The sequence below is a fragment of the Chelativorans composti genome, from assembly GCF_039541695.1.
GTDB classification, from domain to species: Bacteria; Pseudomonadota; Alphaproteobacteria; order Rhizobiales; family Rhizobiaceae; genus Chelativorans; species Chelativorans composti.
This window is the reverse complement of sequence record NZ_BAABGS010000020.1, coordinates 1-221,153: the sequence shown is the minus strand read 5'-3', so window position 1 is coordinate 221,153 and position 221,153 is coordinate 1. Positions and strand designations below refer to the sequence as shown.

209 protein-coding genes, 2 tRNA genes, 1 other RNA gene, 2 pseudogenes and 1 riboswitch are annotated in these 221,153 nt (G+C 63.5%); of the genes and pseudogenes, 121 read left to right on the top strand and 93 right to left on the bottom strand.

The features are described from left to right. Positions 1-185 precede the first annotated feature (185 nt). The 4 genes from pncA to leuB all read right to left on the bottom strand — a co-directional run bounded on the left by pncA (position 186) and on the right by leuB (position 4,841). Positions 186-785 (bottom strand): bifunctional nicotinamidase/pyrazinamidase, encoded by a 600-nt coding sequence (pncA, locus tag ABD906_RS08470; RefSeq protein ID WP_345099065.1) that lies wholly within the window; start codon positions 783-785, stop codon positions 186-188. 72 nt (positions 786-857) lie between these two features. Then, entirely contained in the window at positions 858-1,892 is a 1,035-nt protein-coding gene (locus ABD906_RS08465) for an aspartate-semialdehyde dehydrogenase (RefSeq protein WP_345099064.1), read from the bottom strand. Positions 1,893-2,470: 578 nt separating this feature from the next. Further along, positions 2,471-3,508, bottom strand: coding sequence for an OmpA family protein (locus ABD906_RS08460; RefSeq protein ID WP_345099063.1), 1,038 nt, complete (start codon positions 3,506-3,508; stop codon positions 2,471-2,473). A gap of 217 nt (positions 3,509-3,725) precedes the next feature. Then, positions 3,726-4,841 carry a 3-isopropylmalate dehydrogenase gene (gene leuB, locus ABD906_RS08455; protein WP_345099062.1) on the bottom strand — a complete coding sequence of 372 codons (1,116 nt, stop codon included), beginning with the start codon at positions 4,839-4,841 and terminating at the stop codon, positions 3,726-3,728. 230 nt (positions 4,842-5,071) lie between these two features. On the opposite strand from leuB, the gene ABD906_RS08450 reads away from it, so the two are divergent. Continuing rightward, positions 5,072-6,277 (top strand): SH3 domain-containing protein, encoded by a 1,206-nt coding sequence (locus ABD906_RS08450; protein ID WP_345099061.1) that lies wholly within the window; start codon positions 5,072-5,074, stop codon positions 6,275-6,277. Positions 6,278-6,321: 44 nt separating this feature from the next. Here the strand turns inward: ABD906_RS08450 and ABD906_RS08445 are convergent, their stop codons facing one another. Further along, on the bottom strand, positions 6,322-7,050 hold the full coding sequence (locus tag ABD906_RS08445) for a transporter substrate-binding domain-containing protein (RefSeq protein ID WP_345099060.1): 729 nt from the start codon (positions 7,048-7,050) through the stop codon (positions 6,322-6,324). A gap of 192 nt (positions 7,051-7,242) precedes the next feature. On the opposite strand from ABD906_RS08445, the gene ABD906_RS08440 reads away from it, so the two are divergent. Beyond that, complete coding sequence (locus ABD906_RS08440; protein ID WP_345099059.1) at positions 7,243-8,076, top strand: ChaN family lipoprotein; 834 nt, start codon at positions 7,243-7,245, stop codon at positions 8,074-8,076. Positions 8,077-8,144: 68 nt separating this feature from the next. Here ABD906_RS08440 and ABD906_RS08435 read toward each other — a convergent pair whose 3' ends face one another. After that, the gene (locus ABD906_RS08435; protein WP_345099058.1) at positions 8,145-9,218 is read right to left on the bottom strand and encodes an ornithine cyclodeaminase; all 1,074 of its coding nucleotides are present in this window, start codon (positions 9,216-9,218) and stop codon (positions 8,145-8,147) included. Continuing rightward, positions 9,215-10,150, bottom strand: a complete 936-nt coding sequence (gene rocF / locus ABD906_RS08430; RefSeq protein WP_345099057.1) for an arginase — start codon at positions 10,148-10,150, stop codon at positions 9,215-9,217. The genes ABD906_RS08435 and rocF overlap by 4 nt, the downstream gene beginning before the upstream one ends. 131 nt (positions 10,151-10,281) lie before the next feature. On the opposite strand from rocF, the gene ABD906_RS08425 reads away from it, so the two are divergent. Beyond that, entirely contained in the window at positions 10,282-10,719 is a 438-nt protein-coding gene (locus tag ABD906_RS08425; RefSeq protein WP_345099056.1) for an Lrp/AsnC family transcriptional regulator, read from the top strand. 161 nt (positions 10,720-10,880) lie between these two features. Here ABD906_RS08425 and ABD906_RS08420 read toward each other — a convergent pair whose 3' ends face one another. The 4 genes from ABD906_RS08420 to ABD906_RS08405 form a co-directional block, all read right to left on the bottom strand. Beyond that, the gene (locus tag ABD906_RS08420; protein ID WP_345099055.1) at positions 10,881-12,203 is read right to left on the bottom strand and encodes an acetamidase/formamidase family protein; all 1,323 of its coding nucleotides are present in this window, start codon (positions 12,201-12,203) and stop codon (positions 10,881-10,883) included. Between the two features lie 226 nt (positions 12,204-12,429). Beyond that, a complete protein-coding gene (locus ABD906_RS08415; protein ID WP_345099054.1) occupies positions 12,430-12,690 on the bottom strand; it encodes a DUF2312 domain-containing protein in 261 nt (86 codons plus the stop codon). A 188-nt stretch (positions 12,691-12,878) separates the two neighbouring features. Then, positions 12,879-13,187 (bottom strand): DUF1244 domain-containing protein, encoded by a 309-nt coding sequence (locus ABD906_RS08410; protein WP_345099053.1) that lies wholly within the window; start codon positions 13,185-13,187, stop codon positions 12,879-12,881. Next, positions 13,180-13,998, bottom strand: coding sequence for an N-formylglutamate amidohydrolase (locus ABD906_RS08405; protein ID WP_345099076.1), 819 nt, complete (start codon positions 13,996-13,998; stop codon positions 13,180-13,182). The genes ABD906_RS08410 and ABD906_RS08405 overlap by 8 nt, the downstream gene beginning before the upstream one ends. A 144-nt stretch (positions 13,999-14,142) precedes the next feature. On the opposite strand from ABD906_RS08405, the gene ABD906_RS08400 reads away from it, so the two are divergent. Continuing rightward, complete coding sequence (locus tag ABD906_RS08400) at positions 14,143-14,616, top strand: DUF1036 domain-containing protein (RefSeq protein WP_378188360.1); 474 nt, start codon at positions 14,143-14,145, stop codon at positions 14,614-14,616. After that, the gene (gene pyk, locus ABD906_RS08395; RefSeq protein ID WP_345099051.1) at positions 14,613-16,049 is read left to right on the top strand and encodes a pyruvate kinase; all 1,437 of its coding nucleotides are present in this window, start codon (positions 14,613-14,615) and stop codon (positions 16,047-16,049) included. The genes ABD906_RS08400 and pyk overlap by 4 nt, the downstream gene beginning before the upstream one ends. Positions 16,050-16,211: 162 nt before the next feature. On the opposite strand, the gene ABD906_RS08390 is transcribed toward pyk, so the two are convergent. The 5 genes from ABD906_RS08390 to ABD906_RS08370 all read right to left on the bottom strand — a co-directional run bounded on the left by ABD906_RS08390 (position 16,212) and on the right by ABD906_RS08370 (position 19,059). Beyond that, positions 16,212-16,760, bottom strand: a complete 549-nt coding sequence (locus tag ABD906_RS08390) for a tetratricopeptide repeat protein (RefSeq protein ID WP_345099050.1) — start codon at positions 16,758-16,760, stop codon at positions 16,212-16,214. 173 nt (positions 16,761-16,933) lie between these two features. Then, positions 16,934-17,059, bottom strand: a complete 126-nt coding sequence (gene ykgO, locus ABD906_RS08385; RefSeq protein ID WP_345099049.1) for a type B 50S ribosomal protein L36 — start codon at positions 17,057-17,059, stop codon at positions 16,934-16,936. 173 nt (positions 17,060-17,232) lie between these two features. Continuing rightward, entirely contained in the window at positions 17,233-18,315 is a 1,083-nt protein-coding gene (locus tag ABD906_RS08380) for a 5-(carboxyamino)imidazole ribonucleotide synthase (RefSeq protein WP_345099048.1), read from the bottom strand. Further along, positions 18,312-18,812, bottom strand: coding sequence for a 5-(carboxyamino)imidazole ribonucleotide mutase (gene purE / locus ABD906_RS08375; protein ID WP_345099047.1), 501 nt, complete (start codon positions 18,810-18,812; stop codon positions 18,312-18,314). Before purE ends, ABD906_RS08380 begins: the two co-directional genes overlap by 4 nt. A 43-nt stretch (positions 18,813-18,855) precedes the next feature. After that, a complete protein-coding gene (locus ABD906_RS08370; protein ID WP_345099046.1) occupies positions 18,856-19,059 on the bottom strand; it encodes a YdcH family protein in 204 nt (67 codons plus the stop codon). Between the two features lie 222 nt (positions 19,060-19,281). Here ABD906_RS08370 and ABD906_RS08365 point away from each other — a divergent pair, with 222 nt between their 5' ends. Next, positions 19,282-19,464, top strand: a complete 183-nt coding sequence (locus tag ABD906_RS08365; protein ID WP_345099045.1) for a YdcH family protein — start codon at positions 19,282-19,284, stop codon at positions 19,462-19,464. 164 nt (positions 19,465-19,628) lie between these two features. On the opposite strand, the gene ABD906_RS08360 is transcribed toward ABD906_RS08365, so the two are convergent. Continuing rightward, positions 19,629-20,870 (bottom strand): MFS transporter, encoded by a 1,242-nt coding sequence (locus ABD906_RS08360; protein WP_345099044.1) that lies wholly within the window; start codon positions 20,868-20,870, stop codon positions 19,629-19,631. A gap of 111 nt (positions 20,871-20,981) precedes the next feature. Continuing rightward, positions 20,982-21,167: a DUF1192 domain-containing protein gene (locus tag ABD906_RS08355; RefSeq protein ID WP_345099043.1), complete on the bottom strand. Its 186-nt coding sequence runs from the start codon at positions 21,165-21,167 to the stop codon at positions 20,982-20,984. 202 nt (positions 21,168-21,369) lie between these two features. Here ABD906_RS08355 and ABD906_RS08350 point away from each other — a divergent pair, with 202 nt between their 5' ends. Both ABD906_RS08350 and ABD906_RS08345 read left to right on the top strand, forming a co-directional pair. Next, positions 21,370-22,350 (top strand): NAD(P)H-quinone oxidoreductase, encoded by a 981-nt coding sequence (locus ABD906_RS08350; protein WP_345099075.1) that lies wholly within the window; start codon positions 21,370-21,372, stop codon positions 22,348-22,350. Positions 22,351-22,487: 137 nt separating this feature from the next. Next, on the top strand, positions 22,488-23,180 hold the full coding sequence (locus ABD906_RS08345; protein ID WP_345099042.1) for a DUF1013 domain-containing protein: 693 nt from the start codon (positions 22,488-22,490) through the stop codon (positions 23,178-23,180). A 128-nt stretch (positions 23,181-23,308) separates the two neighbouring features. Here the strand turns inward: ABD906_RS08345 and ABD906_RS08340 are convergent, their stop codons facing one another. After that, on the bottom strand, positions 23,309-23,509 hold the full coding sequence (locus ABD906_RS08340) for a DUF1674 domain-containing protein (protein ID WP_345099041.1): 201 nt from the start codon (positions 23,507-23,509) through the stop codon (positions 23,309-23,311). Between the two features lie 245 nt (positions 23,510-23,754). On the opposite strand from ABD906_RS08340, the gene htpX reads away from it, so the two are divergent. The 4 genes from htpX (at position 23,755) to purH (ending at position 29,663) form a co-directional block, all read left to right on the top strand. After that, positions 23,755-24,708: a zinc metalloprotease HtpX gene (htpX, locus tag ABD906_RS08335; protein WP_345099040.1), complete on the top strand. Its 954-nt coding sequence runs from the start codon at positions 23,755-23,757 to the stop codon at positions 24,706-24,708. Next, positions 24,699-26,105, top strand: coding sequence for an RsmB/NOP family class I SAM-dependent RNA methyltransferase (locus ABD906_RS08330; RefSeq protein ID WP_425549983.1), 1,407 nt, complete (start codon positions 24,699-24,701; stop codon positions 26,103-26,105). The genes htpX and ABD906_RS08330 overlap by 10 nt, the downstream gene beginning before the upstream one ends. Before the next feature lie 131 nt (positions 26,106-26,236). After that, complete coding sequence (locus tag ABD906_RS08325; protein WP_345099038.1) at positions 26,237-27,976, top strand: heparinase II/III family protein; 1,740 nt, start codon at positions 26,237-26,239, stop codon at positions 27,974-27,976. A 70-nt stretch (positions 27,977-28,046) separates the two neighbouring features. Beyond that, entirely contained in the window at positions 28,047-29,663 is a 1,617-nt protein-coding gene (purH, locus tag ABD906_RS08320; protein WP_345099037.1) for a bifunctional phosphoribosylaminoimidazolecarboxamide formyltransferase/IMP cyclohydrolase, read from the top strand. Between the two features lie 242 nt (positions 29,664-29,905). Here purH and ABD906_RS08315 read toward each other — a convergent pair whose 3' ends face one another. From ABD906_RS08315 to ABD906_RS08305, 3 genes are all read right to left on the bottom strand, one after another. Continuing rightward, positions 29,906-31,291, bottom strand: a complete 1,386-nt coding sequence (locus ABD906_RS08315; RefSeq protein WP_345099036.1) for an MFS transporter — start codon at positions 31,289-31,291, stop codon at positions 29,906-29,908. Continuing rightward, positions 31,288-36,060, bottom strand: a complete 4,773-nt coding sequence (locus ABD906_RS08310; protein ID WP_345099035.1) for an NAD-glutamate dehydrogenase — start codon at positions 36,058-36,060, stop codon at positions 31,288-31,290. Before ABD906_RS08310 ends, ABD906_RS08315 begins: the two co-directional genes overlap by 4 nt. 296 nt (positions 36,061-36,356) lie before the next feature. After that, complete coding sequence (locus tag ABD906_RS08305) at positions 36,357-36,890, bottom strand: L,D-transpeptidase family protein (RefSeq protein ID WP_345099074.1); 534 nt, start codon at positions 36,888-36,890, stop codon at positions 36,357-36,359. A 159-nt stretch (positions 36,891-37,049) separates the two neighbouring features. Between ABD906_RS08305 and ABD906_RS08300 the strand changes: the two genes are divergently transcribed. After that, a complete protein-coding gene (locus tag ABD906_RS08300) occupies positions 37,050-37,733 on the top strand; it encodes a response regulator transcription factor (protein WP_345099034.1) in 684 nt (227 codons plus the stop codon). Positions 37,734-37,773: 40 nt separating this feature from the next. Then, entirely contained in the window at positions 37,774-38,229 is a 456-nt protein-coding gene (locus ABD906_RS08295) for a Crp/Fnr family transcriptional regulator (RefSeq protein ID WP_345099033.1), read from the top strand. Between the two features lie 91 nt (positions 38,230-38,320). On the opposite strand, the gene ABD906_RS08290 is transcribed toward ABD906_RS08295, so the two are convergent. Next, positions 38,321-38,626 (bottom strand): hypothetical protein, encoded by a 306-nt coding sequence (locus tag ABD906_RS08290; protein WP_345099032.1) that lies wholly within the window; start codon positions 38,624-38,626, stop codon positions 38,321-38,323. Positions 38,627-38,875: 249 nt separating this feature from the next. Between ABD906_RS08290 and ABD906_RS08285 the strand changes: the two genes are divergently transcribed. From ABD906_RS08285 to ABD906_RS08265, 5 genes are all read left to right on the top strand, one after another. Then, complete coding sequence (locus ABD906_RS08285; protein WP_345099031.1) at positions 38,876-39,334, top strand: GNAT family N-acetyltransferase; 459 nt, start codon at positions 38,876-38,878, stop codon at positions 39,332-39,334. 159 nt (positions 39,335-39,493) lie between these two features. After that, positions 39,494-39,901: a succinate dehydrogenase, cytochrome b556 subunit gene (sdhC, locus tag ABD906_RS08280; protein ID WP_345099030.1), complete on the top strand. Its 408-nt coding sequence runs from the start codon at positions 39,494-39,496 to the stop codon at positions 39,899-39,901. Beyond that, a complete protein-coding gene (sdhD, locus tag ABD906_RS08275) occupies positions 39,901-40,281 on the top strand; it encodes a succinate dehydrogenase, hydrophobic membrane anchor protein (RefSeq protein ID WP_345099029.1) in 381 nt (126 codons plus the stop codon). The genes sdhC and sdhD overlap by 1 nt, the downstream gene beginning before the upstream one ends. Before the next feature lie 7 nt (positions 40,282-40,288). After that, positions 40,289-42,121: a succinate dehydrogenase flavoprotein subunit gene (gene sdhA, locus ABD906_RS08270; RefSeq protein WP_345099028.1), complete on the top strand. Its 1,833-nt coding sequence runs from the start codon at positions 40,289-40,291 to the stop codon at positions 42,119-42,121. An 11-nt stretch (positions 42,122-42,132) separates the two neighbouring features. Further along, positions 42,133-42,912: a succinate dehydrogenase iron-sulfur subunit gene (locus tag ABD906_RS08265; RefSeq protein ID WP_345099027.1), complete on the top strand. Its 780-nt coding sequence runs from the start codon at positions 42,133-42,135 to the stop codon at positions 42,910-42,912. 163 nt (positions 42,913-43,075) lie between these two features. Here ABD906_RS08265 and ABD906_RS08260 read toward each other — a convergent pair whose 3' ends face one another. Together ABD906_RS08260 and ABD906_RS08255 are read right to left on the bottom strand one after the other, a co-directional pair. Further along, positions 43,076-43,519 (bottom strand): OsmC family protein, encoded by a 444-nt coding sequence (locus tag ABD906_RS08260; RefSeq protein WP_345099026.1) that lies wholly within the window; start codon positions 43,517-43,519, stop codon positions 43,076-43,078. Positions 43,520-43,701: 182 nt separating this feature from the next. Further along, positions 43,702-44,949, bottom strand: coding sequence for a ubiquinone biosynthesis hydroxylase (locus ABD906_RS08255; protein WP_345099025.1), 1,248 nt, complete (start codon positions 44,947-44,949; stop codon positions 43,702-43,704). A gap of 93 nt (positions 44,950-45,042) precedes the next feature. On the opposite strand from ABD906_RS08255, the gene tesB reads away from it, so the two are divergent. The 3 genes from tesB (at position 45,043) to ABD906_RS08240 (ending at position 47,694) form a co-directional block, all read left to right on the top strand. Next, positions 45,043-45,909 (top strand): acyl-CoA thioesterase II, encoded by an 867-nt coding sequence (tesB, locus tag ABD906_RS08250; RefSeq protein ID WP_345099024.1) that lies wholly within the window; start codon positions 45,043-45,045, stop codon positions 45,907-45,909. 215 nt (positions 45,910-46,124) lie between these two features. Continuing rightward, on the top strand, positions 46,125-46,295 hold the full coding sequence (locus ABD906_RS08245; RefSeq protein WP_345099023.1) for a hypothetical protein: 171 nt from the start codon (positions 46,125-46,127) through the stop codon (positions 46,293-46,295). 28 nt (positions 46,296-46,323) lie between these two features. Next, entirely contained in the window at positions 46,324-47,694 is a 1,371-nt protein-coding gene (locus tag ABD906_RS08240; RefSeq protein WP_345099022.1) for an ammonium transporter, read from the top strand. Between the two features lie 165 nt (positions 47,695-47,859). On the opposite strand, the gene ABD906_RS08235 is transcribed toward ABD906_RS08240, so the two are convergent. From ABD906_RS08235 to ABD906_RS08215, 5 genes are all read right to left on the bottom strand, one after another. Further along, positions 47,860-49,155 (bottom strand): TRAP transporter large permease, encoded by a 1,296-nt coding sequence (locus ABD906_RS08235; RefSeq protein ID WP_345099021.1) that lies wholly within the window; start codon positions 49,153-49,155, stop codon positions 47,860-47,862. Between the two features lie 15 nt (positions 49,156-49,170). Beyond that, positions 49,171-49,674 (bottom strand): TRAP transporter small permease, encoded by a 504-nt coding sequence (locus tag ABD906_RS08230; protein WP_345099020.1) that lies wholly within the window; start codon positions 49,672-49,674, stop codon positions 49,171-49,173. 59 nt (positions 49,675-49,733) lie between these two features. Then, positions 49,734-50,732 (bottom strand): TRAP transporter substrate-binding protein DctP, encoded by a 999-nt coding sequence (gene dctP, locus ABD906_RS08225; protein ID WP_345099019.1) that lies wholly within the window; start codon positions 50,730-50,732, stop codon positions 49,734-49,736. A 63-nt stretch (positions 50,733-50,795) separates the two neighbouring features. Then, entirely contained in the window at positions 50,796-52,115 is a 1,320-nt protein-coding gene (locus ABD906_RS08220; RefSeq protein WP_345099018.1) for an NAD(P)/FAD-dependent oxidoreductase, read from the bottom strand. 8 nt (positions 52,116-52,123) lie between these two features. Continuing rightward, complete coding sequence (locus tag ABD906_RS08215; protein WP_345099017.1) at positions 52,124-52,480, bottom strand: hypothetical protein; 357 nt, start codon at positions 52,478-52,480, stop codon at positions 52,124-52,126. A gap of 134 nt (positions 52,481-52,614) precedes the next feature. Here ABD906_RS08215 and ABD906_RS08210 point away from each other — a divergent pair, with 134 nt between their 5' ends. The 6 genes from ABD906_RS08210 (at position 52,615) to ABD906_RS08185 (ending at position 59,708) form a co-directional block, all read left to right on the top strand. Beyond that, positions 52,615-53,265, top strand: coding sequence for a TetR/AcrR family transcriptional regulator (locus ABD906_RS08210; RefSeq protein WP_345099016.1), 651 nt, complete (start codon positions 52,615-52,617; stop codon positions 53,263-53,265). 185 nt (positions 53,266-53,450) lie between these two features. Then, entirely contained in the window at positions 53,451-56,039 is a 2,589-nt protein-coding gene (locus ABD906_RS08205; RefSeq protein WP_345099015.1) for an FtsK/SpoIIIE family DNA translocase, read from the top strand. A 154-nt stretch (positions 56,040-56,193) separates the two neighbouring features. After that, entirely contained in the window at positions 56,194-56,859 is a 666-nt protein-coding gene (locus tag ABD906_RS08200) for an outer-membrane lipoprotein carrier protein LolA (protein ID WP_378188379.1), read from the top strand. Positions 56,860-57,226: 367 nt separating this feature from the next. Next, on the top strand, positions 57,227-58,027 hold the full coding sequence (gene xth, locus ABD906_RS08195; protein WP_345099014.1) for an exodeoxyribonuclease III: 801 nt from the start codon (positions 57,227-57,229) through the stop codon (positions 58,025-58,027). Positions 58,028-58,240: 213 nt separating this feature from the next. After that, the gene (locus ABD906_RS08190) at positions 58,241-58,891 is read left to right on the top strand and encodes a DUF1223 domain-containing protein (RefSeq protein WP_345099013.1); all 651 of its coding nucleotides are present in this window, start codon (positions 58,241-58,243) and stop codon (positions 58,889-58,891) included. 427 nt (positions 58,892-59,318) lie between these two features. Next, entirely contained in the window at positions 59,319-59,708 is a 390-nt protein-coding gene (locus ABD906_RS08185) for a DUF2794 domain-containing protein (RefSeq protein WP_345099012.1), read from the top strand. Between the two features lie 33 nt (positions 59,709-59,741). Here the strand turns inward: ABD906_RS08185 and ABD906_RS08180 are convergent, their stop codons facing one another. Then, positions 59,742-60,317 carry a GNAT family N-acetyltransferase gene (locus ABD906_RS08180; protein ID WP_345099072.1) on the bottom strand — a complete coding sequence of 192 codons (576 nt, stop codon included), beginning with the start codon at positions 60,315-60,317 and terminating at the stop codon, positions 59,742-59,744. 320 nt (positions 60,318-60,637) lie between these two features. After that, positions 60,638-62,593, bottom strand: a complete 1,956-nt coding sequence (gene acs / locus ABD906_RS08175) for an acetate--CoA ligase (RefSeq protein ID WP_345099011.1) — start codon at positions 62,591-62,593, stop codon at positions 60,638-60,640. Between the two features lie 248 nt (positions 62,594-62,841). On the opposite strand from acs, the gene ABD906_RS08170 reads away from it, so the two are divergent. Continuing rightward, positions 62,842-63,114, top strand: a complete 273-nt coding sequence (locus tag ABD906_RS08170) for an usg protein (RefSeq protein WP_345099010.1) — start codon at positions 62,842-62,844, stop codon at positions 63,112-63,114. Positions 63,115-63,272: 158 nt separating this feature from the next. Here the strand turns inward: ABD906_RS08170 and ABD906_RS08165 are convergent, their stop codons facing one another. Next, the gene (locus ABD906_RS08165) at positions 63,273-63,950 is read right to left on the bottom strand and encodes a YggS family pyridoxal phosphate-dependent enzyme (RefSeq protein WP_345099009.1); all 678 of its coding nucleotides are present in this window, start codon (positions 63,948-63,950) and stop codon (positions 63,273-63,275) included. Positions 63,951-64,061: 111 nt separating this feature from the next. Between ABD906_RS08165 and leuS the strand changes: the two genes are divergently transcribed. The 3 genes from leuS to ABD906_RS08150 all read left to right on the top strand — a co-directional run bounded on the left by leuS (position 64,062) and on the right by ABD906_RS08150 (position 68,331). Next, positions 64,062-66,680 (top strand): leucine--tRNA ligase, encoded by a 2,619-nt coding sequence (gene leuS / locus ABD906_RS08160; RefSeq protein WP_345099008.1) that lies wholly within the window; start codon positions 64,062-64,064, stop codon positions 66,678-66,680. An 8-nt stretch (positions 66,681-66,688) separates the two neighbouring features. After that, positions 66,689-67,228 (top strand): LPS assembly lipoprotein LptE, encoded by a 540-nt coding sequence (gene lptE, locus ABD906_RS08155; protein ID WP_345099007.1) that lies wholly within the window; start codon positions 66,689-66,691, stop codon positions 67,226-67,228. A gap of 191 nt (positions 67,229-67,419) precedes the next feature. Continuing rightward, positions 67,420-68,331 carry a 1-acyl-sn-glycerol-3-phosphate acyltransferase gene (locus tag ABD906_RS08150; RefSeq protein WP_345099006.1) on the top strand — a complete coding sequence of 304 codons (912 nt, stop codon included), beginning with the start codon at positions 67,420-67,422 and terminating at the stop codon, positions 68,329-68,331. Between the two features lie 159 nt (positions 68,332-68,490). Here ABD906_RS08150 and fsa read toward each other — a convergent pair whose 3' ends face one another. After that, complete coding sequence (fsa, locus tag ABD906_RS08145; RefSeq protein ID WP_345099005.1) at positions 68,491-69,144, bottom strand: fructose-6-phosphate aldolase; 654 nt, start codon at positions 69,142-69,144, stop codon at positions 68,491-68,493. Between the two features lie 108 nt (positions 69,145-69,252). On the opposite strand from fsa, the gene ABD906_RS08140 reads away from it, so the two are divergent. The 7 genes from ABD906_RS08140 to ABD906_RS08110 all read left to right on the top strand — a co-directional run bounded on the left by ABD906_RS08140 (position 69,253) and on the right by ABD906_RS08110 (position 77,113). Continuing rightward, positions 69,253-71,436, top strand: coding sequence for a primosomal protein N' (locus ABD906_RS08140; RefSeq protein WP_345099004.1), 2,184 nt, complete (start codon positions 69,253-69,255; stop codon positions 71,434-71,436). Between the two features lie 105 nt (positions 71,437-71,541). Continuing rightward, on the top strand, positions 71,542-71,937 hold the full coding sequence (locus ABD906_RS08135) for an AGROH133_08824 family phage infection protein (protein WP_345099003.1): 396 nt from the start codon (positions 71,542-71,544) through the stop codon (positions 71,935-71,937). A gap of 215 nt (positions 71,938-72,152) precedes the next feature. Next, positions 72,153-72,713 carry a F0F1 ATP synthase subunit delta gene (locus tag ABD906_RS08130; RefSeq protein ID WP_345099002.1) on the top strand — a complete coding sequence of 187 codons (561 nt, stop codon included), beginning with the start codon at positions 72,153-72,155 and terminating at the stop codon, positions 72,711-72,713. Continuing rightward, positions 72,713-74,239 (top strand): F0F1 ATP synthase subunit alpha, encoded by a 1,527-nt coding sequence (gene atpA, locus ABD906_RS08125; RefSeq protein WP_345099001.1) that lies wholly within the window; start codon positions 72,713-72,715, stop codon positions 74,237-74,239. The genes ABD906_RS08130 and atpA overlap by 1 nt, the downstream gene beginning before the upstream one ends. Positions 74,240-74,252: 13 nt before the next feature. Beyond that, positions 74,253-75,131 (top strand): F0F1 ATP synthase subunit gamma, encoded by an 879-nt coding sequence (locus ABD906_RS08120; protein ID WP_345099000.1) that lies wholly within the window; start codon positions 74,253-74,255, stop codon positions 75,129-75,131. 21 nt (positions 75,132-75,152) lie between these two features. Continuing rightward, positions 75,153-76,610 carry a F0F1 ATP synthase subunit beta gene (atpD, locus tag ABD906_RS08115; protein ID WP_345098999.1) on the top strand — a complete coding sequence of 486 codons (1,458 nt, stop codon included), beginning with the start codon at positions 75,153-75,155 and terminating at the stop codon, positions 76,608-76,610. Positions 76,611-76,705: 95 nt separating this feature from the next. Continuing rightward, on the top strand, positions 76,706-77,113 hold the full coding sequence (locus tag ABD906_RS08110; protein ID WP_345098998.1) for a F0F1 ATP synthase subunit epsilon: 408 nt from the start codon (positions 76,706-76,708) through the stop codon (positions 77,111-77,113). Positions 77,114-77,725: 612 nt separating this feature from the next. On the opposite strand, the gene ABD906_RS08105 is transcribed toward ABD906_RS08110, so the two are convergent. The 3 genes from ABD906_RS08105 to ABD906_RS08095 all read right to left on the bottom strand — a co-directional run bounded on the left by ABD906_RS08105 (position 77,726) and on the right by ABD906_RS08095 (position 81,986). Beyond that, on the bottom strand, positions 77,726-78,469 hold the full coding sequence (locus ABD906_RS08105) for a Bax inhibitor-1/YccA family protein (protein WP_345098997.1): 744 nt from the start codon (positions 78,467-78,469) through the stop codon (positions 77,726-77,728). A gap of 218 nt (positions 78,470-78,687) precedes the next feature. Further along, complete coding sequence (locus tag ABD906_RS08100; RefSeq protein WP_345099071.1) at positions 78,688-81,186, bottom strand: ABC transporter permease; 2,499 nt, start codon at positions 81,184-81,186, stop codon at positions 78,688-78,690. Positions 81,187-81,284: 98 nt separating this feature from the next. After that, the gene (locus ABD906_RS08095; protein ID WP_345098996.1) at positions 81,285-81,986 is read right to left on the bottom strand and encodes an ABC transporter ATP-binding protein; all 702 of its coding nucleotides are present in this window, start codon (positions 81,984-81,986) and stop codon (positions 81,285-81,287) included. A gap of 118 nt (positions 81,987-82,104) precedes the next feature. Between ABD906_RS08095 and ABD906_RS08090 the strand changes: the two genes are divergently transcribed. The 9 genes from ABD906_RS08090 to ABD906_RS08050 all read left to right on the top strand — a co-directional run bounded on the left by ABD906_RS08090 (position 82,105) and on the right by ABD906_RS08050 (position 91,017). Beyond that, positions 82,105-82,719 (top strand): arylesterase, encoded by a 615-nt coding sequence (locus ABD906_RS08090; protein ID WP_345098995.1) that lies wholly within the window; start codon positions 82,105-82,107, stop codon positions 82,717-82,719. Positions 82,720-82,894: 175 nt separating this feature from the next. Next, the gene (gene thpR / locus ABD906_RS08085) at positions 82,895-83,497 is read left to right on the top strand and encodes an RNA 2',3'-cyclic phosphodiesterase (protein WP_345098994.1); all 603 of its coding nucleotides are present in this window, start codon (positions 82,895-82,897) and stop codon (positions 83,495-83,497) included. A gap of 110 nt (positions 83,498-83,607) precedes the next feature. Then, complete coding sequence (locus ABD906_RS08080; RefSeq protein WP_345098993.1) at positions 83,608-83,991, top strand: YkvA family protein; 384 nt, start codon at positions 83,608-83,610, stop codon at positions 83,989-83,991. Between the two features lie 386 nt (positions 83,992-84,377). After that, entirely contained in the window at positions 84,378-84,881 is a 504-nt protein-coding gene (locus ABD906_RS08075; protein WP_345098992.1) for an invasion associated locus B family protein, read from the top strand. 164 nt (positions 84,882-85,045) lie between these two features. Further along, positions 85,046-86,272, top strand: coding sequence for an argininosuccinate synthase (locus tag ABD906_RS08070; RefSeq protein WP_345098991.1), 1,227 nt, complete (start codon positions 85,046-85,048; stop codon positions 86,270-86,272). 58 nt (positions 86,273-86,330) lie between these two features. After that, a complete protein-coding gene (locus tag ABD906_RS08065; RefSeq protein WP_345098990.1) occupies positions 86,331-86,981 on the top strand; it encodes a thiamine diphosphokinase in 651 nt (216 codons plus the stop codon). Position 86,982: 1 nt separating this feature from the next. Beyond that, positions 86,983-88,791 carry an ABC-F family ATP-binding cassette domain-containing protein gene (locus ABD906_RS08060; RefSeq protein WP_345098989.1) on the top strand — a complete coding sequence of 603 codons (1,809 nt, stop codon included), beginning with the start codon at positions 86,983-86,985 and terminating at the stop codon, positions 88,789-88,791. Positions 88,792-89,054: 263 nt separating this feature from the next. Continuing rightward, positions 89,055-89,996, top strand: a complete 942-nt coding sequence (locus tag ABD906_RS08055) for a tyrosine recombinase XerC (RefSeq protein WP_345098988.1) — start codon at positions 89,055-89,057, stop codon at positions 89,994-89,996. A gap of 79 nt (positions 89,997-90,075) precedes the next feature. Continuing rightward, positions 90,076-91,017 (top strand): TraB/GumN family protein, encoded by a 942-nt coding sequence (locus ABD906_RS08050; RefSeq protein WP_345098987.1) that lies wholly within the window; start codon positions 90,076-90,078, stop codon positions 91,015-91,017. Positions 91,018-91,826: 809 nt separating this feature from the next. On the opposite strand, the gene lpdA is transcribed toward ABD906_RS08050, so the two are convergent. The 8 genes from lpdA to ABD906_RS08010 form a co-directional block, all read right to left on the bottom strand. Then, complete coding sequence (lpdA, locus tag ABD906_RS08045) at positions 91,827-93,239, bottom strand: dihydrolipoyl dehydrogenase (RefSeq protein ID WP_345098986.1); 1,413 nt, start codon at positions 93,237-93,239, stop codon at positions 91,827-91,829. A gap of 224 nt (positions 93,240-93,463) precedes the next feature. Next, positions 93,464-94,726, bottom strand: coding sequence for a 2-oxoglutarate dehydrogenase complex dihydrolipoyllysine-residue succinyltransferase (gene odhB / locus ABD906_RS08040; protein WP_345098985.1), 1,263 nt, complete (start codon positions 94,724-94,726; stop codon positions 93,464-93,466). 30 nt (positions 94,727-94,756) lie between these two features. Continuing rightward, positions 94,757-97,735 (bottom strand): 2-oxoglutarate dehydrogenase E1 component, encoded by a 2,979-nt coding sequence (locus ABD906_RS08035; protein ID WP_345098984.1) that lies wholly within the window; start codon positions 97,733-97,735, stop codon positions 94,757-94,759. Positions 97,736-97,886: 151 nt separating this feature from the next. Continuing rightward, positions 97,887-98,789, bottom strand: coding sequence for a succinate--CoA ligase subunit alpha (gene sucD, locus ABD906_RS08030; RefSeq protein WP_345098983.1), 903 nt, complete (start codon positions 98,787-98,789; stop codon positions 97,887-97,889). Positions 98,790-98,884: 95 nt separating this feature from the next. Beyond that, on the bottom strand, positions 98,885-100,081 hold the full coding sequence (gene sucC / locus ABD906_RS08025) for an ADP-forming succinate--CoA ligase subunit beta (RefSeq protein ID WP_345098982.1): 1,197 nt from the start codon (positions 100,079-100,081) through the stop codon (positions 98,885-98,887). A gap of 12 nt (positions 100,082-100,093) precedes the next feature. Continuing rightward, complete coding sequence (gene mdh, locus ABD906_RS08020) at positions 100,094-101,059, bottom strand: malate dehydrogenase (RefSeq protein ID WP_345098981.1); 966 nt, start codon at positions 101,057-101,059, stop codon at positions 100,094-100,096. A gap of 240 nt (positions 101,060-101,299) precedes the next feature. Continuing rightward, entirely contained in the window at positions 101,300-102,469 is a 1,170-nt protein-coding gene (gene zapE, locus ABD906_RS08015; protein ID WP_345098980.1) for a cell division protein ZapE, read from the bottom strand. A gap of 104 nt (positions 102,470-102,573) precedes the next feature. Then, positions 102,574-103,101, bottom strand: a complete 528-nt coding sequence (locus ABD906_RS08010; protein WP_345098979.1) for an AprI/Inh family metalloprotease inhibitor — start codon at positions 103,099-103,101, stop codon at positions 102,574-102,576. 372 nt (positions 103,102-103,473) lie between these two features. Between ABD906_RS08010 and dapF the strand changes: the two genes are divergently transcribed. Genes dapF through ABD906_RS07990 form a run of 4 tightly spaced genes read left to right on the top strand, consistent with a single transcriptional unit; the run spans position 103,474 to position 107,633 of the window. After that, entirely contained in the window at positions 103,474-104,355 is an 882-nt protein-coding gene (gene dapF, locus ABD906_RS08005) for a diaminopimelate epimerase (protein ID WP_345098978.1), read from the top strand. Then, positions 104,355-105,632 (top strand): tRNA (N(6)-L-threonylcarbamoyladenosine(37)-C(2))-methylthiotransferase MtaB, encoded by a 1,278-nt coding sequence (gene mtaB / locus ABD906_RS08000; protein ID WP_345098977.1) that lies wholly within the window; start codon positions 104,355-104,357, stop codon positions 105,630-105,632. The genes dapF and mtaB overlap by 1 nt, the downstream gene beginning before the upstream one ends. A 12-nt stretch (positions 105,633-105,644) precedes the next feature. Next, complete coding sequence (ftsY, locus tag ABD906_RS07995) at positions 105,645-106,976, top strand: signal recognition particle-docking protein FtsY (protein WP_345098976.1); 1,332 nt, start codon at positions 105,645-105,647, stop codon at positions 106,974-106,976. After that, positions 106,977-107,633 carry a septation protein A gene (locus tag ABD906_RS07990; RefSeq protein WP_345098975.1) on the top strand — a complete coding sequence of 219 codons (657 nt, stop codon included), beginning with the start codon at positions 106,977-106,979 and terminating at the stop codon, positions 107,631-107,633. On the opposite strand, the gene ABD906_RS07985 is transcribed toward ABD906_RS07990, so the two are convergent. The 7 genes from ABD906_RS07985 to tsaD all read right to left on the bottom strand — a co-directional run bounded on the left by ABD906_RS07985 (position 107,600) and on the right by tsaD (position 113,308). Beyond that, entirely contained in the window at positions 107,600-109,342 is a 1,743-nt protein-coding gene (locus tag ABD906_RS07985; protein WP_345098974.1) for a SulP family inorganic anion transporter, read from the bottom strand. The genes ABD906_RS07990 and ABD906_RS07985 overlap by 34 nt on opposite strands. Positions 109,343-109,393: 51 nt before the next feature. After that, entirely contained in the window at positions 109,394-109,666 is a 273-nt protein-coding gene (locus ABD906_RS07980; RefSeq protein WP_345098973.1) for a helix-turn-helix domain-containing protein, read from the bottom strand. Between the two features lie 169 nt (positions 109,667-109,835). Beyond that, positions 109,836-110,486 (bottom strand): class I SAM-dependent methyltransferase, encoded by a 651-nt coding sequence (locus ABD906_RS07975; RefSeq protein ID WP_345098972.1) that lies wholly within the window; start codon positions 110,484-110,486, stop codon positions 109,836-109,838. Positions 110,487-110,493: 7 nt separating this feature from the next. Then, positions 110,494-110,922 (bottom strand): EVE domain-containing protein, encoded by a 429-nt coding sequence (locus ABD906_RS07970; RefSeq protein WP_345098971.1) that lies wholly within the window; start codon positions 110,920-110,922, stop codon positions 110,494-110,496. Between the two features lie 11 nt (positions 110,923-110,933). Beyond that, on the bottom strand, positions 110,934-111,224 hold the full coding sequence (locus tag ABD906_RS07965; protein ID WP_345098970.1) for a YciI family protein: 291 nt from the start codon (positions 111,222-111,224) through the stop codon (positions 110,934-110,936). A 12-nt stretch (positions 111,225-111,236) separates the two neighbouring features. Next, positions 111,237-112,223, bottom strand: coding sequence for an NAD(P)H-dependent glycerol-3-phosphate dehydrogenase (locus tag ABD906_RS07960; RefSeq protein WP_345098969.1), 987 nt, complete (start codon positions 112,221-112,223; stop codon positions 111,237-111,239). Next, positions 112,220-113,308: a tRNA (adenosine(37)-N6)-threonylcarbamoyltransferase complex transferase subunit TsaD gene (gene tsaD, locus ABD906_RS07955; RefSeq protein WP_345098968.1), complete on the bottom strand. Its 1,089-nt coding sequence runs from the start codon at positions 113,306-113,308 to the stop codon at positions 112,220-112,222. Before tsaD ends, ABD906_RS07960 begins: the two co-directional genes overlap by 4 nt. A 93-nt stretch (positions 113,309-113,401) precedes the next feature. Between tsaD and hemC the strand changes: the two genes are divergently transcribed. The 10 genes from hemC (at position 113,402) to ABD906_RS07905 (ending at position 122,619) form a co-directional block, all read left to right on the top strand. Next, complete coding sequence (hemC, locus tag ABD906_RS07950) at positions 113,402-114,331, top strand: hydroxymethylbilane synthase (protein ID WP_345098967.1); 930 nt, start codon at positions 113,402-113,404, stop codon at positions 114,329-114,331. Positions 114,332-114,345: 14 nt separating this feature from the next. Further along, positions 114,346-115,077, top strand: coding sequence for a uroporphyrinogen-III synthase (locus ABD906_RS07945; RefSeq protein ID WP_345098966.1), 732 nt, complete (start codon positions 114,346-114,348; stop codon positions 115,075-115,077). 76 nt (positions 115,078-115,153) lie between these two features. Continuing rightward, complete coding sequence (locus ABD906_RS07940) at positions 115,154-116,668, top strand: hypothetical protein (protein ID WP_345098965.1); 1,515 nt, start codon at positions 115,154-115,156, stop codon at positions 116,666-116,668. Positions 116,669-116,679: 11 nt separating this feature from the next. Further along, a complete protein-coding gene (locus tag ABD906_RS07935) occupies positions 116,680-118,269 on the top strand; it encodes a heme biosynthesis protein HemY (RefSeq protein ID WP_345098964.1) in 1,590 nt (529 codons plus the stop codon). Between the two features lie 271 nt (positions 118,270-118,540). After that, positions 118,541-119,020 (top strand): tellurite resistance TerB family protein, encoded by a 480-nt coding sequence (locus tag ABD906_RS07930; RefSeq protein WP_345099070.1) that lies wholly within the window; start codon positions 118,541-118,543, stop codon positions 119,018-119,020. Next, positions 119,017-119,808: a glutamine amidotransferase gene (locus ABD906_RS07925; RefSeq protein WP_345098963.1), complete on the top strand. Its 792-nt coding sequence runs from the start codon at positions 119,017-119,019 to the stop codon at positions 119,806-119,808. Before ABD906_RS07930 ends, ABD906_RS07925 begins: the two co-directional genes overlap by 4 nt. 64 nt (positions 119,809-119,872) lie before the next feature. Continuing rightward, a non-coding RNA gene (ssrS, locus tag ABD906_RS07920) (6S RNA) lies at positions 119,873-120,029 on the top strand. 286 nt (positions 120,030-120,315) lie between these two features. Then, positions 120,316-120,903, top strand: a complete 588-nt coding sequence (locus ABD906_RS07915) for a 5-formyltetrahydrofolate cyclo-ligase (RefSeq protein ID WP_345098962.1) — start codon at positions 120,316-120,318, stop codon at positions 120,901-120,903. 9 nt (positions 120,904-120,912) lie between these two features. Further along, positions 120,913-121,737 (top strand): TIGR00282 family metallophosphoesterase, encoded by an 825-nt coding sequence (locus ABD906_RS07910; protein ID WP_345098961.1) that lies wholly within the window; start codon positions 120,913-120,915, stop codon positions 121,735-121,737. Positions 121,738-121,851: 114 nt separating this feature from the next. Continuing rightward, entirely contained in the window at positions 121,852-122,619 is a 768-nt protein-coding gene (locus ABD906_RS07905) for a TerC family protein (RefSeq protein ID WP_345098960.1), read from the top strand. A gap of 26 nt (positions 122,620-122,645) precedes the next feature. Here ABD906_RS07905 and ABD906_RS07900 read toward each other — a convergent pair whose 3' ends face one another. Further along, positions 122,646-123,443: an MBL fold metallo-hydrolase gene (locus ABD906_RS07900; protein ID WP_345098959.1), complete on the bottom strand. Its 798-nt coding sequence runs from the start codon at positions 123,441-123,443 to the stop codon at positions 122,646-122,648. Between the two features lie 194 nt (positions 123,444-123,637). On the opposite strand from ABD906_RS07900, the gene ABD906_RS07895 reads away from it, so the two are divergent. Then, a complete protein-coding gene (locus tag ABD906_RS07895) occupies positions 123,638-124,384 on the top strand; it encodes a YebC/PmpR family DNA-binding transcriptional regulator (RefSeq protein ID WP_345098958.1) in 747 nt (248 codons plus the stop codon). Between the two features lie 134 nt (positions 124,385-124,518). On the opposite strand, the gene rpmE is transcribed toward ABD906_RS07895, so the two are convergent. Next, entirely contained in the window at positions 124,519-124,740 is a 222-nt protein-coding gene (rpmE, locus tag ABD906_RS07890) for a 50S ribosomal protein L31 (protein ID WP_345098957.1), read from the bottom strand. A gap of 190 nt (positions 124,741-124,930) precedes the next feature. On the opposite strand from rpmE, the gene ABD906_RS07885 reads away from it, so the two are divergent. Continuing rightward, positions 124,931-126,736: an ABC transporter transmembrane domain-containing protein gene (locus ABD906_RS07885; RefSeq protein ID WP_345098956.1), complete on the top strand. Its 1,806-nt coding sequence runs from the start codon at positions 124,931-124,933 to the stop codon at positions 126,734-126,736. A 194-nt stretch (positions 126,737-126,930) separates the two neighbouring features. On the opposite strand, the gene ABD906_RS07880 is transcribed toward ABD906_RS07885, so the two are convergent. Further along, positions 126,931-127,956: a peptidoglycan -binding protein gene (locus ABD906_RS07880; RefSeq protein ID WP_345098955.1), complete on the bottom strand. Its 1,026-nt coding sequence runs from the start codon at positions 127,954-127,956 to the stop codon at positions 126,931-126,933. Next, on the bottom strand, positions 127,956-128,933 hold the full coding sequence (locus tag ABD906_RS07875; protein WP_345098954.1) for a MotA/TolQ/ExbB proton channel family protein: 978 nt from the start codon (positions 128,931-128,933) through the stop codon (positions 127,956-127,958). Before ABD906_RS07875 ends, ABD906_RS07880 begins: the two co-directional genes overlap by 1 nt. A 215-nt stretch (positions 128,934-129,148) precedes the next feature. On the opposite strand from ABD906_RS07875, the gene ABD906_RS07870 reads away from it, so the two are divergent. Next, positions 129,149-130,066: an NAD-dependent epimerase/dehydratase family protein gene (locus ABD906_RS07870; protein WP_345098953.1), complete on the top strand. Its 918-nt coding sequence runs from the start codon at positions 129,149-129,151 to the stop codon at positions 130,064-130,066. Between the two features lie 9 nt (positions 130,067-130,075). On the opposite strand, the gene ABD906_RS07865 is transcribed toward ABD906_RS07870, so the two are convergent. From ABD906_RS07865 to ABD906_RS07850, 4 genes are all read right to left on the bottom strand, one after another. Beyond that, the gene (locus tag ABD906_RS07865) at positions 130,076-130,867 is read right to left on the bottom strand and encodes an inositol monophosphatase family protein (RefSeq protein ID WP_345098952.1); all 792 of its coding nucleotides are present in this window, start codon (positions 130,865-130,867) and stop codon (positions 130,076-130,078) included. 139 nt (positions 130,868-131,006) lie between these two features. Then, positions 131,007-131,570, bottom strand: coding sequence for an elongation factor P (gene efp, locus ABD906_RS07860; protein ID WP_345098951.1), 564 nt, complete (start codon positions 131,568-131,570; stop codon positions 131,007-131,009). Between the two features lie 105 nt (positions 131,571-131,675). Beyond that, on the bottom strand, positions 131,676-132,659 hold the full coding sequence (locus ABD906_RS07855) for a tetratricopeptide repeat protein (protein ID WP_345098950.1): 984 nt from the start codon (positions 132,657-132,659) through the stop codon (positions 131,676-131,678). 1 nt (position 132,660) lies between these two features. Continuing rightward, entirely contained in the window at positions 132,661-133,314 is a 654-nt protein-coding gene (locus tag ABD906_RS07850; protein WP_345098949.1) for a thiamine phosphate synthase, read from the bottom strand. A 544-nt stretch (positions 133,315-133,858) separates the two neighbouring features. Between ABD906_RS07850 and rcdA the strand changes: the two genes are divergently transcribed. The 18 genes from rcdA (at position 133,859) to serA (ending at position 152,995) form a co-directional block, all read left to right on the top strand. Beyond that, a complete protein-coding gene (rcdA, locus tag ABD906_RS07845) occupies positions 133,859-134,353 on the top strand; it encodes a protease adaptor protein RcdA (RefSeq protein ID WP_378188408.1) in 495 nt (164 codons plus the stop codon). 68 nt (positions 134,354-134,421) lie between these two features. Further along, positions 134,422-134,937, top strand: coding sequence for a crossover junction endodeoxyribonuclease RuvC (gene ruvC, locus ABD906_RS07840; protein WP_345098947.1), 516 nt, complete (start codon positions 134,422-134,424; stop codon positions 134,935-134,937). Continuing rightward, on the top strand, positions 134,934-135,551 hold the full coding sequence (gene ruvA, locus ABD906_RS07835; RefSeq protein WP_345098946.1) for a Holliday junction branch migration protein RuvA: 618 nt from the start codon (positions 134,934-134,936) through the stop codon (positions 135,549-135,551). Before ruvC ends, ruvA begins: the two co-directional genes overlap by 4 nt. Positions 135,552-135,623: 72 nt before the next feature. Further along, positions 135,624-136,667: a Holliday junction branch migration DNA helicase RuvB gene (ruvB, locus tag ABD906_RS07830; RefSeq protein WP_345098945.1), complete on the top strand. Its 1,044-nt coding sequence runs from the start codon at positions 135,624-135,626 to the stop codon at positions 136,665-136,667. Between the two features lie 17 nt (positions 136,668-136,684). Further along, positions 136,685-137,191 carry a tol-pal system-associated acyl-CoA thioesterase gene (ybgC, locus tag ABD906_RS07825; protein WP_345098944.1) on the top strand — a complete coding sequence of 169 codons (507 nt, stop codon included), beginning with the start codon at positions 136,685-136,687 and terminating at the stop codon, positions 137,189-137,191. Positions 137,192-137,481: 290 nt separating this feature from the next. Beyond that, positions 137,482-138,219, top strand: coding sequence for a protein TolQ (gene tolQ, locus ABD906_RS07820; protein WP_345098943.1), 738 nt, complete (start codon positions 137,482-137,484; stop codon positions 138,217-138,219). Then, on the top strand, positions 138,219-138,674 hold the full coding sequence (tolR, locus tag ABD906_RS07815) for a protein TolR (RefSeq protein WP_345098942.1): 456 nt from the start codon (positions 138,219-138,221) through the stop codon (positions 138,672-138,674). The genes tolQ and tolR overlap by 1 nt, the downstream gene beginning before the upstream one ends. A gap of 5 nt (positions 138,675-138,679) precedes the next feature. Next, a complete protein-coding gene (locus ABD906_RS07810) occupies positions 138,680-139,744 on the top strand; it encodes a hypothetical protein (RefSeq protein ID WP_345098941.1) in 1,065 nt (354 codons plus the stop codon). A gap of 60 nt (positions 139,745-139,804) precedes the next feature. Beyond that, entirely contained in the window at positions 139,805-141,082 is a 1,278-nt protein-coding gene (gene tolB / locus ABD906_RS07805; protein WP_345099069.1) for a Tol-Pal system beta propeller repeat protein TolB, read from the top strand. 189 nt (positions 141,083-141,271) lie between these two features. Beyond that, complete coding sequence (gene pal, locus ABD906_RS07800) at positions 141,272-141,805, top strand: peptidoglycan-associated lipoprotein Pal (protein ID WP_345098940.1); 534 nt, start codon at positions 141,272-141,274, stop codon at positions 141,803-141,805. 144 nt (positions 141,806-141,949) lie between these two features. Beyond that, positions 141,950-142,870, top strand: a complete 921-nt coding sequence (gene ybgF, locus ABD906_RS07795; RefSeq protein ID WP_345098939.1) for a tol-pal system protein YbgF — start codon at positions 141,950-141,952, stop codon at positions 142,868-142,870. Beyond that, positions 142,864-144,192: a tRNA lysidine(34) synthetase TilS gene (gene tilS / locus ABD906_RS07790; protein ID WP_345098938.1), complete on the top strand. Its 1,329-nt coding sequence runs from the start codon at positions 142,864-142,866 to the stop codon at positions 144,190-144,192. Before ybgF ends, tilS begins: the two co-directional genes overlap by 7 nt. A 118-nt stretch (positions 144,193-144,310) precedes the next feature. Then, positions 144,311-146,248 carry an ATP-dependent zinc metalloprotease FtsH gene (gene ftsH / locus ABD906_RS07785; RefSeq protein ID WP_345098937.1) on the top strand — a complete coding sequence of 646 codons (1,938 nt, stop codon included), beginning with the start codon at positions 144,311-144,313 and terminating at the stop codon, positions 146,246-146,248. Between the two features lie 172 nt (positions 146,249-146,420). Then, a complete protein-coding gene (gene glmM / locus ABD906_RS07780; protein WP_345098936.1) occupies positions 146,421-147,773 on the top strand; it encodes a phosphoglucosamine mutase in 1,353 nt (450 codons plus the stop codon). A gap of 316 nt (positions 147,774-148,089) precedes the next feature. After that, positions 148,090-148,938: an outer membrane protein gene (locus ABD906_RS07775; protein WP_378188416.1), complete on the top strand. Its 849-nt coding sequence runs from the start codon at positions 148,090-148,092 to the stop codon at positions 148,936-148,938. 223 nt (positions 148,939-149,161) lie between these two features. Continuing rightward, positions 149,162-149,953: an outer membrane protein gene (locus tag ABD906_RS07770; RefSeq protein ID WP_345098934.1), complete on the top strand. Its 792-nt coding sequence runs from the start codon at positions 149,162-149,164 to the stop codon at positions 149,951-149,953. A gap of 160 nt (positions 149,954-150,113) precedes the next feature. Then, on the top strand, positions 150,114-151,286 hold the full coding sequence (locus ABD906_RS07765; RefSeq protein WP_345098933.1) for a phosphoserine transaminase: 1,173 nt from the start codon (positions 150,114-150,116) through the stop codon (positions 151,284-151,286). 110 nt (positions 151,287-151,396) lie between these two features. After that, complete coding sequence (gene serA / locus ABD906_RS07760) at positions 151,397-152,995, top strand: phosphoglycerate dehydrogenase (protein ID WP_345098932.1); 1,599 nt, start codon at positions 151,397-151,399, stop codon at positions 152,993-152,995. 125 nt (positions 152,996-153,120) lie between these two features. Here serA and ABD906_RS07755 read toward each other — a convergent pair whose 3' ends face one another. Further along, entirely contained in the window at positions 153,121-154,020 is a 900-nt protein-coding gene (locus ABD906_RS07755) for a DMT family transporter (RefSeq protein ID WP_345098931.1), read from the bottom strand. Between the two features lie 268 nt (positions 154,021-154,288). On the opposite strand from ABD906_RS07755, the gene ABD906_RS07750 reads away from it, so the two are divergent. Continuing rightward, entirely contained in the window at positions 154,289-155,587 is a 1,299-nt protein-coding gene (locus ABD906_RS07750) for an adenylosuccinate synthase (protein WP_345098930.1), read from the top strand. 119 nt (positions 155,588-155,706) lie between these two features. Continuing rightward, complete coding sequence (locus tag ABD906_RS07745; protein ID WP_345098929.1) at positions 155,707-157,503, top strand: hypothetical protein; 1,797 nt, start codon at positions 155,707-155,709, stop codon at positions 157,501-157,503. Positions 157,504-157,705: 202 nt separating this feature from the next. Here the strand turns inward: ABD906_RS07745 and rpoH are convergent, their stop codons facing one another. Both rpoH and ABD906_RS07735 read right to left on the bottom strand, forming a co-directional pair. Further along, positions 157,706-158,620, bottom strand: coding sequence for an RNA polymerase sigma factor RpoH (gene rpoH / locus ABD906_RS07740; protein WP_345098928.1), 915 nt, complete (start codon positions 158,618-158,620; stop codon positions 157,706-157,708). Positions 158,621-158,792: 172 nt separating this feature from the next. Then, the gene (locus ABD906_RS07735) at positions 158,793-159,818 is read right to left on the bottom strand and encodes an RluA family pseudouridine synthase (RefSeq protein ID WP_345098927.1); all 1,026 of its coding nucleotides are present in this window, start codon (positions 159,816-159,818) and stop codon (positions 158,793-158,795) included. A gap of 27 nt (positions 159,819-159,845) precedes the next feature. Here ABD906_RS07735 and ABD906_RS07730 point away from each other — a divergent pair, with 27 nt between their 5' ends. The 3 genes from ABD906_RS07730 (at position 159,846) to ABD906_RS07720 (ending at position 161,431) form a co-directional block, all read left to right on the top strand. Next, positions 159,846-160,232, top strand: a complete 387-nt coding sequence (locus tag ABD906_RS07730; RefSeq protein ID WP_345098926.1) for a fimbrial protein — start codon at positions 159,846-159,848, stop codon at positions 160,230-160,232. Between the two features lie 172 nt (positions 160,233-160,404). Beyond that, positions 160,405-160,480: transfer RNA gene (locus ABD906_RS07725), tRNA-Glu, on the top strand. 432 nt (positions 160,481-160,912) lie between these two features. After that, on the top strand, positions 160,913-161,431 hold the full coding sequence (locus ABD906_RS07720) for a superoxide dismutase family protein (RefSeq protein WP_378188447.1): 519 nt from the start codon (positions 160,913-160,915) through the stop codon (positions 161,429-161,431). A gap of 187 nt (positions 161,432-161,618) precedes the next feature. On the opposite strand, the gene ABD906_RS07715 is transcribed toward ABD906_RS07720, so the two are convergent. Beyond that, positions 161,619-162,854 (bottom strand): ROK family protein, encoded by a 1,236-nt coding sequence (locus ABD906_RS07715; protein ID WP_345098924.1) that lies wholly within the window; start codon positions 162,852-162,854, stop codon positions 161,619-161,621. A 217-nt stretch (positions 162,855-163,071) separates the two neighbouring features. On the opposite strand from ABD906_RS07715, the gene xylF reads away from it, so the two are divergent. The 3 genes from xylF (at position 163,072) to ABD906_RS07700 (ending at position 166,310) form a co-directional block, all read left to right on the top strand. Next, entirely contained in the window at positions 163,072-164,064 is a 993-nt protein-coding gene (gene xylF, locus ABD906_RS07710; protein WP_378188449.1) for a D-xylose ABC transporter substrate-binding protein, read from the top strand. Positions 164,065-164,166: 102 nt separating this feature from the next. After that, positions 164,167-165,477, top strand: coding sequence for a sugar ABC transporter permease (locus ABD906_RS07705; protein WP_345098922.1), 1,311 nt, complete (start codon positions 164,167-164,169; stop codon positions 165,475-165,477). 5 nt (positions 165,478-165,482) lie between these two features. Next, entirely contained in the window at positions 165,483-166,310 is an 828-nt protein-coding gene (locus tag ABD906_RS07700; protein WP_345098921.1) for an ATP-binding cassette domain-containing protein, read from the top strand. Between the two features lie 173 nt (positions 166,311-166,483). Here the strand turns inward: ABD906_RS07700 and ABD906_RS07695 are convergent, their stop codons facing one another. Both ABD906_RS07695 and ABD906_RS07690 read right to left on the bottom strand, forming a co-directional pair. Then, positions 166,484-166,651 carry a DUF1328 family protein gene (locus tag ABD906_RS07695; protein ID WP_345098920.1) on the bottom strand — a complete coding sequence of 56 codons (168 nt, stop codon included), beginning with the start codon at positions 166,649-166,651 and terminating at the stop codon, positions 166,484-166,486. A 202-nt stretch (positions 166,652-166,853) separates the two neighbouring features. Beyond that, positions 166,854-167,651: a response regulator gene (locus ABD906_RS07690; protein ID WP_345098919.1), complete on the bottom strand. Its 798-nt coding sequence runs from the start codon at positions 167,649-167,651 to the stop codon at positions 166,854-166,856. Positions 167,652-167,837: 186 nt separating this feature from the next. On the opposite strand from ABD906_RS07690, the gene ABD906_RS07685 reads away from it, so the two are divergent. The 9 genes from ABD906_RS07685 to ABD906_RS07645 all read left to right on the top strand — a co-directional run bounded on the left by ABD906_RS07685 (position 167,838) and on the right by ABD906_RS07645 (position 175,092). Beyond that, positions 167,838-168,041, top strand: coding sequence for a NepR family anti-sigma factor (locus ABD906_RS07685; RefSeq protein WP_345098918.1), 204 nt, complete (start codon positions 167,838-167,840; stop codon positions 168,039-168,041). Between the two features lie 4 nt (positions 168,042-168,045). Then, a complete protein-coding gene (locus ABD906_RS07680; protein ID WP_345098917.1) occupies positions 168,046-168,594 on the top strand; it encodes a sigma-70 family RNA polymerase sigma factor in 549 nt (182 codons plus the stop codon). Between the two features lie 120 nt (positions 168,595-168,714). After that, the gene (locus ABD906_RS07675) at positions 168,715-169,029 is read left to right on the top strand and encodes a hypothetical protein (RefSeq protein WP_345098916.1); all 315 of its coding nucleotides are present in this window, start codon (positions 168,715-168,717) and stop codon (positions 169,027-169,029) included. A 75-nt stretch (positions 169,030-169,104) separates the two neighbouring features. Beyond that, the gene (locus ABD906_RS07670; protein WP_345098915.1) at positions 169,105-169,494 is read left to right on the top strand and encodes a hypothetical protein; all 390 of its coding nucleotides are present in this window, start codon (positions 169,105-169,107) and stop codon (positions 169,492-169,494) included. Beyond that, positions 169,487-169,762 (top strand): hypothetical protein, encoded by a 276-nt coding sequence (locus ABD906_RS07665; protein ID WP_345098914.1) that lies wholly within the window; start codon positions 169,487-169,489, stop codon positions 169,760-169,762. Before ABD906_RS07670 ends, ABD906_RS07665 begins: the two co-directional genes overlap by 8 nt. A 256-nt stretch (positions 169,763-170,018) precedes the next feature. Next, positions 170,019-171,038, top strand: coding sequence for a PRC-barrel domain-containing protein (locus tag ABD906_RS07660; RefSeq protein WP_345098913.1), 1,020 nt, complete (start codon positions 170,019-170,021; stop codon positions 171,036-171,038). 265 nt (positions 171,039-171,303) lie between these two features. After that, on the top strand, positions 171,304-171,924 hold the full coding sequence (locus ABD906_RS07655) for an alpha/beta hydrolase (RefSeq protein WP_345098912.1): 621 nt from the start codon (positions 171,304-171,306) through the stop codon (positions 171,922-171,924). Beyond that, positions 171,917-172,216: a GNAT family N-acetyltransferase gene (locus ABD906_RS07650; RefSeq protein WP_345098911.1), complete on the top strand. Its 300-nt coding sequence runs from the start codon at positions 171,917-171,919 to the stop codon at positions 172,214-172,216. Before ABD906_RS07655 ends, ABD906_RS07650 begins: the two co-directional genes overlap by 8 nt. 287 nt (positions 172,217-172,503) lie before the next feature. Beyond that, complete coding sequence (locus ABD906_RS07645) at positions 172,504-175,092, top strand: TIGR02302 family protein (RefSeq protein WP_345098910.1); 2,589 nt, start codon at positions 172,504-172,506, stop codon at positions 175,090-175,092. A 100-nt stretch (positions 175,093-175,192) separates the two neighbouring features. Here the strand turns inward: ABD906_RS07645 and ABD906_RS07640 are convergent, their stop codons facing one another. Next, on the bottom strand, positions 175,193-176,116 hold the full coding sequence (locus ABD906_RS07640; RefSeq protein ID WP_345098909.1) for a DUF2125 domain-containing protein: 924 nt from the start codon (positions 176,114-176,116) through the stop codon (positions 175,193-175,195). Between the two features lie 117 nt (positions 176,117-176,233). On the opposite strand from ABD906_RS07640, the gene ABD906_RS07635 reads away from it, so the two are divergent. Next, the gene (locus ABD906_RS07635) at positions 176,234-176,785 is read left to right on the top strand and encodes a gamma-glutamylcyclotransferase (protein WP_345098908.1); all 552 of its coding nucleotides are present in this window, start codon (positions 176,234-176,236) and stop codon (positions 176,783-176,785) included. 38 nt (positions 176,786-176,823) lie between these two features. Here the strand turns inward: ABD906_RS07635 and ABD906_RS07630 are convergent, their stop codons facing one another. The 7 genes and pseudogenes from ABD906_RS07630 to ftsE all read right to left on the bottom strand — a co-directional run bounded on the left by ABD906_RS07630 (position 176,824) and on the right by ftsE (position 181,432). Beyond that, the gene (locus ABD906_RS07630) at positions 176,824-177,621 is read right to left on the bottom strand and encodes a lysophospholipid acyltransferase family protein (protein WP_345098907.1); all 798 of its coding nucleotides are present in this window, start codon (positions 177,619-177,621) and stop codon (positions 176,824-176,826) included. Between the two features lie 233 nt (positions 177,622-177,854). After that, complete coding sequence (locus ABD906_RS07625; RefSeq protein WP_345098906.1) at positions 177,855-178,292, bottom strand: DUF2141 domain-containing protein; 438 nt, start codon at positions 178,290-178,292, stop codon at positions 177,855-177,857. A gap of 8 nt (positions 178,293-178,300) precedes the next feature. After that, positions 178,301-178,537: a hypothetical protein gene (locus ABD906_RS07620; protein WP_345099077.1), complete on the bottom strand. Its 237-nt coding sequence runs from the start codon at positions 178,535-178,537 to the stop codon at positions 178,301-178,303. 29 nt (positions 178,538-178,566) lie between these two features. Then, positions 178,567-178,743: pseudogene (locus tag ABD906_RS07615) on the bottom strand (DUF4188 domain-containing protein); the annotation flags it as partial. Positions 178,744-178,995: 252 nt separating this feature from the next. Continuing rightward, the gene (locus tag ABD906_RS07610) at positions 178,996-179,688 is read right to left on the bottom strand and encodes a YdcF family protein (RefSeq protein WP_345098905.1); all 693 of its coding nucleotides are present in this window, start codon (positions 179,686-179,688) and stop codon (positions 178,996-178,998) included. Positions 179,689-179,790: 102 nt separating this feature from the next. After that, the gene (locus ABD906_RS07605; RefSeq protein WP_345098904.1) at positions 179,791-180,780 is read right to left on the bottom strand and encodes a cell division protein FtsX; all 990 of its coding nucleotides are present in this window, start codon (positions 180,778-180,780) and stop codon (positions 179,791-179,793) included. Then, positions 180,773-181,432 (bottom strand): cell division ATP-binding protein FtsE, encoded by a 660-nt coding sequence (gene ftsE / locus ABD906_RS07600; protein WP_345098903.1) that lies wholly within the window; start codon positions 181,430-181,432, stop codon positions 180,773-180,775. Before ftsE ends, ABD906_RS07605 begins: the two co-directional genes overlap by 8 nt. A gap of 271 nt (positions 181,433-181,703) precedes the next feature. Here ftsE and hpt point away from each other — a divergent pair, with 271 nt between their 5' ends. Together hpt and ABD906_RS07590 are read left to right on the top strand one after the other, a co-directional pair. Then, positions 181,704-182,246, top strand: a complete 543-nt coding sequence (hpt, locus tag ABD906_RS07595) for a hypoxanthine phosphoribosyltransferase (RefSeq protein WP_345098902.1) — start codon at positions 181,704-181,706, stop codon at positions 182,244-182,246. A gap of 176 nt (positions 182,247-182,422) precedes the next feature. Beyond that, the gene (locus ABD906_RS07590) at positions 182,423-182,788 is read left to right on the top strand and encodes a response regulator (protein WP_345098901.1); all 366 of its coding nucleotides are present in this window, start codon (positions 182,423-182,425) and stop codon (positions 182,786-182,788) included. 109 nt (positions 182,789-182,897) lie between these two features. Here the strand turns inward: ABD906_RS07590 and ABD906_RS07585 are convergent, their stop codons facing one another. After that, positions 182,898-183,851: a prephenate/arogenate dehydrogenase family protein gene (locus ABD906_RS07585; protein WP_345098900.1), complete on the bottom strand. Its 954-nt coding sequence runs from the start codon at positions 183,849-183,851 to the stop codon at positions 182,898-182,900. Between the two features lie 3 nt (positions 183,852-183,854). After that, on the bottom strand, positions 183,855-184,955 hold the full coding sequence (hisC, locus tag ABD906_RS07580; RefSeq protein WP_345099068.1) for a histidinol-phosphate transaminase: 1,101 nt from the start codon (positions 184,953-184,955) through the stop codon (positions 183,855-183,857). A gap of 77 nt (positions 184,956-185,032) precedes the next feature. Further along, positions 185,033-185,110, top strand: a riboswitch (SAM riboswitch). Between the two features lie 57 nt (positions 185,111-185,167). On the opposite strand from hisC, the gene metX reads away from it, so the two are divergent. Together metX and metW are read left to right on the top strand one after the other, a co-directional pair. Further along, positions 185,168-186,337 (top strand): homoserine O-acetyltransferase MetX, encoded by a 1,170-nt coding sequence (gene metX / locus ABD906_RS07575; RefSeq protein ID WP_345098899.1) that lies wholly within the window; start codon positions 185,168-185,170, stop codon positions 186,335-186,337. Next, on the top strand, positions 186,334-186,948 hold the full coding sequence (metW, locus tag ABD906_RS07570; protein WP_345098898.1) for a methionine biosynthesis protein MetW: 615 nt from the start codon (positions 186,334-186,336) through the stop codon (positions 186,946-186,948). Before metX ends, metW begins: the two co-directional genes overlap by 4 nt. 1 nt (position 186,949) lies before the next feature. Here the strand turns inward: metW and ABD906_RS07565 are convergent, their stop codons facing one another. Then, positions 186,950-187,711: a class I SAM-dependent methyltransferase gene (locus ABD906_RS07565; protein ID WP_345098897.1), complete on the bottom strand. Its 762-nt coding sequence runs from the start codon at positions 187,709-187,711 to the stop codon at positions 186,950-186,952. A gap of 164 nt (positions 187,712-187,875) precedes the next feature. Between ABD906_RS07565 and gloB the strand changes: the two genes are divergently transcribed. Beyond that, positions 187,876-188,643 (top strand): hydroxyacylglutathione hydrolase, encoded by a 768-nt coding sequence (gene gloB, locus ABD906_RS07560; protein ID WP_345098896.1) that lies wholly within the window; start codon positions 187,876-187,878, stop codon positions 188,641-188,643. Between the two features lie 115 nt (positions 188,644-188,758). On the opposite strand, the gene yddG is transcribed toward gloB, so the two are convergent. Together yddG and ABD906_RS07550 are read right to left on the bottom strand one after the other, a co-directional pair. Further along, the gene (yddG, locus tag ABD906_RS07555) at positions 188,759-189,649 is read right to left on the bottom strand and encodes an aromatic amino acid exporter YddG (RefSeq protein ID WP_345098895.1); all 891 of its coding nucleotides are present in this window, start codon (positions 189,647-189,649) and stop codon (positions 188,759-188,761) included. 30 nt (positions 189,650-189,679) lie between these two features. Continuing rightward, the gene (locus tag ABD906_RS07550; protein ID WP_345098894.1) at positions 189,680-190,435 is read right to left on the bottom strand and encodes a DUF3108 domain-containing protein; all 756 of its coding nucleotides are present in this window, start codon (positions 190,433-190,435) and stop codon (positions 189,680-189,682) included. Positions 190,436-190,639: 204 nt separating this feature from the next. Here ABD906_RS07550 and rpmB point away from each other — a divergent pair, with 204 nt between their 5' ends. Together rpmB and ABD906_RS07540 are read left to right on the top strand one after the other, a co-directional pair. Further along, positions 190,640-190,942, top strand: coding sequence for a 50S ribosomal protein L28 (gene rpmB, locus ABD906_RS07545; protein ID WP_345098893.1), 303 nt, complete (start codon positions 190,640-190,642; stop codon positions 190,940-190,942). A 21-nt stretch (positions 190,943-190,963) separates the two neighbouring features. Next, the gene (locus ABD906_RS07540) at positions 190,964-191,638 is read left to right on the top strand and encodes a VUT family protein (RefSeq protein ID WP_378188435.1); all 675 of its coding nucleotides are present in this window, start codon (positions 190,964-190,966) and stop codon (positions 191,636-191,638) included. Positions 191,639-191,714: 76 nt separating this feature from the next. Here ABD906_RS07540 and ABD906_RS07535 read toward each other — a convergent pair whose 3' ends face one another. The 5 genes from ABD906_RS07535 to ABD906_RS07515 all read right to left on the bottom strand — a co-directional run bounded on the left by ABD906_RS07535 (position 191,715) and on the right by ABD906_RS07515 (position 196,758). Then, positions 191,715-192,722: an esterase-like activity of phytase family protein gene (locus ABD906_RS07535; protein ID WP_345098891.1), complete on the bottom strand. Its 1,008-nt coding sequence runs from the start codon at positions 192,720-192,722 to the stop codon at positions 191,715-191,717. A 5-nt stretch (positions 192,723-192,727) separates the two neighbouring features. After that, the gene (cobT, locus tag ABD906_RS07530; RefSeq protein WP_345099067.1) at positions 192,728-194,566 is read right to left on the bottom strand and encodes a cobaltochelatase subunit CobT; all 1,839 of its coding nucleotides are present in this window, start codon (positions 194,564-194,566) and stop codon (positions 192,728-192,730) included. 146 nt (positions 194,567-194,712) lie between these two features. Further along, the gene (locus tag ABD906_RS07525) at positions 194,713-195,060 is read right to left on the bottom strand and encodes a GFA family protein (protein ID WP_345098890.1); all 348 of its coding nucleotides are present in this window, start codon (positions 195,058-195,060) and stop codon (positions 194,713-194,715) included. Between the two features lie 19 nt (positions 195,061-195,079). Then, entirely contained in the window at positions 195,080-196,066 is a 987-nt protein-coding gene (gene cobS / locus ABD906_RS07520; protein ID WP_345098889.1) for a cobaltochelatase subunit CobS, read from the bottom strand. A 77-nt stretch (positions 196,067-196,143) separates the two neighbouring features. After that, on the bottom strand, positions 196,144-196,758 hold the full coding sequence (locus tag ABD906_RS07515) for a J domain-containing protein (RefSeq protein WP_345099066.1): 615 nt from the start codon (positions 196,756-196,758) through the stop codon (positions 196,144-196,146). A 285-nt stretch (positions 196,759-197,043) separates the two neighbouring features. Between ABD906_RS07515 and ABD906_RS07510 the strand changes: the two genes are divergently transcribed. Then, positions 197,044-197,340: a BolA family protein gene (locus ABD906_RS07510; protein WP_345098888.1), complete on the top strand. Its 297-nt coding sequence runs from the start codon at positions 197,044-197,046 to the stop codon at positions 197,338-197,340. A 12-nt stretch (positions 197,341-197,352) separates the two neighbouring features. Here the strand turns inward: ABD906_RS07510 and ABD906_RS07505 are convergent, their stop codons facing one another. The 3 genes from ABD906_RS07505 to ABD906_RS07495 are packed head-to-tail and all read right to left on the bottom strand — an operon-like array spanning position 197,353 to position 200,386. Beyond that, positions 197,353-198,639 carry an HlyC/CorC family transporter gene (locus ABD906_RS07505; RefSeq protein WP_345098887.1) on the bottom strand — a complete coding sequence of 429 codons (1,287 nt, stop codon included), beginning with the start codon at positions 198,637-198,639 and terminating at the stop codon, positions 197,353-197,355. Then, positions 198,636-199,751: a 3-dehydroquinate synthase gene (gene aroB, locus ABD906_RS07500; RefSeq protein WP_345098886.1), complete on the bottom strand. Its 1,116-nt coding sequence runs from the start codon at positions 199,749-199,751 to the stop codon at positions 198,636-198,638. Before aroB ends, ABD906_RS07505 begins: the two co-directional genes overlap by 4 nt. Beyond that, positions 199,748-200,386: a shikimate kinase gene (locus ABD906_RS07495; protein ID WP_345098885.1), complete on the bottom strand. Its 639-nt coding sequence runs from the start codon at positions 200,384-200,386 to the stop codon at positions 199,748-199,750. The genes aroB and ABD906_RS07495 overlap by 4 nt, the downstream gene beginning before the upstream one ends. A 235-nt stretch (positions 200,387-200,621) precedes the next feature. Here ABD906_RS07495 and ABD906_RS07490 point away from each other — a divergent pair, with 235 nt between their 5' ends. The 4 genes from ABD906_RS07490 (at position 200,622) to ABD906_RS07475 (ending at position 204,571) form a co-directional block, all read left to right on the top strand. Next, positions 200,622-201,551 carry a site-specific tyrosine recombinase XerD gene (locus tag ABD906_RS07490; RefSeq protein ID WP_345098884.1) on the top strand — a complete coding sequence of 310 codons (930 nt, stop codon included), beginning with the start codon at positions 200,622-200,624 and terminating at the stop codon, positions 201,549-201,551. Positions 201,552-201,635: 84 nt separating this feature from the next. After that, on the top strand, positions 201,636-202,586 hold the full coding sequence (locus tag ABD906_RS07485) for an acetyl-CoA carboxylase carboxyltransferase subunit alpha (protein ID WP_345098883.1): 951 nt from the start codon (positions 201,636-201,638) through the stop codon (positions 202,584-202,586). A 404-nt stretch (positions 202,587-202,990) separates the two neighbouring features. After that, on the top strand, positions 202,991-204,322 hold the full coding sequence (locus tag ABD906_RS07480; protein WP_345098882.1) for a L,D-transpeptidase family protein: 1,332 nt from the start codon (positions 202,991-202,993) through the stop codon (positions 204,320-204,322). A 6-nt stretch (positions 204,323-204,328) separates the two neighbouring features. Beyond that, positions 204,329-204,571: a sulfurtransferase TusA family protein gene (locus ABD906_RS07475; RefSeq protein WP_345098881.1), complete on the top strand. Its 243-nt coding sequence runs from the start codon at positions 204,329-204,331 to the stop codon at positions 204,569-204,571. 217 nt (positions 204,572-204,788) lie between these two features. On the opposite strand, the gene ABD906_RS07470 is transcribed toward ABD906_RS07475, so the two are convergent. Next, positions 204,789-205,928, bottom strand: coding sequence for a D-alanyl-D-alanine carboxypeptidase family protein (locus tag ABD906_RS07470; RefSeq protein WP_345098880.1), 1,140 nt, complete (start codon positions 205,926-205,928; stop codon positions 204,789-204,791). Between the two features lie 150 nt (positions 205,929-206,078). On the opposite strand from ABD906_RS07470, the gene ABD906_RS07465 reads away from it, so the two are divergent. From ABD906_RS07465 to ABD906_RS07445, 5 genes are all read left to right on the top strand, one after another. Continuing rightward, entirely contained in the window at positions 206,079-207,245 is a 1,167-nt protein-coding gene (locus ABD906_RS07465; protein ID WP_345098879.1) for a M20 aminoacylase family protein, read from the top strand. Between the two features lie 104 nt (positions 207,246-207,349). Continuing rightward, positions 207,350-207,426: transfer RNA gene (locus tag ABD906_RS07460), tRNA-Arg, on the top strand. 1,001 nt (positions 207,427-208,427) lie between these two features. Next, on the top strand, positions 208,428-210,014 hold the full coding sequence (locus tag ABD906_RS07455; RefSeq protein WP_345098878.1) for an OpgD/OpgG family glucan biosynthesis protein: 1,587 nt from the start codon (positions 208,428-208,430) through the stop codon (positions 210,012-210,014). A 172-nt stretch (positions 210,015-210,186) separates the two neighbouring features. Beyond that, the gene (gene mdoH / locus ABD906_RS07450) at positions 210,187-211,968 is read left to right on the top strand and encodes a glucans biosynthesis glucosyltransferase MdoH (RefSeq protein ID WP_345098877.1); all 1,782 of its coding nucleotides are present in this window, start codon (positions 210,187-210,189) and stop codon (positions 211,966-211,968) included. A 16-nt stretch (positions 211,969-211,984) separates the two neighbouring features. After that, entirely contained in the window at positions 211,985-213,154 is a 1,170-nt protein-coding gene (locus ABD906_RS07445; RefSeq protein ID WP_345098876.1) for an OpgC family protein, read from the top strand. A 162-nt stretch (positions 213,155-213,316) separates the two neighbouring features. Here ABD906_RS07445 and lysA read toward each other — a convergent pair whose 3' ends face one another. The 3 genes from lysA to argH form a co-directional block, all read right to left on the bottom strand. Next, entirely contained in the window at positions 213,317-214,582 is a 1,266-nt protein-coding gene (gene lysA, locus ABD906_RS07440) for a diaminopimelate decarboxylase (RefSeq protein ID WP_345098875.1), read from the bottom strand. Between the two features lie 98 nt (positions 214,583-214,680). Further along, positions 214,681-214,884 carry a lipoprotein gene (locus tag ABD906_RS07435; protein ID WP_345098874.1) on the bottom strand — a complete coding sequence of 68 codons (204 nt, stop codon included), beginning with the start codon at positions 214,882-214,884 and terminating at the stop codon, positions 214,681-214,683. Positions 214,885-215,007: 123 nt separating this feature from the next. Then, the gene (gene argH / locus ABD906_RS07430) at positions 215,008-216,432 is read right to left on the bottom strand and encodes an argininosuccinate lyase (protein ID WP_345098873.1); all 1,425 of its coding nucleotides are present in this window, start codon (positions 216,430-216,432) and stop codon (positions 215,008-215,010) included. Positions 216,433-216,464: 32 nt separating this feature from the next. Here argH and tlpA point away from each other — a divergent pair, with 32 nt between their 5' ends. The 3 genes from tlpA (at position 216,465) to ABD906_RS07415 (ending at position 220,033) form a co-directional block, all read left to right on the top strand. Continuing rightward, positions 216,465-217,145 (top strand): thiol:disulfide interchange protein TlpA, encoded by a 681-nt coding sequence (gene tlpA / locus ABD906_RS07425; RefSeq protein WP_345098872.1) that lies wholly within the window; start codon positions 216,465-216,467, stop codon positions 217,143-217,145. Positions 217,146-217,233: 88 nt separating this feature from the next. Beyond that, the gene (locus tag ABD906_RS07420; protein WP_345098871.1) at positions 217,234-217,599 is read left to right on the top strand and encodes an MliC family protein; all 366 of its coding nucleotides are present in this window, start codon (positions 217,234-217,236) and stop codon (positions 217,597-217,599) included. A 124-nt stretch (positions 217,600-217,723) separates the two neighbouring features. Next, on the top strand, positions 217,724-220,033 hold the full coding sequence (locus ABD906_RS07415; protein ID WP_345098870.1) for an acyl-CoA dehydrogenase: 2,310 nt from the start codon (positions 217,724-217,726) through the stop codon (positions 220,031-220,033). 32 nt (positions 220,034-220,065) lie between these two features. Here ABD906_RS07415 and ABD906_RS07410 read toward each other — a convergent pair whose 3' ends face one another. Next, positions 220,066-220,947 carry a 3-hydroxybutyryl-CoA dehydrogenase gene (locus ABD906_RS07410; protein ID WP_345098869.1) on the bottom strand — a complete coding sequence of 294 codons (882 nt, stop codon included), beginning with the start codon at positions 220,945-220,947 and terminating at the stop codon, positions 220,066-220,068. Between the two features lie 102 nt (positions 220,948-221,049). Continuing rightward, positions 221,050-221,153 (bottom strand): annotated as a pseudogene (locus tag ABD906_RS07405) (electron transfer flavoprotein subunit alpha/FixB family protein); the annotation flags it as partial.

Sequence of the window (221,153 nt, the reverse complement as noted above, 5' to 3'; positions counted from 1 at the left end):
TGAATTACCAAACCCCACACGAGTTTGTGGGAAACCTGACCAACGAATTAACATCCGAGGCCAGAATCTCTAGTCCTTACTGGTAGGAAATTCCCGGACAGGTCAGGACCGAAACGCGTACCCCATCGCGGTGCCGCCCCTGGCGGAGCGGCACATGTAAAACGTGTCAAAACAATGGGTTATGTTCAGCGAATCGTCGTGCCGGCATCCCGCATCTGCCGGATCATGGCGTCAAGCGACCCGTTGAGGTCGATGCCGCGGCAGGCTTCCAGCAGCACGGTGACATTGAAGCCGTGGCTGCGCGCGTCAAGCGCCGAATAGGCCACGCAAAAATCCGTCGCGATGCCGGCGAGCGTGATGCGGGAAATCCCGCGCTCGCGGAGATACCCGGCAAGTCCGGTGGGCGTGGTGCGGTCGTTCTCGAAGAACGCGGAGTAGCTGTCGATCTCGCGGTGATAGCCCTTGCGGATGATGAGCTCGGCCCTGGTCGTCACCAGGTCCGGGTGGAACTCGGCGCCGTGCGTGCCCTGCACGCAGTGGTCGGGCCACAGCTTCTGCTCGCCATAGGGCATCTGCACCGTCTCGAACGGTGCCTTGCCGGGATGTTGCGAGGCGAAGCTCGAGTGGTCAGCCGGATGCCAGTCCTGTGTCAGGATGACGTGCTCGAACTCGCCCATGAGTTGGTTGATGATGGGAACGATGTCATGTCCGCCCTCGACGCCAAGCGCGCCGCCGGGACAGAAATCGTTCTGCACGTCGACAACGACCAGAGCTTCCTCGGCCATGGTAACACCCCCTTGGATCAATGAAGGAAGGGCGCTCTGGCTTGCGGAGCGCCCTTCCGGAAATCGTCAGGCTCAGGCGGCCTTCTTCTTGGGCGTGATCAGGTTGCGCTCGAGCAGCAGCTCGGCGATCTGCACGGCGTTGAGGGCCGCACCCTTGCGCAGGTTGTCGGCCACCACCCACAGGCTGAGGCCGTTCTCGACGGTCGGATCCTCGCGGATGCGGCTGATGTAGGTGGCGTCCTCGCCCGCGGACTCGTAGGGCGTGACATAGCCGCCGTCCTCATGCTTGTCGACGACCAGGCAGCCCGGCGCCTCGCGCAGGATCTCGCGGGCCTCCTCCGCCGTGATCGGGTTCTCGAACTCGATGTTGACGGCTTCCGAGTGGCCGATGAACACCGGCACGCGCACGGCGGTGCAGGTGAGCTTGATCTTCGGGTCGAGCATCTTCTTGGTCTCGACCATCACCTTCCACTCTTCCTTCGTGTAGCCGTCTTCCATGAACACGTCGATGTGCGGGATGACGTTGAAGGCGATGCGCTTGGTGAACTTCTTCTTCGTGATCGGGTCAGCCACGAACACGGCGCGGGTCTGCTCGAACAGCTCGTCCATGCCTTCCTTGCCGGCGCCGGACACCGACTGATAGGTGGCCACGACGACGCGCTTGATGGTGGCGCGGTCATGCAGGGGCTTCAGCGCCACGACCAGCTGCGCGGTGGAGCAGTTCGGGTTGGCGATGATGTTGCGGTTACGGAAGCCCTCGATCGCGTCGGGGTTCACTTCCGGCACGATCAGCGGAACGTCAGCGTCGTAGCGCCAGGCCGAGGAGTTGTCGATGACAACGCAGCCCTGCTTGCCGATGCGCGGCGCCCATTCCTTGGACACGGAGCCGCCCGCGGACATCAGGGCGATGTCGGTGTCGGAGAAATCGTAGTTGTCGAGCGCCTGGACCTTCAGAGTCCGGTCGCCATAAGAGACTTCGGTGCCGAGCGAGCGGCGGGAAGCCAGAGCGACGACGTCGTCAGCCGGAAAACCGCGCTCCTCCAGGATATTGAGCATTTCCCGGCCGACATTGCCGGTTGCTCCCACGACAGCGACTTTAAAACCCATGAGACATCACTCCTGTTCTCTCCGCTAGCTTCGGATCAAAACCCGCCGGCCCTGCGGGCTCTTTTCCTCCCCGGCTTGCATCGGGGAGAGAACGAGCGAGCCAGGAAAGATTAGACCGTTTTGAGGGTCGTTTTGGCCGTCGTTTTTATGGTAAAGCGGAGACACGCGCTGCCGCCGTCGGCCGCGTCTCTTTGGCTGGCAATGACAAGCGCATGATAGGCGCACATGACCAAGCGATCTCCGTTCGCGCAGCTTTTTACGCAGAATTGCCCCGAAGTCAATTGTTATACGCGAAGCCGCGGCTCCGTACATGGTGTGCCATTCGCTCCATGCCAAGGGTGGCGTTTCGCGATGTTTTCTGAACCCCTTTGCCTTGGAACGGTCTCACCCTTTGGCAGGCAGTACGACTTTACCCGTCTACGCTCAATGGCTCGGCCGTATGACGGTCGCGGAGACTTTCATCCTGAGCCCGCCGAAGGGCGACGGCTCCAGAAGGCACCTGCAGTCTTTGCCTCATCCCTCGACGGGCTTGGGATGAGGCGAAGAACAATTCGCATCCGGATCCAGAGCCAGCCGCCCTACCGCGCGACCAGCACCACGCGGCGGTTCTTGGCGCGGCCCTCGTCATCCTCATTGGGTGCGGCCGGGGCGAGGGGGCCGACGCCGCGCGCCTCGAGCCGGTCTCCGGCGATACCGCGCGCCACCAGCGCATCCCTCACGGCCTTGGCGCGGCGGTTGGAGAGGTCGAGGTTGTAGTCGAGGCTGCCCTGACTGTCCGTATGGCCGACCACGTAGAACTTGAGATCGTTGCCCTGGAGATAGGTCACCATCTCGTTGAGCTGCGGCTCGGACTCCGCCTTGAGCTCTGCCTTGTCGGTGTCGAAGTAGAGCCCGTAGAGCGCCACGCTGCCGGTGCTGGCGATCTTGGTCGCCATTTCGTTGCTGTCCACCGTGCGCATCAGGTTTTCCATCGCGCGAGGCTCGGCGATCTCCACCAGCGCCGTCACGCGCTCGTTGAGCGCGGTGGACATGTCGCCGAAGCTGCCGCCGCGGTTGAGCGCCACAAACAGCGCGGCCAGCGTGTTGTCGTCCTTCTTCATCAGTGCGTAGCGGATGTCGTGCGCGCCGTCGAACACGGCCTGTACCAGGCGTGCACGGTCACCCGTCACTTCCGGGCTGCTGACGTGCGTGGACTTATTGTTCCAGTGGTATCTCAGTTCCTTGAACGGCTGGCCGCATTCCTCCTTGGCGCACTCGAACACGATCTGGAAGCCTGCGTTTGCAAGCTGATCGTAGAAGTTCCGGAACACCTCCAGCGATGACCGGTCCCGCGGCGTGATGTAGACCGTGCGGGTGATCTTGCCTTCGGCCCGCAGCGTCTCCGTGAAATGCTTGCCCCCCTCGTTGGAAGCCTTTCCGGAGGGCAGCACGATTTCGTCATAGGCGGTGACGCTTTGCAGCAGGATCTTGGAGTCGCCGTAGCGTCCCGTGAAAGGATGGTCCTTCGCACCGGGCTGGTCTTCTTCAAAGACCTTCAGATAGTCGGCGGCATGCGCAGTCATCGTCGCGGCTGCGCCGGCCAGCAGGGCGACGGACAAGAGAACGGATCTGATCAAGGTGCATCTCCCCCCTGAGAGTGGCGAACGGGAACATGTATATTCGCAAGGCAGACACCGAGTTGCGCTCGATGAACACGTTAGTATCGCCACCGAAGTGAGGTCGTTGTCAAATTAGTAATACTACGAGAGGTCCGTGCTCGGTGGCGCGGCGGCCAAACGAAAACGGCCCCTCGCGGAGCGAAGGGCCGTCGGGTTGCGCAGTGTTGCCGGTCTGTCAGGCCGCCGCGAGCGCCAGATACTTGGCGATGATGGCGTCGCCCATGGCCTCGGTGCCCACCTCGGTCTTGCCCTCGGACATGATGTCTTTCGTGCGCAGGCCGTCGTTAAGCACTTCAGCGATTGCCTTCTCGAGGCGGTCGGCTTCCTCGATCATGTTGAACGAGTAGCGCAGGCACATGGCGAAGGAAGCGATCATGGCGATCGGGTTGGCGATGCCTTTGCCGGCGATGTCCGGTGCAGAGCCGTGCACCGGCTCATAGAGAGCCTTGCGCTTGCCGGTTGCCGGGTCCGGCGCGCCGAGCGAGGCGGACGGCAGCATGCCGAGCGAGCCGGTGAGCATCGCGGCCACGTCGGACAGCAGGTCGCCGAACAGGTTGTCGGTGACGATCACGTCGAACTGCTTGGGCCAGCGGACGAGCTGCATGCCGCCCGCGTCGGCCAGCATGTGGGTCAGCTCCACGTCGGAGTACTTGGCCTTGTGGGTGGCCGTCACGACCTCTTTCCAGAGGACGCCCGACTTCATCACGTTATGCTTCTCCATCGAGCAGACCTTGTTGCGGCGGGTGCGCGCCAGCTCGAAGGCGACGGAAGCGATGCGCTCGATCTCGAACGTATCATAGACCTGTGTGTCGATACCGCGCTTCTGGCCGTTGCCCAGCTCGATGATCTCCTTCGGCTCGCCGAAGTAGACGCCGCCGGTGAGCTCGCGCACGATGAGGATATCGAGGCCCTCGACCACCTCCGGCTTGAGCGAGGAGGAAGCGGCCAGCGCCGGATAGCAGATCGCCGGACGCAGGTTGGCGAACAGCTCCATGTCCTTGCGCAGGCGCAGGAGGCCCGCTTCGGGGCGCACCTCGTAGGGAACGCCGTCCCACTTGGGTCCGCCGACTGCGCCGAACAGCACGGCATCCGCGGCAAGCGCGCGCTGCATGTCCTCTTCGGAGATGGCCTTTCCGTGGGCGTCGTAGGCGGCGCCGCCGACCAGGCCGGTTTCGGTCTCGAACCCGGCGTTGAATTCGCGGTTCATCACGTCGATGAGGCGGGAGACCTGGGCCATGGCCTCAGGGCCGATACCGTCACCAGGAAGGAGAAAAAGCTTGCGCGTTGCCATGGATGATCCTGCCTTTTGATCAGATAACCGGGCCTCTTGCTAATCGCCTGTCAGGCGATCTGCAAGATCAGTATGAGGTCAAACGGTACTCTTTGGAAAACGTGCGACGAATGGCTGGTCTATTGAACGGGCGTCGTGCCCAACTCCTGAACGTACCTTGGACCCTTATTTGGAAGTCATTGACGGCCCGCTCCTCACCGGACAATTCTAGAATGGTGAAGGGGCGGGTCATGCGTACAATTCTGCGTATTCTGGTACTGTGTCTGGGAATGGGGACGTTGGGAGTGGGGCAGGCTCATGCGGACCTGACTTATGCTCCGGACACTACACCTGATGGGGTGAGTTTCATTCTGGTGAAAGGCTCATTCTCCTATAATGACGAACTTGGTGAATTCTCTCGGCTGGTTCGCACCCACAATGCCTCAATAGTTACTTTCGATTCTGTTGGCGGTAACGTGGCCAAGGCCATGGAACTTGGACGCCTGATACGCTCGCTTGGTCTCGCCACATTCCAGTTCAGAACGCAGGAATGCGCTTCAGCCTGCTCGCTGGCTTTCATGGGAGGTGTCTTTCGCTATGCTGAAGCGGGCTCGATCGGCGTTCACAAGTCTTCGTTCCGAAACAGCAATCTGCTGTCTGCTGAAGAGGCCGTTTCCCAAGTCCAGGAATTGACGGCGGAAGTAATGATCTACATGAGCGAGATGGGCGTTGATCCCTCGCTCCTGAAACTTTCGCTGAAGTACGACAGTGACGACATCCGTTATCTCTCCCGGAGCGAGATGGAGCAATACCGTGTTGTCACGACGGACATGACGGAAGTCGCACATGCTCCCGCCGAACCCGCGCCGGCAGGAACGGCGCCGCAAGCTGTTCCGGAGCCGCCGTCGCGGTTACAAGCTTTTCCTCCGGCCCCGCCGCCTCCCTCAAGCCAGATCGCACGCGGTGCACGAGAGGGTCAGCCGACGACTCCGGTCGCGCGGACAGGTCGGGTTCGTCATCCCAAGGGGCGGGCTCCAATGAAGGTTGCTGCAGATGGCAAGGCGGCTGATGTCGGCATCCTTCGAAACGGAACACCGCTCACCATTCTGGGCGATCGAGACAGGTGGTATCGTGTTCGGGTCGGAAACATCACCGGCTATATGCATCACACGTGGGTTTATGTTGATCAATTCGAAAGCGGTCCGTTCGACCACCGTCACGTCCAGATCAAAAGCTTCGACAACCTGTACGACGCCCTGACGTTCGCGGAAACCTCGTCTCTCCAGGTCGATGTGTATCTTGCTACCAATGCCTGGTACGCGGTAACCCTCCGCGGCACTTTTGAGGAAAGTCGAGCCAAGGAACTGCTCCGGATTCTGAAGGGTAACAAGGCAATTCCGAGCGACTCGTTCGTAACTTACTCAAACACGTACGTTAGGAAGGTCTGTTGCAATTAGATCAATAGCAGAACCGTGGGTGCAAACTCTCCGGTGTTTGTCCTTCAGCCAACCCTCGGCGCGCAGTCGGCGGAGATGCCGTGGCGCTCCAGGATCTCGCCAACTCGTCGGCTCTTCAGCATTTCAAGAACGAAGCGGGCGAGATACTCCTCCGCCAGCGGACGGCCGCGCGGCATGCCCATCGCCTGGCGAATGGTCATGAACGGCGGTTTGAGCACGCGGGAGCCGGGCCGCGAGGCGGCTTCCTTCTCCATCACCGCGCCAATGCCGGCGATCGCCGGCACCTTGCCGGTGTCGAAGGCTTCGATGGCGCTGGCGAAATCGGGGAACAGCACGAGGTTCTGCGCACCTGGTTTGCGCGAAAGCTCCAGGGTATAGGCGCTGCCCTGCACGGCGGCCACCTTCAGGCCTTCGGCCACGAGGCTTTCCGCGTCTTGGGTATCGCAGGAGGCGGAGGCCAGATAGCGCCCTTCGATCTGCACATAGGGCGTAGTGAAGAAGATCGTCTCGGCGCGCGCCGGGTCCACCGCGAGGAAGCAGACGTCATAGACGCCCTGCGTGGCGGCCGCGGTCACGTCTCCCGCCTTCTCGAAATGGATGAACTCGAGCGGCAGCCCCAGTTCTTCCGCGAGCGCATGGGCGAGGTCGACCGTGATGCCCTGGGCGTTGCCTTTCTCGTCCCGCGAAACCAGCACGCGGTTGCCGTGGTTGAGCGCCGCCCGCAGAACGCCCGTGGGCGCAAACGCCTGCCGCAGTTCGTCCGTCACCGTCATGCCCCCCTCCTGTCCTTGGCGGGAGGGCACTCCTCCGGCCCACCCGCGCATCGGCCTCTTGAGCCGCTGAATAGCCGTCTGTTTCCCTCTGTTCAACGTGACAAAAGATGAGCCTGGCGGATCCGCTACCGGAGCCGGTCTTCCGCGATGCCCCCATTTGCAAATCCCGGCGGATTTGCCGAAACTGGTCGCATGACGGAGACCATTGTCCACTCCGCCGGAACCTGGCTTGATCCCAGGAGCGGATCGCTGATCAGCCATGCCGAGGTGATCGCCCGCGCAGCAAGGCAGCAGGCGGTGCTGCTGGGCGAAACCCACGATCGCTATGACATTCATCGCTGGCAGCTGCATGTGGCTGCCGGCCTTCTAGCCACCGGCCGCAGGCTCGTTATGGGTTTCGAGATGTTTCCTCGGCGGGTGCAGCCCGCGCTCGATGCCTTCGTGGCGGGAGAGCTCGACGCGAGGGCCTTTCTTGAAAGGGCCGAGTGGCAGAGTGTCTGGGGCTTCGATCCCGAGCTTTATCTGCCGCTGTTCCATTTCTGCCGCCAGTTCCGGGTGCCCATGCTGGCGCTCAACTGCTACCGTGCGCTGGTGACGCGCGTCGGCAAGGAGGGCTGGGACGCCATTCCGGAACCTGAGCGCGACGGACTGACGCCCGCCAAGCCTGCCACCATGGCCTACCGCCAGTATCTCTTCGACATCACGGGCGGGCCGCGTCCTGACCGCGCGGCGAAGTCGGCGGAGGATCCGGCCTTCGACCGTTTCGTCCGCGCCCAGCAGACCTGGGACCGCGCTTTCGCCTGCAACATCGTCCGCGCGCTCGAGGCCGATCCGGAAGCGCTTGTCGTCGGCATCATCGGCCGCGGTCATCTGGAATATGGCTACGGCACGCCGTATCAGCTTGCTGACCTGGGCGTATCGCGCGTGTCCGTCCTGCTGCCTTCCGACGAAGACTTCACGCCGGAGGAAATTCCGATCGCTGACGCCATCTTCCGCCTGGACACGACGAACAGGGCCGGGGGGTAGGGCGGTTCCAGAAAAAGAGAACCGCTTCTCCGGCCGGAGAGCGCAAGAGAGGCAGCGGTGCTGACTTCTCAGCTGGCTTTGGCCCTGGGCAACATCGCCTGTTCGCAGCGCACCAGCATGCCGTAAAGGTCTTTCGGATCGTCCGGGTCCACCAGTAGGTCCAGCTCCTCAAACAGCGCCGGCCCGCTGATCTTGTCGTGCACGTAGCGCAGGGCCGAGAAATCCTCGATGGCGAAGCCGACGCTGTCGAACAGCGTGATCTGGTGCTCACTGGCGCGGCCTGCTGCAGCGCCGGTGATGACCTGCCAGAGCTCCGTCACCGGATGGTCCGGCGCGAGCTGCTGGATCTCGCCCTCGATACGCGTCTGGGGCGGAAATTCCACGAAGATGGCCGACTTCAGCACCACCTCCCGGCTGAGTTCGGTCTTGCCCGGGCTGTCGCCGCCCACGGCATTGATGTGGACGCCGGGGCCGACATGGTTGTCGGTCAGGATGGTGGCGTTGCGCTTGTCGGCCGTGATGGTCGTGATGATGTCCGCGCCTTCCACCGCCTCGTCGACCGTTGAGCACGGAACGATGTCGAAGCCGAGCCCTTCGAGGTTTCGCGCGCACTTGCGGGTCGCGGCGGGATCGAGGTCATAGAGCCGGAGCTTCCGGATGCCGAGCAGCGCCTGGAACGCGCGCGCCTGAAACTCGCTCTGCGCGCCATTGCCGATGATCGCCATGGTCTGGGCGGTGGGCCGCGCCAGGTACTTGGCGGCGAGCGCCGACGTGGCGGCGGTGCGCAGCGCGGTAAGGATGGTCATCTCGCTGAGCAGCACCGGATAGCCATTGTGCAGGTCCGACAGCACCCCGAAGGCAGTGACCGTCTGCCGTCCCTCGCGCGGGTTCTGGGGATGGCCGTTCACGTACTTGAAGCTGTAGAGCGTGCCGTCGCTGGTGGGCATCAGTTCGATCACCCCTTCGGGCGAATGCGCGGGCACTCGCGGCGTCTTGTCGAACACCGGCCACCGCCGGAAATCTTCCTCGATGTAGGCGGCCAGCTCCTTCAGAAAGGTGTCGATGCCGGTCTTCAGGACCAGCTTCAACATATGGTCGACACTGACGAAGGGGACCACGTTCAGCTTGGGATGGATCGTCATTGCAGGAAGCTCCGGGTCTGTCTGTCGAAAATGCGCCGGCCCATGAGGCTTGCGGCGAGGTCTACCAAGAGGTGCGCGGTGCGGCCGCGCTCATCGAGGAAGGGGTTGAGTTCCACGAGGTCGAGCGACCGCACCAGGCCCGAATCGTGGAGGATTTCCATGGCGAGGTGCGCCTCGCGCAGCGTTGCTCCGCCCGGCACGGTCGTGCCCACGCCGGGCGCGATGTCCGGGTCGAGGAAATCGACGTCGAGGCTGACGTGCAGGACGCCGTCTGCCGCGGCCACACGCTTGAGAAAGGCGCGCAGCAGTGGCGCCAGCCCTTCCTCGTCCACGGCGCGCATGTCGCAGACGGTCACGCCGGCCTCATTGAGCGCAATGCGCTCGGCCGGGTCGACGCTGCGCAGGCCGAGCATGCAGACGTTTTCCGGCCGCACGCGGGCCGCAAGCTCCGGCATGAACGGGGTGAAGCCCGGCTGGCCGGTAAGACAGGCGAGCGGCGTGCCGTGCAGGTTGCCGCTGGTGGTCGTCTCCAGCGTGTGAAAATCGGCATGCGCGTCCAGCCAGAGCACGAACAGCCCGCGCCCTTCCTGGGCCATGTGGCGCGCGACGCCTGCAACGGTTCCGGCCGACAGGCTGTGGTCTCCGCCGAGAAAGATGGGAAATCCCGCGCCCGAGGCCTCGAAGGCCGCCTCAGCGAGCGCGCGCGTCCAGGCGGCCACCTCCGGCAGCTGCTTCACTGCCGGGTTCGGATGGGTGATTGGCGGCGGCGGGGGCGGCGTGACATTGCCCCGATCCTCGACCTCAAAGCCGAGTTCGCGCAACGCCTCGCGCAGCCCGGCCGCCCGCAGGGCGCTTGGCCCCATGTCGCAGCCGGGACGCCCCGCACCTTCCTGAACTGGCGCCCCGATCAGGATGCACCGCCTGGCCTCCATGCGTCCTCCTCCAAAGGAACTTGCGGGAATCGTATCAATCTTTCGAGGCGGTCTGAACAGGCCAGCTTGACAATTTGCTATGCAATATTTCGCAATATAGAATGCATTACTAACCAAAATGGTAAGTCGATATGGATGAACTGGACCAGCGTCTGATCACGATTCTTCGCCACAATGCCCGGCGGAGCATTTCGGAGATCGCCGACGAGCTGAAGGTTTCGCGCGCCACTGTCCGCAGCCGCATGGAGAAGCTCGAGCAGCGTGGCGACATTGTGGGTTATACGGTTGTCTTACGGTCCGACGTGGTCTCCATGCCGGTCCGGGGCATCACTCTGATCGAGGTCGAGGGCCGGATGTCGGATCAGGTCGTGGAGGCGCTCTCCGGCTTTACCGAAGTCGGCGCCATCCATTCGACCAACGGCAAGTGGGATCTCATCATCGAGATTGCGGTGGAGAGCTTGACGGAGCTGGATTCCGTTCTGCGCGAGATCCGCATGATCCCCGGCATCATCTCGTCGGAGACCAATCTTCTTCTCGCCACCCCGAGGTCTACCGGGGCGCGGCTTTGAACTGGTGCTGCTTTGCCGGGCTCGGCACCGTTTCGGAAAAAGAAAAGGCCCGTACGGATGCACGGACCTGATCACTGTCCTGTCATTCACTGCCGGTTAGGCCGGTCAGCCGGCTTTCTCGTCCTGCGGGCTGGGCCGGAACTGCATGTTGGCGGCGGGACCTAGAGCCCGTACTGTTCGCGGGCATAATTACCGAGGCCGACCGCATCAAGCTTGCTGAGCGGCGCGAGGAACGTAACCTGGATCACGCCCGGCGCCCGGCCAATTTCGATTGCGCCGTTGATCGTGGCCCGATTGCGGATTTCGGCGACGGTCACGTCGAGCAGCTTCGCCGCGCGCGCCAGTCCGTTTTCGATGGCTGCGTTGAGATTGGCTCCTGTCCCGATGACGGAAATCGGCGCCAGAGGTTCGATTTCCGCGACACCCCATTGCGCCGCCAGACGCTGCGCATTGGCCTTTTCGGCCTCGGTGAAGGGCCGCGCCAACGGTGGCAGATCTTCCTCCTGCGGGAAGAGGACGGGGCCGTCCAGCGGATAATTCTTGACCACCTCGACCTGCAGGGTCACGCTGCCGGCCACGTCCATGGTGTGCCCGGCGATTTCTCCATCCCCCTGACCCGCGTGCATGTCGCCAATGTAGATGCCGGCGCCCTTTACCTTGACCGGGCATACAAGGATCGCGCCGGCGCGCACCGCGTCGATATCCATATGGCCGTCGGTCTTGTGTTGGGCGAGCTGTTCCTCCGTGATGCCGTAGGCGTGCGGGGCGCCAACGAGGAACACGCCGAAATCTCCGGCATTGTGACTGTCGGGCATGGCGATGGACGGGCAAGTGCCGAGCTGCCCCAGGAAGGGCCGCATCCGCACTATCGTGCCGGGCATGTCGGAAGGTGCGAAGTTCAGGATCGAGTGCTGGCGGCTCGCATCCGGCAGCGCCGAGAAGTGGGCAGCCTGCTTCGCCATGGTTTCTGCGGCCTGCTTCGGCACGGTCAGGCCAACGGTACGCGTTTCATCGAAAGTCACGGTGTAGCCGTGGACGATCTCGAAAGGCTTTACCGGATTGCCGCAGACATTGCACCGCACGGAATCCTGTCCGACGCCTTCGATATGGGTTTCGGGCCATACCGTGTCACAGGTCGGACAGCGTGCGGCGACATAGGGATCGCCGAGGCAATATCCCGAAGGCGAACTGTCGTGACCGGAGGCAGTTGCGATCGAGGTCACCGTGATGTCGCGAATGCGGATGGCCACGCCATCTCCGACTTCCGCGCCTTCCACCAGGACGGGTTGCGTCACCTCATGACCGCCGCGCAGGCTTGGCGTGATCATCGGCCCCCAGCATCCGGGCGCCGTATTCGCGATGATCGTCCCGCCATTTTCGACGGGGCCGAGCATCGGTCCGTCCGGATCGAGCACACCGTTCGTGAAGCTGTTGACGACAACGCTCCGTTTGGCCGAACCGTTCGCTTTGCTTCCGTCAGTCATGACAGGCTCCCCCGGCTCTGAACGTTTGAAAGTTCAGTTTATATCCAGAAGATCAAAGCACAAGCAGAACTGGCCGAAAGCCGTATGGCGGCATCCTCGACCGCCGCCAGCATTGCCGGTGCAAGCCTGGGGAGTGCGGGCTCACGCAATGATGAGCCCGGACACCAATGGTCTCCCCTGGTCGCAAAAACTTGGGTGCTCCGCGAAATATTGTGGAGCGGAGTCGTCAGACCATGCCGAGGGCGGCCTTGTAGAGGTCGAGGATTGCCTCTTCCTCCTGCCGTTCCGCCTGATCTTTCTTGCGCAGGCGCACGATGGTCCGCACGGCCTTCGTGTCGAAGCCCTGCGCCTTCATCTCGGCGTAGACGTCCTTGATGTCTTCCGAGATGCTCTTCTTTTCCTCTTCCAGCCGCTCGATGCGCTCGACGAATGCGCGCAGCTGGCCAGCCGCCACGGTCTGGGAAGTCTCGTTAACAACGTCGTTCATGCTCTGCTCCGGCTGAGATTCTTTCGCGCAATTTGGCGGGAAATGGTTAACGGATGGATGCCGAAGCTTCTGGGCAAAATCAAGCCGAAGACGCTCGCCGGTCGATTGGCCGCGCCGGCCCGCACAAGCCCTACCGCGACCGCAACCGCGGGCGGCCGGTTACTCGGCGGGCAGGTTTGCGCATCGCATTAGTGATCGCGCGGGCGGTTTTGCTCGAAGGCGGCGAGCTGTTCCGGCGTGGCCTCTCGCTGGTATTTCGCCTGCCACTCGGCATAGGGCATGCCGTAGATGATCTCGCGCGATTCGTCCTTCGACAGTGGCACGCCCTGCGCCTCCGCCGCCTCCCTGTACCAGTTCGACAGGCAGTTGCGGCAAAAGCCGGCGAGGTTCATGAGGTCTATGTTCTGCACGTCGGTGCGCTGGCGTAGGTGTTCCACGAGCCGGCGGAAAGCCGCGGCCTCGAAGTCCCTGCGCTGCTCGTCGGTGAGTTCAGTCATTCTGATCTCCGTTGCTGATGGGCCCGGTTCGCGAACCGTGCATCTCGACTCTATGGATATCAGGCAGGCGGTTGATGTCTTCAAGGATGGGCGTCAGCCGTTCGGCCCATTCGATGGCCCCGGCTTCGGCGACGATCAGGTCCTGCCGGATCTCGATCAGCGCGTGCGCATAACCCTTGAGCGTGCAGTGCTGGTACATGGTATCGCCGCGCAGCGCCCCGTCATAGGGTTCGTTGTCGCCGACGACGAGCCAGGAGATCTTCTCCAGCGACGCCATCAGCGGCTTCGCCGCGCGCGGATCCCTGTCCCACAGGATACCGACGTGCCAGGGCCGTTCGCGCCCCTGCATGAACGGGGTGAACGAGTGGACGGAGATCACCAGCGGTGCCGCGCCCGTGGCCTCTGCCACCGACGCGATGGTCTCGGCGACGGCCCCGTGATACGGCCGGTAGAAGCGCTCGATGCGCCTCTGCCGTTCCTCTTCCGCCAGCGGGTAATTTGCCCGGATGACCGTTCCGTCGTACAGCTGGCGGATGAGCGTGGGATCGTCCTCACCCCGGTTTGGGTCGATCAGCAGGCGGGAGAAGCGTGCCATCACCGCGGGCGCGCCGGTGAGTGCCGCCAGTTTCCGCGTGACGGCCTCGACACCGATATCATACGCGATGTGTCGCTGGAATTCGTGCGCCGGCAGCCCGAGATTGCCATATTCCTCGGGAACAAGATTGAACGCGTGATCCGAGACGAGGACGAGGCCCTTGCTTCGATCGCCGTCTATGATTTCAAAGGGAGAGAATGGTGAAGGAGGCATCATCGGGAATTGGTTCGCCAGCGGGTCGTGCGGGGACAGGATCGACAATTGGTTCCAACGTCCGATGTATCATAAGCTTCGCGCGTTGACATGTGCGCAGACTTTACACACAAAACCCAGATTGTCGCTCACGTGCTGAGTCGAAAGATGCTTCAGAAAGGGTTGTCCATGGTATGGCGGATATGCCTTCCAGTGCTGCTAGCGGCTGCGGGCATCGCCGTTTCATCGCCTGCACGTGCTGATCTTCGGGTGTGCAACTCCACCCAGAGCCTTGTCGGGGTCTCGATCGGCTATCGGACCGCCGCTGGCTGGGTCAGTGAGGGGTGGTGGCATATACAACCCTCGAACTGCAAGACGATCATCCAGGGGCCGCTGCAGTCGCGCTACTATTATCTCTATGCCGAAGATGCGACGCGGGGAGGGCGCTGGTCCGGTCCGGTGCAGATGTGCGTCTCCGACAAGGAGTTCAAGATTTCCGGCGTGAACGACTGTTTCGCGCGCGGTTTCCAGCGGGCCGGCTTCCAGGAATACGATACCGGAGAACAGGAGAACTGGATGGTTCAGCTTACGGATGGGCAGTCGCCTGCCGACACATCGGTCACTGGAGCATCCAGTCAATGAAGCGTCGCAGAAAGGTCAAGATCGTCGCCACGCTTGGGCCTGCCTCGTCCGATGAGGCGATGATCGAGAAGCTGTATCAGGCCGGCGCGGATGTCTTCCGCGTCAACATGAGTCACACCAACCACGACTTGATGCGCACTCTGGTGGAGCGCATCCGCAACGTCGAGCGCCGCGTTGAGCGTCCCATCGGCATCCTGGCCGACCTTCAGGGACCCAAACTGCGCGTGGGCACCTTCGCAGACAGGAAGGTTGCGCTGGAAGTCGGCCAGGAATTCGTCCTGGACGACAATCCGGAGCCCGGCGACTCGACGCGGGTCTATCTTCCGCACCCGGAGATTCTCGCCTCCGTTCAGCCCGGCCACCGTCTTTTGATCGATGACGGCCGCCTGCAGCTCAAGACCATCGAGACCGGGAAGGGCTTCATCCGCTGCCGCGTGGTCGCCGGCACCCAGATTTCCGACCGTAAGGGCGTCAGCCTGCCGGACACGGAACTTCCGGTTGGCGCGCTGACGGAGAAGGACCGCAGCGACCTTGATGCCGTTCTGGCGACCGGCGTGGACTGGATCGCTCTCTCCTTCATCCAGCGGCCGGAGGATCTGGCGGAAGTTCGCAAGATCGCCCGCGGCCGCGCCGCCCTGATGGCGAAGATCGAGAAGCCTCAGGCCGTCAAGCGCCTACCCGAGATCATCGAACTGGCGGACGCCATCATGGTCGCCCGCGGCGATCTGGGCGTGGAGATGCCGCTCGAGGCCGTGCCCGGCATTCAGAAGCAGATCACCCGCGCATGCCGTGTCGCCGGCAAGCCGGTGGTCGTTGCGACCCAGATGCTGGAATCCATGATTTCTGCGCCTGTCCCGACCCGCGCCGAGGTTTCGGACGTCGCCACGGCGGTGTTCGAGGGTGCGGACGCGGTGATGCTATCGGCCGAATCGGCGGCGGGCGCCTATCCGGTCGAGGCCGTCGCCATGATGGACTCCATCGCCCATCAGGTCGAGCGCGACCCGACCTACGAGACGATCATCAGCGCCCAGCGCACCCAGCCGCAGGCGACCGGTGCGGACGCCATATCGCTGGCCGCCCGCCAGATCGCCGAGACGCTGAAGCTGTCAGCCATCATTACCTACACGTCCTCGGGCACGACCGGCCTTCGCGCCGCTCGCGAGCGGCCCCATGTGCCGATCATCGCTCTCTCGCCGGTGGTGGAGACCGCCCGTCGTCTGAGCCTCGTCTGGGGCACGCATTGCGTCGTGTCGGAGGATGCCAGCGACCTCGACGACATGGTCGATCGCGCCTGCCGCATCGCCTATGAGGAAGAGTTCGTCCAGCCTGGAGACCGCGTGATCATCACCGCGGGCGTTCCGCTTGGCACACCCGGCGCCACCAACATGCTTCGCATTGCGTACGTGGGGGCGGACGGCTTCGGCGCGCTGTAAGCCGGATCCCCTTTACCCTGAGTTTGTCGAAGGGCAAGCGGTTGAAGGGTAAGCTTGTCGAGGTGCGCGGCCGTTTACCGCGCTTCGACAATCTCGGCACGAGAGTGGAAGTGCTTCGGCGGGGCGCTCCATGTGAATCTTCGAGCCGGCGGCCCCTGCGCCCTACATCGCCTCGTCGGTCAGTCCTTCGGTAATCTGCATGACGGCGCGTTGCGCCGCCCGGTGCTGCGGATAGATCTCGAGCAGGCGGCGGTAGACGTCCAGCGCCACCTCTTCCTTGCCGGTCATCCGCAGGATTCCGGCCAGCCCGCTCAGCGCACCGAAATGGCGCGGCTCGATCGTAAGCGCCTGGGAAAGGTCGGAAATCGCCATGGCGTAGTTGCCCGCCGCCAGATGCATGAGTGCACGGTTGTTCCAGCCTTCCGCGTAGTCGGGATAGAGTACGATGACCTGATCCAGCAGATCGTTGGCCACCGTGTAGTTCTTCTCCTTGATAGCCTTCGTGGCCCATTCGATCAGGAGATCGGCCGTGGCGCCGCCCTTCTTCGCCAGCTCCTTGTTGATGCGGCTGGCGATCCGACGGGCCGCCGGTTCAGATCGTTCCGCCTTCAGCGCCAGATAGAGCTCGTCGAGCGGGTGAGCCGCCTGCGGCGCGATGGGAGCGGAATCGCCGGGTTCGGTCGCCGCAACATCGCCCGTTTCCGCTCTCACGGGGAGAAGCGAAAGGCAAAGGCTCAGCAGTAGCGCTGGAAACAGAAAAAACCGCATGAGGCGATGATAGTCGCCTCTGCGGTGATAGGGAAGAAAATTCAGCCTGACCTGCAATGCAGCCAGTATGTATCGTTGTCGGTCCGGGGAATCGATGGATTTCCGGACGGAGAACCTTAGCCCTGGCGAGCCTTGTAGCGCGGGTTGCTCTTGTTGATGATGTAAACGCGACCCTTGCGGCGAACCAGACGGTTCTCACGGTGACGTGTCTTCAGCGCCTTCAGCGAGTTTCTGATCTTCATGGTCTTGCTCGTCTGCCCCGGACCCAAACGGCCCGATTGTGGGACCCTTTCGGGCCGGAAAGAAAAGCGCGCTGGTCAGCGCGCTGGTTCGCAGGGGACATAGCCAGAAGCGACATGCCTGTCAACACCCCGGAGCGCAACTCATTGAAATGAATCGCACTCCGGCCTGAAGGTCACAGCGCCCGCCGGATGAGCCGGGTGAAGTGCCCCATCTTGCGGCCCGGTCGCGGCTCCGCCTTGCCATAGAGATGCAGCACCAGATTGGGCTCCTGGAGAAGCTCCGGCGCGCGATTCTGGTCTTCGCCCAGCAGGTTCTCCATCACGCAGTCGGAATGCCGGCGCGTGTCGCCGAGCGGCAGGCCCGCAATGGCGCGGATGTGCAGCTCGAACTGCGAGAGCGCGCAGGCCGCTTCCGTCCAGTGGCCGGAGTTGTGCACGCGTGGCGCGATCTCGTTCACGAGCAGGCTGCCGTCCTGCAGAACGAAGAACTCGACGCCGATGACGCCCACATAGTTGAGACCGTGGAGAATACGTCCGGCGATCGCCTTGGCCTCTTCCTGCGTTTCCGCCGTGATGGCGGCCGGAACGGTGGAGCTGAACAGGATGCCGTTGCGGTGGACATTCTCCGCCGGATCGTAGGAGACCACCGCGCCGTCCTGGCTGCGCGCCGCGATCACCGAAATCTCGCGCACGAATGGCACGAAGCCTTCGAGAATCAGCGGATGCCCCGACAGCTCCGCATAGGCCTTTTCGGCCTCCTCCGGCGAGGCGTCGCGCAACACCCGCTGGCCCTTGCCGTCATAGCCCAGCCGACGGGTCTTCAGCACGCCCTGGTTCCGGAACGTGCTGAGGCCGAGCCTCAGGTCGTTCATGCTGTTGACGGGGACGAATGGCGCCGTGGCGATACCTTCGCCGTTGAGGAAGGTCTTCTCGGTGAGCCTGTCCTGCGAGACTTCGAGCGCAAGCGGCGGGGGAAACAGCGGCCTGCCTTCGCTCAGCGTCCGGGCCGCTTCCACCGGTACGTTCTCGAATTCGTAGGTAATGACGTCACACATCCGGGCAAGTTCCGCCAGCCCGTCCGCGTCGTCATAGGCCGTGCGGATGTGGTGGTTTGCCACCTGCGCCGCCGGGCAGTTGGGATCGGGTTCGAGAACGGCGGTCCTGTAGCCAAGCCGCGCGGCGGCCATGGCCAGCATGCGGCCCAGCTGCCCGCCGCCCAGGATGCCGATGACGGAACCGGGTTTCAGCGCGCTCATTGGGCGTCCACCACGGGTCGTTCGGAAACGCTGGCGGTTTGCGCGGCCCGATAGGCGTCAAGTCGGGCCGCGAGTTCTGGATCGTTGAGGGCGAGCACCGCCGCGGCGAGCAGCGCGGCATTGGTCGCACCCGCCCGCCCGATGGCGAGCGTGCCCACGGGGATTCCCGCCGGCATCTGGACGATCGAAAGCAGCGAATCCTGGCCCTTGAGCGTGCGCGATTCGACCGGCACGCCGAACACGGGCAGGGGCGTGAGCGCCGCCGTCATGCCCGGCAGGTGTGCCGCCCCGCCGGCGCCCGCGATGATGACCTTGAAGCCCTGCTCCTTGGCGGTCCTGGCAAACTCATAGAGACGCTCGGGCGTCCGGTGTGCGGAAACGATGCGGGCGTCGTAGGAAATCTTCAGCGCCTCGAGGGTCTCGGCGGCGTGCCGCATGGTCTCCCAGTCGGACTGGCTGCCCATGATGACGGCAACATCAGCAGTGCTTTTTTCCATTACGAATAGGCTTTCTTTGCCGGCTCTCGCCGGCCCATAAGATTCAGGCAATGATGTCTGGAATGAGACGATCTTCTATTTGCTGCAAACGGTCCTTGAGCGCGAGCTTTTTCTTCTTCATGCGCTGGATTTGCAGGGGATCGCACCCGACCGCGATCATCGCGTTGATCGCGGCGTCGAAATCCGCGTGTTCCTGCTTGAGGCGTGCCAATTCGAGGCGAATTGCAGCCTGATCTTGTTCGGACATGTCTGAATCCGTGCATTCTGCCTCGCGGCACAGGCTTCAGCCCCCACTGAAGAGGCCGCGGTTACGTTCGATGACCGTGTCTTATTCCCTACCACATTTCACCGCGTCAATGAAAGCTGCCGTTATGTATTCGACATCGTCGTCAGAAGGTGGCAGACTGATATTGCGCCGTCGGAACGGCGATTGCGGAACGGCGGCGCGGGAAACAAATGGAGTTCCATCATGTCGCTTGAAGCCCATCTCGCAGAACTGCAACGCAAGCATGGAGAGCTGGAGCGCCAGCTCGACGCAGCCATGCGGCATCCCTCTGTGGATCCTCTGGAGATTGCGGATCTCAAGAGACGCAAACTGGCTCTCAAGGACCAGATCGAGAAGCTTCGGCTTTCCCAGGAGACCAGGCACTGACGGTCTTCTGACCCCCTGCCAATTTCAACGACTTGCCAGTGAGACTGGCGATCGGTGGCCGGCCTGTCCGGCCACTGTTCGTTTCGGGAGGGCGGTGCCCGCTTCAGGCATCTGCAAGGCGCCGGCCCCACCTTGCGGTGACACCGCTGCACCAGCGCGGCGGTTTACTCGGGCGCGTCGGTCTTCGGGTTGAGCAGAATCGCTTGCGGCGTGGCGACCCGGTCGACAGGCTGCGTCGTGAAGCTCTCCTTCTCTTCGGTGGGTACCGGCGGACGGCGCGTGATGCGCAGCACCGCATATCCGGCAACGCCGAGATGCGCGGCCGCGGTTGCCAGGAACAGGCTCTCCGGCCGCATGATCTGCATGAAATAACCCGCAACCACCGGGCCGATCATGGTGCCGATACCGTAAAGCATCAGCAGGCCGCTCGATACCTGCACGAAGGATCCCGCCGGTGCATGGTCGTTGGCATGGGCCACCGCGACCGAATAGAGCGTGTAGGCCAGCAGTCCGTAAAGGCTGACCATCACCAGGATCACTTCCGGCGTTCTCGGCGAGGTGACAAAGATGATGCAGCCGATCAGCGCCGTCGTCACCGATGCTGCCACCAGGACATAGCGGCGGTCCGTATAGTCGGAGATTTTGCCGATGGGAAACTGGCCTACGGCGCCGGCCAGCATGACCGCGCTCATCATGAGGGCGATGTAGAAGGTCGGGATTCCGATCTGGGCGCCATAGACCGCGCCGAGCGTGCCCCACGCGCCGTTCGCCACGCCGATCAGCATGCAGGCGACCACGGAGATCGGCGAGTTGATGTACAGGCTCTTGAGGTCGAGCGACACGCTGGCCAGCGGGGCGGGGGACTGCGCCTTCGACACGGCGGTCGGCAGCAGCGACAGGCAGAACAGGATGCCCGTCACCATGAACAGTACGGGCGTCGACACGTCGCCGAAGGCCACCCCCATCTGCCCCAGCATGAGCGACGCGTTTGTCACCATCATGTAGAGGCCGAAGATTGTGCCGCGCGATTCGTTGGTCGACCGTTCGTTGAGCCAGCTCTCGATCACCATGTAGGCGCCTGCCATGACGAAGCCGGTGAAGGCACGCAGCACGATCCAGGTGTTGATCTCCACGAATATGCCGGTGAGCAGCGCGATGGTGGCGGCCGAGGCGGCGAGCGCGCCAAAGGAACGGACATGGCCCACGCGCTGGATCAGGCGCGGCGCGAGGTAGCATCCCGCAATGAAGCCTCCGGCCCAGGTCGTTCCGAGAATGCCGAGCGAGGTCGTGCTGAAGCCTTCGAGCTGGCCGCGCAGCGGCAGCAGCAGGCCGTGCAGGCCGGAAGCCGACAGCAGGAACGCTGTTCCAAGCAGCAGCGCAATGATTGAACCGAGAGATGTACGCATGGAAAATCCGCCTGATGCTCGCTGACAACGCGTGAATCGGAACAGCACGCTGCCTGAATGGACAACGTGTCCATTTAACGTCGAACCGCTAAGAAAAGATTCACGCTGTAATCAGTTTCTTCGGAACAGCGCCTCCGCCGCATTGCGAGTGGTAAGCTTGGCATCGCGCGCCCGCTCCAGCCGCGCGATTTCATGTTTCAGAAGGGAAATGGATTCGGCCAGCTCCTCCACCGAGAATGCCGAAATGTCCTGGCCCACCATGTAGGTTGGCTTTAGCGGCGGGACGTCCTCGTCCATCAGTTCCTCCTCCGTCCGTCCTTTGAATGGAGGATACATACGGATAGGCTTTGGAGGCAAATTCTCTCATAGTGGTTCGCCGGAAAAGAATCGGCGGGCGCGCCCGATGCCTTCGGTTTCCGGCTGGCGGCATCGGACGGCGCGAAGAGGCAGAGTTTCAGGAGTGGATGAGATGTCTGAAGGACCTTCAATTCCGAACACCATGACGGCGATCGCCATTACCGAACACGGCGGCCCGATGGTCCTGAAACCGGAGGAGCGGCCGGTTCCGCGTCCGAGACCGGGCGAGATCCTTGTCAAGGTCAGGGCAGCGGGCGTCAATCGCCCGGACGTGGCGCAGCGCCAGGGCACCTATCCACCGCCGCCCGGGGCCTCCGACCTGCCCGGTCTGGAGGCGGCCGGCGAGGTGGTCGCCGTGGGAGCCGATGTGACGCGCTGGCGGGTCGGCGACACCGTCACGGCGCTGACGCCCGGCGGCGCTTACGCCGAATATTGTGTCGTGCACGAGTCGAACGCTCTGCCGATCCCGCACGGCTACACCTTCACCGAAGCTGCGGCGATTCCCGAGACCTATTTCACAGTGTGGCATAACGTGTTCGAGCGCGGCGGCCTGCAGGCGGGCGAGACCCTCCTGGTCCACGGCGGCACGTCGGGAATTGGCACCACCGCCATCCAGCTCGCCAAGGCGTTCGGCGCGCGGGTCTTCGCCACGGCGGGCAGCGCCGCGAAATGCGAAGCCTGCCGCAACCTGGGTGCCGAGGTGGCGATCAATTACAAGGAAGAGGACTTTGTCGAGGTTGTGAAGGCGGCGACCGATGGCAAGGGCGTGGATGTCATTCTGGACATCGTCGGCGGCAGCTATGTGGACCGCAACTATTCCGCAGCCGCCATGGACGGCCGCATCCTCCAGGTCTCGACCCTGTCCGGCGGGCGTGCCGAAGTGGACGTTCGCAGGCTCATGGTGAAGCGCTTGACCCACACCGGCTCGACGATGCGTCCGCGTTCGGTCGAGTTCAAGGGCAGGATCGCGGCGGCGCTGGAAAGCAAGGTCTGGCCGCTGCTCGCTTCCCGCCAGATCTCTCCCGTCATGGATATGATCTTTCCGCTGCGCGAGGCATGGCGTGCCCACGAGCGCATGGAGGCGGGCGAGCACATCGGCAAGATCGTGCTGGATGTGGCGTAACGGGAGTGGCTCCGGGTCCCGCTCAAGCTTTTCTTGCTTAGCGGGGTGAAAATCCGTATATAGAGCCAATTCCCAAAATATCGGTGGCATTGCCCACCGCCCGCGACGGGACGCGGGCGAACAGAGGAACTTTGCTTATGGCTCATACGCTACTTATGCCGAAGGCAACCGCAGTCTGGCTGGTTGACAACACGGCTCTTACCTTTGACCAGATCGCCGAGTTCTGCTCGCTCCACCCGTTGGAAGTCAAAGCCATCGCCGATGGTGACGCCGCTCACGGCATCCGTGGGCTGGATCCGGTCGCCTCGGGCCAGCTGACGCGCGAGGAGATTGCGCGCGGTGAGGCCGATCCCAATTACCGGCTGAAGCTCCAGGAGCCGAAGGTTCGCGTTCCGGAGGTCAAGCGCAAGGGCCCGCGCTACACGCCGCTGTCCAAGCGTCAGGACCGTCCGAATGCGATTCTGTGGCTGGTGCGTTATCATCCGGAGCTGAAGGACGCTCAGATTGCCCGTCTGGTCGGCACCACGAAGACGACCATTGAGCAGGTCCGCAATCGCACCCACTGGAACTCGGCGAATCTGACGCCGATGGACCCGGTGACGCTCGGTCTCTGCTCGCAGCTCGACCTCGACATGGAGGTCCAGCGCGCCGCCCGCAACGCGCCGCCGCCCCCGCCGGCTGGCGACACGCTGCTTCCGGCCATGGAGACGGAGAACCTGGAGGTTCGCGAGCCCGCCCTGGAAGAGGAAAAGGAGCTCGACGCCGAGGCCGTGTTTGCCAAGCTGTCTTCCCTCAAGTCGCGCCGCAGCGACGACGAGGACGAGGAATAAGCCGGACTGGTCTATCCGGAACTCGCAAAGGGCCGTTCAGGCCCTTTGTTCGTTTGGAGGTTCTGCTGTTTCGTACTGGCCGGACAGGGGCCGGTCCGGCAGTGAAACGGCTTCCTGATTGGTGCGTATCAGAAATCGATCGCCAGGCCGTTCACTTCCCAATCGCCGTAGCGCGCGGGATCAGGGCCGTCGCGCCCGCCGATTTCCTTGGGGGCCTGTGTCTGGTTTTCCTGCATCTTCCGGCGCCGCTCTTCCGCTTCCTGGAGAGCGCGCTGAGCCGCCGGCGAAAGGACCTTCCTGGGAGCCTGGGTTTGCTCTGGATTGTTCATCCTGCTCATCCTTTCCTGCTGCTGCGGCAGATCGGGTGCGCCGCTTCGCTTCTGGCCGTGCTTCTTCTAGTCCTATTGCCGGCAGTTGAAAACCGGCATGATGTCGGGCCAACCGGTTCTTAATTTGAGCAGCCGCTCGTTGAATCTGATGCGCATCATCCCCATCATTATGGGCGCGTACGGCTGTTCACACACATGTGAAATTGTACCGTTTACAGTGACTTGGGCGTAGAGGAGCCTTCTGGATGAATCTGGTTCGCACGGCAATGCTTCTGGCATTCATGACTGCCCTCTTCATGGGCGTCGGTTATCTGATCGGCGGCTCCGGGGGCATGATGATTGCCTTGCTGATCGCTGCAGCGACCAACCTGTTCAGCTACTGGAATTCCGACAAGATGGTGCTGCGCATGTACAACGCCGTCGAGGTCGACGAGCGTTCGGCGCCCGAATACTACCGGATTGTCCAGGGGCTGGCTGCGCGCGCTGGTCTGCCCATGCCGCGCGTTTACCTGATCGACAACCCGCAGCCGAATGCTTTCGCCACCGGTCGCAATCCGCAGAACGCGGCCGTTGCGGCCACCACCGGCCTTCTCCAGCGCCTGACGCCGGAAGAGGTGGCTGGCGTGATGGCGCACGAGCTGGCGCATGTCCAGAACCGTGACACGCTCACCATGACGATTACGGCCACGCTCGCGGGCGCCATTTCCATGCTCGCCAACTTTGCCTTCTTCCTGGGCGGCGGCAACAGCCGCGACAACAACAATCCGCTCGGCTTCATCGGCGTGCTGATCGCGATGATCGTGGCGCCTTTCGCGGCCATGCTGGTGCAGATGGCCATCAGCCGCACGCGCGAGTATTCCGCCGACCGCCGCGGTGCTGAGATCTGCGGAAATCCGCTGTGGCTTGCATCCGCGCTTGCAAAGATCGCCCGCGCCGCGCATGTGGTGCCCAACATGGATGCGGAGCGGAACCCCGCGACCGCGCACATGTTCATCATCAATCCGCTGAGCGGGGAAAGAATGGACAGCCTTTTCTCCACACATCCCAATACGGAGAACCGTATCGCGGCGCTGCAGGCCATGGCCGCCGAAATGGGTGTTCGCGGCGCGCCCGCCGCTGCCGATGACTTCGCCGGCCCGTGGGGCGGCGGCCGCTCGAGCGGCCCATGGGACAACGCCCGCAGGGGCCCGTGGTCGTGAGTGCGCAGAAGCCTGGCCGCAGGCCGAATCACCAGGCACGCCGTCGCACCGGCAAGCCTGCTGTTCCGGAAGGTGAAACCGTTCCCGGCCTGGCGCCGCGCCAGGCCGCCGCGCGTCTTCTGTCCGCCGTTCTTGACGCGCACACCCCCCTCGATGCGCTGACCGATGGCGAACACGGCCATCCGCAGTACCTGGCGCTCGATGGACGCGACCGCGCGCTGGTCCGCGCCATCCTCATCAGCGCCCTGCGCTTCCACAGGACGATCGAAACGATCATTGCCGCACAGCTCGACCGGCCGCTGCCCGCCAACGCCCGCTCGCTCGCCGCGCTTTTGCATGTGGCGGCGGCGCAGATCCTGTTCCTTGACGTTCCCGACAGCGCTGCGGTGAACATCGCCGTGGCCCAGGCCAAGGCTGATCCGCGCTCGGTCCGCTTTGCCGCGCTGGTGAACGCCGTGCTACGCAACGTGAGCCGCAGCAAGGAAACGCTTCTTCCGAAGGTGCTCGAAGAGATCCGCGATGCCCCGGACTGGATGATTCGGCGTCTTGAGGCCGCTTACGGTCGCGAGACGGCCCGGCGCATTCTGGACGTGCACCGCAGCGAACCGCCGGTCGATTTCTCCGTCAAGTCGCGTGCTGAGTACTGGGCGGAGCGGCTGGGCGGCCGCGTCCTGCCCAATGGTTCCGTACGGGTGGAGAATCTTTCTGCGCCGATCCCCGAGCTTCCCGGCTTTGCGGAAGGCGAGTGGTGGGTTCAGGACGCGGCTGCCAGCCTTCCGCCGCGACTGCTGGGCGACGTTTCGGGACTCGATGTGGCCGACCTCTGTGCAGCCCCCGGCGGCAAGACTGCCGCGCTGGCACTGGCGGGGGCGCGCGTGACCGCCGTCGACCAGTCTGGAAGCCGCCTCAAGCGGCTGAAGGAAAACCTTGCCCGTCTGGGCCTCGCCGCCGAGGTGGTTGAGGCCGACATCCTCAAGTGGTTGCCTGGCCGGCGGTTCGACGCGATCCTGCTCGACGCGCCCTGTTCCTCGACTGGCACCGCCCGCCGCCATCCAGACGTGTTGTGGGCCAAGACGCCGGAGGACATCGCGAAGCTTGCAAACCTTCAGCGCCGCCTGCTTGAGCGCAGCCTGGAGCTGGTGAAGCCCGGCGGCACCGTGGTTTTCGCCAACTGCTCGCTGGACCGGGAAGAGGGGGAGGATCTGATCCTCGGACTGCTGAAGGACAGGCCGGACGTCCTTCTGGACCCCATCCGGCCCGGGGAACTGCCGGGTGCGACACATTTCATCACGTCGGAGGGCTGGCTGCGGACCACGCCCGAGGTCCGCGAGGATCCGGCAGCCCTGTCTGGCGTGGACGGCTTTTTCGCCGCCCGTCTGCGGGTCGCGGGTCGCTGATCCCGCGCATGCACCCATCCGGTGGGGCCTCTTCCGTTGAGAGATGATGCAAGAGAATATAGCTTCGCATAAATGCTTGAATCACTTAGTCTCTTGCGAATCTCTGTTTGGGGTTTCACAACAAAGGTGTAATGGCGACGATGGCGCGCGGATTTAGTCCGCTTTTGTGGAGCATGGCGGCACGGCAGGGCTGGCGGCGCCTGCGCCGCCGCCTGCGCGCGGGCCCGGCCTACCGCTGGCGCTATTACGGCCGCACGCCGGAGCGCCTGCTTCTTGCGCCGCCTGACCTGCGCCTCGCCGATCCCCAGATCGCTCGCGAGATCTACCACGGACGCTTCCTGCTGGCCGGTCACCTGGTTGAGGCCGGTGGTGAATCGCCCTTCATGATGGATGTGGAGCACCGTGGCTGGCTGGAGGCTCTCCACAGCTTCCGCTGGCTCCGGCACCTGCACGTCGCCGAATCCGATCTGGCCGCCGCCAACGCGCGTGCTCTGGTGCTGGACTGGATCACGCTGCATGGACGCCGCATCAGCGGCATCGCATGGAACCCCGGCACCACCGCCAAGCGCATCATCGCCTGGTTGCAGCACTCGGCCATCGTCCTGCAGGGGGCGGATCTGCCGTTTTACCGGCTGTTCCTGAAAACGCTGGCCGTCCAGATCCGCTACCTGCGATCGGTCGTCCGCGAGATGCCCGACGGCGAGGACCGTCTGCGCGCCCGCATCGCGCTGGCGTTCTCGGCCATGTCGCTGCCAACGCCGCCATCGGCCATGCGCGCCGCCACACGTCATCTTTCGGCGGAGATCGAGCGTCAGATCCTGCCGGATGGCGGTCACATCTCCCGCAATCCGAATGCGATCATCGAGCTCCTGGCCGATCTGCTGCCGCTACGCCAGACTTATGCCAACCAGGCGGAACCGATTCCGGAGGCCGTGGTGAGCGCCGTCGACCGGATGCTGCCGGCGCTTCGCTTCTTCCGGCATCAGGACGGCACCATCGCCCGTTTCAACGGCATGGGCATCACCCTGCACGACCGGATTGCCGTGCTCCTTCGGCACGACGATACCGGCGGGCAACCGCTCTTCCACGCGCCCTATTCAGGCTACGAGCGGCTCGCGATGGGCGGCACGACCGTGATCGCCGACACCGGCGCTCCGCCCGCCGCGGAGCTGTCGGACATGGCGAACGCCGGTTGTCTTTCCTTCGAGATGTCGTCCGGCCGCCACCAGTTCATCGTCAACAGCGGCATCGACTCGCTGGGCGACGAGGCCTTCCGGCCTCTCGCCCGCGCCACGGCGGCCCATTCGACGGCCACCATCAACGACACGTCGCAGGCGCGTTTTGCCCTGCCAAAGGGCTGGGACGAGTGGATCGGCACGCCGCTGCTCGGAGGCCCGCAGAACGTCACCAGCCAGCGCATCGAGGAGCCGGGCCTGCAGGGTTTCACCGCAAGCCACGATGGCTATGCCGCCCGCTTCTCGCTGATCCACGAGCGCAGCCTGCGTCTGGAGAACGAGGGCAACCTGCTGCGCGGCCGCGATGTGTTCCGTCCGGTGGACAACACGCAGCCCGCCAACGCCTCGGTCGCCATCCGCTTCCACCTGCACCCCGACATCGGCCTTTACCAGAGCGACGACGGGCTGCTCATCCTCGCGGGCGAGCGCACCGACACCTGGGTATTCGCTGCCGAGGGCGTCGAGCCCGTGGTAGAGGAATCCATCTTCTTCGCCTCGCTCGCCGGACCGGCCCGCACCCGCCAGATCGTCCTCTATTTCAACACGGACGAACGCACGGAGGTGAGCTGGCAGTTCGTGCGCACCAACGCGATCCTGACACGCAGCGGTGGATCATCGACGCAAGGTTTGATTTAGCCGCGTTTGATTTCGGCTCAGTGTGTGATAGGCCAGCGCCATCTCCCAAGCTGGCAAAGAGAGAGTAGCCATGGCCGTCTCCGCCAAGAATATCCCAGCGCCGGACCTTGTGCCGGTGCGCCGAGCCCTCATTTCCGTTTCCGACAAGACCGGCATCGTCGATTTTGCTTGCGCCCTTGCTTCGAAAGGCGTGGAACTGGTCTCGACCGGTGGCACGTCGGCCGCCCTGCAGCGCGAGGGGCTGACGGTCCGCGACGTGTCCGAACTCACCGGCTTCCCAGAGATCATGGATGGCCGCGTCAAGACCCTGCATCCGCTGGTGCACGGCGGTCTGCTCGGCATCCGCGACGACGCCGAGCACCAGGAGGCGATGAAGCAGCACAACATCCAGCCCATCGACCTGGTGGTCATCAACCTCTATCCGTTCGAGGAAGTGCGCTTCGGCGGTGGCGACTACGCCAGCGTCGTCGAGAACATCGACATCGGTGGTCCGGCCATGGTTCGCGCCTCGGCCAAGAACCACGCCTATGTCGCCATCGTCACCGATCCGGCTGACTACGCCCGCATCCTTGAGGCGCTCGAACAGAACAATGGCGCGCTGCCCTACCGCCTGCGCCAGGAGTTGGCGGCCAAGGCCTTCGCCCGCACGGCGGCCTATGACGCGGCCATTTCCCAGTGGTTCGCCGAGACGCTCAACATCGAGGCACCCGAATGGCGCGCCTTCGGCGGTCGCCTGGCGCAAGTCATGCGCTACGGCGAGAACCCGCACCAGCAGGCTGGCTTCTACCTGACCGGCGAGAGGCGTCCGGGTGTCGCCACAGCCCGCCAGCTGCAGGGCAAGCAGCTCTCCTACAACAACATCAACGACACGGATGCGGCCTTCGAACTCGTCTCCGAGTTCGATCCGTCCCGCACCGCCGCCGTCGCCATCATCAAGCACGCCAACCCCTGCGGCGTGGCTGAGGGCGCTTCCATTGCCGAGGCATACCGCCGCGCGCTGGCCTGCGATCCCGTCTCGGCCTTCGGCGGAATCGTCGCCCTGAACCGCATTCTGGACGCTGAAGCCGCCGAGGAGATCGCCAAGATCTTCACCGAGGTGATCATTGCGCCGGACGCCACCGAGGAGGCCCAGGCCATCATCGCCCAGAAGAAGAACCTTCGCCTGCTGCTCACCGGTGGCGTCGCCGATCCGCGCCAGCCCGGCCTGTCGGCCAAGACCGTTGCCGGCGGCCTGCTCGTCCAGACCCGCGACAATGGTGTGGTCGACGACCTTGAGCTGAAGGTGGTGACGAAGCGCGCGCCGACCGAGAAGGAGCTGGCCGATCTCAAGTTCGCCTTCCGCGTCGCCAAGCATGTGAAGTCCAACGCCATCGTCTACGCGAAGGATCTAGCCACCGTCGGTATAGGTGCCGGCCAGATGAGCCGCGTCGACTCCGCCCGCATTGCCGCCCGCAAGGCCATCGACGCAGCGGAGGCCGCCGGCCTCGCCGAGCCGCTGACCAAGGGCTGCGTGGTTGCGTCCGACGCCTTCTTCCCCTTCGCGGACGGACTGCTGTCCGCCGTCGAGGCGGGCGCCACGGCGGTGATCCAGCCGGGCGGCTCGATGCGCGACGATGAGGTGATCAAGGCCGCTGACGAGCATGGCATCGCCATGGTCTTCACTGGCATGCGCCACTTCCGGCACTAGGGCAATTCAGATTTCACGAACTCTGAATTGCTCTAAGAAGTTGTTTTGTCGCAGTTCCGGACGGAAAACCGGTTTCCACGTTCCTGAACTGCTCCAGGCAAAGCCACCCTCATGCCGAGTCTTTCGAGGCATGAGGGATACCATTCCCGGAGCTTTTCGCCGCCCGTGGTTCGATGGGCTCGCCAGGAGGCGGCGAGAGGCTGCGGTACTTCCGCGACGGCCGTGAACGTCCGGGACTCTCCTCAGATCCCTTTTCTGCTCTGCACGAATGGCAGAAGCAGAAGGGAGATGGCGAACAAAATCAGGATGGGCGTGACGCCGAACCGCTGGGCGGCCTCCGCTGAAAAGGACATGGCCGATCCCCATGCCGTCATGGCGGCGATGGCCAGCGGTCCGATGAATGTTGTCGCCTTTCCCGAGAGGGCGAACAGACCGAAGGCCTCCGCCACCCGTTCGCGCGGCACCTGGTCGACCAGCAACGTGCGGGAAGAGGCCTGTATGGACCCGCCCGCCGCGCCGATCAGGGCTCCGGCGACGTAGAAGATGATGTTCGGCAGGAGCGAGTCCGGGCTCACCGGCAGGAACAGCACCTCATCGTCCGTCGTGGAAATGATCAGCAAGCAGCTCACGATAAGGATCAGGGCGCAGCCGGTCACCACGGCCTTCGGCCCGTAGGCCCGGTCCGCCCTTCCGCCGAGCCACGCTCCCACCGCGCCGGCGAGGGCGGCGACGATGCCGAAGATGCCGATCTGCACGATGCTCCAGTGCAGTACACCGGCCGCATAGATGCCCCCAAAGGCATAGAGCGCGTTGAGCGCGTCCCGGTAGAACATCGAGGACAGCAGGAAGCAGAAGTAGCTTTTCTGTCGGGGTAGGGTCCGCAGTGTCTCTCCCAGCTGGCGGAGGGCTTTGTGGACGGCGCCCTTCACCTGCCGGTAGGGCTGGTCCGGCGTGAAAAGAAACATGGGCAGGGAGAACACGATGTACCAGATGGCCGTCAGCGGCCCGGATGCACGGTCCCCCTCGAACCTTGCAGGATCGAGGCCCAGGATGGGTTCAAGTCCGAACAGTGTGTGCGTCGAGCCGGGCGGCACCGACATGAAGCCCAGCACGATCACCAGTGATACCAGCCCGCCGACATAGCCGAAGCCCCAGGCGGAGCCGGACAGCCGCCCGAGCTCCGACCGCGGCACCAGATAGGGCATCATGGCGTTGTTGAAGACCGCGGCATATTCCATGCCGAAAACGGCCAGCATGACCGCGATCATCACCGGCCAGAGATTTTCCATGCCCGGCGTTGCGAACCAGAGCGCTGCGCAGGCCGCGGCGCCGATCATCGAAAAGACGAAGATGAACGGTTTGCGTGAACCGACCGCGTCCGCGTAGGCGCCGAGCATCGGCGCCGTGAGTGCGATCAGGATGCCGCCGATGCCCGTGGCCCACCCCCAGAGTTCCTGTCCGATCGCCGGGTCAGGGGCCACGTGGGCGGCAAAGTACGGGGCGAAGACGAACGTGAAGATCAGCGTGTGAAAGGGCTGGGTCGCCCAGTCGAAGAAGATCCAGCCCCAGATCCCCGGTCTCGGGACCGGGGCTTCGTGATCGTATGACTTCGCCCCGATTGCGCTCATCCCGCCATATCCGCCATCAGTCCTGCTGCCACGCTGAGGCGGGACACGGTGATATCGCCGCTGGTCGTCAGCGATGCCAGTGCGTCGATGACCCGGGATATCCGCTGCCCCCCATCCGCAAGCCATGCCGCGACAGGGTCGCTGCTGTCGCGGTTCGCCTTCAAGGCCGCGACAGTAATGTTGCAGCGCGCGGTGTCAATCGTGTCGAGAGCCCTGAGCAGCGCCAACTCGTCATAATAGTCCGAGGTGGAGATGCCCGCAGCGGCGCTCTCGATGCGTCCGATCTGGAAGACATCGCTGACGGCGAAATAGGCATCCGCCGTCTGCGGCAGATCGCTGGCGGCCATCCTGGCGGCGCGGCTGATGTCTGGCACGAGGGCCATCGAATCGAGCAGCGCCAGCTTCCGGGCGAGGTCGACGGGCACACCCGCTTCCGCCATTTCGGCGGAGGCGGTTTCCATGCGCTCGCGCAGGAAGTCCGACTGCTTCTCCTTCAGCGCCGGCGTGAGTTGCACAACAGCCTCGCGCAGCTCGCGGACACGTTCTTCCAACGGCGCGTTGGCGTCGCCATGCTTGAGCTGCCAGGCAGTGGCGCTCACGGTGAGCTTGCGCACGCGCTCGTAGAGCGAGAGCTGGAACTGGCCGTCGATGCGGTTGTCCAGCTCGTCGATCCGCCTGTACAGCTCGGGCAGGTCGAACCCGTCGCGCACGACCGCATAGGCTTCCACGATCTCGCCCGTGGTTCGGCCCGTGATGTCCTGGAGTTGCGAGATGAACGTGGCGCCGCCGCGGTTGATGATGTCGTTGATCAGCACCGTGCCGATAATCTCCCGCCGCAGCCGGTGGCTCCGGATTTCGTCCGCATACGCCTCGCGCATCTGGCTCGGGAAGTAGTGCAGGAGCTCGGTCTCGAAGTAGCGGTTGTCCGGCACCTGGCTTGTCATCAGCTCGTTGAAGTGCACGAGCTTCGCATAGGCGAGCAGCACGCCAAGTTCGGCCCGCGTCAGGCCTTCACCGCGCGACTGCCGCTCGGCGATCGCATCCGGCCCCGGCAGGAACTCGACCGCCCGGTCGAGCAGCCCGCGGCTCTCGAACAGTGACATCATCCGCGCCTGGTAGGGCAGGTCGGCCACGCCGCGCCGCTCCATCAGCGAGATGGCCAGCGTCTGGTGGTAGTTGTTGGCGAGCACCAGATGCGCCACTTCGTCGGTCATGTCGGCGAGCAGCTTGTTGCGGCTCTCCAGCGTAAGCTTGCCGGTCCGCACGGCGCTGGCCAGCGCGATCTTGATGTTCACCTCGACGTCGGAGGAGTTCACGCCCGCCGAGTTGTCGATTGCGTCCGAATTGCAGCGGCCGCCGTGGCGGTTGAATTCGACGCGGGCGAGCTGGGTCATGCCGAGGTTCGCCCCCTCGCCGATAACCTTCGCCCGAACCTCGTTCGCCGCCACGCGGATGGCGTCGTTGCCGCGGTCACCCACGCTCTGGTTGGATTCGGTGGAGGCCCGCACATAAGTGCCGATGCCGCCGAACCAGAGGAGGTCGACCGGCGCGCGCAGGATGGCGCTCATCAGCTCGTTCGGCGTGACCTCCGTCTTCTCGATGCCGATCGCGGCGGCCGCCTCGGGCGACAGCGTCACATGCTTTTCCGAACGCGAGACGATCATGCCGCCGCGTGACAACTGCGACCGGTCATAGTCCTGCCAGCTGGAACGCGGCGTCCTGAACAGCCGCTCGCGTTCCTTGAACGAAACCGCCGGGTCCGGATCCGGGTCGATGAAGATGTCGCGGTGGTCGAATGCGGCTACCAGCCTGATCTGCGGCGACAGCAGCATGCCGTTGCCAAACACGTCGCCCGACATGTCGCCCACGCCCACGACCGTGAACGGTTCCGTCTGGATGTCGCGGTTCATCTCGCGGAAGTGCCGCTTGACCGCTTCCCAGGCGCCGCGCGCGGTGATGCCCATGGCCTTGTGGTCATAACCTGCCGAGCCGCCCGACGCGAAGGCGTCGTCCAGCCAGAAGCCATGCTCGCGGCTGATGGAGTTGGCCGTGTCGGAGAAGGTAGCCGTACCCTTGTCGGCCGCCACCACGAAATAGGGATCGTCCCCGTCCCGGCGCACCACACCTTCGGGCGCGCGCACATGCTCGCCGTCCAGGTTGTCGGTGATGGAGAGCATGGTCGAGACGAAGTTGATGTAGGCAGCGCGCCCTGCCTCGAACACCTCCTGACGGTTGCCGGTGCTGGGCAGTCGGCGCGGATAGAATCCGCCCTTGGCGCCCACCGGCACGATCACCGCATTCTTGACCTGCTGTGCCTTCACCAGGCTCAGCACCTCGGTCCGGTAATCCTGGGCGCGGTCCGACCAGCGCAGGCCGCCGCGCGCGACCGGTCCGAAACGCAGATGCACGCCCTCCACCTCCGGACCGTAGACGAAGATTTCCCGCCACGGCCGCGGATCCGGCAGCCATTCGATCGCCTGCGCATCGAACTTGAGCGCAATCGAGGAGCCGAGGTCTTTCCGGCTCGGTGCGTAGAAGTTTGTACGCATCGTCGCGCGGATCAGCGTCAGGAACCGGCGGATGATCGTGTCGTCGTCGAGGCTCGGTACCTTGGCCGTTTCGGCCTCGATTTCGGCCACCAGCTTCTCTTCTTGCGCCTGGCGCGTCTCGTCGGCCACGGCCGGGTTGAAGCGCACGTCGAACAGACGGAACAGGGCGGAGGTGATGGCCGGATACCGGTTGAGCGTATCGGCGATGTAGCCCTGGCTGTAGGCGACGCCCGCCTGCTGCAGATAGCGGCTGTACGCCCGCAGCACCGCGATCTGGTGCGAATCGAGCCGGGCGTTTTGCGCCAGTGCGTTCAGCTTGTCGCTGTCCTGCTGGCCGTGCCAGGCGGAGGCGAACACCTGGTCGAACAGGGCGCCGCCGTCATCGAGGTCGATCGGCGCTCCGGAGGCGCTTTCGAGTTCCATTGCATGCAGGAACACCCCCGCCTCGTCGAACCGGCCCAGCTCGAAGGTCTGTTCGCTGATGACGCGGAAGCCCATGTTCTCGAGCACCGGAACGCGCCGGCTGAGCGCGACGGGGGCGCCCCGGTGGAAGATCTTCAACGCGGCCTGGTTGGCGGCGTGTTCATCCCGCCGGTGGAAGTCGATGAGGATCGGCGATTGGGCAGAGAGCGCGCCGACGCTTCGTGCATCGTGCAGCGCGGCCATGGCATCGAAGCTCGACCGGTACCCCTCGGGGAAGGCGCGGGCAGTGTTCGCGATGTGCGCTGGTGTGTCGGTCGCCTCGATCGCTTCGTTGAGAGAATCCTCCCACGTCCGCACTAGGGACCGCACCGCGGCCTCCAGCTCGGGCACCGGAACGCGTGGGGTCCTGGCGCCCGGCTTGCGCCCGATGATGAAGTGGACGCGTGTCAGCGGGCCCGTCAGGAACGACGGATAGAAGGCCGAGACATGGCCGTCGAAGGCCGCGCTGAGGTAGGTACCGATCCGTTCGCGGACTTCCGAATCGTAGCGGTCGCGCGGCACGAAGACGAGCACGGACACGAACCGGTCGAACTGGTCGATCCGGTACAGCACGCGCACGCGCGGGCGCTCGCTGAGGGAAAGGATCGTTGCGGTATATTCCTTGAGCAGGGGCAGGCTGATCTGGAACAGCTCGTCCCGGGGGAAGAATTCAAGGATATTGATGAGCTCCTTGCCCGAGTGGTCGGTGCGCGAGAAGCCCGACGATTCGATGATCGCCCTTGCCTTTGACCGCAGATACGGGATCTGCAGCACCGACTGGTTGTATGCGCTGGACGTGAACAGTCCCACGACGCGCAGCTCGCCGCTGAGCTTGCCGCTGTCGTCGAACATCTTCACGCCGATGTAGTCGAGATAGGCGCGGCGGTGGACGACCGATTTCGTATTCGCCTTGGTCACGATGAGCGGATCGGGCCCGTGCAGGAAGGCGCGGATCTCCGGCGTCGTGTTGACGGTCTGGTCTCCGCGCCGCAACACCTTCACGTTCGCGTTGGACAGGATGCCGAGACCGGGCGCGTCGGTCCGCTCAAGGGAGCCGTCCTCCTCGCTGCCGGTGTAGGTGAACTCGCGCATGCCGAGGAAGACGAAGTTCTCGTCCCGCAGCCACTCGAGGAAAGCGACGGTCTCCTGGACCTCCTCCGGATCGAGCGCAGGGGGACGGGTGCGAAGCCGCTCGATCTCCTGGCCGAGCCGCTCGATCATCGGTTTCCAGTCCTGCACGGCCACATGTACCTGGCCCAGGATCTCGACGAGCCGGTCCTTCAGGCGCTGCGCTTCGTCTGCGGCGAGCTTCTTCAGATGGATCTGGATGAGACTGATCTTTCCCTCGCTGCTGTCCGGTTGCGCGTCGGCGCGGTCGATGCTGATGAGGCCGCCACTCGGGTCGCGGGTGACGCGCAGCACCGGATGAGTGACGAAGAGCGGTTCGCCGATCGTTTCGGTGATCTCGCCGATCACCGAGTCGAAGAGGAAGGGCATGTTGTCGTTGACGACCGTGACGGCCGTTACGGTCCGGCCTTCCACTGAAATGCCCGGCTCGATCTCGACGTCCACCGAATGCTGGCCGGCCCGGTGGGCGAGTACCATCCTGAGGGCGATGGTCGCCGCCGCGTGCAGCGACTCGTCAGAGTAGGCGGCGAGGTCTTCGGCCGAAATTCCGGACACCAGGAGCCGCTTCAGCCTTTCGGCGTGCGACTGTTCGATGGAGGGGGAGAGTTTGGCGTCTGCTGGCTTGGTCATGAAATACAACGCATCCTTGTGGCAAGGCGTATTATTATAGTATCCGACTAACTCGTGTTTGTGGCCATATCAAAACGGCCAGATCAAAACGCCGAACGAATTCCCGTGTTTGGCGTTGCGCGCTCTTAGGTGGCTGCATTTGTTCAGTAAAGGTCGCTTGGTCGGATCGTGAGGCCGACCCCATCCGTTGTCTGCCGTGACCCGCCCCCTGGCGAACACGCAGTGCAGGAGCGACCGGGATGGCGTCTGGCAGTCTTGCGGGAGGGAAGCGCGTATCCGCCGTGCTTTGAATCGCCTCAGCGCAGGATTCTGATACGTGTGCGGCAGTTGAGGAATGGCAACAGCCGGCGCATGTCCCTCGGCTCCAGCGCGATGCATCCTTCCGTGGGTTTGAGGCCCGGCCGGGCGATGTGCATGAAGATGGCGCTGCCTCTGCTCCACAATCTGGGATACATGTTCCAGTCCAGAACGATGCACACGTTATAGAGGCGGTCGTCCCGCATCATTTTCTCGTGACTGGCATGGTAGGGCAGCTTCACGGGACGGTTATACCGGGGGTCACCGGGCGCATCGCACCACCCCTCGTCAGCCCGGATGGGGATCTTTGGCAGCGTCGATTGCCACACGCCGGAAACCTTGCAATTCCGACGGAAATAGAGTGCGAGCGGCTTCACGACGGCCAGCGGCGTGGCTCCGTCTCCCTCTCGCTTTCTGGCTGAAACTCCGCCCTTGCCGAGAGCGCAGCGAAGCGTCATCCCGCCTGCCTTCAGGATACCCTTCCGGCGGTCGAGAGGCGTTGCCCGGACGTCGATCGCCAGGCTCCGGCGCATCTTCGGCGTTGAGGCGCTGGCGTTGCGGGATTTCCTGAGTATGATGGCTTCGGAATGCACGTGGCAGACAACCTCGCGGCGCAGTAAACGATGCGTGACTGGAAAGTGGCGCGAGAATGAGGTTTGGGTCAACTATTCGGTTCAGTCAACGGTAAGGCAATGACTCCTCGCACTATTCTGATAGTTGATGACGACGAAGACCTCCGCACCGTTCTCGTGGATCAACTGTCCCTCTATCAGGAATTTGAATTGCTCCAGGAAGGGACGGCGACGAGCGGCATTCAGACGGCCACAAGTTCCAAGGTCGACGTGGTGATCATGGACGTGGGCCTGCCGGACATGGATGGGCGGGAGGCGGTGAAGCTCATGCGCCGCAATGGCTTCCGCGCCCCGATCATCATGTTGACGGCGCAGGACACCGATTCCGACACGATCCTTGGCCTGGAAGCCGGGGCCAATGACTACGTGACCAAGCCGTTCAGCTTTGCCGTCCTTCTGGCCCGCGTCCGCAACCAGATCCGCCATCACGAGATGACGGAGGATGCGAAGTTCTCGGTCGGTCCCTATACGTTCAAGCCGAGCCAGAAGCTGCTGGTGGATGAACGTGGCAACAAGATCCGGCTGACCGAAAAGGAATCGGCGATCATCAAGTACCTGTACCGCGCGGAGCAGAAGGTGGTGACGCGCGACGTCCTTCTGGAGGAGGTCTGGGGCTACAATACCGCCGTGACCACCCATACGCTCGAGACGCACGTGTACAGGTTACGGCAGAAGATCGAGAAAGACCCTTCCAAAGCCGAGATACTTGTGACAGAGAGCGGAGGCTATAAACTCGTCCCCTGAGAGAGGATGAGGATGTATTGGGGTCGCAACAGGGTAGCCTATGACGCTGGACGAAGACATGCGCATTCTGTCCGGCGTGGAGCTCTTTCGGGGGTTCTCCCGCGAACAATTGCGGCTGATGGCGTTCGGCGCGGAGACGATCACGCTGGCGGCGGGACGGAAGCTCTATGCCGAGGGAGCTCCCGCCGATTGCGCATTTGTGGTTGTGCAGGGAGAAATCGCGCTCTACCGCGAGGTGGGCGGCACCCAGCACATCATTTCGGTCGAGCGTCGCGGCGCGATTCTCGGCCAGTTCGCGCTCATTGCTGACGGAGAGCGCCTGACCGGCGCCGTCGCCCGCACCGATGCCCAGGTGATCCGGTTGGGTCGCACCATGTTCCTGAAAATTCTCGAGGAGTACCCCGAGCTGGCGGAGCTTCTGCACCGCCGTATTGCTGCCGATCTCGAAGCCATGCTCGATCGTATGAGCCGCGTCATGGCTCGGCTGATCGAGTGATCATCCGCATCTTCTTTTCTGGACGTGCCGCCGTCCTGTCGCGGATTCTGGATCGTCGTGAGGAGATCCCTGGCCACTCCCTGGCCGTGAGTCATCCGCGCCGCACGAGTTCGTGCCACTCGCTCCGGCTGCCGGGAGGTTCATCCGCGACCACCAGTGCCAGCCCGCGCTCGTCGAAGATCCGGAACCAGTCGTCCCATTCGATGATCGTTACACCGTCCGGCCGGTCGGGTCCCGTGTCCGTGTCCTGATAGGCGTGCTGTCCGAACACGATGCGCAGTACCGTCTGTGCATCCTGGAGCGCGGGCGCGGCGTCGCTCATGGCCGGCTGGCCAGCGCGCGCCGCCGCCCAGTCGCGAATGGCGTCATGATCGGTAAGTGTGAGCGTGTCAGTCATGTTGGCTCGCATCGCCGGCGAATGCCGGGCAGTCGGGTTGTGTCCCCGGCGAAATCCCGCCGGGTCCGGTGTCAACGCTGACCGATTTCCTCCGGTTCCCTGGCAGTTTGCGGCGAAGAAATAGAATTCTTCTCTTGCGCTATAGGCTTTCTCTCTTGTCTTGATTAACGTGATCTTCAACATTCTGGCTGACGGACAGCTGCCATTGACAGCAGCCGTTCTATCCGGAGGAGAGGGCTCGGAGGCACCATGACCGAGAACCACCTGACAGACATCTCCCTGTTGCGCCTGAAGGATGCGCCGGCGCTTGCTCCCCTGCTCGCCGCCTATATCCAGTCGCTGAAACGAGGCGCGCCGCGAAGGCCCGATCTCTATTACGCCGAGGCCCTGCTGCAGGACCGCGTCGTCGAGGTGATGGGTGCCTGGGTCGACAATGAGCTTGTCGGCTTCGCGATCTATTTCGATCTGCCGGATCCGGTGTCCGGCCTGCGCTATGCGCTGCTGGAGCACCTCTACGTCCATCACGATCATCGCGGGAAGGGCATCGCCAAGGCGATTATCGATGTCGTGGCCGATCAGGCGGAGGAGCGCGGCTGGGAGCGGCTGGTCCTGACCGCGCCAAGGCCGCCCGAAAGCCGTAAGCTTTACGAGCGGATTGCCGCCCCGGCGGACTGGAACAGCTACGCGATCCGCTTCGGTTCAGCTTGAGTCGGGAGGCCGAAAAACTTCAATCGATTCAATCTGGCGCGTTTGTGACTGCGCCCTTTGACGCAACGCACAAACAGCATTAGAAGACGGCCAGCCAGCGCATGTGGGGACCTTGCCTCCCCTTTGCAAGCGTCTTGGCGGCCACGAAATGGGGAAGCCATGAGCAAATCCACAGCCACTCGAGCGAGGCCGCTCTCGCCACATCTGCAGATTTATCGTTTTACCCCGGCCATGGCGATGTCGATCCTGCATCGCATCACTGGCGGTGCTCTTTATTTCGGCATCCTGCTCTTCGCGATCTGGATTGCGGCCGCTGCATCGTCCCGGGAGACGTTCGACTTCGTCAACGGCATGTTCGGTTCCTGGCTTGGCCGGCTGGTGCTGTTCGGTCTGACCTGGACGCTGATCAACCACATGCTTGGCGGCATCCGCCATCTGGTGTGGGACACCGCGCGCGGTCTTGAGAAGCATCAGGCCAGCAAGATGGCGGTGTGGTCCGCTGTTGCGTCGATCGTGCTGACCCTGCTGGTTTGGGTTATGGGCTACGCTGTGCGGGGGGCGCTCTGATGACGAGACTTCTTACTCCTTTGAAGCGTGCGCGCGGGCTTGGATCCGCGAAGATGGGAACGGAGCACTTCTGGCAGCAGCGCCTCACGGCCATTGCCAACATTCCGCTTGTTCTGTTCTTCCTGGTCTTCGTCATCTGCCACGCCGGTGCGCCTTACGAGGTCGTCCGGGCATCGCTGGCCCATCCAGTCGTCCTGGTCCTGCTGGTCTTTGCGCTGCTGTCCGTGCTGAAGCACATGCGCCTCGGCATGCAGGTCATCATCGAGGACTACGTTCACGGACCGTCGAAGTACGTCCTTGTCGTTCTGAACACCTTCTATCCTCTGGTCGTGGGTGCGATCTCGCTCTACGGCCTGGTCAAGATCGCCTTCGGAGGCTGAACCCCAAATGGCGCAAGTACAAAAGAAGGCCACGTCGGCCTATGAATATGTGGACCACGAGTACGATGTCGTGGTGGTTGGTGCCGGTGGCGCAGGTCTGCGCGCCACGCTCGGCATGGCGGAGCAGGGTCTGAAGACTGCCTGCATCACCAAGGTCTTCCCGACCCGTTCGCACACCGTTGCGGCCCAGGGCGGCATCGCCGCTTCGCTCCAGAACATGGGCCCCGACCACTGGCACTGGCATCTGTATGACACGGTGAAGGGCTCGGACTGGCTCGGCGACGTCGATGCCATGGAATACCTGGCGCGCGAGGCTCCGGCCGCCGTCTATGAGCTGGAGCACTACGGCGTTCCCTTCTCCCGTACCGAGGATGGGCGCATCTACCAGCGTCCGTTCGGCGGCCACATGCAGAACTTCGGCGACGGCCCGCCCGTGCAGCGCACCTGCGCCGCGGCCGACCGTACCGGCCACGCCATCCTGCACACGCTTTACGGCCAGTCCGTCCGCAACCAGGCGCAGTTCTTCATCGAGTACTTCGCCATCGACCTGATCATGTCCGACGACGGTCAGTGCACCGGCGTCGTGGCCTGGAACCTGGATGACGGCACCATCCATCGCTTTGCCGCGAAGATGGTCGTTCTCGCCACCGGCGGCTATGGCCGCGCCTACTTCTCCTGCACCTCCGCCCACACCTGCACCGGTGACGGCGGCGGCATGGTGGCCCGCGCTGGCCTGCCCCTGCAGGACATGGAGTTCGTGCAGTTCCACCCGACCGGCATCTATGGCGCGGGCTGTCTCATCACCGAGGGCGTGCGCGGCGAGGGCGGCTACCTCGTCAACTCGGAAGGCGAGCGCTTCATGGAGCGTTATGCGCCGAGCGCGAAGGACCTTGCCTCGCGTGACGTGGTCTCCCGCTGCATGACGCTGGAGATCCGCGAGGGCCGCGGCTGCGGCAAGAAGAAGGACCACATCTACCTGCACCTGGATCACCTAGATCCGGCCGTGATCCACGAGCGCCTTCCCGGCATCGCCGAGTCGGCCAAGATCTTCGCCGGCGTCGACGTGACCCGCGAGCCGATCCCGGTTCTGCCGACCGTCCACTACAACATGGGCGGCATTCCGACCAACTACTGGGGTGAGGTGCTGAATCCGACCCCGGACAATCCGGACGCCGTTCTGCCGGGCCTGATGGCAGTGGGCGAGGCCGGCTGCGCCTCGGTGCATGGTGCCAACCGTCTCGGCTCGAACTCTCTGATCGACCTCGTGGTCTTTGGTCGCGCCGCCGCAATCCGCGCCGGCCAGGTGGTGGACAAGGACTCCAAGGTTCCGCCGCTCAACCGTGCAGCCTGCGACAAGATCATGGATCGCTTCGACCGCATCCGCCACGCCAACGGCGGCACGCCGACGGCGGTGCTGCGCGAGAAGATGCAGCGCGCGATGCAGGAAGATGCTGCCGTGTTCCGCACGCAGGAGTCGCTCGAGCAGGGCTGCCAGCGCATCTCCGCCATCTGGCAGGAGCTGCCGGACATCAAGGTCCACGACCGCTCGATGATCTGGAACTCCGACCTCATGGAGACGCTCGAGCTGCACAACCTCATGGCCAACGCTTTCGCCACCGTCTACTCGGCGGAAGCCCGCAAGGAGAGCCGTGGCGCCCATGCCCGCGAGGACTTCACGGAGCGCGACGACGTCAACTGGCGCAAGCACACGCTGGCGTGGGTCGACGACAATGGCACCGTCAGCCTCGACTACCGTCCGGTTCACACGGAGCCTCTGCTTCCGGTGGAGGAAGGTGGCATTGACCCGGCAAAGATCGCGCCCAAGAAGCGCGTATACTGATCGAGGTTACCATGGTCGAAATCACCCTACCGAAGAATTCCCAGGTCAAGGAAGGCAAGGTCTGGCCGAAGCCGGAGGGCGCGACGAACGTGCGCGCCTTCAGGGTCTACCGCTGGTCGCCGGATGACGACGAGAATCCGCGTGTCGATACCTACTACGTCGACATGGACGACTGCGGTCCGATGGTCCTCGACGCGCTCATCTACATCAAGAACAAGATCGACCCGACGCTGACCTTCCGCCGCTCCTGCCGCGAAGGCGTGTGCGGATCGTGCGCGATGAACATCGATGGCGCCAACACGCTGGCCTGCACCAAGGCCTGCGACGAGATCGAGGGCGACGTCCGGATCTACCCGCTGCCGCACATGCCGGTGGTGAAGGATCTGGTACCGGACCTCTCCATCCCGTATGCGCAGCTCTCCTCCATTCAGCCCTGGCTGCAGACGGTCACCCCGACGCCGGCCAAGGAATGGCGCCAGAGCCGCGAGGATCGCGCCAAGCTGGACGGCCTCTACGAGTGTATCCTCTGCTTCTGCTGCCAGACCTCGTGCCCGAGCTACTGGTGGAACGGCGAGCGTTACCTCGGCCCGGCCATCCTGCTGCAGGCTTACCGCTGGATCGCGGACTCCCGCGATGAGATGACGGGCGAGCGCCTCGACAACCTCGAGGATCCGTTCCGCCTCTATCGCTGCCACACCATCATGAACTGTACGCAGACCTGCCCGAAGGGGCTCAACCCCGCCAAGGCAATCGCGGAGATCAAGAAGCTCATGGTGGAACGCCAGGTCTAAGCCTGGTGCGAACATACCGAATCGAAAGGCCCGCGGGATGCTCCCGCGGGCCTTTCTGTTTTCCGTGTGCCCCCTCATGGCGAGCCTGCCAAACCGCATGTTGAGTCCTATTAAATCACGGGCGGCAAGGTTCCAGCGGCGCGGTTCCGGATCTGCGACCCGTCTACCCTTGCGAGAAGGAGATATCGAGCGTGATGTCGATGGCGCGCAGCGCCTTCGACACGGGACAGTTTGCCTTGGCGCTTTCCGCGATCTCGCGGAACCTTGCCTCATCCAGCCCCGGAACCCTCGCATTGAGCTTGAGGGCGCTGCCGGAAATTTCGAACCCGCCGCCCGCAGCGGGGCGAACCTCCACTTCGGCAGTCGTGTTGAGGAATTCGGCCGGAGTGCCGTTTTCCGCTAGCATGTGCGCGAGCTGCATGGAGAAGCATCCGGCATGCGCCGCGGCGATCAGCTCTTCCGGATTGGTGCCGGCACGCCCCGATTCGTCCTCGAAGCGGGCCTTGAAGGTGAGCGGCATTTCCTTGAGGGCGGAGCTCTGACTGTTTAGCGTGCCCGTTCCCTGTGTGAGCGAGCCCTTCCAGACGACGTTGGCGTGGCGTTTCATCGCGGTCTCCTGTTGCACGGTCGCCAGCCGTTCAGGCTTCCGTGGGAAGCCTGAAAAGGCCGGGTCTGTCATTCCGCCGTATCAACGGAAAACTGACGCCCCCAGTTCCGGGAAAATGCTCCATCGACCTGCTTTTTCGTGGGTCCGGAAAACCCGGAGTCCAGATGTGCGGGACGGCTTGCTCAGATCGCCTCGCCCCGCAGCAGGCGGGGGCTGTTGGGCACCAGGCCGGAGGCCTGCCGGATGAAGAAGCTCTTGAGTCCCGGCAGCCGGTCCACCAGCCCGAGGCCGAAGTCGCGCACAGCCCGCACCGGGCGCCAGTCGTTCGAGAACAGACGGTTGAGCACGTCCGTGGTCACGCCCATCTGCACCGTGTCGAACCGGCGCCAGCGCTCGTAGCGCTGCAACACGTTGAGCGCACCAATGTCTTCGCCGAGGCGCTCGGCCTCCACGATCACTTCCGCGAGCGCGGCAACGTCCTTGAAGCCGAGATTGAGGCCCTGTCCGGCGATCGGATGCACGCCATGGGCGGCATCGCCGGCAAGCGCGAAGCGCGGCTTCACGAAGTCCCGCGCCAGCAGCAAGGTCAGTGGAAACGCCCGCCGCGGGCCCTCGACGTGGATCTCGCCAAGCTTCAGCCCGAAGCGCTGTTCGAGCTCGTACTCGAACACGACGTCATCCTCATTGATCAGGCGTTCGGCGTCCTCGGTCCGTTCGGTCCACACGATGGACGAGCGGTTGCCGGTGAGCGGAAGGATGGCGAACGGACCGGCAGGCAGGAAATGCTCCTCGGCCCGGCCGTGGTGGGGTCGCTCATGCGCGACGGTGCAGACGATGCCGGACTGGCCATATTCCCACTCGACGGTCCTGATGCCGGCCAGCGTGCGCAGCTTCGAGCGTTTCCCGTCGGCGGCGATCAGCAGCCGCGCCCTGAGTTCCGTTCCATCGGCGAGATGGATGCGGGCCGCTGCCGGGTCGATGTCGAAACGTTCCACCGCCACGCCCTCGCGGATTTCCAGGCCCAGCTCGTCAGCCCGCTTGCGCAGCACCGCGCCGAGGTCGCGCGTCTCGACCATGTGGGCGAACGGTTCCCCGGGTGTCACGTCGCCGGCAAAGGTCAGGAAAACCGGGCGTACCGGGTCGGACACCCGCGAATCGGTGATCACCATTTCATTGATCGGCTGGACCTTGCCGATGAGGCCGTCCCAGCAGCCGAGCTGCCTCAGCATGCGGCATGCGTCAGCCGCGACGGCAATGGCCCGGACGTCCTTCTTCCAGACGCCCTCGGGCGCTGCGTCCACGACCAGCAGCTTCATGTCCGGCCGCGCGCTCTTGATGGCGACCGCCGCGGTCAGCCCGACATATCCCGCCCCTGCGATGACGACATCGTAATTATTAATCTTCTGTTCTGTCTCGGTCTTCAAGGGCATGTCGTTTCCCGTCTTTCATCTTGTGGCCGACTTCTCTAAGACGTATGCGAAAGCGTCGGGCTGATCATCATTTGCGTTGCGGAGCAAGCTTATATGCCATCCACCATCAGGGATCTCCTTGACATATTTAATCTGGAAGAGCTCGAACACAACCTGTTTCGGGGAAAGAGCCCGCGAACGGGACTGCAGAGGGTTTTCGGCGGCCAGGTCATCGGACAGGCGCTCACCGCCGCGCAGCGCACGGTCGATCCGTCCAGGCCCGTGCACTCGCTGCACTGCTATTTCCTGCTCGGCGGTGACCCGAAGATACCGATCATCTACCAGGTGGAACGCATTCGGGATGGCGGCAGCTTCACCACGCGCCGCGTAACGGCCATCCAGCATGGCCAGCCGATCTTCTCGATGATGGCCTCCTTCCAGAAGGAGGAGGAGGGCCTGTTTCACCAGATTGGGATGCCGGAGGGCGTGCCCGCGCCGGAGTCCCTCCCGAGCCGCAGTGAGCTTGTGGAATCGGCCGCTCTTGTCATCCCGGAGTCGTTGCGCGCGTTCTGGCGCAAGCAGACGCTGATAGACGTCCGGCCAACCGGGCTTGAACACTACACGACCCGCGACAAGCTGCCGCCCTCGCAGAACATATGGATGCGCATCACGGAACCGGTTCCAGCCGAGCCTGCGTTGAACGCCGCCCTGTTGGCCTATCTGTCCGACATGACACTGCTCGACGTGACGACCTACGCGCACGGTAGAACTTTGTTCGATCCCGAGATTCAGGCCGCGAGCCTCGATCACGCCATGTGGTTCCATCGCCCGTTCAACCTGAACGAATGGCTTCTCTACTGCCAGGACAGCCCATCCTCGCAGGGCAGCCGGGGCCTGGCCCGTGGAAGCATTTTCAGCAGGGATGGCGTGCTTGTGGCCTCGGTCGCACAAGAAGGCCTCATGCGTCTGCGCACAAAATAGGCAAATTTCAAAAATTGCACAATTCTTGATCAAAGGCGCAGCCCACCAGCTGCGCCTTTAATCATTCTGGCACTAAATTTTTCAAGAAATAACAGACGTTTAGATAGTGCTGATCGCAGTTGGCACGCTCCTTGTTCTCTAACTCAGCAGCTGTTGCTCTTTCAGGGTGCAGCGGTGGAGCGGCTGAGGCCGCACAGCGAAGGGTTGGGACACTGATGAGACCGATTGGAACCAAACTGAATGTGTTCGTGAGTGCCGGTCACGGGAGCTATCCGGCGGTGGATCTCCAGGGGGCCTTCTCCACGACGGCCGGGCGCACCTTCAAGCTCGCTATCCGGAAAGCTGTTCACGTTCGCTCCGGCGAACTGACCGCCGCCACCCTGTGACCTCCAGCGCTACGTCAAGGAGAATAAGATGAGTGTTCCGCGTTCTTTATCGGCGGCGCTTGGCTCGGGCCTTGCCGCGCTTGCCGGAAGTCTGATTGCAGCCGGTTCTGCCTTTGCGCAGGAAGCTGCGGTTGAGGTGACCGAGACCGTCACCGAAGTTGCGCCTGTCATTGATAAGGGCGATGTGGCGTGGATGATGACGGCCACGGCTCTCGTCCTGTTCATGACGCTTCCTGGCCTGGCTCTGTTCTATGGCGGCCTGGTACGCGCCAAGAACATGTTGTCCGTGCTGATGCAGTGTACCACGATCGCCGCGCTCGCGATGGTGATCTGGGTCGTCTACGGCTACTCGTTTGCCTTCGGCGGCAGCGACAGCGCCTTCTTTGGCGGTTTCGCCAAGGTTTTCCTCTCGGGCGTCACTCTGGACACGACCGCCTCCACCTTCACGGATGGCGTGGTCCTGCCTGAGTATGTGTTCATCTGCTTCCAGATGACCTTCGCCGTCATCACGCCGGCGCTGATCGTCGGCGGTTTCGCAGAGCGCATCAAGTTTTCCGCGGTCATGCTCTTCGTCGCGCTCTGGCTGACGGTCGTCTATTTCCCGGTCGCCCACATGGTCTGGGACGGCGCTGGCTACCTTTTCAACCTCGGCGCTATTGACTTCGCTGGCGGCACGGTCGTCCACATCAATGCCGGCATCGCTGCTCTGGTCGGTGCCATCATGGTCGGCAAGCGCATCGGCTACGGCAAGGAAGTGCTCGCGCCGCACTCCATGACGCTGACGATGGTCGGCGCCTCGATCCTCTGGATCGGCTGGTTCGGCTTCAACGGCGGCTCCAACCTCGAAGCGACCGCCGGCGCTGCCCTCGCCATCATCAACACCTTCACCGCCACGGCCGGCGCGGTTCTCGCCTGGGTTATCATCGAAGTCATCCACCGCGGCAAGGCCTCCATGCTGGGCGCTGTCTCCGGTGTGGTTGCCGGTCTCGTGGCTGTCACCCCGGCCTGCGGCACGGTTGGCCCGATCGGCGCCATCGTCCTCGGCGCGATTGCAAGCCTTGGCTGCTACTACTTCGTTGCCGTGGTGAAGATTAAGGCCGGTTACGACGACTCGCTTGACGTGTTCGGCATCCATGGCATCGGCGGCATCATCGGCGCGATCGGCACCGGTATCTTCACCGCTCCGTGGCTCGGCGGCACGGGTGGCGAGGACTTCTCCATCGCTTCACAGGTTTGGATCCAGATTGTTGCCGTGGTCATCACGATCATCTGGTGCGGTATCATCTCGGCGATCCTCTACAAGGTGGTCGACCTGATCGTCGGTCTGCGTCCGACCCCCGAGGACGAGCGCCAGGGCCTCGACCTCAGCGAGCACGGCGAAGCCGCCTACCACTACTGATACCCCTGCTGACGAAGCAGAAAGGGCCGGCGTGCAGCCGGCCCTTTTGGTTTTGAAAGACTTGTTCCCGCATCCGCGCAACGCTTTTCCTGGTCGTGCCCTTCCGCCTGTTCAACCGGCGGGAAGCCGAAGGACGGTGCCGGTCTCCGCGAACTCCGCTGCCCGTTACAGAAGTCCCAGCGTCCGCGGCAGCCAGAGCGAGACTTCCGGTACGAAGGCCGTTACGAGCATGACCGGCAGGGCGACGAGACTCATCATCAGGAGCGCCGGACCCACCGCCTTATGCACCGAGACTTTGCCGATGCGGCAGGCCATGTAGAGCACCGGCGCCATCGGCGGGCTGTTCGCCCCGATCACCACGGAAGCCGCGACGATCGCGCCGAAATGGACGGGATGAACGTCTATGGAGGTCATCAGCGGCAGGAACAGTGGCGCGATCACCACCGTCACCGATACGTCGTCGATCAACGCGCCGGCGATGATCAGGAACAGGTTTACCGCCAGCAGAATCAGAATTGGGTTGCTGACCGCGGCGGCGACGAGTTCCGTCAGCTCCTGCGGAACGCGCTCGGCCACCAGGATACGCCCGATCATGAAGGAGAACAGCAGGATCAGGACGATGGATCCTGTAGTCTCGGCGGCAGCGATCACGCTGGTGCGCAGGCGGCTCCAGGTCAGGTCGCGATAGATGAAAAAGCCGATCAGAAGCGCGACGACCACTGCCACGGCTGCCGCCTCGGTCGGCGTGAAGACGCCACCGTAGATGCCGCCTAGAATTATGAGCGGAATGGACAGCGCCGGCAGTGCCGCGATCACGGCGCGGGTCGGAGAGCGGTGTTCGGACTGGTCAGCCTTACCGATGGCCTTCTCCTGGTAGTAGCGTCCGGCGACGAAGCGGTTGAACAGGATCAGTCCCGCGATCAGCAGGATGGCCGGTCCCATCGTTGCCGCAAAGCAGGCCGCGACCGACTGCTGCGTCGCCACCGCAAACAGGATCATGGTGATCGACGGCGGGATAAGGATTCCGAGCAGCGACGAGATGCCGAGCAGCGCCGAGGAATAGCCGCGGGGGTAGCCGCGCTCATCCATGGGGTCGATCATGATTGTGCCGATCGCGGCCACGGCCGCCGTGGCCGTTCCGGCGATCGCCCCGAAGATGCCGGAGCTCAGCACGATCGAGGCGCCGAGGCCGCCACGGCGGCCCCTGACGAGCAGCTCGATGAACTCGACAAGGCGCCGCGCGATGCCGCCCGACTGCATCAGGTATCCGGCGAGGATGAATAGCGGCAGCGACAGCAGGACCACCGAGTTCAGTGACCGGAAGCCCTGCAGCATCAGGGTGTTCAGGTTCACGTCGTAGACGAACGTGAGATAGGCGACCAGTCCGGCGAACGACCATGCGACCGGGACGCCAAGTCCCAGCAGCACCACGAGAAGAAGGATTCCGAAAAGACCTTCCATTGTCCGGCTTGCTCCCTAGTGCTTGCTGGCGGCGGCCAGCGACTTGAAACCGGCGATGACATCGCGGCTGGCATATGCGACGCAGCCGATGACGGCGAAGGCGAGCGATGCCTGCGGAACCCAGAGCGGCAGGCTGAGGCCCGGCACCGTCTGCGGCCGCTTCATGCCCCAGGCCAGCATTTGATAGGTCCAGGCGGCGAAAAAGCAGGCGATGACAAGCGTGATCACCGCGACCAGAATCTGATGCCGTGCCCTGGAGCGGGCCGAGGTCAGTTGTTGCGGCAGAAGGTCGACGACCAGGTGCTCGCGCCTGCGGCTGGCAATCAGCGCCCCGGCCATGTAGAGCCACATGGCCGCCACGAGGCTGATCTCGTGCACGCCGACGATGGACCAGTTGAGGATGTAACGGCCCACGACGAGGAACACGAGCAATCCGGTGACGAGTGCGCTGGTAATGAGCGCGACCCATTCGAGCAGCTTCGCGAATGCCTGACCGAGCGGCGCAAGTCTGGACAGCATGTCGACCTCCCATGGGGAAGGCCCCGCGGGGCCTTCCGGATGTCGGGTTGGGTGAGTGATTAGAACTTGGCGGAGTTATCGCGGATCGGCTGCATCAGGTCCGCGCCGACCTCGTTCTCCATCTGCGGCCAAACGGCCTCGCGCACGGTTTTCGCCAGCGCGCCGAGCTCTTCGTCGGTCGGCTCGACATAGGTGTTGCCCTTGGCCTTCCACTGCTCGGCGTAGCCTTCGTCCTGCGCGCGGGCTTCGTTGAACTGCTTCTCCATGACGGCCGTGGCGGCGTCCTGCACCACCTTCTGCTGTTCCGGCGTCAGCTGTTCCCACTCCTCGAGGTTCATCGTCAGCATGCCGGTGATGAACTGCTGCTTGGAGCGGACGTAGTAGTCGAGGATATCGCCGAAGTATTCCAGCTCGTAGAAGATCACGTTCGCCGCGTCGCCATCGACCACGCCGGTCTGGATTGCGCTGTAGAGCTCACCCCAGTCGACCGCGGCGGTCTGGTAGCCCATTGCCTGGATCGTCTCATGGAACGGGAACACCGGGGGCACGCGCACCTTGATGCTCTTGGCGGCATCGACGTTGGTCGCATAGCTGCCCTTGGTGCCGACGCCGTTGAAGCCCTCCGGCCATGCGCCGAAGAACTTGAGGCCCATGTCGGCGTAGATGCCGTCGAGCATGCTGTTGAGCCAGCCGCCAGGCTTGTAGGCTTCCAGCGCCTCTTCCCAGGTGGTGAACATGTAGGGCGTGTAGATGACCGCGATGCGCTTGTCATACGAGGTCATCGGCCAGTTCAGCATCAGGTCGACGTCACCGGCCACGTGGAGGTCGAACACCTCCTGCTGGCCGCCGAGCTCGTTCTGGTAGTAGATGGCGAGGTCGATCTCGCCGTTGGTGCCTTCCGTGATGGCCTTCGCCCACTCTTCGATGGCATTGCCGGCCGGCGAGCCCTTGGCGCCGGAATCGGTCGCGATCTTGAGCGTCTTGGCCTCGGCGAACCCGGTGGCGATGGACGCCGCCGTCAGCGCGGCCAGCGCAAGAATTCTGCTCTTGGTGATCAAGGTGTCCTCCTTCGTAAAAATGATGCGCCGGTCCCTTCGGAAGGGACCGGCGCGTGGTGGTGATCAGACCTCGTGTCTGGCTCTCCAGAGCTCCCAGCCGAGACGGGCCCAGACGCCGACGTCCAGGAACGGACGCGGCGGCAGCTTGTTCGGCGTGCCGAGGCTCTTCATGTCGTCGATGAGCGAGTTGCTGATGCCGCAGGCGAGATCCGCGGCCAGCACGCCGCTGATCGTTCCCTTGGCCACGCCCACGGCGTTCTGGCATACGGCCGTATAGATGTTCGGCGCAACCTGGCCGAATCCTGGCGTCCCGTTCTGCGACAGGCAGACATAGCCCGTCCAGGTGTACTCCATGTTGACCTTCGGCAGCATGGGGAAGCGCTCGTCGAACAGGCGCTTGTGGTCCTGTTGCAGCTTGCGCCGTCGCTCGTCGGACTGCCGGAAGCTCGGGCAGTAATGGATGTTCTGCCGGATCAGGATGCGGCGGTCGTTGGTGAAGCGCATCGTGATGCTGGCGAACGCGTTGGCCGGGGTCAGACCCCACGACTCGATCTTGCCGAACGCCTCGTATTCCTCGTCCGTCAGGCGGCGGGTCAGGCTCGCGTGCGCGGCGAAGGGCAACAGCCGGCCCTTGAAGAAGCCGAACTTCTCGGCCCAGCCGTTCACGGCCAGGATCAGCTTCGGAGCCTCGACCTCGCCCTCCGGTGTCACCAGCCGGATGGTGTTGCCGAATTCGTATTCGACGACTGGCGAATGCTCGTAGAGAACGACGTTGTCCGGCAGGTTGTCGGCCAGCCCGCGCGTCAGCGCCGCCGGATTCACCAGCACCGTGCCGGGCGTGTAGATGCCGGCGGTGAAGTGCGCCGTGCCCAGCCTTTCACGCAGCTTGTCGCGGTCGTACCAGACATAGGGCTCGCCAAGCCGCTCGAGTTCCCGCGCCGTGGGCTCCAGGATCTCCTTCACGCCGCGTTCCGAAACGGCCGTGTGGAACTTGCCGATGGGACTCCAGTCGCAGTCGATGCCATAGCGCTCGACCTGCTGGCGAAGATAGTCGATGCCCGCGCGGGCCAGCCGCAGATAGGCGTGCGACTTCTCAAGCTCCTCCATCGAGCTGCCGGTGTTGTGCGGCACGTCGATGGCAAAGCCGGAATTGCGGCCGGAAGCGCCTTCGCCCGCCTCGTTGGCTTCGATCACGACGATCTTGTCGCCCGGGCGGTTCTCGGCGAGACGCCGGGCGGCGCCCAGACCGGCAAAGCCGGCGCCGAGCACGATCCAGTCTGCCTTGATCTTGCCCTGCAGTGCCGGTTTTGCGGTTCGGGGCGGAAGAATCCGGCTCCAGCCGTTGGTCTTGTCGTCTGCTGGGAGAACGCTGACCTTACGCATGTTCCCGCCTATGCCCTTTCGGCCCAGTCCGCAGGATGGATCGCCCAGACGATGAGGGCATTCTCGGCTTCGTAGGTGAGCTCCGTGCCCTCCGGCAGCCAGACGGTGTCGCGCGGCCCGGCCTCCAGCACGCCGTGCTTGGTATGGACGCGCACCTTGCCTTCCACCACGACCAGAACCTCGTCATACTTGACGGTCCAGTTGATGCGGGCGTTGGTCAGGCGGGCGTAGCCGGCGCCGAGCTCGGTGCCATCGCGGGTTCCGCAAATCTCCGCAAGCTGGGCCATATCGCCGTCCTGGGCGCGTGGTACGAAGTGTGCATCTTCAGGGCGGATAACTCGTGGCGGCGTCTTGGTATGGGTCATGATATCCTCACCTTGGCTGGGAGGCCTCTCGGTCGCCCAGTTGGAAATTTTCAACAACGATCAGCTTGCATCTGCGCAATACAAGCGTCCATACAGCTGTGTTTGCGCAATACAATTGTGTTTGGAGATGGTCAATGATTGACCGGGACCTGCTTCGAAAAGCAGCAGCTGCTGGCCCCGACAAGGTTGTTCGCCACCTGAGCAGGGCAGACTGGCTGGGTGCGGCGGTTGAAATTTTCGTGCAGGAAGGCGTTGAATCCGTCCGCATTACCCGGCTGGCGGACGCCCTGTCGGTCACGCGGGGCAGCTTCTATTGGCACTTCAGGGACCGGGACGACCTGCTCGACGGTCTGATCAATTTTTGGGCAGAGAAGAACACCGCGGCCATGCTCGCGGCGATCGAGAACAAGCCCTCGCTGTTGGAAGGCATTCTGGGCATCTTCGATGCCTGGCTTGACCCCGAACGGTTCGACCCGCGCCTGGATGAGGCGATGCGCGACTGGGCCCGGCGATCGGAGCGCGTGCGCAAGGTCGTGGCCGAGGCCGATGAAACGCGGGTCAAGGCGATAGAGAGTCTGTTCCTGCGTTTCGGCTACAAGTCACCAGACGCGTTCATTCGTGCGCGCAGCCTGTATTTCACGCAGCTGGGCTACTATGCGGTACGGCTGGATGAGCCGCTGGCGAGCCGCCTTCAGTATCTCGAAGCCTATTACGAGACCTTCACCGGCGTTCCCCTCGATCCGGAGGTCGCGGCCGCCTACCGCCGAAAGCACGGGGTGGCCTAGGGCGGCTGCTCCCCGCGCGAGCTGTCGGCGCACGCCGGTTTTCCAGTCCCCACACGCCGCGGCGTGCGGGCGCAGTCGCCGCTCATCCATGGTTAATGCCGTCTTAACCATCCGTCGCTAGGGTCGATTCTCGACTGTCTGACGGGCGCAACCGCGCAGGAATGATGTTTGAACGGGGAAAAAGAATGAGTTCCGGGTCTTCCGCGGCATTTGCAATGCACGGCAACAACTTCGGAGTGCAGAGTTTTCTGCGGCGGCAGACCGCGCGGACGCTTGGCGTGGCCCTGCTGGGTCTGGTGGCCTTCTGCGTCCTGAGCCTTGCGACCTGGAACGTCATGGATCCGAGTTTCAGCTATGCGACCGACAATCCCGTCACCAACATGATGGGCTTCCCGGGCGCGGCCTATGCCGATCTCGCCATGCAGTTCTTCGGGCTGGCGTCGGTTGCGAGCCTGTTTCCCGCGGTTGTCTGGGCTATCCTCCTGGTTGCCGGCTGGGGTGTTGACCGCATTCCCCTTCGCCTGCTCGCCTGGCTGGCCGGTTCGGTCCTGGCGGCCGGAATCGTCGGCTGCGTCACGCCACCCTCTACCTGGCCGCTTCCGACCGGCCTCGGTGGCGTTTTCGGCGATTTCGTGCTCAACGTTCCGGCCTATTTCACGGGCGGTTACCCCAACGGCCTTCTGGGCTTCGTCGTGGCCGCGCTGCTGTTCATACCGTGCCTCTGGCTGATGTTCTTCAGCGCCGGTCTGATTGGCCGCCGCGCTGCGGCTGCTGCGACGGCAGACGAGCTTGATGCGCCCTTCGAGGTGCTCGAGGACGACGACGAGGAAGCCGGAGAAGGCCGCATGGCCGTTCTGCTGGGCATTCTGACCCATTGGTGGCTGATGGCCCGCTCCCTGGTCCGCCGCAAGATGCCGCACCGTGCGCATTCCGTTTCGGATGATGACGACGACGAGGAGTTCGAGGACGAGTTCCCGGTCGTGGAGCGGCGCGCGGAACCCCGTCTGCAGGCGTCGCGCGAGCTCGACGGACGGCGTGTCGAACCCGGCTTCGATGATTTCGACGCCGACGATTTCAGCGACGATCTGGACGACATCATGATGCACCCCGTGGAGCGCAGCGCGCCCGCCACGCGTCCGGCTGCGCCCGCCCGTGAGGCTCAGGCTGTGGCCCCTGGCGAGGCCCCGGCGCGGCGCCAGCCCGCGTCGGCTCCCGCCCCGGCGCGCGTGCAGCGGGAGCCGCACCGCCCCACGATTGCTGGCCAGTTCAACCTGCCCGCATTGAACCTGCTGGCCGAGCCCAAGGCTGCCGGCAAGGATCCGTCGCTGACGCGCGAGGCCCTGGAGCAGAATGCTCGCCGCCTCGAGGGTGTGCTGGAAGACTTCGGAGTCCGTGGTGAAATCGTCCATGTCCGTCCGGGTCCGGTTGTCACCCTTTACGAGCTGGAGCCCGCGCCGGGCATCAAGTCGTCCCGCGTGATCGGACTGGCAGACGATATTGCCCGTTCCATGAGCGCGATTTCGGCCCGTGTCGCCGTCGTTCCCGGCCGCAACGCCATCGGTATCGAGCTGCCGAACGCGCGCCGCGAAACCGTCTACCTGCGCGAGCTTCTCGCGAGCCGCGACTTCCAGACCACGAAGCATCGCCTGGCGCTGGCCCTCGGCAAGACCATCGGCGGCGAGCCCGTCGTCGCCGACCTCGCCAAGATGCCCCACCTTCTGGTGGCCGGAACCACCGGTTCCGGCAAGTCGGTGGCGATCAACACCATGATCCTCTCGCTGCTCTATCGGCTGCGTCCGGAGGATTGCCGCCTGATCATGATCGACCCGAAGATGCTCGAGCTGTCGATCTATGACGGCATCCCGCACCTGCTGACGCCGGTGGTGACCGATCCGAAGAAGGCGGTCGTGGCGCTCAAGTGGACCGTCCGCGAGATGGAGGAACGCTACCGCAAGATGTCCAAGGTGGGCGTCCGCAACATCGAGGGCTTCAATCAGCGTGTGCTTGCGGCAAGGCAGAAAGGAGAGGTCATCTCGCGCACCGTCCAGACCGGCTTCGACCGCGAGACGGGAGAGGCCATCTACGAGACGGAGGAGCTGGATCTCGAACCGATGCCCTTCATCGTGGTCATCATCGACGAGATGGCCGACCTGATGATGGTGGCCGGCAAGGATATCGAGGGCGCCGTCCAGCGCCTTGCCCAGATGGCCCGCGCCGCCGGCATCCACGTGATCATGGCGACCCAGCGCCCGTCGGTGGACGTCATCACCGGTACCATCAAGGCCAACTTCCCGACCCGTATCTCCTTCCAAGTGACGTCGAAGATCGACAGCCGCACCATCCTTGGCGAGCAGGGCGCGGAGCAGCTGCTCGGCATGGGCGACATGCTCTACATGGCTGGCGGCGGCCGCATCCAGCGCGTCCATGGCGCCTTCGTTTCCGACCAGGAAGTCGAGGGCATCGTCCGCCATCTCAAGTCGCAGGGTGTGCCTGACTACCTCGACGCCGTTCTCGCTGACGACGATGAGGACGAGCCGTCCGGCGGTTCTGGGGTGGGCAACATGGCCGACTCCGACGATCCGTACGATCAGGCGGTCGCCATCGTCCTGCGCGACGGCAAGGCCTCGACCAGCTACATCCAGCGCCGCCTTGGGATCGGCTACAACCGCGCCGCCTCGATCATCGAGCGCATGGAGCAGGAGGGCATCATCGGGCCCGCGAACCACGCAGGCAAGCGCGAGATCCTTGTGCCCACCGAGAAGGATCAGATGTAATCCGGCATGACGGCCCCGGCCGCCTGCCGGCAGGACAAAATTCGGCCCTGTTAGACGCCTATATGTTCTGGAGTTCCCCCGCGCCGACATGGTCCTGCGTGCTGGCAATGGGAAAATGCTTCAATCAACCACGGACGTGGTCCAAGTTGGAAAGATGATCGAGTTGGCAAAGAACCTCTTGAGCCGTACCAGCCGCCGCGCCTTCATCGGGCTTGCCGTCGGCGCCATGGGAATGCTTGCCGCTGGAAGCTCGGGCGCGCAGGCGCAGAGCGGGGCGGCGGTCGCCACCGCGCAGCGCATCGCCCAGCACTTCTCGAACGTCAAGACTATGATGGGCAGCTTTGCCCAGTTCGGGCCTCGCGGCGAGCAGTCGGAAGGCAAGTTCTACATCGAGCGTCCGGGCAAGCTGCGCTTCGACTATGAGGGCAATGCGCGTTTCCGCGTGATTTCGGATGGCACGACCGTCGTGCTCGAAAACCGCAAGCTGAACACGGCGGACATCTATTCCCTCAACCAGACCCCGCTGAAGTTGCTTCTTGCCGACAGGATCGATCTTTCCGGCGGCCGGCTGCAGGGCGTCCAGCAGGACGATGATGCTGTAACCATCCGTCTGGTGGACAAGCAGATCTTTGGCAACTCGACGATCACCATGACCTTCGATGCCAAGACATACGATCTGCGCCAGTGGACCGTGACGGACGCCCAGGGCAAGGACACAACGGTCGTCATCTATGACGTTCAGCAGGGCGTGACCTTCGACAAGAGCGTCTTTTACATCGATTACCGCCGCGTCAACGCGATGAGCCAGAACCAGCGCTAGGGATCCGGGGTGTCCGTGGAAGCATGAACCGCTCGGGATTTCCTCCCGCCGGCTTCCGAGTCTTGGGGCGGGCTCAGGCGCGGGTGGTTCTTCTTCCCGACAACTGGAAGAGGCGGATTGTGTTGATGCTTTTGGCAAGTCGGGGATGCCGGCGATTGGCGGCGACCCGCGACGTGAATTGCCCCAAATGCGCCGAATCGCAGCCCTGATGGTTCAGGGCTGGTGTGACGGGCCAGAACCATATCGGCAGTAGGCGCCGCCGTTTTCACCGAATTGTGGTTTTGGTGGGGCCTGCCGGCGCTTGTCAGGCGGCTTCTGATGCTGTCTATTGCTCGCGCTCCCGCCAAGGACATCCGGAATTCCCAGCATGCCGCTCAAGATTGCTACGTGGAACATCAACTCCGTTCGCCTGCGCATGCCGCTTGTTCAGCGGTTCCTTGAAGAGCATCAGCCGGACGTACTGTGCCTTCAGGAGACGAAATGCCCGGACGACCAGTTTCCGTCCGCCGCCTTCCGCAAGCTCGGTTACAGGCACATCCAGCTCAATGGGCAGAAGGGCTACCATGGGGTAGCCACAGTCTCCCGCCTTCCGCTCGAGCTGGTCGAGAAGCGATCGTTCTGCAACATGGAAGATTGCCGGCACATCTCGACCTCCGTGAACGTCGCGGGCCGCAATGTCGTCATTCACAATTTCTACGTTCCGGCCGGAGGTGACGAACCCGATCCGGAAATCAACCCGAAGTTCCGGCATAAGCTCGATTTCCTGCGGGAGATGCACCTGGTCGTGCCGTCCCAGGCGGCGGACAGCTCCACCATCCTCGTCGGCGATCTCAACATCGCGCCGCTGGAAACCGACGTATGGTCGCACAAGGCGTTGCTCAACATCGTCAGCCACACGCCGGTCGAGATCGAAGGCTTGAAGAGCGTGCAGGCGAGGGGAGGCTGGGTCGACCTCATGCGCCAGCATATTCCGCCGTCCGAAAAACTGTTTACCTGGTGGAGTTACCGGGCGCGCGACTGGGATGCGTCCGACAAGGGCCGCCGCCTCGACCATATCTGGTCCTCGCCGGATCTGGCGCCGGCGCTGGAAAGGGTCGAGGTGCTGAGGGACGCGCGTGGGTGGGATCGTCCGTCAGATCACGTACCGGTGATTGCACAGTTTGGATAAGGTCTGGCAAAATCCTCACCGGAACGTGACTTTTCTCTTCGGCAGGTCTGACGCTAGAACAATTGGATCATAGGCATAATTATTCACACTTATAACAGGAACGGGATTGGGATGAACGAAGGTCGACCTGGGAGAACAGCAGCATATCTTCTGGCTCCTTTCGTTCTTCTTGGCCTTGCAACTGCTGTTCATGCCGAGGACAGGCCGCGAGCCGTGGTCGAGCTGTTCACCAGTCAGGGGTGCAATTCCTGTCCGCCCGCCGATGAGCTGTTCGGGGAGCTTGCGGGCCGCGATGACCTCGTCGCTTTGGCCTATCACGTGGATTACTGGGACTACCTGGGCTGGAAGGACGCCTTTGCCTCTCCCGAGAACACCCACCGCCAGCAGGCTTATGCTGAGGTCTTCGGCGGTTCGGTGTACACGCCGCAGATCGTGATCGATGGGTCCCAGCATGTCGTGGGGTCTGAGCGGGCCAACGTTGAGACTGCCGTCGCCGCGATGCTGCAGCAGGAAGCGCTGCCTGTCGGCGTCAGCATCTCCTCAACGTCGACCAGCCTTCTGATCCGGATCGACGAGAGCAACCCGGTGCCGGAGGGCGCCCACGTGGTGCTGGTCTATTTCCAGCCGGAGCAGCAGGTGAAGATCGAGCGCGGCCAGAACGCTGGGCGCGTCATGGATTACCGCAACATCGTCACGTCTTATCAGACGGTGGGCATGTGGCATGGCGAAGCCATGACCATCGAAATTCCCAAGAACGAGATGAAGAAGAAGGGCGGCCGCTGCGCCGTTCTCCTGCAGCAGGTGGATGACCAGGGTCGTCCGGGGGACATTCTCGGCGCTGCGCAGTTGCGGGGCGATTTGTAAGCCCGTCGGGCATTAGGTAGCCGAGACATTCAAACGCTGTCGCCTCATTTCGAGACTGCTGGCAGGATGGCGGGATGATTTCAAGATTGGTCGGCAATCGGCGCGCGGCCGGTTTCCGGACGGTGGGGTCGAACTGTCTGCTCTTTGCGGGAAAACAAGGAAACAGGTTCGATCCGGGTCAGCCTCGTGGGCGGGGGGGCTTGGGGTACGGGGCCGCTTCCGGATCGAACCGTCTCAGGCAACGATCGGAATGTGGCTTTGAATTCGGGCGCTAGCTTGAGCACAATGTGGCAATATTGTGGCGAACGATCACCAAATCTGTAGATTATTACTGCGTTGTGATGGGAAAATAGTTACGCTTGTAATTTGTATCCCGCTGGGCCACCCTTTCGGAGAGCAACGACCTCCAGAATGAGGACAGCGGATCATGACGGAATATTCAGGCGGTGGAGATGAAGAGCCACACCATTCCGGCAAGCTGGTCCGGCTCGCCGATTACCGCAAGGACCGGCTTGACCTGCCTGTGACATTCAACCGGCGCGAGCTCGACCGTATCCTGTACCTCTACGGTTTCATGGTGGCGGCCGGGGAGTGGCGGGATTATGCGATCGACCATCTGCCCGACCGGGCGGTGTTCTCCGTATACCGCCGTACCAGCGAAGTGCCCCTTTACCAGATCGTCAAATGCCCCAAGCTCGCCCGCAAGCAGGGCGAGTACAGCGTCGTCAATGCCGGGGGCATGATCCTCAAGCGCGGACAGGATCTGGACCGCGTGCTGCGCGTCTTCGACAAGAAGCTCGGCATCATCCGCGCATAGGGATCGCTTCGCAGCGAGGGCCAGCCGCCGCCGTCAGATGCGCTTTTCCCGATAGAGGCGTTCCGGCAGGCTTTCCGGATCAGGCGCGGTGCTGTTGCCGCCGTTCATGTCGAGCTGCATGAACACGGTATCGAGCCATCGGCCGAACTTGAAGCCGCTGCCGGTGAGCGTGCCGGCATGCTTGAAGCCCAGGGCCGAGTGCAGCTTCACCGAGGCGCTCTGCGGCGACCCGTCGCCGATGACGGCGGTGAACTGGCGGAAGCCGAGCCGGGTGCACTCGTCGATCAGCGCCCTGAGCAGCAGCTTGCCGATACCGTGGCCCTGCATTTCCGGTGCGATGTAGATCGAATCTTCCACCATGAAGCGGTAAGCCGGGCGGGTGCGGAATGGTCCCGCATAGGCATAGCCCGCCACCGCGCCGCCTTCCATCTCGGCGACCAGGTATGGATAGCCAAGCGAGACGAGACTGTTCCGGCGCGAAGCCATTTCAGTCTCATCTGGCGCTTCGAGTTCGTAGGTGGCCGTGCCGTGGTTCACGGCATGGGCATAGATGGCGGTGATCGCGGGAATGTCGCGAGGTTCGGACGGGCGGATGATGACGGTCTGCATGGGAGGCTGTTCCGGGAAAGGAGTCGCCGTTTTCATGGCACTTTCCGTCGTGCATGAAAAGTGGCCAATGCATCCGGCGGTAGAGGCGCGACAATAGCGCCTGGCATTCCGCCCGCGTTTCTCTCCGCTTGCTCCATGAAAATGCGGGGACTTGGGATCGGCCTTGCTCTGATCCTCGGACTGGTCTGCTCCGCGGCTTTTCCCGCGCGCGCCAGCGAGGGGGAAAACGGCTGGGCCTTTCGGCTCGTCGCTCAGCGGCAGGGTCTGATAAACGAAGGGCCGGGTTTCCCCGACCCTTGCTGGATTGATAGCGATGTCGCTTAGTCGTGGCGGTTCTGCCGGTTCTCCACCAGATCGTTGACGACCGATGGATCCGCGAGCGTCGAGGTGTCGCCCAGTGACGTGTAGTCGTCCTCGGCGATCTTGCGCAGGATGCGGCGCATGATCTTGCCCGAGCGGGTCTTCGGCAGACCCGGCGCGAACTGGATCTTGTCGGGTGCCGCGATCGGGCCGATCTCCTTGCGGACGTGAGCGACGAGCTCCTTCTTGAGCTCTTCCGACGGCGTCACGCCGGCCATCAGCGTCACGTAGCAATAGATGCCCTGGCCCTTGATCTCGTGCGGGTAGCCCACCACGGCCGCCTCGGACACCTTCGGGTGCGAGACCAGTGCAGACTCGATCTCCGCCGTGCCCATGCGATGGCCGGAGACGTTCAGCACGTCGTCCACGCGGCCGGTGATCCAGTAGTACCCGTCCTCGTCGCGGCGGCAGCCGTCGCCGGTGAAGTACTTGCCCTTGTAGGTCGAGAAATAGGTCTGCACGAACCGCTCGTGGTCGCCGTAGACGGTGCGCATCTGGCCCGGCCAGGAGTCGATGATGCAGAGGTTGCCGGAGCAGGGGCCTTCGAGCGGGTTGCCGTCATTGTCCACGATCTCCGGCTTGACGCCGAAGAACGGTTTGGTGGCCGATCCGGCCTTGAGCGGGATCGCGCCCGGCAGTGGCGTGATCAGGATGCCGCCCGTCTCCGTCTGCCACCAGGTGTCCACGATCGGGCAGCGTTCCTCGCCGACCACGCGGTAGTACCACTCCCATGCCTCGGGGTTAATCGGCTCGCCGACCGAACCCAGGAGCCGCAGCGACTTGCGCGAGGTCTTCGTCACGAACTCGTCGCCCGCGCCCATCAGCGCGCGGATCGCGGTTGGCGCGGTGTAGAAGATGTTGACCTGGTGCTTGTCAACCACCTGCCAGAAGCGCGAGGAGTCGGGATAGTTCGGCACGCCCTCGAACATTAGCGTGATTGCGCCGTTGGCCAGCGGACCGTAGACGATGTAGCTGTGACCCGTGACCCAGCCCACGTCGGCGGTGCACCAGTAAATGTCGCCGTCATGGTAGTCGAATACGTACTGGTGGGTCATCGACGCGTACACCAGGTAACCGCCCGTGGTGTGCAGCACGCCCTTGGGCTTGCCCGTCGAACCGGAGGTGTAGAGGATGAACAGCGGATCCTCGGCGTTCATGTGCTCGGGCTCGCACTCGGCCGAAGCCTTTTCCATCTCCTCATGGTACCAGAGGTCACGGCCGTCCTGCCAGCCAACCTGGCCGCCGGTGCGGCGAACCACCAGCACATGGCGGACCTTGGCGCCGGACTGCTCGGCGATTTCGATAGCCTTGTCCGTGTTCTCCTTGAGCGGAATGGTGCGGCCGCCGCGCAGGCCCTGATCGGCCGTGATGACGAAGTCGGACTGGCAGTCGATGATGCGTCCGGCCAGCGAGTCGGGGGAGAAACCGCCAAAGACAACCGAATGGATGGCGCCGATGCGGGTGCAGGCCAGCATGGCCGCGGCCGCTTCGGGGATCATGGGCATGTAGATGGTGACGCGATCGCCCTTCTTGACGCCACGGCTCTTCAGCACGTTGGCCAGCTTGCAAACTTCCGCGTGGAGCTCCCGATAGGTGATCTTGCGGTCTTCGTTGGGGTCGTCGCCTTCCCAGATGATGGCGACCTGGTCGCCGCGCTTTTCGAGGTGGCGGTCAAGGCAGTTGTAGGAAACGTTCAGCTCGCCATCCTCGAACCACTTGATCGAAACGTTGCCCTCAAAAGAGGTGTTCTTTACTTTTGTGTATGGTTTGAACCAGTCGATCCGCTTGCCGTGTTTCCCCCAAAAGCCATCCGGATCTTCTACGCTTTCCCGATACCAAGCTTCGTAAGTCTGTGCGTCGATCCACGCACGTTCCTTCCATTCAGGCTTGGTTTCATGGACTTGCGTTTCGGACATGGTTTCTCCTCCGAGTTTGCTGGCCTGGCGCGGCCCCTTTTTTGAGCTTATTGGGCTTTCACGAATACTATCATTTTCCGTTTGGTCAAAGGGAAGCGATCAATACAGTTTGCGGCGTGTTGGCAGCCCACCCGGTCGAGTGCTGATAAGTTACTGAAATAAAACGTATTTCCCTCATTTTTGTCTGGCCGTGTTGCGCGATCTGAGCGATACTTGGTCGCGCTGGAGACTAGACGAGGGTGAGACCAATGAAGGACCTGGGCGACCTCGAACTGATGCTGCAGGGTTATGGCCTGACCACGGCGAAATTCATCTACAGGATGCCCGATCCGCCGCATCTTCTGCAGACCTTCATCTGGCAGCACTACGACCTGTCGCCGCAATTTCCGGAACTGCACCGGTTCATCGACTTCTGGAGACGGGAGATCGAGGGGCCTCTGCACTCCGTGACCTACACGCACAAGCGGCTGATCTCGCCGGGCGAGTGGCGGAATGTGACGGGCGAACTGATCCTGCACTGAAAGCGCAACGGCGCGCCGCGCCGTTCCACCCGCTGGCGGCCGGCTTTCTCGGTGCGGCCCGCCGCCCTCATGGCTCGACGGGCTCACCATGAGGCGATGGGCTTGCCGTTGCGTGCACAGCCGTTGTCTCGGGCAAGGCCGCCATGCAGCCGATATCCTCAGGCCTGCTGGTAGGCCCGGTTGCCGAAGATGGCGGAGCCGACGCGCACGCTGGTGGCGCCAAAGGCGATGGCCGTCTCGAAGTCGCCGGACATGCCCATCGAGAGCTTCTCGACGCCGGCTTCCTTCGCCAGCTTCTGCAGTAGTGCGAAATGCGGGCCGGGGTTTTCGTCGACCGGCGGAATGCACATCAGGCCCTCGATCTCGAGCCCGTGCACCTCGCGGCAGCGCTTCACGAAGGCCACCGCCTCGCGCGGGTCGATACCGGCCTTCTGCGGCTCCAGCCCCGTGTTGACCTGCACGTAGAGCCGGGGCCGCTTGCCCTGCTTCTGCATTTCGGCGGCGAGCGCCGCGGCGATCTTCTCCCTGTCCACGGTCTGGATCACATCGAACAGCGCCACCGCTTCCTTTGCCTTGTTCGACTGCAGCGGGCCGATCAGGTGCAGCTCGATGTCCGGGAACTCCTCGCGCAGCTGCGGCCATTTGGCCTGCGCCTCCTGCACGCGATTCTCCCCGAACACCCGCTGCCCCGCGATGAGGGCAGGCCGGATTTCGTCGCCGCCGAAGGTTTTCGACACCGCGACCAGCGTCACGTCTTCCGCGCTGCGCCCCGCTTCCGCCGCGGCTTTCGCGATCTGATGTTTCACTTTTTGAAGGTTTTCGGTGACATTGGTCATGGATCTGGCTCGGGCTAGCGGCTCTTTCTTGAGTGCTGGTGTTGACGAGTTGAGCAAACCGTGGTGAAGGTCCGCCAAAACAAATAGTCCCTTTTATGGGAAATTCGCGGCATGGCAACTGAACGTTACAATCCACGTACTTCCGAACCCCGCTGGCAGAAGGCCTGGGAAGAGGCCCGTCTGTTCGAGGCGAAGAACGACGATCCCCGCCCGACCTATTATGTCCTTGAGATGTTCCCGTACCCGTCGGGACGCATTCACATCGGTCATACGCGCAACTACACGATGGGTGATGTCGTGGCCCGCTACAAGCGCGCCAAGGGCTTCAACGTTCTGCACCCGATGGGCTGGGATGCGTTCGGCATGCCGGCAGAAAACGCGGCGATGCAGAACAAGGTCCATCCCAAGGAGTGGACTTACCAGAACATCGCCGTGATGCGCGACCAGCTCAAGATGATGGGCCTGTCGCTCGACTGGAGCCGCGAGTTCGCGACCTGCGACGTTGATTATTATCACCGTCAGCAGATGCTGTTCCTCGACCTGTACGAAAAGGGTCTGGTCACGCGCAAGACCTCGAAGGTCAACTGGGATCCGGTCGACAACACCGTGCTTGCCAACGAGCAGGTGATTGATGGCCGCGGCTGGCGTTCGGGCGCGCTCGTAGAGCAGCGCGAGCTGGCCCAGTGGTTCTTCCGCATCACCGAGTTTGCCGACGATCTGCTGGAGGCGATTGACACCCTTGACCAGTGGCCGGAGAAGGTGCGCCTCATGCAGCGCAACTGGATCGGCCGTTCCGAGGGCCTGCTGGTGCGCTGGGAGCTGGTGCCGGAGACGGCCCCACAGGGTGAGTCCGAGCTGAAAATCTATACCACCCGTCCGGACACCATCTTCGGCGCCTCCTTCATGGCGATCGCGGCTGACCATCCTCTGGCCAGGAAAGCCGCCGAGAACAACCCGGAGCTTGCCGCCTTCATCGAGGAATGCCGTCGCACCGGCACCTCCGCGGCCGTGCTGGAGACCCAGGAGAAGAAGGGCTTCGATACGGGCATCCGCGTCCGCCATCCGTTCGATCCGAACTGGACGCTGCCGGTCTATGTCGCCAATTTCGTGCTGATGGACTACGGCACGGGCGCCATCTTCGGCTGCCCGTCGGGCGACCAGCGCGATCTCGACTTCGCCCGCAAGTACGGCCTGCCGGTCATCCCGGTCGTCATGCCCGAGGGTGCCGACGCCGCCACCTTCGAGATCGGCGACGAGGCCTACACGGACGAAGGCATGATGATCAACTCGCGCTTCCTGGATGGCATGTCCAACAAGCAGGCCTTCGAGGAAGTGGCCTCCCGCCTCGAGAAGCAGATGCTGAACGGAGCGCCTGTCGCCGAGCGCAAGGTCAACTTCCGCCTGCGCGACTGGGGCATTTCCCGCCAGCGCTACTGGGGCTGCCCGATCCCGATGATCCACTGCGAGGCTTGCGGCATCGTTCCGGTCCCGAAGCAGGATCTGCCGGTGAAGCTGCCGGATGATGTCGACTTCGACAAGCCGGGCAACCCGCTCGACCGCCATCCAACCTGGAAGCATGTGAAGTGCCCGAAGTGTGGCGGCGCGGCCACCCGCGAGACCGACACGATGGACACGTTTGTCGACTCGTCCTGGTACTTCGCCCGCTTTACCGCGCCGCACGCGGACACGCCCATCATTCCGGAGGTGGCGAACCGCTGGCTGCCGGTCGACCAGTACATCGGCGGCATCGAGCACGCGATCCTGCACCTGCTCTACTCGCGCTTCTTCACCCGCGCGATGCGCCGGGCCGGCCATCTGAATCTGGATGAGCCGTTCAAGGGCCTGTTCACCCAGGGCATGGTGGTCCATGAGACCTACAAGTCCGAGGACGGCCGCTGGCTCGCCCCGAACGAGGTGCGTATCGAGAACACCGAGACGGGCCGCCGCGCCATCGAGATCGCGACCGGCAAGCCGGCCACCATCGGCTCGCTGGAAAAGATGTCGAAGTCGAAGAAGAACACGGTGAGCCCGGAGGACATCATCGACTCCTTCGGCGCCGATACGGCTCGCTGGTACATGCTCTCCGACTCGCCGCCCGAGCGCGATGTGGAGTGGACAGACGACGGCGCCGCCGGTGCCCACCGCTTCATCCAGCGCGTTTGGCGCCTGGTGAACGAGGCCGTTCCGGCGATCACCGGCGTTGCGGCTAAGCCGGCCTACGAGGGCGATGCGGCTGCAATCTCCAAGGCCGCCCACAAGGCCCTGAAGGTCGTGAGCGAAGCCATCGAGAGCCTCGCCTTCAACCGCGCCATCGCGCACGTCCACGCCTTCGTGAACGTCTTGCAGGGCCAGCTTTCGGGCGTTTCCGCCGGTTCGCCGGAAGAGGTCCGCGCCGCCGCCCGCGAGGCGGTCCAGATCCTCATCCAGATCATCGCGCCGTTCATGCCGCACCTTGCCGAGGAGTGCTGGTTCCAGATCGGCGGCGAGGGATTGGTCGCTGCCGCCGCCTGGCCGGAGTTCGATCCGCGTCTGGTTGTGGATGACCAGATCATCCTGCCGGTTCAGATCAACGGCAAGAAGCGGGGCGATTTGACAATTGCCCGCGATGCGGACCAAGCTGCGGTCGAGCAGGCTGTGCTGGGCCTCGATTTCGTGAAGAGCGCGCTCAACGGCGCGGCTCCGCGCAAGATCATCGTGGTGCCCCAGCGCATCGTCAACGTGGTTGTCTAGGAGGCCCCGTGCAGTCCATCGTCCGCGCCTCGGCTATGGCCGCTTTGTTTGTCGCTGCAGCCCTCGCCGGGGGCTGCACGGTGAGGCCCATGCTTGCGACCGCCCCGGATGACGCGGGGGCGAGCTACACCAGCCAGCTCTCGTCGATCAGCATCGCCGAGGTCAACGAGCGCTTTGCGCAGGAGGTGCGTAACCATCTCATCTTCCTGCTGAACGGCGGGGCCGGTCAGCCGGCCAACCCCGCCTATCGCCTGAACCTGTCGGTCACCCGTTCCGTCGTGGCCGCGGTTCGGGTGCAGTCAGGCGGCATCCATGAGCCGACGGCCGGTAACGTTCAGCTTACCGGCCGGTATACCCTCGTCGATGCGGCGACGGGCGCGACCGTGGCGCAGGGCACGCAGCAGGCCACCGCCTCCTTCGACCGTCCCCGTCAGGAGTTCGCGGTCGTCCGGGCGATTGAGGATGCGGAAAACCGCGCCGCGCGCGAGCTGGCCGAGTTCATCCGCCTTTCGCTGGCTCAGGATCTGATCCGGCTCTCCGGGGAGTAGTTCTCCGGAGACCTGTCGGGCGTTGAACACCTGGACCGGCCTTCGGCGGGGCTTGACGTTCGCGTTTGCCCGTGGAGAGTTTTCCAGGGGAGAGCCAGACTGATGGCAACATCTGGGGGCGTAAGGGTCGGTCGTGCAGGTTCATGACCTGCGTCGGGAATGGTCGGACAGGCTGAAGCGGAGAGCCCTCTATGGATTTGCAAACGGCGGTGTTGTCGGTCGTAGGCATTCTTGGAGGGCGTATCCTGAAACGTGAGGCTCAGGCAGATCCCACGCCCCACATCGTCGATCAGCTCATCGCCGAACGCACGCTCCACCTGTCGAAGCATCCGCTCTGGCCGGTCGTGCGGCCCGTTCTCTATCGCTTCCTCCACTACCGCGATGCGGTCGCCATGGCCGACGAGATCGCCGATCTCTCCGGCTGGGATGCGATGGTGTATCTGAGCCGTCTGCTGTCGCTCGATCTGACGGTAAGGGGGGCGGAGAACATCCCCGGGACAGGATGCTTCATCCTCGCGCCAACCCATCCCACGGGCATTGCGGACGGTATTGCCATTTTCGACCTGATGAAGCCCGTGCGCTCCGACATGGCTATTTTCGCCAATCGCGACGCCTTGCGCGTCAACCCGCTTTTCCGGGACCTCATCATCCCGGTCGAGTGGCGCGCCTCGGAAAAGTCCCACGCCAAGAGCCGCGATACCCTGACCATGACGGCCAGGGCCTTCACCGAGCAGCGGGCGATCATCCTTTTTCCGTCCGGCCGCATTGCCTACTGGAACGAGGATCGTCTCACCGAGCGGCCGTGGCAGCCCTCCGTCGTGGCGCTCGCCCGACGCTATGAGGTCCCGGTCATTCCGGTCAAGTTGACGGCCAGGAATTCCGGGCTTTTCTACCTGCTGTCGAAATACTCGACGGAACTTCGCGACATGACGCTGTTCCACGAGCTTCTGAACAAGAAGGGCCGTCGTTTCGACATCGTCGTCGGCAAGCCCATCCCGCCGTCCGCCCTGCGCGACGGCGAGCCCGCCGAGCTGGCTGCCCGCCTGCAGCATCATGCCGTGGAGGTTCTGGCCAGGGATCCGGACGCCGAGTTTTCGGGCTGAGAATCCTTCCTTTCACCTTGAGCCCGTCGAACGGGGGAACTTCCCGAAGGGGGAGTCTGTCACGAAGTGCGAAAGCGGGCCAGGGGGGCTCGAATGCCGGTATTCTCCTCCCCGCGCTTTGACAGGCCAAGCATGCGGGGAGGAGAAAAAGCAATTGGGCTAGCCGATCTTCTGGCCGGTCTTCGCCCAGTCGGCGAGGAAGGCGGCAAGCCCCTTTTCGGTCAGCGGATGCTTGACCAGCTCCTTGAGCACCGACGGCGGAACGGTCGCGATGTCGGCGCCGATGAGCGCGGCCTGCTTCACGTGATTGGCCGAGCGGATCGAGGCCGCGAGCACCTCGGTGCGGAAACCGTAGTTGTCGTAGATCTGCCGGATGTCGGCGATGAGCTGCATGCCGTCGAGGTTGATGTCGTCGAGGCGGCCGATGAAGGGCGAGATGAAGGTCGCGCCCGCCTTGGCGGCCAGCAGCGCCTGGTTCGCCGAGAAGCAGAGCGTGACATTGACCATCCGGCCATCGGAGGTCAGCGCCTTGCAGGCCTTCAGCCCGTCGAGCGTCAGCGGCACCTTGATGGCGATGTTGTCGCCGAGTTTGGAGAGGATGTCGGCTTCCCGCATCATTTCCTTGTACTCCGTGGCGGTCACTTCCGCGGAGACCGGACCGTCCACCAGGTCGGCGATTTCCTTGATCACTTCCAGCATGGGGCGGCCCGCCTTCATGATGAGCGACGGGTTGGTCGTTACGCCATCAAGGAAGCCATACTCGTACAGCTCGCGAATTTCGTTCACGTCTGCCGTATCGACAAAGAACTTCATCGGTATTCTCCTGATACTGACCAGCCAATGCGTGCCGGCCCGGGTGATTTTCCCGGGAATGGAAACTTGGCCTTGCTCTAATCCAAGAATCCGGCAAGGTCACCCCCAATGAGTCCAGAATCGAATATAGAACGTGTTGTTCCTGTGATGGTCCCCATGCCAGCGGAGCGTCCCTATTCCTATGGGGTGCCCGTGGGCATGCACATCGAGCCTGGTTCCATAGTCCGTGTGCCCCTCGGCCCCCGCGAGGTGGCTGGGGTTGTCTGGGACGGCGAAGGCGAGCTTGTTCCGGCCTCGAAACTGCGCAGGATCAGCCATGTCTTCGACTGTCCGCCGCTTCCGGCGGAAATGCGCAAGTTCATCGACTGGGTCGCCAACTACACCGTCTCCCCTCCCGGGATGGTCGCGCGCATGGCTCTACGGGCCCCGGCTGCCTTCGACCCTGAGCCGCCCGTCGAGGGCATCCGCCTGACCGGCCTTCAGCCGGACCGGCTCACGCCAGCGCGCAGGCGCGTGCTCGAACTGGCAGAGAACGGCCAGGCCTGGACCCGATCCGGCCTCGCCCATGCCGCCGGCGTCTCCTCCTCGGTAATAGACGGCCTCATCGAGCAGGGCGTATTCGAGCACATCGACCTGCCCGCCCAGCCTGTCGTGGCGCAACCCGACCCGGGTTTCGGCCGCGCGCAGCTTACGCCGGAACAGGAGGCAGTGGCAGCGAGGCTCCGCGAAAAGGTGGGACAGGGCGGCTATAGCGCCACTTTGCTCGATGGTGTGACCGGTTCCGGCAAGACGGAGGTCTATTTCGAGGCGGTCGCCGCCGCCCTGGAGCAGGGCAGGCAGGTTCTGATCCTGCTGCCGGAAATCGCGCTTACCCAGGCCTTTCTCGACCGGTTCCACGATCGTTTCGGGGCGCGCCCAGCGGAGTGGCACTCGGATCTTGCCCCGCGCAAGCGCGAGAAGGTCTGGCGCCAGGTGGCCGAAGGCCAGGTGCGCGTGGTGGCGGGCGCACGCTCGGCCCTTTTCCTGCCCTTCAGCGAGCTTGGCCTCATCGTCGTCGACGAGGAGCACGACCCTGCCTACAAGCAGGAGGACCGGGTCTTCTACAACGCCCGCGACATGAGCGTGGTGCGCGCCCGGATCGGCAACTTCCCGGTCATCCTCGCATCCGCCACGCCTTCGCTCGAAAGCCGCGTGAACGCCGAACAGGGGCGCTACGAACGCCTCGTCCTGCCGGTCCGTTTTGCCCAGGTGGCGATGCCCGACATCAGGGCCATCGACATGCGCCGTTCGCCGCCTCAGCCGGGCGGCTTCATCTCCCCGGCGCTGCTGGAGGCGATCTCCCAGACGCTCGCCCGCAAGGAACAGACGCTGCTGTTTCTCAACCGCCGCGGCTATGCCCCGCTCACCCTCTGCCGCGTCTGCGGCCATCGTTTTCAGTGCGAGAACTGCTCAAGCTGGCTGGTCGAGCACCGTTTCCGCAAGCAGCTCGTCTGCCACCACTGCGGCCACCATGAGCCGCGGCCGGAAGCCTGCCCGGAATGCGGCACGCTAGATCATCTCGTCCCCTGTGGCCCCGGCGTCGAGCGCATCGCCGAAGAGATTGACCATCATTTCCCCGATGCGCGCACCATCATCCTGTCGTCCGACCTGATTGGCGGCGTGAAGCGTCTGCGCCTCGAGCTCGAAGCCATCGCCAACGGCGAAGCCGACATTGTGGTGGGCACGCAGCTCGTCGCCAAGGGCCACAACTTCCCCGGCATGACGCTGGTGGGAATCATCGACGCCGATCTCGGCCTGTCGAACGGCGACCCGCGCGCGGCGGAGCGCACCTTCCAGCTGCTCCATCAGGTGACCGGCCGCGCCGGCCGCACCGGCCTGAAGAGTACCGGCCTGATCCAGACATACCAGCCGGAACATCCCGTCATGAAAGCGCTGGTCTCTGGCGATGCGGAAGCCTTCTATGCCCGGGAGGTTGAAGAACGCCGCCGGGCCGGACTGCCGCCCTTCGGCCGCCTTGCTTCCATCATCGTCAGCGCCGGCACGAAACCGGAAGCCGAGGGCTATGCCCGCGAGCTGCGGCGGGCGGCGGCCCATGCCCCGGAAATCGACGTCCTCGGCCCCGCCGAAGCGCCGATGGCCATGGTGGCAGGACGCCACCGTTTCCGGCTGCTCCTGCATGCCTCACGCCGTGCGGACATCCAGTCCTACATTCGAGCCTGGACGGCGCGGGCACCGAAGCCACGCGGCAGCGTCCGCGTCCAGATCGACATCGACCCGCAGAGTTTTCTCTGAAGCATATGCGCCACACCCTGCGGCTCGGCTCCGGCGTCGGCGACAACCTTGTGGAGTTGGCCGCCGAAAGCCTTTATATCGCTCGGGTTCATTGGAGAGGGTAAGATGGAGCTTGCGTTTCCGTGGCCATACAGCGAGGGCGAGTGGCTGGCCTGGGTCTCGGCCTGCGCGACGATCGTGCTCGGCCTGGTCGCCATGTTCGCGCCGCGCCTGCGATTCCGTGCGCTTCGCCTGCGCGATATAGAGGAGCATCCCGAGGCTCTGGCAGAATCACGCGCGCAGCTCGGCGGCTTCTACATTGGCATCGGGCTTGCCGCGGTGCTGTTCGCGCAGCCGTTGATCTACATGGCGCTCGGATTTGGCTGGGGCATGGCGTTTTTCGGCCGCGCGATCTCAGTATTGTCGGACAAGGCCCTGACGCTGCGCAATGCAGCGCATATGCTGATTTCGCTGGCTCTTGCGGTACTTCCGCTTGGTTATGCTTTCGGCATCATCCCTTAATCATACTGTGATTATTCTGGGGGATGCGACAAACCTGCTGCAACACGACAATTTCCACATGTTGCGAGTCGCTAAAGCCTGTGCTAGACGGCCTACGGCTTAAGCTTCGGGCAATGCTGGCCCGAGCGCCAACTGAATTTCAACAAGGTCTGGGATTAGCCCGAGTTTCAAGACTCTAGCGTCCGATCTCGCGACCTCAATCTGTGAGTAGGACCGTGGCACAAACTGGCTCAATGGTCTCCGGGGTGGCGGCGCGTTACGCTCGCTCGCTCTTCGAACTGGCCGAAGAAGCAGGCGCTACCACCGCGATCGAGAAGGATCTGGAGCGCTTTGAGGCGTTGCTGGAAGAAAGTGACGACCTCAAGCGTTTGATTTCTAGCCCTGTGTTCTCTGCCGAAGAGCAGCAGAGGGCGCTCGGCGCCGTGCTCGACAAGGCGAAGATTGGCGGCCTCGCAGGAAATTTCCTCCGCGTTGTAGCGCAGAACCGGCGACTCTTTGCGGTGCCGCAGATGATCCGCGCCTTCCGTGAAATTGCTGCGGAAGCTCGTGGCGAGGTGTCGGCGGAAGTGATGTCCGCCCATGCCTTGACGGCCGATCAGGAGAGTGCCCTTAAGGCTGCTCTCAAGGAAGTGGTTGGTAAGGAGGTTGTCGTGAAGGTGACGGTTGATCCGTCGCTGTTGGGCGGCCTCGTTGTCCGGGTTGGTTCCCGCCAGATCGATACGTCGCTTAGGACAAAACTCAATTCTCTCAAGGTTGCACTGAAAGAGGTCGGCTGATGGATATCCGCGCTGCGGAAATTTCCGCAATCCTCAAGGATCAGATAAAGAATTTCGGGGCGGAGGCCGAGGTCTCTGAGGTAGGCCAGGTGCTTTCCGTCGGTGACGGTATCGCCCGCGTCTACGGTCTGGACAACGTCCAGGCCGGTGAAATGGTCGAGTTCCCCGGCGGCATCCGCGGCATGGCGCTGAACCTCGAAGTCGACAACGTCGGCGTCGTGATCTTCGGTAACGACCGCGACATCAAGGAAGGCGACATCGTCAAGCGTACGGGCGCCATCGTTGACGTTCCGGTCGGTCCGGAGCTGCTGGGCCGCGTTGTGGACGCCCTCGGCAACCCGATCGACGGCAAGGGCCCGATCAATGCCAAGGAGCGCCGCCGCGTTGACGTGAAGGCCCCTGGCATCATTCCCCGCAAGTCGGTTCATGAGCCGATGTCCACCGGCCTCAAGGCGATCGACGCCCTCATCCCGATCGGCCGCGGCCAGCGCGAGCTCATCATCGGTGACCGCCAGACCGGCAAGACCGCCATCATTCTCGACACCTTCCTCAACCAGAAGCCGCTGAACCAGGGCGACGACGAGAGCCAGAAGCTCTACTGCGTCTACGTCGCTGTCGGTCAGAAGCGCTCCACGGTTGCCCAGTTCGTGAAGGTTCTGGAGGAGCGCGGCGCTCTCGAGTACTCGATCGTTATCGCCGCCACCGCCTCCGATCCGGCCCCGATGCAGTTCCTGGCTCCGTTCGCCGGCTGCGCCATGGGCGAGTACTTCCGCGACAACGGCAAGCATGCCCTGATCGCCTATGACGACCTGTCCAAGCAGGCCGTGGCCTACCGCCAGATGTCCCTGCTGCTCCGCCGTCCTCCGGGGCGTGAGGCTTACCCGGGCGACGTCTTCTACCTGCACTCCCGTCTGCTGGAGCGCGCAGCGAAGATGAACGACGAGATGGGCGCTGGCTCGCTGACGGCTCTGCCGGTCATCGAGACGCAGGCAAACGACGTGTCGGCCTACATCCCAACGAACGTGATCTCGATCACCGACGGCCAGATCTTCCTGGAGACGAACCTGTTCTTCCAGGGTATCCGTCCGGCCGTGAACGTCGGTCTGTCGGTGTCCCGCGTGGGTTCGGCCGCTCAGATCAAGGCCATGAAGCAGGTTGCTGGCTCCATCAAGGGTGAGCTCGCGCAGTACCGCGAAATGGCGGCCTTCGCCCAGTTCGGTTCGGACCTCGACGCCGCTACGCAGCGCCTGTTGAACCGCGGTGCGCGCCTGACCGAGCTGCTGAAGCAGCCGCAGTTCTCGCCGCTCAAGACCGAGGAGCAGGTTGCCGTCATTTTCGCTGGCGTGCAGGGCTTCCTCGACAAGCTGGCGCTGAAGGATGTGGGCCGCTTCGAGCAGGGGCTCCTGGCTCACCTGCGTAACGAGGGCACCATCCTTGAGACCATCCGCAAGGAAAAGGCTCTCTCCGACGAGCTTCGCGATCGCTTGAAGAAAGAGATCGAGAACTTCGCGAAGAACTTCTCCTAAGGGCTGAGCGGGCATGGCTTCACTCAAGGACCTACGCAACCGGATCGCTTCCGTTAAGGCGACGCAGAAAATCACCAAGGCGATGCAGATGGTCGCCGCGGCGAAGCTGCGTCGCGCCCAGGAGGCGGCCGAGGCTGCTCGTCCCTACGCTGAGCGCATGGGTGCGGTGCTAGCCAACGTGTCCGCATCCGTGTCCGGTGACGATGCTCCAGCCCTGATGCGGGGTACGGGCAAGGACGACGTGCATCTGCTCGTCGTCTGCACCGCTGAACGCGGTCTCTGCGGCAGCTTCAACAGCCAGATCGCGCGTCTTGCGCGCGATCACGCCCGGGCACTTCTCGCACAGGGCAAGCAGGTCAAGATCTTCTGCGTCGGTCGCAAGGGTTATGACCTTCTTCGGCGCGACTTCCCGAATCTGATTGCGGATCGGGTCGAGCTTCGCGAAGTCAAGCAGATCGGTTTCGCGAACGCGCACGATATCGCCACCAGGGTGATCAGCTCCTTCGAGCGCGGCGAGTTCGACGTCTGCACGCTGTTCTACTCGCAGTTCAAGTCCGTCATCAGCCAGGTCCCGACCGCCCAGCAGATCATTCCTGCCGCGGTTCCTGCGGTTGATGCCAACACTGCGGGCAACGGCGCGGTATACGATTATGAGCCGAACGCCGCGGCGATCCTGGAAGACCTGATCCCGCGCAACATTGCGGTGCAGATCTTCCGTGCTCTGCTCGAGAATGCCGCTGGTGAGATGGGCGCCAAGATGACGGCGATGGACAACGCGACCCGCAACGCGGGCGAGATGATCAACAAGCTGACCATCACCTACAACCGCCAGCGTCAGGCTCAGATCACCAAGGAACTGATCGAAATCATTTCGGGCGCGGAAGCGCTCTAACGGATCGAAGAGGTACAACGAATGGCTAAAGCAGCGGCAAAGACTGCGGAAGTCGCGGCCGGTGGAGCGGTAGGAACCATCAGGCAGGTTATCGGCGCGGTGGTGGACGTCCAGTTCAAGGACCATCTGCCCCCGATCCTGAACGCGCTTGAAACCGAAAACCAGGGCTCGCGTCTGGTTCTTGAGGTTGCCCAGCATCTTGGCGAGCACACCGTGCGCTGCATCGCCATGGACTCGACCGACGGTCTGGTCCGTGGTCAGGAAGTGCGCGACACGGGCGGCCCGATCAGCGTGCCGGTCGGCGAGCAGATGCTCGGCCGCATCGTCAACGTGATCGGCGAACCGGTGGATGAGGCTGGCCCCGTCACCGCCACCGAGGTTCGCAGCATCCATCAGCCTGCTCCGGCTTATGTCGAGCAGTCCACGGAGGCTCAGATCCTGGTCACGGGCATCAAGGTTCTTGACCTTCTGGCCCCCTACGCCAAGGGCGGCAAGATCGGCCTGTTCGGCGGCGCTGGTGTGGGCAAGACCGTGCTCATCCAGGAGCTCATCAACAACATCGCAAAGGCGCACGGCGGTTACTCCGTGTTCGCCGGCGTGGGCGAGCGTACCCGCGAGGGTAACGACCTGTACCACGAGTTCATCGAGTCCGGCGTGAACAAGCCGGGCGGTGGCGAGGGCTCGAAGGCCGCTCTCGTTTACGGCCAGATGAACGAGCCGCCCGGGGCCCGTGCCCGCGTCGCTCTGACCGGTCTGACCATCGCTGAGTACTTCCGCGACCAGGGTCAGGACGTGCTGTTCTTCGTGGACAACATCTTCCGCTTCACGCAGGCAGGTTCCGAGGTGTCCGCTCTGCTCGGCCGTATCCCGTCGGCCGTGGGTTATCAGCCGACGCTGGCCACCGACATGGGTGCCCTGCAGGAGCGCATCACCACGACCACCAAGGGCTCGATCACCTCGGTGCAGGCCATCTACGTTCCGGCTGACGACCTGACCGACCCGGCTCCGGCGACTTCGTTTGCCCACCTGGACGCGACGACGACGCTGAACCGTGCGATCGCCGAGAAGGGTATCTACCCGGCGGTGGACCCGCTGGACTCCACCTCGCGTATGCTTGACCCGATGATCGTCGGCGAGGAGCACTACAACGTTGCCCGTGCCGTTCAGGCCACGCTGCAGCGTTACAAGGCTCTGCAGGACATCATCGCCATTCTCGGCATGGACGAGCTGTCCGAAGAGGACAAGCTCACGGTTGCCCGCGCCCGCAAGATCGAGCGCTTCCTGTCGCAGCCGTTCCACGTCGCTGAGGTGTTCACCGGCCAGCCGGGCAAGCTCGTTGCCCTCGAGGACACGATCAAGGGCTTCAAGGGCCTGGTGAACGGCGAGTACGATCACCTGCCGGAAGCTGCCTTCTACATGGTCGGCACCATCGAGGATGCGATCGAGAAGGCCGAGCGTCTGGCACGTGAAGCTGCCTGATCCGATAGCGACTAGCGTTAGGGAGTAGCGGGTAGGAGGAACGGCGGAAGGATCTGAACTTCAGAGCGCTGCCGTTCCCCGCCTGCTAGCGATACATGGCCCAAAACTTCATCTTTGAACTGGTCTCCCCTGAGCGTCTCCTCATTTCCGAGGAGGTCCAGCACGTTGTTATCTCGGCGACTGAGGGTGAGATGACGGTCATGGCGGGCCACGCTCCAACCATGACGACCATCAAGCCGGGCCTGGTAACGGTCAAGCGCGCCAGCGGCGAGACTGCCCGGTTTGTGGTGATCGGCGGTTTTGCCGACATTACGCCGGATGGCTGCCGTCTCCTGGCGGAATCGGCCAGCACGGTTGAGGACTTCGACAAGGCTGCCCTGCAGCGCCGGATCGAGGAGCTGAAGGCCGAGATCGAGAGCAACCTCGAGAGCGAGGCGCGGACGAAGGCCGAGGAGTTCCTCGGTCATCTGACGACCCTCAATCACACACTGATGCCGCTCTGATCCGGTCACCGGCAAGACGGATTTCGACAAGACCCCGCCCTCGTGGCGGGGTTTTCTTTTCGGGACATAGGTCGACCGCCTGAACAAGGGCGTAGGTCATAACCGGCGATCGGACGAAGCGTGGGAGAGCCAATCCAGTGGGCCGGTGGTGTCGGGGGCGGCCCGTCGAAATGGCGATGGATCCCCCTGTCAGTGGGAAGGTGGAACCACCCAGCACGGGGCCCGCTACTGTCACTTGAGAATTCAGTCACCTGAGCATGACCAGGTGTCGGAGTGTCACCTCCTCCACATAGCGGGGATGGGCCGTGCATCGTGTCCTATGCAACTCAGCAAGGTTTGCGACTTGCGGAAGCATGCACACCGCCCCCTTTCTCTATACCGGGAAGAGTGCCTTTTGGCATTTCGGCCGCAGCGGGGCGGAGGCCTGGCACCTGACAGGGTGAGAGGTGGATCGCCCCCCTCCCGCTCCACAATGCGTGGAAAATTGAGCAACGGGCCGGAAGGTCATGATGCGGCTGTCTTGTGCCGCGCAGCCTCCGCGGCCGGAGCCCGAAAACAAAGCGGCCCCGCAGAGGGGGCCGCCGACAACTGTTAGAATACCTGACGCTGCCGTTACTCGCGGTTGTTGCCGAAGAACTGCAGCAGGAACATGAACAGGTTGATGAAGTCGAGGTACAGCGTCAGGGCGCCCATGATGGCCTTGCGGCCGGCGACGAGCGTGCTGTCACCCTCATAGTACATCTCCTTGATCCGCTGCGTGTCATAGGCGGTCAGACCGGCGAAGATCAGCACGCCGATCACCGAGACGGCGAACTGCAGCGCGCTCGAGGCCAGAAAGATGTTGACCAGCGAGGCGATGATGATGCCGAACAGGCCCATGATCAGGAACGAGCCCATACCCGACAGGTCACGCTGCGTCGTGTAGCCGTAGAGCGACAGGGCGCCGAACGAGGCCGCCGTGATGAAGAACACGCGGGTGATGCTCTCGCCGGTGTACACGAGGAAAATCGTGGACAGCGACAGGCCCATAAGCGCCGCATAGATCCAGAAGGTGGTCTGCGCCGCCGGCACGCTCAGGCTGCCTATGCGGAAGCTCATGAAGAACACGAGCGCCAGCGGGGCGAAGATGATGACCCACCGCAGCGGGCTGAGGTAGATCGCCTGGCCGAATGCGGTCAGCTGGCCGTCGGCAAAGGCGAAGTTATAAGCAACCAGCGCAGCCAGGCCGGTGATGGCCAGGCCGATGGCCATGAGGTTGTAGACGCGGATCATGTAGGCGCGCAGGCCCTCATCGATGACCGCGCCGGCCCGGGCGCCCGACGCCATACGAGCCTGATAATTGCGAAGGTCTGCCATAATTCCTCTTCCTTGCTATATCTTCCGTCCGGTGACGGCCCGTGGGCCGAACGCCGCTGGCGGAAGCCCAGCTTTGCGTAGCTGAAATATGATGTTACTTCAGGGCGAGAACAAGACCTTATTGCCCTCTAACTCCATTTTGTTGCCTGAGAGTTAGCAGCTCTTAACCTTTCGATTAGTTCCGTCCGTCACAGGACGCGCGTACTGGCGCGCCCTGCTCACAGATTCCGCAGGACCGGCGCGGCCTTGTGGCCGAGCACGCGCCAGGTTCCGATTAGCCCGAAGACGACCGTCAGCACGAGCGCGAGCGCCACGGTTCCGACGGCGACTTCCGGCAGCATGGTCCAGCTGAGTTTCATGATCCGCGCGACCACGTACCAGGACGCCACCGCCCCGGCCAGCAGGCCGAAAATTGCCGTCGCCAGCCCGATAAGCAGGTATTCATAGGCAAACGCCCGCACTAGCATCCGCCGTGTGGCGCCAAGCGTCTTCAGAACAACGGCGTCATGCACGCGCGCCTTGCTGCCCGCCGCGAGTGCTCCGGACAACACCAGCACCGAGGCTATCAGCGCCACGGATGCGGCCGCCCGGATGGCGGTCGAGAGCTGGCTCACTAGCTCGTTCACCACGTCCAGCGCGTCCTTCACGCGGATCGAGGTCACGGTAGGGAAAGCGCGGGTGATGGCGTTGAGCAGCCGCGATTCTTCCTCCGGCGTTGCATTCTCGGCCGTGAGTGTCGACAGCCACGCGTGCGGTGCGCCGGCGAACGTGTTGGGCGAGAACACCATTACGAAATTCATCGCCAGCGTTTCCCACTCGACGCGCCTGAAATTGGCGATGCGGGCCGTGATGTTGCGCCCGAGCACATTGACGGTGATCGTGTCGCCGAGCTTGAGCCCGAGTTCCTTCCCCTCCTGTGCCGAGAAGGAGACGAGCGGCTCGCCGTCATAGTTCTCCGGCCACCATTCGCCCTCCACTAGTGTGGAGTTCTCCGGAACGGTCGCGGAGTAGGTGATGCCCCGGTCGCCGCGCAGCACCCATTCCCCTTCCGGCGCGACCTTGAGGTTCCGCGTATCCTTGCCGTTAAGTTCGACAACGCGGCCCCGCAGCATCGGCACTCGGATCAGCTTGCCCGGCAGTTCCCGCTCGACCAGCATGCTGAAATCCTCGATCTCGTGCGGCTGGATGTCGACAAAGAAAAAGTTGGGCGCCACGTCCGGCAGCCGGTCTCCGATTTGCCGCCTGAGATTACCGTCGATGAGCGCGAGCGTGGCGAGCAGCGTGAGCCCTAGCCCGAGTGACACCACGACGGAAGGCGTCAGCGCCCCCGGCCGGTGGATGTTGCCGATCGCCAGCCGGAGCGCTGTCGAGCGCACCCGCGGCGCATGGCGGGCGATTGTCTGCACGAGGTCGCCCACCAGCCGCAGGACCAGGAAGGCGCAGACGGCGGAAACGACGAAGATCGTCGCGATCCGGCGCTCCTGCGCGTGGAAGATGGCGAGCAGCGCAAGCGCCACCGCGATCGCGAGCGCGGCGACGACATATGTCTTGCGCGGCCAGCCTCTCGCCTCGAAGCCCATTTCGCGGAACAGGGCCGTTGCCGGCACGTCGCGGGCGCGGCCAAGCGGCAGCAGCGCGAAGGCGAGCGTGGTCAGGATGCCGAACACCGCCGCCAGCGCGAGCGCGCGCGGGTAGAACCCCACTTCGCTCGGGATCGGCAGCAGCTGCTGGAGCGCCGCCTGCGCGCCGAAAGGCATCATCGCCCCTAGTGCGAGCCCCGCCGCGATGCCGACAAGGGCAATCAGCATGATCTGCAGGAGATAGACCAGCACCACGAAATTGCCGGACGCGCCGAGGCTCTTGAAGGTTGCGATCACTGACCGCTTGGAATCGAGATAGGCACGCACCGCATTGGCCACGCCCACGCCGCCGACCACCAGCGCGGTGAGCCCCACCAGCGTCAGGAACTGGGAGAATCGCTCCACATTGGACGAAAGCGACGGCGCGGCATTCTCGAACGTGCGGACGTTCCATCCCGCCTGCGGGAACAGCTTGCTGGCCTGGTTCCGAAGCGATTTCAGCGCATTGCTTCCCGATGGCGGCTCGGCCAGCTTCACCCGGTAGGCATACTGGAACAGGCTGCCCGGCTGGATGAGGCCCGCGGCCTTGAGCCCGTCGAGCGACACCATCAACCGCGGTGCGAAGCCGAAGCTTTCCGATACCGCGTCCGGTTCCGTCACCAGTACGGCGCGGATCTCGAACAGACCCCGTCCAAGCTTGACGCGTTCTCCCACCCTGATGCCCAGGCGGTCGAGCAGCAGGGAAGGCGCCACGGCGCCGAACGCGCCGTCCCTCTCGCCGAACAGTGTCTCGTGATCGAGCGGGGGGTCGGTGACGAGTGAGCCGTAGAGTGGGTAGGCTCCATCAACCGCCTTCACCTCGACGAGCGCCTGGTTGCTGCCGTCCTCCCGCTGCGCCATGGACCGCATGGACGCGCTTTCGGAGACCGTGCCGAGCGACGCGATCCACGCCTTTTCAGCGTCGTTCGCTTCGCGCTGGGTCAGGCGGAAGCGGATTTCGCCGCCGAGGATTTCCTGTCCCTGGCTGTCGACCGCGGCCGAAATGGACCGCGCCACGGAATTTACCCCGCCGATGGCAGCCACGCCGAGCGCGATGCAGGCAAGGAACACGAAGAAGCCGCGCAAGCCGCCCCGCATCTCGCGCAGCGCAAAGCGCAGGGCGAGTAGGGGCCGCAGCCCGCCCCTGGTGGGCTCGGTGGCGGATGGGAATATGGGGGTCTTCTGCAGCATGCCCGTCACTCACCGTTGGCCGTTGCCGGGGAGGGGGCATCGATGATTTGTCCGGAGCGCATCGTCACCTGCCGGTCGCAGCGTGCGGCAAGCGCCGGGTCGTGCGTCACCAGCACCAGCGTCGTCCCCCGCTCGGCTGCGGTTGAGAACAGCAGATCGGCAATCTGCCGCCCGGTCGTTTGGTCCAGATTGCCGGTGGGCTCGTCGGCAATGATGATCGCCGGCTGCGGCGCCAGCGCCCGCGCGATCGCCACGCGCTGCTGCTCGCCGCCGGAAAGTTCCCCGGGATAGTGTGTCACGCGGTCCTTGAGCCCGACGGCCGCGAGTTCCTGTTCGGCGACGGAGAACGGATCCGGATGGCCGGCCAGCTCCAGCGGCACGGCCACATTTTCCAGCGCCGTCATGTTGGGGATGAGGTGGAACGACTGGAACACGATGCCGATCGTCCTGCCGCGAAAGGAGGCCATGGCGTCCTCCGACAGCTGGTCGGTCCGCTGTCCTGCGATCCACACCTCGCCGGAATCGATCCGTTCCAGGCCCGCCATCACCATCAGCAGTGTGGACTTGCCCGACCCGGATGGCCCCACGATCGCCGTCGAATGGCCACGTTCCACCTGCAGGGTTACACCTCTCAGGACTTGAACGGAGGACGCGCCCTCGCCAAGCCGCAGGGACACGTTTTTCAGTTCAATGACGTGTGTTTTCATCGGGTCGGATTCCTGTATGGAGAGAGGTGTGCGGTTTCCAGCATATGGTGCAGGTTGCATGGCCAGTAAAGTTTTGCGCATTTTTGACGGGAAAGTCTCCTGGTTCACGAAGATTTTGATGTTTGCCGCCCTTGCGCTCTGGGCCGCGACTCCTTTCGCGCGCGCTGAAGCCTTCCAGATCGTCGGTTTTGGTGACAGCTTGATGGCCGGCTATCAGCTGGAGACCGGCGCCGGCTTCCCCGAACAGCTGGAACGGGCGCTGCGCGAACGTGGCTACGAGGTGGCAGTGACCAACGCCGGCGTCTCGGGTGACACCACCAGCGGCGGCCTCTCGCGCCTCGACTGGTCCGTGCCGGATGGCACCGACCTCGTGATCCTGGAGCTGGGCGCAAATGACATGCTGCGCGGCATAATGCCGGAGGCCACGGAGCAGAACCTCGAGAAGATGATCCAGCGCCTGAAGGAGCGGAACATCGGCATTCTGCTCGTGGGCATGTATGCCGCTCCCAACCTGGGCGAGGACTACGCTGCCCGCTTCAACGCCATCTATCCGCGTCTGGCCGAGAAACATGGCCTGCCATTCGTTCCGTTCTTTCTGGAAGGCGTGGCCGCCGAGCCGGAACTTCAGCTGGCTGACGGCATGCACCCGAACGCGAAGGGCGTGGAGCGGATGGTGGAAACCGTGCTGCCCGTCATCGAGCCCCTTGTCGCCAGGGGCGGAAAGACCATGTGATGGGACAACGTAACAAACCGCTTGCCCCGCAGCCGGTTCGGTGATTCGCTTATTGCCAGGCAGGTGTCACAATCTGGCGTTACCGCTAAAGGGGCCATGGCCCTGCAGGAACATGAAAAAAAACCTGACGCGGACACCGAGGCGGGCCTGATATTTCCGATTCGAGGAGGTTGCCATGCCGCGACTTTTCACAGCCCTCGAGATCCCCCGAGAGGCGACCTTGTCGCTTTCCCTGCTGAGGGGAGGTCTGCCCGGGGCGACGTGGATCGACGTCGAGAACTATCATCTGACGCTCCGCTTCATCGGTGACGTGGAAGGCCATGTCGCCGACGAGATCGCCAGCGCCCTCGACCGAGTCCGCCGTCCGGCCTTCTCTCTCACCCTGTCGGGCGTGGGCGCTTTTGGCGGCAAGAAACCTCACTCGCTCTGGGCCGGGGTCGCGCCATGCCCGGATCTGTTCGCCCTGCAGGCCGAGATCGAGCGGATCTGCCAGCGCCTTGGCCTGCCGGCCGATCCGCGCAAATTCACGCCACACGTGACCATTGCCCGCCTCAAGAACGTGAGCCCGGACCAGGTCGCGCATTACCTCTCCACGCGCGGCAACTTCTCCGCGCTGCCCTTCCAGGTACCGCGCTTCGTCCTGATGTCGTCGCGCGAATCGGTGGGAGGCGGTCCCTACATCGTCGAAGAGGCGTGGCCGTTGCTGCGCGGCGGCGAGGTCGGGACGGAGGACGAGGATTTGCCGGAGGTGGGCCGCGTCTTCCAGGCTGGCCGTTGAAATCCCGGGGCGGGCCGCCTTGCGGTCCCGCCACATCTGGCAAAGTCTTGAATCGCTTCCCGCCGGTCCCCACATGCAATGGACCCGTTGGGCCCGGGAGATGATCAATTATGGACGAAGTGAAAATCGGTGAAATCCTCCAGCCGGTCGGTGGCAGTGAAGGCCGACGCCGCGAGGAGACCGTCCGGCGCAAGTTCTGGCGCACCCTGCGGCGTGCCGCCGGGCAGATCCCTTTTGCCGAGGATCTGGTCGCCGGCTTCTACTGCGCCATTGATCCGGACACGCCGCCCAGGGTTCGTGGTATTCTGTTCGCCGCGCTTGCCTATTTTGTCATGCCCGTGGATATCGTGCCCGACTTCCTGGCGGGCTTCGGCTTCACCGACGACGTGACAGTCCTGCTCACCGCCCTGACGGCGGTGAAGGCCCATATCCGCCCTGCCCATCGCCTTGCCGCTCGCAATGCCCTCATGACCAACGAAAAGCAGAGAGCATAAGCGCGAGCTTCTCCGCCCGCGGCGTCTTCCGGGCAGGCGCGGCGCTGGCCCGTCGTGCGCCAACCCCCGGCCTTGCCGGCTGGCTCTTTCAGCTTGTGGTGTCTTCCATCGCAGCGGACATTCGGATTGGTTCGGCCGTGACGGCCATGCCGGATCCCGCGAGCTGATTTCTATTGGACGGAGGTCAAACTCTTGCCTTTTTCCTTCGTTCAAGCTCGTTATGGGCGTGTGCTCGTGCGCTGAATGGGGTGCGGCATCCTATCCCGTCCGCAGAAAAATCAACGCTTAAGCGATTTGGTAACCCAAAATAAATACAGTTGAAGCAAATCAGACACACTCGCTGGCATGCTTCAATGCGTATGGCAGACAGGATACAGGTCAGGTCGATGCGTGGAATTCTTTCGTCTTTGGTAGTCCTTTCCGTGGTTGCAACGGCAGCTCCCGCTTTTGCGCAGGCAACCGCGATGGGGAAGAACGGCGCGTGGGGCATCTACAGCTACAACTCGAGCTCTGGCAAAGTCTGCTATGCGATGAGCATGCCGACGCAGAAGCTGCCTGAAACGCTCGATCACGGTGACATCTTCTTCTTCATCAGCCCGAAGGCTGGCCGGCCCAACACCTTCGAGATCCAGTTCCAGACCGCCTACAACATGCAGCAGGGCTCCAAGGTGAACCTCACTGTCGATGGCGACAAGAAGTTCGTGCTGTTTACGGAAGGCAAGTCGGCCTGGCTGGAGAATGTCAACGACGAGCCGGCCGTCATCGACGCCATGCGCAGGGGCTCCGAAATGAAGGTCTCCGCGGTGTCCGGCCGTGGCAATCCGACGAACTACACCTTCTCTCTGAGCGGTGTGACCGCGTCCCTGAACGCCATTCAGAACTGCCGCTGATCGCATCCGTCGCGACGCCGGAGCTTCCTGCGCGTCCGCGACGGTCGTTGGGCATATTTTCATTGCCGGGGGCGGCGCGCGGCGCTTGCCCCTTTGTCTATTCCTGCTAAAAGTTCCCACGCAGCAGCGCCGGCCATTTCCGGCCATCGACACTGGAAAAGACTATGTCCAAGCACAAAGACGTAAAGAAGGTCGTTCTGGCCTATTCCGGCGGCCTCGACACCTCCATCATTCTGAAGTGGCTCCAGACCGAACTCGGCGCGGAGGTCGTGACCTTCACCGCCGATCTCGGCCAGGGAGAAGAGCTTGAGCCGGCCCGCAAGAAGGCGGAGATGCTCGGCATCAAGGAAATCTACATCGACGACCTGCGCGAGGAGTTCGTCCGCGACTTCGTCTTCCCGATGTTCCGCGCCAATGCGCTGTACGAGGGCGTCTATCTGCTCGGCACCTCGATCGCGCGTCCGCTGATCGCCAAGCGCCTGATCGAGATCGCCGAGGAAACCGGCGCTGACGCCATCGCCCACGGCGCCACCGGCAAGGGTAACGACCAGGTCCGCTTCGAGCTCTCCGCTTACGCGCTGAACCCCGACATCAAGGTCATCGCCCCCTGGCGCGAGTGGTCCTTCAAGTCCCGCACGGACCTGCTGAACTTCGCCCGCGAGCACCAGATCCCTGTTCCGAAGGATAAGCAGGGCGAGGCTCCGTTCTCCGTTGACGCGAACCTCCTGCACTCCTCCTCCGAGGGCAAGGTTCTTGAGGATCCGTGGATCCAGCCGCCGGAGTACGTCCATCAGCGTACCGTTTCTCCGATGGCCGCGCCTGATGAGCCGACTGAGATCACCATTGGCTTCCGCCGTGGCGATGCCGTGTCCCTGAACGGCGAGGAACTGTCGCCGGCCACGCTTCTCGCACGCCTCAACGACCTTGGCCGCGACAATGGCATCGGCCGCGTCGATCTCGTCGAGAACCGCTTCGTGGGCATGAAGTCCCGCGGCGTCTACGAGACCCCGGGCGGCACGATCCTGCTGCAGGCCCATCGCGCGATCGAGTCGATCACGCTCGACCGTGGCGCCGCTCACCTCAAGGACGAGCTGATGCCGCGTTATGCCGAGCTGATCTATAACGGCTTCTGGTTCTCGCCGGAGCGCGAGATGCTCCAGGCCCTGATCGACAAGAGCCAGGAGGACGTGGAGGGCGAGGTTCGCCTGCTCCTCTACAAGGGCAACGTCATTGTCACCGGCCGCCGCTCCGACAAGTCGCTCTACTCGGATGCGCTGGTGACCTTCGAGGATGACCGCGGCGCCTATGACCAGAAGGATGCGGAAGGCTTCATCCGCCTGAACGCCCTGCGTCTGCGCACGCTTGCTGCACGCCGCCGTCGCTTCGGTTGAGCATTGAACATTCGGGAGCCGGTCTGTCCGGCTCCCCGTTAAGCTTGGGGCTGCCTGAATGAGCCGTTTCGCCATTCTGCTTGGCGGCGCGGTTACGCGCACGCCCGAACTGGAAGCGGAAATCGCCGGAGCGCGGGTGATTGCCGCCGACTCCGGCATGCGCCATGCGGCTGCCCTTGGTGTCACGCCCGAACTCTGGCTGGGCGACTTCGACTCCGTCACCGAGGACCTTTTGGAAACCTATCGGGACATTCCGCGCCAGGTCTTCCCGCGCGAGAAGGACAAGACCGACGGTGAGATCGCGATCCATGCCGCGATTGAACGCGGCGCCACCTCGCTTGTTCTCGTCGGCGCTTTCGGCGGACCGCGGCACGATCAGGTCATGCTCCATTTCTCGCAGGCGATCCGCTACGCCGAGCAGGGTCTGGGCGTGGTGCTGACGAGCGGTCGCGAGGTCGGCCGGCCCTTACGCTGCGGCGAAGTGCATTCCTTCGATTATCCCGATGGCACGCTCTTTTCCGTTCTGCCCTTTTCGGGCTTGTCGGGCCTCACCATCGAGGGCGCGCGCTGGCCGCTCAGATCGGTCGAGGTGCCGTTCGGGTCGTCCCTCACGATCTCCAACGAGGTGCAGGGCGAGTTGAAAATTTCGGTGAAGCAGGGCAGGGCACTGCTTCTCGTCACTCTGGATCCGGCAAATCACGAGGTTTGATGTGGCTCCGCCCATTCTCAACCTGGACAACATCCATCTGACCTTCGGCGGTACGCCGCTGCTCTCCGGCGCTTCCCTGACCGTGAGCCTCGGCGACCGCATCGCACTGGTGGGCCGCAACGGCTCCGGCAAGTCGACGCTGCTCAAGATCGCCGCCGGTCTGGTCGAGCCGCAGGAGGGCGAGATCTTCCGCCAGCCGACAGCAACTGTCCGCTATCTGCCGCAGGCGCCGGACTGGCAGGGCCACCGGACCGTCCGCGCCTATGTCGAGGCGGGTCTCGGGCCCGCCGATGACATCAATCGCGTCGCGATGGTGCTCGACCATCTGGGCCTGACCGGCGACGAAACCCCGGAGTCGCTGTCTGGCGGCGAGGCCCGCCGCGCCGCGCTCGCCAGAGTGCTGGCCCCGCAGCCGGACCTGCTGCTGCTCGACGAGCCGACCAACCACCTGGACATCGCCGCCATCGAATGGCTGGAAGACGAGCTGCAGCGCTCGTCCTCCGCGTTGGTGATGATTTCCCACGACCGCCGTTTCCTCGAGCGCATCAGCCGCACCACCGTCTGGCTTGACCGTGGCATCACCCGGCGGCTCGACAAGGGCTTTGCCCATTTCGAGGACTGGCGCGACAAGGTGCTTGAGGAAGAGGAGCGCGAGCAGGAGAAACTCGCCCGCCAGATCGCCCGCGAGGAGCACTGGCTGCGCTACGGCGTGACGGCCCGACGCAAGCGCAACGTCCGCCGCCTTGCGCAGCTTCATGAGCTGCGCGCGAAGCAGCGCAGCTATCGCGGCGCCGAGGGCGTGGCCACCATGGCGGCGAGCGATTCCGCCGTCTCCGGCAAGCTGGTTTTGGAGGCGAAGAACATCTCCAAGTCCTTCGGCGACCGCGTGGTGGTCAAGGACTTCTCGATCCGCGTCCAGCGCGGCGACCGCATCGGCCTTGTCGGCCCCAACGGCGCAGGCAAGACGACGCTGCTGAAGATGCTGACCGGTGTGCTCGAGCCCGACAGTGGCACGGTCCGCCTTGGCACGAATCTTCAGATCGCCACGCTGGACCAGAACCGCGCCGCGCTTGATCCGAATGAGACGCTGGCCCACTTCCTCACCGACGGCCGCGGCGAAACTGTCGTCGTCAACGGCGAGGAGCGTCACGTCGTCTCCTACATGAAGGACTTCCTTTTCAAACCCGAGCAGGCCCGCACTCCGGTGCGCGAGCTTTCGGGTGGTGAGAAGGCGCGCCTGGTCCTTGCCCGCCTGCTGTCGCGTCCGGCCAACTTCCTCGTCCTGGACGAGCCGACGAACGACCTCGATATGGAAACGCTGGACCTGTTGCAGGAGCTGATCCAGGATTTCCCTGGCACCGTGCTGCTGGTGAGCCACGACCGCGACTTTCTCGACCGCACGGTGACGAGCACCATCGCGCCGGAAGGCAATGGCGTCTGGCTGGAATATGTCGGTGGCTATTCCGACATGCTGGCCCAGCGCAAGGGCAGGGAGCTGGAGCGCCGCAAGGCGAGGCCCCAGGAGGAAAAGTCGGCCAGGCCCGCGCAGGAAGCCCCGCGCCAGTCCTCCCGCAAGCTTTCCTACAAGCAGAAGTTCGCGCTCGAGACGCTGCCCGGCAAGATCGAGGAAGCCACGAAGAAGATTGCGGAGCTGGAGCAGAAGCTCTCTGATCCCTCGCTTTACTCGCGCGATTTCCAGGCGTTCCAGCGCATGACTGCCGAGCTCGAGGAGCTTCGCGCCTCCCTGTCGAAGATGGAGGAGGAGTGGCTGGAGCTCGAAATGCTGCGTGAGGAAATCGAGGGCGCGTGACCGGCCCTTCCGCTTCCTTCCCCTCATGGTGAACCCGTCGAGCCATGAGGGGAGAAACTCAACGCCGAGCCAGGCTGCTTGCGGGGCGGCCGGGAGGAACGGAACCAGCATCGTCTTGCGACAGGCTCCCCGATGAGGCCGTGTCCTTGTTGCGTCTCGCCCTTTACTTTTTCGGCGTCCCGCAGGGGGTTCGTGTCCGCCACATTCACGGCTTTCTAACTTGCTTCAATCACAGTGACCCGATCATTGAAAGGTCACTGTGAATGGCGGAAGAATTTCTGGTTTCGGCACGGCCTGATCTCCAGAAGGCGCGGGCGGAGTGGCTCTCGGCGCTGCGGAATGAGCGGCGACTGGCGAAGAACACGCTCGAAGCCTACGAGCGCGATACCCGCCAGTTCTTCCAGTTCCTGACCGGACACTGCGGCGGTGCGCCCGGTCTTGTCGACGTCGCGGAACTGCGTCCCGCTGATCTCCGCAGCTTTCTCGCCTGGCGCAGGAACGCGGGCGCCGGCGCGCGCTCCCTTGGCCGTTCACTGGCCGGCATCCGCTCTTTTCTGAAGTTTCTCGAACGCCGCGGGCTCGCCAACGCCGCGGGCGCCGGCGCCATGCGCGCGCCCAAGGCGCCGCGCGGCCTTCCCAAGCCTTTGACCGCCGAGGATGCCAGGCGCGTCACCTCCGGCGACGGCCAACTTGCCGAGGAGCCGTGGATTGCCGCGCGCAATGCCGCGGTGCTCGTGCTGCTCTATGGCTGCGGCCTGCGCATCGGCGAGGCGCTGGGCCTGAAGGGAGAGGACGTCGCCGCCATTCGCGAGGGCGCGCTGCGCGTCACCGGCAAGGGTGGCAAGACCCGTGTCGTGCCGGTGCTTCCGGTGGTGGCTGAAGCTGTCGATGAATATCTGCGGCTTTGCCCCTGGCATATCTCGCCCGAGGCGCCGCTCTTCCGCGGTGCCCGTGGCGGCCCGCTGCAGTCAGCCATCATCCAGCGTGAAATGAAGAAGATGCGCTCGGCTCTTAATCTGCCGGATACGGCGACGCCGCATGCGCTGCGCCATTCCTTCGCCACGCATCTGCTGGCGCGCGGCGGCGACCTGCGCGCCATCCAGAAACTGCTCGGCCATTCGAGCCTTTCCACCACACAGGTCTATACGGCCGTCGACATGTCCCGCTTGCTGGAGATCTATGAGCGTGCGCATCCGCGGATCTGATATATCAGTCATATATCTCCTGGGCTTGCTGTTCCTTGGCCTGGCCGGACTTCAGGCAGTCCAGCCCGCATGGGCTGAGATGTCAGAGCAGTCCTGCGGTACCGATCTGATGGCGGGACTCGAGCAAAGGGATCCGGAGAAATACGCGCGCATTCGCGCGGCTGCGGACGCTGTTCCCAACGGGCGGGGGCTGCTCTGGAGGATCGAGCGTGAGGGGGTGAAGGTCTCCTGGCTGTTCGGCACGATGCACCTGAGCGACGGCCGGATCCTCGACATTCCGAGGCCAGTGGCGGATGCCTTCGAGACGGCGGAGACGCTTGCCATAGAAACCACGGGCATTCTGGAACCGGCGGAGGTGATGAAGGCCGTTGCAGGCAATCCCGACCTGACAATGCTTCCTCCCGGCAAGACGCTTGACGACTATCTGAGCGAGGGCGAGCGGGCGGAACTCCGCGACTGGCTCAAGGAAAAGGGGGTGCCCTATCAGACCGTCATCCGCATGCGGCCCTGGCTGATCCTGTCCATGGCAGGGGAAGCCTCATGCGAAACGGGCCGTCGCATCCGCGGCGAAAAGGTTCTGGACGTGGTGCTTGCCGAAAGGGCGAGGGAGTCGGGCAAGCGCGTCGTCGGTCTGGAGACCATTTCAGAGCAGTTCGAGGCGCTGAATTCCTTTCCGCTCGAGACGCAGGTCCGTGTGCTGCTGAGTACGGCCGCGCTCGACGAAAGCACCGACGACATGATGGAAACGCTGGTCGGCCTTTATCTCCGGGGCGAGACGGGCATGTTCACTGAGGCGCTGCTGCAACTCGTGCCGCATGACCCCCAGGATCTGGAGGATTTCACGCGCTTCGAGAACCGCATCGTGCGTATGCGCAACCATGTCATGGCCGAGCGGGCGCAGGAACATCTGGAGCGCGGCGGAGCCTTCATTGCAGTGGGCGCTTTGCACCTTCCGGGCGAGGAGGGCGTGGTGGAATTGCTGCGCCAGGCAGGCTGGCGGGTGAAACCGGCGTCTGAATAACGTTGTTGGCCTATAACGGAACTCTCTGCATCAGTGCCGCGTTAAGCGCCATGATGAATGGAGACCCGGCCGATGACGAATCTAGATCCCACACGCGAGCCACCGCGCGATCCCCGTGATCCGCCAGGCGTCCAACCGCGGCCAGTGAACAACCAGACCGTGCGCTCCGGCGGAAGCGGATCCCTGGTCATTGCTGCAGTCGTAGCAGCCATTCTGGTGATACTGTTCCTGGTGTTCGGCGGCACCGCGATGTTCTCAGACCGCGATACACCCCCGGCGCAGTCAACCGTATCGCCCGAGACCACGGCACCTGAGCCTCCGGCCACCGACACCGCTCCGACAGACACTGCGCCTGCCGCTCCGGCCCCCGATACCACTCCGGCAACACCGGCACCGGCAGCGCCTGACGCCACACCCGCGCCGTCACCGACGGTTCCGGATACGAATGTTCCGTCTGAGCCGGATATCGACTCACCGACGATACCAGATACCGACACGGCGCCCGATGCTCCGGCGGATGGCAGCCCGGCAGCGCCTGCACAGTAGCGCAAGCGTGTAAGCTTCAAGACGCCCAGTCGCGGCTCCCGTCACCTCATCCTGAACTTCCCGAAGGACGAGGTGACGGGCATGTTGCCTTCTGGTTCTCCACCCCTCAAGAAGCGCAGGGCAGGGGCCAGGGACTCGGAGATAGCGCGAGCACGAATGAAAATGGCCGCAATTTCGCGGCCATTTTCGTCTGGAATGCCCGTGCCGGAAGAAGAAGCGTCCTGCTCGAACCCGCCTGGCGCCAATAGCCCCGCGAAGTGCGATCAGCTGTGAATCGGCTTGAAGAAGGTGGCGAGCGCGGCTTCCTTCACCGCCTCCGACATGGTCGGATGCGCGTGGCAGGTGCGCGCCAGGTCCTCCGATGAGCCGCCGAACTCCATCAGCACGGCCGCCTCGTGGATCATTTCGCCCGCGCCGAAGCCGAGGATGTGGACGCCCAGCACCCGGTCGGTCTTCTTGTCCGCAAGAACCTTCACCAGCCCCTCGGTCTGCAGCATGGAGCGGGCGCGGCCGTTGGCGCTGAACGGGAACTTGCCGACGTTGTACTCGATGCCGGCCTTCTTGAGTTCCTCTTCGGTCTTGCCGACGGCAGCGACCTCCGGGCTCGTGTAGACGACGCCGGGAATGACATCGTAGTTCACGTGACCTGCCTGGCCGGCAATGATCTCCGCAACAGCTACGCCTTCCTCTTCGGCCTTGTGCGCCAGCATCGGGCCGGCGACCACATCGCCGATTGCGTAGACGCCCGGAACGTTGGTGCGCAGATGCCTGTCAACCTTCACACGGCCGCGCTCGTCCACCTCGATGCCCGCCTCTTCGAGGCCGAGGCCCTTGGTATAGGGCTTGCGGCCGGTTGCGACCAGCACGACATCAGCCTCGATCGTCTCGGCCTTGCCGCCCTTGACCGGCTCGAACGTCACTGACGCGCCGTTCCCGGTACGCTGCACGGCCGTTACCTTCGCTCCAAGCTTGAAGGTGAAGCCCTGCTTGGTGAGCAGTCGCTGGAACTGCTTGGCGATCTCGCCGTCCATGCCGCCGAGGATCGTGTCGAGGTACTCGACAACGGTCACCTCGGCGCCGAGCCGCGCCCAGACCGAGCCAAGCTCCAGGCCGATCACGCCGCCGCCGACCACGACCAGCTTGCCGGGAACCTTCTCAAGCGACAGCGCGCCGGTGGAAGTGACGATGGCTTTTTCGTCGAACTCGACGTTGACGCCCGGAATACCCGCCACTTCCGAGCCGGTGGCGATGACGATGTTCTTCGTCTCGACCGTCTGTTCGGAGCCGTCCGCCGCCGTCACGACGACCTTTCCTGCGCCGGCAATCCGGCCCGTGCCGCGGAACACCTCGATCTTGTTCTTCTTCATCAGGAAGTCGAGGCCCTTGACGTTCTGCTCGACCGTCTGGGCCTTGTGCGCCATCAGCTTCTCGAGGCTGACGGAGACGCCGCTCACCTCGATGCCGAGCTTGGCGAAGTTGTGCTGCGCCTCTGCGTACATTTCCGTAGCGTGGAGAAGCGCCTTGGAGGGGATGCAGCCGACATTGACGCAGGTGCCGCCATGATTGGGCAGCTTCTCCACGACCGCCGTCTTCAGGCCGAGTTGTGCGGCCTTGATGGCGCAAACGTAGCCGCCAGGGCCGGTTCCAATTACAACAACGTCGAATTGCGCTGGCATGTCTATCCTGCCTGTTCAGATGCAGCACGCAGGCTGCCGTTCAATCTGGGCGGTTCAGGTCCATAGGGACACCAGACTGCCCTGCTTCATTGGATCGCGGTTCCGGACGGAGAACCGGTTTCCTCGCTTTTCCCGGAACCGCTCCGGTTCGGCCCGCAGGGCCCGTTCCAAAAATCCCCGCCGCGGGTCCGCGCCGGGGATTTCCAGTGTAACCGTATTGCGGGTTAGAGGTCGAGGACCAGGCGCTCCGGATCCTCGAGCACTTCCTTGATGCGCACGAGGAAGGTCACGGCTTCCTTGCCGTCGACGATGCGGTGGTCGTAGCTCAGCGCCAGGTACATCATCGGACGGATGACGATCTGGCCGCCCACCACCACCGGGCGCTCCTGGATCTTGTGCATGCCGAGGATGCCCGACTGCGGCGCATTCAGGATCGGCGTAGACATCAGCGAGCCGTAGACACCGCCGTTGGAGATGGTGAAGGTGCCGCCCTGCATGTCAGCCATGGAGAGCTTGCCGTCGCGGGCAGCCTGGCCGAGACGGGCGATTTCCTTCTCGATCTCGGCGATGGACATCTGGTCGGCATCGCGCACCACCGGCACCACCAGGCCCCTGTCGGTGCCGACGGCCACGCCGATGTGGCAGTAGTTCTTGTAGATGATGTCCGTGCCATCGATCTCGGCGTTCACCGCCGGGATCTCCTTCAGCGCATAGCAGGTGGCCTTGGTGAAGAAGCCCATGAAGCCGAGCTTCACGCCGTGCTTCTTCTCGAACAGGTCCTTGTACTTCTTGCGCAGATCCATCACCGCGCTCAGGTCCACCTCGTTGAAGGTGGTGAGCATGGCGGCCGTGTTCTGCGCGTCCTTGAGGCGGCGCGCGATCGTCTGGCGCAGGCGGGTCATCTTCACCCGCTCCTCGCGGGCGGCATCCTCGGGCGCCGACGGGGCGCGCGGAGCCTGCGGAGCCGCCGCCGGGGCGGAAGCCGCAGCGCTTGCGCCGCTCGCGATGGCCGCGAGCACGTCGCCCTTGAGGATCTGGCCTTCCCTGCCGGACCCCGCCACCTGGTCAGCCGACAGGTTGTTCTCGGCCATGAGCTTGGCGGCCGACGGTGCGGGCGGCCGGTCACGCGGCTCGATCGGCGGTTGGCCGGACTGTGCCGCGGTCTTTTCGATCGCCTCGGCGGTCGTGCTGGCGGCGGAAGCGCCGGCGGCCTGTGCGATGGCCTCGGGCTTGGCGGCGGGGGCGGCAGCCCCCTCTGCGATCGTGCCCAGCAGGCCGTTCAGGGCCACGGTGTCGCCTTCCTTGGCGACGATCTCCTGCAGCACGCCGGCGGCGGGAGCGGGCACCTCGACGGTGACCTTGTCGGTCTCGAGCTCGACGATCGGCTCATCCGCGGCAATCGTGTCGCCAACCTTCTTGTACCAGCGGCCGACGGTGGCCTCCGATACGGATTCTCCAAGGGTAGGTACGCGAATTTCGGTTGTCATGGTCAGGTTCCGTTCGCTCGGTCTCGACGATCAGCCCAGTGCGTCTTCCAGCAGGGCGGCGAGTTGCTCCAGATGCTTGGACATGAGGCCCGTCGCAGGCGATGCGGAGGCCGGGCGGCCAGCATACCGCGCCCGCTTGTACTTCGCATCGATGTGCTGCAGGACCCACTCCAGGTACGGTTCGATGAAGGTCCAGGCGCCCATGTTCTTGGGCTCCTCCTGGCACCAGACGATCTCTGCGTTCTTGAAGCGCGACAGCTCGTTGATCAGCGCCCGAGCCGGGAACGGATAGAGCTGTTCGACGCGCAGCAGATAGATGTCGTCGATGCCGCGCTTCTCGCGCTCCTCGTACAGGTCGTAGTAGACCTTGCCGGTGCAGAGCACGACGCGCCGGATCTTGTTGTCCTTCTGCAGCTTGATCTTCTGGTCCTTCAGATACTCGGCGTCGTCCCACAGCAGTCGGTGGAACGTCGACTCGCCCGACATTTCCGCCAGCGTCGACACGCAGCGCTTGTGGCGCAGCAGCGACTTCGGCGTCATCAGGATCAGCGGCTTGCGGAAGTCGCGCTTCAGCTGCCGGCGCAGGATGTGGAAGTAGTTGGCCGGCGTTGTGACGTTGGCCACCTGCATGTTGTCCTCAGCGCACAGCTGGAGGAAGCGCTCCAGGCGTGCCGAGGAGTGCTCCGGACCCTGGCCCTCATAGCCGTGCGGCAGCAGGCAAACGAGGCCGGACATGCGCAGCCACTTGCGCTCGCCGGATGAGATGAACTGGTCGAACACGACCTGGGCGCCGTTGGCGAAGTCGCCGAACTGCGCTTCCCACAACGTGAGCGCGCGCGGCTCGGCCAGCGAGTAGCCGTACTCGAAGCCCAGCACCGCCTCTTCCGACAGCATCGAGTTGATGACTTCGTAGTAGGCCTGCTGCGGTCCGAGGTTGTTGAGTGGGATGTAACGGCTCTCGTCCTTCTGGTCGTAGAGCACCGAATGACGCTGCGAGAACGTACCGCGCTCGGAATCCTGGCCGGACAGGCGCACCGGGTTGCCTTCGAGCAGGATCGAGCCGAAGGCGAGCGCCTCGGCGGTCGCCCAGTCGATGCCCTCGCCGGTCTCGATCATCTGCCGCCGGTTCTCCAGGAAGCGCGCGATCGTCCGGTGAACCTCGAAGCCTTCCGGTATCTCCGTGAGCTTCTTGCCGATCTGCTTCAGCGTCTTGAGCGGAACGGCCGTCTTGCCGCGGCGCGTCTCGTCCGCCTCGTCGGCCGTGCGCAGACCGGTCCAGGCGCCATCCAGCCAGTCAGCCTTGTTGGGCTTGTAGGACTGGCTCGCCTCGAACTCCGCCTCCAGCTTGGCACGCCACTCGGCGCGCATGCCGTCGACCTCCTCCTGGGTGAGGAGACCTTCCTCGATCAGCTTCTTGGCATAGAGCTGCGCCGTGGTCGGATGCGACCGGATCTTCCGGTACATGATCGGCTGCGTGAAGGACGGCTCGTCGCCTTCGTTGTGACCGAAGCGACGGTAGCAGAACAGGTCGATCACGACCGACTTGTGGAAGATCTGCCGGAACTCGGTAGCGATCTTGGCGACATACACCACGGCTTCCGGATCATCGCCGTTCACGTGGAAGATCGGCGCCTCGATCATCTTCGCGACGTCGGACGGGTAGGGGGACGAGCGCGAGAAGTACGGGTTCGTGGTGAAGCCGATCTGGTTGTTGATGATGAAGTGGACCGTGCCGGCAACGCGGTGGCCGCGCAGGCCGGAGAGGCCCATGCACTCGGCGACCACGCCCTGGCCGGCGAAGGCCGCGTCACCGTGGATGAGCAGCGGCATGACCTTGGCGCGCTCGGAGAGCGGCACGATCTCGTCGCGCTTGCGGCCGTAGAGCTGGTCCTGCTTTGCGCGGGCCTTGCCCATCACGACCGGGTCGACGATCTCGAGGTGCGACGGATTTGCCGTCAGCGACAGGTGCACCTTGTTGCCGTCGAATTCGCGGTCGGACGAGGCGCCGAGATGGTACTTCACGTCGCCTGAGCCTTCCACTTCATCGGGCGTGAAAGAGCCGCCCTTGAACTCGTGGAAGATGGCGCGGTGCGGCTTGCCCATCACCTGGGAGAGCACGTTCAGGCGGCCGCGGTGGGCCATGCCGAGAACGATCTCCTTGAGGCCCATCTGGCCGCCGCGCTTGATGATCTGCTCGAGCGCAGGGATGAGCGCCTCACCGCCGTCCAGGCCGAAGCGCTTCGTGCCCTTGAACTTGGTATCGCAGAACTGCTCGAACCCTTCCGCCTCGATCAGCTTCTGCAGGATGGCACGCTTGCCGTTGGGCGTGAACTCGACGCCCTTGTTCGGGCCCTCGATACGCTCCTGGATCCATGCCTTCTCCTCGGGATTGGAGATGTGCATGAACTCCACGCCGATCGTGCTGCAGTACGTGCGGCGCAGGATCTCGAGCATCTGGCGGATGGTGGCGTACTCGAGGCCGAGCACGTTGTCGATGAAGATCGGACGGTCGAAATCCGCCTCGGTGAAGCCGTAGGCCTGCGGGGACAGCTCGTTGTAGTCCTCCAGCGGCTTGGCGAGGCCAAGCGGATCAAGATTGGCATGCAGATGCCCGCGCATGCGGTAGGCGCGGATCATCATGATCGCATGTACGGAATCGGTCGTGGCCTGACGGATCTGCTCTGCCGTCTGGCCGGTCTGGGAAGCCTTCTGCTCCAGCTTCGTGCGGATGTGGTTTTCGACGGCGCCCCAGTTTCCGTCGAGTGCCGAAATCAGTTCGCCATTCGGGGTGACAGGCCAGTTCTTCTTCTTCCAGGAGGCGCCTTCGGCATTCTTCCTGACGACCTCGGCATCGTCCTTCAGCTGCTTGAAGAAGGCCTGCCAGTCTTCGCTCACGGAATTGGGGTCGTTCTCGTAAGCGGCATGCAATGCCTCGATGTACGCGGCATTACCCCCATAGAGGAAAGACGTGATTGAGAACACTTCGTTGGCCTGATCTTGCCGTGCCATTTTGATCTAACCGGGATGTTGCCCGATCTCCTGTTTGAGCCGGTTTGCAGCCGTTGCGCCAAAAAGCCGAGACCTGCCCCGGTATCCGGGGCAGGCTCGCGTTTTCGGGTTTGCAACGTTCTGCCTGGTTTCCACCCTAAGTCTTTTGTTCTCAGCCCTTGAGCGCTTCCACGAGCGTCTTCCCGATGCGTGCCGGCGACGGCGACACCCGGATGCCCGCGCGCTCCATGGCTGCAATCTTGCTTTCCGCATCACCCTTGCCGCCGGAAACGACGGCGCCGGCGTGGCCCATCGTGCGTCCCTTCGGAGCCGTGCGGCCCGCGATGAAGCCGGCCATCGGCTTCTTGCGGCCGCGCTTGGCCTCGTCGATCAGGAACTGGGCGGCATCTTCCTCGGCCGAGCCGCCGATCTCGCCGATCATGATGATCGACTCGGTGGCCGGGTCGGCAAGGAACATCTCCAGCACGTCGATGAACTCGGTGCCCTTGACCGGGTCGCCGCCGATGCCCACGGCCGTTGTCTGGCCGAGGCCCTCGCGGGTCGTCTGGAAGACGGCCTCATAGGTCAGCGTGCCGGAGCGGGAGACGATGCCCACGGAACCCTTCTTGAAGATGTTGCCGGGCATGATGCCGATCTTGCATTCCTCGGCGGTGAGGATGCCCGGGCAGTTGGGGCCCACGAGCCGCGAATTGGAGCGGTCCAGGCGAGCCTTGACCCGCACCATGTCCAGCACCGGAATGCCTTCGGTGATGCAGACGATGAGCGGAATGTCGGCCTCGATCGCCTCGATGATCGCGTCGGCAGCGCCTGCCGGCGGAACGTAGATCACCGTGGCGTCGGCGCCGGTGCGCTCCTTGCCCTCGGCGACGGATGAGAAGATCGGCAGCGTCTGGCCGCTGGACGAGGTCCAGGTCTCGCCGCCCTTGGCCGGATGGATACCGCCGACCATCTTCGTGCCGTAATAGGCCAGCGCCTGTTCGGTGTGGAAGGTGCCGGTCTTGCCGGTCAGGCCCTGGACGAGAACCTTGGTGTCTTTGTTGATCAGGATGGACATTATTTCCGGTCCTTTGAAACTTGTCAGATCTGGCGATTGACTGCCTTCGCGGGGCGCCGGCGCTTCACTCAAGAGGAAGCGCCCGCCTGTTGCGCTCAGGCTGCGTTCACTGCCTTGACGATTTTCTGGGCCGCATCATCCAGATCGTCGGCCGAAATCACGTTCAGCCCGCTCTCGTTGATGATCTTCTTGCCCAGGTCCACATTCGTGCCCTCCAGTCGAACGACCAGCGGTACCTTCAGACCGACCTCCTTCACCGCCGCAATCACGCCTTCCGCGATTACGTCGCAGCGCATGATGCCGCCGAAGATGTTGATGAGGATGCCCTTCACGGCCGGATCGGCGGTGAGGATCTTGAACGCCGCCGTGACCTTCTCCTTGCTGGCGCCGCCGCCAACGTCGAGGAAGTTCGCCGGCTCCGCGCCGTAGAGTTTGATGATGTCCATCGTGGCCATGGCGAGACCGGCGCCATTGACCATGCAGCCGATGTTGCCGTCGAGCGCCACGTAGGCCAGATCCCACTTGGAGGCCTCGATCTCCTTCGGATCCTCCTCGGTCGTGTCGCGCAGCTCACGGATCTCCGGATGGCGGAACAGCGCGTTGTTGTCGAATGACACCTTGGCGTCGAGGACGCGCAGGCGGCCGTTCTTCATCACGATCAGCGGGTTGATCTCGAGCAGGCTCATATCCTTCTCGACGAAGGCCTGGTAGAGGATCGGGAACAGCTTCTCGCCGTCCTTGGCGGCTTCGCCCTCGAGCTTCAGCGCCGCCACCAGCTTGGCCACGTCATCCGCCGTCACGCCCTTCTCCGGGTCGATCGGCAGCGTCAGAATCTTCTCCGGCGTATCGTGCGCCACCTGCTCGATGTCCATGCCGCCCTCGGTGGAGACCACGAAGGCGACGCGGCCGACGCTGCGGTCAACGAGCAGCGACAGGTACAGCTCGCGGTCGATGTCGGCGCCATCCTCGATGTAGAGGCGGTTCACCTGCTTGCCGTCCGGACCGGTCTGGGCGGTGACCAGCGTCCTGCCCAGCATCTCCTTCGCATTGGCGACAACTTCCTCGACGCTCTTGGCGAGGCGGACGCCGCCCTTGGCGTCCGGTCCGAGTTCCTTGAACTTGCCCTTGCCGCGACCGCCGGCATGGATCTGGCTCTTGACCACGTAAAGCGGGCCGGGAAGCGACTTGGCGGCAGCCTCGGCCTCATCGGCGGAAAAGATGACGACGCCCTCGGCTACCGGCGCGCCGTAACCCTTGAGAATCTGCTTGGCCTGATACTCGTGAATGTTCATGCCGCTGACATCCTACTTCTTGAGGCTGGGGGCGATTTCGGCGCAGGCGCTGCAGAGGCTCTTCACCGCGTCGACCGAATGGTCGAACATCTTGCGCTCGGTCTCGTCGAGGTTGATCTCTACGACCTTCTCCACGCCGTTCGCGCCGATGATGACCGGCACGCCGACATAGATGTCCTTCAGGCCGTACTCGCCGTTGAGGTGGGCAGCGCACGGCAGCACACGGCGCTGATCCTTGAGGTAGCTCTCGGCCATGGTGATGGCCGCCGCCGCCGGGGCGTAGTAGGCCGAGCCGGTCTTGAGCAGGCTGACGATTTCGGCGCCGCCGTCACGGGTGCGCTGCACGATCTGGTCGAGCTTCTCCTGCGAGGTCCAGCCCATCTTGACGAGGTCCGGGAGCGGGATGCCGGCGACGGTGGAGTAGCGGGTCAGCGGCACCATCGTGTCGCCATGGCCGCCGAGCACGAAGGCCGTCACGTCCTTGACGGACACCTTGAACTCCTCGGCGAGGAAGTAGCGGAAGCGGGCGGAGTCAAGCACGCCGGCCATGCCGACAACCTTGTTCTCCGGCAGGCCCGAGAACTTCTGCAGGGCCCAGACCATCGCGTCGAGGGGGTTGGTGATGCAGATGACGAAGGCGTTCGGGGCGTACTGCTTGATGCCGGCACCCACCAGCTCCATGACCTTCAGGTTGATGCCCAGCAGGTCATCGCGGCTCATGCCGGGCTTGCGCGGCACGCCGGCGGTCACGATGCAGACATCCGCGCCTTCGATGGCCGAGTAGTCATTCGCGCCGACATAGCTGGCATCGAAACCATCGATCGGCGAAGACTCGGCGATATCGAGTCCCTTGCCCTGGGGAATGCCTTCGGCGATGTCGAACAGGACGACGTCACCAAGTTCCTTGAGGCCAGCCAGATGGGCGAGCGTACCGCCGATCATGCCTGAACCGATGAGAGCAATTTTCTTGCGAGCCATGTAGTCGAATCCTCTAGCGACGCGCCTGGGCAGGGGCTGCACAGGCAGAAACTTCGGCACGCGGAAAGACAATATGTCCTCCCGTTTCAGCCAACTGCCATATAGGGCTGGCTGCAAAAATTCAACGTATTATTTCGGACGTAAGTTTTTCAATCGTTTAGAAGTGTACAGATTTACGTTAACGTAAGAGTTTTTGCGGCTGCGATGTTAATCTGTGAGTAAAGCTTGCTCAAAAAACCGTCACCCGGCCGCGGCGGCTGCCGCGCTGGTCTCCTGCCATTCCTCGCTCTGCATCTCGGTCAGTCGGGATGCCGTGCGTGCGAACTCGAAACTTTCGGTTCCTGTTTTGGCAATATAAAGGCGGTCGGGCGCGGCGGCGGCCGAGAGCACCACGCGGGTCCGTGCTTCGTAGAGCGTGTCGACGAGCAGGATGAAACGCTTGGCCGCATTCCGCTGCGGCAGGTCCATGACGGGAATGTCGTCGATGAAAAGGGTCTTGTACCGCTCCACGAGCGCCTGGTAGTCGCGCGCTCCGAGCGGGGCCTCGCACAGTTCGGCGAAGCTGAAGCGGGCAGCGTCGCCCGCGGCCCGGGGTACCGGAATGCCGCGGCCCATGACGGTCACCGTCTCCGTCCTGACCTCCCGGCCGTTCACGACGGTTTCCCATGCCTGGTCCATCATCCGTTCGGTCTCCGGCCCGAGCGGGGTGAGGTAGACGGGCAGGCGGTTGAGCTTTTCCATCCGGTAGTCGGTGTCCGCCGCCAGATGCAGCACCTTCACGTGATCCTTCAGGATCTTGATGAAGGGCAGGAAAAGGCCGCGGTTGAGGCCGTCCTTGTAGAGATCGTCCGGATCGACGTTGGAGGTGGCGATCAGCACCACGCCGTTCTCGAACAGGCTGGAGAACAGGCGCGAGAGGATCATGGCGTCTGCGATGTCGGTGACGGTGAACTCGTCGAAGCACAGCACCCAGGCTTCCTGCGCCAGTTCCGCCGCCACCGGCGGAATGGGATCCGTCTCTTTCGTCTTGCCGTCCTTCAGTGCCTGGCGGTGCCGGGCGATCCGGTCGTGCACGTCCGCCATGAACACGTTGAAGTGGACCCGCCGCTTCGCCCGGGCCGGCACGATCTGGTAGAACAGGTCCATCAGCATGGACTTGCCGCGTCCGACCTCGCCGTGGATGTAGAGGCCGGTGATGGGCTCGTTGGTCTTCTTGCCCTTGCCGAACAGCCAGCCCAGCGCGCGGGATTTGCGCGCCATCCGCTTCTCGCGGATGCGATCGACCAGCAGGTCGAGCTCGCGGACGACGCGCTCCTGCGCCGGATCCCGCTTTATGGCTCCCTTTTCAACCAGATGATCGTATTGCTGCGCGACCGTGAGATGCGTGGACAGGCCATCACGCACTTTCATGGGCAAGTTCCGTCATCAATATAAGCTTCAGGCAGCCTCCCAATACAGGGAAGGCTGCCCGATGTCGCGCGAAATTTTCGCCGTGCCGGCTGGTGGCGTTCCGCCTATCGGGAAAGCGATATCGGCTGGCCCATTGACGTCTGGCCGCTGAAGGACCCGCTGCCGGTGGAGGACAGGCGGGCCACAACGTCGCCGTTTTCATTGTAGAGCGTCAGTTGGCTGCCCTGGACGTTCCACGACTTCACGCCGTCAAGCGGGGCGGGGCAGCGCAGCGGGCCAGCGCGGTAGCCCTGGCCGAACTTGGTTTGCGGCGTGGCGACACGGCAATTCTGGCCCGCGACGTTCACGTTCCACACGCCGGCAACACTGCTCGGCATGAGGGCGGGACCCGCGGCTGGGGCGCCCGGCTCGAGCGCGGCGACGTCGGTCGTCTGAGAAGGCGCTTCGGGGAACGCATTGGGTGCCGTGGGCGATGACGGGGGCGGCAGTGGCGTATTGCTGACCGTGCCGGACGGGGCGGGCGTCAGCGGCGGGGGCGCCGCAGGCGCCGGAGAAAAGCGGCTGGAACCGCAGCCCGCCAGCGCGAGCGAAAGGAGTGAAACGACAAAAATTCCGGATTTCGTGCTGAACATCCGCTTCTCCGTACCTGTACTGTCCTTGTGCCCCCGGCCAGAGAATGTCCAAGTCCCAGGATGAACACAAACTTTGGGTCTATGTTACTCTTACAAGAGCCTTCCGCCGCATTCAATGTGTTAAGGAGATTTGGGAAGACAAGCTCTCGGGATTGTGGGGAATAAGGAAGTTTTTTCCGTGCCGGTACCGCCAGTTTGGAAACGGTCCGGTGAAGCCTTTCAGTTTCCGGACCTGGACGGTTCACGTCACGGCTTCTGTCGGTCATGCCCGGGAATTTTCATTCGTTGCACTTTGGCGGGCAAACGTGGAACTGGTATTTTCCGACATCATCCGCCATATAGGCCCCAGACCCGAACGGGACAGGTGCAGTCATGGTTGAACTGGCGCGTTTCGCGAAGATGAATGGGCTTGGCAACGCCATCATTGTTGCCGACATGCGGGGACGCAAGGACCGCGTCACCCCGGAGGCTGCGCGCGCGCTGGCCGAGGACCCGGTCACCCGCTTCGACCAGATCATGGCCATCCACGACCCTGTCACCCCCGGCACGGACAATTATATCGAGATCTTGAACTGCGACGGAAGCCAGGCCCAGGCCTGTGGCAACGGCACCCGCTGTGTCGTGCAGGCGTTGGCAGGCGAGACCGGACGCACCAGTTTCACCTTTGAGACGAAGGCGGGCATCCTCACCGCCGAGGAGCACGAGAACGGCCTCATTTCGGTAGACATGGGCAAGCCCCGCTTCGGCTGGAAGGACATCCCGCTCGCGGAGGAATTCGCAAATACCCGCCGCATCGAGTTGCAGATCGGTCCGATCGACGCGCCTGTCCTGCACTCGCCCTCCGTCGCCTCCATGGGCAATCCCCATGCGATCTTCTGGGTCGATAGGGACGTGAACGAATATGCGCTCGACCGCTTCGGCCCGATGTTGGAGAACCACCCGATCTTTCCCGAGCGCGCCAACATCACCATCGCGCAGGTAACGAGCCCTAGCTCCCTCACCATGCGCACCTGGGAGCGTGGTGCGGGCCTCACGCTCGCCTGCGGCTCCGCCGCCTGCGCGGCTGCCGTCAGCGCCGCCCGCACCGGCCGCACCGGCCGCCGCGTAAAGGTCACGCTGCCCGGCGGCGATCTGGAAATCTTCTGGCGCGAGGACGACCACGTCATCATGACCGGCCCTGCCGAGTGGGAATTCTCCGGTCGCTTCGATCCTGCGACTGGCGCGTGGGAGCGGGAAACGGAAGGCGCGGCCTGATGGCGATCGAAGTCCTGACATTCGGCTGCCGCCTGAACACTTACGAATCCGAGGTGATCAGGCGCGAGGCGGGCGCCGCCGGTCTCGACGCCCTCGAGGGCGGCGCTATCGTCGTCAACACCTGCGCGGTGACCGCCGAGGCGGTTCGCCAGGCGCGGCAGGCGATCCGCAAGGCGCGCCGCGAGAACCCGAACGCGCGCATCATTGTCACCGGCTGCGCGGCGCAGACCGAGCCTGGCACCTTTGAGGCCATGGAAGAGGTCGACCTCATCCTCGGCAATGAGGAGAAGCTAAAGGCCCAGAGCTACCGCGCACTGCCTGAGTTTGGCGTGAATCAGTTCGAGAAGGTGCGCGTCAACGACATAATGGAAGTGCGCGAGACGGCCTCCCACATGGTCGAGGCCATCGAGGGCAGGGCTCGCGCCTTCGTTCAGGTGCAGAACGGCTGTGACCACCGTTGCACCTTCTGCATTATTCCGTATGGCCGCGGCAATTCCCGCTCGGTGCCCATGGGCGCGGTGGTGGACCAGGTCCGCAAGCTGGTCGAAAACGGCTATGCCGAGGTGGTCTTGACCGGCGTGGACCTGACCAGCTTCGGCGCCGATCTTCCTGGCAGCCCGCGCCTTGGCAAGCTGGTGCGCACCATCCTGCGCAATGTGCCGGAGCTGAAGCGCCTGCGCCTGTCCTCCATCGACTCAATCGAGGCCGATGCCGAACTCATGGCCGCGTTGGCCGAGGAGGAGCGGCTGATGCCGCATCTGCACCTTTCGCTGCAGGCGGGCGACGACATGATCCTGAAGCGCATGAAGCGCCGCCACCTGCGCGCCGATTCCATTCGCTTCTGCGAGGAAGTCCGCCGCCTGCGCCCGGACATCGTGTTTGGCGCTGACATCATCGCGGGTTTCCCCACCGAGACCGAAGAGATGTTCGAAAACTCGCTGCGCATCGTTAACGAATGCGGCCTGACCCATCTCCACGTCTTCCCATTCAGCCCGCGCAAGGGTACCCCGGCAGCCCGCATGCCGCAGGTGCCCCGCGAGGTGGTGAAAGAGCGCGCCGCGCGTCTGCGCGAGGCGGGCGACCGGGCCTATCGGAAGCATCTGGCCTCTCTCACCGGCACGCGCCAGCGCATCCTGGTGGAGCGCGAAGGACTCGGGCGGACTGAAGGTTTCACCCTCGCTGCGGTACCGTTCGGCGAGCCGGGGGAGATTGTCGAGGCCCTGATCGAGGGCAATGATGGTGAGCGTCTGGTCGCGGCGCTGGATCGCGCGGCTTGAAGGTAGGGTTTGATGGCACTCGACTTCATCAGGAAGGTATTCTCGTTCGGCACGACGGAGGCGGAGGAAAAGCCAGCGCCCGAGACGGAAAAGCCTGCACCGGAAGAGGCCGCAGCGCCTTCCGAGGCGGAAGCGCCCACGCCGCTGGAAACCCGCGCCCGGCCGGAACCCGAAGCGGAGTCCGCTCCAGCGGACTTGACGGGCGAACCCGCGTCTGAACCCGCCGCTTCTGAGCCTGAGCCTGAGCCTGAGCCTGAGCCTGAGCCTGAGCCTGAGCCTGAGCCCGAGGCTGTGGCCGAGGTTGACCCGAGTACAGCAGTCGGGGCTGCATCCGCGCCGGAAACGGGACAGCCCGCGCGCCTCGTTGTCTCCGAAACCGTTGCAGCCAAGATCGAGGAAGACCAGACCGCTCCGGTCGAGGAGCCGCGCAAGACGTGGTTCCAGCGCCTGCGCGAGGGCCTGTCCCGTTCTTCCCGCGAACTGCGCGAGAGCATTGCCGGCATCTTCCTCAAGCGGAAGCTGGATGAGGACACCCTGCAGGAACTGGAGGATGTGCTGTTGCGCGCCGATCTCGGCATGGAAACGGCGATGCGCATCACCGACACACTTGCTTCCGGCCGCTATGGCAAGGACATCACCGGCGCCGAGGTGCAGGCCGTCATGGCCGCCGAGATAGAGAAGGTACTGGCCCCGGTGGCCAAGCCCCTGGAACTTGACCTCTCACACAAGCCGCACGTGGTCCTCGTCGTCGGCGTCAACGGCACCGGCAAGACAACCACCATCGGCAAGCTCGCGGCGAAGCTCACCGCCGGCGGCCTGAAGGTCACGCTCGCTGCGGGCGACACCTTCCGCGCCGCGGCCATCGAACAGCTCAAGATCTGGGGTGAGCGCACGGGCTCCGAGGTTGTCTCCTCACGCCTCGGCGCGGATGCCGCGGGCCTCGCCTACGAGGCTTACGAGCGTGCCAAGGCATCAGGTTCCGATGTGCTCATCATCGATACCGCCGGCCGCCTGCAGAACAAGGCCGAGCTTATGGCGGAGCTCGCCAAGATCGTGCGCGTGCTCGGCAAGCATGATCCGGAAGCGCCTCACACTGTCTTGCAGACGCTTGATGCGACGACGGGGCAGAATGCCCTCAATCAGGTCGAAATCTTCCGCAATGTTGCGGGCGTTACCGGCCTGGTGATGACCAAGCTGGACGGCACCGCGCGCGGCGGCATCCTTGTCGCCATCGCCGCCAGGCACAAGCTGCCCGTCCACTTCATCGGCGTGGGTGAGGGCATCGACGATCTGGAACCTTTCTCGGCCGGCGATTTCGCCAAGGCCATCGCGGGAGTGGCATGAATGAGCGACAAGACCATTTTCGAGCGTGACCCTGCCGCCGATCCCAAGCGCCAGGAGATCAACCCGCTCCTGAAGCTCGCACTGGAGCTCGGGCCGCTGCTGGTCTTCTTCTTCGCCAATTCGCGCGGGGAATGGATTGCGGAGAAGTTGCCGGCGCTGGCTTCGCTCGGCGGTCCCATTTTCATCGCCACCGCGCTCTTCATGGTGGCGACGGGCGTCGCGCTGCTCGCCTCGTGGCTGCTCACCCGCACCCTGCCCATCATGCCGCTGGTGTCGGGCATCGTGGTCTTCGTCTTCGGGGCGCTGACGCTCTTCCTGCAGAACGAGACCTTCATCAAGATGAAGCCCACCATCGTCAACGCCCTGTTCGCGGCGGTGCTGCTGGGTGGCCTTGCCTTCGGCAAGTCGCTGCTGGGCTATGTCTTCGACTCGGCCTTCAAGCTGGACGCGGGAGGCTGGCGCAAACTTACCCTCCGCTGGGGCCTGTTCTTCATCTTCCTGGCTGTCGCCAATGAAGTGGTGTGGCGGACCTTCTCGACAGATACCTGGGTTGCCTTCAAGGTCTGGGGGATCATGCCCATCACGATCATCTTCACGATGAGCCAGATGCCCCTGATCATGCGTCACACGGTGGACGACTCCCGCGCCGACTCCTGAGCTTTGAGTCCGTCCGCCTGCGCCTTCCGGGCCGCCTCGATGGCTGCCGCAACCGTCGCCTCGAAGCTCACCTCCGGTTCGCGCACGCCCTGCACATGCAACAGCCGCCGCGCCTGCGGGGTCGCGCCCACCAGATAGACTTTCGCGCCTCGCCGTCCGGCCTTGGTCGCGAAGCCCTTGATGGTCGAAGCGCCCGTGGAATCAAGCAGGCTCGCCTCCGACAAGTCGATCACATAGGCCTTCGGCGCCTCGCCGATGCGGTCCAGAACGCTGCCGACGCTGGCCGCAGCACCAAAGAAGAACGCACCGGAGATCTTGTAGACGACGATGTCCTCGGCGGTGCGGATATCCTGCGAGTAGCGGTGGCTGCCCCCGACCGTGTCGGCCTCGTCGGCATCGATGAGCGCATGGGAATCGCTTTGCACCGAGACCGAGGTGGACATGCGGTGCAGGAACAAGAGGGCGCTGATGGCAAAGCCGATGACGATGCCCTCGGTGAGGTCGCGGAAGATAACCAGCAGGAAGGTGAGGATGACCACCACCGCATCGCCCTTCGAGCTGCGCACGAGGGCGGCGAACTGGTGCCGTTCGGCCATGTTCCACGACACGACCACCAGGATAGCCGCGAGTGCCGCCAGCGGAATGTAGAAGGCGAGCGGTGCTGCCACCAGCATGAAGACGAGCAGGAACAGCGAGTGCAGCATGCCCGAGATCGGGCTGCGCGCGCCCGCGCGGATGTTGGAGGCGGTGCGGGCGATCGTGCCCGTCACGCAGATGCCGCCGAACAGCGCCGAGCCGATGTTGGCGACGCCCTGCGCCACCAGCTCGCAGTTCGAGCGGTGCCGGCCGCCGCTCATCGAGTCGGCCACCACGGCGGAGAGCAGACTTTCGATCGCGCCGAGCAGCGTGAACGACACGGCTGCCGGGAGCACCTCGAGCACCTTGTGCATCGAAAGGTCGGGAAGCTGCGGCATCGGCAGGGACTGCGGAATGCCGCCGAAGCGGGTGCCGATGGTTTCGACCGGCAGGTCCAGTCTCCAGGCGACCAGCGTGGCCGCGGCCACGGCGATCAGGAATCCTGGCCAGTGCGGCTTGTACTTGCGCAGGACGACGATCAGTGCCACCGACAGAACCGCCAGCGTGACGGTCGCAATGTTCATGGTGGGCAGCGCGGCCGTGAGTACCTGCAGCTTCGGCAGCAGCGGGCCCGGCTCCGGCTCAGGCAGCGTCAGACCGAAGAAGTCCTTAAGCTGGCTCGACAGAATGATAACCGCGATGCCGGCGGTGAAGCCCACCGTTACCGGATAGGGAATGTACTTGATAAAGGTGCCGAGGCGTAGGTAGCCGATCGCCATCAGCATGAAGCCGGACAGGAACGTCGCCAGGATCAGCCCATCGAGCCCGTAAGCCTGCACCGTGGCGAGCACCAGCACGATGAACGCGCCTGCCGGTCCGCCGATCTGGAACCGGCTGCCGCCCAGCGCCGAGACGAGAAAACCGCCGATGATCGACGTGTAGAGACCCCGCTCCGGCGACACGCCCGAGGCGATCGCGATCGCCATGGAGAGCGGCAGTGCGATGATCGCCACGGTAATGCCGGCGATCGCATCGGCCCTCAGCTTGTCGAGGGAATAGCCTTCCCGCAGGACGGTAATCAGCTTTGGTGTGAAAAGTTCAATGAAACCAGCGTTTTGCGTGCGCGCTACCATGCTTCGCCCCAGATTTGCGGGGCAGGGTGCATGACAGCGGCCTGTCCCGCATCAGTTGTCGACGCCCCGAGCCACAGAGGCTTCCTTCAGGCGAACGCCGCGTCCGCTGCCCGTGCTGGGCGCATTCTCTCCAATGAGTTCCACGCCAGCTGCGTCTAATGCCTCGATGACCTTTGTCAGGGTGTCCACGACACCGCGAACGTTTCCCTCGCTCGCTTCCATCCTCTGGATGGTCGGAAGCGATACTCCGGCCATTTCGGCGAGCGTCTTCTGGTCAATTCCCAGAAGCGCGCGGGCGGCGCGTAGCTGTGCAGCGGTGATCATAAGGCGCTCTCGTCGAATACGGGTGATATAACAAGTTCAAATGCTGATGTCTAGAACATCAGTGTTTCTGTTTTAAGTTGGAATGGTGGTGTTTGAGCCATCCGCGCAGAAGTTCGCCCGTTGGCCGGCGCGATAGCTCGCCATGTCATTGATTCCATGCGGCTTTTCCTCAGATGAAACGCCAGACGGTGGTGCGCTTGACCTCGGCGTCTTCCAGCGCGCGGGTGACGGGCACCGAATAGACGGCCAGTTCCTCGAGCCCGTCCTTGGGGCGATAGGCCCGGCCGGGGTCGCCGACCAGAACCTCGATGCCTCTCTGGCGCAGTTCGCCGAACCAGGGCAGCAGCCGGTCGGTCATCGGCTTTTCGTAGAATACGTCGCCGGCCAGCAGCACGTCGAAGCCCTCCGTGCGGCCGATGCAGTCCTCGTCCGTGACGGCGAACTGTACGCCGTTGGCCTCCATGTTCACCCGGCAGGCAACGATCGCGAACGGGTCAATGTCCGTGGCGGTGACGGCAGCCGCACCTGCCTTGCAGGCTGCAATCGCAACCAGGCCGGAGCCGCTCGCGAAATCCAGCACCCGTTTGCCACGCACGGTCTCGGGATGGTCGAGCACATAGCGGGCAAGCCCCTGTCCGCCTGCCCAGGCGAAGGCCCAGAAGGGCGGCGGCACCCCGGCTGCCTCCAGCTCTTCCTCCGTCTTGTGCCAGAGATCGAAGGCTTCGTGTGCGAGATGCAACCGGATCTCCGGGACGTGCGGCGGCGCCTGCAAGGCGGTGTTCGCCAGGATGAACTCGCGCGCGCCGTCCGGAGTGATCATGCGGTCCTCAGATGCTCTTGGGGTCGAGCCCGCCCATGCGGCAGACCTCGATCCATTCGTCCTCGGTCACGGGCTGTACCGACAGCCTGAAGGAGGTGACGAGCGACATCTTGGAGAGCTTGGGGTTCGCCTTGATGTCGGCGAGCTTCACCGGCTTCGGCATGTCGCACACGGCGCGCACGTCCACGCATTCCCAGCGCGGATCATCGGATGAGGAATCCGGATGGGCTTCCTTGCAGACCTCGACGATGCCGACGATCTCCAGCCCCTTGTTGGAGTGGTAGAAGAAGCCTTTGTCGCCGAGCTTCATCTGGCGCATGAAATTGCGCGCCTGGTAGTTGCGCACGCCCGTCCATTCCTCGCCTTCCGCTCCCTTCGCCTTCTGTTGCTCCCACGACCAGGCGTCGGGCTCCGACTTGAACAGCCAGTAAGCCATAGTGTCCGTCCTCAGGCGTTCTCGGGGTTCTTGACAGTCCAGCTCCAGGCGCTGATCTCGGTCGAGGCGAACAGGCCCGCCTTGGTATACGGATCGTTGCTGGCGATTTCCCGAGCCCCCTCGATGTTGTCCCCTTCCACGATGACCAGGCTGCCGCAGGGCTTGCCGTTCTCGTCGAGGAATGGGCCTCCGAGCTTCACCGCGTCGCCGAGGCTCTTGATGTACTCGAGATGCGAGGGCCGGGTCTGGAGCCGGAGGTCCAGGCTGTCGGGCTTGTCCTTGGAGATGATCGTGAAAAGCATTGGTGTCTCCCCTCAGTCTTCGGATTTGAGTGGCCGGCGCAGCAGCGCCTCGACGGCCTCGTCAATGGTGATCTTTCCGTCCAGCAAGGCGGCCGTCGCGTCGATGATCGGAGCCTTGACCGAAAGGCGCTCGCACAGTTCGGAGGCAATGGGCGCGGTCGCCACGCCCTCGGCCAGCGGACGGCCGCTGAGATCCTCGCCCCTGCCGAGGGCCAGGCCATAGGAATAGTTGCGGGACTGTGGCGAGGAGCAGGTGAGCATCAGGTCGCCGAGTCCCGATAGCCCCATGATGGTTTCCGCCCGCGCGCCGACCGCCTTGCCGAGCCGGCGAAGCTCTGCGAACCCGCGCGTGATGAGGGCCGCCTGCGCGCTCGCGCCGAAGCCGCGGCCGGTGCTGGCCCCCGCAGCGATGGCGAGCACGTTCTTGATCGCCCCGCCGAGTTCCACGCCGGTCACGTCCACGCTGGAATAGCAGCGGAAGGCGGGGCCGGAGAGCGCGCGGGCCAGTGAGGCGGCCACGCTTTCGTCCTCGGTGGCGACCGTCACGGCCGTCGGCAGGCCGCGCGCCACGTCCGCCGCAAAGCTCGGGCCTGAAAGGATGCCGATCCGGTGTTCGGGCAGGCTGTCGCGCGCCACTTCCGACATGCGCCGTCCGGTCGTCCGCTCGATGCCCTTGGCACAGAGTACCACCGGTGCCTCCACCGGGACGGCGGGACGCAGTTCCTTGAGCGCTCCCCCGAGCGACTGGGCGGGAATGACGGCGAGCACGATATCTGCCCGGTCGAGCACCTCGGCCGCATCGGTGGAGGCCCGGATGCCGTCCGGCAGCACCACGTCGCCGAGATAGCGGCTGTTCGTCCGCGCCCCGTTGATCTCCGCCACGGTGTCGGCGTTGCGCGCGTAGAGCGTCACCTCATGCCCGGCGCGGCGGCTGTTCGCGGCGAGCGCCGTACCCCACGCGCCCCCGCCAAGGACTGCAATCTTGCGCTGTGGACTCACGCCTTGGCTCCCTTTTTCCCGGCACCGAATACCGGCGCCGAAGATTGGTCAAGCGGCCATCGCGGACGTGGCGCGAAGGCCATCGAATCGGGTTCGGCGAGCCCGGCGTCCAGCTGCTCCACCGCCACCCACGCGATCATCGCGGCATTGTCGCCGCAAAGCTTCATGGGTGGTGCGATGAGGGTGAATCCGTGCTCGCGGCAGAGCCGGTCGAGTTCCGTCCGAATCGCCTGGTTGGCTGCCACGCCCCCTGCCACCACCAGATGCGGCTCCGCGATCTCGGGATGAAGGGTCTGGAAACGTTCGAGGCTGCGCGCCACCCGGTCTGAGAGCGTCTCGGTGACAGCCTTCTGGAACGAAGCGCAGATGTCGGCGATGTCCTGCTGCGACAGCGGCGCGAGTTCCGTCGCCGCCCGCCGCACGGCGGTCTTGAGGCCGGAGAAGGAAAAGTCGAGCCTTGCCTCGCCCTTCATCGGACGGGGGAAGGCAAACCGCTTCGGATCACCCTGCGCTGCGGCCTTTTCCACATTTGGCCCGCCGGGGTAGGGCAGAGACAGCAGCTTCGCCGTCTTGTCGAAGGCCTCGCCCAACGCGTCGTCGATCGTCGTGCCCCACCGCTCATATTTTCCGAGCCCGGCCACATGCAGGATCTGCGTGTGCCCGCCGGAAACGAGCAGCAGCAGGAACGGAAAATCGACATGATCCGTCAGCCGCGCAGTCAGCGCATGGCCTTCCAGATGGTTGATGGGAAGAAAGGGCTTGTTTTTCGCCGCAGCGATCGCCTTCGCCATGGTCACGCCGACAATGAGCCCGCCGATGAGGCCCGGTCCCGCCGTGGCTGCAATGGCGTCAACCTCGTCGAGCGTGACGCCCGCTTCCATCAGCGCCGCTTCGATCACCCCGTCCAGCGCCTCCACATGGGCGCGCGCGGCGATCTCCGGCACCACGCCGCCGAAGGCCGCGTGCTCCTCGATCTGGCTCAGCACGACGCTGGAAAGAATGCGCGGCTGGCCGTCCGCTCCGCGCTCCACAACGGAAGCGGCGGTCTCGTCGCAACTCGTCTCGATGCCCAGTACGCGCGTCATTAGGCCCAGCCTGTCCTTGTTGCCGATGTGATCGAACCCTATTAGTGATGGACCGACCTTTTTCGAGTAGCGGGTTATCACGGACGTCGCCTTATGCAAACCGATCTGGTGAGAATTGGAACGCGCGGAAGCGCCCTGGCTCTGGCTCAGGCCGAGGAAACCCGCACCCGGTTGATGGCGGTGCACAACCTGCCGGAAGAGGCCTTTGAGATCGTCGTCATCAGCACAACCGGTGACCGCATTCTTGACCGCGCGCTCGCGGAGGTGGGAGGCAAGGGCCTATTCACCAAGGAACTGGAAGAGGCGCTCTACGACGGCCGCATCGACATCGCCGTCCATTCGTCCAAGGACATGCCGACCTACCTGCCGGAGGGGCTGGAAATCTCCTGTTTCCTGGAGCGTGAGGATGTCCGCGATGTCTTCATTGGCGGCTCTGTGCAGCGCCTAATGGATCTGCCGAAGGGAGCGAAGCTTGGCACCTCGTCCCTGCGCCGTCAGGCGCTGGCGCTCAGTCTGCGCCCTGACCTCGACGTGCAGGTCTTCCGCGGTAATGTGCAGACCCGTCTGCGCAAGCTGGAAGAGGGCGTGGTCGAGGGCACCATGCTGGCTCTTGCTGGCCTCAAGCGCCTGAAGCTGGAGCATGTTGCCACCGAGATCATGGATCCGGAGGACTTCCCGCCCGCCCTGGGCCAGGGAGCCATCTGCATCGAGAACCGGATCGGCGACGAACGCATTGCCAGGCTTCTTGCCCCCATCCACCACGCCGCCACCGGCGCGGAACTTGAGTGCGAACGCGCCTTCCTGGGCACACTTGATGGTTCCTGCCGCACGCCCATCGCTGGCCTTGCCCGCGTGAGCGGCGACCGAATCAGCTTCCGCGGCATGATTCTGACGCCGGACGGCGGCCGCCGCCACGAGATCACCGCCGAAGGCCCGGCGGCGGATGCCCGCCAGATTGGCGCCGAGGCCGGAGCCCGCATCCGCGAGATGGCCGGCGAGGACTTCTTCACGAGCTGGAGCTGACTGCCGGAGGCTGCATGCCGCGCGTTCTGATTACCCGTCCCGAACCCGGTGCGTCGAAGACGGCGCGGAAGGTGCGCGGGATGGGCTTCACGCCTCTGGTCCTGCCGCTGACGCGCATCGAATCGCTTCCTGCCATCCCGTCTGTCGAATCGTCGGATTTCGCAGCCATCGCGTTGACCAGTCCGAACTCCGCCCGCCATGCCCCGCCTGAACTGGTGAGGTCGCTCGCGGGCCTGCCGGCCTACGCCGTGGGCAGCGCCACCGCTGCGGTTGCGTGCGAGGCAGGGTTCAATGTGGTCGATGAGAGCGCGGGCGATGCCGAGGGTCTCCATCGCGTCATCGCCGAACGGGTGACACCTGGCGCCGGCATTCTTGTTCTCTGCGGCCGGGTTCGCCGCAGCGTTCTTGAGCAGGGGCTGCGCGATTCGGGCTACGCACCCCGCCTTGTCGAGGTCTACGACACCGTCCCGGCATCCCCCTCGGACGATGAAATCGCCGCCGTTCTTGGCTCCGGACCGGTGGATGCCGTGCTGCTTTATTCGGCCTATGCCGCGGAAGAATTCTTGCGCCTGATCGAGGGGGCAGGCACCTCACACATGTTTGAAACGGCGCGATTTATCGTCATGTCGGCTCGGATTGGAGAACAGCTTCCGGCGGCGCTGCGCGCCCGTGCTGCGGTCGCGCCGGAACCGAACGAGGACGCCATGCTTTCCACCCTGGCGGGGAATTTGCCTCACTTTAATTGAAATATGGGATACGCTCGTTTGAGCAAGCGCAGAGCCGCTTGGACGGAACTACGACAAACTGCCTGCGGAGTTGCCAATGGCCAAGACACCTAGGACACGCCACTCGACCCCGAAGCGGGAGCCCGTGACGATTGATCTGGAGGCAGTGAAGGTGGAGGAAACCCCCAAGGCGCCGAGCGGGGCGCAGCCATCGCGGGAAAGGCCTGCTTCGGTTCAGGCGCCCGATTCGGTCCAGCCGGATGTGTCCGCGCACGCTACGGAGCCCAACCAGATACCCGAGGACGCGAGTGCCGCGCCGAATTCTTCCGTGGAAGCGGAAACCGGTCCTGCCTCCGACCGCACCGAATCTGCTGCCGAGGCTTCCGGGCTGGCCGATGTCTCTCCCGCTGAGGATGGTGGCGGCAATGGCGGCGATGGAGGCGCTGAAACCAGTGACGACAAGGCTCGCGGGGCAAGCCCGCAGCCTGCTCCGGCCACGGCCGCCCGTTCCGCTGGGAGCGCCATCGCGGGCGGTATGATCGGCGGAATCGTTGCGCTTTTGGCGGTGGGGGGGCTGCAATATGCCGGTGTCCTGCCCGCCTTGAATGCACAGCAGGGCGCCGCCGCAGCCCTTCGTGATGAGATCGCCGCCCTGCAGGGCCAGATCGCCGATTTACGCACGAACCAGCCGGCGCTGCCCTCCTTCGACGCGGAGCGCCGGCAGATTTCAGAACTGCGCGACATGGTGCAGTCGCTGGAACAGCGGCTCCAGACGGAGGGGTCCGGCGGCCAATCGAGGGCCCTTTCAGAGTTCGAGCAGCGTTTGGGGAACCTGGAACGTTCCGTTGCCGAGCTTCCGCAGCGTCTGGTTGAGGCGGGTTCCGCAACCGAATTCAGTGATCGTCTGCAGGCGGCCGAACAGGAGATCGCCAATCTTCGTCAGACGGTCAATGGCGTCGCCGATGCCGCAAGGCAGGCCGCGGAAGAGGCGGCCGGTCAGAAGGTCTCCGGCCTGGCGACCTGGTACGACGAACTCTCCGAGAGTCTCAATTCCCTTCAGGTTCGCGTGGACGAGCTCGCGGCGGAAGTCGCCCGTCAGGACGACGGGCCGAAGGTGGCGGTGGTCGTTGCTGCTTCGTCCCTGAAATCCGCGATTGAGCGTGGCGCGCCCTTTGCCTCCGAGCTGGAAACCTATTCGGCGCTTGCCAGCAATGCTTCCGAACTGGAGCCTCTCCGCCCTTATGCGGACAGCGGCATTCCCGCGCTTGCGACGCTTGGCGAGGAAGCCTCGAAACTCGCGAGCCGGATCGCGGCGGCGGAACGCGCGGTCCCGGAGTCGGCCGGCCTTTTGGACCGCTTTACGGCGAGTATCCGCTCGATCGTGACGGTGCGGCCGGTGGGCGAGGTACCGGGCGAGCAGCCTTCGGCCATTGCGGCGCGGATGGAGGCGGCAGTGCAGCGTGGCGACCTCGCTGCGGCGCTGCGCGAATACGAGTCGCTGCCGGATGACATGAAGGCGCTGGGGGTAGACTTTGCCGCGAAGCTGCGGGCCAGGCAGGCTGCCGACGACATTCTCGACAAGGCGCTCTCCACGGCGTTGAAGCCAGCCTGAAGGACAGCTCGATGATCCGAACACTGGTATTTCTGGCAATCGTCTTTGTGCTTGGCCTGGCCTTTGCCTGGCTTGCGGAGCGTCCCGGTGACCTGGTTCTCACCTTCGGCGGCTATCAATATGAGGTGACTCTGCTGGCCGCGGCGGTCATGCTGGTGGCGGCGTTCGTCGCCCTGATGATCCTATGGTGGATCATTCGCGGCATCTGGCGCAGCCCCCATACCGTCACGCGCTACTTCCGCGCCCGCCGCCGCGACCGTGGCTACCAGGCGCTGTCGACCGGCCTGATCGCTGCCGGTGCGGGCGACGGTGGCCTTGCGCGGCGTATGGGCAAGCAGGCGGCAAGCCTGATCCCGTCGGATCGCGAACCGCTGATCCGCCTTCTCGAGGCCCAGGCGGCCCTGCTCGAGGGCGACTTCGAGGCCGCCCGCGCGGGCTTCGGGAACATGGCGAAAGACCCGCAAACCCGCTTGCTCGGCCTTCGCGGTCTCTATCTGGAAGCCGAGCGCCTGGGCGACCGTGAGGCCGCCCGTCAGTTCGCAGCGCAGGCTGCCGCTCTCGCTCCTCAGCTCGGCTGGGCCGCCAATGCGGCTCTCGAAGCCCGGACGATTGAGCGCGACTGGGACGGTGCGCTTGCGCTGGTCGACGCGCGCGGCCGCGCACCGTCCGCGGACAAGAAGGTCATTGCCCGCCAGCGCGCTGTTCTGTTGACGGCCAAGGCATTGGAACAGCTGGATTCGGACCCCGCTGGCGCGAAGGCGCTGGCGCAGGAGGCGAACCGCCTTCAGCCGGACTTTGTCCCCGCCGCGGTGACGCTTGCCCGCGCCGCGATCCGCCTGAACGACACCCGCAAGGCGGCCAAGGTGCTGGAGGCCATCTGGAAGCGCATTCCCCATCCGGACGTGGCCGCGGTGTATCTCCACTTGCGGCATGGCGATTCCACCCACGATCGCCTGGAGCGCGCGCGGCGTCTGCGCCGCCTCCATCCCAACCATGTCGAATCCGAGCTGGTCGTCGCCCGCGCCGCCCTGGACGCCGGGGAGTTTGCCGAGGCCCGTGCGTCCGCCGAGGCTGCCGTGCGCATCTCGCCCCGCGAGGGCGCTTTCCTGCTGCTTGCCGACATCGAGGAAGCAGAGACCGGCGATCAGGGCCGCATGCGGCATTGGCTATCTCAGGCTGTCCGGGCCCCGCAGGACCCGGCATGGGTTGCAGACGGCGTGGTGGTGGACGAATGGGCGCCCGTGTCTCCCGTCACTGGGAAGCTCGATGCATTCGAGTGGCGTGCGCCGATGGAGCGCATCGGCCATGTGATCGAGGCCGAGGACGCGCTTCAGGCTGCGCCCGCACTGCCCGCGGCGCCCGAGCCGCCTGCAAAGGCAGAACCGGCTGCCACTTCCAATGAACCGCCGTCCGCTCCCGCCGTGGGGCCGGTTCCGGAAGAGAAGGAGCCGGACCAGCCGGTGAAGCCGGTGATCCTCGATCATGTGGCGCCGGGCGATGAGGATGAGAGCCCGTTCCGGCCAATCATTCCGGACGATCCCGGTCCCGACCCCGAGGACGGGGCCCCGGCGCGTCCTGCCAAGGGTCTGGGGCTGTTCTGAACGGCTCAGGGTGGGTACCGGGCCCCGTGAAAGGGCAGCTCAGCCTGCTTGAGCATTCCGCGAGCTCCCGACCGGTCCGGTTGCCGGAGGCCTGAGGGGCGGCATTGTCCTTTTCGCATCCCCGTGGGGTGCCGGGGATGCTATTACTGTGCCGGATGGAACACAGTACGGTAGTATTTTGGTGTTTGCCGGTCGGGCGCGCGATTGGGTGCTTGTGTCCTGCGGAACCTTGGCCATCATTGATGGCAGCAAGATTCCGCGCGAGAGCTTTATGTTTGAACGCATTTTCGCCTTTCTGAAAAATTTGCCTGGGGGACATGGCGCGAGCTCGAGGACATTGACGGAGGATGACCCTCGTGTTGCTGCTGCCGCGCTGCTTGTTCACGTCATCCGGGCCGATGGCGAAAGAAACGATGATGAGCTTCGCGGGCTGACTGCTGCGCTCTCCAAAGCCTACAATCTGCACGGAGCCGAGCTGAAGGCCGTGATCGAGGCAGCCCAGGAGGCCGAGGCCAGTGCGGTCGACATCTACACGTTCACGACTGTACTCAAGCGCCATCTGGACGAGGAGGCCCGTATTGAATTCATCCGGCTCGTATGGGAGATCGTCCTTTCGGATGGAGTCATGCGCGAGCTGGAAGAAAATCTCGTCTGGCGCATTGCCGAGCTGATCGGCGTGGACGGCAGAACGCGGGTGACCATTCGTCAGCAGGTTCTTGAAGAGCGGGGAGGGATCCCCGGTTCCACATGACGCAAGCGGCTGAGAAAAAGATCCTGATCGTACTGCATCAGGAAATGTCCAGCCCTGGACGGGTTGGACACCTCCTCGAACGGAGCGGTTTCAAGCTCGACATCCGGCGCCCTCCGCTGGGTGATCCGCTGCCGGAAACGCTCGCTGAACACGAAGGTGCGATCATCTTCGGTGGTCCGATGAGCGCCAACGATCGCGACGAATTCGTCAAGCGCGAGATCGACTGGATCGGCGTGCCCCTGCGTGAGAACAAGCCGTTCCTGGGAATTTGCCTGGGCGCGCAGATGCTGGTGAAACATCTCGGTGGCCACGTGAAGGGCCACGATCACGGGCTGGTCGAGATCGGCTGGTATCCCATCCGCGCCACGGACGCCGGGCGCAAGCTCATGCACTGGCCGGAAATGGTCTATCACTTCCACCGCGAGGGCTTCTCGCTGCCGTCGGGCGTCGAGCTTCTGGCGACAGGCGAGCATTATCCCAACCAGGCCATCCGCTATGGTGACAATGCCTGGGGCATCCAGTTCCATGCGGAGCTTACCCGGGCGATGATGCAGCGGTGGGTGGTGCATGGCGCGCAGCGTTTCGTGTTACCGGGTGCGCAGCCAGCGCGCGACCATCTGGGTGGCCGGCTGGTCTGGGATACCCACCTGCGCCAGTGGCTGGTGGATTTTCTCGACATCATTTTCGAGACTGGCGGAGAGGTTGAACTGAGGGGTGGCGACGAGGCCGAGGCGGATCAGCCCCTGGGCCACCGCAAGTTCGGCCGGCGCGGCGTGGTGACGCCCTGAATTTTCGTGTTGAGGCGGCGCCGGGGTCTGGCGCGCGCTTGACAGCGGACCTATATTTGTAAGTGGCGTTCTGGGCTTCGCGACAGGAGAACAACATCCTCGGGGCCGTATCGATCCTATAGGGAGCTGTCCCTGACCTTGCCCGTGGGCTTGGTCATATGGCGCCCACCTACTTTGTAGGGCCCGGGATCGAATCCTCCATCGGTTGCACCGGTTCGCCAGTCCGCCTTTTCAGCCTCCCGGCTGGAAAGGCGAATTTTTGTGTGCCTGGAATCTGTCGTACAGGCGGTAACGACAGCAGCTGCCGGAACCACGTCAGGAAACAGATCGCGGTTTCAGGAAAAGTGGGCACCGGTTTTCCGTCTGGAACCGCGTCAGAAAACGGAACGCGGTTCCGCGAAAAGTTGGGACTGATTTCAGAACCGCCGAAACTGGCGGTTGGATCGGTTTCGGATTTGTGTGAGGGTCCGGACAGTTCTGAGGCAACCTGCGTCCGGAAAAGTAGCAATGGATCAGACAGTAAAGGAACAGAAGCAGGCTCTGCGCAAGCAGATCCTGGCCCAGCGCGACGCCCTTGATCCCCGTTGGCGCGCCGAGGTGTCCTGCACTTTTGCCGACTGGGCCAGGCAGGTCGTGCCGGAGCCCGGTGTGATCGTTGCGGGCTATTGGCCGATGCGTTCCGAGGTGGATGTGCGTCCTCTGATGGCTGCCGTGCGCGACTATGGCGCGCGCGTGGCCCTGCCGGCCATTCTGAGCCGGACCGAAATGATCTTCCGGGAGTTTGTTCCCGGCGCGCCTCTCGTCGACATGGGCTTCAAGACCCTCGGACCGGACGAGAACGCTCCGGCGGTCGATCCGGTTGTGCTGCTGGTTCCGCTGGTCGGCTTTGATGCTCGCGGCCACCGCCTTGGCTATGGCGCGGGGTTCTACGATCGCGCCATCGACGTTCTGAGGGGAAAGGGAATTTCTCCGCGTCTGATCGGCATCGCCTTCGACTGTCAGGAGGTCGAGCAGGTGCCGAATGAGCCCCATGACGTGCCTCTCCCCGAGATCCTTACAGAATCCGGCTTGCGCACATTCCCGCTCAGCGGTTAAGAGCTGGGAATGAGGTTGCTTTTTCTTGGCGATATGGTCGGCCGTACCGGCCGCAAGGCGGTGTGGGACCGGCTTCCGGGTCTGATCTCGGATTTCCAGCTGGATTTTGTCATTGTCAACGGCGAGAACGCGGCCGGGGGCTTTGGCATTACCGAAGAGATTTTCCTGACGACGTTGCAGGCGGGCGCCGACGTGGTGACCACTGGCAATCACGTGTGGGACCAGCGCGAGGCGCTGAGCTTCGCTCCGAGGTACGACCGCTTCATCCGTCCCGCCAATTTTCCGAAGGGAACGCCAGGCAAGGGCGCGGGCCTGTTTACGGCCCGCAACGGCGCGCGCGTGCTCGTCACCAACATCATGGGGCGAGTCTTCATGCACCCGGACCTGGACGATCCGTTCCGTTCCGCCGAGGAACTTCTGGAAGCCTGCCCCCTGGGCGAGCAGGCCGACGCGATCTTCATAGACTTTCATGCGGAAGCGACCTCGGAGAAGGTCTGCTTCGGACATTTCGTCGATGGCCGCGTAAGTGCCGTGATCGGCACCCACACGCACCAGCCGACAGCCGACCATCAGATTCTCAAGAACGGCACGGGCTATATGACCGATGCCGGCATGTGCGGCGACTACGATTCCTCGCTCGGCTTCGACAAGGAGGAGCCTCTCAACCGCTTCATCACCAAGCTGCCGAAGGGCCGCTTCGAGGCGGCGGAGGGGCCGGCCACCATCTGCGGCGTCGCGCTGGAGATTTCGGACCGCACGGGGCTGACCGAAAAGATCGCGCCACTTCGTCTCGGCCCGCGTCTGGAGGAAACGATCCCCTCGTTCTGGAGTTGATGTCGGGCGCGGGACGCCGGGCTTCCGCCATTGAACGAACTGTTCAGTGGACAGGAGCAGCGCCTGCGTTCACTCTGTGGGACATATGACTCCGCCTCTGGGGGAACACCTGCCATGGATTGGCTCATCGAGCATTTCGGGTTTGTGAGCGACCCGGCCGCCTGGATTGCGCTTGTGACTCTTGTCGTGCTGGAGATTGTTCTCGGCATAGACAACCTGATCTTCATCTCCATTCTCACCAACAAGCTTCCGCAGGACCAGCAGGCGCGGGCGCGCCGCATCGGCATCAGCGGGGCGCTGGTGCTGCGCCTGGCGCTGTTGGGCACTATCGCTTTTATCGTCACCCTGACGACCCCGATCTTCAGCCTTTTCGGTCACGGTTTCTCCTGGCGCGACCTGATCCTCATCGCCGGTGGCCTGTTCCTCGTCTGGAAGGCCACCAAGGAGATCCATCATTCGGTGGATCCGTCCGACCCCAAGGAAAACATGATCGGCGCCGTCTCGACCCTGACGGTTGGTTCGGCCATCGGCCAGATCCTGATGCTGGACCTGGTATTCTCCATCGATTCCATCATCACCGCGGTCGGCATGACGGATCACCTGGCGATCATGTTTGTTGCGGTCATCTGCGCGGTTGCCGTCATGCTGGTCGCCGCCGAGCCGCTGTCGCGCTTCATCGCTGCCAATCCCACCGTCGTCATGCTGGCGCTTGCCTTCCTTCTGATGATTGGCATGACACTGATCGCCGATGGCATGGGCTTCCATGTTCCGAAGGGTTACGTCTACACGGCCATGGGCTTCTCGGCGCTGGTTGAGGCTCTCAACATGATGGCGCGCCGCAAGCGGGAGCGTGATGCCGCTGCTGGCATAAAGACACACTGATAAACTGCGGCCGGGCGCCTTTAGCTTCAGACACCCTGGAGGATGACCACGGTTGGCCGCCGTGGCAGGCTGCGCACCGACACCGTCATGGACGGGCTGTTGCGGAAGTCGATGTCAAACCCGTCCTTGAGCCTTCCCGTAAAGGCATTGAGCGGTGTCGAATGCCGGTGCATGGGCAGGACGATGGAGGACTGCAGGCGCCGGGTGATCTCCGACATGTGTTCGAGCGAGAGGGTAAGCCCGCCGTCGATCGGAACCATCAGGATGTCGAGCCTGCCGATCGCGGCATAGTGGGTGTCGTCGAGCGGATGGTGCAGGTGGCCGAGATGCCCGATGCAGAGACCCGCCACCTCGAAGATGAAGATGGAATTTCCGTTCTTCTCGGTATAGCCAAAGCGGCGGATGTCCGTGGGAACGTTGCGGATGTAGACGTCCTCTACGACCACCGAGTGCTGCGCCGGCTCGCCGTCGACGCCCCAGCCCGGCAGCACGTGCTTGATGGCGGGATCGGGGTAGGGCGTGTAGTGCGTGCTGTGCGCCTTGTTCATCGTCACCACGTCCGGCACCGGGTCGCTGCCGAAATATCCGTTGAAGTCCGTGGCAATCCTGATGCCTGCCGGCGTGACGATCACGTAGGTCGAATGCCCGGCATAGGTGATCTCCACTTCGTCGCTGGCGGCGGCCGGCGAGAAGCTTGCGTAGACGACATCGGGAAGCCGCTGTGCGATGGCCAGGCAAGTGCTGGGACGCTGGGACTGCTGCGCCTGGGCGGCAAACGGCGCGAGAGCGAAGGTCGCGGCAAGGATCAGAAGGCGGCTGAACATCACTCGTCTCCTCCGTGACGGCTTGCTCCGACAATAATGGAAGATCACGATTTGTACGCGTAACCATTGCGTGAAGGGCGACACCTTTGCCGCCAAGCGGAATCTGGACCTGAAAGCAGATTTTCACTATAAGGGCGCGCATTCCACGCATTTCAGGCGCATTTCAATACTCAGGCGCATCAAGAAGGAGCCCCATGGCCGGTCATTCCCAATTTAAGAACATCATGCACCGCAAGGGCCGTCAGGACGCGGCGCGGTCGAAGATCTTCTCCAAGCTTGCGCGCGAGATCACCGTCGCTGCGAAGGCCGGCCTGCCCGATCCCGCTGCGAACCCGCGTCTGCGGTTGGCGATCCAGAACGCCAAGGCGCAGTCGATGCCCAAGGAAAACATCGAGCGGGCGATCAAGAAGGCTTCAGGCAATGATGGCGAGAACTATGACGAGATCCGCTACGAGGGCTATGGCCCCGGCGGCGTCGCCATCATTGTCGAGGCCCTGACCGACAACCGCAACCGCACCGCCTCCAACGTCCGCGCCGCCTTCACCAAGGCTGGCGGCTCCCTCGGTGAGACCGGCTCGGTGTCCTTCATGTTCGACCGGGTGGGCGAGATCGTCTATCCGGCGTCCGTTGGCGATGCCGACAAGGTGATGGAGGCCGCCATCGAGGCCGGCGCAGATGATGTGACCTCCGATGAGAACGGACATGTCATCACCTGTGCCTTCGAGAACCTGGGTGAGGTTGTGGCCAGTCTCGAAAAGGCCCTGGGTGAGCCCGAGTCCACCAAGACGGTTTGGCGCCCCCAGAACGTCACGCCGGTCGACGAGGAGCGTGCCCGTTCCGTGCTCAAGCTGATCGCCACCCTCGAGGATGATGACGACGTGCAGAACGTCTACGCCAACTTCGAGGTCGATGAAGAAACGATGGCCAAGCTGAGCTCGTAATGACGGGTTTGGGGCATCGCGCGCTCATCCCGCGATGCCCCGGCGCAGGAGTTTCGGAGCAACGGCAAATAAAAAGAAAGACCCCGATCGGATCACGATCGGGGCCTTTCTTTTGAAACTCTGAAGTCGGGAGATTAGATGCCGAGACCTTCGTAGCGCTTCTTGAACTTGGAGACGCGGCCACCGCGGTCGACGATCGTCTGCTGGCCACCCGTCCAGGCCGGATGCGAGTTCGGGTCGATGTCGAGCTGCAGCGTCGCACCCTCTTCACCCCACGTGGAGCGAGTGTAGTACTCGGTGCCGTTCGTCATGACGATCTTGATCAAGTGGTAGTCGGGATGGATGTCAGCTTTCATCACTCTATCCTGATTTCTCTGTGCACCTGGACATTGACCGTCATAGTGCGGCAATCTCGCCCAGCGTAGAAACTTGCAGCCGCCGCCGACCAGGGCTACGGCTTTGGAAAGGTTCGCAGCGCCTATACATCACCCGTCTTTCGGTTACAAGGCCACACGGTGCGAATCTCGATATTGCGGAAGGAAAGCCATGACGGAGAATGCCAGGGGGGCGCGGCCTGGTAACCGGCGGTCGCTGACGCCCCTTCGGGGACTCGTTCCTTACCTGTCCCGTTATCGCGGGCTGGTAGCGGGTGCGTTTGTGTTCCTGCTTTTGTCCAGTGCCGCGACGCTCGTCCTGCCGATCGCTGTCCGGCAGATGATTGACCATGGCTTCTCCAGCGACGACGGCGCCGCCATCCAGGGCTATTTCCTTATCCTGATCCTTGTCGGCTTCGTGCTCGCGTTGGCCTCCGCCATGCGCTACTTCTTTGTCATCACGCTCGGCGAGCGGGTGGTAGCTGACCTGCGCCGCGACGTGTTCGACCATCTGACGCGCCTGTCACCGTCCTTTTTCGATGGCGTGCACTCGGGCGAGATCGTTTCCCGCCTGACGGCGGATGCCACCCAGATCAAGTCGGCGTTGGGAGCGACGGCCTCGATCGCGCTGCGCAACACCATCATGGGGCTCGGCGCGCTGGGCATGATGGTTTTCACCAGTCCGCGTCTGTCGCTGCTGGCCCTTCTTTCCTTCCCGCTGGTGGTGCTGCCCATCATCGTGTTCGGCCGTACGGTTCGCAACCGCTCGCGCTGGGCGCAGGACGCGCTGGCCGGTGCGATGGCCATGGCCGGAGAGCAGATCGGCGCGATCCGCCTGCTTCAGGCCTTCGTGAACGAGGACCGCGCCAGCCGCAGCTTCACGGAAGCGGTCAATGCCGCATTCAGGGCGGCGCGTAAGTCCATCACGTCCCGTTCCATCCTCACCTTTTTCGCCATCCTTGCAGTCTTCACCTCGGTGGTGGTCGTTCTCTGGGTCGGTTCGCAGGACGTGCTCTCCGGCAAGATGACGGGTGGCACGCTCGGTCAGTTCCTGCTCTATGCGGTTCTTGCCGCGAGCTCCCTGGGTGCGCTGTCGGAGGTCTGGGGTGAGCTTCAGCAGGCGGCAGGCGCCGCCGAGCGCATGTCGGAACTTCTTGCCGAGCGGCCCATCATCACGGCGCCTGCCCAACCGCGGTCGCTGCCCTCTCCGGTGCGCGGCGAGGTGGAGTTCCGCAACGTTACCTTCTGCTATCCCTCCCGGCCGGACACGCTCGCGCTTCGCAATCTCTCCTTCCGCGTGGCGCCCGGCGAGACCGTGGCCATCGTCGGCCCGTCCGGAGCGGGCAAGAGCACCATCTTTTCGCTTCTCCTGCGCTTCTATGATCCCGTCTCCGGCTCCGTCCTTGTCGACGGTGTGGAGATCGACCGGCTGGACCCGAAGGAACTGCGCTCCAGCATCGCCATCGTTCCGCAGGAAAGCGTGATCTTCGCCGACACCGCGGCGAACAACATAGCCTTCGGCCGCCCTGACGCTTCGCGGGCCGAAATCGAGAAGGCCGCAAGGGCCGCCCTTGCGCACGACTTCATCATGGCCTTGCCGGAAGGCTACGACACGCAGCTCGGCGAGCGCGGGGTCACCCTTTCGGGTGGCCAGCGCCAGCGTCTCTCGATTGCGCGTGCCATTCTGCGCAATGCGCCGATCCTTCTGCTCGACGAAGCGACCTCCGCGCTCGATGCGGAAAGCGAGACCCTGGTCCAGCAGGCGCTGAACCACTCCATGGAGGGACGCACGACCATCATCATCGCCCACCGTCTGGCAACGGTGCTCAAGGCCGACCGCATTCTGGTGATGGAAGACGGCATGGTGGTCGAGGAAGGCACTCACCACGAGCTGGTCCGCCTCGGCGGCGTCTACTCGCGCCTCGCGAGCCTCCAGTTCGATGTCGGCCCCGAGATTCTGAGCGGCGCGGCCGAGTAGTCATTTCCTCAGACCCTTTCCATCACCTTCTGTTGCAGCAGGTGAACCTCGCCCTTTGACGGACCTCCTTGCTGGTGAGGGTTCTGGAACTTGCGCCACCCCTTCATGGTGATGATCAACCACGAAGGGGAGGCTGCTGGTGATCAGGAGCCCAAAGCGACAAGGACAGGGCAGGGGCCTTCCGGCCCGCCCGGTCACCGCTCCGTGAGCTTCAGTTCGATGCGGCGGTTGCGGCTGCGGGCCTCGGGCGTGTCGGCGGGATCAAGCGGCTGGAATTCGCCGAAGCCGGCTGCAACCAGACGGCTGGATGGGACGCCGTTCTCGATCAGGAAGCGGACCACCGCGATTGCTCGGGCGGCCGACAGTTCCCAGTTGTCGCGATAGCGCCCCGCGCCGGACAGCGGGATGTTGTCCGTATGGCCGTCCACCCGCAGCACCCAGTTGATCTCCGGCGGGATCTCCTTCTCGAGTTCCAGGATGGCCTGCGCCACCTTGCGCATTTCCTCCTGGCCCGAAGGATTGATCTCGGTGGCGCCGGAGGCGAACAGCACCTCCGACTGGAACACGAAGCGGTCGCCGACGATGCGGATATTCTCGCGGTCGGACAGGATCTCGCGCAGCCGGCCGAAGAAGTCGGACCGGTAGCGGTTCAGCTCCTGCACCCGCTGGGCGAGGGCGATGTTGAGCCGGCGGCCGAGGTCGGCAATCTTGACGTTGGCTTCGCGGTCCTTCGCCTCGGCAGCCTCGAGAGCAGCCTCCAGCGCGCTGATCTGCTGGCGCAGCGCGGCGATCTGCTGGTTCAGAAGTTCAACCTGCGACAGGGCCCTCTGGCTCACCTGCCGCTCGTTCTCCAGTTCGGAGGAAAGGGAGGAGATGCGCGCCTGCGCCTCTGCTCCCTGACCGGCGCCGCTGGCAAGCAGCTGCTGCAGCCTGGACTGTTCTGCCTCCGCCTGCTGGAGCGACGCCCGCAGGGCGGCGATCTGGTCCTCCGCGTCCTGCACGTTGGTGCGCTCAAGAGCCAGAAGCTGCGTCAGTTCGTTGATCTGCGCGTTCAGGCGGTCGAGAACCTCGTCCCGGCTGGTGATCTCCCGGCTTAGGAAGAACTGGGCCAGCACGAAAACGGAGAGAAGGAACATGATGGCCATAAGCAGCGTCGACAGCGCGTCGACGAACCCCGGCCAGTAATCGATGTGTCGTTCCCGGCGGCGGCTGAGTGCCATCAGTGCGCATCCGTCTTCTTGAGCGACTCGGAGATGCGGTCGAGCGTGCGCCGCAGCTCACGCTGGTCCTGTGCCTGCGCTTCCATCCAGTCGCGCATCATCTGCTGCTCGTGTCGCATGCTCTTCACAAGGCCGGAAATACCCTCGGCCAGCGATGCCATGGCGGCAGCGGTTCTCTGGTTGCTGCCGGTTTCCTGTGCGCTGCGCAGGCGCGCCGCCAGCGCCCGCAGTTCCTCCGTCGCGCCGTCGCGGTTGTCGGCGAGGTCGGAGCTGAGGTCGGTCACCGTGGACAGCCAGTTCTCGAGCTCGGTGTAGAACCGTGTCTGCGCGCGTCCGGCCTGCAGGTCCAGGAACCCGAGGATCAGCGAGCCCGAAAGACCGAACAGCGACGACGAGAACGCCGTTCCCATCCCGCTCAGCGGCGCTGTCAGGCCCTCCTTCAGCGAGTTGAGCATGTCGTTCGCCGTGCCTGAACCCGGATCGAGCGACTGGATAGTGCTGCTGATGGAACCGATCGTCTGCAGGAGGCCCCAGAAGGTCCCCAGCAGGCCGAGGAACACCAGCAGACCGATGAGATAGCGTGAGATGTCGCGGCTTTCGTCGAGACGGTTGGCGATCGAATCGAGGATGGACCGCATGGATGCCGGCGACAGGGCGAGTGCCGAGGAGCGGCTGAGCAGCGCCTTCATGGGCGCAAGCAGCACCGGATCCTTTGCCGTCGAGCCGGCGAGGAAGGAATTCACCCAGCGCACTTCGCGGAACAGCCGCACCACCTGCCCGAACGCGAGCAGGATTCCGATCAGCAGCACGCCGAGGATGAGTCCGTTCAGGCCCGGGTTGCTCTGGAACGCATTGGAGATCTGCCTGTAGAGTATGGCGGCGACGAATCCGACGATCAGCAGGAAGATCAGCATCGTGTAAAGGAAGATGCGTGGGCTCGAGAGCCGGATGGGCGCGTAGCGTTCTTCAGCAGTCATACCTTGTTTTCCCACGGATTCGTGCACCCCTAGTGTTCCCCAAAGTGTTCTTCAAAGCGAGACGGCCACGACCTGATTACCAGCACGCGGACGGGCCTGCCGGCTATTTGTGTTGAATTGCGCCCAACATTACAACGGTCATTTGAAAATTGGCGAAAAGTCTAAGCGGAATTGTGACCAAATTGAAATGACCTGGCGCGCCGCGGGACGGTAGCATGGCAACGATCCTCGTAACGGGCTCATCCGGCTTCATCGGCCGTCATCTCGTCCCGCACCTGCGCTCGCGGGGTCATGTGGTCGTGGAGACGGGCAGGGCATCCGGCAACATGTCGGAAGGGTTCTGGCCCCTTCCGGCCATCGGCCCGCAGACCGACTGGGCCGGCCTTCTGGGCGACATCGACTGCGTGGTCCATTTGGCCGGGTTGGCCCATCGCGCGGCTTCCGACGAGCAGTTCTTCTCCGTAAACGATGGCGGCACCCGGCGTCTGGCAGAGGCGTGCCACGGCTCGCCGGTGCGCAACTTTGTGTTCCTGAGCAGCATTGCTGCCCGTCGTGCCGAAGCCTCCCCGGATCGTTCGAATGCCTATGCGCTGTCGAAGCTGTGGGCCGAATTGCATGTGACGGAACTCATGCAGAAGGATGCCATGTCCTTCACCATCCTCCGTCCGCCGCTGGTCTATGGCCATGACGCCCCGGGCAACTGGCAGCGCCTGCAAAGGCTTGCCGTGACCCCGCTGCCGCTGCCTTTCGGTGCTGTGCGCCACCGCAGATCCCTGTGCTCGGTGGGCAATCTTTGCAGTGCCATAGCTGCCGCAGTCGAGGCGGGCCTGCAGGTCAGGCATTGCGGCATTTATGAGATTGCTGATGCCGAGCCGATCTCGCTGGCCGAGGCGGTGACCTGGCTCCGCGAAGGAATGGGCAGAAGCCCCCGCCTTCTCCCCGTTCCGCCGCCCTTGCTGCGTGCCGCTCTCGGCGCGGTCGGACGGAAGAAGCTCGCCGAATCCCTGCTGGACGATCTCGTCCTGGATCCTGCGCCGTTCATGCAGGCCTTTGGCTGGACGCAGCCCGAAAATGCGGAAGAGGCGGTCCGGGAGTCCGGCCGCCTCTTCATGCAATCGCGGAGTGGAGATTGATGCGATGTCTCAGCGCTTGATCTGCAGCTGTCGGAGCAACTTGGCGTGGATGTCCTCGTTGCCGCAGACGATCGAACCGCTCGTGAGCATGGTCTGGCCGCCCTGGCGGTCGCTGACGTAGCCGCCGGCTTCGCGCACCATCAGGATGCCGGCAGCCATGTCCCATGGCTTGAGGCTGTCTTCCCAGAAGCCGTCGAACCGCCCGGCAGCCACATAGGCGAGGTCGAGCGATGCGGCGCCGAAGCGGCGGATGCCGGAGACTTCGCCCATCACGTTGCGCAGGTCGAGAAGCGCCTGGCCGTGGTTGCCGTGTCCCAGGAATGGCAGGCCCGTGGCGATGACGCTGTGGCCCAGGTCACGCCGGGCGGCAACGCGCATGCGATGCTCGTTGCAGAAGGCGCCGCTGCCGCGCTCGGCCGTGAAAAGCTCGTTCATGGCGGGATTGTAGATGACGCCCGCGACGATCTGGCCCTGGCGCTCAAGGGCGATGGAGATGGCGAAGAACGGAATGCCGTGCAGGAAGTTCGTCGTGCCGTCGAGAGGATCGACGATCCAGCGGTGCTGGGGGTCGTCGCCGGCCACTCCGCCCCGTTCCTCCATCAGGAACGAATAGCCGGGCCGTGCGCGCGACAGTTCGTTGAAAAGGATTTCCTCGGCTCGCTTGTCAGCCTGGCTGACATAGTCGGCAGGACCCTTGAGGGACACCTGGAGGTTCTGCACCTCGCCGAAATCGCGAGCGAGCGAACGCCCGGCCTTGAGGGCTGCCTGAACCATGACATTGATGATAGCCGAACGCGCCATGAGTGCTGTTCCCGTCTTTCAAATAGCCTGTCCAGCCACTGAAAAAAGGCCGGTCTGGTGAATCCGGCCTTGTCAGTGCGGCTGAACGCATAACTGGAGCGCCCCCGGAGAAGGGAAAGGGGGCAGCCGCTCCGTGGAATTAGTCTGCGCGACGCAGATAGGTGATTTCGTTGGTGTCCACTACGATCTTCTCGCCGGAGGTGATGAACGGCGGGACCATGATGCGGATGCCGTTCTCAAGCACGGCCGGCTTGTAGGACGAAGCGGCCGTCTGGCCCTTGACCACCGGATCGGCCTCGCGGACCTCGAGCACCACCTGGTCCGGCAGGGAGATGCCGATCGGCTTGTCCTGGTAGAGCTCTACCGTGACGGTCATGCCATCCTGCAGGAACGCGGCGCGCTCGCCGACGAAATCCTTCTGCAGCTCCAGCTGCTCGTAGGTCTCGGTGTCCATGAAGATCAGGGCGTCGCCCTGTTCATAGAGGAACGTGAAGTCCTTCTGCTCGAGGCGGACGCGTTCGACCGTCTCGGCAGCGCGGAAGCGCTCGTTGAGCTTGGTGCCGTCGAGCAGGTTCTTGAGCTCGACCTGGTTGTAGGCGCCGCCCTTGCCGGGCTTCACCGCCATCGTCTTCACCGCCACCCACAGGCTGCCCTTGTGCTCGATCACATTGCCCGGGCGGATTTCATTGCCGTCAATCTTCATACGGAAGTTCCGTTGTATCTGATGTCCTGGATCTTGGGACTGCTCAACACCACAAATCGCGCCGCGAGGCAAGATCTGAGCGAGTCTGGAGCGGCAGAAAAGCGTCTATCGCAGGGCTTCCATGCGTTCCTGGGAGCGCTGGATCTCGTCGTCCGACAGGCCGTCGAGAAAATCTTCCATCGTCTCGTCGATCAGGCCGGCCTGCCGGGCCCGCATGTACCACGCCGCCGCCTCGACGCGATCCGGGTCGACGCCAACGCCCGCGCGGTAGAGCTTGGCGACGCGGTTCCAGGCCGCGACATTGCCGGCGTCAGCCGCCCGCTTGAGCCAGGCGAAGCCTTCCGCGAAGTTGACCGGTCCGCCGCGGCCCTCGACCAGCCACGTGCCGAAGTCGAGCTGGGCGGTATCGAAATTGTTCTTCGCGGCGAGTTCCAGCCATCGGCGGGCTTTTTCGAGGTTCTGCGGCTTGCCACCCACGCCTTCGGCATAGATCTGCGCCATCGCGTACTGCGCGTCGGGAAGCTTCGCTTCCGCCGCCTTCTCGTACCATTGGACCGCCTCGTTCAGCCGTCCCTGATCCGTCAGCATCTGCGCCAGGTTGAACTGGGCGAGAGGGCGTCCCGCCTCGGCCGCCTTGCGCATCAGCTCGAAGGCCCGGTCGGGGTCGGGCTTCACCACCGTGCCTTCGATGAGAAGCAGCGCGAATTGCAGCTGCGCGTCGGGGATGCCCTGTTCCGCCGCCTTCTCGTACCATTTCGCGGCTTCCTGCAGGTCGCGTCGAACCCCAAGGCCGTTGGCGTAGATCTCGGCGATCAGCGTCTGCGCCGCGGCATCTCCCTTTTCCGCCCGCGGCCGCGCAAGCTCGAGCGCCGTGAGATAATACCCACGCTGGAACGCGCCATAGGCTTCGTCCACGATCTCGCCGAAGCGGGACGGATCGATGGGAACCCCATCGCCCTTCGCGTCGCCATTCTCCTGCTGCTGGGTGGCTGGACGCGCGCCCTTGCCGGTGTCTTCCTGCGCAAGGCCGGGCCCGGCGAGAAGCGCCGCGGCAATCAGGGAAAGGGTGGTGAGGCGGATTCTCTTCATGTCACTCTTCAAAACGGGGGGCGGAGGCATCGAGCAGCGCATTTGCCTCGGCGACCATCTTCGCCGGTTCAACGCCCTCGCCGAACACGGCATTGCCGATCGCCACGAAATCGGCGCCGGTTTTCGCGACCGCGATCACGGAGGCGATATCGCTGCCCGCCAGCACGATGCAGGGAAGCTGCATCACCTCCGACCACCATTCGCCGAGGGCGAGGTTGCGCGGATGCGGTTCCGGCTTCGTGTCGAAACCGAACTTGCCGAAGAAGAGATAGTCCGGTTCCGCCTCGCCAAACACCATGGCGTCGTCGCGCGTCCGGATGTCGCCACAGCCGATCATCATCTTTGCCTGGTGCTTCTCGATGGCTTCCTCGAGGTCCTCAAGGCTGCCTTCGATATGCACCCCATCCGCATGGACGCGCGCGGCGATTCGCGGCTCTCCGGCGACCACGCAGGCCACGTTGTGCTCATGCGCGATTCCCGTCATTCGTCCGGCGAAATCCTGGAAGGTTGCTTCGTCTCGGCCGTAGTTGGGCACGATGAGCGACGCCACGTCACCGCCGCCAAGGGCGCTTGCGACACGTTCGTCGATGCCCGGCCCGTCTGGCGGGGTGATGAGCACGATGCGGCAGCGGTTCGGCGTGTTCTGGTCACTCATGATCTGCACAAACTCTCGAAGAAACGGCCATGTCCCATCATTCCGGCGTCAATGGGGCGCCGGACTGACGGCTGTTGTGCCGACTGATACAGGAAGCCGCCCGAATTTGCGAGCGCCGCCACCGCTTCTCGACCGATCTGCCGCTCTCTGGACGCGCCGCCTGACAGGTTAACAATAGCGGTTGCTTCATTAACCATAAATTAAGCTTTACATGTGATTACTGTGCATATCCAGTTCGTCTGGATTCGGACAGAATGGCCTGTGCCATTCCGTTTGACGCCTCCCTGTTTAAACTCCTGAGAGCCGCTTTTGCGGCTCTTTTTTTGTCTTTTCGAGCCCGTTCCCTGCCGGTGCGAATGGCCTCGTCCGGTCTGTCAATCCCCTGGTGCGGGTCCGCCGGTGGCCGGTGGCCGGGGGTTGATATCGCTCCCTGCCCATAGCATCTTTGACTCAAACGACGACAGGGATGGTGGCTGCTCTGTGGAAGCAGTCCGGACGAACTGGCAGAATCATGGGATCAATGGGCACAAGAGGCAGTTTCAACATGGTGAAACTCGCCGAGCGGCGGGTTTTCTCCCATTCCTTCAAGCCAATCTACGACGAGGGAATGGGGCTTGTTGAAGAGGCGGCAGATTTTCTGGATGGCGAAGGCCGCGTTCTGGCGCGGAGCCTCTCCCGTGTGGCTGCGTCGCTCTATGCGGCTGAGTCCATGCGCCTGACCACCCGTCTGATGCAGATCGCCTCCTGGCTGCTTCTCCAGCGCGCCGCCAACTCGGGCGAGATGACCCGCGATCAGGTCGCCGCCGAGAAGGCAAAGGTGCGGCTGGACAATGCCGGTCCCGACGAGAAGGCACCCGGCTGGGAGGAGCTTCCCACACGGTTCGTCGACCTCGTCTATCGTTCGGTGCGCCTCGAGGAACGTGTACGCCGCATGGATCAGGAGATCTATGGCGACGGGCTGGATTTCCGCCCGGATTTCCGTCCAAGCCCGGTGTCCGCGCAGATCAGGCTGCTGGAGACCGCCTTCGCGCGGGGGTGATCCCTCACCCTTTTGTTTATTTTTTGTTCTCCTTCTGGCAATAAGATGGGCCATGGTTAAGGTGAGCCATGGCTGAGACGATTCGCATCATCGGAATAGACCCGGGCCTGCGCCGCACCGGCTGGGGCGTCGTGGAGACACTCGGAAATTCGTTGCGCTTTGTGGCGTCGGGCACCGTGCGTTCCGATGACAAGGCGGACCTCGCATCCCGCCTCTGCCAGCTTCATGACGGGCTGGCGGAAATCCTGCACATCTACCGCCCCGACGAGGCGGCGGTGGAGGCGACCTTCGTGAACAAGGACGCAACCGCTACCCTGAAGCTCGGACAGGCGAGGGGTGTGGCCATGCTGGTTCCCGCCCGTGCGGGCCTGCGCGTGGCGGAATACGCGCCGAACGCGGTGAAGAAGTCGGTCATCGGCGTCGGTCATGGCGACAAGAAGCAGATCCACATGATGGTGAAGGTGCTGCTCCCGCGCGCGACGTTCGACACCGACGACGCGGCGGATGCAATCGCCATTGCCATCTGCCATGCGCACCACCGGCAGTCGCCGGCCTGGCGCCTGGCGAAGGGGGCGGCGGCATGATCGGCAAGCTCAAGGGACTCGTCGACGAGATCGGCGAGGATCACTGCGTCATCGACGTGAACGGTGTGGGCTACGTGGCCTACTGCTCCGCGCGCACGCTGGGCAAGCTCGAGCCTGGCACGGCCACCACCCTCTACATTGAGACCTATGTCCGCGAGGACATGATCCGGCTTTATGGCTTCGGCTCGGCCCTCGAGCGCGAATGGTTCCGCCTGCTCACGGGCAACGTTCAGGGGGTCGGCGCGAAGGTGGCGCTTGCGGTGCTATCCACCCTGTCCCCCTCCGAGCTGGCGAACGCCATCGCCCTGCGCGATATCACCATGGTTTCGCGCGCGCCCGGCGTCGGCAAGAAGGTGGCCGAGCGCATCGTCACCGAGCTCAAGAACAAGGCGCCCGCGCTGGCGGGTGATGCCACCGGCACCATCGGCCTCAAGCAGGAGCTTGGCGAGGGCGTTGCCCCCACGCCGGTGGCCGATGCCGTCTCCGCCCTTGTCAATCTCGGCTATTCGCGCGACATGGCGGCGAACGCCGTGGCGGCGGCCCTGAAGTCTGCCGGAGGCGAGGCGGACACGGGAATGCTGATCCGTCTGGGGCTCAAGGAACTGGCGAAATAGCCGGATGCGGTGGCAGACAGGCCATCGCATCCCGTTGGCAGGTGCGGTATCTGTGGGTATGGAGTGTAAGGCATGAGCGAGGCAGGCCGCCTCATCTCCGCAGCTAGGCGGGGTGAAGACATCGACACCACACTGCGCCCGCAAACGCTGGATGAGTTTGTGGGGCAGCAGGCCGCGCGCGCCAATCTCAAGGTATTCATCGAGGCCGCCCGCTCGCGTGGCGAGGCGCTGGACCATGTTCTTTTCGTCGGTCCGCCCGGCCTGGGCAAGACGACGCTGGCGCAGATCATGGCCCGCGAGCTGGGCGTGAACTTTCGCTCCACCTCCGGCCCGGTGATTGCCAAGGCGGGCGACCTCGCTGCCCTGCTGACCAATCTTGAGGAGCGCGACGTCCTCTTCATCGACGAGATCCATCGCCTCAACCCGGCGGTTGAGGAAATTCTTTATCCGGCGATGGAGGACTACCAGCTTGACCTCATCATCGGTGAGGGCCCGGCGGCCCGTTCCGTGAAGATCGACCTCGCCAAGTTCACGCTGGTGGCTGCCACCACGCGTCTCGGCCTTCTGACAACCCCGCTGCGAGACCGTTTCGGCATTCCCGTCCGCCTCGACTTCTACACGGTCGATGAGCTGAAGCTGATCGTCACCCGCGGCGCCCGCCTTCTGGGCCTGCCCATGGACGACGAGGGCGCCGAGGAAATCGCCCGCCGCTCGCGTGGCACGCCGCGCATCGCCGGCCGTCTTCTTCGCCGCGTGCGCGACTTCGCGACCGTTGCGGGAGCCGAGCGCGTTACCCGCAAGGTGGCCGACGAGGCGCTGACCCGCCTCGACGTGGACGAGCTTGGACTCGACCAGCTCGACCGCCGCTATCTGCACATGATCGCCGAGAATTTCGGCGGCGGGCCGGTGGGTATCGAGACGATCGCCGCCGCGCTCTCCGAGCCGCGCGATGCCATCGAGGACATCATCGAGCCCTATCAGATCCAGCAGGGCTTCATCCAGCGCACCCCGCGCGGTCGCGTCTTGACGGCCAAGGCGTGGAAACATATCGGGCTGCCGATGCCCAAATCGGTGGCGGACACGCAGATCAGTCTCTTTCAGGATGACGAAGACTAGCTCTTCGCTGGTGGACGATGGAACCGAACTACACGGACGATCCTGAACTTCTGGCCGGCATTTCCGGCAAGCTCACGCCGGAGGGCCATGTGCTGAAGGCCCGTGTCTATTTCGCGGACACGGACTTCACGGGCGTCGTCTATCACGCCCGCTACCTGGAGTTCCTGGAGCGCGGCCGTTCCGACTTCCTTCGCCTGGCTGGCGTCCACCACACAGAACTCGCCGATGGCAAGCATGGCGAGCCGCTCGCCTGGGTGGTCCGCCGCATGGAGATCGACTTCCGCCAGCCCGCCCGGGTCGATGACATCCTCACGGTCGTCACGAGGATCGCCGAGATTTCCGGCGCACGCATCCGCATGCATCAGCAACTGCTGCGCGGGTCGGAACTGCTGGTCGAAGCGAAGGTCGAGGCGGCGATCATCGGTGCCGGGGGCAAGCCGCGCCGTTTTCCGAAGGANTTTTCCGTCCCGAACTGCGACAAACCAATGTACTTGGAGCAAACCAGAGTTTCCGTGAAATTCTGAATTGCTCGAGGGGGCTGTCGGAACGGTGGGGCCGCTTGCGCCCGAACCGTCGAGGCCGTTCTAAGTCATGGAATTTATTTGTCTCTCCGATAGTTCTCCGCTGGTAACGGCTTCTTAACCATAAATAACCATACCTTTATGGACGCATTCGGTGCCCCGATGCCTTCCTTTGACCAAAATTGACCGGAAAAAGGCGCTTTGAAGAACTGCAGAGGCATCCTTGCCGGAGCAGGAATGGGCGGGAAAAGACTGCACTGGATGCTGCCCTAGAATTACGAGGATGATTATCCATGGAAAGTGTTGCGCTCTCCGCGCCGGGCGGTGACTTGTCCATCTGGGCGCTCTTCTGGCAGGCCGGCTGGGTTGTAAAGCTGGTGATGCTTGGTCTTCTGGGGGCGTCGATCTGGTCCTGGGCGATCATCATCGACAAGTGGATTTCCTACGCGCGCATGCGCGCTTCGCTCGACCGTTTCGAGCAGGTTTTCTGGTCGGGTCAATCGCTCGAGGAACTGTACCGGTCCCTTTCCGAACGCAAGACGACGGGCATGGGCGCGATCTTTGTTGCTGCCATGCGCGAATGGAAGAAGTCCTTCGAGAAGGGCGCTCGTTCCCCGCTGGGGCTGCAGATGCGCATCGACAAGGCGATGGACCTGGCGCTCACCCGTGAGGTGGAGCGGCTGGAAGGCCGTCTCGGCTTCCTCGCCTCCGTCGGTTCCGCCGGTCCCTTCATCGGTCTGTTCGGCACCGTCGTCGGCATCATGACCTCGTTCCAGTCGATTGCCGGTTCCAAGTCGACCAACCTCGCGGTTGTCGCGCCGGGCATTGCCGAAGCCCTGCTTGCGACGGCCATCGGCCTCATCGCCGCCATCCCGGCGGTCATCGCCTACAACAAGCTTTCCTCGGACGCGAACGCGATCGCCTCCCGTATGGAAGGCTTCGCCGACGAGTTTTCTGCCATCCTCTCGCGCCAGATCGATGAGAGACTGTCGTCTCCGACGCGGCAACAGCGAGCCGAGGAGTATGCGTAATGGGTATGGCCGTAGCTGGCGGACCATCGGGTGGAGGCAGGGGCGGGCGCCGGCGCAGGGGCCGCAAGGCTCTTGTCTCTGAGATCAACGTCACCCCGCTTGTCGACGTGATGCTGGTGCTGCTGATCATCTTCATGGTCGCCGCGCCGCTTCTGACCGTGGGCGTGCCGATCGATCTGCCTGAAACCCAGGCCAAGGCGCTGAACTCCGATACGCAACCGATCACCGTTTCGGTCAACGCCGCTGGCCAGATATTCATCCAGGAAACTGAAATTCCGCTCGACGAGGTGGTTCCGAAGCTGCAGGCGATCGCCCAGACGGGCTATGACGAGCGCATCTACGTGCGTGGCGACAAGTCCGCCGATTACGGCACGGTCATGCGCGTGATGGCCCGCATCTCGGCTGCCGGTTTCCGCAATCTCGGTCTGGTGACGCTTCAGGAACAGGACGGCTAGTTGCCATGAAGGCTGGCCTTGCCACGTCTGTAACATTGCATGCGGTGCTGATCGGCTTGGGCGTCGTGTCGCTTTCGGCACCGAAGCCGTTCGAGGTGGCGGACGTGGAGTCGCTGCCGGTCGAGATCGTTCCGTTCGAGGAAATCCCGCAGGCTGCCCTGGGCGACAAGCAGGCACCGGTGGCTGACAAGCCGGCGCCGGTTCCCACGCAGCGTCCGGAGACCGTTCCCGAAGCGCAGAAGGTGGGCGACGCGGACGTGGACACCAATGTCCCGCCGACACCCACGCCCAAGCCGAAGCCGGTCCAGAAGGCGGAAGAGCCTGCTCCCGCGCCCGAGCCCGCGCCGAAACCCGTCGAGAAGCCGGTGGAACAGGCGAAGGTGGAGCCTCCGGCTCCGAAGCCCGCGCCCGAACCTGCGCCCAAGCCCGCGGAAAAGCCGGAGCCGCCGAAGGATGCCGTGCCGGAAGCCCCGGCGGAGCAGGCCGAGAAGTCCGCCGCTGAGAGCCTGGAGCTGCCGCGCAGCGCGCCGGTCCCGCAGTCGCGGCCGAGGCCCCAGCAGCCTCAGAAGGTCGCGGAGGAAAAGCCGAAGCCGGTCGAGAAGCCGGCGAAGGAGCAGCTTAAGACCGCCCAGCGCACCGAGACCCAGAAGAAGGATGTGCTGGACGAAGTTGCTGCCCTTTTGAACAAGGAGCAGTCGTCCGGTGGCGGCGCGAAGCGCTCCACCGACCAGGCGGCCCTCGGCAACACCCGCGCCAACCCCGGCCAGAAGCTGAGTCAGAGCGAGCTGGACGGCCTGCGTGCCCAGATCCAGAAGTGCTGGATCATTCCGGCAGGCGCTCAGGATGCGCAGAATCTGAAGTTCTCCCTTCAGTTCAAGCTTGCGCCTGACGGCACGGTGGAAGGCAATCCGCAGGTGATTTCCGGCGGCGGCAGCTCGCCGGTCGAACGGGCAGCGATCGATTCAGCGCGCCGCGCCATCCTGCGCTGCGGTCCCTACAACCTGCCGGCCGAGAAGTACGACGCCTGGGCCGATGTCATCGTCCATTTCGATCCGTCCGACATGTTCTGATCTCTTGAGAGGCAAGAGCTTATGCAGAAATTCCTGAAAGCAAGCCTGGCCACCCTCTGTATGGCCTTTGGTACTTTCGCACTGACACTCACCCCGGCTCGGGCCCTGGTTGAGATCGACATCAATCGGGGCGTGGTCGAGCCGGTTCCGATCGCCATCACGGACTTCATCTCCGCCGATTCCCGTGGTGCGGAGATCGCGGGCGTGATTGCCGCCGACCTGCGCCGCTCCGGCCTGTTCGCGCCGATAGACAAGGCGGCCTTCATCGAGAAGATCTCCAACCCCGACGCCGCGCCGCGCTTCGAGGACTGGAAGGTGCTGAACGCCCAGGGCGTGGTGACGGGCCGCGTGACGAGGGAGCCGGACGGTCGTCTGCGTACGGAGTTTCGCCTTTGGGACACTTTCGCCGGCCAGCAGCTGGTGGGTGAGCAGTTCTTCGCCAACGACGAGAACTGGCGTCGTATCGCCCATATCATTGCCGACACGATCTACAAGGCCTTCACCGGCGAATCCGGCTATTTCGACTCGCGCATCGTCTTCGTCGACGAGTCCGGTCCCGCGCAGAAGCGCGTGAAGCGTCTTGCCATCATGGATCAGGATGGCGCCAATCTCCGCTACCTGTCCGATGGCCGCGCCATCGTGATGACGCCCCGCTTCTCGCCGGAGCGTCAGGAAATCACCTACATGTCTTATGAGGGTGGCGAGCCGCAGGTCTACCTGCTGCAGCTCGAGACCGGCCAGCGCGAGCTGGTGGGCAACTTCCCAGGCATGACCTTTGCGCCTCGCTTCTCGCCCACCGGCGACAAGATCATCATGAGCCTGCTGCGTCAGGACGGCAATTCCAACATCTTCACCATGGACGTGCGCACCCGGGCGACCACGCGCCTGACCAACACCAACGCGATCGACACGTCCCCGTCCTATTCGCCTGACGGCAGCCAGATCGTCTTCACCTCCGACCGTGGTGGCCGCGCGCAGATCTATGTCATGAACGCGGACGGCTCCAACCAGCGCCGCATCTCGTTCGGCGACGGCATTTACTCGACCCCCGTCTGGTCGCCGCGCGGCGATCTCATCGCCTTCACCAAGCAGAGCGGCGGTTCGTTCCACATCGGCGTGATGCGGACGGACGGCTCGGGCGAGCGCATCCTCACCTCCGGCTATCTGCAGGAAGGTCCGACCTGGTCGCCCAACGGACGCGTCATCGCCTTCTTCCGTCAGACCCCGGGGGCGGGCGGGCCGCAGCTCTACACGATTGACCTGACGGGCCGTAACGAGCAGCGCATCCCGACACCGAATTTCGCGTCGGACCCGGCGTGGTCGCCACTTTTGAAATAATTTTGCCGCCTTTCGGCCCAATTTGACGCTAAGCCTGCAAGTTGTCGGATTGAGCCATCGCCGCGTTGTCGGATTGGGCCATCGCCGCGGCGGCAGGAATGCCTGTTAGTCGAGCTGTTGAAGGCTTGTTAACGGTGTTCATGGTTAACCATCCATGATTGAACCACTCGAATCTGAAGGAGTGACGGCATGCGCCGTATCGCAGCCATTACAAGAAATCCGGTAGCCATCGCTATTGTCGCTGCCCTGGCGGTTGCTGGTTGTCGATCCAAGTCCGTTCCGAATAGTGCCGCAGACCTTGGCATCGGTGCCGGTGGCTATGGAGCCGGAGGAGCGCTCGGTTCAGCCGCGCCCGGTTCTCCGCAGGAGTTCACCGTCAGCGTCGGTGACCGCATCTTCTTTGACACCGATTCCTCGGTGATCCGTGCGGACGCGCAGGCGACCCTGATCCGTCAGGCCCAGTGGCTGCAGCGTTACCCCAACTATCAGATCACCATCGAAGGCCATGCCGACGAGCGCGGCACCCGCGAGTATAACCTGGCTCTCGGCGCGCGCCGTGCCGCCGCGACGCGTGATTTCCTGATCTCGCAGGGCGTGGCCGCAAACCGGATCCGCACGATTTCCTACGGCAAGGAGCGTCCGGTTGCCGTCTGCGACGACATCTCCTGCTGGTCGCAGAACCGCCGTGCGGTCACCGTTCTGGGTGGCGGCGCAAACATGTAATTGCCACGGCGTGGCGGGCAGGGCGGCTCATGGGCCGCCCTTTTGTTTGCAGCAATCAAAATTTGGCCGAAGTCGCGTTGCCTGCTAAAAACCGACGCGACGGCAAGGCTGCCGTCTCAAGCTCTTTGGGATGATGAGAAAGGAATGCTGTTGCGAATCCATGTAAGCCGCCTGGCCACTCTGGCAGTCGCCCTGCTGGGAATGGCCGGATGGGCAGAGGCCGGCCCTCATTCGGCCCTGATGAAAGGAAGCGGCGCATCTTCGCGGGCCCCTGTGGTGCTGGCGCAGATGGCGGATCCGCGAATTGCCGGTCTTGAGGAGGAAGTCCGCCGCCTGAACGGCAAGGTCGAGGAACTTAACTTCCTGATCCTGCAGATGGAGGATCAGCTGCGGAAGATGCAGGAAGACAACGAGTTCCGCTTCCAGCAGCTGGAGAACGGGGGAAGTGGGGCGAGCAGTGGCAACAATGGCCAGCGGTCTGAAGCTCCCGCCGCGACTCCAGACAAATCGACAAGCGTTGCTGGGGTTGCACCCCAGCAGGCTGTTCCCGGCACAGGCCAGCCGCCCCGCACGTTGGGCGAGATCGTGCTGGACCAGAACGGCAACGTGGTGAATGTCCGCCCGGGTGAGGCTGCCGTTGCGCCCGGTGACGGCACGGCCGTGGCCGCTCTTCCGCAGTCCAGCACGCCGGAAGAGGCTTACCGCAACGCCTACGACTTTCTGATGTCGGGCGACTACCGCACGGCGGAGGCGGGATTTCGCGATTACCTGGCCCGTTTCCCGGCCGGCGAACAGGCAGCCGACGCAAGCTTCTGGCTCGGCGACTCGATCCTGCAGCAGGGCCGTCCCCAGGAAGCCGCAGAAATCTTCCTGAAGGCGAACAAGGACTACCCCGACTCTCCGAAGGCGCCGGAAATGCTGTTCAAGCTCGGTGTGTCCCTTGCTGCGATGAAGCAGAAGGACATCGCCTGCGCCACCTTTGATGAAATCGGCACGCGCTACACGGACATCTCGAATGCCCTGCGCGAGCGCGTCAAACGCGAGCAGGCATCTGTCGGTTGCTAGGCCGCTTCTCTTTCGTTCCCGAGTTTTCCGCCATCGACCCGGCAGGCAGGACCGCCGCGGTGGTGGCCGTATCCGGAGGCGGTGACTCCCTCGCCCTCCTTCTCCTTCTGGATGCGTTTCTCCGACAGCGCCCCGACCTTCCGCTTCGCCTTCTGGCGGTGACCGTGGATCACGGGCTGCGTCCGGAGGCTGCAGAGGAAGCGCGCCAGGTCGCCGCATTCTGCGCGAACCTCGGCATTCCCCACCGGGTCATGCGCTGGGACGGGCCCAAGCCCGCAAGCAGGATCTCCGAGGCGGCGCGGGAAGCCCGCCAGCGCCTTCTGGCGCAAGCCGCGACCGATGCCGGCGCCGATATCGTGTTCCTTGCCCACACGGCCGACGACCAGGTGGAGACGGTTGCCATGCGCATGGCGCGCGGCGGCGGCCGGGGTCTGGCCGGGATCGCTCCGGCAACCCTTTACGAGAACCGCGTCTGGTTCCTCCGCCCGCTGCTCGGCGCGCGGCGCGCGGACCTGCGCAGCTTTCTTGCGGAACGGAATGTCCGCTGGATCGAGGATCCCTCCAATACCAACCCCCGTTACGAGCGCGCGCGCGTTCGCCAGGCCCTTTCCGAAGAAGAGATTGCCCGTCTGCTCGCCGTGGCCCGCGATGCGGCCGAACGCCGCGAAGCGCTTGGCCGTGAGGTCGCGGCCTGGTTCCAGGAGTACTTGCGCCTGAGCGCGCCGGGTCTGCTGTCATTCCCGGTCTCCGCGATGAGGGCCGCGCCGCGCGACGTCCAGGTCTATGCCTTCCGCCTCCTTCTTGCTTGCGCCGGTGGCGCATCGCAGCTTCCCGATGAGAGCCGCGCGTCGGCAATGCTTGTGCAGCTCCTGGAGGAGCCTGGCCGCGCGACGCTGTCGCGCGCCATCGCGGCCCGGCAGCGGGATCGCATCTATCTCTGCCGCGAAGGCAGAAACCTGCCGCGCCAAAGCGCGGAAAACGGAGCCCTTTGGGACAATCGCTTCCGGGTGCGGGTGCACGGCCTCCCGGCGGATCACGGTGTCGCCATTGCGCCGCGGGGCAGGGAACGCCTGCCGGAAACGGATCTTCCCGACGGAGCGCTTCCCACAGGGCTGGTGCGCGCCGCGCTGGCGGCCGAGCCCGTTCTTGAGCGGAATGGGGAGGCTTTGCCGTCGTTGGATGGCGTTTGCCTGCAGCGGGTCATTGGGCCGTGGGCCACTCTCGTTCCGTCATTTGACTATGACCTGGCGGCTGCTCTTTCATCGGCCATCGGCGGTGAAATTTTGCCCGCAAAGCCATGGCTCTGCCATAAACAAGGTTGAGATAACCATATCTCTCTTGAATCAGGTTTTCGCCGCCCGGGTAGCTTGGCAATGTTGCGATGGGTACCTATGTTAGGCTCGAGCGAGAGGCCCGTCTTGGTGCATACACGGAACGCATATGAATCCTAACTATCGTAATTTCGCCCTCTGGGCGATGATCGCGGTTCTGCTGATCGCGCTTTACCAGCTGTTTGATACGCCTCAGCAGCGTGGTGCGTCGCACGAGATCGCGTATTCGCAGTTTCTTCAGGACCTGTCGGATGGCCGGATTGAAAGCGTGACGATTGCGGGCAACCGCATTACCGGCACCTATTCGGACAACAGGGCGGGCTTCCAGACTTACTCTCCCGGCGATGCCTCTCTGGTTCAACGCCTGGAGGAAAAGAAGGTTACGATCGTTGCGCGTCCGGAGACGGACGGCTCGGGCTCGCTCCTCGGCTACTTCATCTCGTGGCTGCCGATGATCCTGATCCTTGGCGTGTGGATCTTCTTCATGCGCCAGATGCAGTCCGGATCCGGACGCGCGATGGGATTCGGCAAGTCGAAGGCGAAGCTGCTCACCGAGGCGCATGGCCGCGTGACCTTCCAGGACGTTGCTGGCGTTGATGAGGCCAAGCAGGACCTGGAAGAGATCGTCGAGTTCCTGCGCGATCCGCAGAAGTTTCAGCGCCTGGGCGGCAAGATTCCGCGCGGCGTCCTGCTCGTCGGTCCTCCCGGAACCGGCAAGACGCTGCTGGCCCGTGCCGTGGCGGGCGAGGCCAACGTTCCGTTCTTCACCATTTCCGGTTCTGACTTCGTTGAGATGTTCGTCGGCGTGGGTGCGTCCCGTGTCCGCGACATGTTCGAGCAGGCCAAGAAGAATGCGCCCTGCATCATCTTCATTGACGAGATCGACGCTGTCGGCCGTCACCGTGGCGCAGGCCTCGGCGGTGGCAATGACGAGCGCGAGCAGACCCTGAACCAGCTTCTGGTCGAGATGGACGGCTTCGAGGCCAACGAGGGCATCATCCTCATTGCCGCCACCAACCGTCCGGATGTTCTGGACCCTGCGCTTCTGCGTCCCGGCCGCTTCGACCGCCAGGTTGTCGTTCCGAACCCGGACGTCACCGGCCGAGAGCAGATCCTCAAGGTTCACGTCCGCAACGTGCCCCTGGCGCCGAACGTCGACCTCAAGGTTCTGGCCCGCGGTACCCCCGGCTTCTCGGGCGCCGACCTGGCCAACCTTGTCAACGAGGCTGCCCTCATGGCGGCGCGCCGCAACAAGCGCCTCGTGACCATGCAGGAGTTCGAGGACGCCAAGGACAAGGTCATGATGGGTGCGGAGCGCCGCTCCACCGCCATGACGCCGGAAGAGAAGATGCTGACGGCCTATCACGAGGCTGGCCACGCCGTGGTCGCCCTGCATGTGCCGGCGGCCGATCCGGTCCACAAGGCAACCATCATTCCGCGCGGCCGTGCGCTTGGCATGGTGATGCAGCTGCCTGAAGGCGACCGCTACTCCATGAGCTACAAGTGGATGGTCTCCCGCCTGGCCATCATGATGGCCGGCCGCGTGGCCGAGGAACTGAAGTTCGGCAAGGAGAACATCACCTCCGGCGCTGCGTCCGACATCGAGCAGGCCACCAAGCTTGCCCGCGCCATGGTCACGCGCTGGGGCTTCTCCGACAAGTTGGGCCAGGTTGCCTATGGCGACAACCAGGAAGAGGTCTTCCTGGGCCATTCGGTGACCCGCACCCAGAACCTGTCTGAGGAGACGCAGCAGAAGATCGACGCGGAGGTTCGCCGCCTGATCGACGAGGCGAACGAGAAGGCGCGCGAGATCCTCACTGAACACCGCGACGGCTGGGTCGCCGTTGCAGAGGGCCTCCTCGAGTACGAGACGCTGACCGGCGACGAGATCCGGGCCATCATGCGCGGCGAGAAGCCGATGCGTAATACCGGCGATGACGCGCCGCCCAGCCGTGGATCGGCGGTGCCGAAGACCGGCGCCCGCAAGGAAGACAAGAAGGGTGGCGAGGAACCCGAAGCAGGTCTCGAGCCACAACCGCAGGGATAAACTGCCGTAATGCAAAGAGATGGGCGGGCGCTTGTTGTGCGCTCGCCCTGAACTTATAGAAACTGGTTACAAATTCGCGCATAATTGTTCTAGGTTAATGGATGCGCGGTTTGGGCGGTTCTGGGCACGCGTCCTTGTACGATAACTTCAACGACTGCAGACGACTGAACATATGTCTAGGAAATACTTTGGAACCGACGGAATTCGCGGACGTGCGAACCGCTTCCCGATGACACCCGAAATTGCCATGCGCGTGGGCATGGCGGCGGGGCTGGCTTTCCAGAATGGCAGTCATCGGCATCGTGTGGTTATCGGCAAGGACACGCGCCTGTCCGGCTACATGATCGAAAACGCCCTGGTGTCCGGCTTTTGTGCCGCCGGCGTGGACGTCTTCCTGCTCGGCCCGATCCCGACCCCTGCGGTGGCCATGCTGGCGCGTTCGCTTCGGGCCGATTTCGGCGTCATGATCTCGGCCTCGCACAATCCGTTCCATGACAACGGCATCAAGCTTTTTGGCCCGGACGGCTATAAGCTGTCCGACGAGATCGAAGCGAAGATCGAGGCGATGCTCGATCCGTCGATCGAGCTTTCGCTGGCCGATTCCTCGAGCCTCGGCCGGGCCAAGCGCATCGACGGTGTGCACGACCGCTACATCGAATTTGCCAAGCGCACTCTGCCGAAGGACCTTTCGCTTTCGGGTCTGCGGATCGTGGTCGACTGCGCCAACGGCGCCGCCTACAAGGTCGCACCCTCGGCCCTGTGGGAGCTTGGCGCCGAGGTCGTTCCGATCCACGTGGAGCCGAACGGTTTCAACATCAACGCCGACTGCGGTTCGACCAATCCGGTCAGCTTGGTGAAGAAGGTTCACGAGGTTCGCGCCGACCTGGGTATCGCGCTGGACGGCGACGCGGACCGTGTCGTGCTCGTCGACGAGAACGGCACGATCATCGACGGTGACCAGATCATGGCCCTGATCGCGGAATCCTGGCATGAGGACGGCCGCCTGGTCGGCGACGGCATCGTTGCGACCGTTATGTCCAACCTTGGGCTCGAGCGCTTCCTCAACGGACGCGGCCTGGCGCTTCACCGCACCAAGGTGGGCGACCGCTACGTCGTCGAGCACATGCGCAATCACGGCTTCAACGTGGGTGGCGAGCAGTCGGGCCACGTGATCCTGTCGGATTTCTCGACCTCGGGCGACGGTCTGGTGACGGCTCTGCAGGTGCTGGCCTGCCTCAAGCGCCAGAACAAGCCCGCGAGCGAGGTATGCCGCAAGTTCGAGCCGGTGCCGCAGGTGCTGAAGAATGTCCGCTACTCCGGGGGCAAGCCGCTGGAGCGTTCCAACGTGAAGGCGGCGATCGCGTCCGCCGAGGAGAAGCTTGGCAAGAATGGCCGGCTCGTCATCCGCCCGTCCGGAACCGAGCCGCTGATCCGTGTTATGGCGGAAGGCGACGATCTGGATCTCGTGAACGAGGTCGTGGACCAGATCGTGGACGCGCTGGGCGAGACACGGAACGTCGCCTGACGGCAACCGCCATCATCAGCTTTCATCCTGATGTGGCATGACGGCGGGGTCTCCCCGCCGTTTTGTTTTGGCTACCTTGTTCTGGCTGCCGCTTGCCTGCGCGGGCAAGCTGCATGGTGCCTTGTGCCCCGATGGTCCGTTCAGGCGACACGCCTGCGCGACGCTTGTGAACGGTCCGGAAATACTACCATTCGAGCGGTCGCGTTACTGTTTATGTTACGGTTAATCCAGACTTAACCTTTTTGCCCGAGCATTAACCATATTCAGCCAGGGTGGGGCGCTGGGTGGTTCGGCATGCCCCTGTGAGGAAACGGACATGCTTGGGAAAGTTACCCTTGTTTCTGTAGTTGCATCGCTGGGGTTGGCAACGGTTGCGTGGTCGGCAGACATGCCGGCTCCTTATGATCCGCCGCCGTCGGTCCCGATCTCAATTCAATCCGAGGCGGAAAGCGGCGGATGGTACCTGCGTGGTGATATCAATCATCACTGGACCAAGTTCCGCGGGGCCACGTACATCACATACGGCACCGATCAGGTGGAACCCGGCACGAACGGGTTCACCTGGGGCAAGTTCGACAGCGCCTGGTCGCTGGGTGGTGGCCTAGGTTACCAGATAAACCGCCATCTCCGCACGGATCTGACGTTCGACTACTGGTTCAAGTCGTCGTTCCGCGGCTCGACGTCAGGCGAATGCGGCGGCCAGCCGTGCGTTTCCGACGACCGCTCGTCGTACAAGGCGCTCCTGCTGCTCGCCAATGCCTATGTCGATCTGGGCACCTACAACGGGGTTACGCCCTACGTCGGCGCTGGTATCGGCGGGTCCTATGTGCGGTGGAGTGACCTGATCAACGATATCGACACCGGCTCGTTCCGCCACCGGGGCGGCAAGGGCTGGCGCTTTGCCTGGGCGCTGATGGCGGGTGCGTCGGTCTGCCTGACTGATTCGCTGGAGCTGGATGCGGGCTACCGATTCACGCACATCCATGGCGGCAGGATGTTCGGCTACGCCGATCTTGCCGGCCCCGGCTACGACAGGGGCTTCAACGTGCATGAAGCGCGGGCCGGCCTGCGCTATTCCTTCAGCGGGCCGTCGCTGCACTGCGCTCCGCAACAGCAGCCGGCCTTCGAGCAGGTCAGCTACGAGCCTGCGGTTTACAAGCCCTGACGTAGCATTGTCCTGTCACGTATACGGTTTTCGCACGCCGCCGGCCCCCGCTGGCGGCGTTTTCGTTCAGGGCTGCTTCCGTGTTGTTCCTCTCGGTTCGGGTGATGGTAAGAAATTGTTATCCTTAACCATGAATTAACGCAGATCGCGGAGAGTGCAGGGGTTGGCGGACGAGGGTTGGTAAGCGTCCGCGCCTTGGAGTCTGCGGATGCGTTGTCGTCGTATGTCTGGTTTGATTGCCGCAGTGGCAGGTGTGGTGTTCTGGTCGCAAGCCCATGCGGCCGATGAAGACTTTGATCTGTCCCTGGACACTGTCCCGCAGCTTGATCCGGTCGAAATTGCCACCGGCTGGTACGTCCGTGGCGATATTGGCTACGGCGCCGACATGGGAATCGGGGGCTATGCCTATCGGACCTTCGACGGCGGCCGGTATGCCACCCATGGCGGCTCGGCGAACCTGTCCGGCCGCGTGAACGTCGGGCTCGGCCTGGGTTATGCCTTCACGGACATGTTACGTGCTGACGTGACGGTGAGCCGGATCGCTGCTGCCTTCGAGGGCAGGGGAGACTGTGATTCGTCATTCCCAGGGGATTGTGTGCGCCAGGTTACGGCTGACCTGACCGGCTACTCCGCCCTCGCCAATGGTTACGTCGACCTTGGCACGATTATGGGTTTCACCCCGTATGTCGGTGCGGGCGCGGGCTACACCCACGCGACATGGGATGGTGTGAAGAGCCGCAACCTGTGCGGCGACACCGGCTGCGCCGGCAGCTCGGCCGAATCGCATGCAGGATCCTCCGGCTGGCGCTTCACCTACGCGCTCATGGCAGGCGTCGCATATGACCTCCGGAAGGACCTGAAGCTGGACATTGGCTATCGCTACCTGCACGTCGACGGTGGCAGGATGTACGGCTGGGATGCGACAAATTCGTCCGCCGGGGCATGGGGCGTTCAGGGTCGTTACGACGACCTGGAGGCCCACGAAATCCGCGTCGGCCTGCGGTTTTTCTTCTGATAACAAGTGAAGCTTCCGGTGCCTGCTAACGGTCGGTTGTGTCGTTTAACAGGTTTATCACGAAACTTTGTTGTTGCGTCGGGGGCAAGCATCCGATATTGGCAGCGGCGGGCCACTCCTCCCCAACGAGGAGCGTGCTATCTGGAAGGATAGGTTCAACATGACTACGCTCGCTGCGCCGGCCGTGCGTCCGGCAAATCCCCATTTTTCCTCTGGTCCCTGCTCCAAGCGCCCTGGTTGGACGCTCGATGCGCTGAAAGACGCGGCCGTTGGCCGTTCGCATCGCGCCAAGATCGGCAAGGAAAAGCTTGCCCGCGCCATTGAACTCACGCGTGAAGTTCTTCAGGTTCCTGCAGATTACCGCATCGGTATTGTTCCCGCGTCCGACACGGGCGCCGTCGAGATGGCGCTGTGGTCGCTCCTGGGTGAGCGCGGCGTCGACATGCTCGCCTGGGAGTCCTTCGGCTCCGGCTGGGTCACCGATGTCGTGAAGCAGCTCAAGCTGCCCGATGTCCGTCGCTTCGAGGCCGATTACGGCAAGCTCCCCGACCTCTCTCAGGTCGATTTCGACCGCGACGTCGTCTTCACCTGGAACGGCACCACCTCGGGCGTGCGCGTTCCCAATGCTGATTTCATCCCGGCTGACCGCAAGGGTCTGACGATCTGCGATGCCACTTCCGCGGCCTTTGCGCAGCGGCTCGACTTCTCCAAGCTCGACGTGGTGACCTTCTCGTGGCAGAAGGTGCTCGGCGGCGAGGGTGGCCATGGCATGCTGATCCTTTCCCCGCGCGCCGTCGCCCGACTCGAGTCCTACACGCCCGCCTGGCCCCTGCCGAAGATCTTCCGCCTCACCAAGGGCGGCAAGCTCATCGAGGGCATCTTCAAGGGCGAGACGATCAACACCCCGTCCATGCTCTGCGTCGAGGACTATCTCGACGCGCTGGAGTGGGCGAAGTCGATCGGCGGTCTGGACGCGCTGATCAAGCGCGCGGACGAGAACGCCGCCGTCATCGACGCCTTCGTCGAGGCTACGCCGTGGATTGCCCACCTGGCCGAGGATCCGGCGACCCGCTCCAATACGTCCGTGTGCCTGCGCATCGTTGATAAGGACGTTCTCAAGCTGGACGCCGATGGCCAGGCGGCTTTCGCCAAGGGCATCGTCTCCCGCCTCGAGAAGGAAAAGGTTGCCTACGACATCGGCGCATACCGCGACGCCCCGTCGGGCCTGCGCATCTGGACCGGCGCGACCGTCGAAAAGGCTGACCTCAAGGCCCTGATGCCTTGGATCGAGTGGGCATTCCAGCAGCAGAAGGCCTCGCTGCAGGCCGCCTGAGCGCCCGATTACACAAGGCTGCGCGCACTGGCGCAGCCTTCCGGACAAGCTGAAATCATTGTGCAACTGCATCGTGGCTTGACAGCACGATGCCCAGAAGGAGCCCCCACATGGCACCTCGCGTTCTCGTTTCCGACGCCTTGTCTCCCACCGCCGTCGAGATCTTCCGCAAGAACGGCATCGAAGTCGATTATGAGCCGAGCCTTGGCAAGGACAAGAAGAAGCTCCTGTCGGTCATCGGCCAGTATGACGGCCTCGCCATCCGCTCCGCAACCAAGGTGACGGAAAAGCTCATCCAGGCGGCGACCAACCTGAAGGTCGTCGGACGCGCCGGCATCGGCGTCGACAACGTTGATATCCCGGCCGCCTCCCGCCGCGGTATCATTGTCATGAACACGCCCTTCGGCAACTCGATCACCACGGCGGAGCACGCCATCGCGCTGCTCTTTGCGGTTGCCCGCCAGATTCCGGAAGCCAATGCCTCCACCCATGCCGGCAAGTGGGAGAAGAACCGCTTCATGGGCGTGGAGGTCACCGGCAAGACTCTCGGCATCATCGGCTGCGGCAACATCGGCTCGATCGTTGCCACCCGCGGCATCGGCCTGAAGATGAAGGTCGTCGCCTACGATCCGTTCCTCTCGGAGGAGCGCGCCGAGGAGCTGGGCGTGGAAAAGGTCGAGCTTGACGAGCTCCTGGCCCGTTCGGACTTCATCACACTGCACACGCCGCTGACGGACAAGACCCGCCACATCATCAACGCCCAGACCATCGCCAAGATGAAGGATGGCGTGCGCATCATCAACTGCGCCCGCGGCGAGCTGATCGTCGAGGCGGATCTGGTTGAGGCGCTGAAGTCCGGCAAGGTTGCCGGCGCCGGCATCGACGTGTTCGCCGAGGAGCCTGCCACCAACAGCGGCTTCTTTGGCCTGCCGAACGTGGTCTGCACCCCGCACCTCGGCGCGTCCACCACGGAAGCGCAGGAGAACGTCGCCCTGCAGATCGCCGAGCAGATGTCGGACTACCTGACCAAGGGCGCGGTGACCAACGCGATCAACATGCCGTCGATCACCGCCGAGGAGGCTCCGCGTCTGAAGCCTTTCGTCAAGCTGGCTGAGGTCCTGGGCGCCTTTGTCGGTCAGATCAACGACGAGCCGATCGAGGAGATCGAGATCCTGTTCGACGGCTCGACCGCGACCATGAACACCCGCGCGCTCGTGAGCGCCGCTCTCGCCGGCCTCATCCGCCCGCAGGTTTCGGACGTCAACATGGTGTCCGCTCCCGTCATGGTGAAGGAGCGCGGCATCATCGTGTCGGAGGTCAAGCGCGACAAGTCGGGCGTTTTCGACGGCTACATCAAGCTGACGGTGAAGACCAAGTCCAAGACCCGCTCGATCGCCGGCACCTGCTTCTCCGATGGCAAGCCGCGCTTCATCCAGATCAAGGGCATCAACCTGGACGCGGAAGTGGGTGAGCACATGCTCTACACCACCAACGCCGACACGCCCGGCATCATCGGCCTGCTCGGCACGATCTGCGCCAAGCACAACATCAACATTGCAAACTTCCAGCTTGGTCGTGACCGCCCGGGCGGCAACGCTATCGCCCTCCTGTACCTCGACGAGGCCGTTCCGCAGGCCTTCATCGACGAGGTTCTTGCGACGGGCAAGATCATTTCGGCCAAGCCGCTGCGCTTCGACGTCAGCGCCTGATCACGCTTCCCTGACCCAACCCCACGGGAATGGGAGAAATGCCGCGAAGGTTGGGCTTCGCGGCATTTCTTTTTGGGAAAGGTTCGGTTGAGAAGGTGGAGAAGGCGAAGCGGTGGCCAGCCCGATCAGGCTTGCCGGGCCGCTGCGCGCAACCCGCTCCATTCGGCCATGCCGATGCCGGTCAGGACGAGGACAAGCGCCAGAATGTGGTAACCCTGCAGGGCTTCTCCCAGGATGAGGACGGACAGCAACGTGCCGAAGACCGGGACCAGGTTGACGAACAGGCCGGCCCGGTTGCCGCCGATCAACTCGGTGCCGCGGATGAAGAACACCTGTGCCAGGCCCGACGGAAAGACGGCGGCGTAAAGCACGATGGTCCAGCCCGTTGCATCCGGCACGAAGAACTCGCCCTGCGCGTACTCCCACAGAAGGAACGGTGTCGCGGCGCAAAGTCCCGCGAAGGCAAAGACCACCGCCGTGCTGAGCCAGTGCATGCGCGGCTTGAGCCGCAGACACGCCGTGTAGGTGGCGTAGCAGAACAGTGCGATCACCATCATGGCGTCACCGATGTTGAGGTCGAGCTGTGCCAGGCGGGATAGGTCGCCATGCGTCGCCGTGAGACAAACGCCGATCAGGGAAATGGTGAAACCCACGATCTGCAGCCATGTGGCGGTGAGCCGGAACAGGAAATAGTTCAGCCCGATGATGAGCATGGGGATCGCCGCCTGCTCGATGGAGACGTTGACCGCTGAGGTATACTCGAGCGCCTTGTACATGATGGCGGCGAAGCCGGTGAACCCGACCGCGCCCAGGAACATGATGAGCGCCAGGTTCTTGCGTATGACCGGCCAGTCGCGTTTTACGTGAGGCAGTCCCACGGGCAGGATGAGGAGCAGCATGACGACCCAGCGCAGAAAGTTCAGCGCGAAGGGAGAGACGTGTCCTATGGCCATTTTGCCAGCGACTGCATTGCCGCCCCAGAACAGCGTGGTCAGGATAAGGAGTACATAGGCGGTCTTGTGCATGGAAACGAGCGCGTGTTGACTGGATGAAGGAAAGGATGCCCGGGGACCGTTTGGGCGTGGCGCCGACTTTATTACTCAAATACGGTTCAGGGCAACTTATTGAGAATTGTTCCCGTCATCTTCCTCTGTTATCGACAGCCCGCAGCGACAACTTGGTCAAGTTGGCTGCCAGAGTGAAAGAAGGGTCGCGTCATGACAATCTTGGCGCTATAGAACCCTTGGTTTCGATCAGGGGCTGGCGCGGGCTGGCTCGCGGAAGGAAGCAGGAATGGCAAACGTCGTAGTCGTCGGATCCCAGTGGGGCGATGAAGGTAAGGGCAAGATTGTTGACTGGCTCTCTGAGCGCGCGGACATTGTCGTGCGGTTTCAGGGCGGTCACAACGCGGGCCACACGCTCGTTATCGATGGAGTAAGCTACAAGCTTTCGCTGCTGCCTTCCGGGGTGGTGCGGCCTGGCAAGCTATCGATCATCGGCAACGGCGTGGTCTTCGATCCGCACGCGTTTGTCGCGGAAATCGCGCGTCTGGCCGAGCAGGGCGTCAGCGTCACGCCTGAAAACCTGAAAGTGGCCGAAAACACGCCGCTCATTCTGTCGCTGCACCGTGAGCTGGATGGTTTCCGTGAGGATGCCGCATCCGCTACCGGCACGAAGATTGGCACCACCCGCCGCGGCATTGGCCCGGCCTATGAAGACAAGGTGGGCCGCCGCGCCATCCGCGTCATGGACCTGGCCGATCCCGCCACGCTTCCGGCGAAGATCGACCGGCTGCTGACCCACCACAACGCACTGCGCCGTGGCCTTGGCCATCCGGAAGTGACCCATGAGACCATTCTGGAAGAACTCACCTCCGTTGCCGAAAAGGTTCTGCCCTTCGTTGACCGCGTCGGCGCAATCCTTGAGGAGGCCCGCCGTGCCGGCAAGCGCATCCTGTTCGAGGGTGCGCAGGGCACCATGCTCGACATCGACCATGGCACTTACCCGTTCGTGACCTCGTCCAATACCGTTGCGGGTCAGGCTGCTCCGGGTTCGGGCCTGGGACCGCACGCCATCGACTACGTGCTTGGCATCACCAAGGCCTACACGACCCGCGTGGGCGAGGGCCCGTTCCCGACGGAGCAGACCGGCGAGATCGGCGACTTCCTCGGTACCCGCGGCCATGAGTTCGGCACCGTCACCGGCCGCAAGCGCCGTTGCGGCTGGTTCGATGCGGTGCTCGTTCGCCAGGCGGTGATCGCCAACGGCATCAGCGGCATTGCTCTGACCAAGCTCGACGTTCTCGACGGACTGGACGAAATCAAGGTTTGTACCGGCTACCGTCTTGACGGAAAGGTGATCGACTATCTTCCGGCCAGCCAGGGCGTGCAGGCCCGTCTCGAGCCGATCTACGAAAGCTTCGAGGGCTGGAAGGAAACCACGAAAGGGGCGCGTAGCTGGAACGACCTGCCGGCGCAGGCTGTCAAATACGTGCGACATATCGAAGAGTTGATCGGTGCCCCGGTCGCGATTCTCTCGACAAGCCCCGAGCGCGAGGATGCAATTTTGGTGACGGATCCTTTCCGGGATTGACGGAGCATAGCATTCTCACGGATGGCGTGGCGGCTTTGCCGCGCCGTCTTGCTTTAGAGTCACCACAATTTCATGTATGAAGCGTTCGGGAGTGACTGGGTAGGAACGGAAAGACAGGCATGGCAGATTTTGCTGCGGTTCTGCGGAAGACCATAGCCGCGCTGAAGGAAAACACGCCGGAAGCGCGTGCGAAGATCTATCAGAAGGCTCGTTCCACCATCGACGCCAAGCTAAAGGCCATCAATCCTCCGCCGCCCGCGCATCTGATCGAAAAGCAGCTCCGGATGCTGGAGGACGCGATCACCGCCGTCGAGGCCGAGTTCGCTGTGCCTGTCATTGCCGACAAGCCGAAGGATGATCTGGACGACATCCTGAAGGAACTTGAAGCGCTGTCGAAGAGCCCGTCCACCGCCGCCTGGAAGCCTTCGCCTGCGATTGCGCCGACGCCTGTCGTTCCCCCGTATTCCGCCGCCGATGTTGCATCGGACCGGACCGTGGAACCGGAACCGGTTCAGGAGGCAGAGCCTGACACTTTCGCAAGTTCTGAGGACGAGTCATCGGCTCTTGCCGCACCGGCTGAGGAGGAGCCTGTTGCCGCGACCGATGAACCTGTTTCCACCGACTCCGATGAGGCGCCGGTTGCCGAGACTGAACAGGGCGGGCCTGACGCACCCCGGCAGGTGGAGGAAGCCTCCTCCCATGGGGCGGAAACGGACTGGCCCGAGGCTGCTGCGGAACCGGCTGTCGAAGCCGGGCCCTTCGACTATCCAGAACCGGCCGCGCCGGAAGCGGAGCATGATGCCCGGGCAGAGCCTGAAGCGAAGCGGGACGTCGACCCGAGCGGTGATCCGGATCACGCCGCTCCCGCAACCGAAGGCAGCCTTTCGACGGGCCCCGAACACGACCTGTTCGAGGAGCGTCCGGCGCTTCGTGAGCTGCGAGACCGACGTGAAGCGAAGCGATCGCTCAAGCGACCGCTCATCGCGGCCGGCATCCTGATCGCGCTTGCCGCGGCAGGTGCCGCGGGCTGGGTCTATCGCGACGATCTGGCGCAGCAGGTCGCCAGCCTGACCGGTGGCCTGTCCGGTGAAGAGGATGACACGCCGACGGATGTGGCGGAAGCGCCTGCCGAGGAGCCCGAAGAGAACACCTCCGGTGCCGGGCAGAACCAGACCGTGGCCGCCCAGCAGCCGGTTCGCAAGCTGACGCAGCGCCTGCTGCCGGATGGCACGGAGGTCGACGAGGGGCCGGCGGGCGGCTCGCCCAGCGTGGGCGAGGGGACGTCCATTGCGGCCTCCACCGAAACGGCGGCGACGCAGCCGGGTGCCTCGGACAACCAGCCCCGAGACGAGGCGGCGGTTGCGATCGGCCAGAAGGCGATCTTCTATGAGGAGCGCACGGTTCAGGAACAGGCCTCGGCCAGCGATGGCACGGTGGTCTGGAGCATCCAGGAAGAATCCCCGGGAACTGGTTTGCCACCGGAACCGGTGATCTATGCCGAAGCGACCATTCCCGCCAAGCGCCTGAGCCTCAAGATGTCCATCCGGCGCAACATCGACCAGTCGCTTCCGGCGAGCTATATCGCCGAGCTGATTTTCCTGACGCCAGATGACTTCCCCGGCGGGGCCGTTGGTAACGTGGCCAGCATCTCGCTCAAGCGCACGGAACAGGAGGCGGGTAACCGTCTTCTGGGTATTCCCGCCAAGATCGCGGATGGCTTCTTCCTCGTCGCGTTGAGCGACAACAAGGCGGACATGGAAGCGAACAATCTCCTGCTCGACCGCATGGAGTGGATCGACATTCCGATCGTCTACACGTCCGGCCGCCGGGCGCTGATCACCCTGGAGAAGGGCGCGCCGGGCGGTAAGATTTTCAGCGAGGCGTTGGCAGCCTGGAAACAGGCGACGAGCGGCTAGCCGCCACGCGCTGCCGCTCCTCCCTCATGCTGAGCTTGTCGGAGCCTCGAAGCATGAGGGGACAATGCCCGCCCGGCCCGCCTCATTCTTTGCCTGGCACGGTGTGAGGGGAGAGTCCCTGGACGGCCCTGAAATCCGGACAACGAAAAAGGCCGCGCGAGCGCGGCCTTTTCGATTCCTTGTTCCGCAGTCCGAACCCGCCTCACGCGGCAGGCAGGGCTTCCCGCTGTGCGGCCAGCTTTTCGGCCTGCTTCTTGGCGGAAGCCTTGATCGCCTCCTGAACTTTCTCGAAGGCTCGCACTTCGATCTGGCGGACGCGCTCGCGGCTGATATCGAATTCGCTCGACAGTTCCTCAAGCGTCATCGGCTCCTCCGAGAGCCGGCGCGCCTCGAAGATGCGGCGCTCGCGGTCATTGAGGACTTCCAGAGCCTCGTCCAGCATCTGCCGGCGCTGCTCCAGCTCGTCCTGCTCGATGAGCATCTCTTCCTGGTTCTCGTGTTCGTCGACGAGCCAGTCCTGCCACTCGCCGGAATCGCCCTCGCTCGCGCGGATGGGCGCGTTGAGCGAGGCGTCGCCGGAGAGGCGGCGGTTCATGGAAATGACCTCTTCCTCGCTCACATGCAGGCGGTCGGCGATTTCCTTGACCTGATCGGGCGTGAGGTCGCCTTCTCCCAGAGCCTGGATCTTGCTCTTGGTCTTCCGCAGATTGAAGAACAGGCGCTTCTGGTTGGCGGTGGTGCCCATCTTGACCAGGCTCCACGATCGCAGGATGTACTCCTGGATCGCCGCGCGGATCCACCACATCGCGTAGGTCGCCAGGCGGAAGCCCCGCTCAGGCTCGAACTTCTTCACGGCCTGCATCAGGCCGACGTTGCCTTCGGAAATGATTTCCCCGATAGGCAGTCCATAACCGCGATAGCCCATGGCGATCTTGGCTACGAGCCGCAGATGGCTGGTTACAAGCTTGTGGGCTGCTTCAGTGTCCCCGTGCTCGCGGTAACGCTTCGCGAGCATGTATTCTTCCTCAGGCTGAAGCATGGGAAAACGGCGGATTTCTTCGAGATAGCGAGCCAGTCCGCCTTCGCCTGAAACAATGCTCGGTAATGTCTGGGCCATCAAGCACCCTCCTTATACTTGTGCCCCCTGAAGTGGCGGGCAAACACGTGGCCGCACTTTGGGCGCTCCACGTTCCCCATATATAGGAAGATTGCGGCGAAAATAAAAGCGAGGCGAGCGGAATCGTCCGCGCGCATGCGGATTGGAATGGCTACAACAGGCAGATAGGGACTCAGAGCCGCGAAAACAAGTCCATGATGCGCGCCATGTCTTCCGGTGGCTCAGCCTCGAACTCCATCATCTCGCCGGTGACCGGATGGCGGAAGGCGAGGAGCCATGCATGCAGCGCCTGCCGGGAGAAGGCGGCAACCTCCGCGCGGAGCTCTTCCGGCAGCCGGTTCACCTTGGTCCGGAAACCCTTGCCGTAGGCCTGGTCGCCGATCACCGGATGTCCGATATGCGCCATGTGCACGCGGATCTGGTGCGTGCGGCCCGTCTCCAGTCGGCATTCGACAAGCGAGGCAATCGGCTCGTTCGGATCGCCGTACCGTTCCAGGACCGTATAGTGGGTTATCGCATGGCGCGCGTCGGGGCGGCCCGCCGGCACGACGGCGCGCAGCGTCCGATCCTGATTGGAGCGCCCGAGATAGGTCTCGATAACGCCGGAATTGCGGCTCGGCGCGCCCCACACCAGCGCCATGTAGGCCCGCTCCAGATCGCCGTCGCGCCCATGGTCGGCAAAGGCTTCCGCCAGCGCGCGGTGGGCCTGGTCAGTCTTGGCGGCCACCAGAACGCCGCTCGTGTCGCGGTCGAGCCGGTGCACGATTCCCGGCCGCCGCACACCGCCGATTCCGGACAGCGAATCGCCGCAATGGTGGATCAGCGCGTTGACCATGGTTCCCGTCCAGTTGCCTGGACCGGGATGGACCACGAGGCCCACCGGCTTGTTGATGACGATCAGGCTGTCATCCTCGTAGAGAATGTCGAGGGGGATATCCTCCGGCTGCGGCTCCGGCGGTTCCGGTTCGGGCATGACGATTCGGCAGACGTCGCCTTCCGAAACCTTCTGCTTGGGCTCCGTCACCAGCCTGTCGTTGAGTGTCACGGCACCTTCACGGACGAGAGCCTGGATTCGGTTGCGGGAGAGTTCGGGCGCGAGCGCGGAAGCAAGCCACTGGTCGAGCCGGCTGCCGTGCGCGGCCGCATCTGCCTGCAGCACTTTCCATTCAACCATCTCTTCGTTATCAGAGGCGTGCATCAGGAACCTTTCCGCGACAGGACAGCCATGACCGGGGATACCCCAGACCATCTCGAGGAAGAAGAAAAGACACTGGATCCGGCGGCGGAGAACGTGCGTCGCAAGCTGTTGCGATTCATGTTCATCAACCTCGGCATCCTTTTCTTTGCGCTTATGGCGGTCATGATCGCGCTTGTCTACAAGTCCTTCGGTCCCGCGCCTACGCCGAGGGCCGAGCAATCGCCCCCGTCCGCCGAATCGGTGTCCGGCAGCATCCTGCTCCCGCCGGGATCTGAAGTGGTGTCCCAGTCGCTGGATGGCAACCGCATTTCGCTTCATATCCGCCGCGCCGGCGGCGGTCAGTCGATCCTCCTCTACGACCTGAGCGAACGCCGCGTCATCGGCACGTTCGAGATCGGCTGGCAGGGCGAATAAGCGGTTTTCCGTTTCCGATCGTTCCGAGGCTGCGGCATTTTGGCCGCGGCTCGCGTGCATGTCGCGGATTTGCGGCGGTCATCCACAAATTTGTTTCCCGTTATTGCAGAATGACCAATTAGGGTGTTGCATTCCGCGCGATGGCCGTCTATATGGCCCCACATCGACAGGCGCTCCCATCGTCTAGCGGTCTAGGACGCCGCCCTCTCACGGCGGAAACAGGGGTTCGAGTCCCCTTGGGAGTACCATTCTACAGCAATTTTCCTCATCATCTTCCCCAGACTTTTCGTCGCGGTTTTCCAAGGCTGTTGGCAAGAGATCTTTGCTTTTCACCCGAGATCGCGCATCGCGTCTCGGGGAGCCTCCCCACTTCACCCATGTAGCCAGGTTTGGGTGGGAAACGTCCGAGGCTCCTGCATCATCCTGGTTCAGGATGAAGCTGCTCCCACGCGAATGTCTGAGGTCATCAAACTGTGACCGCTGCCTCGGTTGAATGCCCTCGACCTTCCTCTAAAGTGCTGCTGGCTGGCTCTTGGAGAACGCGTGCCGGGCAGGAAGCGCGGCGCGAACGGTCGGATGCCCGCTTCGGAAGCGGTGTCTCTCCGCCAGGGCAAGCCGGGCGGCTTGTTGTAGTGCGCTCTGATTTGGTTGTTTCATTCGTTCATTGCCAGAGAGAAACGATGCTTAGTCGATTTGTGCTGATATCTGCTGCGGCGCTTGCCGTTTCCGCCAACCTTGCCGTGGCTGCGGAAGGCGGGGAGGCGACAGCCAGCTTCGTCAATCTGAAGGGAGAGACCGTGGGAAAGGCCACGCTGGTTCCCGCCAGTGGTGGCGGCGTCCTGATTCGCATGGATGTTAGCGGTCTTCCGGCCGGCAAGGAGCTTGCCGTCCACATTCACCAGAAGGGCAGTTGCGATCCGCAAACCAAATTCATGTCAGCCGAGGGGCATTTCAACCCCGGGCAAATGGAGCATGGATTTGAAGCCGATAAGGGCCCGCACGGCGGCGATCTGCCGAACCAGTTCGTTGATGATCAGGGCAAGATGCGCGCGGAAATTCTCGCGCCGAGGGTCAGCCTGGATGGCAAGGAAAACGGCGTGAAAGGACGGGCGATCGTCATTCACGCCAAGAAGGACGATTACAAGAGCCAGCCCGCCGGCGATGCGGGCGACCGGATCGCCTGCGCGGTGATCAAGTGATCGCACTCGCAGCAATCTCGTCACACGGCGACGCGGGCAGGGAGGTTGCACGGGCGGGGAACCATTGCCCCACCCGGTGTCGCTCCTGCCCGTTCCGGCGGAAGGAGAACGATCCCGAGGGGGGGAAGACCCCGGACTTCCGGGAAGAACGCGATGGCTGGCTGCGAGCCTTCCCTGGGATTGGGCGCTAAGCGTAGGCCTTGGTTGGCTCGCCGTTCGGCGTGCGTGCGGCGCGCGCGCTGTCGGTCGGCTGAAGGCCGGGTCCGAATACCTCGTGATCCATGCTGTTCAGCGCTTCCATGGCGCAGCCCTGCTGGATGAGCGGGATTTCGTCGGGCCAGATCTCGAACGACAGGTCGCCGGCGTTCTGCCCCGCGGCCGTCTGAGCGAGTGCCGTCCGAATCTCCGGTTCCATGATCTCGAACGCCGCGGTGCCATGCCCGATCAGCGCCACCGGCGCAGGGTCGATGAGGGCAAACAGACTGCCGAGGCCATAGCCGATGGCCTGGCCCGCTTCGCGGAAAGCCTGCCGCACCGGCCCATCCTCTGCACGGGCTTGGGCGAGGAGGGCAGAGAGGTCGGTATCGTGGGTATTGGCGAGCGGTTCGCTCACGGTGTCCAGTCCCTCCGCGCGCCGCTGGATTGCGTAGGACCCGGCATAGGCTTCGATGCAGCCGCGCCGTCCGCAGCGGCAGAGTGATCCGTGCGGCCGATAGATCATGTGACCGAACTCGACGCCGGACGAACGGATTCCGGTGAATATCTGGCCGTTCAGCATCAGCCCCATGCCGATGCCGTGCGAGAGCAGGATGGCGAGGAAGTTCTGGCCATAGCGCTCCGGATTGATCCAGTGGAGTGCGGTCGCGATGAGGTTACAGTCGTTCTGGACACTGACCGGGATGCCGAACTGCTCCCGGAGCAGGGTTCCGAACGGGACGTGGTTGTGGGTGATGATCGGGGACCACAGGATTTCGTCGCCCTTGGCGTCCGTGACGCCCTGGACCGCGAAGACGATGCGCATGAACGGCTTGCCGCCGGCAGCTTCCTGCACGGTCTCGACCACGAGGTCGATCAACTGCTGCCGGTTCAGCGCCAGCGTGTTGATGACGTGCGTGCGCGTGGCGATCACGCCGCCGCAATAGTCGACGAGAACCGCCTCCAGCCGGTTGAAATGGAGGTGAAGGCACACGGCTCTCCCGGCATCGGGGTTGAGCGTCAGGGCGACCTGGGGCCGGCCCCTCCGCGAGACGGGCACCTGCGTTTCATGCACGCTCTCGCGCATGATGCCTTCCGCGATCAGGTCGGCAGCGATCGCCGAGATGGTAGAGTGGCTGAGACCGGTCAGGTGGGCAATCTGCGTGCGTGAGGGGTTCCCGGCGCGACGGACGGCTCCGATCACCAGCGATCGGTTCCGGCTTCGCATGACGTCGTGCCTAATTCCGCCTGCAAGCATGTCGGTGGGCGCCCCTTGGTAACAGTTGTCCAGAATCATTGTCTCCAATCGTCATGTTGACACCGAAGACGTCCTGAGTCATTTATTTTTTCGGACCTCGAAAAATATAGTTCTCATTTCGCTCGGGGAGGAGTGTATGAAAAAGTCCGTGACTGCTATTCTGGGGGGGATTGCCCTTTCTCTTTCAATGTCCACCGCTGTACTTGCCGAAGGCAAGGTGATCGGCGTTTCCTGGTCGAATTTCCAGGAAGAGCGCTGGAAGACTGACGAAGCGGCCATCAAGGCACAGATCGAGGCGGATGGAAACACGTACATTTCGGCGGATGCCCAGTCTTCTCCCGGTAAGCAGCTGACCGATGTGGAATCCCTGATTGCTCAGGGGGCCAATGCCCTGATCATCCTAGCTCAGGATGCCTCCGCGATCATTCCCGCGGTGGAGAAGGCGGCCGCCGAAGGCATTCCGGTGGTTGGTTATGACCGTCTGATCGAGCATCCCGACGCGTTTTACATCACTTTCGATAACAAGGAAGTGGGCCGTCTGCAGGCCCGCGCGGTGTTCGAGGTTCAGCCTGAGGGCAACTATGTCTTCATCAAGGGCTCTTCGGCGGATCCGAACGCGGACTTCCTGTTCGCCGGCCAGATGGAAGTGCTGAAGGAGGCGATTGACTCCGGCAAGATCAAGAATGTGGGCGAGGCCTACACGGACGGCTGGCTGCCGGCCAACGCCCAGCGCAACATGGAACAGTTCCTGACCGCCAACAACAACGAGGTTGACGCGGTCGTGGCTTCCAATGACGGCACTGCCGGTGGCGCCATCGCGGCTCTGGAAGCCCAGGGTCTCGCCGGTTCGGTACCGGTATCGGGGCAGGACGGCGACCATGCAGCGCTGAATCGCATTGCGCTCGGCACGCAGACCGTCTCCGTCTGGAAGGACGCCCGTGAGCTCGGCAAGGCTGCCGCAAAGATCGCCGGCGAGCTAGCCGAAGGCAAGAAGATGGAGGAGATCGAAGGCGTGGTGAAGTGGGCCGATGGCCCCAACGGCGTCGAGATGAACGCCATTTTCCTGTCGCCGATCCCGATCACCCGGGACAACCTCAATGTCGTGATCGATGCAGGCTGGGTCTCCAAGGACGTCGTCTGTCAGGGCGTGAAGGCCGGCACCGTGGAGGTTTGCGGCTAACCGCTTGAAGTGGGGGCATTGGGATGCCGCGGGAGGAGTTTCGCCCGCGGCTTCATCCGCATGAGCGCAGCAATCCGCTCTGCGGAAAGACTGGAGGTGTAGATGGCCGACCTTGCCGCTGCGCAGGATCGCGCAGCCGCCGCACAAGGCGGAATCGTTTCCCGTTTTTTGAAAGCGACGGAACTCGATGTCAGGATGCTGGGCATGCTTTTTGCCATGGCGATCATCTGGCTCGGGTTTCATATACTCTCCGGCGGACTGTTTCTGACGCCGCGCAATCTGTGGAACCTGTCGGTTCAGTCCGCGTCCGTCGCGATCATGTCAGCCGGCATGGTGCTGATCATCGTCACGCGCAATATTGATCTGTCCGTCGGCTCGGTTCTAGGCTTCGTCGGCATGATCATGGGGGTCACGCAGGCGGAACTGCTTCCGTCGCTTTGGGGGTTCGATCATCCCGCGACCTGGATCGTGACGCTCGCGGCCGGTCTGGGTGTCGGAGCGCTGATCGGGGCACTGCATGGCTATGTGATCGCCCATCTCGGCGTTCCCGCCTTCATCGTCACGCTGGGCGGTCTTCTGGTTTGGCGCGGTGCCGCTTGGTGGGTCACCAGCGGACGCACGGTTGCTCCGCTCGACTCCACCTTCCGTCTGATGGGTGGTGGGGCCAATGGCGCAATCGGCGCAACCTGGAGCTGGATCGTCGGTGTGCTGGCCTGCGTGGCTCTCGTTCTTCTTCTTCTCAACGGGCGCAGGCAGCGCCGGCGTTTCAATTTCCCGCTTCGCCCGCTCTGGGCTGAGGTTCTTCTGGGCGCAATCGGTTCGGCGCTGATCCTCGGTGCCGTTGCCGTGGTGAACGCCTACCCGCTACCTCCGGCCATTGCCCGCCGCTACGCGGAGGAGCACGGCATACCCATTCCCGATGGCGGTCTGTTTATTTCGCATGGCATCGCCATCCCGGTGCTGATGGCCATCGGCGTCGGCGTCGTGGTCACGTTCCTTGCGCGGCGCACGCGCTTTGGCCGCTATGTCTTCGCCATCGGTGGCAATCCCGAGGCGGCTGAGCTTGCCGGCATCAACACCCGCTGGATCATCATGAAGATCTTCATCCTGATGGGTATTCTGGCGGCCATTTCGGCGGCGGTCTCGAGCGCCCGTCTCAATGCTGCGACCAATGCGATGGGCACCCTCGACGAGCTGCTGGTGATTGCGGCGGCGGTGATCGGTGGCACGTCGCTCAGCGGCGGCGTGGGCACGATTGCCGGTGCCATGATCGGCGCGGTGCTCATGCAGTCAATCGCCACGGGCATGATCCTGCTCGGTGTCGATACGCCCTTGCAGAACATCGTGGTCGGCATCGTCCTGGTGATAGCCGTCTGGCTCGACACCATGTACCGCAAGCGCGTGAAGGGATGACAGGAATGGTGGACATGAAACGTCATGGCGCGACGCCTGAAGCCGGGGCCGGAACCGTTCCGCTGGTTGAAATGCGGAACATTTCGATCTCGTTCGGCGGCATTCATGCGGTCAGCAACGTGTCGATCGACCTTTACCCGGGCGAAGTGGTGGCCCTGGTCGGACACAACGGTGCCGGCAAGTCGACGCTCATCAAGATTCTCTCGGGCGCCTACAAGCGGGACTCGGGCACAATCTTCGTGAACGGCGAGGAAGCGCACATCAACAATCCGCGCGACGCGAAGAGATACGGCATCGAAACCATCTACCAGACGCTGGCGCTGGCGGACAATGTCGACGCCGCCGCCAACCTCTTCCTCGGCCGCGAGATACTGACGCGCTGGGGCACGCTTGACGATGTGGCGATGGAAGCCGCTACCCGCAAGGTGATGGGGCGCCTGAACCCTCGCTTCCAGCGGTTCAAGGAACCGGTGAGCAGCCTCTCGGGCGGCCAGCGGCAGTCGGTGGCGATCGCCCGCGCGATTCTCTTCGATGCTCGCATCCTCATCATGGACGAGCCGACCGCTGCGCTCGGACCGCAGGAGACGGCGCAGGTCTCCGAGCTGGTGCGACAGCTGAAGAGCGAAGGGCTGGGAATCTTCCTCATCAGCCACGATATCCACGATGTGTTCGATCTCGCAGACCGTATCGTCGTGATGAAGAACGGTCAGGTGGTGGGAACCGCCCGGACAAGCGATGTCACCGAGGATGAGGTGCTGGGCATGATCATTCTCGGCAAGTGCCCGGTGGGCGCGGTGCCGGGACCGGGAGCCCTTCAGGTGGCGGCTGCCTGAGCCGCCCGGGCTCACGCAGCGCGAAGCCGGCATGTGCCCGCCGGCGAGTGCATTTCGATGGTAATCTGGTTGTTAGAACGGCAATCGGATTGCCGGGAGGTGGCCTGCGGCAGTCCGTGAATCCGGAGCCCTCCACGGAAACGGACCGCAGGCCGTCCTCCGAACGCTGTTCGTTACCCCGCGCGGCGGAAGAAGCCGAAAAGCAGGGATACCACGAGCAGCACGAGGAAAATGTAGAACAGTATCTGTGCGATACCTGCCGATGCGCCGGCAAGCCCGCCAAAGCCGAGGGCGCCGGCCACCAGCGCCACGACGAGAAACACCAGAACCCAATAGAGCATGTTTGCCTCCATGATGATGATGGAAGGCAACGTTTCTGTTCGAGAGTTCGTTCCGTGAACGGATTTGGTGGGAGTGTTGTACCGGAGAGAATGACCTGGCTTCTGCGCGTGAACGATGCCCCACGTCCATGCGTGACACCCCCATGCGTTGACTGGCTCGGCATGGGGGTGTGTGCAAAGGATCCAGAAGAATCCGGATCGATCAGGCGGCGGCCGCGCGGGCCTGGTGGTCGAAGAACAGCGCCTGGCTGATGAGGGCTTTCACCATGTCGGGATTGAACGGTTTCGTCACCAGGAATGCTGGTTCTGGCCGCTCGCCCGTCAGCAGCCGCTCGGGGAAGGCAGTGATGAAGATGACCGGAACCGGAGTCGTGACGAGGATCTCGTTGACGGCGTCGATCCCGGAGCTGCCATCGGCAAGCTGGATGTCCGCAAGGACCATGGACGGCTTCGTTCGTTCGAACAGTGCCGTGGCCTCGGTGTGCGTGCGGGCGATGCCAACCACGCGATGGCCGAGCCCCTCGACCATCGTCTGGATGTCGAGCGCGATCAGCGGCTCATCCTCGACGATCATTATGTCGGTGGCGACCTGTCGGGAGATTTCGTCGCTGGCTTCCTGCAGGAGTTGGTGAACGCGTTCCGTGCTCACGTCCAGCACCTGGGCTGTTTCCTCGATGCTGAAGCCCTCGACGGCCACCAGCAGGAAGGCTTGCCGCGGCTCGGGGGCAAGGGACGACAGATTGGCGGCCGTTCGCTGCTCCCAGGCGGTCGTGGGATGGATCGTGGGAACGCGAACATCAAATGTTCCAAACAGTTTCGTAAAGAGCCGGAAAAGAGCGATCCGGTCGTCGGGCAGGTCGGGAAAAATTGAAGTATCGGCGATCAGTGCCTCAAGCGTGGCTGCGACGAGCGCATCGCCACTGGTCTGGGAGCCGGAGACGGCCCTGGAGAATCTGCGGAGATAGGGCAGATGCGGGGCAATTCTCGCTGACAAACTCATGCTGGTTCCATCTCCATCGAAAGTTATGCGGCAGAATTATCCGCGCGCGAATACCCCAAACGTGGAACTGAAAAAAAAGTTCCGCAAGCTGGAACAATCTTTGGTGAAGCTCGTTAACGTTCAAATTTTTCGGAACGTGCTGGATTTTAATTTACAGCATCGAGGGCGAGAGCGATTGTGAGCGGTATGAACTACAAGAAACCGTGGAAAAACCGGGGACTTGGGCGGGATGATCGTGTCATCGACCCCTTGGGGACCAATTCCGAGATCGGACGGAAGCTCAAGCAGTATTACGACGAACTTCTGACGCCCGAAATCCCCGAACGTTTCAGCAAGTTGCTGCAGGAACTGGAACAGCTTGAGAAGCGCGAAACGGTGAACGAGGAGTAAGGGTATGACCGAGCCCCAGAGTTTCCGTGACGGGTTGCTCGCCGCGGTTCCCACCCTGCGCGCATTCGCAGTGTCTCTGGCCAAGAATTCGGATCGAGCCGACGATCTGGTCCAGGAGACTCTGGTCAAGGCCTGGGACAAGCAGGACAGTTTCCAGTCGGGCACGAACCTGAAGGCCTGGCTGTTCACGATCTTGCGCAACGAGTTCTACTCGCAGATGCGCAAGAAGCGGCGCGAGGTGGAGGACAGCGACGGCGTGATCACTGCCCGTCTGTCGGTCCATCCGGCACAGGACGGTTCGTCGGATCTCAACGACTTTCGGAAGGCCCTGGAGCTTTTGCCGGAAGACCAGCGCGAGGCGATCATTCTCATCGGCGCCTCGGGCTTTTCCTACGAAGAGGCTGCGGAGATCTGCGGTTGTGCCGTGGGCACCATCAAGAGCCGCGTGAGCCGCGCCCGCAACCGTCTGCAGGAAATTCTCGGCATCAAGGGGGAGGGGGATTTCGGTCCCGATGCGGTTTCCCTGCAGATAACGACCACCATTTCCGCCTGATACTTATGGGTTTATACCTGTAGCCGGCACATCTTGTGCCGGCAAATCTGTTTTTCGGCGAAAGTCGGGAACTGCAGGCTGGCATGGACGTTCACAAGGACAACTTTAGGGAGACCGGCCATGGCTACATCAGGCGCGAAGGCGACAGACGATCAGGACCGTTCAGCAGAAGCACAGGGTGCGGAACGCACCCTCGAAGAGGAGATCCGGCAGCTTCGGGAGGACGTGTCGCAGCTCTCGGATCATCTTCGCCGGATAAGCAACCGCTCGGTGAACGCGGCCCAGCGCGCCGCGAAGGAAGGCGCAGAACAGCTGCGGGGAACCGCGGAAGATTTTCAGGATGAGCTGGTGGGTCTGGTCCGCGAGAAGCCGCTGACGTCGATCGCGGTGGCGGCTGCGATAGGCTATCTGTTCGCCCTGATCGCTCACCGGTAAGGAGCCTGCGTGGTGGCTCAGCTACTGTCGCTCCTCCTGGCGGGCGAGGCATCCAGTCTCAAGCAGCGCCTGCGCATGAGCGTGATCGCCTATGCCCTTGCAGGCTTGGCGGCCCTCATGGCCGTGCTGTTTCTGTTCATCGCGCTGTATATCGCCGCGGCGCTGCGATGGGGCGCAATCGAAGCGGCTGTGGGATTTGCCGTCGCCTTTGCTGTCATCGTGGCAATCATCCTCGCTGTTCATCAGATGTACCTGCGGCAATATCGGCGGGAACTGGAACGCCGGCGCATGGAAAATGCGTCTCTCGCCGCCACCGCTTCCGCGATGGCGGTGATCCCGGCTCTGCTGGGCAAGAATAAGAAGGTCACCGGGGCAGGGGTGGGCGCAGCCACACTTATCCTGGCGGCAATTGCTGGTTACGCGGCATATCGCCAGTTCGAGCAGCGGAGCAGGAAAGATGGATGAAGATCGCACGAGGCGTGATGCCCGGAATGCCGAGCCTCCTGGCGGACGGGAATTCCCGGCCCGGCAGGCACGACAGGGCCGCAAGGGGGTTCCGGTCCTCTGGGTCCTCATAGGTGGCCTGGTCCTGGCCGCCGTCGTTTGGGCTCTGGTGGAGTTCTACGGCGAGGGCATTCAGGATGAGAGCCGGGAGATCGACGCCGGCGGCCCCTCCGTTGGCGAGACGGCGCCGCAGGATCCATCCGCGCTTCCACCCGCCGGGCAGAACTGATCGCCTCGTACGATCCTCATTTCCACACGGACCTGATATCGAGAGGCCGGACGCGAAAGCGGACCGGCCTCTTCATTGCGCTGGTGCGTGGCACCGCGCTTGGCAAAGCGCGCATTGTTATCGCCAATGTCAATGATTGCCGGAACCCATCCGGATACGGCGCGTTAGGCGTGAGGTGGCCGCACACCGAATGTCTCTGTCAGGATCCAAGGGATGTGCGGCCATGTACAGATCAACTGCACATGGAGATACTAACATGATTCGCAAGCTCTTGGCGACCACCGCGATCACCGCATTTCTGGCCGGTGGCGCACTGGCGCAAACAACGACCCCGCCGGTAGGCGATGCCCCCGCTGCGACCGGGACCGAACGGCCCATGGTTGTCCATGCGGACGGCCACCTCGCGACCAATCTGATGGGGCAAAATGTCTATAACAGCACGGGCGATGATGCCGAGAACATTGGCGAGGTTGTCGATCTTGTTATTGGCGAACAGGGCAATGTGGATGCCGTTGTGGTTGGCGTAGGCGGGTTCCTCGGGATTGGTCAGAAGGACGTGGCCCTCGAATACGATCTGGTGGAATGGGATGAGCAGTCGGATGGCACCGTCCGCGTGGTTGTGCCGACCACCAAGGAAGCCCTGGAGACACAGGAAGCCTTCGATCGCTCGGCCTTCAAGCCGATGCCTGCCGACGCTCAGGTCGGAAAGACGACGCCCGTGACCAAGTCGGACCTCGATACCACGGCCTCTGACACGACCGACCGGCCTGCAGCCGAAGCCGACACCAACACCGCAATGAGCGACACGCCGTCTGCTGCCGACGCTCCGGCGGCGTCCGATGCACCGCCGGCTGTGGCGGTTGCGCCTTCGACCGATCCAACCACGACTTCTGCAACGTCGAATTCCGATGATGCACGGGTTACGGCCGTCGATCGTTCGACCTTGAGTGAAGTTCCGGAGGACCAGATCTCCGCCGATACGCTGATCGGCACCACGGTCTACGGCATGAATGACGAGAACATCGGCGAGATCAACGATGTGATCCTTTCGGGCGAAGGCAATGTCGACGCCGTCATCGTGGACGTGGGCGGTTTCCTTGGCATCGGCGAGAAGTCCGTTGCCGTCTCGATGGAAAACCTGAAGTTCCTGGCCGATGAGGATGGCGATCGCTACCTCTACACGCAGTTCACCAAGGATCAGCTGGAAGCTCAGCCCGAGTATGACGAAGCGTCCTACGCTAACGAGCGCGATCGGATGCTGCTGAACGTGCAGTAACTGTCCGATTGAATGTCTGACGTTCCTTGGCCCCGGGGAAACCCGGGGCTTTTTCATTGGGGAACCCAAGGCTCTCTCCACGATGGGGAAGGTGATGAAGGGTCATCGTTTGCAATAAATCTATTCTTGGAGTGATTTCGGGTGTATTGTTTTTGCTTATTGTTGAAAGTATCCGGTCTTGCGAAAAGTCTGGATGAAGAATTGCCGCCGCCATGCTGGAATAGTCATCACGGGTTTGCAAATTCTGTTCTTTTGAGGTCGTAAGATGCCGTCGATCAGTTCCTATGCGTATTTTCACAAATCAGCCCCGGATGATGCTCCACTCCTGGTTCTTTTCCATGGAACGGGGGGTGACGAGCACCAGCTTGTGCCGCTGGCGGACAAGATTCTGCCCGACGCCGAGCTTCTGTCACCGCGCGGTGACGTGAGCGAGCACGGTGCTGCCCGCTTCTTCAGGCGCACGGGTGAAGGGCGTTACGACATGGACGATCTGGCCCGGGCCACCGGCAAGATGACGGCTTTCCTGAAAGCCCATATCGATGTTCTCGATCCGCCCGCGGTGATCGGGGTGGGCTACTCCAATGGCGCCAACATCCTCGCCTCGGTTATCTTCGCGGAGCCGGACCTGTTCGATGCAGCCGTTCTCATGCATCCGCTGGTTCCATTCCGCCCGCGCGAGAACATCAAGACGAAAATCCTCGTGACCGCGGGTCAGAATGACCCTATCTGTCCTGTTGAGATGACCTCCTCCCTTGTGACGAACCTGGTAAGGGTTGCCGCGTCCGTCGAGGTGTTCTGGCATGCCGGAGGACACGAGCTTCGTTCCGAAGAGGTGGCGTCGGCGAGAAGTTTCCTCGCAAGATACAGGATGAAGGTTGATGCGTGAGAACGAGCCGATTGAAATTGAGCTTGAGGAGCGTGGAGCCAGCGCGGGACGCTACGTTTACCGTCGCGATGGCCTCGAGGCCGAGCTGACCTTCACGAGGGAAGTTCCCCATGAGATCAGGGTGAACCATACCTTTGTTCCCCAGGAGTGGCGCAACAAGGGCATTGCGGCCCAGCTGGTGCTCCGCGTGGTGGAGGACGCCCGCAGGCAGGGCTTCAAGATCAGGCCGATCTGCCCCTATGTCGTTGTTGCCTTCCGCCGGCATCCGGAGTGGGCGGACGTCCTGGCCTGACGTCGGGCTGTTGGCGACGCTGCCGGTGGAGGCCCGGCTGGCTGAACCTCCGCGGCGGCGCAAGGGCCTCCCACTTCGCTTCCTATTGGCGCGACCCCGGGGTTCCGTCTGTATCTTGTGGGCGCGAACCGACGCGGGGAGATGATTTCGGCAGATTGTTTGCCTCCATGACATGTTCGTGATGTCATTTCGGCCCGTTGTGGGGCTTACGCCTCGTCTTCGCCTCTATTAGTGTTATCTTAAAGAGGAGGGTGGAAGGGTTTCGCCCCTCTGGAAGGCGAACGCATATGCAGGATTTCCATATCTCAGACGCTCGCATGCGCGGCCTTGGGGCAAGGCTTTCGCGCACGCGCGCGGTGGTATGGACCGTCATTGCCGTCGAGCGGCTGTGGCCGCTGTTTCTGCCGATTGCCGTCATCATCAGCCTGTTCCTGAGCCTGTCCTGGCTGGGCGTGTTCCGCCTGCTGCCCGATTGGGGCCGGTTTGCCTTGTTGGGCGTGCTGGCGCTGGGCCTTCTGGCCTCGCTCGTGCCCTTCCGCAAGTTTCGCCTGCCTTCGTCCCCCGATGTGGACCGCCGCATCGAAACCGCAAACCGGCTCGAGCATGCGCCGCTGCTGACCCAGACCGATCGTCTCGCCGCTGCGGCCGACGATCCGTTCGCCCGCGCCCTGTGGCTCGAGCACCAGAAGCGGATGGCCGAAAGGCTGTCGCGTCTGCAGGGTGACCTTCCGCGTACCGACATTCCGGAGCGGGATCCCTATGCTCTTCGGGCTGCTGCCGCGCTGCTCTTCGTCGTCGCCGCCGCCTACGCGACGGGACCACAGAGCGGCAGCGTGCTGGATGCTTTCCGCGCCCCGGTCTCCACCTCTGCTCATGTCGCGGCGAGAATTGACGCCTGGGTGACGCCTCCGCCCTACACAGGCCGGCCTCCCATATTCCTGACGGCCGACGCGAATCGCGAGAAGACCGAGTTTCTGGTTCCAGAAAACAGCACCTTTTCGGTCCGCATCAGCAATGGATCGGGGGGCGAGGCTCTGACGGTCACGAAATCCGCGGACGGTCAGTCCGTCGGAGTCGAATCTGGAGAGGAAAACGGCGTTGTCCAATTCGCCCATGTGATTGATGGCGACAGCGTGGTTGAACTCTCCGACGGCTCCCGGACCCTGTTTTCCTGGAGTTTCCGCACTATTGAGGACCGCCCGCCGGTGATCCGCTTTGAGGGTGAGCCCCGGCGCGCGGCCAACGGCGCATTGGAGCTTTCCTATTTCGTCGAGGACGATTACGGGGTGACGAAGGCGGAGGCCCGTTTCAGGCTGGCCGATGAAGATCCGAATGTCCGCCCCCTCTATGGGGCGCCGGAAGTGCCGCTTCCGCTGCCGCGCCGCTCGAGCAAGGACAATGTCGCGAAGACCTCCAAGGATCTGACCCAACACCCGTGGGCAGGCAGGGACGTGGACCTGACCCTCTTCGCCACGGACGCTGCCGAACAGGTGGCCGAAAGCGAGACGAAGAGGTTCACGCTCCCCGAACGTCCGTTCACCAACAGTCTCGCCCGCGCGCTGGTGGAACAGCGTCAGGTTCTGGCCCTCGACGCCAACAGGAAGCCGCGCGTGAAGGCGATGATGGACGCGGTGCTGCTGTGGGCGGACGAGATGATCGCCAACCCCGCGCATTTCCTTCTGATCTCGTCGATCCGCTCCCGCCTGGACATCGCCCGCACCGACGACGCTCTCCGCGGCGTCGTCGACGACCTCTGGGAGATCGCGCTCATCATCGAGGATGGCGATCTGACGGCCGCGGAGCGGCGTCTTCGCGATGCCCAGGAAGCGCTGCGGCAGGCGCTGGAGAACGGCGCCACCGACGAGGAACTGCAGCGCCTCATGGATGAACTGCGCGCGGCCATGCGCGACTTCCTGCGCGAGTTTGCCGAGCGCGCCCTTCAGAACCAGGACAGTCTGGCCGAGATCCCGGAAGGCCAGATGATGGACCAGATGGATCTGGAACGCCTTCTGGATCAGCTGGAGGATCTGGCCCGGTCCGGCGCGCGCGAGCAGGCGCAGGAACTGCTGTCCCAGCTCCAGAACCTTATGAACAACCTGCAGGCTGGCCGTCCGCAGCAGGGCCAGGATGACTCCATGCAGTCACAGATGCGCCAGCAGATGGACCAGCTAGGCGAGATCATGCGCCAGCAGCAGGAACTGTTGAACGAAACCTTCCGCATGAACCGTGAACAGCAGGGTCAGCAAGGTCAGCAAGGTCAACAGGGCCAGCGCGGCCAGCAGGGCCAGCGGGGGCGGCAAGGTCAACAGGGCCAGCAGGGTCAGCAGGGTCAGCAGGGCGAAGGTGGTCAGCAGGGTCAGGGCATGACGGCCGAGGAACTGGCCGAGGCGCTGCGTCAACTCCAGCAGCGGCAGGGCCAGCTGCGCGACCAGCTGCAGGACCTTACCGAGGCGCTGCGTGATCTCGGCATCCAGCCGGGCGAGGGCTTCGGCGAGGCTGGTGAGGCCATGGGCGAAGCCGAGGGCGCGCTTGGCGAGGGCGAGGGTGAGCGGGCTACCGGCGAACAGGGCCGCGCTCTGGAAGCCTTGCGCCGCGGAGCGCAGGACATGATGCAGCAGATGCAGCAGGCAATGGAGGGCCAGCAAGGCAACCAGCCCGGACAGCAGGGTCAGCGTGCAGGCCGTGTCGAGAGGGATCCGCTTGGCCGTCCGCGCGCTACCACCGGACCGGACTTCGGCAGCGATGTGGAGATTCCGGACGAGATCGACACGCAGCAGGCCCGGCGCATCCTCGACGCCATCCGCCGCCGTCTAGGAGATGCCCTCACGCCTCAGTTGGAGCGCGAATACCTCGAACGTCTTCTCGACATGCGCTGACGTGAGCGCCTTCAGGCTTTCCGGCTACTGGCAGGTGTATCACGCAAGCCATGGGCTTCCGTGTGTTCGGAGCGCCGCCGACACGTCGGAAGGCCGCGCGTCAGATCGGCGGGATCGTGCCGAGGGGAATGAAGCCCAGGAAGACGTTGCCCCGGACGATCCTCAATTCCACCGTCGCGTTGCCCAATGCGGTCAGCATTCCGGTGGCAGACCGGATGGGATCGGCCGCCGAGGGAAAGACATCGGCCAGAATCCTGGCGGTGCCGACCGGGTCGTCCACCTTGATCCTGAGCTGTCCGGTGAGATACCCGTCCCGGTCCACCTCCATCGGTCCGCTCAGGGAGATGGCGGCCTTTTTCCCGACCACACCGATTACCATCTCCTCGATCTGACCCTTGTGACCGCGCAGGTCGAGGTTCCGGTTCTCGAGCATGCTCACGCCGTCGTTGACGAGCACCATAGCCCGGCCTTCGAGTGCTGGGATGTTGGGAGCGACCCCGTCGGTGATGACCAGGTCATGAAAAGTGGTGGCGAGTTCGAGATCCTGCTCCACCTGCCGTGCATGCAGCTCCCCCGCGCTCATCTGCGCGACGGGCCCATCCTCGGCGTCATCGGGGAACAGCTGGATGTTCGAGCCGGCGATCGACACGCGCGACGGCAGTGGCCGATCGAGCTGCGCACTGAGACCAAGCTCCTTCCACCGCAGGTTCAGCTGCGGCAGGAATGGCAACATCAGCGTCACGGGACTTTCGACCTTCACGACGACATGCTGCGGGTTATAAATGTTGGCGGCGGTTTCAGCCGCCTCCGCCCGAAAGGATACGCCTTCCTTCACGTCCTCATAGAAGACGCTGCGGCAGCGGACGCCAAGTCGGAACGGATAGCCGTGGATCTCCGGTTCTTCGCAGTTTGCGCGCACGCCATTCTGGTTCGCGTGCAAGAGGGCGGCAGCCACCCGCTCGTTGAGCTCGCCAGCCAAATAATACCATATTCCGGTGTAAATCAGCCCAGCGACGACGATCACTCCGGACAGCCAAAGGGCTCGTCGGGTGTAGTTTGGTCCTTGTGCAGGGCTTGACGGCATGAGTGTCCCCTCGCTAGGCGAATCGCTGGCTTTCCTGGCAGCAAGAGTAAGAACGCAATGAACGATTTTTGGGTCTTTGGCTATGGCTCTCTGATGTGGCGGCCGGGATTTGCCCATCTGGAAGCCCAGAAGGCACGCGTTTACGGCTACAGAAGGGCACTGTGCATATATTCACACGTCCACCGCGGAACGCCAACCCGTCCCGGCCTTGTGCTGGGACTGGACCGGGGTGGCTCATGCGTGGGAATGGCCTTCCGCGTGGCTGGTGAGGCCCGCGAGGAAGTGATCGCCTATCTGCGCGAGCGTGAGCTCGTCACCAATGTCTACAGGGAACGCTATCTTCCCGTCATTCTGGCAGGGGGAGCGACGGTGGACGCGGTCGCCTATGTCGTGGACCGAACCCATCCGCAATACGCCGGGGCTCTCCATGCGGATCAGGCCGCGGCTTTCATTTCGGGAGCGGTCGGGCAGGCGGGACCGAATGAGGACTATGTCTTCAACACGGTGGAGCACCTTCGCGCCCTCGGCATCCGAGACCACTGGCTGGAGGAGGTAGCCGCCCGCCTCAAGCGTGAGCCGGAGCGTGGCCCCGTGCCCGTCCCTGTCTGACGGCAGGCCCTGACGGGTACACTCCGGTTCTGGCTCCCTCAGTTCGTTTGTGCCGGCACGTTTACCCCGAGCTCGGCAAGGCGGGCGCGCGCCGTTTCGGGGAGCGGTGGAGGGTTGGCACCTGTTGCTGCCTCGACAAGTAGCTCGTCGCATGCCGTTTCCGTGTCCCGGATGAGCCGCTCACGGAATTCTTCTTTCGAGAGGCCGGGCGGGATGGGCGGCAGCACGCGCGCCTTCAGCATGCCGGGGAAGCGCATGAATTTGCGGCGGGGCCAGTAGAGGCCCGCCACGTGTGCGATCGGCACGACCGGCACGTTGAGCTGCGAGTAAAGCTCGATGATGCCGTACTTGTAGACCGGCTCCGCCCCTGGCGGACGGCGCGTGCCTTCGGGATAGATGATCAGCTGGCGGCCCTCCTTCATCTTTTCGCGGCCCTGTGTAACCGCCTGGCGCAGCGCCTTGGAACCCGAGCCGCGGTCGATGGCGATCATCCCCATCTTCTTGAGGTACCAGCCGAACAGCGGGATCAGCATCAGTTCCCGTTTCAGGATGTAGAGCGGATCTTCGATGTGGGGGAGGAAGGCGAACGTATCCCAGAACGACTGGTGCTTCGGCGCGATGATGCAGGGGCCGGGAGGAATGTTCTCGACGCCGGTGATCTCGAACTTCGTTCCGGCGAGCACCCTGTGCAGCCACACGCTTGAACGCGACCAGTTCTTGATGATCGTCCACGCCATTTTCCGCGGCAGCAGAAAATAGGGCAGCAGGACGATCATGTGGACGATCATGTTCAGGTAGAATGCGGTGTTGAAGAGCAGCGAGCGAAGGAAGAGCATGCGTGTGTCGAACTCCGGCTATCACCTCCTGCTGGTTACCCCATCATCCGGAATTCGCAAGCCCGTCTCGTGCGAAAAGCGACAGGACCGCACAGCGCATGTGCGGCCACGCGGCATTCTCTCCAGCCGCAGCGAGCGCGGATGAGAGCCCGGTGGAGCTCGTCTGCCAGCCCTGGCAGTTTGCTTTCGCGGTTCCGGGCGGGAAACCGGTCTCCACTGCCTTGGAGCCGTGGCTAGTACTTCATCTGGATCTGCAGGTTCACCGGCTTGGAGCCCACCGTAAAGGCCGCGTCCTTGAAGCTCGGCGGACCGAAGCTGATGGACGGATTGTTCGAGAAGCCCACGCCCTGCTTGGGACGGCCGAAGAGACCGGTCTGCAATGCTGTCTCGTTGTGCTCCGCATGGAACAGCGCGACGGCATAGGTTCCGGGCGGTACGTCGCCGAAGGAACACTGTGACCGGCCCTGCGAGATCTGTCCGATCGCCTGCCTGGTTTCCTTTCCCGGCACGCGGAAGCCATCCGGACTGGAATAAAGCCCGCACCGCACCACGCCCTGATTGTTGCGAACGCCCGTTACCGTCACCGTGACCGTGCCGGCCAATGCGACCGATGAGAAACCGGCCGCAAGCAGCACGGCAAGCGAGATCCTGCCAGGAAGTCTGTTAAGCACGCTGCCCCTCATGAGTTTCCGTAAAGCTCGTGTTCCGTGACCGGCGCATCCACCTGCGCCGTGCCTTCCCGCCGTGCGCGCGTGCGCGCGGAGAACATGCTGCCGCGCGCCTGATGTTCGGGCGCGAATTTCCTGAAGCCAAGGCGCTGCGGCATGTTGACCGCGACGGTTTCCATGCCGCCACCCATGAAATAGGCCTCGTGCCAGAAGCCGGTGCCGCGCGTGTCCTTGACATAGGTCTGCACCACTCCCGGTGCGCGCCCGAGCGTGCCCAGGTCTCGAGGCTTTCGAAATCCTTCCAGTACTGGCGCATGCCCATGTGGAGCGGGAAGAGGGAGTAGATGATCCAGTCGTTGGCCAGCAGGCCGGGCGGCGGTTTGTCGATGACGGCCTGGATCTTGGACCGGAAGCTGAGGAGCGTGGGCAGCCCCCGCAACGAATTCACCCGCATTCCGAGATAAATGACGACGAGGTCGGGATAACCCGACAAATCGACGGTGTGCCGCTCCATGTCCCCCTCCGCACCGGCCATGCTGATACTTAGCCAGTTAATGCAGTGTGCAAAAAGTTCCGGTTTCGTCAAGAAACCGGCTCTCCGAGATGTGGTTGGATGCTGAAGAGGATGGGGCGGACACCGCCCTTGGGCGAATGATCGAGTGATGGCCAGCATGCCGGCGAGGGCGGCTGGCCGTTGCAGCCGGTATCAGGAGTGCCCGCGGGCTTCCGCTGCAAAAAGCTTGTAGGAGTGCGTGGCCTGTTCCGGCAGGGCCGTCCGCACCAATGCGGCGACGTACTTCACGTATTCCGTCGTCAGAACGCGGAAAGCGTCCGCATCCCTGATCCACGCGGTGCCGGTCAGAGGCGTGTTCACCACGGGATATGCCTTGAGTTCCGCGTTAGGCAGGATACGGCGCATTTCGAGCAGGCTGCGCGGCATGTGGTAGTTGTTCGTTACCACGATGATGCTGCGGAACGTGTTGGCGTTCGCCCACTTGGCGCTCTCCTCGGCATTGCCGATTGTATTGAGCGCGACGCGGTCGATGTCCACGCAGCAGTTGAACAGCGAGGTGTCTCCGCCGGTGACCCTGCTGAGATCGTTGACCCCTGCGGCCGGGTGTACGCCGCTGATGAGAAGCCGCTTGGCCTTTCCCGCCTTGAGCAGACTGAGGCCCGCATCGATGCGGGATGTGCCGCCGGTCAGCACCACGATGCCGTCCGCATCCGGGACTTCCGCGGGGGTTTCGAGGCTGGCGACGTGATCGACGAACACGAGGAATCCGGTCAGAAAGGCGAAGATGGCCAGACCGCAGATGGCAGTGCCGAGACGGCAAAGGGACCGCGCGCGGAGCCAGGCTCGCGATCTTTCGTCTACCCGAACATGTGCCATCTGAACCATGATGATATTTCTAACTCAAAATTCTAGCGGAGGGATAAGCGGCAACGGCCCCTGCGACAAAAATCGTTACACGCTGATTTGCCATGTGAGCTTTCGACCCGGTTAAGCCTCGATCCGCCGCAGATAGGTTATAACCGTAAAATGCGATGTAACCGCGGCAAGGATGGCGATAAGCACGACGATGATCGCCACCCCGGCATAACCGGACGCGCCGATGGAGAAGTTCCCGAACAGGGCCGAGGCCTGGTCGCCTTCCGGCGTTCCGAGGTTGCGGGAGGACCACCAGGAAAAAGCTACGAACACGATGACTGCGGCGATGCCTCCGCCGATGGCGCCCCGCAGGCCCGAGACGAGGAAATGGCGCCTGAATTCCCGCGCGATGAACGGCGCTTGCGCCCCTACGAAATGAAGCACCTCGATGACATGGAGATTGCCTGCCATGGCCCCGCGCGTGGCGAAAATGACGGTAAGCGCGGTCGCCGACAGCGTGAGAGCGAGGACTGCCACGCCGATGGTGACGGTCGTGTTGGCCATGGCCACCAGCCGGTCCACCCAGGTCCGGTGATCGTCGAGGATCGCTTGGGGCACCGTCTGCTTCAGTTCCTCGCGCATGGACTCGAAGTCCGGCGGCGAGGTCGGGTCGATCGTCACGATGACGAGGCGCGGCACGGGCAGCGTTTCAAGGTCCAGTCCCGATCCGAGCCACGGCTCCAGCAGGCGTACCGTTGCCGCCAGGTCAACGATCGTGGCCGAACGCACGCCCGCATAGGTCGAGGCGACCCGCTGGGCTTTCGCCAGAGCCTCCTCCATGTCGAAATCGTCACCCGGCTTGATCTGGATGGTAGCCTCTCGCGAGATCTGCGTCTGCCAGGTCGTGGCTGTGTCGCGCACCAGCGTGACGGCCCCGAGCGTCAGGCATGAAAGAAAGGTCATGATGGCGATGACCAGCACCATTGCGCGCGATGCCACGTTGTCGCGCGGCACGATCGGGCTTTGCGTGCGGCCGAACTGCCGCGCGGCGCGACCGGCGAGCCCGCCGCCGATGATGCGGATTTGGCTGAGGAATCCCGTGCGGCGGACCGAGCTAGTCATAGATTTCCAGCCTTCCCTCGGACAGGACCATGCGTCGCGCGTCCACCTGGTCCATCAGGCCCAGGTCGTGGGTGGCGATCACCACCGCGGTTCCCATGCGGTTGAGCTCGATGAACAGGCGGAGGAGCCGGCGCGCCAGCAGAGGATCCACGTTACCGGTGGGCTCGTCCGCCAGCAGGATCCGGGGCTGTTCGACCAACGCCCGGGCGATGGCCGCGCGCTGTTTCTCTCCGCCCGACAGCACCTGCGGGTAGACGTGCATCCGGTCGCCGAGACCCACCCATTTCAGGAGCTCGATGACATCGTTGCGATAGGTGGATTCGTCGCGTCCGCGCACGCGCAGCGGCAGCGCGACGTTCTCGTAGGTGGTGAGGTGGTCCAGCAACCGGAAGTCCTGGAACACCATGCCGATGTTGCGGCGAATCAGCGGGAGTTCTTCCCGCGTGATACGCGAGCGGTCCTTGCCGAAAATGGTGATCAGCCCGCGCGTCGGCTTGAGCGACATGAACAGCAGGCGCAGCAGGGTCGTCTTGCCGGTGCCCGACGGCCCGGTCAGAAACTGGAACGAACGCTCCGGGATGCGGAAGGAGATGTCTCGAAGGATCTCCGGGCCCATCCCGTACCTGAGGCCTACATTCTCGAAACGTATCACGGAAACGCCATCAATCCGGTTCTGGCTGCAGCAATTGCCTGAAGCCGTTGTTGGGACATTCGGCCCTTATGGTTAACGTCCGCTTAACACGGCGGACAGGTCCCCGAAAGAACCATGCGGCCTTCGCCTGCATCCGGCGCGCCAGCTGATGCCGGGGCCGGGGAGAAATGTCGATGTTCATGCCGCGCTGACTTGTAAACCGTTGCCTTTTTGTGGCACCGCATTATCGCATAAGTATGGTGCAGAAAGTTCATGGAGGCTTTGGAGAGACATGGCTGTAGTTCGCGGCAAGGATATCGAGGTTCTGTATTCGGCCTCCATGATCGCCAGGCGCAATCTGGAGCTGGCAAAGCAGGTGGCTGAGCGCGAGTATGACAACCTGCTGGTCATTTCCATTCTCAAGGGCTCGTTCATCTTCGCCGCTGACTTGATCCGCGCCATGTATGACGCGGGCATCTCGCCCGAGGTCGAGTTCATGATGATCTCCAGCTATGGCGCCGGCACCACCAGCGGCGAGATCAAGGTTCTGCGCGACATCGACAACGATGTCGCGGGCCGTGACATTCTGCTCATCGACGACATCCTGGAATCCGGCAAGACGTTGAAGTTTGTCCGCGACCTGATGCTTTCGCGGGGCGCGAAGTCGGTCTCGATCGCGGTGCTTCTGGACAAGCGCAGCCGTCGCCAGACGGATATTGAGGCGGATCACGTCGGTTTCGAGTGCCCGGATTATTTCGTGGTCGGTTACGGTATGGACGTCGCCCACGCATTCCGCGAGCTACCGTTCGTCGGCGTTGTTCGCGGCGATGCTTAACGGAATCTGGACGGCATTAACGGTCGCTAAAATCTAGAGAAATCAGGATATTACGCCGTCCCGGGATCACGGATGCGGAAGCGACGGCAGCTTCCGGCGGGGGATGTCCACCGCGCAACCGTTTGTTCACTTTGCCAGTTCAGCGAACCGTAACGTGTAGGTGCGAAGGTCCGCTCATGGCTAAGTTACTTGTTGTCGAAGACGATATCTCTGTACGCTCCTTCGTGGCTCGCGCGCTGATTGCCTCCGGATTTACGGTAGAGACAGCGGAAGACGGGCTCGACGGGTTGAACAAGATCATGGAAGCAGCAGGCGCCTATGACCTGGTGCTTTCCGATATCCGCATGCCCGCGATGGACGGCATCGAGATGGCCCGCCACGTTGCCAAGGCCTTCCCGCATCTGCGGCTGATGCTGATGACCGGCTATGCCGACCAGCGCGAGAGGGCGGTGGAGCTGGACGGCACGGTTCGCGCGGTCGTCAACAAACCCTTCACACTGATGGAACTGCGCGAGCGCGTGTCGCAGGTGCTGGCGGCTTGAGAATTTGCCGGGCGGGAAGGGGAACCGCGTCCCGTTCCGGGCCATTGCCATGAGCCCTGCGCCCGGAGGAAGAAACCCCGCCCATCCGTTGGACGGCGGGGGCAAGGTCTTACCCTTCTGCGTCGGCCGGTGCCGCGCTTTTCTCCTGCACGACCTGGCGCCCGAAGTCGGGGGCGGCCACGTCCTGGCCGGCATCGATGATTGATCGCCGGATCGCGCGCGTGCGGGTGAACAGGTTGAACAGCGTCTCCCCGTCGCCCCAGCGGATCGCGCGTTGCAGCGCCGACAGATCCTCCGAGAACCGCGCCAGCATCTCCAGGATCGCATCCTTGTTGTGCAGGCAGATGTCTCTCCACATGGTCGGGTCGGATGCCGCCAGTCGCGTGAAATCGCGGAAGCCGGACGCGGAATATTTGATCACCTCCGACTGGGTGACTGTCTCCAGATCATCCGCCGTGCCGACGATGTTGTAGGCGATGATGTGCGGCAGGTGCGAGACGATCGCCAGAACCTTGTCGTGATGGTCGGGGTCCATGGTATCGACGCGCGAGCCGCAGGCTTCCCAGAAACGGCTGAGTTTCTGCACCGCCTCGTCGCTCGCCCTGCCGATCGGCGTGAGGATGCACCAGCGGTTGCGGAACAGCTCGGCGAAGCCGGCGTCCGGGCCCGAATGCTCCGTGCCAGCGATGGGATGGCCGGGCACGAACTCGATGGTATCGGGCAGGACCGGCGCCATCTGCTGGATGACCGAACGCTTGGTCGAACCCACGTCGGTGACGATCGCGCCGGGCTTCAGCGCCGGCGCGATTTCGGCGGCGACCTGGCCGCAGGCGCCCACGGGCACGCACACGATGACGAGATCTGCGTCGCGAACCGCCTCTGCAGCACTGGAATAATAGTCGTCGCCAAGGTTGAGCTCCCGCGCGCGGTTCAGCGTTTCCTCGCGGCGGGTGTTGACGATGATCGTATTTGCCAGGTTTTCGCGGCGGATCACGCGCGCCAGCGAAGAGCCGATAAGGCCGATGCCGATCAGCGCGACCTTATTGAAGAGGGGTTCACTCACAAATCACCTGTTCAGGAATTCGCGCAGCGCGTCCACCACGCCGCGGTTTGCTTCTTCCGGTCCGATTGTCATGCGAAGGGCGTTCGGGAAGCCGTAGCCGCGAACCTGGCGCAGGATGTAACCGCGCGAGCACAGGAACTCGTCCGCCTCCGCCGCCCGCTTGCCGTCCTGATCCGGAAAATGGATCAGCAGGAAGTTGGTGACGGACGGCGTCACGCGCAGGCCCAGCTTGGTCAGCTCCTCGGTCAGCCAGTCCTTCCACTTGAGATTATACTCCAACGCGTTCTGCACGTGGGCACGGTCGCGCATCGCCGCAGCGCCCGCCTCGATGGCAAGCGCGTTGACATTGAACGGGCCGCGCACGCGGTTGAGCGCGTCGATGACATGCGCCGGGCCGTAAAGCCAGCCGATACGCAGGGCGGCGAGGCCGTGGATCTTCGAGAACGTGCGGGTCATCACCACGTTGTCCCACGAGGATACCAGCTCGAGGCCCGCCTCGTAATCGTTCTTGCGGACGTATTCCGCGTAGGCGGCATCGATCACCAGCAGCACGTTCTTCGGCAGTCCGGCATGCAGCCGGCGCACTTCCTCGGCCGGAATGTAGGTGCCGGTCGGGTTGGCGGGGTTGGCGAGGTAGACGAGCCGGGTCTTGTCCGTCACGGCCGCAAGGATCGCGTCCACGTCCACCGTCTCGTTTTTCTCCTTCACGACCACGGGCACGCCGCCTGCCGCCATGATCTGGATCTTGTAGACCAGGAAGCCGTGCTCGGTGATGATGCCCTCGTCGCCGGGCTGCAGATAGGTATGCGCCAGGAGTCCGAGCAGTTCGTCGGAACCGTTCGAGCAGATGATGTTGGCCGGGTTGAGGCCGTGTACTTCCGCGATGGCATCGCGAAGCTTGCGCGCGTCGCCGTCCGGATAGATCTCCAGACGGTCCGTTACCGCGGCGATGGCCTCCCTCGCCTTGGGGGAGGGCCCAAGCGGCGTTTCGTTGGACGAAAGCTTCCAAACCTTCGCCACGCCCTCGACAGTTTCCCTGCCTGGCACGTAGGCGGCGATATCCATGACACCCGGTCGGGGTTGCGGACGGTCAAGTGTATTCATCATCAGATCCATTGCTTCGGCGCCAATGCTTTATCCCATCAAATTCGTTGACGCAAAGGGGTTCCGGCTCTAAAGGAAGGACGTTCCGTGGTGATTTGGCCGGTCGGCTTGCAGCCACGTTAAATAAGTTGCTAAAGGACCGATCTGCGTTCCGTGACCGGCAATTGTTTCAACAATGCCGGTTTTTTTTGTTTCCGGCGAACGGCAAGCGTATGGAACAGTCAAGAGTAAGAACCGCACGCGACGAAGCGAATTCGCCGTCCAGTCTGCTGGTGAAGTTTGGTGAAGACAAGCCGCTGAGGCTGGAGTCGGGGGCTATTCTGTCCCCTTTTCAGATTGCCTATCAGACGGTGGGTGAGCTGAACGCCGATCGGTCGAATGCGATCCTCATCTGCCACGCGCTCACCGGTGACCAGCATGTGGCGAACACCCATCCGGTGACCGGCAAGCCCGGCTGGTGGGAGATGCTGGTCGGCCCCGGCAAGCCCATCGACACCAACCGCTTCTTCGTCATTTGCTCGAACGTCATCGGCGGTTGCATGGGCTCCTCCGGCCCGGCGACGGTCAATCCGGCGACGGGCAAGGCTTATGGCCTCGACTTTCCCGTCATCACCATCGGCGACATGGTGCGCGCCCAGTCCATGCTCGTGGATTGCCTCGGCATTGACCAGCTTCTTGCCGTCGTTGGCGGCTCGATGGGCGGCATGCAGGTGCTGGAATGGGCCCACAGTTTCCCGGAGCGGGTGCGCAACGCAATTCCGATCGCCACCGGCGCGCGCCACACGGCGCAGAACATCGCCTTCCACGAAGTGGGTCGCCAGGCGGTCATGGCCGATCCCGATTGGTGCGGTGGCGACTACATTGCGCAGGGACGCCACCCGGCCAAGGGCCTTGCCGTCGCCCGCATGGGCGCGCATATCACCTATCTGTCGGAGGCGGCCCTCCACCGCAAGTTCGGTCGCAATCTGCAGGACCGCAACCAGATCACCTTCGGCTTCGACGCCGATTTCCAGATCGAGAGCTATCTGCGCCACCAGGGTTTCACCTTCGTGGACCGGTTTGACGCCAATTCCTACCTCTATCTCACCCGCGCGATGGACTACTTCGATCTTGCCGCGGAGCACAACGGCCGCCTGGCCGATGCGTTCAAGGGCACGAAAACCCGGTTCTGTGTGGTCTCCTTCACCAGCGACTGGCTGTTCCCGACCGAGGAAAGCCGCATGGTTGTCCACGCTCTGAACGCCGCCGGCGCCTCCGTGTCCTTCGTTGAGATCGAATCCGACAAGGGTCACGATGCCTTTCTGCTGGATGAGCCCGAGTTCCACGCGGCCGTCCGCGGCTTCATCAATGCGGCAGCCCGTCAGATGGGGATCGGCGAATGAGCGTGAACACTGAACCCCGCGTTGACTTCCGCGTTATCGCCGACCTGATCAGTCCCGGCTCCCGGGTCCTCGATATCGGCTGCGGCGATGGCGAGCTTCTGGAATTGCTTGCGCGCGACAAGCAGGTGGACGGGCGCGGCCTGGAGATTTCCCAGCGTGGCGTGAACCAGTGCGTTGCCCGTGGCCTGTCGGTCATCCAGGGCGATGCCGACCACGATCTGCAGTACTACCCGGACAAGGGCTTCGACTACGTCATCCTGTCCCAGACGCTGCAGGCGACCCGCAACCCAAGGCATGTCCTGGATGAGCTGCTGCGGATCGGCGAGCGGGCCATCGTCTCCTTTCCGAACTTCGGCCACTGGCGCGTGCGCTTCTCGTTGCTGCTCAAGGGCCGCATGCCCGTGACAAAGGAGCTGCCTTACTCCTGGTACGACACGCCGAACATCCACTTCTGCACCATCCGCGACTTCGTGGAACTGTGCGATGAAGTGGGCGCGAAGGTTGAAAGCGCGGCGGCGCTGGACGCCAATGGCTCCAAGATCGGCTTTTCGATGCCCTGGTGGTTCTGGAACTTCTTCGGCCAGCAGGCGATCTTCCTGCTCCGGCGCTAGACTAGGTTGGGGTGCGTCCGGCCACCGGTTTCAGCCCCTGGGTTGCCGTCTGCGGCGTCAGCACGGGCATGAGTGCCCGCCGTGCCCGCTTGGCCGTCGCGGGAACGCCTTGGTAAAGCCTCTTCTCCGCCTCGACAATAAGGACGCCTGCGAAGAGCGGCCACATGCGCTTTCCCGCCTTGGCGAGCAGCGGCTGCATCCTGAGCAGCCACCGGCGTTCTGAGGGGGGAAAATGCAGGCTGTCGGCCCAGATGGTGGGGGTGAAATTCGCCTCCCGCAGCAGATCGGTGAGCTGCCGGCGCGAATAGGGTTGGCCATTGCCGAACGGCGTGTGCTCGAATCGGGCCCACAGGCCGCGGCGGTTTGGCACGACGATGACCAGCCGCCCGCCCGGCGCCAGCACCCGCCACGCTTCCAGCAGCATCTGCTCCGGGTTTTCCGCGTGTTCCAGCGCATGCACCATCAGGATGCGGTCCACCGCCGCGTCGGGAAGCGGCAGGTCGTCCTCGTGCACGAGCGCGGAGAGGGAAGGTCCATGTGAGGGCCAGCGGATCGCCCCCTGCCGTGCAGGCATGAAGGCGAACACGCGCTCCGCGTCCTTCCCCAGCCGTTCGAGCCAGGGCAGGGCGTAGCCGAGGCCCACCAGCCTCTCTTCCGGAAGCTTGCTCCAGATTCCGGCAAGCGCCGAACCGATGGACCGTTCGACCAGGTTTCCCAGCAGGCTTGTGTAGAAGGAGCGGAATTCAACGATGTCTGCGTTCATGCCCGGACGGTAAGCATCGGCTCCGCTTTCCGCAAGATGGGCCGGCCCTGCGGCATTCGACCCTAGCCTTGTCCGCCTCCGATCATGTTGAATGCGTCAAGGTGATTCCGTTTCGTTTCGGGATGCTCTAGCCTGTTGTGCAATAAAGAGGAGGTGGGTGCGCAATGCTCGAAGTTCATCAGTTCATGTGCCGCACGGACAATTTCTGTGTTCTGCTGCGGGACAGTGAGACGGGGGCTACGGCCCTCGTGGATGCGCCGGAGGAGGGGCCGATCCTGCGTGCCATTGAGGAGACGGGCTGGCAGCCGCCGTCGCTGCTTCTTGTCACCCACCATCATTTCGATCACGTGGAAGCAAACCTCGCACTGAAGGCGCGCTTTGGCCTGAGCATCGTCGGCCCCGCCCGCGAGGCGGAGAAGATCCCCGGTATCGACCGCTCGGTACGGGAAGGAGACTCGGTGCGGCTGGGCCGTTCGGAGGCGCTAGTCCTCGAGACGCCGGGCCACACCGCCGGCCATGTCAGCTACTATTTCGCCGATGCGGGCATCGTCTTCACGGCCGACACCCTGTTTGCGCTTGGCTGCGGCCGGCTGTTCGAGTGCCCGCCGCCCGTCATGTACCAGTCGCTGAAGAAGCTGGCTGCTCTCCCGCCGGAGACGGTCGTCTACTGCGGCCACGAATATACGCTGTCCAACGCCCGTTTCGCGCTGACGGTGGACCCGGGCAACCCCGCGCTCCAGGAGCGGGCCCGGAAGATCGAGGCCTTGGTGCAGGAGGGCAAGCCGACGCTCCCCACGACGATCGGTGAGGAACTCGCCACCAACCCGTTCCTGCGCTGGCATGATCCGGACATCCGCCGGAACCTTGGCATGGAGAACGCGCCTGATGAGGACGTTTTCGCCGAGATCCGCCGGCGCAAGGATGTGGCCTAGTCCCGCTGAACTTGTGGGAGATCAGGTTCTCTCTCAAGCAAACCAGTCACTTGGCCCCCGACAAGATGCTGCCAGAAGGGGGCGGCGCGAAGCGCGGGGACAGAACGACCGCGCTTTACTCCGCCGGGGTCGGTGCCTTGGCGCGCGGCCGTAGGATGATGTTCTTGGCCGCGAGTGCGGCGCCGCCGGTGATCAGCAGGCAGGCGATGAGCAGGTTGAGCGTCGGCTCCGCCCGTCCGGCCGCGATCAGCAGCAGCGTCGACAGCATGGGAATGATGTAGCTCGCCGTGCCGATGAGCTGGATGTTGCCGTGCTTCACGCCATAGTCCCAGGTGAAGAAGGCAGCACCCAGAGGAAACACGCCCATCAGCACCACCGCTGTCCACTCTCCTGTGGTGGCTGGCCATACGGTCTCCTCGAGGAGGATATGGCACACGGCTGAAAGAATGGCCGTCGCCCCGCAGAACCAGGTCACCGTGCTGGTCGGCACTTCGCCGAAGCGCCGCGACAGCAGCGAATAGCTGGACCAGAACAGCGCGGCTGTGGCCGCCGCCGCATATCCGAGCGCGTAGCGGCTCTCGAAGGCGAGCCCCCCGTCCTTGGCGACGATCAGGGCCGTGCCGCACAGCCCCGCCGCCGCGCCCGCGATGTGGTGCCAGCCGAGCCGCTCGCCCGGCATCAGCGCCGAGCCCAGCACGATCAGAAGCGGCCAGAGGTAGGAGATGAGGTTGGCCTCGACCGCCGGAGCGTTCTTGAGCGCCGTGAAATAGAGGAAGTGGTAGCCGAACAGGCCCGCGATGCCGACCAGCCAGGCCATTGGCGGGATTCGGGTGTTCTGCCGGAATGAGGGGAACATGATCTGCGCGAGGATGCCGACCGCCGTTCCGATCGCGAAGGCGATGGCCGACAGCTGAAAGGGCGGCACCGACCCGGACAGGGCGGTGAGCATGGCGAGCGGCGCCCACATGGCGAAGGTCGAAAGACCGATCAGTGTCGCGCGGATCATATGGATGTCCCCCGGAAGGCTGGATTCTTGTCAGGCAGGCCGGGCCCTCACGTGAACGGGCCCGATTTTCGTACCAATACTGGCTTCCACGGGAGAATAAAGCCTCTGATTGCCGAGTCGCGCGAAACCGATGCGGATTTTTGCCCTGTCGCGCAGATGCTTGATGGTGGAATGGTTGGGCCGATACCCGCCCACGGGTACGAACTTGGCGATACAGGTCACTTCCGCCCCGCTGAACTGTTCGCGCGGCGGCGCCGGTTGCAGCACCAGGTCGATCCGCGCCTTGCCGTCATAGACCCGGACGGTTCGGTTGCAGACCTGCTCGCGGCTGGCCGCCGGCAGCAGCAGCGCCGAAAGCGGGTCGCTTACACCCACCAGATGCTCCTCCTTGAGCTCCACCCAGTCCGCGTGTTTCCGGAGAGGCGGTTCGTTGACCGTGTTTGCCACCTTCCCGCCGTTGAACCGGATCCGCGTGAGCTGTTTCTTTTTTCCGCTGACGTAACTTAGCGTGTAGTCCTGCGGCTGACTTTCGCCGCCATTGAACCGTCCGGTCACCGAAATGGTCCCGTCGGTCTTGTCGAAGATACGGGCAAGCCCTGCGCTCGCGAATGAGCCCGAAATGGCGAAGCCTGCCTCGTTGATCCGGCTTTCGAGCACGGCGCGGGCGATCGGCAGCCCGAGCACCGACACGTCGTAGCGCACGCGCTGCGTCTGCGTTTCTGCCAGTGCGCCGGTGATGGTGGCGCCGAGTGCAAGCAATCCCAGAATTGCCTTGCTGAAATCCATCCAGGTTCTCCGCTGTTATCGAACCGGACGATGATTTCTCCGGTCAATTCTGGCCGTTCTATGGGGATTTGCCCGGCCGAAGTCTGCCCGGAGCTTGACCTGCTGTTGAAATATCTCTAAGGAAGCCCGGTTCCACGAGGCTTGGCCTTCGGTGGGCGGTTCGCGCCTGCTTGGGGGCTGACCCGAAAGATAAGGTAGAAAAATATGTCTCGCGCTTGTGAACTGACCGGCAAGGCCGTGATGAGCGGCCACAATGTGAGCCACGCCAACAACAAGACGAAGCGTCGCTTCCTTCCGAACCTCTGCGAAGTGACCCTGATGTCTGAGGCTCTGGGCAGGAGCTTCCGTCTGCGCGTTTCCGCTGCTGCGCTTCGCTCGGTCGAGCATCGTGGCGGCCTGGACGCCTTCCTGCTGAAGGAGAAGTCCAACAACCTGTCGCAGCGTGCTCGTCTGCTCAAGAAGCAGATCCAGAAGAAGCTCGCCGAAGACGCATCTGCGTCCGCCTGATTTCCAACTTGAGAGCGGGCTTTGCCCGCTCTCACTGGTTCCATCACCCAGGATAAAAAAATGAAATCCAATAGCCCAGTCTGGCCCTTCATGGTGGCCATGGCGGTTGTGGTAACCGCTTCCAACTTCCTCGTTCAGTTTCCCTTCGAACACTTCGGTTTGGGCGAAATCCTCACCTGGGGCGCCTTCACCTATCCCGTAGCCTTCCTGATCACCGACCTGACCAACCGCACGTTCGGCGTCCGGGCTGCCCGGCAGCTCGTGATGATCGGCTTCGTGCTGGCCTTCGGCATCTCGATGTGGCTTGCGAGCCCGCGCATTGCGCTGGCCTCTGGCACCGCTTTCCTGCTCGCGCAGCTGCTTGACGTGTTCATTTTCGACAAGCTGCGGGGCTCCACGTGGTGGCGTGCTCCGTTCATCTCGAGCTTCTGTGGCTCGGTTCTGGACACGATCGTCTTCTTCGGCGTGGCCTTCGCGGCTCCCTTTGCCTTTCTCGACACGAGCCTTGGCGTGGAAGACGGCTCCCTGCCGTTCCCGGTGCCGTTCTGGGGCTTCGGTCCGGAGATTCCACTCTGGGTTTCCCTGGCGGTGGGTGACTTCACCGTGAAGATCGTCATGGCCCTTATGATGCTGGTGCCCTACGGCGCGCTGTTGTCCATCTTCCAGCCGCTCCGTTCCACCAAGCCGGTGGCCTGAGGTCGCAGGCCCACAGCCTGGACAGAGACCACAAAGCCCGTCCTTTCCCGTATGGAGCCGCAGGGGCGGGCTTCTTCTATTCGCCGGTGTAGCGGAACTCGAGATAGACCGTCCGCTGGAAGAACGCCTGGTTGTCGTCGGATATCAGCGAGACCATGAGCGACCCGTCGGGCGCGCGCCACACGTCGAGCCCCTCCATGTTGTCGATGTAGTATCCCATGTCCGCTTCGAGGATCACCGGGCCGTCTGCAACGGCTCCGGGGTGGATTGAGCTCACCGGAATACGCCGCAGCCGCATGGCCAAGCCGCCAAGCAGCGAGAACCGCCGTTCCAGCAGCAGCAGGTCGCCATTGGGCAGGAACGCGGCGTCCGTGGGATCGTAGCCGCTGTCCCGCCTGACCGTGAAGATGCCTTTGCGCGGGCCCTCGAGAATGGCCGCGAAGGCGTTGCCGTTCTTGTCGATGCTTTGCTCGGTGATGACCACCAGCGCCCCTGCGAGGGGACTCTTCTCCGGCGCAAAAGCGAGGGCCTCGAAGCCGCGGTTGCGCCGCAACTCCCTCCGTGGAATCAGCGGATTGATGTCCCGAAGGGGCTTGATGGGGCGGCCGCTCCCGTCGATGGCGAACTCGACGATCCGGTGCGTGTACTCGAACCCGACCACGGCTTTCGAACCACGCACTGCGAAGGATTCGGCATCGGCCATGTGTTTCGGCTCGTCCGGCTTCTTGATGCCCGGAATGGGTTCGAGCGTGAAATTGCTGAAGCCGGCCGGCCGGAACGATGCGTCCCGTTCGATGGTCGCTGTGAACCACAGGCCGGTGTCGGTAATGCCGGCGATCCGCCGCCCGGTATCGAGGAATCGGAAGCCCGAGAACGAACCGAAAGCGGAATCGTTTGACGTGAGCGCCAGCCCGCCGGCAAATTCGAGCGGACCGAACCGGCTTTCGGCGGAGCCATGGCGGAAGGTCTGGATGATCCTGGCGCGGACATCAAGGTTTGCCTGGCTGTCGGCCATGCTGGTCGCAGACGCGACTACCGCTCCGGCCAGGATGAGCAGCGGCGGAAGAAGGCGTCGGGCGAACATGCGCGTCAACTGGCCTTGAGCAGCCTCCGGGATGCTGCCCGCCGTCCGCGCTTGCTTTCCTCCTCGAAGAGTGCCGCAAGCTGCTCGGTCATGGCGCCGGCCAGTTCCTCGGCGTCGACGATCGTCACCGCGCGGCGGTAGTAGCGCGTCACGTCATGGCCGATGCCGATGGCGATGAGTTCCACGGGCGACCGCGTCTCGATCAGTTCGATCACCGACCTGAGATGCCGCTCCAGGTAGTTGCCGGGGTTCACCGACAGCGTGGAGTCGTCCACCGGTGCGCCGTCCGAGATCATCATCAGGATCTTGCGCTGCTCGGGACGCGCGACCAGACGCTGGTGCGCCCACAGCAGGGCCTCGCCGTCGATATTTTCCTTGAGCAGGCCCTCGCGCATCATCAGACCGAGATTGCGCTTGGCGCGCCGCCAGGGCATGTCCGCCGACTTGTAGATCACATGGCGCAGGTCGTTGAGGCGACCGGGATTGGCCGGCTTGCCGTCCTTGAGCCACTTCTCGCGGGACTGGCCGCCCTTCCAGGCGCGCGTGGTGAAGCCGAGGATCTCGACGCGCACGCCGCAGCGCTCCAGCGTCCGAGCAAGGATGTCGGCGCAGGTGGCGGCGACAGAGATCGGCCGCCCGCGCATGGAGCCGGAATTGTCGATGAGCAGCGTCACCACGGTGTCACGGAAGTTGGTGTCCTTCTCCCGTTTGAACGATAGCGGCTGCATCGGGTCGATGATGAGGCGGGGTAGGCGGGCGGTGTCCAGCACGCCCTCCTCAAGATCGAATTCCCAGGACCGGTTCTGCTGCGCCATCAGGCGGCGCTGCAGGCGGTTGGCAAGCCGTCCCACCACGCCCTGCAGGTTGGCCAGCTGCTTGTCCAGATAGGCGCGCAGGCGGTCGAGCTCCTCTTCATCGCAGAGGTCTTCGGCAGCGACGACTTCATCGAATTCCGTCGTGTAGCGCTTGTAGTCGAATTCCGCGACGGCCTGGTCGAACGGATTGTCCGGCCGCCGTGCCTCGCCGGCATTTTCCTCGTCGAGGTCGGGATCCATCACCTCTTCGGAGGTGGTGGTGGCAGCCTCGCTTTCGCCGGCCTCGATTTCTTCGCCGGCCTGGTCGGCTTCCTCGGCCTGGGCCCGTTCGCCCTGGCTCTGGTCCTCGGTGCCTTCGTCTTCGTCGTTTTCGCCCTTGGGATCGTCGCCGTCCTGCTCCTCCTCGGAGTCGAGGTCCTGCTCCTCCAGCTCCTCGCCGAGCTCGATGGAGCTGAGCAGCTGACGGACGAGGCGTGCGAAGGCGTCCTGATCCTCGATCGCGTTCGCGAGCTGGTCGAGATCCTTGCCGGCCCGTTCCTCGATCCATTCGCGCCAGAGATTGACCAGCTTCTGGCCGCTGCGCGGCACGGGATCACCGGTGAGTCGCTCGCGCACCATCAGCGCGATGGCGTCGGCCAGCGGCGCTTCCGCGCGGTCGGTCACTTCCGCCAACGGCGAATGCGCATAGCGCTCTTCAAGCATGGAGGCGATGTTGTGCCGAACACCGAGCATCGCCCTGCTGCCGATGGATTCCACGCGGGCCTGTTCCACGGCGTCGAAGATCGCGCGCGCCTGATCGCCCTGCGGTGCGAGCTTCGCATGCAGGCTTTCGTCGTGGCAGGCCCGGCGCAGCGCCATGGCATCACCGGTTCCACGCACCACGGCGATTGCCTCGGGCGTGGGCTTCTTGCCAAGTTCCGGCAGCCGCACGTGCTTGCCCACGAGGGCAGGACGGTCCTTGGTGAAGGTGACGTCCAGCTCGTTGCTGCCGGCGACCGCACGGACCGTAACGGCAAGCGCCCGCTTCATCGCGTCGAGCGACGCGGCCTGCTGCAGAGCGGGGGTGCGGTTGCTGTGGCTACTCACGAAGGAGAACTCCGGCAGTTTCGCCATTCTGGGGCGGCGTCGTGGGCCCGGTCCGGAACGGCGTGGGTTGGTTCATGGCCGCGGATGCTTCAGCGGGAGCGCCCGTCGACCATTGTCGGGTTGAGGCTCTGTGGATCGACGCCGTCCAGGCAGCGGAGGTTGACGGCCACCATGCGGCGTCCGTCCGGCAGCTCGCCGCGCGAGAATGACTCCATGCCGCAGACCGAGCAGAACAGATGCGCGATCGTCCGGGTGTTGAAGCGGTACTCGGTCAGCTTGTCCTCGCCGCTTTCCAGGACGAAGTTCTGCTCCGGCGTGAAGGCCAGGATGCTGCCACGCTTCGTGCAGTAGGAACAGTTGCACGTGACCGGGTTCGACAGGTCGACCTCGACCCTGAACCGGACCGCGTTGCAGTGGCAGCCTCCCTGGTACTGCATTGTGCAGCCTCCTCCGACCTCAGCTCAAGACGACGTTGGCGGCCGACTCCGGCAGCTCCTCGCCAAAGGCGCGCTGGTAGAACTCGGCCACGATCGGGCGCTCCAGCTCGTCGCACTTGTTCAGGAACGTCAGGCGGAACGCGAAACCGACGTCGCCGAAGATCTCGGCGTTCTCGGCCCACATGATCACCGTGCGCGGGCTCATGACCGTCGACAGGTCGCCGTTCATGAAGGCGGAGCGGGTCGTGTCGGCAACGCGCACCATGCGGCTGACGATCTCACGGCCTTCCTCGTTCTGGTAATGCTTGGCCTTTGCCTGAACGATCGCCACTTCCTTGTCGTGCGGCAGGTAGTTGAGCGTCGTCACGATCGACCAGCGGTCCATCTGCGCCTGGTTGATCTGCTGCGTGCCGTGGTAGAGGCCGGTAGTGTCGCCGAGGCCGACGGTGTTGGCCGTCGCGAACAGGCGGAATGCCGGATGCGGGCGCAGCACGCGGCTCTGGTCGAGCAGCGTCAGTCGGCCGGACGATTCCAGCACGCGCTGGATCACGAACATCACATCCGGGCGGCCGGCGTCATACTCGTCGAACACCAGCGCGATGTTGTTCTGGTAAGCCCACGGCAGGATGCCGTCGCGGAATTCGGTGACCTGCTTGCCGTCCTTCAGTACGATGGCGTCCTTGCCGACCAGGTCGATACGGCTCACGTGGCTGTCGAGGTTCACGCGCACGCAGGGCCAGTTGAGGCGCGCGGCCACCTGCTCGATGTGTGTGGACTTGCCGGTGCCATGGTAGCCGGTCACCATCACGCGCCGGTTGTAGGCAAAGCCGGCCAGAATGGCGAGGGTGGTCTGGGGATCGAACAGGTAGTCCGGGTCCAGGTCCGGAACGTAGGGATCGGCCGCAGAATAGGCTGGCACCACCATGCTTGAGTCGAAGCCAAACACTTCCCGCACCGAAACAGTCGTATCCGGCAGATTAGAGATGTCGCGGTCGATCTTGTTCATCATTCCTCCGCGCGCGCGAAACCGGCGTCCGCGCCGCCATTAGGTTGTCTCAGACGGTCTCATAACAGAGACCAGGGCTAACAGTAACCCGATTGTTTGAGAAGACGGTAAGCCTGCAAAACGTCGCGCAGACGGGCCTCCGATCTCCTGTCTCCCCCATTCGCATCCGGATGATGGAGCTTCACCAACTGTTTATAGCGAGCCTTGATCTCCGCGCCAGTGGCTTTGGCGTCCAATCCAAGCGTTTCGAGTGCTTTTGCCTCGAGCGGCTTGACCATTCGGCCGGCCCGGGCCTGTTGGTAGTATCCGTGATTGCTGAAGAGGTTGAACGGATCGCCGATCCGGCGGAAATGGCCTGCATTGCCGGAACGGAAGGGCGCGAAATCCGGCGCCGCCTGGCCGCCCGCGTTGGAGCCGAACTTCCAGGTGGGGCGATGGCCCGTGAGAGCCTCCTTCTGGAAGCGCGCGATCTCGCTGTCCTTCAGACCCGAGAAATAGTTGTAATTCTTGTTGTATTCGCGGACGTGATCAAAGCAGAAAAAGAAATACTCGCCCTCCCGCTCGCGCCCGACCGGCGCGCGGTATGCCCCTTCGCCATCGCAACCATCCCACTGGCAGGGCCGCTGTCGTGGTTGGGTCGAGGGATCCGGCCGTATGCGGATTTTCTCGAAATATTTGGAATTGAGTTTCATTCCCTTCCAGAATCCAGCCAAATAAGCCTCAAGGTACCGCCTGACGGGGGCCTGAAACAAGAATTGACATTTCCCGTCATCAGTGCTTCGAGCGACGGTTCGGGTGCATACCTGCCGGCTCCCGCGGCCGCGCCCGGGAAAATGGTCCTGGGCAACGCGTCCCGCCGCGCGCGGCCCGTTGATGGTGCGGTCCACTCTGTTCAATATCCGATCCGCCGATACTCGCGGTCCGGCGGGCTTTGTGACAAGGTGGGATCGGCTGAGATATGGTATCAGGAGTGCGCTTTGTCCATACAGAAAGCGATCGAGGAAAAGCTGACCGCACAGTTCGCACCAGAGCGCCTGGAGGTGGTGAACGAGAGCCATCTGCATGCAGGCCACCATCACCATGGCCGTCAGGAAACCTTTGACGGCACCGGCGAGACACATTTCCGCGTCCGGATCGTCTCCCGCGTCTTCGAGGGCATGTCCCGGCTGGAGCGTCACCGCGCGATCAACAATGCGCTGGCCGAGGAACTGCAGCGGGGCGTCCACGCACTCGCCCTCGAACCCGCCGCGCCGGGCGAGCCCACCCGCTGGTAACCGCAGGCCGTCCTACCGCAGCTTCGCGCTTTCCTCGACGGAAATCGGGCGGATGCGCAGGCGGGTGATGCGGTTCTTTTCCCGCTTCATCACGATGAAGCGCTTGTCGAAGAAGGTGAAGGCCTGCTTCTCCTCGGGGATCGTCTGCGACTCGTGGATCACAAGCCCGGCGATGGTCGTGGCCTCGTCGTCGGGCAAATCCCAGTTGAGCGCGCGGTTGAGGTCGCGGATCGGCACCGAGCCCTCCACCACAATGGAGCCGTCCGCCTCCTGGCGCACGCCTTCCACCTCGACGTCGTGCTCGTCGGCGATGTCGCCGACGATTTCCTCGATGATGTCCTCCAGCGTGACCAGGCCCTGCACCTCGCCATATTCGTCGACGACGATGGCCATGTGCGCCTTGCGCCGCAGGAAAGCGTTGAGCTGCATGTGGACGCTGGTCGTGTCGGGGACGAACCAGGGTTTCGTGGCGATCCTGGTAATGTCGATGTTCTCGGCTCGGGGATCGGCGTGGAGCGCGCGCAGCAAGTCCTTTGTGTGCACGATCCCGATGATGTTCTCCGCGCTGCCACGCCAGACCGGCGTGCGCGTGTAGGGACTGCGCAACAGCTCCTCGACGACCGCCTTCGGATCGTCGTCCGCATTCACCGAACGCATCTTGGTGCGGTGGACCATCACGTCGGAGACCTCAAGCTCGCCCAGCTCGAGCAGCCTGCGGAGCAGGGGAACCTGATGTGCTTCGGGGCCCTGCTGCGATGCCGCCTTGTCCCATCCATCCGCTGTTTCGCTGTCGCCCTCTGCCGGCATGAGGAGTGGTGAGGCCGGCGAAGACTTTACGCCGGCGAGCTTGAGAAGCCCGCGCGTGAGTGTCGTTGCACCCGTGGCGAGGGGTCCGAGGACGGCCGAAAGGGTCTTCGTGACAACGCCGAACCGTCCCGCTGCCTTCTCCGGCCGCAAGAGTACGGCAGTCCGGGGCACGATTTCCCCAAACAGCACCAGCAGCACGGTCATAAGCAGCACTGCGTAGACGACACCCACCGGGCCAAAGACGGTCGTGAAGCCGAAAGTCGCGAGGGCTGCCGCTAGGACGAGGACGAACGTCTTGCCCAGGAGCAGGGCGCCTGCCACGCGGTCGCGCTCGGCAGTCTTCTCCGCTCCCGCGGCATCGGCGCTGCGGTAGGGCGTTCGTTTGCGGGATAGCGAGCTTGCGATCAGGCCGGCTTCGGCCGCCGACAGAAAGAATGCGAGAATGATCAGCGCCAGAACGGCGCCAGCCGTGACCGCAAGCCCCGTGATCATTGCTTCAGACTGTCCTCCAGGAACGCGAGAACTTCGGAAGCCGGAACATCCTTCGCTATGAAGGATTGTCCGATGCCCCGTGTCAGGATGAAGGTTAGCGCGCCGCGCGAGACCTTCTTGTCCTGCGCGATATACTCCAGCAGCCTGTCGGCGCCCGGCAGGCCACCCGGAATGTCCGAAAGCTTCGTGGGCAGCCCCACGGCCCTGAGATGCGCTTCGACGCGCTGGTAGTCGTCGGGGCTCGCCAGGTTGAGCCGCGCGGAGAACCGGTGGGCGAGCGCCATGCCGATCGCCACCCCTTCGCCATGTACGAGCCGTGAGCTGTCATATCCCGTCGCAGCCTCGAGCGCATGTCCGAAGGTGTGGCCGAGGTTGAGCAGCGCGCGGTCCCCGCTCTCGCGCTCGTCGCGGGCCACGACGTCGGCCTTCGCCCGGCAGGCTTCCGCGATGGCGTGCTCGCGCGCTTCACCCCCGGCAAAGACCTCCTGCCAGTTGGCCTCCAGCCAGGCGAAGAATTCCGGCCGGTCGATCAGGCCATACTTGACCGTCTCGGCATAGCCCGCGCGGAACTCGCGCGGCGGCAGCGTGTCGAGCACGCCGGTATCTGCCAGCACCAGTTTCGGCTGGTGGAAGACGCCGACCAGGTTCTTGCCGTGGGCGGTATTGATGCCGGTCTTGCCGCCGACCGACGAGTCGACCTGCGCGAGCAGGGTGGTCGGCACCTGCACGAAATCCATGCCACGCCGGACGATGCCGGCCGCGAAGCCCGAGAGGTCGCCCACCACGCCGCCGCCGAGCGCAATCACCACATCGCGCCGTTCGAGCCGGGCGGCGAGGATGGCGTCCACCACGGTTTCCAGCACCGGGAAGCTCTTGCTCTGCTCGCCCGCGGGCACGCGGATCGCCGTGCCCTGGATCCCGGCAGCCTTGAGACTTTCCTCGATCGTGGCAAGATGCAGCGCGGCGACGTTTGCGTCCGTGATGATGGCGGCACGCGCGCCGGGCATGCGTGCGGCGATTTCCTGGCCCGCCCGCTCCAGAAGGTTTCTGCCGATCAGGATGTCGTAGGCGCGCTCTTCCAGGCCCACGCGGATTGTTCTGGCGGTCGTCATTGTGGCTTTTTCTTCTTCCTCTTTCTTTTCCTCGGTGCGGGAAGGTGTTGCAGCAGACCGGCGATGACCTCCGCCGCGATCTGATCCTTGGAAACGTCGCGGGAGTGTATGGTGACGTCCGCCAGCGAATAGACGGGGCAGCGCGCCGCCATTAGCCGTTCCATGACCTCGCGCGGGTTTTCCGTGTTGAGCAGCGGGCGGTTCTGGCGCCTGGAAACCCGGTTCATCAGCGTTTCGATGTCCGCCTTGAGCCAGACCGACACGCCCCGCCGCTTGATGTTGTTCCTCGTGGTCTCGCTCATGAACGCGCCGCCGCCCGTGGAGATGACCTGCGGACCGTTGCGCAGCAGCCGTTCGATGACGCGCTCCTCAAGCGCGCGGAATTCCGGTTCACCGTAGGTGGCGAAAAGTTCCGGAATTGTCATGCGCGAGACTTTTTCGATCTCGTGGTCGCTGTCATGGAAGGGGAGATTGCACATCGCGGCCACCCGCCGTCCGATGACGGTCTTGCCGGCGCCCATGATGCCCACGAACACGATGCTCCGTCGGCCGAGTCGCTTGAGCAGACGGGCGGTGTCGGAAGGATCTTTTTCGGTCACGGCCGTCACCGGCGGGGTAGCGGTATCGAATGGCATTCTGCGTCAAGCGGCTGGTAACAATACGGGTATAATCTAGTGCTTCATCGACATCCATAAGCTGGTCGTCGGAAAACAGGAATAGGAAAACGCCACCTATGCCCACCCTTACCAGGCTCGTTGTTATCCTCTTCCTCCTGGCGTGCTGTATTTATGTGGTGATGTACGGACTGGCGGAGTTTGTCGAGCCAAGACGGGTTGAGACGATTCTCGATGTGCCGGTGGAGCAACTCCCATGAGTGGGTCGGGTGCGCAGATTGAAGCTTTTCTCGAGATGATGGCGGCCGAACGGGGCGCCAGCGACAACACGTTGCGCTCCTACCGGCGCGATCTCGAGGATGCGGAAGCCTTCTTTTCCGCGACGGGCGGCAGCCTCGTGAACGCGGGCACCGCGGGTATCAGCGCCTGGATCGCGGACATGGGCAAGCGCCATTTCGCCACCAGCACGGTGGCGCGCAAGACCTCCGCTGTGCGGCAGTTCTTCAAGTTTCTCTACACCGAGGGTGTACGTGGCGACGACCCCACCGGCCTGCTTGACACTCCGAAGAAGGTGCGGGCCCTGCCGAAGATCCTCTCGGAAAAGGAGGTGCGGCGGCTGCTGGACCGTGCGGAGGAGGAAGCCCGCGCAGCCGAGCCTGGCTCCTCCCAGCGTCTGGTGGCACAGCGGCTGTCCACGCTGCTGGAGCTGCTCTATGCGACGGGACTGCGCGTCTCCGAGCTGGTTTCTCTTCCCGTGACGGTGGCGAAAAGGGACGACCGTTTCTTCCCTGTGCGGGGCAAGGGCGGCAAGGAGCGTGTCGTGCCCCTGTCCGCGCGGGCGAAAAAGTCGATTGCTGCGTGGATGGAAGAGCGCGCGCGCCACCCTGGCATGGCGGATAGTCCGTTTCTTTTCCCGGCTGGCTCAAGGCAGGGCTATCTGCCCCGCCAGGTCTTTGCGCGGGAGCTGAAGCTGTTGAGTGCGCGGGCTGGCATCCCCACCGCCAAAACTTCGCCACATGTATTGCGTCATGCCTTTGCGAGTCATCTGCTGCAGAACGGCGCTGACCTGCGTGCGGTCCAGCAGCTGCTTGGACATACGGACATATCGACGACCCAGATCTACACGCATGTGCTGGAAAAACGGCTTCGGGACCTTGTGCAGAACAACCATCCGCTTGCCGATTAGTCGGTTGACCGCTATGTGAAACCGGACACTGGTTAGCCAGATACCAGGGCTGACCTCACGAATTCCTACCGATTTGGCGGGTTGATGTACAACTATCTGGATTTTGAAAAACCGGTTGCCGATCTCGAGGGCAAGATTCTGGAGCTGAAGAAGCTCACGGAAAGCGGCGAGGCAGTTGATGTCGCCGATGAGATCGCCCGGCTGGAGAAGCGCTCGAAGGATGCGCTGCGGGATCTCTACAAGGCACTGACGCCCTGGCAGAAGGCGCAGGTGGCGCGTCATCCGGATCGGCCCCACTGCATGGATTACGTGAAGGCTCTCTTCACCGATTTCACGCCTCTGGCGGGCGACCGTACCTTCGGTGAGGACCGGGCCATCGTTGCGGGCTTTGCCCGTTTCAAGGGACAGTCCGTGGCGATCATCGGCCAGGAGAAGGGCAATGACACGCAGAGCCGCCTGCGTCACAACTTCGGCATGGCCCGTCCGGAAGGCTATCGCAAGGCGATCCGTGTCATGGACCTTGCCGACCGCTTCGGCATTCCGGTGATCTCGCTCGTCGATACGGCCGGTGCCTATCCCGGGGTCGGTGCGGAGGAGCGCGGCCAGGCGGAGGCCATTGCGCGCTCCACCTCCAAGTGCCTGTCGCTCAAGGTCCCCAACATCGCAGTCGTCATCGGCGAAGGCGGTTCGGGCGGCGCGATTGCGATCGCCACGGCTAATCTTGTCTATATGCTGGAGCACTCGATCTACTCCGTCATCTCGCCGGAGGGAGCGGCCAGCATTCTCTGGCGCGACGCGACGCGCGCCAAGGACGCCGCGACCAACATGAAGATCACGGCGCAGGACCTGCTGCAGCTCAAGGTCATCGATGGCATCATTCCGGAACCGGTGGGCGGCGCGCACCGTGACCCTGCCGCGGCCATCGAGGCGACGGGCCGGACCATTGAAGAGGGCTTCGCCCAGCTTGCCGCGCTTGGACCCGACTATCGGGAGCTGCGCCGCGAGAAGTTCCTCGCCATCGGCCGCACGCTCTGACGGCAGCGGTCGCCAGGCGGCTAAGGTCCGGGAACGTCGTCTGTCCCTGAGCGGCCAAGTCGGAGCTTCCGGGCGATCAATCGTAGCGCCGGGCGGACTCCTAGGCAGTCAGATCACCAAGTTTTGAACGGAACCGCCGATGCAGAATGCAGAACTGCATCGGCGGTTTTCGTGTCGTTTTCCGGCAAATCGTGTGCCAACGTGCCCGCGCGAGCGGTGCCGGAAAGGGGCGGACGGCTCCACGTAAGGAGGATGTATTCTTTCGGTACAATCCTTGCGCGCTGTTTCAGGAAAATGTTACACCGCGAACAGTTTGATGCTGCGAGTAACGCTTTATCAAGCATGTGGGTCTTAACACTGAAGTTTGCCGCTGGCAGGCGGGCTCTTGGACCAGCAGGTGGGGTATGAAAAACCGCATTGCACGTGCTTTTGTGATTGGTGTTGCTCTGGCCGTTCTTGCCGGGTGCAGTGGCGGTGGCCTTGAGGACATCGCCCCGACCTCGAAGAAGGCTCTGCGTCCCCTGCCGCAGAAGATCGTTACCCAGATGAATGCCAAGGGGATGAAGAAATCGTCCCCCATCCTGATGCGCATCTTCAAGGAAGAGAATGTCCTTGAGGTCTGGAAGCAAAAGACCAACGGTAAGTTCGATCTGATCGCCAGCTACGAGATCTGCAAGTGGTCGGGCGAGCTTGGCCCGAAGTACATCGAAGGCGACCGGCAGGCGCCCGAGGGGTTCTACACGGTTACGCCCGCACAGATGAACCCGAACTCGCTGTATCACCTGTCGTTCAATCTCGGTTATCCGAACGCCTATGACCGGGCCAACGGCCGCACCGGTTCGCATCTGATGGTGCATGGCGACTGCTCCTCCGCCGGGTGCTACTCGATGACGGACGAGCAGATGGAGCAGATCTGGGCCTTCGCCCGCGACGCGTTCGAGGGTGGCCAGACCGCCTTCCAGGTGCAGGCCTTCCCCTTCCGCATGACGCCCGAGAACATGGCGCGCTACAAGGACGATCCGAACTTCGAGTTCTGGAAGATGCTCAAGGTCGGATATGACATGTTCGAGATCACCAAGCAGCCGCCCAAGGTGGATGTCTGCGAGGCGAAGTACCAGTTCAATCAGATCGCGGCCCCCGGCTACTCGTTCAACCCGGCCGGCCCCTGCCCGCCCATGTCTCTGCCCGAGTCGCTGGCCGTACAATATGCCAAGCACAAGGCCGAGCAGGACAAGGCTTTCTCCCGTGCTGTCCAGCTTGCATGGCTGACCAACAAGCCGCGCAGCGAGACGATCCTTGGCATTGAGGAGGCCAGGCTGGTGGCCGACTGGACGCGCCGCCGCGCGCGGGGCGAGAAGGTTGCCTCGCGGCCTCCGTCGCTGCCGTCACCGACGGCTGTCGCCTCGGCGAAGCCCGCCCAGACCCAGCAGAAGGATGTGGCCGCCGTTGCATCCGCCGTTCCGGCGCCTGCCGCCGAAACCCCGGCGACCAGCCTGCCGGCAACGGCCTTCGTTGCGACGCTGCGGAAGAGTGAGACGGCGCCTTCCGCTGGTGCCATGCCGGATTTTCCCGCCGCCGCGCCCGATGCTGCAGCGGCGGCTTCCCCATCCGTTGCGGTCGCCGTTCCGACGCCGGATCCGCGAAACCAGGGCGGGCAGGAGGTGGCCGCTGCCGCCGAACCGAAGGCCCAGCGCCGGACGCTCGGAGCCCTTTTCTCCCGCATCATGGGAAACTGACCGGGGATGGCCGAACCCGACACCTACGACCTCAGGGGGCTTAAGTGCCCCTTGCCGGTGATGCGGGCGCGCAAGCGGTTGGCTGCGCTCGCTCCGGGCGACCGTGTCTGGCTTGAAACCACCGATCCGCTTGCTGTGATCGACATCCCCGCCTTCTGCCAGCAGGAGGGCCATCGCCTGCTGGAAACCGTTGCCACGTCTGATGGTCACCGTTTCCTGGTGGAAAAGGGAATGCCCGCGTCGGAGTAAGGGCCGCGTCATCAATCTGATTGCCGGCAGAGGGAAGCGGACAGAAGACGGCGTCATCGCCCCGACTGAAGAAAGGGTGCGCAAGCGGACGATACACCGCGAGCCCGGAATTGATCATTGCTCACGGCACGGCTGGGCGTGCAGGCAACTGGACCGTTCCGGCCGTTCTGGCTTGGGAGCTCTGGGCCAGGAACCGGATTCTCCCGTTTGAATCGTCTCAGCCGCCCTGGCCGTAAGCCATCGGCGCGTAATCGGGTCTTGGCCTGGGGCGCGGAACGTTCACGACACGGCCGATGTCAACGCCCTTGGCTGCATTGGCGGTCTTGGTCTTGCCCGCGGACGGACTGTAGATCAGGCCCACCTGCACGAGCCTTGGCTCCCGGGGTGTCTGCGCAAGATATGGAGAGTTGAAGATCAGCCGTCCCTGCTTGTCGCGCTTTTCGTTGCGCTTGGCGATCGCCTCCGGCGTGCAGATCTGCTTCGACATGTCCACCGGCCCGGAAACGGTCCCGCTGGGCCGCAGGTTGGTGATCGGGGTGCCGCCTCCGCCCTTGCGGAAACCTTGCGTGAGAAGGGCGGCGGCCTTGTCCGCGCGCTCCGTCTGGGACTCCGCGCCGAGCACGATGGCCGCCAGCGTCCGCCCGTTGCGCGTTGCCGTGGAAATGAGGTTGAAGCCGGAGGCACAGATATAGCCTGTCTTCATGCCGTCCGTTCCGGGAAACCGGCCGATCAGCGGATTGCCGTTCGGCATCTTGGCCTTGCCGGAAAGGATCCCTTCGATCGAGAACAGGCCCGTATACTGGGGGAACTCGGTGCGGATCGCCCGCACGAGGATGGCGAGATCCCGTGCGGTGGTGAACTGTTCGGGCGAGTGCAGGCCGTGCGCGTTGACGAAATGGGTGTCGCGCATTCCGAGCCGCCCGGCCTCGGCGTTCATCCATGCGGCGAACCCTTCCTCCGAGCCTGCCAGGCTTTCGGCGATCGAGCGCGCCACGTCATTGGCGGACTTGACCATGATGATCTTGAGCGCGTCCTCGAGCGTCAGCTGCGAGCCGGCCGGGTAGCCCATCTTCGCGGGCGGAAGCTTGGCCGCCGCTGCCGAAATTGTGATGGGCGTCTGCATCGTCGCATCGCCGTTCTGGATCATGCGGAACGCGACATAGGCCGTCATTAACTTGGTGAGCGAGGCCGGGTACCAGCGCTGAAAGGCATTTTCCTGCGCGATGACCTGTCCGGATGCGACGTCCATGAGAAGGTAGGGCCCTGCCTTCGCCGAGCCGGCGGACAGCGCGATGAGAAGAGCCCCTGCGAGGAACAGTTTGGCCCGAGCTGGCCGCTTCAGGTCAAGAAACTTCATGGAAACACATCCTGTAGCGTGGGACGAAACAGCGTTGCCCACTCACGTCAGTTCATGACAATGTGTCTGCTATTTAAAGCATGTGACCGTATAATGGCAAGGAAACGCCCCGCACGGTCGAATCGCGTATCAACCAGGGAATTCTCCACCATGACACTGCTTCCCGACATATCCACCCTACAGGCCGAAGCGACTCGTTGGCGCCGCTCTCTGCATGAGAAGCCGGAGCTTCTTTTCGATGTCCACGAGACGGCCCGCTTCATCGAGCAGAAGTTGCGCGACTTTGGGTGTGACGAGGTGGTGACCGGCCTGGGGCGTACCGGCGTGGTGGGCATCATCCACGGCCGCAAGGGAGCAGGGTCTGTCGTTGGCCTCCGTTCCGACATGGACGCCCTGCCGATCGAGGAACAGACCAATTTGCCATACCGGTCGACCGTTCCAGGGAAGATGCACGCCTGCGGGCATGACGGCCACATGGCCATGCTGCTGGGCGCGGCCAAGTACCTGGCTGCGACACGGAATTTCCGCGGCTCGGTTGCTGTCATCTTTCAGCCGGCGGAGGAGGGCGGTGGCGGCGGCCGCGAAATGGTAAATGATGGCCTGATGGAGCGCTTCGGCATCCGGACCGTTTTCGGCATGCACAATGTGCCGGGCCTGCCCGTCGGGCATTTTGCGATTCGGCCGGGCCCGATCATGGCTGCCACCGCCGAGGTTGACGTAGCGGTCATCGGCAGGGGCGGTCATGCAGCCCAACCGCAGGGGACAGCCGATCCGGTGGTCGCCGCGGCCCAGATGATCACGGCCCTGCAGACCGTAGTTTCGCGGTCCGTCGACCCAGTCGACGCGCTGGTACTGTCCATCACGAAGATCAATGCCGGTACGAGCCACAACATCATTCCCGACCGCGTGGATTTTGCCGGAACCGTCCGCACCCTTCGTTCCGAGGTGGCTGCAATGGCAGAGGAACGCATCCGCTCCATTTGTTCCGGTATCGCCTTGGCCCAGGGGGTTAAGGTGGAGGTGAGCTACCATCCCAATTATCCGCCGACGCGGAACGATCCGGCCCAGACCGAGCTGGCCGCTAACGTAGCTGCGGGGATCGTGGGCAGGGACTGCGTCGATGCCAATACGAACCCGATGATGGCGGGCGAGGATTTCGCCTACATGCTGGAGGCAAGGCCCGGCGCGTTGATTTTCATCGGCAACGGTGACACCGCAGGCTTGCACAACCCTCACTATGACTTCAACGACGACGCCATTCCGTACGGCGTGAGCTACTGGGTGCGCCTGGCCGAAACGACGCTGGAGCAGGGCTGACGCTTGTCGCTGCCGGTGCGGGGTTGAAGCCTTGCACCGGCCGCGTTGGATCGGCTATTAGGTCTTGGCGAACAGCTTTTCGCACGCTATGTGTGCCGCCGAGTGGTCCCGTAGCTCAGTAGGATAGAGCATCAGATTCCTAATCTGAGGGTCACAGGTTCGAATCCTGTCGGGATCACCATAAAAATCAACGACTTATCAATTTTCTTCCGTCGTCACGATTGGGTTGGGCGCAGTGGTCTGGCGCTTGCGGTCTGCGCGCGAATGCTTCGTCCTGCAGCCGCGACGGTCCCGCTGCGAGTTTTCGGTTCAAGGTGGCATCCTTCTGCACAAAATACGGCTCCGGCCGACGAATAACATGAAGTGGCAGGTGATCCTTTCACCGGGGTCATCATCGCTTCCGTGCAGGTTGCAGCGCAATCGGCCGGTTAAGGGGCGCCTGGAGAGTGGACCTTGGTCTTCTGTCCGGATCCGCTCCATTCCTCAGTTGGGTGCGACAGGAAGTCCAGGTCTGGAAGACGTTTTGCGAACCAGAGTTTGATCCACGTCAGAGCGGCCGCGCGGGCCCTATAAGAATATGCTTCTCGCAGCGGCTTCCTCCTCCTCTCTACCTTTGACCTTACCCTCCTCCAGGTAGCCGCTGCGATTTCCCTTTCGCATGTGTGAAAACCACCGCTGGGCGTCCATTCCCATCTGGGGGTTGGGGCGCTGATATCCGCCTGGGCTCTGCCCCGTGGCCTCGGCCGGGATCTGGACGATCACGGAAGAATCGCTCTCCCGTGGCCGGAGGCGGCGTTTGGGCAGGTCGTGTCGCGGACAAAAAATCGCTGCTACCCCTGCTTGCGTTTGACATAAGGCGGAGCTATCTGCCCCGACTGATAGAAGCTAGTTTTGCCGATTGTGTTGGATCGAGGATCCGGTGTTCGGGCATCTTTGCGCGTGGGGGTCAATTCACATGCCTCGTTGTGGGTATGAGGTCAGTCTGCCCTTAATTCGCCGCAACCGGACATTATTTCCCCCAGGATTGCAGTTGCCAAAGAGGGTGATAGCAATCGCTGATTGTGACAGCAGGATTCACGAATTGAGCGCCGCCGCCTCAACCTTTTCTTAGTCATAACATTCATATGACGCGATCCTTTCACCATCGTTCGCCAGAAGCCTTCCTGAGAAAGTAGGAGCTATATGCACCGTAGATCGTTCCTCGCTTCCGGAGTCAGCATGCTCATGTTCGCCTCCGGGGGATTGTCGCTTGATGCGTGGGCGCAGGATACCTCTCCGAATGTGGTAGAGGGGGCTGCACAGCCCTTCTCTTTTGATGTGCTGAGCGAGCGAATGAAGGAACGTGCCAGGCAGGCATACGAGGCGCCTGCGGAAGACCTTCCCGACGTTGTGAGCTCGCTCAACTACGATCAGCACCGTGCCATCCGGTTCCGCCCGGACCATGCGCTCTGGCAGGGTGAAGCCCCTTTTGAGCTGCAGGCGTTTCATCCCGGATGGCTGTTCAAGCAGCCGGTGAAGATCCATGTCGTCGAAAATGGGCAGGAGACGGAGGTCCATTTCGACAGCAGCATGTTTGAATACCGCCCGCCGCTCGACGCGTCGCAGTTCGCTGGTCTCGAGCTTCCGGGCGTTGCGGGCTTCCGGCTTCATTACCCCTTGAACGATCCGCAGGTGATGGACGAGCTTGTGGCCTTTCTGGGCGCTAGCTATTTCCGGGCATTGGGCCGCGGCAGCTTCTACGGGATTTCCGCGCGCGGACTCGCCGTCAACACGGCAACGTCGGAGGGCGAGGAATTCCCGCGCTTCAGTGAGTTCTGGATCGAGAAACCGTCGCGCCAGAGCCGCGAGATCAACATCTATGCGGCGCTCGACAGCCAAAGCGTCACCGGCGCCTATCATTTCAAGATTACGCCTGGCCCGAACACTGTAATGGACGTGACGGCGCGCCTATATATCCGGAAGGACATTCGCCGGCTGGGAATTGCGCCGATGACCTCGATGTTCCTGTTCTCGGAGAATAACCGCGCCGCCTTCGACGACTACCGGAACCAGGTCCACGACAGCGACGGGCTGAAGATTGTCCGCTCCAACGGCGAGGAGCTGTGGCGCAGCCTGAACAATCCTTCGGAGTTGGCGAACTCGTTCTTCATCGAGACCAACCCGAAGGCGTTCGGCCTGTTCCAGCGTGACCGCGATTTCGATCACTACCAGGATTCGGAAGCCGGTTACGAGCGTCGGCCCTCGCTTCTGGTGGAACCCCTCGGCGACTGGGGTAAGGGCGCGATAAACCTGGTCGAGCTGCCGACGGAGCTGGAGGTCAATGACAACATCGTGGCGTTCTGGATTCCGGAGGGCGAGGTCAAGGCGGGACAGGAGTTTGAGTACCGCTACCGCCTGACGTGGGGCTCGATCGAGGAATCGACGGAGAAGCTGGCGCGGGTTGTGGCGCTGCGCTCCGGCATCGGCGGAACTTCCGGTGTGGAGAATTCTCAAAATCTCCGCAAATTCGTGATCGATTTCGCCGGTGAGATCCTTCGGACGCTTACGCCGGAAGACAAGGTTGAAGCCGTCCTCAACGTTGGCAAGGCCAAGATCATTCATAACAGCATCACCTACGTGCCTGCCGGCGATGTCTGGCGCGTGGTGATGGATCTCGAACCCGGCGGCGATGACCCTGTCGAGATGAATGGTTATCTCAAGGTCGGGGACAACAGAATTTCTGAAGTATGGGCGTATCAGTGGAGACGTAATGATGGTCAGCGAAAATAAGCGAGCGGCTGTACGCCGCGTGATAGAACAAAGCGGCCTTCCTTCTGCGCCTCTGATTATGCCGGATCAGGTTCTGGTCCGTGAGCGGGCTTTCCTGAGGTTCAAGCCTCTCGCCCATTGGCTGGCCGTTCGCTGAACGGCCACCGGTCCTCTGACGCGCAGGTAACACGCAATGGTGCAGGCACGCCGACTGGTCTCGATTCTGTTCGCGCTCGTGACTGCGTATGCGGCGAGCCTGCTGGGTGCCGGCTACTTCTTTGCAGATGGGGCCCAGTGGCTTGATTTCGTGCGTGTTGGCCTGCTGGCGATCACCACCGCATGGCTGGCCTGGGGTGCGGTCATGGGGATCAGCGGGCTGTTCTGGGGCAGGGGGCCGCACCGTGCTCCCAGAACCCGGGCGCCATCGGTCCGCACGGCGGTTCTCGTTCCGATCTACAACGAGGACCCGGTCAAGACCTTCTCCCATGTCGCGGCGATGGTGGAGAGCCTCAAGGCTCTCGGCGTCGCCCATCAGTTCGATTTTGCCATCCTCTCGGACACCACCAACCCGGCCATCGCCGAGGAGGAGGAGCTGTGGTTCGCCCGGCTGAAGCTGGAACATGGCGATGGTTGCGGCATCTTTTACCGCCGGCGCGCGGTCAACACGGGCAAGAAGTCAGGCAATATCGCGGATTTCATCAAGACCTCCGGCAGCCTCTACGAGTATCTCATCATTCTCGACGCCGACAGCCTGATGGAAGGCGCGACGATGGTGGAGATGGTGCACCGGATGGAGGACGATCCGCAGTTGGGCCTTCTCCAGACGCTGCCCAAGGTCATTCGTGCCCGCTCTTACTTCGGCCGCGCGATCCAGTTTTCCGCCTCGTACTATTCGCCGGTTTATTCCCGCGGTCTTGCGGCCCTGCAGGGCGACGAGGGCCCCTTCTGGGGCCACAACGCCATCACGCGCACCCGCGCGTTCGCCGAAAGCTGCGGTCTTCCGCCCCTGCCTGGCAAGCCGCCGTTCGGCGGCCATATCCTGAGTCACGACTATGTCGAGGCCGCGCTTCTTGCCCGCAACGGCTGGACGGTTCGGGTCGATCCCGATCTGGAAGGGTCCTACGAGGAAGGGCCGGATAATGTGCTGGATTACGCCAAGCGCGACCGCCGCTGGTGTCAGGGCAATCTGCAGCACGGCAGGCTGCTTGCGGCACCCGGCCTGAAGCCCTGGAGCAGGTTCGTTTTCGTGCAGGGCATCATGGCCTATATCGCCGCGCCCCTGTGGGCGCTGTTCCTGATTGCTGCGGTAATTGCCCCGGCCATGAAGATCATCCCGGACTATTTCCCGCAGCCGGGCATGCCGGTGTTCCCCCGCGTCATGCAGGAGGACGCCGTGGCGCTGCTCACGGGCGTCCTCGGGCTTCTGATCGGTCCGAAGATCCTGATCTACATCGACGCCGTTCTCACCCGCCGTAATCGCGCCTACGGCGGCGACCTGAGGGCGCTTCAGGGCGTCGTGACGGAGATCCTGTGCTCCAGCGTTCTCGCCCCGATAATGATGCTGTTTCAGACCCGCGCCGTGCTGCAGGTGCTGTCGGGCATAGACGGCGGCTGGCCGGCCGCCAATCGCGAGGCGGGCAGGGTGAGCCTGTCAGAGGCCTGGGCGGCGAGCTGGTGGATTTCCGTCATCGGCTGCATCACGCTCGGGACGGCATGGCAGCTCGCTCACGATTATATAATTTACATCCTTCTGGTTGCCGGTCCCCAGATACTGGCGCCATTCCTCATCAGTCTGACATCCGGCGGTGGACGCTATGCGCGCAGGGGATTGTTCCAGACTGCCGAGGAGGCCAGCCCAACCCCTGTCATGACGGCTCAGCAGGCGATACTCGCCCGCTGGAGGAGTGAGCCGGAAGCCGACCTTGGCCCCGCGCAGGACACTGCGTTGCGGATGGGTCAGATTCTGCCGAACTGAGCCTTGGAGAAGTTCCGTGACACCAAACACAACCCTTCCTGGGGGTAGAGACCATCGTCTCGACATTTTCCGTGGTCTGGCGCTGATGATGATCTTCATCAATCACGTGCCGGGCAACGTCTTTGAGCATCTGACGTCGCGGAACTTCGGTTTTTCGGATGCCGCCGAGGCCTTCGTGCTGATGTCGGGTATTGCAGTGGGCCTTGCTTATTCGCGCGGCTTCGCAAACGGTCCGCTTCTGGATGCGCTGCTCAAGGTATGGCGCCGCGCCGGCAAGATCTACGTTACCCACATTGTGATCACCGCCTGGGCGATCGCCATCATCGCTGCCGGCATCGTCTTCCTGGACACTGCCGACATGGTGCAGAAGGTGAATTTCACGCGCCTTCTCGACCGGCCGCTGGCGGCCATGATCGGCATTCCGCTGCTGACGCATCAGCTCGGCTACTTCAACATCCTGCCGCTTTATTTCGTCCTGCTGGTCATCTCGCCGGTCTACATCATGATTGGGCAGCGCAGCCGCCTGGCGCTCGTCATGGTGGCGGCGGTGATCTGGTTCATCGCGGGCACGCACCGCCTGAACCTGCCGAACTACCCCAATCCTGGCGGCTGGTTCTTCAATCCTTTCAGCTGGCAGCTTCTCTATGCCATCGGCATCGCCGCGGGCCTCGAGGCGAAGGAGGGGCGTAAGCTCGTACCCTATGACGGCAACCTCTTCGCGATTGCCGCAGGCTTCCTCGTCCTCTCGCTGGTCTGGGTGAAATTCAGGCTCGGCGCTTTCCCGGGAAGTGGCACGCTGCCGTTTTTCATCAGCGGCTACGACAAGACCTTCCTTGCCCTGCCGCGGCTCCTGCACGCTCTGGCGCTCGCCTATGTTCTTACGAACATGGACGCCGTCACCCGTCTGCTCGCCACCCGTCCGTTCAAGCCCCTGGAACTGATGGGCCAGCACGGACTCTACGTTTTCGCCGCCGGCTCGGTGCTTTCGATCGCGCTGCAGGTGCTCCGCATCCGCTACGAGACGACCCTACTGCAGGACGCTGCCCTGCTCATGACGGGCATCCTCATTCAGTACTGGCTGGCGCTGCTCCTGTCCTATGTGTCGCCGAAGGCGCGCAAGGCCGCAGCCGAAAAGGCGAAAGCGCAGGAAGACCTGGGCGGACATGCCGCGCTGTTGCGGCGCTGATTGTTCTGAAGGTCACCAAGCCCTTGCCCTGATCCCGTCGAGGGGCAAGGGCGTCCAGAGGACGCCGCAATTCGTCTTTCCACAAGCTCAGGATGAAGGCGAAAGAAGCCATCGCCGCGGCGTCATGAATTCCCTGAAGTGCGCCGGAAATCCCGGCTGGTCTCACAGCCAGTCCGGGATCGAGTCCATGCCGATGAGCTGCTCGTAGGTCGGGCGCGGCCGGATGACGTGGAACCTGTCCCCGTTCACCAACACCTCCGGAACGAGCAGGCGGGTGTTGTAGGTGCTGGAAAGCACCGCGCCATAGGCGCCAGCCGTGCTGACACAGATCAGGTCGCCCGCCTTCATCAGCGGCAGCTCGCGGTCCTGGGCCAGAAAGTCGCCCGTCTCGCAAACCGGACCGACCACATCCACGGTGATGCGCTCGGCATCCGGCGCGGCCTGCACCACCGGTTTGATCGTATGGTACGCGTCGTAAAGCGTGGGGCGGATGAGGTCGTTCATTGCCGCGTCGACGATGAGGAAGTTCTTCGCCTCGCCGCGCTTGAGGTAAATGACCTCGGCAACCAGGATACCGGCGTTCCCCGCGATCAGCCGGCCCGGCTCCACGATCACCTTCACCCCTAGCCGCTTGATGTGCTTGGACACGATCTCGGCATAGGCGTCGGGCAGGGGCGGCGGCTCGTTGTCCTCCCGGTAGGGAACGCCAAGCCCGCCACCGATGTCCACATGGTCGATCTCGTGACCGTCCTCGCGCAGCGTCTCGGTGAGTTCGCTGAGCAGCGCGAATGCCTGATCGAACGGCCCGAGGTCCGTGATCTGGCTGCCGATGTGCATGTCGATGCCGGTGACCTTCAGACCCGGCAGCTCCGCCGCGCGGCGGTAGGCATCCCGCGCATCCTTCCAGGAGATGCCGAACTTGTTCTCCGCCTTGCCGGTGGAGATCTTCTTGTGCGTCTTGGCGTCCACGTCCGGATTGATGCGAAGCGACACCGAAGCCGTCTTGCCGAGCGCCTGTGCCCGCGCCGAGATGGCCTCGAGCTCCGGCATGGACTCCACGTTGAAGCAGAGAATCCCCGCCTCGAGTGCGAAGTCGATCTCGCGCGCCGTCTTGCCGACGCCGGAGAACAGGATCTTGTCCGCGGGAATTCCGGCGGCCAGCCCCCGTCGCAGCTCGCCCTCGGACACCACGTCGGCGCCGCTGCCGAGCTTCGCCAGCGTCTTCAGTACCGCCTGGTTCGAGTTCGCCTTCATTGCGTAGCAGACGAGCGAGTCGAAATCTGACAGCGCGTTCGAGAACACGTTGTAATGCCGTGTCAGCGTCGCCGTGGAATAGCAGTAGAACGGCGTGCCGACCGCCGCGGCGATCTGCGGGACGGGCACGTCTTCGGCATACAGGATGCCATCACGGTATTCAAAATGGTTCACGACAGGGAACCTTTCTTGAGCTGGGGCCCAACCTTCCGGCGGGGGCTGAAGGCCCTTCCACGGGAAACGATACTAGCTTCGCGTTGCGTCCGGCCGGCTCAGATCAGCGGGTCGAGGAAGAACTTGCGGTCCCTCGCCGGTCTCTTGGGTTCCGGCGGCAGCGGCTCCTTGTTGCGTTCCGCCTCGCGGCGCGCATCGACCGCAGCCTGGTAGGGCGTGTCGAGCGAGGTCTTGCGCCCGCAGGCGGTGAGAGCCACGACGGCGCTCAGGAGAACGATGGTCATCGAAGTGCGAACAGTCATGCCGAAACCCGCCTTGTCGATCAGTGCCGCTGGTGCAGATCACCTCCGCTTCCGATGATCTGCACCATTACCGTGCCGGAATGCAATCCCGGGCGGCTTCCGCCGTTCTCCCCGGGGCGCGATTTACCCGTTTTTCTGGGCTGCCTTGTTCTCCTTGGCAAGGCGCCGCCGCCAGTAGCGGATCTGCTTGCGCACTTCCGAAGGCGCCGTGCCGCCGTAGGACGTGCGGCTCTTCACCGAATTGTTGACGGACAGCACCGAGTAGACGCCCTCGTTGATCGCCGGATTGATGCTCCTGAGCTCCTCCAGCGTGAGCTTCTCGAGGCCGCACTTTTTCTGCTCGGCGAGCGCCACCGCCCGGCCGGTGACGTGATGCGCCTCGCGGAAGGGCAGGCCCGCCTCGCGCACCAGCCAGTCGGCGAGGTCCGTGGCCGTCGAGAAGCCCGAGCCCGCGGCCTTCTTCATGGCGGCACTGTTGATCTCCATGTCCTTGACCATGCCGGTCATCGCCGCGAGCATCAGGTCGAGTGTCTCGGCGGTATCGAATACCGCCTCCTTGTCTTCCTGCATGTCCTTGGAATAGGCGAGCGGCAGGCCCTTCATGACCGTGAGCAGGCCGACCAGGTGCCCGTTGATGCGTCCGGTCTTGGCGCGGATGAGTTCCGCCGCATCCGGGTTCTTTTTCTGCGGCATGATCGAGGAGCCGGTCGAGAAGGAGTCCGACAGCCGCACGAAGCCGAACTGCGGCGTCGACCAGATGACGATCTCTTCCGCCAGCCGCGACAGGTGCACGCCGCAGATCGCCGCGATGGAGAGGAATTCGAGCGCAAAGTCGCGATCGGAGACCGTGTCGATGGAATTGCGGGTGGGCTCGCGGAAGCCGAGCGTCTCGGCCGTCATGTGCCGGTCGATCGGGAAGCCCGTGCCGGCGAGTGCGGCCGCGCCCAGCGGGCATTCGTCCATCCGCTCGATCGCGTCGCGCACGCGCGAGCGGTCACGCCCGAACATTTCCACATAGGCCATCAGATGGTGGCCGAAGGTCACCGGCTGCGCCGTCTGCAGGTGGGTGAAGCCCGGCATCACCGTAGCGTAATGTTCCTCGGCGCGGTTGAGGAAAGCCTCGATCAGGTCGCCCAGCGCGCGGTCGATGCGCTGCAACTCTTCCTTGACCCAGAGGCGGAAATCGACGGCCACCTGGTCGTTGCGCGAGCGCGCCGTGTGCAGGCGTCCGGCCGCCGGACCGATCAGCTCCGCCAGCCGCGCCTCGATGTTCATGTGGATGTCTTCGAGGCGCGTGGAGAACTCGAACTTGCCGGACTCGATCTTTGACAGGATCATGTTCAGGCCGTCGGCGATTTGCCTTTCGTCTTCCGCCGAAATAATGCCAGTTTTTGCCAGCATGGCGGCGTGGGCGAGGCTTCCGCGAATGTCCTGCGTGTAGAGCTTGCGGTCGAAGCCGATGGAGGCGTTGATGGCTTCCATGATGGCATCGGGTCCTGAGGCAAAACGTCCGCCCCACATGCGGTTGCTGGCTTTGTTTTCACTCATCGTGTTTAACCGGGCGCTGAAAGAGTTCTGAAATGCTGGAGACCAAGTCGAAAGTGCCTACGCTGCGTCTTGTCGCGCTTGCCGCTGTTGCAGGCATCCTCGTCGGAACTACAGCCCTATACGTGATGGGTGCCATTGATGGCAACCGTTCCGAAGAGCAAGTGGTGGCACAGGGGGAAGCCTCCTGTCCAGCGCAGGCTGAAAGGCTGGCCGCGCTTGACCCGCTGATCCGGGGAGATGTGGCTGCCCTGCTGCCCGCGAAGGAGGCGCAGTCGGTGGGCGATCTCGCCTTCCGCGGCCCCGATGGCAGCGACATGAAGCTCGCCGACCTTTCGGGCAAGGTGCTGCTGGTCAATCTCTGGGCCACCTGGTGCGCGCCGTGCCGCGAGGAAATGCCGGCGCTCGACCAGCTTCAGGCGGAAAAGGGCTCCGACCGCTTCGAAGTGGTGGCCGTCAATATCGATCGGGGCGGCGACGAGAAGCCGAAGGGGTTCCTGGACGAGATCGGCGTCCGGTCGCTGGCCTATTATCGCGACGAAACGACCGGCATCTTCAACGAACTGCGCCGCCGCAACCTGGCGCTCGGCCTGCCCGTGACGCTTCTCGTGGACGAGGACGGCTGCCTGCTTGCACACATGAACGGCCCGGCCCACTGGTCCGGCGATGATGCGGAGAAGCTGATCGAGGCGGCGCTCGGCCGGCCCGCCGGCTGATCCGGACTGCTGCCCCGAAGACCATTGCTTATGCCGCATTCTTGTCGCGCATCCGACAACCCGTTAGGTTGCGCGCAAGGAGACTATCATGCGGATCAGACTTCTCGCGCTTACGCTGTTTCTTGCCAGCCAGGTTTCTGCGGCCGAACTCGCCATCCCGATTCCCGATCAGGATCACCTGACGCCGGAGACCCTTAATGTCGTCTACGACTGCTCCGGCCAGAAGCTGGAGGTGGATTACATCAACGCTGGCCCGGGTTCGCTTGCCGTTTTTGTCCGTAATGGCGAGCTGGTGGTCGCCTCCAACGTGCTGTCCGGCTCGGGCGCGCGCTATGCGGGCGGCAAGTACATCTGGTGGACCAAGGGTGCGGACGGCTCCCTTTATGATCTCACTCAAGGCGAGGATGCCGATCCCGTCCTTGAATGTTCGGAAGTGAAGAATACGAAGCCTTAGCGCGCAGGTCCGGCTCGGCACGGTCCTGCGGAGTGGCGGACGGCGCAGCCTTGACCCGAGGCCGCCACCTTCCTGCCCGCTTTGGTCTTATGGTTGTCCCTGAAGTGACAGTGAGGTGAGCCGCATGGACTTCCGAACCTTCCGCCGCGAACGCCTGTCTCGCCCGATCTTCCGCTGGGCATCTCGTCTCATGCCGCCCATCTCGGAGACCGAACGCGAGGCGATCGACGCGGGAACGGTCTGGTGGGACGGCGCGCTCTTCAGCGGCAATCCGGACTGGGACGAGCTGCTGTCCATGCCGCCGGCGCAGCTCTCGCCCGAGGAGCAGGCCTTCATCGATGGTCCGGTCCGGCAGCTTTGCGGCATGCTGGACGACTGGAGCCTCAACTGGCGCAACCGCGACCTGCCTCAGGAGGTCTGGGATTTTTTGAAGCGGGAACGCTTCTTCGGCATGGTCATCCCGCGCCAGTACGGCGGCTTCGGCTTTTCCAACTACGCCCATTCGGAGGTGGTGCGCACGGTCGCTTCCGCCAGCGTGGTGGCCTCCGTCACCGTCATGGTGCCGAACTCGCTCGGCCCGGGCGAGCTGCTGCTCCACTTCGGCACCGAGGAACAGAAAAATTACTGGCTGCCGCGCCTGGCGGAAGGATCGGAGATTCCCTGCTTCGGTCTCACCTCCGAGCACGCCGGCTCCGACGCCGCCTCCATGACCGACACCGGCGTTGTGGAATACGGCGAGTGGGAGGGAGAGCGGGTGCTTGGCATCCGCCTGAACTTTGCCAAGCGTTATATCACCCTGGGTCCGATCGCGACCGTCATGGGCCTCGCCTTCCGCATGCTGGACCCCGGGAACCACCTTGGACGTGGCGAGGACCTGGGAATTACCGTCGCCCTCCTGCCGATGAACCTGCCGGGCATCAGCCACGGCCACCGGCACATTCCGCTGCAGTCCTTCTTTCAGAACGGCCCGATCTTCGGGCACGACGTCTTCGTGCCGCTGTCCTTCATCCTCGGCGGCGAGGCGCAGATCGGCAAGGGCTGGAAGATGCTGATGACAGCGCTGGCCGCCGGCCGCAGCATCTCGCTGCCGTCGCAGTCGGCGGCCTCCTGCGCCATGGCTGCGCGCGCAAGCGGCGCTTATGCCGCCGTCCGCAAACAGTTCGGCCTTCCGATCGGCCGCTTCGAGGGCATCCAGGAGGCGCTCGCCGAGCTTGCCGCCAACGCCTATCTGGTCGACGCCGCCCGCCGCATGACGCTCGCCGCCCTCGACCGGGGCCATCGGCCGTCGGTTCTGTCGGCCATCATGAAGTACCACGCGACCGAGCGCATGCGTCAGTCGCTGAACCTTGCGATGGACATACACGGCGGCAAGGGCATCATCGAAGGGCCGAAGAACTATCTGGCGGCCGGCTATCGCGCAGTCCCCATCGGCATCACGGTGGAGGGCGCCAACATCCTCACCCGCAGTCTGATGATTTTCGGTCAGGGCGCCATCCGCTCCCACCCTTACATGCTGGAGGAACTGCTGGCCCTCTCCGATCCTGACAGCGACAAGGGCTTCGAGCGCTTCGAGACCGCCTTCTGGTCCCATGTCGGCCATTCGCTCAAGAATGCGGGCAGGGCCTTTCTGCGCGGCTGGAGCTTCGGCCTGCTGGCGCCCGCGCCGCGCCGCGGCGCCAATGCGCGCCACTGGCGGATGCTGTCGCGCTACGCTTCCGCCTTCGCGCTGCTCGCCGACATGGCGCTGCTCACGCTCGGCGGCAATCTCAAGCGCCGCGAGATGCTCTCGGCCCGTCTCGGCGACATCCTTTCCGAGCTCTATTTGCTGTCAGCCGCGCTGAAGCGCTACGAGGACGAGGGCCGTCCTTCCGAGGATGCGCCGCTGGTTGACTATGTGATGCGCAGGGGTGAGGGCAGGCTCGCTTCAGCCTTCGCCGGCGTGCTCAAGAACCTTCCCGCCCGCTGGGCGGCCTGGGTCGTGCGACTGGTGGCTTTTCCGCTCGGTGTCCCGCATCCGGCGCCCTCCGACCGGCTCACGCAGCAGGTGGCGGAAATCCTGCTGCAGCCCGGCGCGCAGCGCGACCGCCTGACCCCGAACCTCTACCTGGGTGAGTGGCGCGACGGCCATCCGGTGCGCGATCTCGAGGAAGCCTTCCGTCTGGTGAGCGAAGCCCACGGCGTGTTGAAGCGCATCCGGGGTGCCGGTGCAGAGAGTCCACAAGAGGCGGTCCAGCGCGGCCTCATCACTCCGGCCCAGCAGGAACTGCTCGAAAAGGCCGAAGCGGCGGTGGCCAGGGTGGTCGCGGTCGATGCCTTCGATCCGGACGAACTGGTGCCGAAGGGCGGCCGCGTCACCCATCATGTGCCCCGCCACGCCAAGGCCTGCACGATCCCGCAGGACATTCCTCCCGCCACCGATGAGGCGGCGGAGTGAGCCCGCAGGGGAAGGAACAGCCTGTTACCGCATCAGCGCGTCGGAACCGGAGGGTCCTCGCGGTAGTCGTAGAAGCCGCGGCCGGTCTTGCGGCCGAGCCAGCCCGCCTCGACATATTTCACCAGTAGCGGGCAGGGGCGGTACTTGGAATCGGCCAGCCCCTCGTATAGCACCTGCATGATCGACAGCACCGTGTCGAGTCCGATGAAGTCGGCGAGCTGCAGCGGACCCATCGGATGGTTGGCGCCGAGGCGCATGGCCGTATCTATGGCTTCCACCGAGCCCACGCCTTCATAGAGCGTGTAGATGGCCTCATTGATCATCGGCAGCAGGATGCGGTTGACGATGAAGGCCGGGAAGTCCTCAGCGACGGTCGTCACCTTGTCGAGGCTTTCCACGAAGGCGCGCGCCGTCTCGAAGGTCTCGTCGACCGTGGCGATGCCGCGGATGAGTTCCACCAGTTTCATCACCGGCACCGGGTTCATGAAATGGATGCCGATGAAGCGCTCCGGCCGGTCCGTCTGCGAGGCCAGCCGGGTGATGGAGATGGATGAGGTGTTCGATGCGATGATGGCTTCGGGGTTCAGGACGGGGCAGAGCTGCGCGAAGATCTTGCGTTTGATGCTTTCGTCCTCGGTTGCCGCCTCGATCACCAGATCGGTGTCGGCCAGGGCCTCGAGCGAGTCGGCCAGCTGAATGCGCTTGAGTGCCTCCTGACGGCTCTTTTCGTCGATCTTCCCTGCGGCAACCTGCCGCGCCAGATTCCCGCTGATCGTGGCCAGACCTGCCTGCAGTTTCTCCTGGACCACATCGTACAGCTTCACATCATAGCCAGCGACCGCGACGACATGGGCAATGCCGTTGCCCATCTGGCCTGCTCCGATGACGCCGACCGATTTGATGTTTTTCGTCATGACCGTGCTCCGCGGGAGTGTTCGCACACCATCCATCGAGAATCAAAAAGGGCAGGTCAGCTGCCTGACCAGCCCTCCAATGTGCATGTGCGTGCGCGAAAGTCAAAGCGCCTTTTCGAGCTCGGGGAGGATCTGGAAGAGGTCGCCGACGAGGCCGTAGTCGGCGACCTGGAAGATCGGCGCCTCCTCGTCCTTGTTGATCGCCA

Coding starts and splice junctions, on each gene's coding strand:
- pncA (WP_345099065.1), bottom strand. CDS start 785: ATGGCCGAGGAAGCTCTGGTCGTTGTCGACGTGCAGAACGATTTCTGT.
- ABD906_RS08465 (WP_345099064.1), bottom strand. CDS start 1,892: ATGGGTTTTAAAGTCGCTGTCGTGGGAGCAACCGGCAATGTCGGCCGG.
- leuB (WP_345099062.1), bottom strand. CDS start 4,841: ATGGCAACGCGCAAGCTTTTTCTCCTTCCTGGTGACGGTATCGGCCCT.
- ABD906_RS08450 (WP_345099061.1), top strand. CDS start 5,072: ATGCGTACAATTCTGCGTATTCTGGTACTGTGTCTGGGAATGGGGACG.
- ABD906_RS08445 (WP_345099060.1), bottom strand. CDS start 7,050: ATGACGGTGACGGACGAACTGCGGCAGGCGTTTGCGCCCACGGGCGTT.
- ABD906_RS08440 (WP_345099059.1), top strand. CDS start 7,243: ATGACGGAGACCATTGTCCACTCCGCCGGAACCTGGCTTGATCCCAGG.
- ABD906_RS08435 (WP_345099058.1), bottom strand. CDS start 9,218: ATGACGATCCATCCCAAGCTGAACGTGGTCCCCTTCGTCAGTGTCGAC.
- rocF (WP_345099057.1), bottom strand. CDS start 10,150: ATGGAGGCCAGGCGGTGCATCCTGATCGGGGCGCCAGTTCAGGAAGGT.
- ABD906_RS08425 (WP_345099056.1), top strand. CDS start 10,282: ATGGATGAACTGGACCAGCGTCTGATCACGATTCTTCGCCACAATGCC.
- ABD906_RS08420 (WP_345099055.1), bottom strand. CDS start 12,203: ATGACTGACGGAAGCAAAGCGAACGGTTCGGCCAAACGGAGCGTTGTC.
- ABD906_RS08415 (WP_345099054.1), bottom strand. CDS start 12,690: ATGAACGACGTTGTTAACGAGACTTCCCAGACCGTGGCGGCTGGCCAG.
- ABD906_RS08410 (WP_345099053.1), bottom strand. CDS start 13,187: ATGACTGAACTCACCGACGAGCAGCGCAGGGACTTCGAGGCCGCGGCT.
- ABD906_RS08405 (WP_345099076.1), bottom strand. CDS start 13,998: ATGATGCCTCCTTCACCATTCTCTCCCTTTGAAATCATAGACGGCGAT.
- ABD906_RS08400 (WP_378188360.1), top strand. CDS start 14,143: ATGCTTCAGAAAGGGTTGTCCATGGTATGGCGGATATGCCTTCCAGTG.
- pyk (WP_345099051.1), top strand. CDS start 14,613: ATGAAGCGTCGCAGAAAGGTCAAGATCGTCGCCACGCTTGGGCCTGCC.
- ykgO (WP_345099049.1), bottom strand. CDS start 17,059: ATGAAGATCAGAAACTCGCTGAAGGCGCTGAAGACACGTCACCGTGAG.
- ABD906_RS08380 (WP_345099048.1), bottom strand. CDS start 18,315: ATGAGCGCGCTGAAACCCGGTTCCGTCATCGGCATCCTGGGCGGCGGG.
- purE (WP_345099047.1), bottom strand. CDS start 18,812: ATGGAAAAAAGCACTGCTGATGTTGCCGTCATCATGGGCAGCCAGTCC.
- ABD906_RS08370 (WP_345099046.1), bottom strand. CDS start 19,059: ATGTCCGAACAAGATCAGGCTGCAATTCGCCTCGAATTGGCACGCCTC.
- ABD906_RS08365 (WP_345099045.1), top strand. CDS start 19,282: ATGTCGCTTGAAGCCCATCTCGCAGAACTGCAACGCAAGCATGGAGAG.
- ABD906_RS08360 (WP_345099044.1), bottom strand. CDS start 20,870: ATGCGTACATCTCTCGGTTCAATCATTGCGCTGCTGCTTGGAACAGCG.
- ABD906_RS08355 (WP_345099043.1), bottom strand. CDS start 21,167: ATGGACGAGGACGTCCCGCCGCTAAAGCCAACCTACATGGTGGGCCAG.
- ABD906_RS08350 (WP_345099075.1), top strand. CDS start 21,370: ATGACGGCGATCGCCATTACCGAACACGGCGGCCCGATGGTCCTGAAA.
- ABD906_RS08345 (WP_345099042.1), top strand. CDS start 22,488: ATGGCTCATACGCTACTTATGCCGAAGGCAACCGCAGTCTGGCTGGTT.
- ABD906_RS08340 (WP_345099041.1), bottom strand. CDS start 23,509: ATGAACAATCCAGAGCAAACCCAGGCTCCCAGGAAGGTCCTTTCGCCG.
- htpX (WP_345099040.1), top strand. CDS start 23,755: ATGAATCTGGTTCGCACGGCAATGCTTCTGGCATTCATGACTGCCCTC.
- ABD906_RS08325 (WP_345099038.1), top strand. CDS start 26,237: ATGGCGACGATGGCGCGCGGATTTAGTCCGCTTTTGTGGAGCATGGCG.
- purH (WP_345099037.1), top strand. CDS start 28,047: ATGGCCGTCTCCGCCAAGAATATCCCAGCGCCGGACCTTGTGCCGGTG.
- ABD906_RS08315 (WP_345099036.1), bottom strand. CDS start 31,291: ATGAGCGCAATCGGGGCGAAGTCATACGATCACGAAGCCCCGGTCCCG.
- ABD906_RS08310 (WP_345099035.1), bottom strand. CDS start 36,060: ATGACCAAGCCAGCAGACGCCAAACTCTCCCCCTCCATCGAACAGTCG.
- ABD906_RS08305 (WP_345099074.1), bottom strand. CDS start 36,890: ATGCGCCGGAGCCTGGCGATCGACGTCCGGGCAACGCCTCTCGACCGC.
- ABD906_RS08300 (WP_345099034.1), top strand. CDS start 37,050: ATGACTCCTCGCACTATTCTGATAGTTGATGACGACGAAGACCTCCGC.
- ABD906_RS08295 (WP_345099033.1), top strand. CDS start 37,774: ATGACGCTGGACGAAGACATGCGCATTCTGTCCGGCGTGGAGCTCTTT.
- ABD906_RS08290 (WP_345099032.1), bottom strand. CDS start 38,626: ATGACTGACACGCTCACACTTACCGATCATGACGCCATTCGCGACTGG.
- ABD906_RS08285 (WP_345099031.1), top strand. CDS start 38,876: ATGACCGAGAACCACCTGACAGACATCTCCCTGTTGCGCCTGAAGGAT.
- sdhC (WP_345099030.1), top strand. CDS start 39,494: ATGAGCAAATCCACAGCCACTCGAGCGAGGCCGCTCTCGCCACATCTG.
- sdhD (WP_345099029.1), top strand. CDS start 39,901: ATGACGAGACTTCTTACTCCTTTGAAGCGTGCGCGCGGGCTTGGATCC.
- sdhA (WP_345099028.1), top strand. CDS start 40,289: ATGGCGCAAGTACAAAAGAAGGCCACGTCGGCCTATGAATATGTGGAC.
- ABD906_RS08265 (WP_345099027.1), top strand. CDS start 42,133: ATGGTCGAAATCACCCTACCGAAGAATTCCCAGGTCAAGGAAGGCAAG.
- ABD906_RS08260 (WP_345099026.1), bottom strand. CDS start 43,519: ATGAAACGCCACGCCAACGTCGTCTGGAAGGGCTCGCTCACACAGGGA.
- ABD906_RS08255 (WP_345099025.1), bottom strand. CDS start 44,949: ATGCCCTTGAAGACCGAGACAGAACAGAAGATTAATAATTACGATGTC.
- tesB (WP_345099024.1), top strand. CDS start 45,043: ATGCCATCCACCATCAGGGATCTCCTTGACATATTTAATCTGGAAGAG.
- ABD906_RS08245 (WP_345099023.1), top strand. CDS start 46,125: ATGAGACCGATTGGAACCAAACTGAATGTGTTCGTGAGTGCCGGTCAC.
- ABD906_RS08240 (WP_345099022.1), top strand. CDS start 46,324: ATGAGTGTTCCGCGTTCTTTATCGGCGGCGCTTGGCTCGGGCCTTGCC.
- ABD906_RS08235 (WP_345099021.1), bottom strand. CDS start 49,155: ATGGAAGGTCTTTTCGGAATCCTTCTTCTCGTGGTGCTGCTGGGACTT.
- ABD906_RS08230 (WP_345099020.1), bottom strand. CDS start 49,674: ATGCTGTCCAGACTTGCGCCGCTCGGTCAGGCATTCGCGAAGCTGCTC.
- ABD906_RS08220 (WP_345099018.1), bottom strand. CDS start 52,115: ATGCGTAAGGTCAGCGTTCTCCCAGCAGACGACAAGACCAACGGCTGG.
- ABD906_RS08215 (WP_345099017.1), bottom strand. CDS start 52,480: ATGACCCATACCAAGACGCCGCCACGAGTTATCCGCCCTGAAGATGCA.
- ABD906_RS08210 (WP_345099016.1), top strand. CDS start 52,615: ATGATTGACCGGGACCTGCTTCGAAAAGCAGCAGCTGCTGGCCCCGAC.
- ABD906_RS08205 (WP_345099015.1), top strand. CDS start 53,451: ATGAGTTCCGGGTCTTCCGCGGCATTTGCAATGCACGGCAACAACTTC.
- ABD906_RS08200 (WP_378188379.1), top strand. CDS start 56,194: ATGATCGAGTTGGCAAAGAACCTCTTGAGCCGTACCAGCCGCCGCGCC.
- xth (WP_345099014.1), top strand. CDS start 57,227: ATGCCGCTCAAGATTGCTACGTGGAACATCAACTCCGTTCGCCTGCGC.
- ABD906_RS08185 (WP_345099012.1), top strand. CDS start 59,319: ATGACGGAATATTCAGGCGGTGGAGATGAAGAGCCACACCATTCCGGC.
- ABD906_RS08180 (WP_345099072.1), bottom strand. CDS start 60,317: ATGCAGACCGTCATCATCCGCCCGTCCGAACCTCGCGACATTCCCGCG.
- acs (WP_345099011.1), bottom strand. CDS start 62,593: ATGTCCGAAACGCAAGTCCATGAAACCAAGCCTGAATGGAAGGAACGT.
- ABD906_RS08170 (WP_345099010.1), top strand. CDS start 62,842: ATGAAGGACCTGGGCGACCTCGAACTGATGCTGCAGGGTTATGGCCTG.
- ABD906_RS08165 (WP_345099009.1), bottom strand. CDS start 63,950: ATGACCAATGTCACCGAAAACCTTCAAAAAGTGAAACATCAGATCGCG.
- leuS (WP_345099008.1), top strand. CDS start 64,062: ATGGCAACTGAACGTTACAATCCACGTACTTCCGAACCCCGCTGGCAG.
- ABD906_RS08150 (WP_345099006.1), top strand. CDS start 67,420: ATGGATTTGCAAACGGCGGTGTTGTCGGTCGTAGGCATTCTTGGAGGG.
- fsa (WP_345099005.1), bottom strand. CDS start 69,144: ATGAAGTTCTTTGTCGATACGGCAGACGTGAACGAAATTCGCGAGCTG.
- ABD906_RS08140 (WP_345099004.1), top strand. CDS start 69,253: ATGAGTCCAGAATCGAATATAGAACGTGTTGTTCCTGTGATGGTCCCC.
- ABD906_RS08135 (WP_345099003.1), top strand. CDS start 71,542: ATGGAGCTTGCGTTTCCGTGGCCATACAGCGAGGGCGAGTGGCTGGCC.
- atpA (WP_345099001.1), top strand. CDS start 72,713: ATGGATATCCGCGCTGCGGAAATTTCCGCAATCCTCAAGGATCAGATA.
- ABD906_RS08120 (WP_345099000.1), top strand. CDS start 74,253: ATGGCTTCACTCAAGGACCTACGCAACCGGATCGCTTCCGTTAAGGCG.
- atpD (WP_345098999.1), top strand. CDS start 75,153: ATGGCTAAAGCAGCGGCAAAGACTGCGGAAGTCGCGGCCGGTGGAGCG.
- ABD906_RS08110 (WP_345098998.1), top strand. CDS start 76,706: ATGGCCCAAAACTTCATCTTTGAACTGGTCTCCCCTGAGCGTCTCCTC.
- ABD906_RS08105 (WP_345098997.1), bottom strand. CDS start 78,469: ATGGCAGACCTTCGCAATTATCAGGCTCGTATGGCGTCGGGCGCCCGG.
- ABD906_RS08100 (WP_345099071.1), bottom strand. CDS start 81,186: ATGCGGGGCGGCTTGCGCGGCTTCTTCGTGTTCCTTGCCTGCATCGCG.
- ABD906_RS08095 (WP_345098996.1), bottom strand. CDS start 81,986: ATGAAAACACACGTCATTGAACTGAAAAACGTGTCCCTGCGGCTTGGC.
- ABD906_RS08090 (WP_345098995.1), top strand. CDS start 82,105: ATGTTTGCCGCCCTTGCGCTCTGGGCCGCGACTCCTTTCGCGCGCGCT.
- thpR (WP_345098994.1), top strand. CDS start 82,895: ATGCCGCGACTTTTCACAGCCCTCGAGATCCCCCGAGAGGCGACCTTG.
- ABD906_RS08080 (WP_345098993.1), top strand. CDS start 83,608: ATGGACGAAGTGAAAATCGGTGAAATCCTCCAGCCGGTCGGTGGCAGT.
- ABD906_RS08075 (WP_345098992.1), top strand. CDS start 84,378: ATGCGTGGAATTCTTTCGTCTTTGGTAGTCCTTTCCGTGGTTGCAACG.
- ABD906_RS08070 (WP_345098991.1), top strand. CDS start 85,046: ATGTCCAAGCACAAAGACGTAAAGAAGGTCGTTCTGGCCTATTCCGGC.
- ABD906_RS08065 (WP_345098990.1), top strand. CDS start 86,331: ATGAGCCGTTTCGCCATTCTGCTTGGCGGCGCGGTTACGCGCACGCCC.
- ABD906_RS08055 (WP_345098988.1), top strand. CDS start 89,055: ATGGCGGAAGAATTTCTGGTTTCGGCACGGCCTGATCTCCAGAAGGCG.
- ABD906_RS08050 (WP_345098987.1), top strand. CDS start 90,076: ATGTCAGAGCAGTCCTGCGGTACCGATCTGATGGCGGGACTCGAGCAA.
- lpdA (WP_345098986.1), bottom strand. CDS start 93,239: ATGCCAGCGCAATTCGACGTTGTTGTAATTGGAACCGGCCCTGGCGGC.
- odhB (WP_345098985.1), bottom strand. CDS start 94,726: ATGACAACCGAAATTCGCGTACCTACCCTTGGAGAATCCGTATCGGAG.
- ABD906_RS08035 (WP_345098984.1), bottom strand. CDS start 97,735: ATGGCACGGCAAGATCAGGCCAACGAAGTGTTCTCAATCACGTCTTTC.
- sucD (WP_345098983.1), bottom strand. CDS start 98,789: ATGTCCATCCTGATCAACAAAGACACCAAGGTTCTCGTCCAGGGCCTG.
- sucC (WP_345098982.1), bottom strand. CDS start 100,081: ATGAACATTCACGAGTATCAGGCCAAGCAGATTCTCAAGGGTTACGGC.
- mdh (WP_345098981.1), bottom strand. CDS start 101,059: ATGGCTCGCAAGAAAATTGCTCTCATCGGTTCAGGCATGATCGGCGGT.
- zapE (WP_345098980.1), bottom strand. CDS start 102,469: ATGAAAGTGCGTGATGGCCTGTCCACGCATCTCACGGTCGCGCAGCAA.
- ABD906_RS08010 (WP_345098979.1), bottom strand. CDS start 103,101: ATGTTCAGCACGAAATCCGGAATTTTTGTCGTTTCACTCCTTTCGCTC.
- dapF (WP_345098978.1), top strand. CDS start 103,474: ATGGTTGAACTGGCGCGTTTCGCGAAGATGAATGGGCTTGGCAACGCC.
- mtaB (WP_345098977.1), top strand. CDS start 104,355: ATGGCGATCGAAGTCCTGACATTCGGCTGCCGCCTGAACACTTACGAA.
- ftsY (WP_345098976.1), top strand. CDS start 105,645: ATGGCACTCGACTTCATCAGGAAGGTATTCTCGTTCGGCACGACGGAG.
- ABD906_RS07990 (WP_345098975.1), top strand. CDS start 106,977: ATGAGCGACAAGACCATTTTCGAGCGTGACCCTGCCGCCGATCCCAAG.
- ABD906_RS07985 (WP_345098974.1), bottom strand. CDS start 109,342: ATGGTAGCGCGCACGCAAAACGCTGGTTTCATTGAACTTTTCACACCA.
- ABD906_RS07980 (WP_345098973.1), bottom strand. CDS start 109,666: ATGATCACCGCTGCACAGCTACGCGCCGCCCGCGCGCTTCTGGGAATT.
- ABD906_RS07975 (WP_345098972.1), bottom strand. CDS start 110,486: ATGATCACTCCGGACGGCGCGCGCGAGTTCATCCTGGCGAACACCGCC.
- ABD906_RS07970 (WP_345098971.1), bottom strand. CDS start 110,922: ATGGCTTACTGGCTGTTCAAGTCGGAGCCCGACGCCTGGTCGTGGGAG.
- ABD906_RS07965 (WP_345098970.1), bottom strand. CDS start 111,224: ATGCTTTTCACGATCATCTCCAAGGACAAGCCCGACAGCCTGGACCTC.
- tsaD (WP_345098968.1), bottom strand. CDS start 113,308: ATGACGCGCGTACTGGGCATCGAGACGAGTTGCGACGAGACCGCCGCT.
- hemC (WP_345098967.1), top strand. CDS start 113,402: ATGCAAACCGATCTGGTGAGAATTGGAACGCGCGGAAGCGCCCTGGCT.
- ABD906_RS07945 (WP_345098966.1), top strand. CDS start 114,346: ATGCCGCGCGTTCTGATTACCCGTCCCGAACCCGGTGCGTCGAAGACG.
- ABD906_RS07940 (WP_345098965.1), top strand. CDS start 115,154: ATGGCCAAGACACCTAGGACACGCCACTCGACCCCGAAGCGGGAGCCC.
- ABD906_RS07935 (WP_345098964.1), top strand. CDS start 116,680: ATGATCCGAACACTGGTATTTCTGGCAATCGTCTTTGTGCTTGGCCTG.
- ABD906_RS07930 (WP_345099070.1), top strand. CDS start 118,541: ATGTTTGAACGCATTTTCGCCTTTCTGAAAAATTTGCCTGGGGGACAT.
- ABD906_RS07925 (WP_345098963.1), top strand. CDS start 119,017: ATGACGCAAGCGGCTGAGAAAAAGATCCTGATCGTACTGCATCAGGAA.
- ABD906_RS07915 (WP_345098962.1), top strand. CDS start 120,316: ATGGATCAGACAGTAAAGGAACAGAAGCAGGCTCTGCGCAAGCAGATC.
- ABD906_RS07910 (WP_345098961.1), top strand. CDS start 120,913: ATGAGGTTGCTTTTTCTTGGCGATATGGTCGGCCGTACCGGCCGCAAG.
- ABD906_RS07905 (WP_345098960.1), top strand. CDS start 121,852: ATGGATTGGCTCATCGAGCATTTCGGGTTTGTGAGCGACCCGGCCGCC.
- ABD906_RS07900 (WP_345098959.1), bottom strand. CDS start 123,443: ATGTTCAGCCGCCTTCTGATCCTTGCCGCGACCTTCGCTCTCGCGCCG.
- ABD906_RS07895 (WP_345098958.1), top strand. CDS start 123,638: ATGGCCGGTCATTCCCAATTTAAGAACATCATGCACCGCAAGGGCCGT.
- rpmE (WP_345098957.1), bottom strand. CDS start 124,740: ATGAAAGCTGACATCCATCCCGACTACCACTTGATCAAGATCGTCATG.
- ABD906_RS07885 (WP_345098956.1), top strand. CDS start 124,931: ATGACGGAGAATGCCAGGGGGGCGCGGCCTGGTAACCGGCGGTCGCTG.
- ABD906_RS07880 (WP_345098955.1), bottom strand. CDS start 127,956: ATGGCACTCAGCCGCCGCCGGGAACGACACATCGATTACTGGCCGGGG.
- ABD906_RS07875 (WP_345098954.1), bottom strand. CDS start 128,933: ATGACTGCTGAAGAACGCTACGCGCCCATCCGGCTCTCGAGCCCACGC.
- ABD906_RS07870 (WP_345098953.1), top strand. CDS start 129,149: ATGGCAACGATCCTCGTAACGGGCTCATCCGGCTTCATCGGCCGTCAT.
- ABD906_RS07865 (WP_345098952.1), bottom strand. CDS start 130,867: ATGGCGCGTTCGGCTATCATCAATGTCATGGTTCAGGCAGCCCTCAAG.
- efp (WP_345098951.1), bottom strand. CDS start 131,570: ATGAAGATTGACGGCAATGAAATCCGCCCGGGCAATGTGATCGAGCAC.
- ABD906_RS07855 (WP_345098950.1), bottom strand. CDS start 132,659: ATGAAGAGAATCCGCCTCACCACCCTTTCCCTGATTGCCGCGGCGCTT.
- ABD906_RS07850 (WP_345098949.1), bottom strand. CDS start 133,314: ATGAGTGACCAGAACACGCCGAACCGCTGCCGCATCGTGCTCATCACC.
- rcdA (WP_378188408.1), top strand. CDS start 133,859: ATGGTGAAACTCGCCGAGCGGCGGGTTTTCTCCCATTCCTTCAAGCCA.
- ruvC (WP_345098947.1), top strand. CDS start 134,422: ATGGCTGAGACGATTCGCATCATCGGAATAGACCCGGGCCTGCGCCGC.
- ruvA (WP_345098946.1), top strand. CDS start 134,934: ATGATCGGCAAGCTCAAGGGACTCGTCGACGAGATCGGCGAGGATCAC.
- ruvB (WP_345098945.1), top strand. CDS start 135,624: ATGAGCGAGGCAGGCCGCCTCATCTCCGCAGCTAGGCGGGGTGAAGAC.
- tolQ (WP_345098943.1), top strand. CDS start 137,482: ATGGAAAGTGTTGCGCTCTCCGCGCCGGGCGGTGACTTGTCCATCTGG.
- tolR (WP_345098942.1), top strand. CDS start 138,219: ATGGGTATGGCCGTAGCTGGCGGACCATCGGGTGGAGGCAGGGGCGGG.
- ABD906_RS07810 (WP_345098941.1), top strand. CDS start 138,680: ATGAAGGCTGGCCTTGCCACGTCTGTAACATTGCATGCGGTGCTGATC.
- tolB (WP_345099069.1), top strand. CDS start 139,805: ATGGCCTTTGGTACTTTCGCACTGACACTCACCCCGGCTCGGGCCCTG.
- pal (WP_345098940.1), top strand. CDS start 141,272: ATGCGCCGTATCGCAGCCATTACAAGAAATCCGGTAGCCATCGCTATT.
- ybgF (WP_345098939.1), top strand. CDS start 141,950: ATGCTGTTGCGAATCCATGTAAGCCGCCTGGCCACTCTGGCAGTCGCC.
- ftsH (WP_345098937.1), top strand. CDS start 144,311: ATGAATCCTAACTATCGTAATTTCGCCCTCTGGGCGATGATCGCGGTT.
- glmM (WP_345098936.1), top strand. CDS start 146,421: ATGTCTAGGAAATACTTTGGAACCGACGGAATTCGCGGACGTGCGAAC.
- ABD906_RS07775 (WP_378188416.1), top strand. CDS start 148,090: ATGCTTGGGAAAGTTACCCTTGTTTCTGTAGTTGCATCGCTGGGGTTG.
- ABD906_RS07770 (WP_345098934.1), top strand. CDS start 149,162: ATGTCTGGTTTGATTGCCGCAGTGGCAGGTGTGGTGTTCTGGTCGCAA.
- ABD906_RS07765 (WP_345098933.1), top strand. CDS start 150,114: ATGACTACGCTCGCTGCGCCGGCCGTGCGTCCGGCAAATCCCCATTTT.
- serA (WP_345098932.1), top strand. CDS start 151,397: ATGGCACCTCGCGTTCTCGTTTCCGACGCCTTGTCTCCCACCGCCGTC.
- ABD906_RS07755 (WP_345098931.1), bottom strand. CDS start 154,020: ATGCACAAGACCGCCTATGTACTCCTTATCCTGACCACGCTGTTCTGG.
- ABD906_RS07750 (WP_345098930.1), top strand. CDS start 154,289: ATGGCAAACGTCGTAGTCGTCGGATCCCAGTGGGGCGATGAAGGTAAG.
- ABD906_RS07745 (WP_345098929.1), top strand. CDS start 155,707: ATGGCAGATTTTGCTGCGGTTCTGCGGAAGACCATAGCCGCGCTGAAG.
- rpoH (WP_345098928.1), bottom strand. CDS start 158,620: ATGGCCCAGACATTACCGAGCATTGTTTCAGGCGAAGGCGGACTGGCT.
- ABD906_RS07735 (WP_345098927.1), bottom strand. CDS start 159,818: ATGCACGCCTCTGATAACGAAGAGATGGTTGAATGGAAAGTGCTGCAG.
- ABD906_RS07730 (WP_345098926.1), top strand. CDS start 159,846: ATGACCGGGGATACCCCAGACCATCTCGAGGAAGAAGAAAAGACACTG.
- ABD906_RS07720 (WP_378188447.1), top strand. CDS start 160,913: ATGCTTAGTCGATTTGTGCTGATATCTGCTGCGGCGCTTGCCGTTTCC.
- ABD906_RS07715 (WP_345098924.1), bottom strand. CDS start 162,854: ATGCGAAGCCGGAACCGATCGCTGGTGATCGGAGCCGTCCGTCGCGCC.
- xylF (WP_378188449.1), top strand. CDS start 163,072: ATGTCCACCGCTGTACTTGCCGAAGGCAAGGTGATCGGCGTTTCCTGG.
- ABD906_RS07705 (WP_345098922.1), top strand. CDS start 164,167: ATGGCCGACCTTGCCGCTGCGCAGGATCGCGCAGCCGCCGCACAAGGC.
- ABD906_RS07700 (WP_345098921.1), top strand. CDS start 165,483: ATGGTGGACATGAAACGTCATGGCGCGACGCCTGAAGCCGGGGCCGGA.
- ABD906_RS07695 (WP_345098920.1), bottom strand. CDS start 166,651: ATGCTCTATTGGGTTCTGGTGTTTCTCGTCGTGGCGCTGGTGGCCGGC.
- ABD906_RS07690 (WP_345098919.1), bottom strand. CDS start 167,651: ATGAGTTTGTCAGCGAGAATTGCCCCGCATCTGCCCTATCTCCGCAGA.
- ABD906_RS07685 (WP_345098918.1), top strand. CDS start 167,838: ATGAACTACAAGAAACCGTGGAAAAACCGGGGACTTGGGCGGGATGAT.
- ABD906_RS07680 (WP_345098917.1), top strand. CDS start 168,046: ATGACCGAGCCCCAGAGTTTCCGTGACGGGTTGCTCGCCGCGGTTCCC.
- ABD906_RS07675 (WP_345098916.1), top strand. CDS start 168,715: ATGGCTACATCAGGCGCGAAGGCGACAGACGATCAGGACCGTTCAGCA.
- ABD906_RS07670 (WP_345098915.1), top strand. CDS start 169,105: ATGAGCGTGATCGCCTATGCCCTTGCAGGCTTGGCGGCCCTCATGGCC.
- ABD906_RS07665 (WP_345098914.1), top strand. CDS start 169,487: ATGGATGAAGATCGCACGAGGCGTGATGCCCGGAATGCCGAGCCTCCT.
- ABD906_RS07660 (WP_345098913.1), top strand. CDS start 170,019: ATGATTCGCAAGCTCTTGGCGACCACCGCGATCACCGCATTTCTGGCC.
- ABD906_RS07655 (WP_345098912.1), top strand. CDS start 171,304: ATGCCGTCGATCAGTTCCTATGCGTATTTTCACAAATCAGCCCCGGAT.
- ABD906_RS07650 (WP_345098911.1), top strand. CDS start 171,917: ATGCGTGAGAACGAGCCGATTGAAATTGAGCTTGAGGAGCGTGGAGCC.
- ABD906_RS07645 (WP_345098910.1), top strand. CDS start 172,504: ATGCAGGATTTCCATATCTCAGACGCTCGCATGCGCGGCCTTGGGGCA.
- ABD906_RS07635 (WP_345098908.1), top strand. CDS start 176,234: ATGAACGATTTTTGGGTCTTTGGCTATGGCTCTCTGATGTGGCGGCCG.
- ABD906_RS07630 (WP_345098907.1), bottom strand. CDS start 177,621: ATGCTCTTCCTTCGCTCGCTGCTCTTCAACACCGCATTCTACCTGAAC.
- ABD906_RS07610 (WP_345098905.1), bottom strand. CDS start 179,688: ATGGTTCAGATGGCACATGTTCGGGTAGACGAAAGATCGCGAGCCTGG.
- ABD906_RS07605 (WP_345098904.1), bottom strand. CDS start 180,780: ATGACTAGCTCGGTCCGCCGCACGGGATTCCTCAGCCAAATCCGCATC.
- hpt (WP_345098902.1), top strand. CDS start 181,704: ATGGCTGTAGTTCGCGGCAAGGATATCGAGGTTCTGTATTCGGCCTCC.
- ABD906_RS07590 (WP_345098901.1), top strand. CDS start 182,423: ATGGCTAAGTTACTTGTTGTCGAAGACGATATCTCTGTACGCTCCTTC.
- hisC (WP_345099068.1), bottom strand. CDS start 184,955: ATGAATACACTTGACCGTCCGCAACCCCGACCGGGTGTCATGGATATC.
- metX (WP_345098899.1), top strand. CDS start 185,168: ATGGAACAGTCAAGAGTAAGAACCGCACGCGACGAAGCGAATTCGCCG.
- metW (WP_345098898.1), top strand. CDS start 186,334: ATGAGCGTGAACACTGAACCCCGCGTTGACTTCCGCGTTATCGCCGAC.
- ABD906_RS07565 (WP_345098897.1), bottom strand. CDS start 187,711: ATGAACGCAGACATCGTTGAATTCCGCTCCTTCTACACAAGCCTGCTG.
- gloB (WP_345098896.1), top strand. CDS start 187,876: ATGCTCGAAGTTCATCAGTTCATGTGCCGCACGGACAATTTCTGTGTT.
- yddG (WP_345098895.1), bottom strand. CDS start 189,649: ATGATCCGCGCGACACTGATCGGTCTTTCGACCTTCGCCATGTGGGCG.
- ABD906_RS07550 (WP_345098894.1), bottom strand. CDS start 190,435: ATGGATTTCAGCAAGGCAATTCTGGGATTGCTTGCACTCGGCGCCACC.
- rpmB (WP_345098893.1), top strand. CDS start 190,640: ATGTCTCGCGCTTGTGAACTGACCGGCAAGGCCGTGATGAGCGGCCAC.
- ABD906_RS07535 (WP_345098891.1), bottom strand. CDS start 192,722: ATGTTCGCCCGACGCCTTCTTCCGCCGCTGCTCATCCTGGCCGGAGCG.
- cobT (WP_345099067.1), bottom strand. CDS start 194,566: ATGAAGCGGGCGCTTGCCGTTACGGTCCGTGCGGTCGCCGGCAGCAAC.
- ABD906_RS07525 (WP_345098890.1), bottom strand. CDS start 195,060: ATGCAGTACCAGGGAGGCTGCCACTGCAACGCGGTCCGGTTCAGGGTC.
- cobS (WP_345098889.1), bottom strand. CDS start 196,066: ATGAACAAGATCGACCGCGACATCTCTAATCTGCCGGATACGACTGTT.
- ABD906_RS07515 (WP_345099066.1), bottom strand. CDS start 196,758: ATGAAACTCAATTCCAAATATTTCGAGAAAATCCGCATACGGCCGGAT.
- ABD906_RS07505 (WP_345098887.1), bottom strand. CDS start 198,639: ATGATCACGGGGCTTGCGGTCACGGCTGGCGCCGTTCTGGCGCTGATC.
- aroB (WP_345098886.1), bottom strand. CDS start 199,751: ATGACGACCGCCAGAACAATCCGCGTGGGCCTGGAAGAGCGCGCCTAC.
- ABD906_RS07495 (WP_345098885.1), bottom strand. CDS start 200,386: ATGCCATTCGATACCGCTACCCCGCCGGTGACGGCCGTGACCGAAAAA.
- ABD906_RS07490 (WP_345098884.1), top strand. CDS start 200,622: ATGAGTGGGTCGGGTGCGCAGATTGAAGCTTTTCTCGAGATGATGGCG.
- ABD906_RS07485 (WP_345098883.1), top strand. CDS start 201,636: ATGTACAACTATCTGGATTTTGAAAAACCGGTTGCCGATCTCGAGGGC.
- ABD906_RS07480 (WP_345098882.1), top strand. CDS start 202,991: ATGAAAAACCGCATTGCACGTGCTTTTGTGATTGGTGTTGCTCTGGCC.
- ABD906_RS07475 (WP_345098881.1), top strand. CDS start 204,329: ATGGCCGAACCCGACACCTACGACCTCAGGGGGCTTAAGTGCCCCTTG.
- ABD906_RS07470 (WP_345098880.1), bottom strand. CDS start 205,928: ATGAAGTTTCTTGACCTGAAGCGGCCAGCTCGGGCCAAACTGTTCCTC.
- ABD906_RS07465 (WP_345098879.1), top strand. CDS start 206,079: ATGACACTGCTTCCCGACATATCCACCCTACAGGCCGAAGCGACTCGT.
- ABD906_RS07455 (WP_345098878.1), top strand. CDS start 208,428: ATGCACCGTAGATCGTTCCTCGCTTCCGGAGTCAGCATGCTCATGTTC.
- mdoH (WP_345098877.1), top strand. CDS start 210,187: ATGGTGCAGGCACGCCGACTGGTCTCGATTCTGTTCGCGCTCGTGACT.
- ABD906_RS07435 (WP_345098874.1), bottom strand. CDS start 214,884: ATGACTGTTCGCACTTCGATGACCATCGTTCTCCTGAGCGCCGTCGTG.
- argH (WP_345098873.1), bottom strand. CDS start 216,432: ATGAGTGAAAACAAAGCCAGCAACCGCATGTGGGGCGGACGTTTTGCC.
- tlpA (WP_345098872.1), top strand. CDS start 216,465: ATGCTGGAGACCAAGTCGAAAGTGCCTACGCTGCGTCTTGTCGCGCTT.
- ABD906_RS07420 (WP_345098871.1), top strand. CDS start 217,234: ATGCGGATCAGACTTCTCGCGCTTACGCTGTTTCTTGCCAGCCAGGTT.
- ABD906_RS07415 (WP_345098870.1), top strand. CDS start 217,724: ATGGACTTCCGAACCTTCCGCCGCGAACGCCTGTCTCGCCCGATCTTC.
- ABD906_RS07410 (WP_345098869.1), bottom strand. CDS start 220,947: ATGACGAAAAACATCAAATCGGTCGGCGTCATCGGAGCAGGCCAGATG.